This window comes from Corynebacterium sp. c25Ua_47, assembly GCF_039907205.1.
Classification (GTDB): domain Bacteria; phylum Actinomycetota; class Actinomycetes; order Mycobacteriales; family Mycobacteriaceae; genus Corynebacterium; species Corynebacterium hiratae.
The window spans coordinates 1-167,141 of sequence record NZ_JASBOH010000006.1; the positions used below are offsets into that span (position 1 = coordinate 1).

Below are 167,141 nucleotides of genomic sequence, written 5' to 3' on the forward strand. Positions count from 1 at the left end.
TACACCGTTTCGTTGTACCACCTGGGGACGTCGCCAAGCACTGCTGCCTAGTAGAGCTCTTCCTCCTGAGTGCGCTCGATGGTCGCCCCCAGCGCTTGCAGGTTCTCTACAAAGTTGGGATATCCGCGATCGATGTGGAAAACATCGTGGACGGTAGTTGTCTCATCTGCACAGAGCGCAGAGAGCACCAAACCGGCGCCCGCGCGAATGTCGGAGCTCCAGACATGCGTTGAAGACAACCGCTCTTGGCCGCGGATGACAACATGGTGGCCATCCACCTGAGCGTCGGCGCCGAGGCGCAACATCTCATCGACGAATCGGAAACGGGACTCGAACACGTTCTCCGTAATGATGGAAGTACCTTCCGCAACCGCGGACAGTCCAATAGCGATGGGCTGAAGATCCGTTGGAAAGCCTGGGTAAGGCAGCGTTTGGTAGTCCACGGCGGTGGGGCGCCCATCCATACGCACGCGGAAGCCGTTGACATAGTCCTCAATATCGGCACCGGCCGACTTGAGCTTTTCCAAAGGCAGGTGCAGGTGCTTGGGAGCGATGCCGCCCACCGTAATATCTCCGCGCGTCATGACTGCGGCATAGGCCCACGTCCCGGCCACGATGCGGTCACCGATGACCTCGTGTTCCGTCGGCTGAAGCTTGTCCACACCGCGAATCGTGATGGTGGACGTACCTTCACCAGTGATGTCAGCACCCATTTCCTTAAGCATCAGGCACAGATCGACGATTTCCGGTTCGCGGGCGGCGTTGTGGAGCTGAGTTTCGCCGTCGGCAAGCACGGCAGCGGTAAGAATATTCTCTGTGGCGCCCACAGAGGGGAAATCGAGCTTGATGCTTGCGCCGTGCAGGTGGTCAACCTCCGCTACGACGGCACCGTGCTCAATACGCGTGCTCGCACCCATTTTTTCGAGTCCGGACTGGTGCATGTCCAAGGGGCGGGAGCCAATGGCATCTCCACCCGGCAAAGCCACCTTGGCGTGACCGCACCGCGCCGTCAGCGGACCTAGCACGCACACGGACGCGCGGAACTGCCGCACGGCGTCGAAGTCCGCGTTGGAGTGCAGCTCGGCCGGAGTGGTGATGCGCACTGTGTGGCCATCGATCTCCACTGAGCACCCGAGACCTTCGAGGACCTTGCGCATCAGGGGAACATCAAGAATTTCAGGACAGTTGGTCAGCGTGGTCGTGCCCTCCGCCAACAGTGCCGCAGCCATCAGCTTCAGCACACTGTTTTTGGCACCGTCCACCTTGACGGTGCCCTGCAGGCGCGCCCCACCGGAGACAATAAATTGGTCTTTCACGCCCACCCAACTTACCTACAATCAGGGCAGCGCGCCGATACGACGGGCCGCATTGACCGCTTCATAGCGGGTGTGGGCCCCCAGTTTGCGCATGACAGAACGCAGATAAGACTTCACCGTTTCGGCTCCGATGCCCATTTCCTCTGCCGCCTCAACGTTGGTGTGCCCCAACGCCACGCAAGACAATACATCGAGCTCGCGCGCAGACAACTTGGTGGTCTGCTTCACGCGCACCGGGGAGACCATCTGGTCGCAGAGGGCTTCCAATTCCTTGCGGAGGTCCTCATCGTTGACGCGGTTAGCCAGCATCCGCAGCTTGGAGTGCGTCGAGCGTACCTGCTCCCATTCGGCGCCGTTCATCACGTGCCCGCGAGCGGCGCCGCCCTTGCCCCCATCGGCGCGGCGCAGTGCGGAATTAACCGCTAAATCCTGCTCGAGGCAGCGGGCGGTCATGGTGACCTCCTCGATGACCTTGTCACCCAAGCGGACCGGCGAATGAACACCAACATAAAGAACGCCGCGGATCTCACGCTGCACAGTCACCGGCACCGCCACGATGGAGTGCAGTCCCTCATCCTGGATGTAGCGGTCGTTCTCGTGGCTGATCGTCGTGGCGCGGGTGTAATCGGATACGCCTACCGCGCGGCGAGTGCTGACAACGCGTCCGCCGACGCCCACATTCGCGTCAATCACCAAGTTCTGCAAGGCCGGGGTGCGCAGACCTACCCAGTGGGTAATCTGCAGACGATTATCCGGCAGCAAGGTTCCGTACATCGTGACGGGAATTCCCGTTGCGGTCTTCAGCGACGATAGCGCTGCGCGTACGGCTTCGTCATCATCCTTGAGTCGGTGCGGCTCCATGAGACTCTCTCTTACTCGGGGGTAACCAGCAGGTGCACCCACATTCCCCGCCTGAAACGGGGGTAGGTGGACACTATTTGCGAAGTATAACCGTCCGACGGGGGTAATTCTAAATCGCACCGCGCCCTACTCCGTCACCCCAAATCCCACATATCATGCCCGAATGCTCTGTTCAGAATTTATATACCACTTTGTCTAGTGGCGGGGTGTAAGGTGTCTGCTGTACATCGGAAGTTATTTACAAGGAGTCCACATCGTGGCTGTATACGACAACATTCTAGAAACCATCGGCGGAACCCCGCTGGTCCGCCTCAACCGTTTGACCGAGGGCCTCGGCGCCGAGGTGCTCGTGAAGGTTGAGTCCTTCAACCCCGCAAATTCCGTCAAGGACCGCATCGCCAAGGCGATTGTCGACACCGCCGTAGAAGCCGGCGAGCTGAAGCCGGGCGGCACCATCGTTGAAGCCACCTCCGGCAACACCGGTATTGGCTTGGCGCTTGTCGGCGCAGCCCAGGGTTACAAGGTCATCCTGACCATGCCGGAGACCATGTCTAACGAGCGCAAGGTGCTGCTGCGCGCTTATGGCGCTGAGATCGTGTTGACCCCGGGCGCTGCCGGAATGAAGGGTGCCGTAGAGAAGGCCAACGAAATTATTGCCGAAACCCCCAACGCGATCCTGGCTTCCCAGTTCGCTAATGAAGCAAACCCGAAGATCCACGAGGCAACCACCGGCCCCGAGATCTGGGAGGACGCCGAGGGCAAGGTTGATGCTTTCGTAGCCGGCGTCGGCACCGGCGGCACCGTCACCGGCGTTGGTCGCTACCTGCGCTCCCAGAACCCGGATACCTACTTGGTAGCTGTAGAGCCCTCCGACTCCCCCGTCCTGTCCGAGGGCAAGGCAGGCCCGCACAAGATCCAGGGCATCGGCGCTAACTTCGTCCCGGAGGTTCTGGACCGCGAGATCCTCAACGAGGTTCTCACCGCCACCACCGAGGAATCTGTCTCCACTGCCCGCAAGCTGGCCACCGAGGAGGGCCTGCTCGTCGGCATTTCCTCCGGTGCCAACGTCTCCGCTGCTCTCAAGCTGGCTGCACGCGAAGAGTTCAAGGGCAAGACCATCGTGGTTGTCGCCCCGGACTTTGGTGAGCGTTATGTCTCCACCATCCTCTTCGAGGACATCCGCGAGGCTTAGAGTTCCCAGCGTGGCTTTCCGCGGGGCGTCGCAAAGCGCACTGCGGTGAGCACCCCGAATAAAAGCGCCCTCTGTGCTAGGGGGCGCTTTTTCTTTCTAGATAGGATGGTTTGCATGCACATCTTGAAGATGATTCGTGAAGACCTCGCCAACGCGCGCGAGCATGATCCGGCCGCGCGCGGCGACGTCGAGAACGCCGTGGTCTACTCCGGCCTCCACGCTATTTGGGCGCACCGCATTGCCCACCGCATGTGGAAGCGTGGCTGGCGCGGGCCGGCACGCATCTTGGCCCAGGTGAACCGCTTCTTCACCGGAATTGAGATCCACCCCGGCGCCACAATTGGTCGGCGCTTCTTCATTGACCACGGAATGGGAATCGTCATTGGTGAGACTGCCGAGATCGGCGATGGCGTTATGCTTTACCACGGTGTCACGCTCGGCGGCCAAGTTCTCACGCAGACAAAGCGCCACCCAACGATTGGGGATAATGTGACTATCGGCGCCGGCGCCAAGGTGCTGGGCCCCATCACTATCGGTGAGGGCTCCGCGGTAGGCGCTAACGCCGTGGTGACGAAAGATGTGCCCGCGTATCACACCGCTACGGGTATTCCCGCTAAGAACCGTCCTCGCAAGAAGGACGAACGCATCAAGCTGGTGGACCCGGACTACTACATCTAAGGGCGGCCGACTCCGTATTTAGAGGCTGCCCTCGCGGGCGGTCAACCGCTGGTACTCGGGGTTCTTCTCGATGAACCGCGCCACGGCGCTGCACGTTGGGATGACTTGGCGGCCTGCCGTCGAGTCATCATCCAACGCCGCCTTAATCAGAGGTTTGGACAGGCCTTGGCCTTGAAAAGACTCAAAAATTTCCGTGTGCGTAAATTCGCGCGTGGTGGCGGAGTCACTGTATTCAGCGAAGCCTGCTTCCTCGCCATCGACGGTGATGACGAAGCGGGATCGATCGGTTTGGTGCGCAACTGAAGTAGTCATGGTGCCCCATTAAACCAAAAAGCAGCAGACCACTAGAGCAACTCCGGGGGAACAAGGAAACAAAAGAGCCCCCTCCAGTACTGGAGGGGGCTTTCTTGTGGCCAGAGCCAGGATCGAACTGGCGACCCCACACTTTTCAGGCGTGTGCTCTACCGACTGAGCTATCTGGCCAGAAGCCACAAGGACTTCGGCGACCCTGACGGGACTTGAACCCGCGACCTCCGCCGTGACAGGGCGGCGCGCTAACCAACTGCGCCACAGGGCCATTTTCAATTATCTCTTGTGCGCTGGGCACGAATAAGTACTCTACACAAAGCTTGAGAAACACACCAAATCAGCATGTCATATACGGTTTTTAAGAGTAAAGAAGTACCGTCCACGCGACTGCCGCACAGCACCTAGACCTATCGGTCCCGACCCCGCCTTGAGTGGGCTATGACAAGCAAAACAATTCAAGCCTCGAAGCGTGTTTCTACAAACACCGCTCCGAGGCTTGGTATGGCGACCCTGACGGGACTTGAACCCGCGACCTCCGCCGTGACAGGGCGGCGCGCTAACCAACTGCGCCACAGGGCCATACATATTGACTTATGTACCAACACGTTAGTGTTGGTACCCCCAACGGGATTCGAACCCGTGCCGCCGCCGTGAAAGGGCGGTGTCCTAGGCCGCTAGACGATGGGGGCCCGTTGCCTTGAGGCAACTTTGTAAAAATATACTGGAGACATCCCTACTTAACCAAATCGCCCCGGCAGAAAGGCGGAAAACCATGGCTGACCAGCGCGATACTTGCTCCTGCCACGAGCCCGGCGTTCACGGCTACAACTCCGATAGCGAGCAAAAGGCAAAATACTTAGCGCGTCTCAAGCGCATCGAGGGCCAAACCAGAGGCATCCACCGCATGATTGCGGAAGACCAATATTGCATCGACATCATCACGCAGATCTCCGCGGTCACCTCAGCGCTCGAGAACGTCTCCCTAGCGCTGCTAGAAGACCACATAGAGCACTGCGTGGCAGGAGCCGCCGCCGAGGACGGGCAAGTAGCCACAGAGAAGCTAGAGGAGGCCATGCGGGCCATCCGGAAGCTCGTGAAGAGCTAAAGGCGCTAGGGCTCCCCCTACTTAGCCCTCAGTGGGCCACCCTACAACGCAAAAGAGCCGCCCGAAGGCGGCTCTTTCTGTGGGCCCTGCGGGGCTCGAACCCGCGACCTGCGGATTAAAAGTCCGTAGCTCTACCAACTGAGCTAAAGGCCCAACGCCCATCCATCTTAGTAGGTGACACTAAGGAAAAGGAAATGGCCCTCACCTCCAGCGGTAAGGGCCACGACCGAGCGGCATGAGCGATTAACCGCGCATGTCACCCTTCTCCATGAAGTTCACCTGGAAGTCAAAGGCGGTCTTCAGATCGTGCGGGGTGTGCTGGAACTTATTAGCCTTGGCACGCTCGTAGTATTCCTCAAGCAGCGGGCGGTAGTCCGGGTGCGCCACGGCGATAACCTTCTCCACGCGCTCCTTCGGAGCGAGACCACGCAGGTCCGCCACACCGTACTCGGTGATGATGACCATGGTGTCGTGCTCGGTGTGGTCGGTGTGGGACACAAACGGCACGATGGCGGAGATTGCGCCGTCCTTGGCCACCGACGGGGAGACGAAGGTGGAGATGTAAGCGTTACGGGTGAAGTCACCGGAGCCGCCGGTACCGTTCATGATGCGGGAACCGGAAACGTTGGTGGAGTTGATGTTGCCGTAAATGTCGCCCTCAATCATGCCGTTGGAGGAGATCAGGCCAACGCGGCGAATAACCTCCGGGTGGTTGGACACCTGCTGCGGGCGCAGGATGATGTGCTTGGCGTAGCGCTCAGCCTCAGCGTTCATCTTGTCCGCGTACTCCGGGGACAGAGCGAAGGAGGTAGCAGAGGCGACGGTCATCTTGCCGGCGTCGATCAGATCGAGCATGCCGTCCTGGATAACCTCGGTATACGCCTGAATGTTTTCAAACTTGGAGTCCAGCAGGCCGGCCATCACAGCGTTCGGGACGTTACCCACACCGGACTGCATGATGAACTTGTCATACTCAAGGCGGCCGGCAGCGACCTCGCCCTCAAGGAACTCGATGAAGTTCGCAGCAATCTTCTCGGAGACCTCATCCGGAGCCTTGAACGGTGCGTTGCGGTCCGGAGCGTCGGTCTTAACCACTGCCACGACCTTTTCTTCCGGGATCTCAATGTAGGTGGTTCCAACGCGGTCGGCCGGCTTGGTGATCGGAATGGGCTGACGGTTCGGCAGCTTCTCAATCCGGTAGATATCGTGCATGCCCTCAAGGTTGAGGGACTGCCACTCGTTCACCTCGATGATGATCTTGTCGGCGGCCTCAATGTACTCGAGGTTGTTACCTACGGCCGAGGACGGAACGATGTTTCCGTTCTCGTCGATACGCACGGCCTCAATAATGGCTACCTGGAAGTCACCGTAGAAGCCCTCCTCTACCTGCTGACCGGAGTGCGAAAGGTGGATGTCCTGGTACAGCGCGGAGCCGTCGTTGAAGCGGCCACGCAGAACTGGGTCGGAGTTGTACGGGGAGCGGAAGCGGATGGCGTTAGCCTCCGCGAGCACGCCGTCGCAGTCCGGGGCAGTCGAAGCGCCGGAGAAGACGTCAATCTTGAACTCTTCCCCCGCCTCGTGCGCTGCCTTTGCCTTTTCCGCGATGGCGGTAGGCAGGGCCTTGGGGTAGCCAGCACCAGTAAAGCCGGAGATTCCCACACGGTCACCGTGATTGACGAACTTAGCTGCCTCGTCAGCGCTCATAACGAGCTTCTCAAACGGCGCGTATGCAATTCTCTCAGACATGAGTCCTCCTTTTATGTGCAGAAAAGACCTAGGTTACGGTCCTTTCCTATTAGTTACATGCACCACACTAGCGAATCGGTGGCGAATTTACCGCACTCTGCCCCAAACCGTGTGCACCCCTCACTTTTTTCATCAGAATTTGCCACCCTAGGCTTGTTCCGCGCACAATTGGCGGCGTGACTCTTGCTATCGGAAACATCCAGCTCAACTCCCCCGTTGTCCTCGCCCCTATGGCGGGCGTGACCAACGTGGCCTTTCGCGTGCTGTGCCGCGAGCAAGAGATAGCGAAGACCGGAACCGTCTCCGGCCTCTACGTGTGTGAAATGGTCACCGCACGCGCCCTCGTTGAGCGCAACCCAAAGACCTTGCACATGACCACGTTTGCCCCCGAAGAACAGCCGCGCTCACTGCAGCTGTACACCGTCGATCCGGAGTACACGTACAAGGCGGCCAAGATGATCGTGGACGAGAACCTCGCAGACCACATCGACATGAACTTCGGCTGCCCGGTTCCCAAGGTCACGCGCCGCGGCGGTGGTTCTGCCCTGCCCTATAAGCGCCGTTTGTTTGGCAACATTGTCGCTGCGGCCGTCAAAGCGACGGAGGGCACGGACATTCCAGTCACCGTCAAGATGCGCGTCGGCATCGATGACGAGCACAAAACGCACCTCGACGCCGGCCGGATCGCCGTTGCTGAGGGTGCCGCGGCCGTCGCTCTCCACGGTCGCACGGCGGCGCAACGCTACTCCGGCCACGCCGACTGGGGAGAGATTGCCCGCCTCAAGGAACACCTAGCGGATACTGGCATTCCCGTCTTGGGTAACGGCGATATCTTCAAGGCAACCGATGCGCACGACATGATGGAACAAACCGGATGTGACGGCGTCGTCGTAGGCCGCGGCTGTTTGGGCCGCCCCTGGCTCTTCGCGGAGCTCTCCGCCCACCTGCGGGGTGAGCCGGTGCCGCCGGAGCCCACTTTGGGGGAAGTCACGCAGATTATGATTCGCCACGCCGAACTGCTGACACAGCACGAAGGCGAGCGCCAGGCCAGCCGCGATATTCGCAAGCACATTGGGTGGTACCTCCGAGGCTTTCCGGTGGGCGGCCAGGTGCGCGCTGGCCTTTCTCGCGTCAATTCCTTGGAGGATCTGCGCGAACTGCTGGCGCCGTGGGCGGACTCGCCCGCGCTTGCCGACGACGCCGATGGCGCCCGCGGCCGCCAGGGTTCACCCGCCAAGGTGGTCCTGCCCGAAGGGTGGCTCGATGATCCGGAGGATGCCACGGTTCCGGAAGGCGCGGAGATCATGCACTCCGGAGGCTAGGAGCAGAACCTGCCTTGATCGTGTTGCCCGACAGGCACTAGACCAATAGTTGGGCTAAAGTACGTGGCATGCGCGCAGCTTACCGTGAACAGTTGGATAACTTTGCCCATGATCTGATCATCATGAGCACGACCGTCCATAGGTTGATGACTCTTGCCTCCCAGGCATTAATCGAGGCTTCCCTGCAACCAGCTGAGGAGGCCGTGTCGCTGCGCGATGAACTGGATGAGGTCCGCACGCGCTGTGAAGACCGTGCGGTGTCCCTTCTGGCCTTGGAGAACCCCATGGCCAAGGACTTACGCCAAGTGATCTCCTCCATCTATATTGTGGAAGATTTCTACCGCATGGGCCGCCTATCCCAGCACATTGCAACGAGCGCGCGTCGCCGCCACCCAGAGCCGGTTGTACCGGCAGAAATCATGGGCTATTTCGAGGAGTACACCCGCCTCGTCCTCGAGATGTCTGCAGGGCTCAAAGACATCCTCATCACCCGCGATCCGGAGCTCGCGCTGCGCCTGACCGAAGATGACGATGCCGTGGATGACATCAACCATCACCTGCTGCGCATGCTGACCCAGCGGGAGTGGAAGGGAACGGTGCGCCAAGCCGTGGAGACTTCGCAGCTGTCACGCTACTACGAGCGATTCGCAGATCATTGTGCCGCCGCTGCCGGGCGCATCATCTACCTGGCCACGGGCTTGGACCCGGATCGCTATATGCGCAAGCGCGACCAGGAGCAGCGCGACGCCGAGATGGAAGCCCGCATGGCGGAGCTCGAGCGCCAATTCCGCAACTAGGCAGGCGTGTGGGCGTGGGTGATCCACCCGGCTCGATCCAAAGCACAAGAAAGCCGGCGCCTCTCCTAGACCTTAAACAGGTGAGAGAGGGCGCCGGCTTTGGGCACTAGTGGCATTTAGCCGAAGCGGCCAGAGATGTAATCCTCGGTGTCCTTCTTGGACGGGTTTTCGAAGATCTTGGTGGTGTCATCGAACTCGACGAGGTGGCCCGGCTTGCCGGTGGCCTCTAGAGAGAAGAAACCAGTCTTATCGGACACGCGGGCTGCCTGCTGCATGTTGTGGGTCACGATAACGATGGTGAAGTTTTCCTTCAGCTCGTGGATGAGGTCCTCAACAGCCAGGGTAGAAATCGGGTCCAGCGCCGAGCACGGCTCATCCATGAGGAGAACCTCCGGCTCCACGGCAATCGCACGGGCGATGCACAGGCGCTGCTGCTGACCACCAGACAGGCCGCCGCCCGGCTTATCCAGGCGGTCCTTCACCTCGTCCCAGAGGTTAGCGCCGCGCAGGGACTTCTCGGCAACTTCCTTGAGCCTCTTCTTGTTCTTCTCACCGGACAGCTTCAGGCCGGCGACAACGTTGTCCTCGATGGACATGGTCGGGAACGGGTTGGCCTTCTGGAATACCATGCCGATGGTGTTGCGGACAGACACCGGGTCAACCTTGGAGCCGTAGATGTTCTGTCCATCCAAGAGGATCTCACCCTTGACGTAGGCGCCGGGGATGACCTCGTGCATACGGTTGAGGGTGCGCAGAACGGTGGACTTACCGCAGCCGGAGGGGCCGATGAAGGCGGTGACGGCCTTCGCCGGAATTTGCATATTGACATTCTGTACGGCGTGGAAGTCACCGTAGTAGATGTTCACGTCGTTGAGCTCAAGCTTGGACATGAGTAGTGCTCCTATTGGGGGTAGGTGGAAAGTGAATACGGTTACTTCTTGACGGAGAACTTCGCCGAAACGATGCGCGCGCCGATATTGAGAATCGCGATGAGGACAACCAACGTGAGGGCGGCACCCCACAGCTTGTCCAAGACAGCCGGATCAGCACCGGACTTGTACATATCCAGCATCATCAGCGGCAGCGAGGACTGCGCGCCCTTGAGCGCATCCCAGTTGATGGAGGACGTAGAGCCCACCAACACCAGCACCGGCGCGGACTCACCCATGATGCGGGCCACGGCGAGCATGATGCCGGTGACGATGCCGGAAAGAGCGGTCGGCAGAACAATGCGGGCGATGGTCTTCCACTTCGGTACACCTAGGGCATAGGAAGCCTCACGTAGGTCCATGGGGACCACACGGAGCATCTCCTCAGTATTGCGAACCACAATTGGAATCATCAGGAGTACCAAGGACAGCGCCACGGCCATACCGGAGCGCTTGAAGCCGAACAGCGTAATCCACATGGCGAAGATGAACAGTGCGGCCACGATGGAGGGCACACCGGACAGAATGTCCACCATGAAGGTGGTGAGGCGGCTCAGGGGGCCACCGCGGGAGTACTCCACAAGGTAAATCGCGGTAAAGATACCAATCGGAACCGAAATAACGGTCGCGATGATGGTCTGAACGAACGTACCGATGATGGCGTGCAGTGCACCACCGCCGGCTTCAGTATCCAAGATGCCGCGCTGAGATTCGGTCCACCACTCGGGGCTCAGGACAGCCCCGGAACCGCGAACAATGAGCTCGAAGAGGACCCACAGCAGCGGAATCATGGCGATGATCATCGTCGCCCACACGAGAGCGGTGGCGATGTTGTTGGTGGTCTTACGGCTCGAGGAAATATCCAGGAAGGTCGGGCCGGAAGAAGCCGGGACAGCGTTAGAGGTTGTAGTCGTAGTCATCTCTGTTCCCTCCTTACTTGCTCTTCACGATGGAACGGGCAATTGCGTTGACCACGAAGGTCAGAAGGAACAGCATGAGGCCTGCGGCGATGTAGGCGCCCGCACGCATCTCATTACCGAACTCTGCGGCCGCCAAGGCGATGGCGGTGGCGAAGGTGGTACCGCCATCGAACAGCGAGAAGCGGAAGTCGACCAACGGGGAGACAACCATGTACAGCGCCATGGTCTCACCCAGCGCGCGACCCAGGCCCAGCATCGAGCCGGCAATGTAGCCGGACATACCGAAGGGAAGGACCGTCATGCGAATAACTTCCCAGCGGGTGGCGCCGAGTGCCAAGGCAGACTCGATCTGGCCCGGAGGGGTCTGCACGAAGACCTCGCGGGCGGTAGCGGCGATAATCGGCAGGATCATCACTGCCAGCACGATGCCACCGGTGAGGACGTTGCGACCCGTCGCAAAGTGCGGGGAGTTGTCGTAGACCTTGAACAGGAAGAAGCCACCTGCCCAGGAGTGCAGCCACGTGTAGAAGCCGGACAATGCGGGGCCGAGAACCTGCCAGCCCCACAGGCCGTACACGATGGACGGCACGGCAGCGAGCATGTCGACGAGGAAGCCCAGCGGCTTCACCAGCTTGGCCGGTGCGTAGTTGGACAAGAAGATAGCAATACCGAGTGCCACCGGCATCGCGATGATGAGAGCCACGATGGAAATCAGCACGGTGTGGCCGAACATGGTGGGAATACCGAACTTCATTGCGTCGGTATCATTGGTTTCCCAACGCTCGCCGTAGGTGAAGAAACCTACGATGCCGCCCTCATTGACGGCAAGCGAGGGAACCGCTTGCCACACAAGGAAGACTGCGATGGCAGCGATCATCACCGTGATCAGCGTGGCGGACGCAGTGGACAGGAATTCAAAGACACGATCGCCCGGGCGCTTGACGCCCGTCTTAACGGCTGGGGTAGGGGCAGCGCCTGCGTCGGATGCATGCACGCTAGGACGAATCGCCGAAACGGCATCCTCCCTCGCGGATGACGCTGTGGTGAGATTATTGTCTGCCATGAGACTAGGGAATCCTTTTCAACGGGATCAATAAAAAATGCGGGACACGCTACCGCCCCCAAAGCGCTCGTTAACGGCGGATTGGGGGCGGAAGTGTGTATGTAAACGGCAACTACGGCACTAAGGCCCGCAGTTAACTGCGCTTACTGGATAGCGTCGACAGCTGCCTTCAGGCGCTCGAGGTGGTCACCAGCAACCGGGATGAAGCCAGCGTTCTCCAGCTCGTCATTCTGGTTGTCCAGAACGGTGTTGAAGAATGCCTTCACCAGAGCGGAGGTTTCCTCATCGTAGCCAGCAGAGCAGACGATGTTGTAAGTGGTCAGGATGAGCGGGTAGGCGCCCTCGTCGTTGGAAGCAAAGAGCTTGTCGGAGTCAACAACCATGTTGTGCTCGGAGCCGGTGTCCTTGAAAGCAAGGTGGTCCAGAGCAACACCGACGGACTCAGCGTTGAGCTCAACCGGGCCGTTGCCGAAGTCAATCTTGGCAATCTTGACGCCATCGGCTTCCTTCTGGTGAGCGTAGCCAGCCTCAACGTAGGTGATAGCACCCTCGATGGAAGCGACCTGGTCAGCCACACCGGAGGAACCGTTAGCGCCCTCACCAACAGCATCCGGGAACTGCTTGCCCTCGCTGTCCCAGTTGCCGGTAGCGGCGGTCAGGAACTTCTGGAAGTTATCGGAGGTACCGGACTCATCAGAGCGGAAGATAACGGTGATGTTCTTGTCCGGCAGGTCGGTGCCCTCGTTCTCAGCCTTGATGGCGTCATCATTCCACTTGGTGATCTCGCCCTTGAAAATCTTAGCCAGGGTGTCGGTGGAGAGGTTGACCTCGGTGTCACCCAGGTTGTAGGCGATAGCAACCGGGCCGATGGTGGTCGGCAGGTGCCATGCATCGTTGCCCTCGCAACGCTCCTTAGCAGCCTCAACCTCACCCTTGTCCTCCTTCAGGGCGGAGTCGGAACCAGCGAAGTCAACGGTGCCACCGTTGAAGGCCTTCACACCAGCGCCGGAACCGGAGGAGGTGTAGGAGAAGTTAGCATCCGGGTACTCGTTCAGGAAGGCCTTCTCGAAGACGGACATTGCGGACTTCTGGGAGGAAGCGCCCTCACCAGAGAGGTCACCGGAGACCTCTACGGAGTCGGAGCCGCCATCGGCGGAATCAGACTCGTTGGACTCGGAGCAGGCAACGAGAGCGGTGGAGGTGGCGGCGACGATGCCGAAGATAGCGGCAGTGCGCTTGAAGTTGCGAATCACGGGGAACCTTTCCGGTACGGATACAAGAGAATGATTTTTCGAGGAAATCGCCCCAAACCCTCTCCAAAGGCAAGCGCGATTAACTCACGGGAAGTAAAGCTATATGCGGAGGGTTAACCCCACAGGGATCAAGAGGTGAACAATCGGTTAACTTGTACCAAAAGGCGGTGAGACTAGTCACTTTTCGCCCAGACGCAGTGCTCCTCCGCAGTACCAAAGCCGAGCTTCTCATAGGCCTTTACTGCCGGCTCATTGTCCGCCTCGACGTACAAGATGACCTTGTCCGCTCCTTTAGCGACCATGCGCTGCAAGCCAGCGGTGAGCAACGGGCCGCCGAGCCCGCGCCCGCGATAGTCCTCGCTCAGCCCCACAACATAGACCTCACCGAAGGCTGGGATGTCCTCCTCATGCCATTTCAGCCAGTGAAAGCCGGCCATGGTTGGGGCACTGTGCTCACCACCGTGCGAATCCCACAGGAAGAGCACGTCGGCCGGATCGAACCATTCGGCTTCCATCCCGCGGTGTAAACGCTCCAGGTCCCAGCCACCTTGCTCTGGGTGCCAGGAAAAAGCCTCGTTGTTGGCTCGTAACCACTCCGCCTCGACGTACTCGCGCCCGAAACGCTCGACCGACTCCGTGTACGTGCAGATCTCTAGGCCTTCAACCTTTGCGGACGCTTCCTCCGCCGCGCGTAGGTCCCGTCCCTCAATAGCCATGACGAGCAGGCGCCTGACGACGTTCATCCCGTTGCGCTTCGCCAGCGCCTGGGCGGCCGGGAGGTTGCCGTGTGCCCAGATCTGGGGGGAGGTTGGGAGGGCGTCGACAAGTGCCTGCCCCACCCCGCGCCCGCGGTGTTCGACGTCGACGACGAGCTCTACCGTCTGCCCTTCGACGGCAGCCACACCTGTTATCTCACCGTCTTCGAGTGCGAGCAGGTGGCGGTGCCCAAGGCGACCATCTCGCAGGCCGACCACAAACTGCTCGGAGAACGGCGCATAACCATCGTGCGTTTCGGCACGTGTGGCCAGCTCCTCCACGCGCTGTGCCAAATCCGGATTCTGCGGCAGGGTAAGGGTCTCAATATTCATGTTTCCCAGCTTACGTGCGGTAGTAATAGAAGGGTGACCGTCATCTACCTCAGCCGCCCCGTCGTCCGACTCGCCGCCGTCGCGGGAGTGGTTCTGACCGCATGGCTGGCGGATTCCGCGGTGGCGATGCATGCCGAGCACACCGTGGCCCAGAAGGCGAAAGCCAGTTCCCAGCTGGAAAATAGCCCCAGTGTGTACATCGGCGGCGTTCCTTTTACCCTCGGCGCTCTGACCAAAGAGGTTCCTTACCTCGAGGTCAACTCCTCCGATGTGGAGGTTCCCAAGCTCGGGATGGTCAACGCTTCCACGACGCTGCGCGATATCACCATTCGTCCCGAACAGCTCTTCAGCGGGGACCTAGAAGGTGCACCGGTCTCCACTTACACGCGCAGCATTAGCATCGACGGAGTAGCCCTCGGCCGCCTGCTGGGCATTACGGACCTATCCATCGCCAACCCCGATGACATGTCCCCCACCGGCGGCCCGTCTGCCGAAGCTGAGCTCACCGGCACGCTACCGGGAGACACCACCAAGTCCACGGCGACGGTAACGTTGCGCCTCGTTGGGCCGGAATTTCGCATGAGCGTCTACGGGACCGATGATGAGCGCCTCAAGAAAGCATTCGGGCTGGTCTTGGATACCCGTCAACTACCGTTGCCTGCCCAGGCCACCTCCGTGAAGCTGCACGGCGGTTCCATTACGTTCGAGGTGCAGCGCCGCAACATCACTTTGAAGACGGCGCAGCTCTCCCCTCTCGAAATCGATGGGTCGGAGGAAAAGGCCGTCGAGGATGCAGCGCAAAAGGCACAGGACACCGCCAACGAAGTAGGCAGCGCACCGACGACGCCGCCGAGTTGGCGTCAAAACTAGTTGATTCGAACGAGGTCGCGCAGGATCCTGCGGACGTTGCGGTGTATGGGCGGGGCCGGATCGGTAGGAGCGAAGACTTCCAACGCGTCTGCCTCCGATTCCAGATGCACCTCCGTGAAGGTTCCCTCCGACTCTCCGTCTGCCTGGAAGCGGTGCGGCTTCGGGCACACCAAATCCACCTCGACGGCATCCTCAAAGTGCAGCGTTCGGGCATCCGTGACCTTATTCAGCCAGTGGCGGTGATCCACGCCAAAGAGGTGGAGCACGCCCACAAGACCATCAATGCCACCGAGGTCTGACACCCCGAAGAGGCCAAGGCCTTGGTCGAAAGAGTTGCGCGGATTCGTCACCACCGGCAGCGGTCCGAGGAAGGTCCACGGGTTGGTGTTCGAGGTGAACATGACGGGCACGTCATCAGCCGAGAAGGTGTCTCCCGAGCCGGAGCGCGCACGCACGCTAATGCGCGGTGGGCGAATGCGGGCGCGCTGATAGGCCTGAAAGGCCACGGCCAAATAGCGCAACGGGGTAGCTGCAAAGCCCATTTCCCGAGCACGGTCCACGCGAGCGAGCACGTCGGCATCCAATCCGAAACCAGCGTTGACCGCGAACCACCGGTCATTCCACACCCCCAAGGACACGGTGCGGCGCGTATTGCGTTCCAGCATCCGAGCCAGCACGTGGGCTGCCTCAACAGGAGTATTGGGGAAGCCGAGGGCACGGACGAAGACGTTGGCGGAGCCCGTGGGAATCACCGCGAGAGCCGGAATGTCCTGGGGGCTGGGACGTTCCGCGGAATCTGCGGGGCCTAACAGCCCGTTCACAATTTCGTTCACCGTGCCATCTCCCCCGAAAACCAAGATGACATCGAAGTCTTCCTTGGTCATGCCCCGCACCATATCCTCCGCGTGCCCCGGGTAATGCGTAAAGCGAGCAAGCAGCTGCAGCCCCTCCACGTCCCGAATGACGGGCAGAACCTCGCGGAAGAGGGCCGAATTCTGGCTCGTGGAGTTCGGGTTTGAGATCAGCAATGCGCGCATGACCCCCTAGACTACTGGAGCCTAGTGGTTTCCGCGGCGCCCCCACGACTACGCTGGGGCAGCATGAGCGAACAGACGAATAATGAGAATCACCCGGAAAACACCCAGCCGGAGAACGGCAAGATTGATGGCAACGCAGCCGTCAACCAAGCCGCGGAAGCATGGAAGGATGCTGCCTCCCGCAACATCCCCACCGTTGATGTAGCAGAGAATCCTTTGCCCGATGAGACGGCAAACCTGCGTCAGGGTCCGTCGCTGCACGATGGACTCTTGGGGCTTCTCCCCCTCGTCGGCGTGTGGCAGGGCGAAGGCCAGGCCCACAGCGCCGACGGCGAGCAGTACGCCTTTGGCCAGCAGCTCATCATCGCCCACGACGGTGAGAACTACCTGACCTACACCTCCCGCACCTGGAAGATCGATTCCGAGGGCAACCCGGCGGGCCCGGACGTGCGCGAATCCGGATTCTGGCGCATCTCTCTCAAGGACGAGATTGAGATGACCTACACCTCCTCCAATGGTGTCAACGAGATCTTCTACGGCTCCCTGTTCAACGAGCGAGCCTGGCAGCTGGAGTCCGCCTCCACCATGGTGACGGAGACAGGCCCCGCCAACCTCGGCCCCGGCAAGCGCATGTACGGCCTGATGCCGAACAACAACTTGGGCTGGGTCGATGAGCGGCTTGTCGACGGCGAAATGCGCCCCTTCATGTCCGCCGAGCTCACCCGCGTAGCAGGCTAGCTAGCGGCATAAGGGAATCTAGCGGGCCAGGGCGGCGTCGATCAGCGCGCGTATTTCTTCTGCGTTCGCCGGCGCCTTGAGCTTCGTGTCATCGAGGCGCGTCACCCGCACCGCTGTGCGCACCGAGGAGACCAGCCACACCGAGTCAGCCTCCTCGAGGTAGCTCAGGTTGAGCTCCTTCGCCTTGCAGCGATATCCCTGTTCTGAGGCGTATTCAAACAGCGCGGCCTGCGTGGTTCCGGGGAGTATCCCCTTACCCGCGGGGGTGCGCAGCTTGGTTCCCTTAACCGCCACCACGGTTGAGGTAGCCCCCTCCAAGACCTGCCCCGTGTCGGGGTCGGTAAAGATCACATCATCAAATCCGCGCTCGCGGGCCAGCCGCAGCGTGGCCATGGTTGCCGCATAGTTCAACGTCTTGGCCGGCAGCTCCTCCGCCACCTGCCACAATCGCGGCGTACTCATGACCTTGACGCCCTTCGCGCGCTGCGCCACCACATCCTCCGGGATTTCCTGAACCGCAACCCAGGCCGTGGGCACCCCGGTGGAGGCCCGGCCGCGGGTATAGGTCCACGTGCACTTGGCTTCGAGCGGCGAGCCACCCGTGTCCCCCGCGCCGGCGGGACCATAAAAGTCGGCGATAGCCAACGCGGTGGCTTCCTCCCACTTGTGCATCGGCGGCTCCGGCAAATTCAGAGCCTGGGCGGAGTGTCGGAAGCGCTCCGCGTGGCGGGGAAGGTTCGCCGCCTTGCCATCACGCACTAGAAGGGATTCAAAAATCCCGTCTCCGCGCGTGACCGCGGCATCATCCCAGTAGACCAACGGTAGGTTCGGCATGTGGCGCCGCACCGATCCCCCAAACGGCTCCACGACGTAGATGACCGGCTCTTTTCTGCGCTGAAGGCTCATAGCCCCGATTATGCCCTACCATCGGAGGGCGTGAGTTACTCTTCGCCACTTCTTTCTCGGCCCGGAGCCGCTGAGTTCCAGGGCACCACGCTCGTCGATGTCTCTGGGGTCCCCTGGCACTACGGCAACCCCCTCGTCGAGCAGCGCGCGGTGGAAACAGGTTCAGCCGTCATCGACCGCTCCCATCGCCGCGTCATCGCGGTTTCTGGGCCCGATGCCCAGGCCTTCCTGCATAACCTCCTGAGCCAAAAGCTCGATGACGTGGACGCCGGCTTTTCCGCAGGTGCCCTTGACCTCAATATTCAGGGCCACGTCCTGCACCACATGGATCTATCTTTCGACGGGGAAACCTTCTACCTCGATGTGCCGGCGGCGCAGTTGGAGTCTTTGCGAGATTTCCTCACCGCCATGGTGTTCTGGTCCCAGGTCACCGTAGAGGAAGTAGACGTGGCGGTCATCAGCGTCCTCGGTCAAGCGCTGGACAAACCTTCTACGGCCCTGTTGGAGAGGCCCGTGCACTGGCCGGGCTGCCCGCGCCAGGACTTCCTCGTGCCGCGGGACAAACTAGACGCAGCGGTGCAAGAGTTGGAGGCCCAGGGCGGAAGCTTAGCGGGGCTCATGGCTTTTACCGCCGAGCGCGTGCGGGCACGCGAGCCCGAACTAGCCGCAGATCTCGATGCAAAGACTATCGCCCACGAGGTTCCGCATTGGATCCGGCGCAGCGAGGATCAGCCCGCGTTCGTTCACTTGGACAAGGGCTGCTACCGCGGGCAGGAGACCGTCGCGCGCGTAGAAAACCTTGGGCGCTCTCCCCGTTTATTGGTGCTGCTCTACCTCGACGGCTCCGCCCCGGAGCAAGCGGAGAGCGGAGCGGACATCACGTTGGGTGGGCGTCGCGTGGGCAGACTCGGCACCGTGGTGGAGGACTGTGATTATGGCCCCATCGCGCTTGGTCTAGTAAAGCGCAGCGCCCTCGACCATGGAGAGCTGGCCATTGGTCCGGTAGCAGCATCGATCGAGCCGGATTCCATCCCTGCCGATGAGGGCCCGAAGGCCGGCCGTGCCGCTGTGGATCGCCTGCGCGGAAAATAGTGGCGCATTACACAATGGACTATTTGCCGCAGGGTGGAGCACTTTTCAGCACACCGCTAGGGGGTAGTTCGGAATTTTTTCGTCACACAGGCTATGGTGTCTTACAGGAACATACACATATCTGACTAAGACGATGGGGCGGCCAAGAATCCCTGGACCGCCCTACACACCTCAAGGGGGTCATGCACATGGGACGCGGACGCGCCAAGGCAAAGCAGACCAAAGTTGCACGCCAGCTGAAGTACAATTCGCCCGAGATGGATCTGGATTCGCTCCAGCGTGAACTCGCCTCACAGAACTCCAAGCGCTCCAGCGATGAGGACGAGGATCAATACTCGGAGTACGCGGACTACGAGGACTATGCGGATCGCTGGGACTCGGACGAATGGGATGAGGATGATTCCGAGGAGCGCTAAGCGCGCGAATCACTTCCCCATTCTGTACATGCACAGCACGTAAGCGAAGGGCCGGAGATTCCTCCCCTCTCAGTGAGGGGCGCCTCCGGCCCTGTTCCTTTCTTCAGAACCTAGAACCCAGGGTGCTCGCCGGTCATGAGGACGCGCGGCTCGCGTTCTTCGGCGACGCGGACGGTGCCCAGCTCCCATGCCTCAACGTGGCGGGCGGTCATCATGGCCAACGCACGCTCGCGGTCCTCCGGCGCAACGACGGCGATCATGCCAACGCCCATGTTGAAGGTCTTCTCCATTTCCTCGAGGGCAACCTTGCCCACGGAGGAGATGGTCTTGAAGATCTGGCCCGGAGTCCACGTCGAGCGATTAACCTCAGCGGTCAGGCCCTCCGGGATCACGCGCTCGAGGTTGCCCGCGAGGCCACCGCCGGTGACGTGACAGAAGGTCGACACCGCGCACTCCGATACCAGCGCCAAGCAGTCCTTGGCGTAGATGCGGGTAGGCTCCAAAAGCTCCTCACCGAGGGTGCGGCCCAGGTCTTCCATGTAGCCGTCCAGCGGCAGGCCGGCCTGCTCCAGCAGCACGTAGCGCGCCAAGGAGTAGCCATTGGAATGCAGGCCAGAGGACTTCATAGCGATAAGGACGTCGCCGTCACGTACCTTGTCGGGGCCGAGGAGCTCCTCGGCCTCCACCACACCGACCGCGGTAGCGGAAACATCGTACTCATCCTTGCCCATGACGCCTGGGTGCTCAGCGGTCTCGCCACCCAGCAGCGCTGCACCAGCCTGCACGCAGCCCTCAGCAATGCCCTTGACAATGTCCGCGACCTTTTCCGGAACAACCTCGCCCACGGCGATGTAGTCCTGGAGGAAGAGCGGCTCGGCGCCACACACGACGAGGTCATCAACACACATGGCAACCAGGTCAATGCCGATGGTGTCGTGCTTATCCATGGCTTGAGCCACGGCCAGCTTGGTGCCCACGCCGTCTGACCCGGCCGCGAGGACCGGCTCCTTGTACTCGCCCAGCTTAAATAAGCCGGCGAAACCGCCCAGCCCGCCCATGACCTCCGGGCGGGAGGCGCGCTTGGCGTGCGGGGTGATTAGCTCAACTGCGCGGTCGCCTTCCTCAATGTTGACGCCGGCGGCAGCATACGTGTTCTCGCTCATGAGTGACTTAGTCCTTAATCGTTAGTTGTCGTCGAGCCCTGCAGGGTACGCACGGCCTCAGCATTGGGGTTTCCGGCGGGCAGTCCAAGCGGGTACTCGCCATCGAAGCAGGCACAGCACAATTCGCTGCGGGGCTGCTCAGTGGCCGCCACCATCTCATCGGTGGAGACGAAGCCCAGCGAATCTGCACCGATTGCCGTGCAGATGGTCTGCGCCACTTCCTCCGGGTCATCGGAGGGGTTGGCATTAGCAATCAGTTCACCCGGGGAGGCGAAGTCGATGCCGTAGAAGCACGGCCACTTTACCGGCGGGGAGGCGATGCGCACGTGGACCTCGGCAGCGCCGGCTTCCCGCAACATCCGGATCAGGGCGCGCTGCGTGTTGCCGCGGACGATCGAATCATCCACCACCACGATGGACTTGCCGTCAATGACCTCCCGCAACGGGTTGAGCTTGAGGCGGATGCCCATCTGGCGTTGAGACTGCGTGGGCTGAATAAAGGTGCGGCCCACGTAGGAATTCTTGACCAAGCCATGTGCAAAGGTCAGCCCAGATTCGCGGGCATAGCCCACGGCGGCCGGGTTGCCGGACTCGGGAACGGGGATCACCATGTCCGCGTCGGGCGCTGGGTACTGGCGCGCTAGGCGACGCCCAATTTCCACACGCGTCGCATTGACGGAGCGGCCTTTGATATTCGTATCCGGCCGCGCCAGGTAGACGTATTCGAAGACGCAGCCGTGGCGCTTGGTCTCCGCGAAGCGCTCGGAGCGAATACCGGTCTCATCAATAGCGACGAGCTCGCCGGGTTCGATCTCCCGGATGAACTGCGCACCCACGATATCGAGGGCGCAGGTCTCGCTCGCCACCACCCAGCCGGTGCTAAGGCGGCCGAGGGCGAGCGGACGCACGCCGTGCGGATCGCGGGCGGCATACAGCGTGTGACCGTCGGTAAAGGTTAGGCAGTATGCCCCCTTGACCCTGGGCAACAGCTGCAGTGCCGAGTCGAAGACTGAATTATTTTCACTGACGCCATCCGCCAACAAGATGGACAGGCACATGGAGTCCGAGACGGATTCTTCATGCGGCTTGATGAGCCCGCGTTCCACGGCCTCGGCGCGCAGCTCCACGTAGTTCACCAAGTTGCCATTGTGGCCGAGTGCAATGTCGACGCCGCTGGGCGACGTCCCAAACATCGGCTGCACATTCGACCATTCCTTGCCGCCCGCGGTGGAATACCGCGTGTGGCCAACAGCCACGTTTCCGTGCAGAGAGGTCAAGATGGATTCATCGAAGACATTGGACACTAGGCCCATGTCTTTGAAGACCACGATGCGGTCATCATCCCCCACCGCGATGCCCGCGGCCTCCTGGCCGCGGTGCTGGAGGGCAAAGAGGCCAAAGTAGGTTAGCTTGGAAACCTCTTCGCCTGGTGCCCAGACACCGAAAACTCCGCATTCTTCGCGGGGCTCCGGATCCAGGCTGGGATCCGTCGACAGGGGCTTAGTCATGCTCTGGACGTGTTCAGCTACCACGGCGCTAATCCTAGCCGTTCCGGCCAGTGAAAACTAACGGAATCACGGGCAAACAGGCAGCAATCTCGTGGGCACGGGAGCCGGAGGCGTCCACGCGGCCGTCGCCAAGCGCCTGCTCCCACCCCACTACACCGGTAGCCAGCTGCAGCCACGTCAGGGGATCCATCTCCACCACGTTCGGAGGGGTGCCCCGGGTATGGCGAGGCCCGTCGATGCACTGCACTGCCACGAATGGGGGGACCCGCAGCTCCACGGAGTGCCCCGGCGCGTCCGCCTCCAGCAGGCGGGCGGTGGTGCGTGTAGCGGCCGCAAGCGCGGGGCGACCTGGTTTTTCCACGCCTTCAGGGTCACGGATCCACTCCGCCACTGCCTCGACGGCGGCGCGGGTCGTGGCGGCGTCAACGGCCTTCTTCATACGGTAACCACGCTCCCTGATACTTTGTTATCCATGTCACCAACCATGCCATCAAGCTCGTCGGAAGAAAAGAAGTCCGTTCCCCACGAGAAGTCCCCTTCCATCACCCTGCGGTTTATGGCCGCCCCCACCGATCTCACCATCGCCGGCGCCCAAGGCATCGGCGGCGGCCGCGTCCTGGAATGGATTGATAAGGCCGCCTATGCTTGTGCGGTCCAATGGTCGGGTACGTACTGCGTGACGGCCTATGTGGGCCACATTCACTTCACGCGCCCCATCCCCTCAGGCCACCTCGTGGAGGTGCGCTCGCGCATTGCGATGACGGGGCGCTCCTCCATGCACATCGTCAACGAGGTGCTTTCCGCCGACCCGCGCGATGGCATTTTTACCCGCGCGTGCGACTGCCTCGTCATCTTCGTGGCCAAGGACACGGAAACAGGTAAGTCGGTCGCCGTGCCGCCGCTGGTTCCGGACACCGTAGAGCACCAGCGTGTGTGGGAAGCCGCGGAATCCCGCATCGAGCTGCGCCAAGCCATCGAAGCGGAGATGGAAAAGCAGACTTATGATGGCCCTTCCGATGCCCCTCGAATGGTCACCCGCTTCTTGGCAAAGCCGACCGACGTCAACTGGGGCGGCAATGTCCACGGTGGTACGGCCATGGAATGGATTGATGAGGCCGGCGCTGCCTGCACCATGGAGTGGTCAGGCGAGCACACGGTGGCGGTCTATGCCGGTGGAATTCGCTTCTACCGGCCTATCCATATTGGAGACCTCATCGAGGTAGATGCCCGTATGATGCGCACGGATACCCGCTCGATGCAGATGTCGATCCACGTCCGCTCGGGTAACCCGCGCGGTGGCCGCGAGAAACTAGAAACCGCCATCCACGCCACTGTGGCCTACATGGGTATGGACGCTGACTGGCAGCCGCTCGCCGCCCGCCAGTTTGTCCCCCGCACCGAAGAAGACAAGCGCCTGTGGGAACACGCCGGCATCCTTCGTGGCTTGCGCGGCAAGTACTCCCCGAAGCCGCTGGTGGTGGCGCCACAGCATCAGCACGTGGATTAGCCGCTGGATTAGCCTATGGCTAATCCAGCACCACGCAGCTAGTTCAGAGGCTCAACCCGGCACGCCACGTGGAGGGTGCTCGGATCCTTGGCTTTGCGCAACGTGACGTCGCGCGCTCCGACCTCAGTGTTTGTAGCGACGCGCGCTCCGGCCTCAGTGTTTGTGGCGACACTCGGAGCCACAAACACGCCCGTCGTCGCCGGAAGAATAACCGGCTTGTAGAAGTCCGCGCTGATGCGTACAGCACTTGAAAGGGTGCCGTCGAGCACCGACAACATCCGGGCGTGCGTATACATGCCGTGCGCGATGGGCGCGGGAAAACCGAAGAGCTTGGCGCCCACGGTGGAGACGTGGATGGGGTTCTTATCGCCGGATGCCGCGGCATAAACGCGGGTGCTCTCGGGGCTAAAGCGCAGCGTTGCCGTGGGCGTTCCCGCCTCATCATCAGGGAAGTCGAGGAAGCGCTCGGCTTCAGGGCGCGTTCGCACCTGCCGCGGGGTGTCCTTGGTGAATTTCGCGCCCTGGCCTAGGAAAACCGAAGTCTGGCGCCAGATCTCCTCACCACCCACGCTGTACGTGGTCACCATATCGATGACCAGCCCCTTGCGGTGCGGGCGGAGGTTTTCCGCGTGCACGGAGATGTCGCAGCTTTCGTCGACGCGTAGCGGGCGGGTCTGCTCGATGCGGTTCGACAGGTGCACCACGCCGACTGCGGGAAAAGGAAAGTCCTGTGCCGCCATCACCTTGATTGCGAGTGGGAAGGCCAGCGCATACAGGTAGGTGGCGGGCAACTCATTGCCCAGGCGCAGGCCCGTGGCTTGGCAGTAGCGAGCCAGGTGCGCGGTGTCGACGCGCACTCCCTCGACGCGGTAGGCGGTCTGCGGGTCGTCGACCTTGCGCTTGCCGGCCCCCAGCCCGGGGATGGGCACCGCGCCTACCATGAGTGAGCGGTAAAGGGCGGGAAGGTCAGGAATCTCGTTGAGTGTGGTGACGTTCATTTATGCTCCCATGAGGTTCTGGCCGCACACGCGGACCGTGTTGCCGCTCACCGCGGCGGAGGCCGAGGCAGCGAAGAAGGCGACGGTCTCCGCGACGTCGACAGGCAAACCACCTTGCTGCAGTGAGTTCAGGCGCCGGCCGATTTCGCGCGGCCCAGTGGGCATCGCCGCAGTCATGGCGGTTTCGATGAATCCGGGGGCAACAGCGTTGATGGTGGAGCCATTCTCCGCCAAGACGGAGTGCAAGGAATCAACGAGCCCGATGATGCCTGCCTTCGTCGTGGCGTAGTTGGTCTGGCCGCGGTTGCCGGAAATGCCGGCCATGGAGGACACACCAACCACGGCCGCCCCCGGCGCGAGGGCTCCGGATTCGAGGAGGTTTTCGGTAATGCGTACCGGTGCCAGCAGGTTAACAGCAAGGACAGCGTCCCACTGCCCCTCGTTCATGTTGGCCAGCAGCTTGTCGCGGGTGATTCCAGCGTTGTGGACGATGACGTCAATAGCTCGACCATGACGCTCCTGGGCGTGCTGGGCAATCTTGTCCGCGGCCTGAGGGTCAGTGACATCGAGAGGCAGCGCGGTGCCTTTGACCTTGTTCGCGGTCTTCGCCAGGTGTTCGCTAGCTTGCGGGACGTCGATGCAGATGACGCTGGCACCGTCGCGGGCCAGCACCTCGGCGATGGTAGCGCCAATACCGCGAGCAGCACCGGTGACCACCGCGAGGCGCCCGTCGAGCGGCTTCTCCCACTTCGCTGACTCACCTCCGCGTGCGGGGGAGCCCTCACTCACCGCGCCCACGCGGACCACCTGGCCATCCACGAAGGCCGACTTCCCGGAGAGGAAGAAGCGGAGGGTGGACTCCACCTCCGCGGTGGCCGCAGGATCTACCCACACCAGGTTCACGGTGCCGCCCTTGCGCATCTCCTTGGCCAAGGAGCGCGTAAAGCCTTCGAGTGCGCGCGCGGTAATCCGGGCGTCGATAGTATCTGCAGCCTCCGGGGTGGTGCCGACAACCACGAGGCGCGCGCACGGCAGGAGGTTGCGCATCTGTGGGTTGAAGAAGTCATACAGCTCGCGCAACTGCTCGGGGGTCTCTAGGCCGGTGGCATCGAAGACGAGGGCGGCGCGCGGGGCCTCCGCAGAGGCGTTGATGATCTGGTAATCCACGGCTAGCTGGGAGCGAAGAAAGTCGGCGATGCGTCCCTGGCCGCCAATGACGATGGGGCCATCGAGCGCCGGTTCGCCTACTTTATGACGACGCAGGGGGTGGCCCTGGGGTACACCCGCTTTGGCGGCAAGCGGAGAGTTGATGAGCTTCTCGGCAATGGTGACGTGCGGCATAAGGTGACGCATTCCTTTCTGAGATCTTCACAACCTTGCGAGCATTATTTTGCTAGTTGCAAGGCCCGTTAATTGAGTGATAGAACTAACAATATCACCTTAGTTGTGATGCGAAACGCGCGGTGGGATTGCTACCCCCTCCCACTGGGGCGATTCGCACCAGACCACTCGCGAAGGAGTTTTTGATGACCAACCCCCCGCACCGCGTAGCCATCCTCGGTGGCAACCGCATTCCCTTTGCTCGCTCCAATAAGCAGTACGCTCACGCGTCCAACCAAGACATGCTCACCAGTGCGCTCGACGGCCTCGTGGCGCGCTACGGGCTGCACGACGAACGCCTCGGCCTCGTCGCCGCGGGTGCCGTGCTCAAGCACTCCCGCGATTTCAACCTCACTCGCGAGTCGGTCCTCGGTTCCGCGCTCGACTCGACCACCCCAGCTATTGACGTGCAGCAGGCCTGCTGCACCTCCCTGGCGGCGGCTATCCACGTCGGCGATGCCATTGCCCAGGGCCGAATTTCCGCCGGCATCGCGGGAGGCACGGACACCACCTCGGATGCCCCGCTGGCCGTCAATGACACCCTGCGCCGCACGCTGCTCAACCTCACCCGCGCCAAGACCGCCGCTCAGCGCGCCCAGCTCATCGGTTCCATCCGACCCTCGCAGTTAGCCCCGGAGCAGCCGCAGAACGGCGAGCGGCGCACCGGATTGTCCATGGGAGATCACGCCGCCATCACCGCCCGCGAAATGAACGTGAGCCGCGAAGCCCAGGACGAGCTGGCACTCGCCTCCCACCAGAACCTCCATCAGGCCTGGGAAGAGGGCTTCTTCGATGACCTCACCACCGGATTCCTCGGCGTCAACCGCGATACCAACCTGCGCCCGGATTCCTCCCTGGAGGCCCTAGCCAAGCTCAAGCCGGTCTTCGGCAAGCGCGATGCCGAACAGCACGGCACGCAGGCCACCATGACCGCGGGCAATTCCACACCGCTGACCGACGGCGCCTCCGTCGCCCTGCTGAGCTCCGAGGAGTGGGCAGCCGAGCACAATATCGAGCCCCGCGCCTTCCTCGTCGATTCCGAGACCGCGGCGGTCGATTTTGTCCACGGCCCCGATGGGCTTCTCATGGCGCCGACCTACGCGGTCCCGCGCCTGCTGGAGCGCAACAACCTGACCCTCCAGGACTTCGACTTTTACGAAGTCCACGAGGCCTTCGCGTCCCAGGTACTCGCCACCCTGTCTGCATGGGAGGACGAGACCTACTGCCGCGAGCGCCTCGGCCTGCAGTCTGCGCTGGGCCCCATCGACCGCGCCAAGCTCAACGTCAAGGGCTCCTCCCTTGCCGCTGGGCACCCCTTCGCCGCCACCGGCACCCGCATCCTCGCCACTACCGCCAAGATTCTCGAAGAAAACGGTGGTGGGCGCGCCCTCGTCTCCATCTGTGCGGCCGGCGGCCAGGGTGTTGCAGCCATCGTCGAGCGTTAAGAAACTTCCCTCCCCAGAAAGGACCCCCACCATGCCACTCACCAAGTCTTCCTCGGACACGAAATCCGTCTCACCAGAACTCAACAACCAGGCCACGACCGACGCCCCCAAGGCCGAGGCCCGCAGCCCGCACCGCCTGCCCACCACCCCGAAGCCCTCAGTGGCCACAGAACTGGCTGCGCTTCTCGACGGCCCCCACGCCGCCTTCCGCCAGGAGCTGCGCACCTTCCTCAACGACCCTTCGCTCTTCCCGAAGCCGGACCTGCCGATGGCAGAGCAGCGCCAGCACACCTTTGACAACCTCTCCAAGGTCCGCGATTTCGGCGGTTTCAACCACGGCCTGCGCCGCGCCAACGGCGGTTCCGGTAAGCCGAACCTGTCCACCTTCACCCTGGAGGGCCTAGCCTGGGTTGATGGTTCACTGGCTATTAAGTCCGGCGTGCAGTGGGGCCTGTGGGGCGGCGCCCTGGATCAGCTCGGCACTGAACGCCACCTCGAGTGGGTCAAGAAAGCCGCCAGCCTGGAGCTGCCAGGCTGCTTCGCTATGACCGAGCGCGGCCACGGCTCTGACGTGCAGTCCCTGGAAACCACCGCCACCTTCGACCCGGAGACCAACGAGTTCGTCATCAACACCCCCTCCGATTCCGCGGTGAAGAACTACATCGGCAACGCCGCCAAGGACGGCCGTGCGGCCGTCGTCTTCACCCAGCTGATCACCCCTGACAGCGATGGCCGCTCCCACGGCGTGCACGCCATCATCGTCCCGATCCGCGATGAAGAAGGCAACGAGCTGCCAGGCGTTACCCTGGGTGATCATGGCCACAAGGGTGGTTTGGTAGGCGTCGATAATGGCACCCTGCGCTTCGACAACGTCCGCGTGCCGCGCGAAAACCTCCTCAACCGCTTCGCCGATGTGGACGAAAATGGCAGGTACACCTCCCCCATCGAGTCCAAGAATGCCCGCTTCTTTACCATGCTGGGCACCCTCATCCGCGGCCGCATCGGTGTCTCCGGTGCGGCGGGCGCGGCCACCGAGGCCTCCCTGGACATCGCCATTCGCTACGCCAACCGCCGCCGCCAGTTTGAGGGCGCGACCGGCGCTGAGAAGCGCCTCATCGAGCACCGCCAGCACCGCCGCCGTCTGCTCATTCCGTTGGCCCGCACCTATGCGCTGCACCTGCTCTACAACCAGATTCTGGAGCGCTACCAGGAGCAAAACGATCAGCACGAGGACGGCACGTGGTCAGTGACGGAGCCGACCGAGGAGCAGAAGTTCGCCTCCCGCGAGATGGAATCCCTGGCCGCGGCCATCAAAACTGCGCAGACCCAGCACGCCACCCGCACCATCCAGGAATGCCGCGAGGCTTGCGGCGGCGCTGGCTACATGTCGGAGAACCGCCTGACTACCTACCGCGCTGACTCCGATGTCTTCGCCACCTTCGAGGGCGATAACACCGTGCTCATCCAGATGGTGGGCAAGAACCTGCTCACCGCCTACGGCCGCGCGATGAATGACATGAGCCCGTGGGACACCGTGAAATACGCGGCCTCCACCGCCACCGATGTGGTTCGTCGCCGCTACGGGTTCACCACCCGTCTGCAAGGCCTGGTGGACCGCGTGAACCCCTCCGAAGCTTCGCTTTTCGACGCCACCTACCAGGCCAAGCTGATCGACGACCGTGCCCAGTCCATCCTCTTCTCCCTCGTGCGCCGCATCCAGCCGGCCCGCAAGGCTGATAAGGTGCAGGCTGCCGCCATCATGGACCAGTGCCAGGATCACCTCATCGCCGCCGGCTGGGCCCGCGTGGATACCTTGTTGGTCCAGGCCATGATTGAGGCCGAGGAGCGCCTTGAGGAAGGTTCGCTGGCACGCCAGGTCTTTGAGCAGCTGCGCCACCTCTTCGTCTTCGACACCTTGGTCCAGCACGCGGGCTGGTACCAGGAACACAACCTGATCCCGGCAGGCCGCATCAAGGCCGCCCGCGCCGCCATCAACGACCTCGTGGATTCGCTGGCACCGTGGTCCGTCGTGCTCGTCGATGCCTTCGGCGTTCCGCCTGAGGTACACAACATCCCGATGCTCACCGAGGCTGGAGTGGATCCGCTCCACGTCTAGTCACTCCACGCATAGGGAGGGCACTTCCGCCATCCGGCGGGGTGCTCTCCCTAGTTTTCTGCCAGTAGCGATAGGGACTGTTTACTCTCTGAGCTATGACCACACAGCATCCGATGTTCTCCAGTTCCTTCCCACCCTCCGATGATCTCCTTGAGCCAAGCCCGCTTCGCAATGACATCGCATTGCGCCTCTGCCACGGCGAATCTCGCCAGGACATCCACAACGACTACATTGAAGTCCTCGATGACCCCTCCGAATGGGAGGCCAGCTACGAGGAACCTTATCCAGAGGATTTTGACACCATCATCGACGAAGTTGCCGCAGAATACGGCCGGTTGGTCACAGAAAAGTCGGAGGATGTTAAGCGCCTCGAAGCCCTGCGCGAGGAGCTTGCTCAGCGCGATATCTCCTTCACGTTCAACGAGGCCTGGGATCTCTCAGACGGCGTCTGGGTAGGCTCCAAGCTCGCTGAGAAGGAAGGCCGCAGCGGCTATGCCTACTGCCACCGACAGGACATCAGCCGAGTTATTTACGACGGCGAGCTGTACTTCGGTTTCTCCGCGATGGAGGAAAACGAAGAAGCAACCATCAAGGTCGGCGAGCAACTCGTCGAGGCCCTACGCGCCGTGGGCTTCGATCCCGAGTGGAATGGCTCGACGACAGCGCGCGTTCTGTGCCAGGACGTCGCTCTCGAATTCCCCCTCGCCGAAGATCTCACCGATGCCGAGTAAATGGCCCCGCAACGCTAGCCCTGTATAGGGCTAGCCCACCACAACCATCCAGATGGCTACCATGTGCACCACCGCCGCGGCAATCGTCGCGGTGTGGAAGTGTTCGTGGTAGCCATACCAGCGCGCGTTGCGCCCCGGCCACTTGAAGCCGTACATCAACGCACCCAGCGAGTAGACCACCCCACCTGCGAACAGCAGCCACACTACAGCCGGTCCCGCGGACTGCCACAGGTTCGGCAGTAGCGGCAGGATGAGCCAGCCTAGGACGAGGTAGACCACCACATCCAACCACCGCGGATGATTGATCCACACCAAATTCAAGACCACGCCCATGATGGCGCCCACCCACGCCGCGGTTAGCATCCATAGCGCCTGCGTCGGCTCCAGCACGATGGCGCACAGCGGCGTATACGTTGCCGCGATAAACACAGAAATCGTCGCGTGGTCAGCACGCCGCCACCATTGCACCGCGCGCATCGATACCCACGGCCAGCGGTGGTACAGGGCCGAGACCGTAAAGAGCCCCACCACTCCCACGCAGTAGACCGTCACCGCGAGCCCCTGCCACCACGGCAGCGTCATCCACCCAAAGGTGATGAGGACGGTCGATGCGATGAGGGAAGCAATCGCAGCAAAGAAATGGCCCCAGCCGCGCGTCAGCGGACGCGGACCACGGTCCGCCATCCAATAGGTGCGCTGGATGAGCTGCTCCATCGTGCTGTGTTCGCGCATAGAGCTGTCTTCAACTGGAAACTCTTGCGGGGAGGATATGTGAGCACTGGGTGCGTTCATAGTGAGGGCCCTTGCCTTGTCTGAAATGCGGGTCATGCGACTAACGCATTCACCCTCAAAACTTACGTACCCGTAACTATACGGCGGGGCGTTGCATCGGACAAGGGCTAAGAGAAAGATACCGCCAGGTTTTCTGCTGCTATGTGCAGTTCGGAAGCGCCGACAAAGTAGACTCCACTATTTGTGTTTTCCTATGTCTCAGGTCCTCGCCGCACCACGGCGTTGCTCGCAGCCGCCATGGTGGCGCTGGGGGCGGCGTCGGCAGGCGTCGGCTCCGCCTCCGCTCAGTCCAGCACGATCGGCAAGGTTTCCTCGCGCGTGACCAACCCGCAGCCCTGGCTGGGCGACGAGCCTTTCATCACCTCAAAGCGCCACATGGGCGGCAACCACTGGGTGGTGGACGTGTGGTCCCCGGCCAACCGTGCGGTGATTTCCAATAACGTCCTGCTCCCCGAGAGTGATAAGCCGCGCCCCTCCTTCTACCTGCTGCCCGGCGTGGAGGGCGGCCAAGCGGGCATGAACTGGATGACGCACACCGATATTCGCCAATGGGCCGTGGGCAAGAACGTCAACGTGGTGATGCCACTCGGCGGTGCCTATTCTCTCTACACCGATTGGGATAACGAGGATCCCATCTTGGGCGTCAACAAGTGGAACACCTACATGACCACTGAGTTGCCCCCGCTGATCGACGCAGAATTCCACGGCACCGGCCGCGATGCCATTGGTGGTGTTTCCTCCACCGGCGGTGCTGCACTCGACATCGCCGGCCACGCCCCACAGCGCTACAAGGCCGCGGCCTCCTACTCCGGTTGTCCGGTGCGCTCCGGCGCGATTGGCTTCCCCAGTTCCACCGCGATGATCGCCTATGGCGGCGGATCCTCCTTCAATGCGTGGGGCCTGCCGGGCTCCCCACAGTGGTTCGAGCACGACCCCAACGCCAACCCTGGGCGCCTGCGCGACGTCGAGGTCTTCGTGGGCTCGGCCTCCGGCACCCCGGGCCCCATCGATGGCACGAACAAGCCCAGCCAGTGGCTCGGGCCCCGCGCGATAGAGATGGTGGCCAACCACTGCTCGGAGGAATTCACCCGCAACGCCCGCAACGCCGGGGTGCGCGTGAACCGTTACTTCAGCCCCCAAGGCTCGCACACCTTCGGCCTCTTCTCTCACCAGATGAAGCTGAGCTGGGACCAGACCATCGCCCGCACCATCGGTGCTTAAGTAATAACAGGTTGCCGCCTCACTTCGGGCGATGTCCCCGATGCACCCTAATTTCACAGAGCCTCGGATGAACAACTAGACCTTCAACGTGCACGTCTACCTGAAAAGTGGGATTGACGCATTTCAAGGTCCTGCGGTAAAATGCTGGTTAATAGTTCAGCCCGCCCGGTTTCTCTTCGGAAACTCGGAGTGGGCTGGATCTCTATTTACGCCGTTCCGCCGAACCGATCCCCACAACAACTCGTCCCCTCTCTAGATTGGCTTCCCATGTCTTCATCGCTCAAGCCAGCAGCGACCATTGACGAGCATATTATTCGGTTGCAAAGCCGTGGCATGAAGATCGACAAAGCTTTAGCTGAACAATGGTTTTCACACGTTAGCTACTACCGACTTTCTGCCTATTGGTATCCAGCCAGACAATTCAATGAAGACGGAACTAGTCGTTCAAGTCACTTCGTCGATGGTACCGATTTTGTGCACGTCATCTCCTTATATGAAGCCGATAGGAAACTCCGCACCCTGATCCATGACGGAATGGAGCGAATCGAAGTAGCGATGCGAACCAAGCTCGTCGAGCTGCTATGTACTCGACACCCCAATGATCCTACTTTCTACCTCCGCTCAGACGACTTTCGGCCAAACTTCGACCACGTGTCGTGGCTGAGTACAGCGTATGGACGACTCGCGAGGGCAAAGAAGAACGACGCCGTGAAGCACTACATTGATGAATACGGTGGACAGTATCCCATGTGGGTTGTGGCTGAAGTGCTCGATTTTTCGGATATTTCAAAGCTCTATGCAGGCTTAGGATCCAACGATCAGCGATCGATTTCGGAAGCGCTGGATATAAAGATCGACTTCGCTAGTTTGAATAGGAATCAGAAGCAAAAACTTACGAAAAAACATCCGCTGGCAAGTTGGCTCGAGCAGCTAACTATCATTCGGAATACGTGTGCGCACCATGGAAGGCTATGGAATCGTTCTTTTGCTCCGGCTCCAACTGAAGTTATCCGTAGCAATGGGAGCCTTTACCTCCTGCCAGAGATTCAAAGTGAAAAGCTATTCGGCGCTTTAATTGTCATGGCGCATATGCTACGAACCGTGTCCCCTGGGACTACCTGGCCTGACAAAGTAGTGGCATCATTAAACCAGCACTTCCTCACGAATCCTCTTGTTGAAAAAGCCAGTATCGGAATTCAAAGCGACTGGGATGAAAAGACACTTTAAGTTCTTTTCATGCCTTTGAAGCAACAAACAGTTGCGAATTTCGTGGGTCTTACGAAGCGGCTCTTCGGGGAAAGAAAAGCCCAGCCGAAGCTGGGCTTTTCTTCTAGAAACTGCGGGACAAGCAGCGTGAGTGGGGCCTACTCCACCACGGAGTTTGCCCCGACCGCGTGGCCGAAGAGGTCCGGCAGGATTGCAGCCCAGGCCTCACGCAGCTCAGAAACGGCGATGGACTCGCCGCCGAGTTCCAGTTCACCGTTGTCGGTGGTCTGGCCGACGACGACGGCCGGTACACCGCACTCCTCAGCGCGCTGCAGCAGCATGTCGACGCGGTCCGCGGTCGTCGCCACGAGCACGCGGGAGGCGGACTCGGAGAAGGCAGCCACGAAGGCATCCTCATGGACCTTGGACAGGTCCAGACTCAAGCCCACGCCGCTGCGCTTGGCCATCTCGAATGCGGTGACGGCAAGGCCACCCTCGGAGATGTCGTGTGCAGCGGTCAAGCCTTCGTTGCCCACGAAGAAGTCCGCGAGGCGCTGCTCGTTGGCCAGGTCCACCTGCGGCGGCAGACCATTCAAACCATTCTCCGGCTCATTTCCTTGCTCACGAGCGCTGACCTGCTGCCAGATGGAGCCGCCAAATTCATCCTTGGTCTCACCCAGCAGCACGAGTACCTCCGGCTCCTCCACGAGGCCGAGCTCGTTGCCGATGGACTTGTGGACGTCATCGATAACGCCGAGGACACCCACGACGGGCGTCGGCAAGATCGGCTCCTCGCCGGTCTGGTTGTAGAAGGAGACGTTGCCACCGGAGACGGGGATGCCGAGTTCCACGGCGCCGTCGGCAAGCCCATGCACGGACTCGCGGAACTGCCACATCACGTCCGGGTTTTCCGGGGAGCCGTAGTTGAGGCAGTTGGTAATGGCCACCGGGCGGGCACCGGTGACGGCGACGTTGCGGTAGGCCTCCGCCAGCGCCAGGCGGGTGCCCATATTCGGATCCAGCTTGGTGTAGCGACCAGAGGCATCGGCCGATACCGCGATACCGCGGCCGGTCTCCTCGTCGATGCGCAGCACACCAGCGTTCGCGTGGTGGGACTGCACGGTGTTGCCGCGCACGTAGCGGTCATACTGCTCGGTGATGAAATCACGGGAGCACAGCGCCGGGGAGGCCACAAGCTTCTTCAGCGCCACGGTGAGGTCCTGCTTCTCGACGCCCTGGAACTCCTGCAGCGCATCCTGCCACTCCGGGCGGGCATAGGGGCGGTCGTAGACCGGGGCCTCGTCCGCGATGGTGCCGGCCGGGGCGTCCACGACGACCTCGCCCTGGTGGCGGATAATGAGGTGCTTGCCGGTGGTAACCTCACCGATCTCAGCGCAGGTGACATCCCAATGCGCGCAGATCTCCTTGAACTTCTCCACGTTCTCCGGGGTCACCACGGCACACATGCGCTCCTGGGACTCGGAGGCGAGAATCTCTGCGGCGGTCATATCCTTTGCGCGCAGCGGGACGTTGTCCAGGTTGATCTCCATGCCACCATCGCCGGCGGCGGCCAGCTCGGAGGTGGCGCAGGCCAGGCCCGCACCGCCCAAGTCCTGGATGCCCACGACGATGCCGGACTTGTACAACTCCAGGCAGCACTCGATGAGAACCTTCTCCGCGAACGGGTCACCCACCTGCACGGCCGGCAGCTTGCGCTCGGCGCCGTCCTCGAAGGTGTCAGAAGCCAGCACGGACACGCCACCGATGCCATCGAGGCCGGTGCGCGAACCGAAGAGCATGACCTTGTTGCCAGTACCGGAGGCAAAAGCGAGCTTGAGGTCCTCCACCTTCAGCGTGCCCACGCACAGCGCGTTGACCAGCGGGTTACCGGCATAGGACTCATCAAAAACAGTTTCGCCGCCAATGTTGGGCAGGCCCAAGCAGTTGCCGTAGTGCGAAATACCGCCGACAACACCGGGCAAAACGCGCTTGGTGTCGGGAGCATCAGCCGGGCCGAAGCGCAGCTGGTCCATCACGGCAATCGGGCGAGCCCCCATGGCCATGATGTCGCGGACGATGCCGCCCACGCCGGTGGCCGCACCCTGGTGCGGCTCCACGTAGGACGGGTGGTTGTGGGACTCCACGCGGAAGGTCACCGCGTTGCCGTCTCCGATGTCCACCACGCCGGCGTTCTCACCGATGCCGGCGAGGATCTTGGAGCCCATCTCCTCGGTCATGGTCTCGCCGAAGTAGCGAAGGTGCGTCTTGGAGGACTTATAAGAACAGTGCTCCGACCACATCACCGAGTACATGGTCAGCTCGGCGTCGGTGGGGCGGCGGCCCAGGATCTCGCGGATGTGCGCGTACTCGTCATCCTTCAGGCCCAACTCGCGGTAGGGCTGCTCCAGCTCGGGCTGCGCGGCCGCCTGCTCGACGGTGTCGTTGTGTACGGTCATTGTTTCTCCTTATAACCGTCGGCGCGGGTTAAGCGACGACCTTGAGGGCGGACACAAACAAACCCAGACCGTCGGTGGACGGGCCGGTGAGAAGATCGATGGCGTGCTCCGGGTGCGGCATGAGTCCCACCACGTTGCCGGCCTCGTTGGTGATACCGGCGATGTCGTTGATGGAGCCATTGAAGTTATCCGTGTAGCGGAAGACCACGCGGCCTTCGCCTTCGAGGCGCTCCACGGTCTCCGCGTCCGCCTGGAAGCGGCCCTCGCCGTGCTTAGCCGGAATCAGGATCCGCTGGCCCTGCTCAAACTCGCTGGTCCAGGAGGTCTGCGCGTTCGCCACCTCGAGGTAGGTATCCACACAGTGGAAGTGCAGCCCCTGGTTGCGGGTCAAGGCGCCGGGCAGCAGGCCGGCCTCCGTCAAAATCTGGAAGCCGTTGCAAATGCCGAGCACCGGCATGCCCTTATTCGCTGCTTCCACCACCGCGCGCATGACCGGGGCCAGCGCAGAGATGGCGCCGGAGCGCAGGTAGTCACCGTAGGAAAAGCCGCCGGGAACAACGACGGCGTCCACTCCTCGCAGGTCCTCGTCCGCATGCCACAGGGACACGACGTCGGCGCCGGCGGTGCGGGCGGCGCGGGCCGCGTCGACGTCGTCAAGCGTGCCGGGGAAGGTAATAACGCCGATCTTCATTACTGGATAACCTCGTAGTCCTCGATCACGGTGTTCGCCAGAAGGGTGGACGCAACCTTCTCGAGTTCCTCGGCGCTGACCGAATCATCGACTTCAATTTCAAAGCGCTTGCCCTGGCGCACGTCGCTGACACCAGCAACCCCCAGGCGGCCCAGCGCGCGGACGACGGCCTGACCTTGCGGGTCCAAAATCTCGGCCTTGGGCATGACATTGACAACTACACGAGCCATGAAAATTCTGCCTTACTGTGCGTGAGTATAGGTGCCCCGCCAGTCTATCCCGCCAGCGGGAAAGATTCGGAATCTTTGGGGGTGATGAATTCAAACCAAACGGCTGAAGAATTCTTGGGGAATCCCACCTTAACCCCCAGCTCGCCCCTTATCCTCCGGTATCCTGCGGCGGCGAAGGCAGGTAGAACGAGATGCGTTGTCATTTTCTCGCTGATTAAAGGAACCTCTCATGCGCCTCACACGCATCGGCTCTCTCGCCATCGCCGCCCTTGTCTCTACCTGCATTGTTGTCCCCCAGGCCAGCGCCTCTGTGGACGGCTCCAACGCCGTTATCTCTGAGGTCTACGGTGGCGGCGGCAACAAGAACGCCCCCTTCACCAACGACTTCATCGAGCTCTACAACCCAACGGGTTCCGCCATTGACATCTCCGGATGGTCCGTGGAGTATTTCTCGTCCAAGGGCAACTCCGGCGGAAAGACCACGCTTAACGGTTCCATCCCGGCTGGCGGCTACTACCTCATCCAGGAAGGTGGCGGCGGCACTGGTGAGCCGCTGCCCACCCCGGATGCTGAGGGCGGTCTCAGCCTGTCCGGTTCCAAGGGCTCGGTGAAGCTTTACGACGCCTCCGGCGCTGAGGTGGACTTGGTGGGGTACGGGGAGGCGTCGCTAAGCGAGGGCTCCCCTACCTCTTCCTTGAGCAACACCACCTCCGCGCAGCGCGATGACGCCAGCACCGACACCGACGACAACGCCGCCGACTTCAGCACCGCCGCCCCAACACCGAAATCCGGCGGCGGCGCAACCGCGCCGGAGGACCCGCAGCCGGCCGAGCCGGGTTCCACCATCACCATCCCGGAGATCCAGGGCACCGGCGCGGAGTCCCCGCTCAAGGGACAGAACGTCACCACCCAGGGTGTTGTCACCGCCGTGTGGCAGGGTGAGAAGTCCCTCAACGGCTTCACCATCCAGACCCCGGGCACGGGCCAGACCGCACCGAAGAAAGCCTCGGAGGCCATCTTCGTCTACACCGGTGGCACCGGCTTCTACCCAAAGATTGGGGAATCAGTCGAGGTCACTGGCTCCGTCGACGAGTACTACGGGCAGACCCAAATCGCCCTAGCCCAAGGCTCCGTCCTCGACACCGCACTCGATCCCGTCACCCCGCTGACCATCGATGCCCTGCCGGAAGGCGACGAGGCCCGCGAAAAGCTCGAGTCCATGCTGCTCAAGCCCGGCGTGCACACGGTGACCGATAACTACGGCCTCAACCGCTACGGCGAGTTGGGCCTGGCCCCGGGTACGGAGGCGCTGCGCCAGCCGACGGACAAGTTCGCCCCAGGCAGCGCGGAAATGCATGCTCTGGAAGAGTCCAACGCGGCGAAGTACGTCATCCTCGATGACGGCTCTACCCGTGACTTCACCCGCGATGGTGCCTCGACGAAGCTGCCGTACATCATGCAGAACGGCTCGGAGGTCAAGACCATCCGCACCACCAACCAGGTGGAGTTTGCGGACTCCGGCGTAATCCTGGGCTACGGCCACAACCAATGGCGCTTCCAGCCCACCACGATGATTACCGGTGACTCTGCCACCGCAGACCTGCCGATTACGTGGGACCCGGCCCGTCCGGAGGCCCCGCAGGTGGAAGGCGACTACACCGTGGCGGCGTTTAACGTGCTGAACTTCTTCATCAACCTAGGTGAGGACAACGGCGCGAAGGCGTACAAGGACCGTTTCGGTAACGGTGTGGGTTCTGATAGCGGCACCTTCCGCGGCGCGTGGTCGGAGTCTGCGTTCAACGACCAGAAGGGCAAGATCCTCACCGCGCTGGAGGGCCTCGATGCCGACGTCATTGGCTTGTCGGAGATTGAGAACGCCGCGAATACCGTGGGTGGCTCCTACGACGATGCTGTGAAGTACCTCGTAGATGAACTCAACACCCGCGCGGAATCCGAAAAGTGGGATTACGTCAAGGCCCCGGCGAACTCCGCGGCGGACTCGGATGTCATCCGCACTGCGATCATCTACAAGAAGGACCGCGTCCAGCCAGTAGGTGAGGCCACCTTGCTGGAGGACGAGCGTTTCAAGGGCACCGCCCGCACCCCGCTCGCTGCGGAGTTCAAGCCGGTTGCTGACAAGTGCGCTCCTGAGGGCCCAGATTCCTTCGTGGTGGTCACCAACCATTTCAAGTCCAAGGGTTCGGTGGCTAACGGCGACAAGGACACCGGCGACGGCCAGGGCAACAACCCCAACGTGCGCAATGCCCACGCCCAGGCTGTCCTCGATGGTTTGTCCAAGCAGCCGCAGTGGCAGGAGAAGGCCACCTTCGTCATGGGTGACTTGAACGCTTACTCCAAGGAAGACGCCATCTCCATCTTCCGCAACGCTGGCTACACCATCCCGGTTGAGGAACTCAACCCGGAGTCTGAGTGGCAGGCAGTGGCCTCTTACCAGTTCTCCGGCCGCATTGGCTCCCTGGACCACATCCTGGCCAACGAGCACGTCGATGCCCAGGCTGCACAGACCTGGAACATCAACTCCGATGAGCCGATTGCCATGGAGTACTCTCGCCGCAACTACACCGGCGGCGATGTCTTTGAGGCCGATAACCCCTACCGCTCCTCCGACCACGACCCGGTCAAGGTGGGTTTCAACCTTGCCCAGGTTTCCCGCTCTGCTGACGATCTTAAGGACTGTGACAAGACCGAGGACCCAGCGCCGACTGACGAAGCCCGCGGCATCAAGTCCGTCACCATTGACGACAATGGACATCTCATCATCACCTACACCGACGGCACCACCGAGGATGCTGGCAAGGTCGTCGGCTCCGATGGCAAGGACGGTAAAGACGGCGACAAGGGCGACAAGGGCGATGCCGGCCAGGACGGTAAGGACGGCGCCGACGGTAAAGGCGGCCGTGGTATCAAGTCCGTGACTACCAACGACAAGGGCGAGGTGGTCGTCACCTACACCGACGGCACCTCTGAGATTCTCGGTACCCTCGCCGGTTCGAAGGGCGACCAGGGCATGCCGGGCCGCGATGGCTTCGATGGCGCACCAGGCCGCGACGGCACCGATGGCCGCGATGGCGCAAACGGTAAAGACGGCAAGGACGGCCGCGGTATTAAGTCCGTGACCACGGATGCCGACGGTAACCTCGTCATCACCTACACCGACGGCACCTCAGAAACCGTCAAGTCCGGCGACAAGCCGGCGACCCCGGCAGGTGGTTCCTCTGTGAGTGAGCGTTGCTTGCCGACGGTCCTCGGCCTCACCATCCCAGCAGCCCTCGCCATCCCACTGGCCTTCCTCGGGAACATCAGCGCGCAGTTCAATATCCCGGGCCTTGAGCCGGTACAGAAGCAAATTGAGTCGCTGACGTACAACGTCACGCGCAACATCCCACGCGAGGCTCAGTACGCAGCTGGTGGTATCGGCCTGCTGGCAGTCCTCGGCATCATTGCCGCTGCCTGTGTCCCAACCGAGTCTGAATAGAGCGCTCTCCCGAGTTTAATGTGTGCGTTTTGTATGTAAGCCTTGGACTCAAGGTCATTTTTCTCCGAGCGTAACGGACATTTCGTGTGGATTTAGGAACCCCGCCCCAGCCTTTTCTTACGCCTAGGCTGGGGTTCCATTCGTAGTCGATGTGGGCGTCGTATGTGGCTGGTCGCCGTTTGGGTGGCCGCGCCGTTTGAGTTCTTCTTTCGCCCAGGTAGCGCGTGGTGCTTTTCTCCTTGGCGTTCGAAGTCTTGTTACTTGGCTAACTCCAGTGGCGCTACAGGTTCTTCGGTGTGGGTATCGAGCCACCAGTCTGAAGGGTCCCAAGTTTTGTCCGTCATGGATAAGCTTTCAAGTCATGCCCGGAGACAACAGGTCCATATAGCTCCCGCAGAGAAAACCAACCCCGACTAACCCACCCACGAGGTTGGCAACCTATATAGGATCCCCAGCGCAGCCGGCCAGTCGGACCCGATGAAACAAGAGGCCACCCCTCCCCTATTTGGGGGAACACGAGGCAACATCAAACCGCCTGACGGTTGCACGGCCCTTTTCGATGCCTCATAATTCACTGCAAGGTGAATGGGAATTACCCCAGTTCACCCCACACATCATCATCTCTCACCTGCAAAGGATACTCATGAAGTTCTCTCTTCGGAAATCTACTATCGCAGCAATAGTGGCTACAATAACCTGTCTGTCCCCCACCGTAGCAAATGCTCAAACCCAAGCATTTCACGACTCTGTGGTGGGCGTGTCAGAAACAGGCGAGGAGCTATTCCTGCCAATTGCAACTGATAACGATGACCTCAACTCTGGCACGGAGGCAGTTGGACTTTCCGGATTTCCAAACACGGCGACCTCCCAAGACCGCGAAACCACGGTAGGGACTTACTCGATTATCGGTACCGATGATCGGCAAAAGGCATCTCCCAACCCGGCTATCGTCCAGATCCAGCGAGACGGCTTTAACCATTGTACTGGCTGGATGATTTCACCAGATACTCTCATTACGGCTGCCCACTGCCTTTACGAAAAAGATAAGCAGCGATGGACTCCAAAGCTCATTTTCCGTCCATCAGATTGGAGCCAGTGGTCTTATACCTTTGCGTCCCAAAAGTGGGTATCCGCCAAATACCCCACTACCGGGTCCGCCGATCACGACTGGGGAGTTGTAAAGTTTGCAAAGCCGATTTCTTCCAGCTGGTTTGGAATTAAACCGAGCGATACTTCTTCCGCTTTCTCCGGGCAAAAAGCAACTGTCACCGGATTTCCAGGAGAAAAAGGCGAGGGCCTGATTCGCGACTACGGACAACTGTGGACAATGAGCGGAATCCTTCAACCAGGAACCCAAACTCGACTCTGCTATAACTTGGACACCACGGGCGGACAAAGCGGCTCGCCAGTCTATACCACAGACAACGCTGCCATCGGCATTCACACGCATGGCATCAGCGATCTCGGCTGCCCTGAAAACAGTGCCCTACGTATCAGCCCAAGCATGCTAAATACCTTCAATAACATTAAGGAGATCCAAAACAATGCAACCACAGATCCCGGTTCCAGCTCAGGTTCAAGCTCTCATTAATAACCCCAGTAACCTTCTCGGACTCATTGGTACCGTTCTGGGCATTATTTCCCTAGTTGTTGCAATCAGTGTCGGCCAAGGCCTCCCCAACGATGGGCAGTCCAAGCCTAATGCAGGAGAATCAACGATTCGCGTTGTAACCTCCAGTGGTAACTCGGCAGGCGAATGTAAGCTTATTGGCCTTTCGCAGGAAAAGGTACACACGACTAATGCCAAAGGCGTGTACTTCTACGCGTTGGAACCTGGTTCGCATACCATCAACGCATCTTGTTCAGGGCTTTCCAGTCTTTCCTCCGCGCGAGCGCTCGAGGGTAGTCAGGAAGTAACCGTGAATGACGAGCCGGTGATGGTAAAGATTGTTGTTAAGTAGATTGGCCCTAACTTTCTTGGTTCTAAAGAGCTAAGAGAAACACGCGTGTGCCCCCAGGGAAACCTCCTGGGGGCACACGCTTTTCAATGAACCACACCTAATTCGAGAGGGAACCGTACTTTCGTACGCGCCCGTATGAGAAGCTGGCGCATTTAATGACAGCAGCAAAACATCATTTTCAAACAAATGAACGCTTTTAAACCTCTGCCCCAAGAGCGCCAAACGCTTATCTGCATGTGTTTACACGGGCAGTTGGCTGTAAACCTGTAAAGACCCCATCACCTTCAATGCACATCGCGATGATCTGTTTGAAGTTAGCCACAAGAACTAGCTTTTCCAAGTAGAAGTTGACGCAACGCCACCGAGTCGTGGCGCCTCCAACACCCCCATGTAGTACCGAGTACGCGCTAGACGCCGCCAACAGTGCAGCCGGACACCCGCCAGCATTACTGACGGAGCTTCCTGCCACTAACTCACTGACCCGCGACGCCGGAATACTCGCTAAGTTCGTCTCTGCTCAGCCAGGTCAAGCCCCTCATAAGAGAGGCTTTTCTCGCTCCGATTGCGGGTGGGGCAATTGAAACCTACGTCCGCTACCGCAATTCGGGGATTGCGCTCGTGAAACACGCAGCCAGCACACCCGACGGGTTCACAAACCTACACCGCGTCTAATTCGGCCACACCCCAAAGAAAAAGAGGTTGGTGGGCTATTCGGCGTGCGTGAAAACGGAATAGTCGGCGGGGCGGGCACCTGCTGCCATGGCGCGCTCGGCAGCCTTGAGGAAATCGGAAACAACCTTGCGGTCATCAAGGTTGCGTCCCGAAATGGACAGGCGCACGGTATTGCCGCGCTCGGCGGAGCGCTCCGCGGCGCGGATGATGTTGCGGCGCCACCACTTCGCAGAACCAAAACCCTCACCAAAGGACAGGTTGCGGGCTTGGTGGAGCTCGCCAGAGCGCAAATCATGGATACCTCGGGTAGAGGCGGCGAAGTCGAAGTCAAACTCGGGAAGGACAGTGAGCGTGCCTTCCGACATGCGCCAGCGCGGCGGCGCAAAGATAGTGGGTTCGAAACCGATCTTTGCCATCTGCCGCGTCGCCCCCTTCAGGCGCAGACGTGCCTCGTGCGCATCCAAGTTCGCGAACTCCGCGCGGCGGCCCTGAACTGCTTGGTCGAAGCCGTTGAGAATGAGCACGCGGCCGCCCTCCGCTTGATCACGCAACCACGATCGCGTCGACTCATCCTTAGCTAGGTGCCAATTGCCATCGATGTGTGGCGCTACGAGCAAGGACACCGGGATATCCGCTTTATCGAACTGCTCCAGCAGGTCAGCGGCCTGCCTTCGGGTGTCGTCGAAGATACTGGAAATCGAAACCAAAAGGTGGCCATGCATAAGGAAAATTATCGCATAGCCACCGCGCCGCCGCGCGCCGAGCGGGGGTGACGCTTAAGCCTCCGCCCCCGTAGCTTGGTTAATCAGCCACGCATACTCGAATGCCGCTTGCCGCCACTTGGCATAGCGGCCGGACACACCACCATGGCCGGCAGCCATCTCGGTCTTGAGGAGGAATTCGCCGCCGGTGGCAACATCACGCAGCTTGGCCACCCACTTCGCTGGCTCCACGTAAAGCACGCGGGTGTCATTGAGCGAAGTCAGCGCCAAGATATTGGGATACTTCTGCGGCGCAATGTTCTCGTACGGCGAGTAGGAGGCCATGTAGTCGTAGACCTCAGGGTCGTGGTACGGGTCGCCCCATTCTTCCCACTCCACCACCGTGAGCGGTAGCTCCGGCATGAGAATGGAGGTCAGTGGGTCCACGAAGGGCACATTAGCTTCGATGGCCTTGAACCTATCCGGTGCCATGTTCGCCACCGCGCCCATGAGCAGGCCACCGGCGGAACCGCCTTCAGCCACTAAGGTGTCCGGCGTGGTCACCCGGCGCGCGATGAGGTCATCAGCCACCGCAATGAAGTCGGTAAACGTGTTTTTCTTGGCCAGCATCTTGCCGTCGTCGTACCAGTTACGGCCCATCTCACCACCACCGCGCACGTGCGCCATGGCAAAAATCATGCCGCGGTCCATAAGAGACAGACGGAAAACCGAGAAATACGGGTCCATATTCGCCTCATAGGAGCCGTAGCCATACAGCAACGTCGGGTTCGGCTGCGTGCGGTCGAGGTCCGCGCGGTGCACGATGGACACCGGCACTTCCGTCCCGTCCGGAGCCTTAGACCACACGCGGTAGGCCACGTACTTATCCTTGTCATAGCCGCCCGGAACTTCCTGTTCCTTGAGCAGCGTGTACTCACCGGTGGCCACGCGGTAGTCAAAGAGCTGGGCCGGCTGGATGAAAGACGTATAGCTCACGCGCAGCACCGGCGCATCCCACTCCGGGTTGCCGGCCACGCCAACGGTGTAGAGCTCCTCGTTGAAGTGGAGCTCGCTTAACGACGTCCACCCCTCCCGCACGTCCATCACCGCCGCACGACCGATACCGCCGCGGCGATAGCCCACGACGATCTGGTCGCGGTAACAATCCACGCCCTCGATGCGCACGGTGTCATCATGCGGCATGAGCACGGTCAGGTCACGCAAAGAAGGCAGCTCATCAGCAACCGGGCAATACCCCAAGGCAAAGTTGGGGCCGGTGGCGTTGTGCGTGACCACCCAATAGTCAGTGCCGCCCACCACGGCGTGGTCGACGTCGTAGTCCACGCCCGTCTCGCGCTCCCAGAGGCAGCGGAACTCGCCCTCCGGATTATCCTGCTCGAGCACCCACGCCTCATTCGTCGTCTTCGAGCCGGAGACAATCATGATGTACTTCTCGCTGCGGGTCGTGCCCACGCCGATGCCGAAGCGCGAATCCTCCTCGCGCATGACCACGACGTCCTCCGACTGCGGGGTGCCCACGCGGTGGCGCCACACGGTGTCCGGCCGCCATGCGTCATCCACGGTGGTGTAGAAGATGAATTCCTCCCCAACCCATGTCGCACCGTAGAAGATGCCTTCCAGGCGGTCCTCCAACAGCTCGCCCGTGCGCAGGTCCTTGATGAAGAGCTCAAAGCGCTCGTCACCAGCCACGTCGACCGAGTAGGCCAGCAAATCACCGGAATCGCTCACCGAAGAAGCACCCAGGGCGAAGAAGTCGTGGCCTTCGGCGAGCGCGTTGACGTCGAGAAGCACCTGCTCCCCGTCGGGAGCGCCTTCCTCCGGGATGGTCGGCGGGGTCCACGGATCGGAGCCTTCCGACACCGGGATGCGGCAGCTGTAGCCGTACTCCTTGCCCTCCTCGGTACGGCCGTAGTACCAGTACTTACCGCGGCGCTGGGGCACGGACATGTCCGTCTGCTTGATGCGGGACTTGACCTCAGTGAAGATGTTCTCCGTCAAGGTCTCCAGGTGTGCGGTGCGCTCTTGGGTATAAGCGTTTTCGGCCTCCAGGTACTCGCGGGTTTCCGGCGCCTCCTTCGCGCGCAGCCACTCGTAGTTATCAACGAAGCTGCGGCCATGAAACTCACGCGTCACCGGGCGCTTAGCAGCAATCGGTGCGTTCATTCAGCCTCCTTAAAAAGTGGTTCCGGACAGGCGCTCAAAGGCCTCAACATAACGCGCGCGGGTGGCCTGGACAACGTCATCCGGCAGGCGCGGCGGCGTGGACTCCTTGTCCCAGCCGGAGTTGGTGAGCCAATCGCGCACGTACTGCTTATCAAAGGAAGGCTGGACCTTGCCTTCTTCATAGGTGTCGGCCGGCCAGTAGCGCGAGGAGTCCGGGGTGAGGACTTCATCGGCCAAGACCAAGGTGCCGTGCTTATCGACGCCAAACTCGAACTTCGTATCCGCCAAAATTATGCCCTTCTCCTCCGCCAGCGCGGCGGCTTCGGCGTAGATGCGCAGGGTGGCCTCGCGCAGCTCCTCGGCGCGCTCGCGGCCGAGCTTCTCCACGACAACGTCGAAGGAGACGTTCTCATCGTGATCGCCCTGCTCGGCCTTGGTGGCCGGAGTGAAGATGGGCTCGGGCAGGCGGGAAGCTTCCGTCAGTCCCTCGGGCAACTCGACGCCGCACACGCTTCCGGATTCCTTGTATTCTTTCAACCCGGAGCCGGTCAGATAGCCGCGGGCGACGCACTCGAAGGGCAGCATATCGAGCTTCTGCACGACCATGGCGCGGCCGAGTACCTCTTCGGGGATGCGCTCATCATCGAGCGGGCCGGCGAGGTGGTTGGGAAAATCAATGACGTCGAAGAAGAACTTCGACGTCGCCGTGAGCACGCGGCCCTTGTCCGGGATGGCGGGCTCAAGGGCGTGGTCATAGGCGGAAATGCGGTCGGAGACCACCATGAGCAGGGTGTTGTCGTCGATTTCGTAGATATCGCGCACCTTGCCGGAGGCGATGTGGGTATAGGAAGAAAGTTCTGGACGCATGACATACATCCTAGACCCGTCTAGACTGCTTCAAGATACGTCCCAAGCTTGAGGAGTTAAGCCCGTGCGCTCTCGCGTGACCTCTCTTTTGACCACCGCCGCGCTAGTATGCGGCGCCCTCAGCGTGCCGGCGGCGCAGGCCGCCGATGTCTCGGCGCGCGAATCCGCCCACGGCCAGTGGCTGTGTTCCATATCGGCGTCGGAGTCAGACCGCGCGCTGGCCCGCGACGTCCGAGCCGGGTACATTGCCACGATCAAGGCGACCTCGGAGCAGATTCAAGCGCAGTTCCCGAAGCTTGATTTCTCCGCGTACACCTCGCGCGACATCAGCAAGGCACCGGGTTATGCGGCGACGGTGGCCGCGCTGAGCAAGGCCGGCTACACGGGCGCGGATATGCTCATCATCATGGTCGGTGCGTCTGCGCCGGAAGAGCTCGTCGCAGACGAGTCGGTGCTGCTGCCCGAAGACGCCGAGTACTCCATCAATGCAGCGGCGGCCCGGGCCGAGAAGGGCCCAGCTCCCCTGCTGTCGACGGGCAGCGACTTCAGCCCGAAGCTGCGCGCCGCCTTGGCGGAGAACCAGATGCAAGAAAAGGAAGCCGTCAACGCCTTCAACGCCGCCCAGTCGCAGTCCTTCGCGGAGTGTGTAGAGGAGCTGCGCGGGCGCGGCGCTCAGGAGGGCATCCAGCCGGTGCCCGAGCTGCCCATTCCGGGGCAGACGACGCAGCAGCAGACCTCGTCCACGGGCGCGGCGGTCCTCGGCGTCATGACGGTGCTCACCGTGCTGGTGATCGGCGGCTACCTCGCCTCCAACGGCGCCTCTTTCGGCGGCTTTGAGCTGCCGGTTCTGCGCCTCCCCGGGATGGCCTAATGGCTGAGAGCGACGCCGAGCTAACCGTCATTACCGGTGAGGAAGGCGCACTTGTTATCGGCCCCGAATCCGAGTTGAAACGGCTTTCCGACCAGGCGGAGCTCTCTCCCGTCACTCCCCAGCTCCTCCGCCGCGCGAGTCAGGTGCTCGCAGGTATCGAGGACTACCAGAAGGAATCTGGACGGTGGCTCAAGCTCGATGCTGAGTCCGCTGCGTACCTCAAGCGCATGGGCATCAAGCCGGGGGATATCCGCGCCGGTGTTATCCGCACCAAGGATGTCGGCCGCGGCGTTGCTTCGCGCAATGGTGGAAGCCTGCTGAAGCACCTGCAGTTTGAGAAGGCCGGCCTGCTCACGCCGGCGGCTCCGATGGTGCTGGCGTCGATGATGCAGCAGGCGGGCGTCGAGAAGCAGATGGAGCAGATGCAGGCTTACCTGGAGCATATCGACGCCAAGCTCGATGAGGTGCTGCGCTTCCAGAAGGATTCGCTGGCTGGTGAGATTGATGGCGTCGCGGAGATGCTGACGGAGGCCGCCCTTGTCCTCGAGGACACCGCTGAGGTGACCGATACGCAGTGGGCAACCATCGCCCACCTCACTGCGGACCTGGCTAAGCTGCAAGGCCAGGTACTGCGACACCTGCGGGCCGTGGCGGAGACGATGGCGAGGTCAAAGACTTCGCCCGGGAAGGTGCGCGCGACCTTCCAGAAGACTAACGACGACGCAGGCTCGTGGTTCTACGAGCTTGCCCGAACCGTGCAGCTGCAGAACCAGATGTATGTGCTTCAGCTCAGCCGCGCCAATGCCGTGGAGGGCGAGGTGGCCAAAGACTACGCCGCGGCCGTTGCTCGGGCGCGGCAGAGGCGCGCCGCTCGTTTGTTGGAAGACCTCACCAGCATCGCCCACATTGCCCACGAGCTGGGCAGCTTCTCGACGCTGCGCAAAGCCATCGACTGGAATTCTCCCCGCGCCGTAGCGGAGGTCAACCACTTCTTTGCCCAACTGCGTGACTTCGCCGACGCTGCCAACCTTGCCGTAGAAGGAACCGAGGGCTTAGAGCCCGTCCGGCGCATCGATGCCTTCCGCGAGCTGACTGCCACCGGCACCAACATGGCCCGCGAAGCCGCTGGTGTTGCGCAGCAACGCACCTTAGAAGCCCGCGAAACCGTAACCAACCGCGCCCGGCAAGCCTGGGGTACAACCCGCAGCGCCATCGAGTCCGCAACGAAGGGCGCGGACAACGCGCCGGATAAAGCAGAACGTGACTAGATGGTCGTTTCGATCAAATAAGGGCCAGAAAATTCGATCTGGGCAACCTTATTTGATCGAAACGTACATGGACCGGGCCAGCGAGGTACGTTTTCGTAAATAGCGCCCCGAAAACTCGCGTTTGAGAGGGATTGTCTGCGAAAACGTACCACGCCCGGTGGCCCCAGATCACTGGATGCCCCCTGGCAGCGTGGGCTAGAGGATCTCGCCCGGGGTGTAGGCCGCGGCCTTCGGATGCTGGTCAACAATCGCCTTGATGCGGCCCAGAATCTGGCTCACCTGCGATTCGGCAGCGCCGATGAAAGCGTGCTTGTCCGACAGCGCGGCCTCGAGGGCGGCGGCATCGAGCGGCAGGCGCTCGTCGGCAGCCAGGCGCTCAATCAGATCCTGCTCCCCGCCATTCTCACGCATGTTGAGCGCCACGGCGACAGCATTTTCCTTGATGACCTCGTGCGCGGTCTCGCGGCCTACGCCCGCGCGCACCGCCGCCATGAGGATGCGGGTGGTGGCGAGGAACGGCAGGTAGCGCTCCAGCTCGCGGTCAATCATGGCCGGGAAAGCGCCGAACTCGTCGAGCACGGTGAGGAAGGTTTCAAACATGCCGTCGATAGCGAAGAAGGCGTCGGGCAGCGCCACGCGGCGTACCACCGAACAGAACACGTCACCCTCGTTCCACTGCTGGCCGGACAGATCCGCCACCATCGTCAGGTAACCGCGCAGAATGACCTGGAAGCCGCCCACACGCTCGCAGGAGCGGGCATTCATCTTGTGCGGCATGGCTGAGGAGCCGACCTGGCCTTCCTTGAAACCTTCGGTCACGGTCTCGTTGCCGGCCATCAGGCGAATGGTCGTGGCCAGCGAGGAAGGCCCAGCGCCGAGCTCAACGAGCGCCGACACGGCATCGAAATCGAGGGAGCGCGGGTAAACCTGACCCACCGAATTGAACACGCGGGAGAATCCCAGGTGATCCGCAATGCGGGTCTCCAACGCGGCGAGCTTGTCTTCGGATCCGCCCATAAGGTCGAGCATGTCCTGCGAGGTGCCCATCGGGCCCTTGATGCCGCGCAGCGGATAGCGGCTCAGCAGCGATTCCACGCGCTCGATGCCCAGCAGGAGCTCGTCGGCAGCGGAGGCGAAACGCTTGCCCAGGGTCGTGGCCTGGGCAGCGACGTTGTGGGAACGACCCGCCATGACCAGCGTCTGATACTGCGCCGCGCGCTCACCAATGCGCGAGACCACCGCGATGGCCTTATCGCGCACCAGCTCCAAAGAACGCAGAATCTGCAGCTGCTCCACGTTCTCCGTCAGGTCACGCGAGGTCATGCCCTTGTGGATGTGCTCGCAGCCGGCTAGGGCGTTGAACTCCTCGATGCGCGCCTTGACGTCGTGGCGCGTAACGCGCTCACGCTCCGCGATGGAGGCGAGGTTGACGTTCTCAACCTGCGCCTCGTAAGCGGCGATAGCCGAGGCAGGGATGTCGACGCCAAGATCCTTCTGCGCCGTCATCACCGCAATCCACAGCTGGCGCTCCAGGATGATCTTGTGTTCCGGGGACCAGATTTCAGCCATCTCTGGGGAGGCGTATCGAGCGGACAGGACGTTGGAAATGTTCTTCTTTTCAGCCACGTCGCTCATTATTCCACGCCGCACCCCAAAGGAGGCATTATCAGGGGATTAGATGCTAATCTGACCCTTCTCCGCCGGCAGTGCAATGTCCGTGCGGAAGAAGCTGCCCTCCAGCTCGATGCCGCCGAGAACCTCGTAGGCGGCTGCGCGGGCATCAGCGAGGGTGGCACCGCGACCGAGAACGTTGAGGACGCGACCACCGTTGGAGACGTAGCCGCCCTCCCCCGTGGTGGTACCGGCGTGCAGAACCCGGGTGGGATCATCAAGATCCGGCGAGGCAATCGGGTCGCCCTTGCGCGGCGAAGCCGGGTAGCCCTCGGCGGCCAGCACCACGGTGACGGCATAGCCGTCTTCCCACTCCAGCGGCGCCAGCTCCGCTAGCTGTCCGGTAGCGGTGGCATTCAGGACCTCTCCGAGCGGAGACTTCAGCAAAGCGAGCACCGCCTGCGTTTCTGGGTCACCGAAGCGGGCATTGAATTCCACCACGGCTGGGCCTTCCTTGCCCCACGCCAGGCCGGCGTACAGCAAGCCAGAGTACGGGGTGCCGCGCTTGACCATTTCCTTAGCCACGGGGACGCAGACTTCGTCGACGATGCGCTGGACGCCGTCGGCAGGCAGCCACGGCAGCGGGGTGTAAGCACCCATGCCGCCGGTGTTGGGGCCCTCATCGTTGTCGTAGGCGCGCTTGTGGTCCTGCGCTGGGAGCAGCGGGACGACGGTCTCGCCGTCCACCAAGCAGAACAGGGAGACCTCCGGGCCGTCGAGGAAGGACTCGAGCAGCACTGGGTTACCCACGGCGTGGACGGCGTCGACGTGCGCGCGGGCCGCGTCGCGGGACTCGGTCACCACGACGCCCTTGCCGCCGGCCAAGCCGTCGTCCTTAACCACGAAGTGCGGGCCGAAACGATCGAGGGCGGCCTCGATGTCCTCATCGCTGGTGCCGGAGGCGAGCTGCTCCGCGCGGGCGGTGCGCACGCCGGCGGCCGCCATCACGTCCTTAGCAAAGGCCTTGGAACCTTCGATCTGTGCCGCGCTTGCCGACGGCCCGAAGACCGCAATGCCGCGCTCACGCAGTGCATCCGCCACGCCTTTCACCAGCGGCACCTCCGGTCCAATGACGACGAGGTCCGCTGCGATGTCCACTGCCAGCTCCGTCATACGTGCAGGATCGTCCACCTGGGAATACTCCGGGTGGACGGTGGCCTGCATCTTATGCGCCGGGGAACCGGGGGCAACGTGCAGATCGGTAACAGAAGGGTCAGCTTTCAGGCCGGTGAGCAGGGCGTGTTCGCGGCCGCCCGAGCCAATAACGAGAATGCGCATGCCGTCTATCTTAACTGGCGGTAGCCTAGGGGCCATGTCTTCCGTATTTACAAAGATCATCGAGGGCGAGCTGCCTGCTCGCTTTGTGTACCGCGACGAGAAGTGCGTGGCGTTTTTGTCCATCGAGCCGCTGCGTTATGGCCACACCTTGGTGGTGCCGGTCGAGGAGGTCGATAAGTGGACTGACCTCGATTCAGAAACCTGGGCACACCTCAACGAGATCGCCCTGGAGATCGGTGGCGCCATCAAGACGGCCTTCGACACCCCGCGTACGGGCTACATCATCGCTGGTTTCGACGTTCCCCATACCCACATCCACCTCTTCCCCACCGAAAAGATGGAAGACTACGACTTCGCCAAGGCCTTCGCTGCCGACGCCACCGACCCCGCCGCCATGGACGAGGCCGCCGCGCGTATCCGCCAGCACCTCGGCACGGACGAGGATGGCCGCCGCGACAGCTAAGAGCTGACTGCTACCTTTCGGCAGCTAGGCACTAGCTGCCGCCTTGGGCAGGCAGATGGTGAAGACCGCTCCGCTGCCCAGCTCCGAATCCACGGAGATTGAACCGCCGTGCTGCTCGACGAGTGATTTCACGATGGCCAAGCCCAAACCCGAGCCACCCGTATCGCGGGTGCGCGAGGTGTCTGCACGGTAAAAGCGCTCAAAGATGTGGGCCGCGTCTTCGGGGGAGATACCCTTGCCGTCATCGGCAACGTCGATAAGCACGTGCTCCTCGTCGTCGCGCAAGGTCAGCGTCACCGACGCCTCCTCGCCGCCGTGGCGGATACCGTTGGACACCAGGTTAAGCAATACCTGGTGTAGGCGATCCGGGTCTCCGTTGACCATTGGAATCCCGGAGGCCTCGTTGTTGACGTTGATGGTGCGGCCCGCAAAAGCCGCCCGCGCCGAGGAACCCACTGACAGCACAAGTTCCAGCATGTCAACCTCGCGCATGTCCAGGCGCGAGCCCTCCGCGCGCGTCAGGGCCAGCAGATCCTCCACGAGCAATGACATCCGCTTAGACTCGGCATCGATCTTGCTGAAGACAAACTCCGCGTCCTGGGTAGCCCCCGAGCGGTACAGCTCCGTGTAGCCGCGCAGGCTGGTCAGCGGCGTGCGCAGCTCGTGGGAGGCATCGCCGACGAAGCGGCGCATTTGCTGTTCTTTTTCCTGCGCATCGACAACGGAATTCTGCAGCTGCCCCAGCATGACGTTGAGCGCTCCGGCCAGCTGCCCCACTTCAGTGTGCAGCGGCCACTCCGGCACGCGCTTGTCCAAATTGCCCGCTGCGATTTGCGAAGCCGTCTTCTCGACCACCCGCAGCGGCCGCAGCGCCCGGTGGATCAGCCACATGCCCACCACCGCGATGATCAGCATGACCAAGGCCGCGATGATCACCTGGACAATCGCCAACCCTTTCAGGATGGAGTTTTCCGTCGTCATGTCTTTGGCGACGACCACCACGGAACCATCCCGTTGGAGTTTGGCCACGGCCCGCCATTCGGTCTCGCCCTGAATCGAGCGCACGGTGGTGGGTTCCCCGCCGACGATCACGTTGCGTGCATCGGGCAACGCCGCGATGGGCCGCGTGGTCACCACGGAGCCATCGGGATAGTACGCCAGCGCCACATAGTCCGTCGGGGGTCGGCGGCTTCCGTCCTGCGGCATATAAAAGGACTCGTCGAGGTTGCTGGCCCAGGAGCTGTGGGCGTCGTTAAGCTCGGTGTCCACTCGGGTGTAGAGCACGTTGCGCATGATCGACGACACCGCCAGGGAGGACATGGCCAGGCCAAGCCCCGATACCAGCACCATGAGGACAAGTAGCCACGTGCGCAGGGGCAGCGCTTTGGGGCGCTGCATACGCCGGCGCGGGGCTTTATCCCGCACCAGCGTCACCCCGGATTGTGGGGCCTGAATATTCGCGGTGGGTTCGCTCATAGTGGATGAGCCTACGAGCGCGGCATGCGCAGCACGTAACCGACACCGCGGACGGTGTGAATAAGCGGGGTATCGCCGGTATCAATTTTGCGGCGTAGGTAGGAAATGTAGGACTCGACCACGTTGCCGTCACCACCAAAGTCGTAGTGCCAGACATTATCCAGAATCTTGGACTTGGACAGCACCACCTCGCGGTTCTGCATGAGGTAGCGCAGCAGGTTGAACTCGGTAGGCGAAAGCTCCACGATCTCCCCCGCCTTGGTGACCTCGTGGGTGTCATCGTTGAGGGTGAGGTCGGCATAGGTCATGGTGGCGTCGCCGTCCTGGTCATCCACCGCGTTACCGCGGCGCAGAATCACGCGCAGGCGGGTGATGACCTCTTCCAGGCTGAAGGGCTTGGTGACGTAATCATCCGCGCCAATGGTCAAGCCATGGATGCGCTGGTCCACGCTGTCCTTGGCGGTCAGGTAGAGCACGGGGCCGTCGAGGCCCTCTGCGCGTAGCTTGCCCAGCAGCTCAAAGCCGTCCATGCCCGGCATCATGACGTCCATGATGTAAGCGTCCGGATTGATCTCACGCGCGATGCGCAGGGCCTCGTTGCCGGAGTTGGCGCTGTGTACGTCGAAACCTTGAAACTTTAGGGAGACGGTGAGCAACTCAACGATATTGGGCTCGTCATCGACGACAAGTACCTTGACGTCCTTTGAATCATCCATGGTCCCGCTTTGGTCCTTTCTCCACTTCTCCTGACGCCTGGTGGCGCCAGGGATATCTCATTCAAGGTGAGAAGTATTGCACTCTGGCTTCCAAGGGTACTGAGCGGAGTCTGTACGTGCGCTGTGAACCGACTAGTCCCAGGCGAGATTGTCCAGATCCACCCCTTCCGCCTGGGCTTGCGCCTCAATCAGCTGGCGCAAATAGTCGGCGTTACCGCGGTAGGTCTCGTTAAACCGCGGGTCCTCGCAATACATGCGCGCCAGGATCACCTGCTTGGACCTCGACACCGGGTACCACTGGGCGATTAGGGCGCGGTGCTTGTCGACGATCTCCTTCGCCTCCTCGCCGCCCGGTTCAAGTCCTGCGTCCGCGGCCTCCTCTAGCTCGGCCGCAAAGTTCTCATGGTCCACTGAGAATTCCTCCCAGTCCTTCTTTCCCATCGAATCTGCGACGGCCGCACTGGCCGCCCATTCTTTGCTGTCTCCCCACTTCTCGTGGGCTTCTTCCTGCAGTTGGGGCCATGCGTCACCCAGGTTCCGCACTTTTTGGCTGGGGCTTAGGTTCTTATCCATTTCAGTCTCCTCAATTAGTCTTTCCACTGCGTACAACATGGCGTCGACGTCGGCTCGCCGCTTCTGCAAGGCCTCGTGTTGGGCGCGGAGGCGGGCCAGGGTGGCTGCGGAAGGGGCGTCGAGAAGCACTGCGATGTCTTTCAGCTCAATCCCGACGCTGCGATAAATCAGGATGTCCATCCCGCGTTGCACGTCATCTTCGGTGTAGAGGCGGTGATCGCCCCCGGTGCGCCACTGGGGGCTGAGCAGGCCGATGTCGTCCCAGTGCCGCAGGGTGCGGGTGGTGACTTTCAAAATGCCGGCCACATCGCCGATGCTGTAGTCGTTACGCATGTCGTTGAGCCTAAAAGTTCACGTCGCGTTAAGTGCAACTCCATCCACTCGGCAGGTGTTTTTGCCTACGATAATGAAGCATGACGCAAGCCTCGAAGCGCACTGACCGCCTCACCGTGGCTGCTTGGGCCCTGTGGGATTGGGGTTCGGCTGCCTTCAACGCGGTGCTCGTGACGTTTATTTTCTCGGTCTACCTCACGGACTCGGTGGGCCAGCAGATTGACTCGCAGTTCACCCCGGCGCAGTGGCTGTCGTGGTCCATGACGGTGGCGGGCCTGGTGATCTTTGCGGTGACCCCCGTGATGGGGCAGCGCTCTGACCGGTTGGGCACGCGGCGTCGCGCGCTGGGCTTCTGGTCGCTGCTGACCTTCCTGGTCATGGCCAGCCTGTTCTTCATCCGCAATGATGCGCCCGCGTATTTCTGGCTCGGCCTCATCGGCCTAGCGGTAGGTTCGGTGACCATCCAATTCGCGGAGGTCAACTACTTTGCCCAACTCAACCAGGTGGCCACCGAGGACAGAGTGGGCCGCGTATCCGGCCTGGGCTGGTCGGCAGGCTATTTCGGCGGCATCGTACTGCTGCTCATCTGCTACTTCGGCTTCGTCTCCAGCGAGGGCGGCGGACTGGGGCTGTCCACGGAGGGTGGCTGGAATATTCGGCTCGTGGCACTGCTTTCGGCGGCGTGGTTTGGGCTGTCTGCCATCCCCGTGTTGCTGCGCGTGCCGGAGATTGCGCCGTCGGGTGAATCGACGGGCGGTGTGGCGGAGTCTTACCGCGAGCTGTGGCGCACGGTGCGAACGCTGTGGCGGGAGGACCGCAATGCCTTTGCGTTCCTCTTTGCTTCTGCCATCTTCCGCGATGGCCTGTCCGCGGTGTTTAGCTTCGGGGCCGTGCTGGGCGTATCCGTCTATGGGCTTTCGCCTGGCGACGTCCTCATCTTCGGTGTTGCCGCCAACGTTGCGGCCGCGCTGGGCGCGGTGGCGGGCGGGCTTATCGACGACCACGTGGGGCCCAAAGCCATCATCCTCACCTGCCTGGCTATCTTGACGCTCATGGCCGGCATCATGTTCGTGGCGCAGGGGCCGACGGCTTTCTGGATCTGCGGGCTCATCCTGTGTCTCTGCGTAGGCCCTGCCCAGGCTTCCGCCCGCGGTTTCTTGGCGCGCGTCGCCCCGCCGGGGCGCGAAGGCGAGATGTTTGGCCTCTACGCCACGACCGGGCGGGCCGTGGCGTGGTTGACTCCCTTCCTCTTCGGTGTCTTCGTCTCACTGTTGGGCCAGGGCGACCGGGGAGGCGTGCTCGCCATCGGGCTGGTCCTGCTCGTGGGAGCGCTCGTCCTCATCCCAGTCAAAGACCCCGCGAAGGCATAACGCTTTCGCGGGGTGGAACCGCAGGGTGTGGGTCCCTTTTAATGTGCGGCGCTTAACGCCGACACATTAAAAGTCCTGCGGACGCGGAATGTTGCGCAGGTTGGACTTCGCCATGGAGAGCATCTGGCCCACGCCACCGCCGAAGACGGTGCGGGTTGCCGCCTTGGAGAATCCGAGCAGCTGCTCAAAGGTCAGCGTCGGCGGCAAGGAGAGGGCGTTGGGGTCCGTGACGACGTCGATAAGCGCAGGCCCGTCGTAGGCCAAGGCCTCCTTGATGAGACGCGGCGCATCCTTCGGATCCTCGATGCGGAAGTGCTTGATGCCCGCACCCTCCGCAATCTTGGCGTAGTTGACGTGCTCGTGGTCGGTCTCATGCTCCGGCAGACCCTGGACCAGCATCTCCAGCTTAACCATGCCGAGGGAAGAGTTGTTGAACACGAACATCTTCACCGGCAGGTTGTGCAGCTTCACCGTGAGCAGCTCGCCCATGAGCATGGACAGCCCGCCGTCGCCGGAGAAGGTGATGACCTGGCGGTCCGGGTGCGCTGCCTGTGCGCCGATGGCCATCGGCAAAGCATTGGCCATCGTGCCGTGGCGGAAGGAACCGATCTGCTCGCGCTTGCCGTTCGCAGTGATGTAGCGCGCGCCCCAGACATTGCACATGCCGGTATCGACGGTGAAGATGGCGTCTTCATCGGCCTGCTGGTCAATGAGGTCGGCGATGTACTCCGGGTGGATCGGCGTGTGCTTCTCGACGCCGGAGGTGTAAGCCTCAACGACGTGATGCAGCTTGTCGTAGTGCTTCTTGAGCATCTTGTCGAGGAAGGAGCGGTCCTTCTTCTCATCGACGTGCGGCAGGATGTTCTCGATGGTGGCGGCGACATCGCCCGTCACCGGGTACTTAATGCGGGTGCGGCGGCCAATGTGGGAGCCATCGATATCGACCTGGGCCACGTTGGCATCCGGCAGGAAGTCGTTATAGGGGAAGTCCGTGCCCAGCAGGATAAGCAGGTCTGCCTCGTGGGTGGCCTCGTGCGCCGCGCCGTAGCCGAGCAGACCGGACATGCCGACGTCGAAGGGGTTATCGTACTGGATGTACATCTTGCCGCCCAGGGCGTGGCCGATGGGAGCCTTGATCTTCTCGGCCAGCGCAAGGACCTGCTCGCGCGCATCCTTGACACCAGCACCGACGAAGAGGGCGACGGTCTTGGCCTCGTTGATGGCCTGGGTCAGCGCGGCGGCCTCTGCCGGGTCCGGGTAGACAACCGGGCGGCCGGAGGAAATAACGGAGGAGGTGAAAGTGTCCTCTTCCGCCTCTTGAGTGGAGACATCGCCCGGAATGACGAGGACGGACACGCCCTTGCCGGCCATGGTGCTCTGAATGGCGTGGTGCAGGACCACGCCTCCCTGCTCAGCGGAGTTGACCATCTCGCAGTAGCCGGAGCACTCCTGGAAGATGGCCTCCGGGTGGGTTTCCTGGAAGAACTTCGAGCCGATCTGGCGGGAAGGAATGTGGCTGGCTAGGGCAAGGACCTTGGCGCCGTTGCGGTGGGCGTCGTAAAGCCCCTGAATAAGGTGCGTATTTCCCGGGCCGCAGGAGGCGGCGCACACGGCGAGGTTGCCGGTGGTGAGGGAATCGGCCTCAGCGGCGAATGCCGCGGCCTCTTCGTTGCGGACGTGGACCCACTCGATGGAGGACTGCCGCACCGCGTCCACGATGGGGTTGAGGGAATCACCGACAAGCCCATAGATGCGCTTAACCCCCTGGGCTTCCAAGGTTTCTACGAGTTGCGTGGCGTAATTGCGTGCCATGTTGTACCTCTCTAACTTTTATCGCTAACGGCCCCCAGTGTTCTCCTACCCGGTGGCATTTCGCCACCATAAAGCTGCCTTCTCACGTCACGCGCACTTTGTGACTTTAACAACAAGTCGACATTCAAGCCTTTGAAACTGCAACGACCGTTCGCTATAGTTTCGCAGCATGACAGACGTTCACACGAAAGCCTCCGCAGAGGCCTTAAGCACCTCAGCGACCCGACGGTGGATCTTTTTTAGTGTCATCTCCTTGGGTCTGCTCATGATCGGCTTGGACAACTCGATCCTTTACACTGCCCTGCCGGAGCTCTCCGAGCAGCTGCACGCCACCTCGCTGCAGCAGCTGTGGATCATCAACGCCTACGCGCTCATGCTCGCCGGCCTCCTCCTAGGCACCGGCACGTTAGGTGACAAGATCGGTCACCGCCGCATGTTCGTCATCGGCCTGTGGGTCTTCGGCATCGCTTCGCTGGCCGCCGCACTCGCCCCCGGCGCGTGGGAGCTCGTCGCCGCTCGCGCCTTCCTAGGTCTCGGTGCGTCCATCATGATGCCCGCTACCCTGGCGCTGATTCGCCTGACCTTTGAGGATGAGATTGAGCGCAACACCGCCATCGGTATTTGGGGCTCCATCGCCGTCGTGGGCGCGGCGGCGGGCCCCACGGTGGGCGGCTTCTTGCTCGAGCACTTCTGGTGGGGTTCGGTCTTTTTGGTCAACGTGCCCATCGTCATCATCGCGCTCATCCTCACCGCCTTCCTCGCCCCGCCTAATGTGGCGAACCCGGCGAAGCACTGGGATTTCTTGTCTTCCCTTTACGCGCTCATCACGCTGGCTTCGCTGGTGCTCGTCATCAAGTCTGTCGCCAGCTCCCACCTCAACGCCATGCTTATTGGCGGCGCGCTGGCTGCCTGTCTCATCGGTGCCATCCTCTTCACTCGCCGCCAGCACAAGCTGGAGGAACCACTTCTCACCTTCGATATCTTCCGCTCGCCCATCTTCAGCGGCGGTGTGTTGGCCGCAGCCGGCGCCATGTTTGGCATGGCAGGGCTGGAAATGACCACCACGCAGAAGCTGCAGTTGGTGGACCTCTATTCCCCACTGCACGCTGGGCTCATCATTTCCCTCATCGCGATTGCGGCGCTGCCGATGTCCGCGTTGGGCGGGGCTAACCTGCACCGCTGGGGTTTCTTGCCCATCATCGCTGGCGGCTTCCTCGCCATGGCAGCGGGCATTGGCGGCGTGGTGTGGGGCGGCACGCACGAGGTCTTCCCCGCATACCTGGCTGGTCTGTTCATCACTGGCCTCGGCGCGGGGTTCGTGATGTCGGTGTCCTCCACTGCCATCATCGGTGCCGCTCCTGCGTCACGCTCCGGCATGGCCGCGGGTGTGGAGGAAGTGTCCTATGAGTTTGGCACACTGCTGTCGATTGCGGTCACTGGATCAGTGCTGCCAATGCTCTACAAGAGCGGACTGCCCGAGGACATCCAGGACTTAGGCATGGAAGCACTCCACAACCCCACCCTCGCGGAGGCCGCCGGCCCCGCGTACACCGATGCTTACCTGGCTACCGCTGCTGGGCTCGGCGTAGTCATGCTGCTTTTCGCCTCGGTCACCGGCTGGTGCTTCCGCAGCAACCCAACCTCAGGAGGTGCCGATGCCACGCGTTAGTAAAAAGGTCAAGGCGCTCGAAAAGGCGCTCGCCATCATCGAAGAGGATGGCGTTCACGCGCTGACCTACGATTCCCTGGCCACCGCAACGGGTATGAGTAAGTCTGGGCTCATCTACCACTTCCCCACCCGCCACGAGCTGCTCATTGACTGCCACAAGCTCTGCGCGGAGCGCTGGGAGGAAGAGCTCGTCGGTCTCTCCGGCGGCAAGACGGCAGACCAGCTGAGCCCGCGCCAGCGCTACCGTGCCGCGCTGGAGTCCATGGGAAAGAATGACCCGCTCATTGAATTGCTCATGTCCATCCACTCACAGTCCCATCCGGACTTCCAGAAGGTGTGGAGGGACGTGGACGAGCGCTGGCTCCCTGACCCGGCCGCGGAGGATGAATCCGTCGTGCTGGCCTCGATCATCGCCGACGGCCTGTGGGTCCACGAACACCTCACCGACCGCCCCCTGCCGCCGCAAAGGCGCCGCGCGCTTATCGACGTCGCCTTGGGCCACCTCGCCGAATAGGCCCTAAAAGAGAGAAAGGGCCTTGAAAAAGGCCCTTTTGAGCTGGAGACGAGACTTGAACTCGCAACCTACGGTTTACAAGACCGTTGCGCTACCGATTGCGCCACTCCAGCACCGCGGCTCATCCGCTATGGGGAATCGTACCTGAGCCCACCCCATGGACGGAAAGCCAGGGTGGTTGCACTGCGAAAAAGCGGCCGTCAGGGGCCCGAAAAGCACTGGCAGGTGCATAAATCCGCGGCAGTTACTAAAGTGCTGACTTACCGAACCCAGAAGTGTTGTTGAGGTCTTTCTTTTCCGTGTCTGTTCTTTCTTCCTTGCGCCAGCGCCTGCTGTACCGGTCGGCTCCGGTCGCCACCATTGACGCCGCTAAGGCCGCACCGCCGCCCTCCCCTCTTGCCCCGGTCGATCTCACCGACCCGGCCCAAGTCACGGGCGTCATGGAAATCGCCGCGCGCGTCGGCGAAATCCTGATTGCGGCTGGCTCCGCCAATACCGACGTCCAGGCGCAGATTCACCTCGTCGCTTCCTCCTATGGTCTGCACTACTGTCACGTGTCCATCCTGATGAACACGATCACCATTCACACGGCTATCGGCACGGGCCCAGACCGGCGCAACCTCCACGTCTTCCGCGTGGCGCCAAGCATCGCCGTGGACTTCACCAAGCTTTCCGCCGTCGACCGTCTCATCCGCTCCATCCACTCTGGTGCCACGCCGCCGGCGATGGCAGAAAAAATCCTGGACGATATCGACGCCATGAAGAACCCCTACTCCACAACCACCATCGTCAGCGCCTGGGGCGCCATGGGTGGATTCATCGCCGTTATGCTCGGTGGCGACCTGCTCGTTGGTGTTGTCACCTTCCTCATTTCAGCGCTCATCATGGGCACGAATATGTTCCTGGCCGGCTACCGCTTGCCGCCCTTCTACCAAAACCTCGTCGGCGGACTACTCGCCGTTGTCCCCGCGGCCATCCTCTACAACGTGTTCGCGGGCTTTGGCATCCACATCCTGCCTTCCCAAATCATTGGTTCCGGAATCATCGTGCTGGTGGCGGGCCTGACCTTGGTGCAGTGTCTGGTGGACGGCATCACGCGCGCGCCCGTGACCTCATCCGCCAAGTTCTTTGAGGCGCTCATGTCCACCGGCGCCATCATCGCCGGCGTCGGTCTAGGTATCCAGGTGGCTTCGTGGTTGGGCTTCAGCCTGCCGCCACTGGCGACACTCGCCCCGCCCGTCTATCACCAGATCCCCCTTCTGGTGCTGTGCGGTGGAATCGGTTCTGCCGCCTTCGCACTAGCGCTGGGAGCGTCGTGGGCCGAGGTCACCATCTCCGGGCTCACCGCAGCCGCCGGTATGATTTTCTACTATTTCCTCGTCGTCTTATTAGGCGTTGGAGCTGTCGTCGCCTCTGGCATTTCGGCCGTGGCGGTCGGCCTCGCCGGTGGTCTCCTCTCCCGCCGCTACATGATGCCGCCGCTCATCACCATGATCGTGGGCTATACCCCCATGCTGCCGGGTCTGACTTTGTACCGCGGCATGTACGCCATGCTCAACGAGCAGCTCATCACCGGCCTGACCAACCTGGCCAGCGCCCTCGCCATCGCCGGTGCACTTGCCGCCGGCGTCGTCTTCGGCGAGCGAGTCGCCCGCCGCCTGCGCCGCCCGCAATACTTCCGCCCCTACACCGCCTTCAAGCGCCTGGGCACGTTCTCCTTCGCGCGCGCCACCCGCCTGGCGCAGCGCGCCCGTATCCCGCGCGTACCCCTGTCTCCCTTCGCCCCGCGCCACAATCTGCCGGCCCCACCGCCGCAATATGGGCCCAAACCACCGACACCCGCACAGCAGGCGCGCTTCCAGCAGGGCGATGCCATCACGGACATGTGGCCCGTTACCACGCAATTTCCGGCGCAGCGCCCCACCTACACGGTACCCGGCAAAGATGACCCGAGCGCCCCAACGAAGTCGCAATAGCGTAGAATAGCCGGTCTGAAAGCTTTCATACTTCATCCCAGGAGGACTCCGTGCCACCAAAGGTCACAGATACCCAGCCCGCGGCTGACCAGACTCACGCAGTAGAGGAGGAGACCGCCCGCTCCGCGCGCCGCGTTGTCGCCACCTATGCGGAGGATTTCCTCGACGGCGTGACCCTCATGTCGATGCTGGGCGTCGAGCCAGAAGGCTTGGTCCACCGCAAGGTGCTGGCCGAGCAAGCCGATGCTGCCCCCAAGAAGAGCAGCAAGAAGGCCACGAAGAAGGCTTCTAAGAAATCCACGAAGAAGGCCACGAAGAAAGCCACCAAGAAGACAACTAAGAAGGCCACGAAGAAGGCAACTAAAAAGGCCGCAAAGAAGGCCTAGCTATGTCCGGGCGCACCAATAGCTTCGTCGTCGTTGCCAATCGCCTGCCGGTGGACCTCGAGACCGCCGCCGATGGCACCCGCGAGTGGAAGGCCTCCCCCGGCGGCCTCGTCACCGCGCTCTCCCCGGTCTTGGAAGAACACCAGGGCTGCTGGGTGGGATGGCCGGGCGTAGCCGACGAAGCTCCCGAGCCCTTCACCACGGATAACGGTGTCCTCCTTCACCCGGTACGCCTGACACAGGAGGATTTTGAGGCCTTCTATGAGGGCTTTTCCAACGCCACCCTGTGGCCGCTCTACCACGACCTCATCGTCACCCCCGTCTACAACCGCGACTGGTGGGATGCCTACCGCGAGGTCAACCTGCGTTTTGCCAACGAGGTAGCAGCCGTCGCCGCAGAGAATGCCACGGTGTGGGTGCAGGACTATCAGCTCCAGCTCGTCCCCGGCATCCTGCGCCAGCTACGCCCCGACCTCACCATTGGATTCTTCCTGCACATTCCCTTCCCCTCCCCGGATCTCTTCCGCCAGTTGCCGTGGCGTGAGGAGTTGGTGCGGGGGCTTCTCGACGCCAACCTGATCGGCTTCCACCTCGAATCCAACGCCCGCAATTTCTTGGAGCTGGCCCGCACCCAAGGGCTGGACGTAGAAGGGGAGGTCAGCACCCGCGCGGTCACCGCTCGCATCGTGACCGGTAGCGGGCATTCTGTCGGGGTAGGCGCTTTCCCCATTTCTATTGCGGCGGGTGAATTCGCTGACGGTGGCGATGCGGGGGACGTCGCCCAGCTGCGCGCTGAGCTGGGGAACCCCAAGCACGTCATTTTGGGTGTGGACCGTCTGGATTACACAAAGGGGATCCTGCAGCGCCTCACCGCCTTCGAGGAGCTCCTCGAGACCGGTGCGCTGGACCCACACGAGGTAACCTTCGTCCAGCTGGCTACTCCTTCGCGCGAACGCATCGACCATTACCGCGCCACGCGTTCAAAGGTGGAGGAGGCCGTGGGCCGCATCAATGGCCGCTTTGGGCGCCTCGGCGCGCCGGTGGTGCATTACCAGCACAGTTCCGTACCGAAGGACGTCCTGCGGCGTTATTACCGGCTCGCGGACATCATGCTGGTCACGCCGTTTAAGGACGGTATGAACCTAGTGGCCAAGGAATACGTGGCCTCCCACGGCGATGGGACAGGAGCGCTCGTGCTCTCCGAGTTTGCGGGCGCGGCAGCAGAGCTTACCCAAGCCAACCTGTGCAATCCCTTCGACATCGAATCCATCAAACGTGCGCTGCTCTCCGCGGTCAAGGCACTGGAGGAATCCCCCGAGACCATGCGCGAGCGCATGATTGCTATGAACGAGCAGGTGCGCCGGCACGATATCGCGCTGTGGTCGCAGTCCTTCCTCGGCGCACTGAACCAGGAGGAAGCATGATGCGGCGCCGGCTCACCGCTGTGCTCAGTACTGTGCTGCTTGCGCTTGGCCTAGCTGGATGCAGCTCCGCTGAGGAGGAACCTGCCCCGCGCGGCGATGACCGCATCGTGGGCAAGGATTGGCAGGTCATCAACCTCTACACCTCACCGGACGCTCCTTCCTCCCTCCCTGCCGATACCGCGCAGGTGCCGCACATGAGTTTCGGTGAGCACACTGCGGTGGGCTCAACTGGCTGCGTACCGTTTACCGCTGAGGTGTCCTTCCACAAGGATGACAAAACCTCCACGATCTGGGAGGGCGACGTCATGCGGGTGGAGAAAGCCACCTATGAAAGCCCACCGCGAAGCGGCGACTGCGAGGGCTCGATGCAATGGGCTGATTCGCTGATGCGCAACCTCATCGCCGAAGGCCATGAGTTCGACTTCGCGCTCAACCCCAACAACCAACTCGTGTTGACGCTGCGCACCGACAAGGTGGATTCACCGATTATCCGCATGGCCGCGCTATAGCTCCGAAGTTTCAGCGCTAGGGTGGGGAGCATGATTGATGCTCTCGCCGCCGCCGAACATTTAGCGGTTGTTTCCGACTTCGATGGCACCTTGGCCGGCTTCGCGCGCAACGCCTACGCAGTGCGCCCCGAGCAGCGCTCGCTGGATGCTCTCGCTGCCTTGGCGCAACTACCTAACACCACCGCGGCAGTGCTCTCTGGGCGCCACCTCGATGGCCTGATGCGAGTATGCCCGCTGCGCGAGCCGGTGCTTTTTGGTGGCTCGCATGGGGCCGAATCCTCGTGGGAAGAATCCGCGCTCACCCCGGAGATGGAAGCCTACTTGGCCAAGAAGGAAGCGGAAATCAAGGAGATTATCGCCCGCCACCCCGGCGCGGAGCTGGAGGTCAAACCTTTCCAGCGCGTGCTGCACCTGCGGGCGCTGGAGTTGCAAGACCCGGACGCCGCCGCTGCTGCTTATGCGGAAGGCGAGGCCTTAAGCGCCGATGGCTTCCCCAAGACTGCGGGCAAGTGCGTCGTCGAGTTCTCCGCAACGCAGGCCACGAAGGGCACGTGGATTGACAAGCTTCGTCACCGCGTCGGGGCCACAGCGGTGGTCTTTTTAGGGGATGACACCACCGACGAGGACGGCTTCGCCGCGCTCAATCAGCCGCCGGACCTCGGCGTCAAGGTTGGTGAGGGCGCAACGCAGGCGGCGCTGCGCGTGCCCGATATCGCGGCGGTGACGGAGTTCCTCGAAGAACTCGCCGCCGCTCGCGCGAAACATAGCGCTTAAACCCCGACCGGCGCCACGGTGCGCCCCGGGTGGAAGGTGGTCTCCAACAACACGCGCGGCACCTCGCCGCGCCCCTCGATGAGGCTGGCCAGCATACGCCCCGCCGCCGTCCCCTTTTCCTTGTTCGGCTGCACGACGGTGCTCAGGCCCAGCGCCAGGGCCGGCGCGATGCCATCGAAGCCGGTGACGGAGAGCTGCTCGGGAACCGCGATTCCATGATCGCGCGCATAAGCCATAACCCCGAGCGCCATCGAATCCGTCGTGCACAACACCGCGGTGAGATCCGGGTACTTAGTCAGCAGCTCCTCCGCGGCCGCGTAAGCCGTACGCGAATCGTTGATGTGTCGCGTCACCACGGGGATGTCTGCAGGATCGAGTCCCGCGTCTGCAAAAACATCGAGCGCACCCAATACACGTGAGCGCTGCACGTGCATGTCCGCCGCGGCCAGTTGTGCAGCCGTCACTTCGCCGTCGAGGCGTTCGCGGTGTAGTCGGATGGCAAGGATACCGATGCGGGTATGGGAGGCGTCGACAAGCGCCTGCGCCGCCGGGGCAATCGCGGCGCGGTCATCGACACCCACGAAGGGCAAGCCCGAATCCGTGGGCTGGTCACACACCACCACCGGCAGGCCACGGCGCTGCACGGCGTCGAGGTAAGCATCTCCCGCTGCCACGGAATAGACCACGAAACCGTCGACGGCAGCCGAACCTACGAGCTGCGCTGCCTGGGCGTCGTTGGGCGCGCCGGCGGTATCCGGCCCGGCAGGGATGAGAGTCAACGTCGTGCTCGCCCCCGCCGAGGCCTCCGCCATGCCGGCGAGGAAATCCACCGAGGCCATGTCCTCGAAGGCATAGGACAGGTGCTCGGTGAGCAGAACACCCAGTGAACCTTGGCGGCGCGTGCGCAAGCTGCGTGCGGTGGGATCCGGGCCTGTGTATCCACGCTCAGCCGCGGCGGCGAGGATCCGCTCGCGGGTGGCAGGCGCCAGCTGGTCCGGCCGGTTGTACGCGTTGGACACCGTGGTGGGCGAAACCCCAAGTTCGGCCGCTAGGGAGGCCAGCGTCGTGCTGCGTTTGGACATGACGGCAACATTACCCGTTTTCAACTCATTATCATTTGACAACAATTTTCACTAAACGTAGAAATAGGGACATGACCACTTCCCTCTCACGCCGCGCTTTCCGACGTCCCACCGCCCTCCTCTTCGCTGCCACCCTGGGCGCCGCCACGCTGAGCGCCTGTTCCTCCAGCGGCGATAACGCCGATGGCGGCTCGGATGCCGGTGCCGATAAGGAGACAATCCAGGTCGTCGCCTCGACCTCCATCTGGGCTGATGTGGCCCAGGCGGTCGTCAACACCGCGCAGACCGACGTCAACATCGACGTCCACGCCATCGTGAGCGGTAACAGCGTGGACCCACACCATTTCGAGCCCACCGCCGCGGACATCGCCCGCGCCAACGAGGCTGACGTCATCATCGCCGGTGGCGGCGGTTACGACGCCTGGCTTTACCAGGCCGTCAAGAACCAGGACCAGATCATTCATGCGCTCCCGCTTACCGCTCACGATCATGGCGATCATGCGCACGATGAGCATGATCATGGCGAGGAACACGAGCATGATCATGAAGAAGGGCACGACCATGCGCACGACCATGACGAGCGTGCGCATGACCATGCGCACGAACACGGGCATGACCATGACCACGCTCACGAAGGCGACACCGTGACCATGGACGAGGCCAAGAAGATCGCCGCCGAGCACCCCGAGCAGGTCACCAACATCGATGGCAACGAGCACGTGTGGTACGACGCCGCAGCCATCGAGAAGGTGGCGACCGAAGTGGCCGAGCTCGTTAACGAAACCAACCCAGAAGCCAAGGCCACTGCCGATCCACTTGTTGAGCGTGTGGAGGGCCTGAAGGCGCGCATCGAGAAGCTCCCGCAGCGCAACTACGCGCAGACCGAGCCCATCGCGGACTACATCTTCAAATACACCGACAGCACCGACGCCACCCCGGAGGGCTTCCGCAAGGCCACCGTTACTGAAGGCGAGCCCACCGCCGCTGACCTGGCACGCTTCCTCGAGGACATCAAGCAGGACAAGATCGACCTGCTGATCTTCAACCCGCAGACCGAAACCGACATGACCAAGCGCATTCGCACCGCCGCCGAGGACAAGAACATCCCGGTCGTCGAAATCGGTGAAACTCCGCCGGAGAAGACCAACTTCCTTGACTACTATGAAGAAGTCGTCAACGCACTCGAGGCCGCATAAGTGCTCATTTCCTTTAAGAATGCCGCAGTAGAACCACTGTGGTCTGACATGAACCTCGCCGTAGACCGCGGCGAGTTCATCGCCGTTTTAGGCCCCAACGGCGTGGGCAAATCCACGCTGCTGGGAACTATCCTGGGCACCCGCCAGCTCACCGCGGGCAGCGTGGACGTCACGTGCCGCGTGGGCTTTATCCCACAGCAAAGGATGTTCCCGCAGGACCTGCCGCTACGCGCCCGGGATCTGGTGTCGCTGTCCCTCGCCCACGGCACGCTGCGCAACCGGCTCCCTGCCCGGGGACGCGTCGATGAACTCCTCGCCGAGGTCGGCGCCACCGGAATTGCCAACCGCCGCGTGGGCCAGCTCTCCGGCGGGCAGCAACAGCTCATTCGCCAAGCCCAGGCCCTAGCCAACGACCCAGAGCTCATCCTCGCGGACGAGCCGCTGTTGTCTTTGGATCCAGCGCGGCAGCAGGCGACCGTCGAGAAGCTCAATGCGTGGCGCCACGAGCGCGGCACCTCCGTACTCTTCGTTACCCATGGCATAAACCCGGTGCTGGGCGTGGTGGATAAGGTGCTCTACCTTGCGCCCAATGGCCACACGTTCGGCACGGTCGATGAGGTCATGCGCTCCGAGGTGCTCTCGGAGCTCTATGGCTCCTCCGTGACCGTCCTCAACGTCGATGGGAGGCTCATCGTTGTCTAAGTTCATCGAGGACACCCAGTACCTGCTGGGTGTTGATTTCGTGCAATCCTCGCTCATCGCCTGCGCGCTGCTCGGAATCCTCTCCGGGGTGATGACCTCGCTCATCGTCCTGCGCCAGATGTCCTTCTCCGTGCACGCCACCTCTGAGCTCGCTCTTATGGGCGCGGCCGCGGCTTTGCTGTTCGGCCTCAACATCGGCTTCGGCGCGATCGCCGGCGCCATTGTCGCCGCCATCATCCTGGCGGTGCTGGGCTTGAAAGGCCAACAAGACAGCGCCATCGGCGTGGTCATGAGCTTCGGCCTGGGCCTCTCGGTGCTCTTTTTGCACCTCTACCCCGGCAACGCCAAGACCGCGATGACGCTCCTGACGGGACAAATCGTCGGCGTCTCCTCCGCTTCGGTGTGGTTACTCGCCGCCACGACCGCCATCATCGTCGCCGTAGTGGCGCTGTTCTGGCGCCCGCTGCTCTTCGCCTCTGCGGATCCCGTCATGGCCCAAGCCGCCGGCGTGCCGGTGAAGTCCCTAGCGGTCTGCTTCGCCATCCTCGTTGGTCTGACGGCCGCGCAGTCCGTACAGATCGTCGGTTCCCTACTCGTCATGGCGCTGCTCATCACCCCGGGCGCAGCGGCGGTACAGATTACCTCCTCCCCGCTGCGCGCGGTGGTGTGGTCCACCATCTTCGCGGAGGTCTCCGCCGTGGGCGGCCTGGTCCTCTCCCTGGCGCCGGGCCTGCCCGTCTCGGTCTTCGTCACGAGCATCTCTTTTGTTATTTACCTGGTCTGCCGCGGCATCGGCTGGGCTCGCAGCCGCAAGGCCGTCCGCGACGACGTCGCCGCCCGCCGCGCCTCCCAGGAACACTTCCGCGCCGCCACCGATCGCGCCGACGCCGAGACACACCACACCTCGACGCACGATGAGCACTGCGCGCATCAGGATTAGGCTAGATGCGTGACTTTGGAACGCCGTAGCCTCGAATTACAAGACCGCACCCGCACGTACCTCGTGTACCGCCCGAATGATGACGTCGAGCGCCAGAGAGACCTCCTCCTGTTCTTCCACGGCTCCCTGCAATCCGCGAACGTCATCCGCCGCTTCACTAACGGCACGTTCGATGACCTCGCCACCCGCCACGGCATGCTTGCGGTCTACCCCACCGGCGTGGAACAGCACTTTAACGATGCCCGCGCCACCCTGCCCGTCGCCGCGCGCGAGCTGGGCATCGATGACGTCGCCTTCACGCGCGCCATCCTCGACGAGCTGCGCGCGGAGCAGGAGATTAGCCGCGTGTTCCTCTGCGGCTTCTCCAACGGCGGGCAGATGGTTATCCGCTTGCTCTTCGACGCCCCCGGGCTTGCCGATGCCGCCTGCATCTTCGCCTCCACTCTCGGCGCCGGCGCCAACCATGCGCCCACCAATCCGGACTCGGCGTACCAACCCACCCCGGTCATGTTCGTCCACGGCACGGGCGACCGGCTCGCGCCCTATACGGGCGGAACGGCGGGCATTGACCCGAAGCGCACCCGCGGTGCCGTCACCGGCGCGCAGGAGAACGCCGCACGCTTCGCGGAGCTCAACCATGCCGCCGGCCCAGAGCGCACCCACCTTTTCCCCGACACCGTTGTCGACCGCTGGGAGCCGGCAGACGCCACCGGCGCGCCGGTCGAGCTCGTGAGCGTCGAGGGCATGGGCCACGTCATCCCGTCGGGCAACGAGCTGGACCCACGCCTGGGTAAAAACACGGATTCCTTCATCGCTGCCGAGCTCGTGGAGGAATTCTTCGGGCTCTAGACTGCACGTGCGCCCCATCGTGTCTCACTCCACTCAGCCCCAACCTCGGGTCGAGGCCGTTCGTAGGTGAGCGTCGAGAAGCAATAATTGTGGATTACCGACCAGTGCTTTAGCGATTCCTAGACGCTGTTTCATACCGAGCGAAGCATGCTCGCAGGAAACACTGTGGTGCAATGAAAGGCCTACAAGGGATAAAAGATCCTTCAGTTCATCATTCAGTGAACCTTGTTGTAGTGGTCGGCAATGTCGTTGACGATCGCGTAGAGGTCGCGTTCCATCGCGTAGGTTTTCTTTTCTCACGTACTGACTAATCACACTTGCGACCAGTTGTTATCTAGAGAATTATTACGTCCCAGCGTGATGTTGCACACGTCTGTGCATGTATGTACTCTCGATGTCACGGTTTGCTGGCGAAGATTCTTCAAGTTACCCGCAGCTGAATCTGTACAAGGTGAAAACGGCAGGCAAAGGACCGAGTTGTCCTCGTCTCTAAGCCGTGGAACCCCAATCCTCCAGAACCTTGTATTCGGCACACGCACGCAATCTGAATGTTCAAGATGTGAAGTACTGGCCAGCAACCAAGAAGTAAAGATCGCCATCCAGCTTTCTCGGCCCTGAATCTAGCATCCGGAGGCGTAGAGAAACTCACGCAACGACTGAAACGCCAGCGTCTGTGTCACGTCGCGCAGCTCAAGGAAGAACCCATCTTCTGTAATTTCAACAATCCGCGCACCGGGGATGGCTGCCACAATCGGCGAGTGCGTCACCACGATGAACTGCGCACCCGCCTCCGCGGCGCGATGGATTTCCGCCATGAGCGTCATCTGCCGCACGAGCGAAAGCCCAGATTCCGGCTCGTCGAGGATGTAGAGCCCGCGCCCATCAAAGGAACGCTGCACGACGTCCATGACGGACTCGCCATGCGACATCGCGGTCGAACCAACGTTGTAGTGCGCCTCCGCTCGCAGGAAGTAGCCGTCCTTGGGCGCGGTACCTAGCCGCAGGCTCGCCCACCTCCGGAGGGGATTGATGGGACCGGCGGAGCGCTGCACACCCCATATCCCACCGCGCTCAGGAAAGCCGTACTCGAAGGCAATGCCCTCGGCGAGCGTCGACTTTCCTACCCCGTTGTCCCCGGTCAGCACGGTCACCGGCGCACGCAGGTCCAGTCCTTGGCGTCGCAGCGCCACGAAACCAGGAACGGAGGACACCCACTCAGGTCCGTGGCCGCCGTCCAGCGCGGCATAGGCGTCGACATAGAAGTCTCTCATTCGCCCTCCCCAATAAGAAACGCGGCGGTCCCCAATGGATCGGCAAGGAACTCGCGCGCGGCGTGGACAGCTTCCGTCGCTTCGGGAGCGACGGGCGCAATCCCCTTGTCGCCGAACGCGTAGACGGTCGCGCCTTGCATGCTGAGGAAGACTGGCGAGTGCGTCGCGAGGATGACCTGCGCGCCCTGGGCGGCGAGGCGCTCGAGCTGCGTGACAACCTCGACCTGCCGGGGATAGGACAAGCCGTCTTCCGGCTCGTCGAGAATGATCATTCCGTCAGAATGGAAGCGTCTCTCGACGAGGGCGAGCAGACCCTGGCCGTGGCTGAGAAACGGCAGGTCACTGAGCGGATCGGGATTCTCCGGGCTGTGGATCTGGTGGTGATACTCGCTCAAGTTGAGGAAGGTCTCGCCGCGCAAGAAGTACACGTCGCGCGGGTTGTGCGCCCGCGAGCAGATGAGCCACTCGGGATAGTCCTCGTCGCCGGTGGCAAACCGGGCGTGGCGCGAGCCGCCCTCGGGATTGACGCCAAGCCCCACGGCGATGGCCTCGAGCAGCGTGGATTTTCCGGCGCCGTTATCCCCCACGACGACGGTCACGGGCGTAGGCAAACGCAAGGCGCCGCCGGGCAGCGCTGCGATGAGCACGCCCAGGCGGCGCATGTGTTCCGGCACGCCGGGCAGTCCCTCCCCAATAAGCTCCGGGGCGGGACGCACACTCGTGAGGAACATGGCGACGAAAGCGTGAGCCTACTTCTGGGCCGCGCGACGCTGGCGGGCGAACTCGGAAAGCACCGCACCTGCCGCCACGGAGGCGTTGAGGGATTCAACCCAGTCGGTCATGGGGATGGACATGATGGCATCGCAGTTCTCGCGGACGAGGCGCGAAATACCTTTGCCCTCAGAGCCGATGACGATGACAACGGGGTCGGTGCCACCGTTGTAAGTATCGAGGGTGTGCTCGCCTCCCGCATCCAGGCCAACAACCTGGTAGCCGGCCTTCTGGAAGTCCTGGGCCGTGCGGGTCACGTTGGTCACGCGAGCCACCGGCAAGCGCGCGGCGGTGCCGGCCGAGGTACGCCAGGCCACCGCGGTGACGGAGGCGGAGCGACGCTCTGGGATGATGACACCATGGCCGCCGAAGGCCGCGACGGAGCGGATGACTGCGCCGAGATTGCGCGGGTCAGTGATGTTATCGAGGATGACGAACATACCCGGTTCCTGAGCATCGCGGGCCCGATCCATCAGGTCATGAACGTCGGCATACTTGTACGGCGGGATCTGCAGGCCAATGCCCTGGTGCATGCCGTTGCCGGTCATGCGATCCATCTCGTGGCGCTGGACCTCAAGAATCGGGATGTTGCGGGTATTGCACATGGCCACTGCCTCCGACAGGCGGGCATCATTACGCGTGCCCTGCACGATGTAGAGGGAGGTAGCAGGCACCTTGGCGTGCAGGCACTCGATGACCGGGTTGCGGCCAACGACCATCTCCGCGGTCTCCTTCTGGTGGCGGCCCGAATTGCGGCGCTCGCGTTCCAGCTTCGCCTTGTGCTTGGCGTGGTAGACGCGGTCCTCCGCCTTGGGCGTAGGGCCCTTGCCGGCCAGGCCCTTGCGACGCTGACCACCAGAGCCCTTCGTAGCCCCCTTCTTATTGGACTTGCGGGCGCCCGCGCCGCCGCGGCCATGGGTACGTGCCATAATTCTTCTCCTTTGTTGTCCTCGACTTCTGTGCTGTCCTTGGCCTTTGCCAAGGACGGTTAATCCGCCAAGGACCAGGTGGGGCCGTCGGCGGTGTCGGTGATGGTAATACCCGCAGCTGCAAGGCGGTCGCGCACGGCGTCCGCAGTAGCCCAATCCTTTTCTGCGCGGGCGGTAGTGCGACGCTCCAGTTCGGCACGGACGAGGACGTCCAGTGCTGCATCAGCGCCGCTCTCTTCGCCACTATCTTTCCACTGTTCATCCAAGGGATCAAAGCCAAGAACCGCGGCCATGGCGCGCACCGCCCCGGCGAGGCGCTCGGCTTCCTCCCGGTTGCCTTCACTGAGCGCCTTATTACCCGCGCGCACGGTGGTGTGGATTTCCGCCAGCGCCTTCGGCACAGCGATGTCATCGTTCATCGCCTCTTCGAAAGCCGGGGTCCACTCGCCCTTTTCTACGTTTTCAAACTTGCCCACGAAGTCCTCGATGCGGCGGTAGCCGGCCGCAGCTTCGGTCAGCGCTGCCTCGGAGTATTCGAGGACCGAACGGTAATGCGCGGAGCCCAGGTAGTAGCGCAGCTCCACCGGGCGGACGATCTCCAACATGTTGGCAATGGAGAGCACGTTGCCCAAGGACTTCGACATCTTCTCGCCGGCCATGGTGACCCAGTGGTTGTGCATCCAGTAGTTGGCGAACTTATCGCCCGCCGCATGGGACTGCGCGATCTCATTTTCGTGGTGCGGGAACTGCAGGTCCAAGCCACCGCAGTGGATATCGAACTCGCCGCCTAGGTAGTAGGTGGACATGGCGGAGCATTCCAGGTGCCAGCCCGGGCGGCCCTTGCCCCACGGTGTGGGCCAGGACGGTTCGCCCGCCTTAGCCGCCTTCCACAGCGCGAAGTCCTGCGGGCTGCGCTTGCCCACGGCATCCGACTCGCCCTGCTCCATATCCTCGACGCGGTTGCCAGACAACGCGCCATAGTCCGAGCCTTCCGTGGCATTCCACGCCGCGACATCGAAGTAGACGGAACCGGAATTACCTTCGCCAGGCACGGAATACGCGAAGCCGGCGTCGATAAGCCGCTGCATGTACTCCACCATCTGGGTGACGAAGCCCGTCGCGCGCGGCTCCACGGAAGGGGGCAGAACACCCAGGGTGTTATAGGCCTTGGTGAACTCGCGCTCATAGGTGGATACCCGCTCCCACCAGGGGCGGTTATTCTCAGCGGCCTTGGTGAGGATCTTGTCATCGATATCGGTGACGTTGCGCACCAAGGCCACGTCATAGCCCTGCGCGAGCAGCCAGCGGCGCAGGATGTCAAAGGCAACGCCGGAGCGCAGGTGCCCAATGTGCGGCTGCGACTGCGGGGTAGCACCACACAGGTAGATCGACGCGTGGCCGGGACGAACCGGCTCGAACTCACGTTGGCTGCGGGTGGCGGTATCAAAAATGCGCAAAGTACTCACCCGCCCTAGTCTAATTGACCCGCAGGTAGGAATTCACCACGGCCGATGGTCACACGGAGCAGGACTGGGCGCAGTGCCTGTCCATTCAACCCGATTTAGGTCGTGGATGGATGAGCAACGTCGCTTTTAACACTGATACTGGCGGCTTACAGTAGCGTGGTGGGATTGTTCCGCACCCAATTGACCTAAGACAGGAAGGCGTCCCGTAAAAGGCATCTGTCACAAGGCATCTTTGGGTCTAAAAACGCCATCTGCAACGTCTAAATGGCGTTTTCAGCCGTGAAAACGCCATTTGACTGATGCCTTTTGTCAGACGCCCTTTGTCAGATGCCTCAAGCATGTCCATGGAGGCGTGCAGGAGTTCGTCGTGCCGAGCACGAAGTGCCTCGGTATTGGTAATTCGCATTGTCAAAGCCACAGCGCCCCCTTTCTCCTGACACCAGGTTAGGACTCGGTGGCGCGCCAGACTACAGCCGTAGCCACGGCAGCGCGGCCCTCCTTGCGCCCGGTGAAGCCAAGGTGATCCGTCGTCGTGGCCGAAACGGATACTGGGGCGCCGAGGATGTCGCTCAGCACGGCCTCGGCTTCCTTCCTCCGCGGGCCCATCTTGGGGCTCTGACCAACCAATTGGGCGGCGGCGTTGCCGATGATGAAACCTTCTTTTTCCAGCAGCTCGCGGCACTCGCGCAACAGCTGAGCGCCGGAAACCCCGTCGTACTCAGGCCGTCCCACACCGACGAAGGAGCCGAGGTCGCCGAGGTTGGAGGCGGAGAGCAAGGCGTCGACAAGCGCGTGGCTCACCACGTCACCATCGGAGTGGCCCTCGCAGCCATCCACGTCCTCGAAGAGGAGACCTGCGATCCAGCAGGGTTTTCCGGGCTCAATCTGGTGGGCGTCGGTGGCGATTCCCACGCGCGGGATAATCGGGTTAGTCACTAGGCACCTCGAAGATGGTTGGTTCGGCCTCATCCGTCACGGCCTTCGCCAGGACGAGGTCGATGGGGGTGGTGATTTTAAACGCGAAGGTATCTCCCTGCACGGTCTCCACGCGCTCGCCGTGCCATTCCATGAGGCTGGCGTCATCCGTGGCGACGAAGTCAGGGTCCTGCGCCCAATAGTCTAGGTTGGCGCGGCGCAGCGCGGCCAGGTTAAAGCCCTGCGGCGTTTGCACAGCGCGCAGGCGGGAACGATCAGGGGTGGACAGGACCGTCTGGCCCTCCACCTCTTTGATGGTGTCCGCCACGGGAAGGACCGGGATGACTGCGGTGGCGCCGTCGAGCACGCGCTTGGCGACGCGCGCGATCATCCCCGGCGGCGTCAACGCACGGGCGGCGTCGTGGATGAGCACCACGGCATCCTCTTCTGGGATGGCTTGCAGGCCCGCCCAGACGGAATCGGCGCGCTCACCCCCGCCGTGGACGATGCGTACGGGCACATCAGAATCGATGCGGTCGAGGATGCTGGTGGCATAATCCTCCATGGCGGGGCTGACGAGAACGATGACTTCATCGACAAATTCCGAGGTAATCATGGCCTTCACGGAGCGCTCAAGCAGGGTACTTCCGCGCAGCTCCACGTAGGCCTTAGGAATATCAGCGCCAAGGCGCGTTCCCTGACCGGCCGCCGCGACGAGGGCGATCACGCGGCGGGTATTAGTCTTCGTCGTCGAAGGAGAGGTCATCGAGATCGACGTCATTGTCAATGTCGGTGGTGATGGACTTGTCCTCGACCAAGCCGGCGGCGCGGTGGCGCTCGATGGTGGCGTTGATTTCCTCCATCATGGTGTCCGCCTTCTTGTCATCGACCGGCTTAGCCAGGGAAAGCTCACCGACCAGAATCTGGCGGGCCTTCGCCAGCATGCGCTTCTCACCGGCGGACAGGCCGCGGTCCTGATCGCGGCGCCACAAGTCACGCACGACTTCTGCCACCTTGTTGATATCGCCTGATGCAAGGCGCTCCTGGTTGGCCTTATAACGGCGGGACCAGTTGCCGGCCTCCTCCACGTCTTCTTCGCGCAAGACGGAGAAGACCTTGTCGAGGCCTTCCTTGCCCACAACATCACGCACGCCTACCATCTCAACGTTCTTGGAGGGAACACGAACCACGAGGTCGGACTGGTTGATCTGGAGGACGAGATACTCGAGCTCCTCGCCGCCCATCTCGCGCGTTTCAATCGCCGTAATCTTGGCGGCGCCGTGGTGGGGGTAGACGACGACCTCTCCGACCTTAAATTCCATTGCCACTCCTTATGAAGCCTTTGAGACGGTGCCCATCGTGCGCTCTCGGCGTACTCTCAGTGGGCCGCATATACAGGGTATCTACTCTAGCACGCAGTTTTCCGGCACTGCTCCCCCACCCAGGCCCGTAGAGCAGCTCGCTTTACACCACGATGACGGCCAACATAAAGCGCGGCTACCCCCGGTTTACCCAAGAGGTTTGTCGGAAACTGTGTGCTTTTACTGCGGAGGTACTAGGCTAAAGCGTTGATAAGCTTTGTGATCGCAATTCAATGGAGGACACTCACAGTGCAGTCCCTGAAGTCCGCCGCTCGCTGCGGTGCCATCATGTCAGTTACCGCCCTCTCCGCGCTGGCCTTGGCGTCCTGCTCGGCCGGTCATGTTGCACAGACCGCGGAAAAGGTCATTGCTGTCGACGGCGCATCCGCAAGCACCGAAGATGGCAAGGTGGCCGTGCGTGACGTCACCATTCAGGTTGAACCGGACACCGGTGAGACCTCCCTGAAGTTCGTGGCCGTCAACCAGGGCTACAAGGTCGACGACGTCGTCCTCGAGTCCGTGAGCGTCGACGGCCAGGACGTACCACTGGAAGGCGCAGAGCCGCTTCCTCGCGATCACGCCCTCTACGCTGATTCCCAGACGAACCTGGACCGTCTCCCGAAGGACGGCAAGGACAAGAACATCACCTACGTGGCCACCACCCTGGAGAACGACGGCTTCGCCTTCGGCGGCGCCCGCCCGGTGACCTTCACTTTTAACACCGGCACCATCGAGGTTGACGCCACCGTGTCCGCCTCCCCGCTGCAGTCCGGTGACTTTGACCGCGACCCGCAGTCCACCGAGGGCTACGCCGAGAACAAGTAAGCCTTTTCTTCATAGAAAACCGCCCCAGCCGCCAAAGTTTTCCCGCCCGAATCACGGGCTTCAACTTTGGCAGTTGGGGCGGTGTGCGTTTAACGCTCCTCAGCGAACGCAGGAAACTCTTAAGCTCGCGAGGATGCCGTAGTCATCACAAGCAGAGAGTTAAGAATGCCCAGAGAGGACAGGGCAGCCGGGATGAGAAGCAGGTTCGGCGCCTGCGGGCCGCCGTACTTCACCATCTCATCCATAACCTGGTTGAGCGGTTCCGGGTAGGTAGCGGCGGAAGCGGCCGGGGCGCCGGCTACAGCCAGGGAGGTAGCAGCGGCCAGAGCAACGAGGGTACGACGAATCTTCATGGGTTCTCCTTGAATAGTGAGGTGTGGGGGTAAGTGAACTGGACTAGGACAGCAGGTTCGACAGGAAGCCCAAGGAGGACAGCGCCGCCGGGACGAGGATGAGGTTCTGAGCCTCATAGCCAGCGACGTTGGTGATCTCGGTCAGAACAGTGGCCAGCGGCTCGGGAGCTTGTGCGGCAGAAGCAGCCGGGGTGCCAGCGAGGGCGACGGCGGCAGAAGCGCCAGCGGCGACGAGGGTACGACGAATCTTCATGGAAATACCTTCTTGTTGTGAGAAATCGGACGGGGATAAAGAGGGGGCAGGCACACACAAGATGTAACCTGGCTAACACTGTAGCGCCTCTGTGCATATCCCGCGCGATGAAAAGGGTGCGATCCTGCCCGCGACGTGAATGTCCACACCACTTACTAGAGTGATGGGCATGGCAAAAAAGGTTCGTCCCGTCCACACGTGCTCTGAATGCGGCTTCGTCTCCCCCAAGTGGCTTGGCCGCTGCCCCGAGTGCGGTTCATGGGGAACGTTGCAGGAAACCGCGGCGTCAGAAAGCAGCACCGCGGCCCAGGCCGCTGTGTCTGGACGCCGACCAACCGGCCTGACACCGACGAGCCCAGCGGTTCCGATTACGAAGGTGGGCGCTGCCGCCACGAAGGCCCTCAACACTGGCATCGGGGAGCTCGATCGCGTTCTTGGCCGCGGCATCGTTCCCGGTTCGGTGGTGCTCATGGCGGGTGAGCCGGGAGTCGGAAAATCCACTTTGTTATTGGAGGTCGCCTCCCGCTGGGCGCAGCTGGGCCGCACCGCCCTCTATGCCACGGCCGAGGAATCCGCCGGGCAGGTCCGCGCCCGGGCCGAGCGGACCGGGGCCTTGCACGAGACGCTCTACCTCGCGGCCGAATCGAATTTGGATGTCGTCTTTGGTCACGTCGAACAGCTCAAGCCCAGCCTCCTCATCGTGGACTCCGTCCAAACCATGCACGCGGCCGGGGTGGAGGGCGTAGCCGGTGGCGTGGCACAGTCGCGTGCGGTGACCGCAGCCCTGACCACGCTGGCCAAAACCACCGGCATCCCCATCCTCCTCGTCGGACACGTGACCAAGGACGGCAACGTCGCTGGCCCGCGCGTGCTCGAGCACCTCGTGGACGTCGTGTTGAACTTTGAAGGTGACCGTCAATCCTCCCTGCGTCTGCTCCGGGGACTCAAGAACCGCTTCGGCGCCACCGATGAGATGGGCTGCTTTGAGCAAACCGCCGCCGGCATCCGGGAGGTGGCGGACCCTTCCGGCCTCTTCCTCTCCCACCGCGGCAGCACCCCAGACGGTTCAGCGGTGACCGTCGCCATGGATGGCGTGCGCCCCATCCTGGCGGAGGTGCAGGCGCTGACCGTCGACCCCGTGGCGAAGAACCCGCGGCGCGTGGTCACGGGGCTCGATGCCAACCGTGTCCCGATGGTGCTCGCCGTACTGCAGGCCCGCGCCGGTGAACGCACCAACGATAAGGACGCTTACGTGGCCACGGTGGGCGGCATGAAGATTCAAGAGCCGGCGACGGATCTTGCCGTAGCGCTCGCCACGTGGTCTTCCTTGCACGAGCAGCCGCTACCACCGAAGACGGTGGTCATCGGCGAGGTGGGCTTGGCCGGCGAAGTTCGCCGCGTACCGAACCTAGACCGCCGCTTGGCAGAAGCGTCCCGCTTGGGTTACCGCTACGCCATCGTCCCGCCCGGAAAGGTAGATGTCGGCGGCGGCATACAGGTGCGCCAAGCCGCAACCCTGAGCGAGGCGATTGCAGCGCTTAAAGCAAGTTGAACGGCAACGCTGGGGAGTAGTTTTCCCCGATGACAGTATGCAGGAAGTAAGCGCCCGGCTCGGCTTCCTCGCGCTCGGTGCACTGGCCCGGCTCGGAGCGCTTGCGGGACCAATCCGCCTGGAAGTAGCGCGTCTCACCGGACTTGAAAGTCTGCTTGCCGGTTTCTACCGAGGCATAGCAATCGGTATCGGACCACACGCGTTCGTTCGAGCCCATCTTGTAGACCTCGAAACGCAGCTGCTCTTCATCGAGATCGATGGAGCAGTCCTCCGTCGTCGGGTTAAATACCTCCAAGTAGAAGGTGGGCATCTTGCCAGCGGGGACGCTGTCCTCGTTGGTCTTGGCCATCACTTTAAGGTCTTGGAGGGAACACGTTGTCTTGGATGGATCAACGGTGAGCTCAGCTGGCTTTGCCTCGGAGGTCGGTTCTTCTTTGTCCGCCTCCCCCGCCTCGGGCTCGGTGGATTCCTCAGACGCAGTGGATTCCGTCGTCTCCACCGCCGAGGTTGCATCCTCCGACGGAGTCAGAGTTCCCGACGCCGCCGCCTGCTGCGACTCGGCTCCCGGGTCCTCCTTCGAACCGCTAAAGAGCGCGGTAGCAGCCCAAATAAGGATGACCACGAGTACCAGAATCGCCACGAGCGCGGCGATGCGGCGACGCAGGTAAATCTCTCGCGGCAGCTGCTTCGGGGTACGGGATGGCTCAGTCACAGCTCTTAGTTTAAGGGGACTAGAGCCCAACCCGGGCCAGCCCGGGGCCGCGTGTCTTGAGCAGCGACTTCTATGCGCTTAGTCCCGCCCAGTGCCCGGGCCAGCCGGCGAGCCTAGTGAACGCCGTGCAGGACGACGGTCTCCACGCTGGAATCCTCTAGGAGGTAGCGCAGGCCGACGATGCCGAGCGTGCCGGCGTCGAGAAGCTGGCGCGCAGCCGGCACGTCAGAAATGATCTGGGAGACTGTCTGCGCGGTATTCTCGCGCTCGAAATCGGCGAGCTCCTCGCGGCCATCACGCTTGGCCACCATCGAGGCAGCGGCCACGCGCTCAATGATCGGACGCTGCAGGCCCGTCGGCAGATCGCCGCCCGCCAGGAAGTCCGCGGCTGCGCCCACCGCACCGCAGGACTGATGCCCCATCACCACGAGCAGGTTGGCCTTGAGATTCTCCAGGGCATAGTCCAGCGACGCCATCACCGCGCTGTCCAGAATGTGACCGGCGGTGCGGATGACGAAGGCATCGCCGAAACCAATGTTGAACACGTGCTCAATGGGCGCGCGGGAATCGGAGCAGGCCAGCACGATGACGCGTGGGTCCTGGCCTTGGGTCAGGCCAGCGCGCAGCTTCGCATCCTGATTAACGTCGATGAGGTGGCCCGTCACCAGGCGGTGGTTACCTTCCTGGAGGGCTTCCCACACCTTCTGCGGGTTTTGAGGGACATCTACTAAAGGCATGATCCTTACTCTAGTCCCCACCGCCTACACTGAGGTGCCTATGGATACCCAAGCTGTCGTGGAATGGTTCGATGCCCATGAGCGTCCCCTACCGTGGCGCGAGCCAGGGACCTCGGCATGGGGCGTGCTCTTAAGCGAGGTCATGAGCCAGCAAACACCCGTCGCGCGCGTCGCCCCGCAGTGGGAGGAGTGGATGCGCCGCTGGCCCACCCCGCAGGACCTCGCGGCGGCTTCCAAAGCGGATGTCCTGCGCGCGTGGGGCAAGCTGGGCTACCCGCGCCGCGCGCTGCGCTTGTGGGAATGCGCGAAGGAGATTGGTGAGGGACCGGTCCCGGGGGATGTCGACAAGCTCTTGGCGCTACCGGGGATCGGTGAGTACACCGCCCGTGCGGTGGCCTGCTTCCATTTTGGCCACAACGTCCCGGTGGTAGATACCAACGTCCGCCGCGTCCATGCCCGCGCCGAGGAGGGCCGCTTCCTGGCGCCACCTCCCGCAAAACGCGAGTTGGCGCAGGTAGAAGCCCTGCTTCCAAAAGAGAACGGTCCGCGCTTTTCAGCCGCGCTCATGGAGCTCGGCGCGCTGGTGTGCACGGCGAAGAATCCCGATTGTGCCGCCTGCCCCATCAAGTCCACGTGCGCTTGGCAGCTCGCGGGCTGTCCGGAGCCCAGCGAAGAAGAGACCGCGCGGGCCAAGAAGCGAGTGCAAAAGTTCACCGGTACGGACCGGCAGGTGCGAGGGCTGCTTCTCGACGTCCTCCGCGCCACCCCTCATCCCGTCGAGCAATCCGCGCTCGACGCGGTATGGCCGGACGCGGCACAGCGCTCGCGCGCACAAGCCTCACTGCTCGAGGATGGGTTGATGGATGTCAACGACGAGGGTTTGTTCCACCTTCCGCACTAGGCACATGTGAGAAGTCGATGAGGTGGCCGAAGGTCCAGTCACGGTCGGTCAACAGGCGCGCGAGGATAAGCCCACAGCCGATGGCTGCCACGGCCATCGAGGCGGTAGCGAAGTTGCTCAACGCCTGGTCCATGTTACCCACGTTGAGGTGATAGACAGTGCGGAACATGGAGGTGCCCGGGATCATGATGACGGACGCGGGCACCGTCGTGGTGATGCGCGGTAGGTGTGCGCGTGTGGAGGCCACCGCGCCTAGGAGCCCGACGATGAGACCACCTACGAAGGCGCCGACGTAGGCCGTGGCCCCGACGCCGATGAGGAGCAGGCGCACAAGGTTGGCCACCGTTCCCACCGCGGCCGCCACGAGCACCATCCGGCGCGAGGAGTTAAAGAGGAACGCGAATCCGGAAATGCCTAGGAAGCTGGCCGCCGCGGCGGCGAGGTACCACACGGGCGCATAGTCCGGAATTCCCGGTTCCGGGGTGAGTTCCGTGGTCCAGCTGACTAAGGCCACGGTAAAGGTCGCAGCTGTGATCACCGTCAGCGCGTAAGTCAGGCGGGATAGTCCGGCCTCGAAGTCGAAGCGCGCGAGATCAATGAGCGCGGAGAATAGCGGGAAGCCGGGAATGAGGAAAAGTACGGCGGCCACGTAGCCCGAGGAAAACTCCGACGGGTCAGCCACCCCGGCGGCGGCCACAGCCTCGGTGGTGAAGAAGTAAACGAGGCTGGCCACCGTTCCGGCCGCCACGATGCAGCCCAGCTGGTGAACGTGCTTGCCGTGCAAGACCGCGCGGGTGAGCTGGCCGCAGAAAGCGGCGAGAGCCACTAGGAGAATCGCCAGCGGCGTGAAGAAGTTCAGGACCGCGAAAGAGGCGCACGCAATAGCTGCCGCTACAGCCAAGAGCCAGCGGTTCCAACGCTTGACCACCGTTGACTCGATGGAATCAAGCATCTCCGTGAGCTCTTCCGCAGTAATGCCCGCGTACAGCCTGTGGTGGGTGAGATCCTCCAGCGCCTCGATGCGGGAGGCGTCGACGGCGGGTGAATGCTGCTGGGCCACCACGGTGCGAAACTCGCGGCCGCGGTGAAACGTGCATGTTATCTGGGTGACGCCAACGTTGGCGTCGAGCCGATCAAAGCCGAGCGCACGGGCGGCACGTTTCATGCCGCGCAGGACGCGGTAGCCGGACGTTCCCGCCCCCATGAGCATCATGCCTAGGCGCAAGACGACGTCGGCCTCGTACCCCATACGGACATAGTCGCTGTTGGGGTGAGATGTCATTAGCGCCAGCGTCCCCGGAAATTCAGGCCACCGGGCAGGTTGACCCACATGCCGCCGCGGGAGTTAAACGTCACGGGGCCGACCTTCGTCGACATCGAGGCACCGGAGCCGGAGAGGTTGATCCAGCTGTTCTTTCCGGTCTTCTTGCGCTTGCGATAATAAATTCCCATGCGTGCCAGCTTAGCGCGGATGCGCACCACGACGCCGCAGGCTACTCTGAGCTTTGTGCGAATAAAATCCCTGTTAACAGTGCTGACGGCCACCGCTGCTCTTATTCTGGCGTCACCCGCCGCCCACGCGGTGGAGCCGGGCAGCGTCCAATCGGCGTCACCGATAGAACAACCCGGTGTTAAGGCCACTGTTATCTCTTATTCCTCCACCCTCATGGATGGCACACCCACCACGGTGACCGGCATGGTCTACGAGCCCTCAGCACCATGGAACGGGCCGGGCGAGCGCCCAACTATCGTCTACGCGCCGGGAACGCGTGGGGCGGGTGACCAGTGTGCACCGTCCCGAGCCCGTTTCGCCGCCGACGGCAACCGCGTTGACCAGCGCTATGAAGCTGCGGCCACGCGCGTGTATAACTATGCGGCCTCCCAAGGTGTGCGCGTCGTAGTCACGGACTACATCGGGCTCGGAACCCCGGGGCACCATTCTTATGTCAACAACGTCGAGGAGGCCCACGCGGTTCTTGACGCCGCCCGCGCCGCGCTCCGGCTCGCCGGTGCTCCCGCCGATTCCCCCGTGGGATTTGTCGGCTACTCCCAAGGCGGCGGTGCAGCTGCCGCTGCGGGCGAATACGCCGCTAGCTACGCCCCCGAGCTCAACGTCAAGGGAACCTTCGCCGGTGCACCTCCAGCGGACCTCTTCGAGGTGATGCAGGCGGTCGACGGCTCAGCGCTCGTTCACGTGTTGGGCTACGCCATCAATGGTTTTGCGGAGCGTAGCCCGGAGTTCTCCCGGGAAATCATCGATGAGATGAATCCGCGCGGCCACACATTCCTCGCCGACGCCGCCACTTTTTGTTTGCGCGAATCGATGTCTACCTGGGGAAATATTCGCACCAGTGAGCTGACCGCGAGCGGCGAGTCCTTCGCCGAGCTCCTCCGCCGCAAGCCGGTGGCCTCTCGAATGCTGCACGAGCAGCGCCTCGGCCAGCGCGCTCTCAACGCCCCAATGATGGTGGTCAACTCCCCGACCGATGACATCATCCCCTACCAGCAAGCACGCCGCATGGCCCACGACTTCTGTGCTGCCGGCGGGACCGTCTACTTTGAGGACGCCCGGGCGGTCAACGTGAACCCAGGCTCGGGCACCAACCATGCCGCGCCCACGGTCCGCGCGGTTCTGCAGGGCACGAACTACCTCATCGACCGCTTCCGCGACGTCCCCGCACCGTCAAACTGCCAACCTGCCGAATCCTAGAATCGCCCCCTGGCGCCGCCATCCATTTTCATTTAATTGTCAATAAGCGCCGGCGGGGATAGACTGAGTGCATGGCACACGAGCACCACGACCACGATCACTCCAGCACGCCGCTGCGCGCACTACTGATTGCGCTGAGCATTACCGGAACCGTCTTCTTCGCGGAGCTAATCGGCGGCTGGTTGGCGGGTTCAATGGCGCTGATGGCGGATGCGATGCACATGCTTTCCGACGCCGCTGGGTTGATCATCGCGGTGTTAGCGGTGTTGGTTGGGCGTCGACAAGCATCAGCCCAGGCCACGTACGGCTACCGGCGAGTAGAGGTGCTTGCTGCGCTAGCGAACGCGGTGATGGTCCTGGCGATCTCGGTGTGGATTGTCGTCGAGGCGGTGCGCCGCCTGCAGAGCCCAGCTGAGGTACAAGGAACAACGATGCTGATCATCGCGGTGATTGGCCTTGTGGCGAATGCGCTATCGGCGTGGGTGTTGCACCGGCACCGCGAATCCTCAATCAACGTGGAGGGCGCGTTCTTGCACGTGCTGGTGGATATGCTCGGCTCGATCGCAGTGATCGTGGCGGGCGTCGTGGTACTGACCACGGGGTTTGTGGCGGCGGACGTGATCGCCTCCCTGGTGATCGCGGCGATGGTGCTCCCGCGCGCCTGGCAGCTCATGCGGCTCTCGGCGAGCGTGCTGCTCGAGCAGGTCCCGGCGGACTTCGACGCCAGCGTCATCGAGCCCGCGCTGCGACAGATCGAGGGTGTTGCCGACATCCACGACCTACACCTGTGGAGCCTGGACGGCGTGAACGTGCTGACGACCGTGCACATCGTGCGCGACGGTACCGTCGAGACCGGCCCTCTGTTGGATGCCGCCCAGCAAGCCCTGCGCGAGCACGGCATCGAGCACTCCACCATCCAGATCGAGCACCCGGAGCACGAATCCCACGAGACGGTGTGCTGATTCCCTTCTAGCCCGGCTTAGGTCATGAGCGGGCGAGCAACGTCACTCCTAACACTGCTACCTGGTACTTTTCGGCGGTGGGGTGGGATTGTTCCGCACGAAACTGAACCAAGTCAAAAGGGCGTCCCGCAAAAGGCATCTGGCAAACGGCATCTTTGGGTCTAAAAACGCCATCTACAAGGCGTAAAAGGCGTTTTCAGCCGTGAAAACGCCTTATGACAGATGCCTTTTGTCAGACGCCTTTTACCAAACGCCTCCATCATCCAGGTCGAGCACCCGGAGCACGAATCTCACGAGACGGTGTGCTGATTCCCTTCTAGTGGTGGGCGGGCCTTCCCGCCCACTGGGCCTTCCCGCCCACTGGGGCGTGCCTCCCATCGCGGCTGGAGGACACACAAAGAAAGCCCCGAACCGCACGCGGTGTCACACGCATGCGGTTCGGGGCTTATTCCTTATGGGTCCAGCACGGGGCCCAAGTCAGCGCTTAAAGCGGCTGGCTAGCACCGGCACCTGCCGGCGGCGGGTTGCCGTTATCACCATCATCGTTGTGGGATTCCTCAGCGGAATCGCTACCAGACTCGTCGAGGACGTCCGGGGTGACGGTGTCAGGACCATCGGAATCCGGACCGTGGGACTCCTCATCGATCTCGGTGGCGAGTTCCTCATCGGCCTCACGCACGGCGGTCTCCTCGAGCTCATTGTCGAAGGTGTCCTCCGGCAGCGGGCGCGGACGCGGCGTGAAGGTGAAGGTGGCGGAAGAGTTGTCCTTGGACTCGCCGTCCCAGCCTTCAACGTCCACGGTGATGATCTCACCCGCACCGATTTCGCCGAAGAGGATCTTCTCGGAGAGCTGGTCCTCAATCTCGCGTTGGATGGTGCGGCGCAGCGGACGTGCACCCAAGACCGGGTCGAAGCCGCGCTTGGCCAACAGGTCCTTGGCCTTCTGGGTGAGTTCGATACCCATGTCGCGCTCGGAGAGCTGCTTCTCTACGCGGGCGATGAGCAGCTCCACCATCTCGACGATCTGCTCCTGGGTGAGCTGGTGGAAGACCACAATCTCATCGATACGGTTGAGGAACTCTGGGCGGAAGTGCTTCTTCAGCTCGTCGTTGACCTTGTTCTTCATGCGCTCGTACTGCGCATCGGCGTCATTCTCCGAAGAGCCGGTGAAGCCCAGTCCCACAGCCTTGGAGATATCCTGAGTACCCAAGTTCGAGGTGAAGATAAGCACGGTGTTCTTGAAGTCCACCACGCGGCCCTGACCATCGGTCAGACGGCCATCCTCCAACACCTGCAGAAGGGTGTTGTAAATCTCCTTGTGGGCCTTTTCGATCTCATCGAAGAGCACCACGGAGAAAGGCTTGCGGCGAACCTTCTCGGTCAGCTGGCCGCCCTCTTCGTAGCCAACGTATCCCGGAGGAGCACCAAAGAGGCGGGACGCGGTGAAGCGATCGTGGAACTCACCCATATCGATCTGGATGAGGTCATCATCCGAACCGAAGAGGAAGTTGGCCAGGGACTTCGACAGCTCCGTCTTACCCACACCGGAGGGGCCTGCGAAGATGAAGGAACCGGAAGGACGGCGCGGGTCCTTCAGGCCGGCACGGGTGCGGCGAATGGCGCGGGACACGGCCTTGACGGCATCGTCCTGGCCGATGATGCGCTTGTGCAGCTCCTCTTCCATGTTGAGGAGGCGGTTGGATTCCTTCTCCGTGAGCTTGAGCACCGGAATGCCGGTCCAGTGCGCGAGGACCTCAGCGATCTGCTCCTCGCCGACCTCGGCGATTTCCTCCAAGTCACCGGAGCGCCACTGCTTTTCCTTTTCCGCGCGCTCTTCACCCAGCTTGCGCTCCTTATCGCGCAGTCCAGCGGCCTTCTCGAAGTCCTGGGCGTCAATCGCAGCTTCCTTTTCCTTGCGGACCTCTGCGATGCGATCATCCACTTCGCGCAGGCCCTCCGGGGCGGTCATGCGCTTGATGCGCATACGGGCACCGGCCTCATCGAGGAGGTCAACAGCCTTATCCGGCAAGAAGCGGTCATTGATGTAGCGGTCCGACAGGGAGGCCGCAGCCTTCAACGCTTCATCGGTGTAGGAGACGCGGTGGTGTGCCTCGTACTTATCGCGCAGCCCCTTGAGGATCAGGATGGTGTCATCGAGGGAGGGCTCCTCCACCTTGACAGGCTGGAAGCGGCGCTCCAAGGCAGCATCCTTCTCAATGTGCTTGCGGTACTCATCCAGGGTGGTGGCACCGATGGTCTGCAGCTCGCCGCGGGCCAGTTTCGGCTTCAGCAAGGAAGCAGCATCGATAGCGCCCTCGGCGGCACCGGCGCCGACCAGGGTGTGGATCTCATCGATAAAGAGGATGATGTCACCGCGCTGGTTAATCTCCTTGAGCACCTTCTTCAGGCGCTCCTCGAAGTCACCGCGGTAGCGCGAGCCAGCCACCAGGGAGCCGAGGTCCAGCGAATAGAGCTGCTTATCCTTGAGGGTCTCCGGGACCTTGCCGTTAACGATATCGAGGGCCAGGCCCTCGACCACGGCGGTCTTACCCACGCCGGGCTCACCGATGAGCACCGGGTTGTTCTTGGTCCGGCGAGACAGAACCTGCATGATGCGTTCAATCTCGGAATCGCGACCCACGACTGGGTCCAGCTTGCCGTCGCGCGCAGCCTGGGTGAGGTTGCGGCCAAACTGGTCCAGCACCAGGGAGTTGGAGCGCTCGCCGGAGCCACCCGGGCCAACACGGCCTCCCTGGCCAGCGCCGGCACCGGCGCCTACCGGGCCGGGGCCACCCTGGGACTGGCCGCCTTCGCCTTCATTCCCTTCGTAGCCGGAGAGCAGCTGGATAACCTGCTGGCGCACGCGCGGCAAGTCGGCGCCCAGCTTGGTCAGCACCTGAGCCGCCACGCCGTCACCCTCACGGATGAGGCCGAGCAGCAGGAACTCAGTGCCAATGTATTTGTGGCCCATCTGGAGCCCCTCACGCAGGGAGAGCTCGAGAACCTTCTTCGCGCGCGGGGTAAATGGGATGTGGCCGGTGTGCGGCTGAGAACCTTGACCAATAATCTCTTCCACCTCACGGCGGACGTCCTCCAGCGAGATCCCCATGGATTCCAAAGCCTTGGCCGCTACGCCTTCGCCTTCGTGAATAAGCCCCAGGAGGATGTGCTCGGTGCCGATGTAATTGTGGTTGAGCATGCGTGCTTCCTCCTGCGCCAAAACGATGACGCGGCGAGCACGGTCAGTAAACCTCTCGAACATTACCTCTTACCTTTCGCTGTAAATGTGTCATCCACTCTAACGCGCGGGGCGGACACTCCATTCGCGAATTCCGCACCCCCCCTACTCAAAAACCTCATTTCCCCAGGTAGAGCCACTGTACGCCGGTAGCGAACAGGTGGCGGGAGGCGTCGCCAAGCGCCTGCGCGCAAGCCTTAAAGTAAAGTAACTCTTCAGTCAACACTGGTTACATCCCCGCGGGAAGGAGCCTCCCCCGATGCAACAGGCACAGCACGGCACTCTGCTTATCGACGATCTGATTGGGCACTCCCGCCTCCTCGAGGTCTCCGAAAGCGTCACCCTTGGCCGCCAGGGGGACCTCCTACTGGCCTCCGATGATCCCGCCATGCACCGCACGTTCCTGCAGGTGTGGTCCAATGGCTCACAGTGGTTCATCAAGAACATCGGCAGTTTCATCGCCGCTACGATCCAGCCGCCCGCCGCCTGCGGCTTCGGCCGCACCCTCATCAGCCCCGGCAGCATTGAGGTCCTGCACCCGGGAACCTCCACGCTCTATTTCTCCACTGCCACCATGAGCTACGAGTGCGAGCTCACCGTCATGCAGTCGCTGCGCAGCCCACAGCCCAGCCTTCCACCGGATGGGCCGTTTACCACCCACGTCTTCGAGCCGAATGAGGAGCAGTGCCTGCTGCTCAAGACCCTCGCTCAGCCACTCCTCGACAACCCCGCTGCGGAGCCACGGGTGGTCGTGAGTAGTCAGCGCGAGCTAGCAGAGGCCCTAGACTGGACCGAAAAGAAAGTAGAGCGCAAGATTCAGACGCTGGCGGAGACCTTGCAAAAGCTCGGCGTTCCGCAGTTCCAGCCGGGCCAGAAAATCTCGTGGCGCATTGTGCTCGCCCAGTTCGCGGCCGCACACCCGCACTACTATGCGCACCTTTCATAACAATTCAGCATTATTGTTTTAAGCCGCTCACCGGTGCTGTTATTCTTTGTCTGATTCTGGCCCCTTTCTATTTTTATCCCCTTCTATCCCTCATCTGTCCCTCTGCAAGGATCTGACAACCAATGTTCGCCTCCGTCTCTCCGCGCGCGCTAGCTGGACTCGGCGTAGCGCTCCTCGCGCTGTCTGCGTGCGCGACGAACAAGGACACCGCGGAGGATGCGCCCAAATTCACGGTCACGGGCCAGACCACCCTGTCCCAGTACGAAGACGTTCCTGTCGAGGGGGCCGACTCCGAGAGCCCAGAACCCAGCGAACCTTCGCACCTGCGTCAGGAGGACGGCACCTACCTGCTCACGAAGAAGGAAGCGGGCCCCGGTGTGGTCAACGAAATCGTGGCCACCTATTCAGGCGTGGAGCCCTATGGTTTTCAAACCCTACGCGTTGAGCTGGACAACCGGCGCTACGACGGAGCCATCGGCGGCTCTGCCCCAACCGGCGTGCTGCAGTGGGCCACCGGGGGTGCCCTTGTCCTCAGCGTGCAGGCCACGAACTTGAGTGGGGACGAGGCGGATCTGGACAACAATGCCGAATGGCAGGTGGCGCTTCTCGACGACACCCAGTCACACCACCTCAAGGAGGGCGAGGATTTCGTCGTGGACTGTGAGTCCGGCGAGTGCACGCTGGTTGCTCGGCTCACCGACCCCGGCGACTTCGTCGCAGAGATCAGCATCCGGCAGGCCGGTTATGAGCCTTTTGTCATTCACCAGCCCATCATCGTCGCCGCATAGCCATGAACAGCCAGCCCACCGCTTCCGGTCTGCCTTTGGATCTTGAGCCCGAGCTCAGCGCCAAGGGCTACTCGCAGTTCCACCAGATCGGTGCGGGTGGCATGGGCACCATCGTCTTTGCCCGCAAGGAAAGCTTGGACCGCGAAGTAGCCATCAAGGTCATCGCGCAGCATGCGGCCGAGGACGATGAGGAAGTCCGCCGCTTCATGGCGGAGATGCGCACCGTCGCGGCACTCGAGCATCCGGCCATCGTGCCTATCTACGATGGCGACATCACCCCGGGCGGCGTGCCTTATTTCATTATGAAATTCCTGCGCGGCCCCAGCCTGGAGGCGCACATCAACCAGCGCATCTTGGACAATTCCAAGTTCACGGTGGAGGAAACCGTGCAGCTGCTCGCGCCCATCGCACAGGCCCTGGACTACCTGGCGGCCCTTCCATCGCCGGTCATTCACCGCGACGTCAAGCCCGCGAACATCATCGCCGATAGCACGCCTTCTCCCACTGCCCACAGTGATAACGAGGGCTGTACCGTCATGCTGGCGGACTTTGGCATCGCCATCAATGAGGACACGACGCGCTTGACCCGCGAAGGCCTGCGCGTGGGCACGGATGCCTACATGGCGCCGGAGCTCTACCCCACGCAGTTGGTCAAGCACCCACCGCAGCCGACCGCCGCCAGCGACCGCTACTCGCTCGCACTCATCGCGCTGGAGATGCTCACTCTGGTTAATCTGCGCCGCGCCACCAGTCCCCAGCAGTGGGCGCACAGCCGTGTGATACCGCATTTGACCGCTCATAATCTGGCGCCTGGCGACGCTCCCCTCGCCCCCGCCCTCAACACTTTCTTCGCCACCGCGTTGAACCCGGATCCTCAGCAGCGCTTCGCCACTGCATCGAATATGCTCGCGGAGCTGAGTGAGCTGGCGTCCGCGCCGCGCCCCGCAGCCCCGGATGCTGCCGCCGGCCCTGCTACGCCACCGGCCAGCCCCCACCACGAGCGCGCCGAGCAGCCGCGGCGTCGCCATCTGAGCATCCTCGGGGGCGTGCTTGCGGCGGTGTTGCTGTGTCTGGCAGTCGCCGGCGGACTAGCGCTGTACGGCGCGGGGTGGGACGAGCACGACGAGGTTCTGGCCCAACAATTTCCACAGCTATTGCCGGAGCACCCTGGCCGCGCCCCGTGGCGCAACCTCGACTGCCGCCCCGCGCTGCCGGAAGCGGGGCAGCAAGCTCGAATCGTGTGCAGGAGCGACGACCTCACGCTCGTCGCAGCTGATTTCGGCACGGAGGACAACCGTAACTCCATCATGCCGCGCCGCCTCGACGTCTTAGTCCAGGATGCGTGCAGCATCACCTCGGCGGAAATCCCTCACCAGCCGGGAACGTGGGGAGTGTACCCCTCGGGAGTCTCCGCGCGTTTTGCTCTCGTTCTTGCTGGTCCGCATGCCCACGAGGACCGTTTGAGCTTGCCCATCTGTTAGCCCACCCTGGCGGGAGCGCTGTGTCACGCCCATGGACACGGTGTCGCCTTTAGAATGAGGAAGATTCTTATACCTCACCGTCTACCTCCTCCACGAAGGATTTCTCTCACCGTGACTACGCTTCCTGAATTTTTCACTACCCAGCACCGGCTGCGCGAGAAGGCTGTCTTGGACCAAGGGGCGGGCTCCTCGCTGTTTCTCGTGGAAGATCCCTCGCAGGACGAACTCCTCGTAGAGATTTATGGTCCAGAGCACCGCGGCGTGCTCCGCCAGTCCGGAATCGTTGGCCAGCTGCAGCACAGCGCTATTGCACCCGTCGTGGGCACAGGCACGATGAACAATGGTCAGGAGTTTTTTGTACGCCGCAGCCTGCCGGGCGAGCAGCTGTCGAAGTACACGTCGTCTGGCATCGGCGCCCACCACCTTTCCCAAGAGGAAGCTCTCGCCGTCTTTGCTCCCTTGGCCGACGCCACGGACTTCCTTATCCAGCAGGGCCGCGCTGGCTTTGCTCTCCGTGCGCTCAACCCGCGACGCATCATCCTCACCGATAACCGCTCGAACGCCTTCTTCGCCTCAGTCGGCCCAGCCACCGCTACCGACGCCCCCACTGCCTCCGCGAAGGAGGTCATCGACCGCCTGGCCCAGCTCGTCTCCGCGGCCTACCCAGGCTTCCGCGCTGCGGCCGCCTACCCCTCAGCCGCCGCCGTTATCGACGCCGTGCGCAGCACAAACACCGACAGCTCGAGCCCGAGCCCGGGCGCGGCCCCGTGGCAGTCAGCTCCGCAGCATACCGCTGCCCCGCAGGAGGACTGGGCCGGGCCGCAGCAACCCCAGCAACCCCAGCCTGGCTATGCTGCCGATCCCGCGGAGTCATCACCCACCACGCGCACCTCGAAATCGAAGGGCAAGGTCTTTGCGGGCTTGGGCGTGGGCCTTCTTCTCCTGCTCCTGGTTGGTGGGCTGCTGTGGTTCTTCTTGGGGAGGTCGGCGTGGTCCGACTCAGAGCAGGCGCTTGCCGACGGCCACCCCGGGCTCATCAGCTCCCGCCCCGGCGACGAAGGCTTCAACGGCGCCACCTGCGAATCCCGTGATCCGGAGGACGGCCAGGAGGCGAAGATTACGTGCGTTGGTGACGGCGTGAGCTACTCCGTGGCGCGGTACGGGGACGCCGCCCAGCGCGAGGCAGCTGGCCCGACGCAGGGCGGGCAGGAACTGTCCAACGGGCGCTGCACCGTGTACAGCTACGACATTTCCGACTCCGAGCCGCTGTTCTACATGAGCGCCGAGGACTCCACTGACGCCGTCCTCGTCTGGGGCGAGGACGCAGAGGACATCCGCCTGAACCTGCCGCTGTGTTAAACCGCGCACTTAATCCGCGCGCTTAAGCAGCGGTGCTATCACCGCAATGGCGATACCGGCCACACCGGCAAACAGGAAAGCCCAGTGAGTTCCCTGCGCCGTCGCCGCGGCCGGGCTTAGCCCAGCGGCAGCGCCAGCCAGGGTGCCGCGGGTGAGGAAGACAACGAGCAAAGCCGTTCCCGTCGCACCCGCCAACTGCTGGAAAGTGTTCATGATTGCCGAGCCGTGCGAGTAGAGCTTCTTCGGAAGCGAGGACAGCGCAGTGGTCATCAGCGGCGTCATCATCAAGCACATGCCGAGGGAGAAGATCACGTGCATACCCACGACCATCCACACAGCTGAGTTCTCACCCAAGGTGGCCATGAGCCACAGCCCGGCCACCATGAGCAGTGAGCCAGGAATCATGAGCGGGCGCGGGCCATAGGAATCGAAGAGCCGGCCCACAATCGGGGAAAGGAAGGCTTGGAGGATGCCGCCCGGCATCACCGCCAACCCCGTGGCAAAGGCCGTAGCACCCAGGGTGGTTTGCAGATAGATGGGCAAGACCGTGACCATTCCCAGCATGAGCCCAAAGGACAGGAGGAGGATGATCACCGCGAGGGTGAAATTGCGGACGCGGAAGGGACGCAGATCCATCAGGGCGCGATCCTCCAGCGCCAAGCGCCGCTGCCGACGGATGAATACGGCGAGCGCGATGACGCCCACCACGGTAACGGCGATGTCCACCCAGCCGTCTCCCTGCAGGATCTTTTCCATCGAGGACAGGCCGTAAATCAACCCGCCAAACGCGAGGGCGGAAAGGATGACGGAGAGGCCGTCGAGCGGGGTATCACGGTTCTCACCCACATTGTCTAAACGCCAGAGCCCGGCGATGAGAATGAGGGCGATGAGCGGAACCATGGACCAGAAGATGGCGTGCCAGGTGAAGTGGTTGAGAATCGCTCCGCCGACGGTGGGCCCCAATGCCGGGGCCACAGAGATCACCACGGAAATGATGCCCATCACCGTGCCACGACGCTGCGCTGGGACCAGCGTCATGGCCACGGTCATAAGGGTAGGGATCATCAAAGCGGTTCCGCCAGCTTGAAGGACGCGGCCCACCAGCAGGATGAAGAAGCTCGGCGCGAGGGCCGCCACCACGGTTCCGGCCAGGAAGAGCCCCGCGGACGCAACGAAGATCTGGCGCGTCGTAAGTCTTTCCAGAAGGAAGCCGGTGGTGGGGATAACCACAGCCATGGTGAGCATGAATCCCGTCAACAACCACTGGGCGCTCGTGGCAGGAATGGAGTAGTCCGCCATAATGGCTGGTAGCGCAACGGAGAGCGAGGTCTCGTTGAGAATCATGACCATCGCTCCCAGCACCAGGATGCTGAGGGTAGTTATTACCTTCGAAGGGATTTCAGCGGACATGCGGCCGGCTACACCTTTCAACTTTTCTATTTTGGGTCTTCAGCGCTGCTACTCACATCGTCAGCACCCAAGAGACAACACGTGAGCGATTTAGTGTATTCCTCTGGTGGCCGGGGGTGCCACACGAGCCGGATGTGAGCCCTCGTTGGGTGGCACTCCCCGGAATCTCAGCGGGTGCGTTAGGCCACACGGCAGTGTGAAGGTGACAGCGCCCTCCGTGCTACTCAAAGCTCTAAACGCTACTGCCTAAAGCTACAGAAAGGCCTCTGGATGCAGCGCGACCTCCTTGTCACTAACTCCGCTGGGGAACGCGCCGTCGTGCGCCCAGGTCAGCAGCTAGTGGCAGGCCGCGCGGGGGACTTCCCACTGGCTCCTGATGACGCCTCCATGCACCGCCACTTCCTCCACTTCTGGCAGCAGGAGGACAACTGGATGGTGAGTAACGTGGGCAGCTTCCTCGCGGCGGAGTTATCCTCCCCACGCATCCGCACGCACGGCCCCATCAGGCTGCTGCCGAGCGCTACCGCAGCCATCCCCGAGGGCACCTCGCTGCTGTGCTTCACGACGCCCAGCGGTTCCTACGAACTCACGCTGACGCGCGCCCCGCACTGATCTAGCGCTGCCCACCTTTCTCGGACACGAGTGCACGCGCGGCCGAGTCCAGGACGACGACAGCGCCACCGTCTTCAATGCTGCAGCCAAGCCACCGATAGTCGGGCTCATCTGGCCAGCCGGGATCGGCGTTATAGGAGCAGCTGAAATCATCTTCCATGAGGTACCCGCGGTTGCCTCCCTCCATCGGAGCGAAGTCATAGTTTTTGTAATAGTCAAGAACTTCCATTGCCCGCGCGCAATTCGTCCCGTTTTCTTTGGCATAGACATACTCGCCATTGCCGAGGTCCCCACAGATGGTTCCGGTCATAGCTTTCCCTTCCCCATCTGGCTGCGGTGGGAAGGTATCGGAGTAGTACTCACCATCGTCTTTCACTGTGAAGTGGTGGCCATCGATCTTGACCGTGAACTCATCCTCATTCACGGATTCAAACGTCACACCGTTCATCGTGACGGTGTTCCCTGCTTCTAGCGTGGTGGGTGCCGCGGCGTCTCCGCCCATTTTCACATTGGGATAAAAGCCCGCGTTCGCATCGAAGTTGACGGAATTGGAGAGCCAAAGCGGCTGCCCGGTCGCCGGGTACAGGGGCGGATCAGCGAACATTACGCTGCACCCGATCAAACCTTGATCTTCAGTGACCGTGCAGGCCACACGGTCATTCGGGCTGCTCACTCCATACACCGTGGAGGTCGCGTGCCCCAAGTTGGTGGCGATGAAGTCTCCCTTATCTAATTCCTTAAGGCTCGAGTCACCTTCCTTGTCCTTCGCGGACGTCGGAGCCGGGCTGGCTTCCGTAGATTCAGTGTTATCGGCAGAAGTCTCGGCGGTGGAGGTGTTGTGGAATTGCGGTTCACCGCTGGTGGAATCCTCAGCAGCAGAACACGCTGCCGCTGTACAGGCGATCAGTGCGAGGGGCAGGGCATTCAGAAGCTTTGTCACACCTGCATCTTCCCACGGATTGGTCAATCCTGCGGCCTGCCGCAGCAGTTTTCCCTCATTGGGGGCTGAAGGCGCAGCAATGAGAAAACCAGAAAACCCGCGCAGCCACCACAGTGGCGGGCGCGGGCAGGTGGAAGCTAGGAGAAACTAGTGCTCCGGCTTCACGATCGGGAAGAGCACGGTCTCGCGGATGCCCAGGCCGGTCAGGGCCATGAGCAGGCGGTCCATGCCCATGCCAGCACCGGCTGTCGGCGGCATGCCCTGCTCCATGGCGGCGAGGAAGTCCTCATCCAGCACCATGGCTTCCTCATCACCGCCGGCGGCAAGGCGGGCCTGGTCCTCGAAGCGCTCGCGCTGGATTACGGGATCCACCAGCTCCGAGTAGCCCGTGGCCAGCTCGAAGCCGCGCACGTACAGGTCCCACTTCTCCGTCACACCCGGCTGCGAGCGGTGCTGGCGGGTCAGCGGGGAGGTCTCAACCGGGAAGTTCTTCACAAAGATCGGGCCCTCGAGCTGGTCCTCGCAGAGCACCTCCCAGATCTCCTCCACCAGCTTGCCGTGGCCCCAGCCGCCGTTCTTCGGGACGTCGAGCCCGATGACGTCGGCAATCGCCTTGAGCTCCTCGACGGTGGAGTCGATGGTCACTTCCGGCTGGCCGGGGAACTTGCGCTGCAGAGCCTCGTTGAGGGAGGGGTACATTTCAATTTCCGGCCACTCTTCGCCGCCGAGGTCATACTCCGTGCCATCCGCCAGGGTGACGGTGGTGGAGCCAAAGACCGCGCGGGCCACAGACTGGATGGACTCGCGAATGGTGCGAGCACAGTCGTTGTAGTCGCCCCATGCCTCGTAGGTCTCCAGCATGGCGAACTCCGGGGAGTGGGAGCGGTCAACGCCCTCGTTGCGGAAGTTGCGGTTGATTTCAAAGACGCGGTCAATGCCGCCGACGACAGCGCGCTTCAGGAAGAGCTCCGGAGCGATGCGCAGGTAGAGGTCGATGTCCAGGGCATTGGAGTGGGTCACGAACGGGCGGGCCGCCGCACCACCGTGGATGGTCTGCAGCATCGGGGTTTCGATCTCCACGAAGCCCTGATCCTCCAGGTAGTTGCGCAACGCACGCATGACCTTCACGCGGGTCATGGCATTCTTGCGGGCCTCCTCGCGCACGATGAGATCGTTGTAGCGCTGGCGCACGCGAGTTTCCTCGTTCATGTCAGCGAAGGAAACCGGAAGCGGGCGCAAGGACTTCGCCGCCATGGTCCACTCGGAAGCCATGACGGAGAGCTCGCCGCGGCGCGAAGCAATGACGCGGCCGCGTACGGAAATGAAATCACCCAGGTCAACGTCAGACTTCCACGCGGCGAGGCGCTCCTCCCCTACCTCCGCCAGCGACAGCATGGCCTGTACCTGGGTGCCATCACCATCCTGCAAGGTGGCAAAGCAGAGCTTGCCGGTATTACGCATGAAGATAAGGCGGCCGGCGATGGCCACCTCGACGTCAGTCTCCTCACCCGCGTTGAGGTAGGTGACGCCCTCTTCCGCGGCCGGCTCTTCGCCCTCTGCAACGACCTGGAACTGCTGGCGGAGATCCCGCAGGGAGATCGTGCGGTCCACGGTCACCGGATAAGGCTCGGTGCCGGACTCCAACAGTCGGGCGCGCTTCTCGCGGCGGATGCGCAGCTGCTCGGGGACGTCAGTAACTTCAGTATTCTTCTTCTCGCTCACGGTTGTCTAGGGTAGTCGATCCCCATACGCTGGCGCGATCCCGGTTCACAGAGTGTTCATCTAGCCGTTAGACAGTATCAACCGCGCGGCCATCTCAACCGTATTAACTCAGTGCGTCCGTTGCGACATCCCCGCGCAACCAACGAGTTCGATTTTTGGAGCATATTTTCATGGCACTCAACGGCCGCAATCTCTTGGCTAACATGTTTACCTCTTCTCGTTCTTCTCTTACCTGCACCTACAAGTGCGGTAATGCCTGCTTCGGCGAGTGCGAGAACACCTCCGATAACCCTTACTTTGGTGACCAGTTCTCCCGCCGCACTGCTCTGCGCGCCGGTGGTCTGGCCGTCGTCGCCGTCGGTGGCTCCTCTGCGCTGGCTGCGTGTGCCGCGCCGGATGACAACGGGTCTGCGGCTGGCAGCTCCTCCAACAAGACCAGCGAGGTCAAGGGCTCTGACATCGAGCTCACCTCCGCCGAGGGCATGCACTTTGAAGCCGTGGAGGCCAACACCAAGGATGAGGTCGTCATCCCCAAGGGTTATGAGCAGTCCGTCCTGATTGCCTGGGGTGACCCGGTCATCGAGGGCGCGCCGGAATTCGACGTCAACAACCAGACTGCCGCGGATGCGGAGAAGCAGTTCGGCTTCAACAATGACTTCGCCGGCCTCATCGAGCACCCGGATGACAAGAACCGCATGATCTACATGTGCTCGCACGAGTACACCACCGAGCCGATGATGTTCCCGGACTACGACCCGGAGAACCCTACCGAGGAGCAGGTAAAGATCGGTTGGGCTGGCCACGGCCACACCATCCTCGAGGTCTCCAAGGTGAAGGGCTCCGGCGAACTCAAGCGCGAGTTCGGCCCGCTCAACCGCCGCATTACCGCTACCACCCCGTTCACCCTGGTGGGCCCCGCTAAGGGCACCGACCTGGTGAAGACCTCCGCCGACCCGAAGGGTGAGAAGGTCCTGGGCACCCTCAACAACTGCTCCGGTGGCGTGACCCCGTGGAACACCATGCTCTCTGGCGAAGAGAACTTCGACCAGTATTTCGCCGGTGGCGATGTCAAGGATGAGAAGGCCGCTGAATCCCTCAAGCGCTTCGGCATCGAGGAGGGCCCGTCCGAGCGTAAGTGGGAAAAGTACGATGACCGCTTCGACGTGACCAAGGAGCCGAACGAGCCGAACCGCTTTGGCTGGCTCGTGGAGATCAACCCGCTGGACCCGAAGTCCACCCCGATTAAGCACACCGCCGTGGGCCGCTTCAAGCACGAGGCCGGCAACATCCACATCACCAAGGATGGCACCGTGGTCTGTTACTCCGGCGATGACTCCCGCTTCGAGTACGTCTACAAGTTCGTCTCCTCCAAGAAGTACAAGGAAGGCGACCTTGAGCACAACATGACCATCCTGGACCACGGCACCCTATACGTGGCCAAGATGGAGGGCAACTCCCCGGAGAAGGAAATCGACGGCTCCGGCGTCCTGCCGGAGGACGGTGCTTTCGACGGCACCGGTGAGTGGGTCAAGCTGCTGACCTCCGATACGGAGAACAACAAGTTCGAGTCCCACGTGGACGGCATGTCCGCCGAAGAGGTCGCTGTCTTTACCCGTGAGGCCGCCGACAAGGTGGGCGCCACCAAGATGGACCGCCCGGAGGACGTTGAGGTTCACCCGGAGACCGAGAAGGTCTACATCGCGCTGACCAACAACAAGTACCGCGGCGCCACCGGTGAGAACGCCAAGAAGAACAAGGAAGATGCCAAGGAATGGGCTCCGGTCAAGGAGAACAAGAACGGCCTGGTCATGGAGCTCGAGGATGACCACGCCGGCGAGAAGTTCACCTGGAACCTCTTCCTGGTCTGTGGTGACCCGCGTGAGGCCAGCACCTACTTCGGTGGCTTCGATAAGGAGAAGGTCTCCCCGATTTCCTGCCCGGATAACCTGGCCTTCGACAACCACGGCAACCTGTGGATCTCCACCGACGGCAACGCGCTGGACTCCAACGATGGCCTCTACGCTGTGACCACCGAGGGCGAGACCCGCGGTGAGCTCAAGTGCTTCCTCACCGTCCCGGCGGGCGCGGAGACATGTGGCCCGATCGTCGACGATGACCGCGTCATGGTCAACGTCCAGCACCCGGGCGAGGCTGACGACGCCACCTTTGAGAACGCCACCTCCCACTGGCCCGACGGCGGTAAGTCCACCCCGCGCCCGGCCGTGGTTGTGGTGTGGAAGAAGGACGGCAAGATCGGTACCGAATAAGGCACCGACGGTGCGTAGCGCGCACTCTTAGGCAGTGCGCAGCTGCGCCTCCAGGACCTCCTGCGCGAAGTCCCACAACGGGGTTGCAGCCCCAGCCTTGACGCCCATGCGTCGGATCGCTCCGACCTGGGCGTCCAATTCATTCGGCAGTCCTTCCTTGATATCGCGCTGCATCGAAGACGTGCTGTCCGGGTGCTGCTGGCGGGCAAATTCCATGGTCTGCTCCACCACGTTCTCTGGCAGCTCCACGCCGAGTGCGCGGCCGACGGCCTCGACTTCCCGCATGAAGGCCTCAAGCTGGCCGGGGATTTCCTGGCAGAGGTAACCAATCGGTTTATCCACCAAGGCGCCCAGAGTTCCTGTCGGGGTAACGAACATGGCTTTCGACCAAACGTCGACAAGCGCGGCGTCATGGAACTTGCTGGAAGCCCCAGACTCCTTCAGCGCCGCCGCCAGTTCCTCGCCCGTGCGGCGCAGGGACTCCGGCGCATCGGCACTTAGCGGTCCGAAAGCCAAAGCCAAAGGCCCTGGGTTGCGCTTGATCCGTGCCGGCGCCAGGCGCGTGGCATAGACGCGAGCGACACCGGCGAGGATGTTTTCCTCCCCGAATTCCTCGGCCGCCAAGTACGGAATCTCGACCGAGTTGTGCGTGGTCACCACCGGGATTCCCTGCAGCGCCTCGCGGTCCTCCGCGCTTCCAAAGGTCTCGTTGCCCGGCAGCGCCTTCGACGCGATAATCGCCACGTCCAATCCGCCCAAGAGTTCTTTGACCTCAGCAAAGGTGTGGGCAGCCGGGACCTTTATGACCTCGGTGGTGGTGGGTTCCGCGTGGGCGTCGATCAGCGTCACGCCCGTCTCCCCCAGCACCCGCAAGGTCTCACCGCGAGCGACGAAGGCGACGTCGTGGCCCGCTGCTTTCAGTTTTCCGCCAAAGTATCCGCCGATGGCGCCGGCTCCCAGAATTCCAATCTTCATGTCTCCAACCTAGCTGGTGGAGACCTGCGCCACAGACTTTTATCCGCGCTGTTCTAAGTTACGGAAGCCAATGCCCAACGGCACGCCCGCGTTATCGATGAGCCGCACGCCGCCAATGGTGGCGGCGATAAAGAGGCGGGCATCGCCCTCTGCTGGGGCTTCACCCAGGTCGCGTCCGCGCAGCTCCACGTACTCCGGCTCGACGCCCGCGGCGGCCAACACTTCACGTGCCACACGGACAACTTCCTCGGCTCCGGATTCCGCCGCGTACGCACCGGCGGTGAGTGCCGCTGACAAGGCGCTGGCTTGCTCACGGGCCTCCGGTGCGACGTCGGCATTGCGCAGGCTCATCACCACCCCATCGGGCATACGCACCGAGGGCACGCCCTGCACACGCGCCGCAATGTGGAGGTCCGTAAAGGCCTGCTGGGTGGCCACGAGCAGCTCGTAGTCCTTCTCCCCCATGAACACATCGCTGGGACCCAGCGCGCAGGTCAGCGCCACAATGCGGGTCAGCTCCGCGCTCACGTCCTCCATGCCGTGGTCGGGTGCAAGGACCCGCGTGCGCTGACTCTGCTGGTCGTAGCGCCACACCACATCAACCCCATCGAGGGAAGAGATGTCCGTCTCCGGGTCCACTGCCACGACCACGATGCCACCGCGCACGCGTTGTGCTGCCTGCACGAGTGCCAGGTGCCCGGCGTGAATATCGCGGCCGAGTGGCACCAGCACTACGCGCTTGCCGGTCTTGCGGTAGGCGCTGCCGACCATGCGGATGCGCTCGTTGTCCTCCACTAGGAGTTGCTCTGCCACGGCGCTTCCTTTCTTACTGCCCACAGTTCCAGTTCTTCCATGTTCTTCTTCTCACCCACCATGCGGGCGACGTCGCGGTAGTTGCGCGCCATGCCCAGCTCCACGGCGGCGGGGTAAGCATCGATGATGTCGCCAGCGTCAAGGTCGAAGGAACTGCCCATAAAATCTTCGATAATCCCCGCCTTAAGCGCCGCCCACGCGCTGAGTTCACCGAGCATCTCCGCGTAGTACAACCGCGCGGCTCGCTCGGCACGTTGTGCCGCCGGCACCGTTTCTGCAGTTTGGTGAATCTCCGAGAGCAGCAACCCAATGACGGTCTCCGCCACCTCATCGAGGGTGCCCACCGCGTAGGAGTCGCCCAGGGGAGCTGCGGCAATCGTCAGGCACCCGCGCGTTTCCAGCTCATCAAGGGCTTCCACCCCAGCCAGCAATGAGGTGTGGATGACGATTTGCTTGGGGCGCACGTGCTTTTCGACGTCCCCCACTGCCCCCTCCAGCTCCCTCGCCGTCGCGGCGAGAATCAGCGCATCGAAGCGGTCCAGCTGGGCGGGGTCCTCAAGCTTCTCAATGGTGTGGCCAGCCATCTCCAGACGGAGGGCGAAGTTAATGCCGGCTCGGGAATTACCCCAGACCGCCACTCGCATGCGCGGAGCAGACATCTACTTCTTCACGTCCTTGTTCTGCTGTTCTTTCCGGCGCTTGCTACGCGCCATGAGTTCAGCCACGGAGACCGCGCCCTCGCGGTGTTCATCGCTACGACGGCGGCCACGGGTGTCGGGCTGTGCGGTATCTGCTTCCGGCTTGCGGTGGCGGTGGTGCGGCTGCTGCGCGGGGCTAGCATCCTCCTTGACGTGCTGCGCACCCGCAGCACCCTGGTTCCACTGCACGGCCTGGAAGCTATCGGTCTTGAACTCCGGCGCCTTCTGCTGCGACCGAGTCTGGGGCTTCGACTGCTGCGGCTTCTGCTCGGTGCGCGCCTGCGGCTTCTCTGCCTTTGCCTGTGGCTTGTCATCCTTGGGCTGGGGCTTGTCGGCCTTTGGCTGAGGCTGAGGCTGCGGTGCTCCCATAGGGCGAAACGCCGGAGGACGGCCCTGCGACGGCTGCGGTGCGCCGAACGGGGATGGTGCCGGGCGGGTGCCCTGCTGATCCGCGGGCTGCTCCGCGGGTTTCGCGGCAGACTGCTCGGCTGGCTTCGGAGTGGGTTGCTGAGCAGGCTTCGCGGCTGGCTTCGCCGCCGGCTGCTGGGCGTTGGCACGGGCGTTATCCGCCAGCAGATTGTCCAGCGGGTTGCTCACCGGGTGGGTCGGCTGCGAGCCGAGGCGGCCTGCGACGGCGTCGGCAGACGGCGCGCCGCCGGACTTCTGGGTGAAGTTCACGTTGGGGGCATCGCCGCGCTCATCCACGCCAGCGCCGCCAGCCTTGCGCTCCAGCTCCTGGATGCGGCGAGCCTCCGCATACAGGGCGGCCGGCTCGTAGACCCACTCGCGCCCGGAGATCTCCTCGATCTGGGTGCGGATGGCTTCCAGCTCCGATCGGATCTCCGCCAGGACCTTGCTGTTATCCGCGCTCGAAGCACCGGAAGCGGTCAAGGTGGATGCGGCATGGGCGCGCTCCACCGCCAGAAGCTCCTTGGCCTCATGGGCCTGACGGCGATAGCGCACCACCAAGAAGAAGCCCAACACCGCGGCCCACAGGGCAGCCAGCAGGGCAATCTTCAGTGCGTTCGCCGAACCCGAAATCAACATGACCAGGCTGGCGATGACCGCGAGGATGACGAGGATGATAAGCCCAATAGAACCAGCATCCGTCTTCGAACCGTCCTGGGAAGACTCCGCCGTTGTCGGTGGCTGAGAGTCCGGCTGCGCAGAAAACTGGGTGGTCGGGCGATCATCCGGGGCCGACTCGTACTGGGGATCAGGGGCGTGGTGCGGGCTCGTCATGCCCACTAACTTACCGCTTGTGCCCCATCAGTTGGAGGTGGCACCTCGCAGTGTCGCTCCAACACCACTCCGGCAACACACATCGCGGCACCGCCCAGCGCCGAAGACACCACCCCGGCCAGGTCACCAGCCGCAGCGACGAGCTCACCGGCGCGCGGCACCACGTAGACCGCCATGCCAGCATAGGCCCCGCCCACGATGGCCCCGGTCCACGCCGAGGCTTTGCCGACAAGCAGGAATTGCGCGATGGTCATGGGATTGAGCTGCGAGTTATCCAGGCCGATACCGTGCTCGTCCTCCTTGGCACCGCGCACCTTGAGCGTCAACAGCACGCACACCAGCGCCATAGCCCACAGAGAAATCGATACGGTTGCCGGAATGGCCAGCATGGAGCCATAAAAGCGGGTGGTGAGGGTGGCAGCCGCCGCAGCCACGAAGAGGGCGGTGCCGACAAGCGCGCCAATCGACGTCCTCGTCATTACTCCCCCAGTTCCTTCACCGCAGCGACCTCGTCCTCATCGAGGTCGGCGATGAGCTCGCGCACCGGGGTGCCGTTGAGCTCCGCGTGCTCATCCGCGGCCAACCACGGCACGAGCACGAAGGCCCGCTCGTGAGCATAAGGATGCGGCAGAATAAGTTCCGGATCTTCGGAGGTCACGCCGTCTATCTGCACGACGTCCACGTCCAGGGTGCGAGGACCCCAGTGCCGCACCCGCACACGCTCAGCGGCCTCCTCCAGCTTCTGGCCACGGCGTAGCAGCTCCAGCGGGGTGCAGTCCACGTCCACGATGAGCACCGCGTTGAGGAATTCATCTTGGTCGGTCACGCCCCACGGCGGGGTGGCAAAGACTGGAGAGGCAGCGACGGTCTCCTCAGCAAACTCGTCAAAGACGGTCTGCAGCAGCGCGCAGCGGTCTTCCATGTTGGAGCCGATAGACAGCACGGCGCGCATTAGCCTGCCATCCTCTTTCGGGAGCGGCGGGCCACGACTGCCACGTCCGCGAAGGTGCGCGGGATGGGCGCCTTCGGCTTGTGGATGGTCACCTCGATGGCATGGAGAATCCCGAAGCGCTGCATCGCGGTCTCGGCGACCTCCTCAGCCACCGTCTCGATAAGGTCCCGGGAGGGGCCCTCGACGATGTCCGCGGCGACGTCGGCAAGCTCGGCGTAATTCACCGTGCGGGACAGGTCATCCCCGATTCCCGCGGTGTCCAACCAACAGGTGATATCCACGATGAAGGGCTGCCCCGTCTTCTTCTCTTCCTCGAAGACGCCGTGGTAGCCAAAGCACTCCAGGCCGGTGAGTTCAATGCGATCCGCCATGTTTTATGCCTTTCCCAAAGAAGTGGACACCACTGTTCCGCCGTCCGCGCCGTTGGCGTAGCTGCCGGAGGCATGCGCGCCGCCGGTGTAGGCCGCGCCCGCGTTCCAGGCCGCGGCGACATCCACGGCATCGCGCGAGACTTCCACCTCGTGCACGCGCACGCCCCACGCACCCATCTGCGCAGAGATGGCGGTGACGGCCGCGGTGGCCGGGTCCGCGAGCAGCGGGCTGGACTCGGCGCCGCGATCTTCCCGGATGGCGGCGAGGAAGCGCTTGCGGGACGCGCCCACCAACAGCGGGAACTCGCCCTGGAGGAACTCCGGCAGAGCCTTGAGCAAAGCCCAGTTATCCTGCGGGGACTTGGCAAAACCCAGGCCCGGATCCACGACGATATTGTCGTGGCTAACACCGGCCTGCAGGGCGTTATCAGCGAGCTTCGCCAGGGACTCGTGGACATCGCGCACCACATCCCCGCCATGGTCGGCCACACCGGCGGCCGAGCCGAACTGGACGGTGCGCCAGTGCATGAGGCAGACCGGCAGGCCGGTTTCGGCCATGGTGCGGTACATGTCCGGGTCGGCCGCACCACCGGAGACGTCATTGATCATGTCCACGCCGGCCTCCGCAGCGGCTTGAGCAACCGAGGCCCGCATCGTGTCCACCGAGGTCTTAATCCCCTCCTCGCGCAGCGCCTTGATGACGGGCACGACGCGGCGTTCTTCCTCCTCGGCAGCCACGCGCACCGCACCCGGGCGGGTGGACTCACCGCCGACATCGATCATGTCCGCGCCGCAGGCGACAAGGTGGCGGGCGTGGGTAAGTGCATCGTCGATGTTGATCCAGCGCCCGCCGTCGGAGAAGGAGTCCTCGGTGACATTGACGATGCCCATGACCAGCGTGCGGCCGGGAACGGTGAGATCACTGACTGCCATTGCTGCTAGCTCCTAATCAGGCTCATGACCTCCGCGCGGGAGGCCGCATTCTTCTTGAATCCGCCGCGCACCGCGGATGTCGTCGTGGTCGCCCCCGGCTTGCGGATACCGCGCATGGCCATGCACAGGTGCTCGCACTCGATGACGACGATGACGGACTGCGCGTGGAGGACCTCCACCAGCGCATCGGCGATCTGGCTGGTGAGGCGCTCCTGGACCTGCGGGCGCTTTGCGTACATGTCCGCCAGGCGAGCCAGCTTGGACAGGCCGGTGACGTGGCCGTCGGAGCCAGGGATATAGCCGATGTGCGCCGTGCCGTAGAAGGGCACGAGGTGGTGCTCGCAGGTGGAATAGATGGGGATATCGCGCACGAGGACGAGCTCTTGGTGCTCCTCGGCAAAGGTCTTGTGCAGGACCTCAGTCGGGTCCTGGTGGAGACCTGCGAAGACCTCGGCATAGGCGCGGGCCACGCGGGCCGGGGTCTCGCGCAGGCCCTCGCGGTCGGGGTCCTCGCCCACTGCGATGAGCAGCTCGCGGATGGCTGCTTCGGCGCGCTCGTGGTCGAAGTCGCGCTGCGCCGGGATGTTATCGCTCATTGGTGTCGCCATCCTTGTACGGGTTGTTGCGGTGTTCATGTTCTCCCCAGCCGGGAGCGCCCCAGGCGTGCTCCTCCGGCTTGGCGTGGCGGCCGCGGCGTTCCGGTTCGCGTGGCTGCGGCTGGTGTTCTGGTTGGGGCTGGGATTCTGGCTGCGATGCGGCGGCATCCGGCACACGCGGAATCTCTTGGGTGTCCTCGTGGCTGGGGCCAGCCTGTTCTGGGGCAACAGTTTCTTCCTGCGCCCCATCGCTGACCGCTTCGTCTGCGCTGAGCTCGCGACCGGTGGGCTCGGTGATATCGGACTCGCCGAAGAAGGTATTGCCCTTCTCCGGATCCACGTAATCACCCGCGTGCTGGCCGAAGCTGAAGCCAATCTCCTCGACCGATGCCTCCGATGTCGCGGCGGCGGCCTCGTCACCGTTTTCCTTCGCGCGTTCGAGCTCCGCGTGGCGGCGCTCGCGGGCGGCACGGGAGGCGTCGAGAAGCGTCATGCGCTTCGGCAGCTCCTCGCCGCGCTCCTGGGCAAGCTCGGCCGGGGTCTTTACCGGCTCGCGGCCGGCCTGGCGCGGGAAGCGAGCGTCCTCGTTCGGGAAAACGTCGAAAGCCTCGCGCGGCTCGATGCCCTCGAAGATGCCCTCGAGGTCCGGGCGGCGCAGGGTTTCCTTCTCCAGGAGCATCTCGGCGAGCTTATCCAGGTAGTCGCGGTGCTCGGACAGGATGTCATAGGCCTGCTGGTGCGCGCGGTCCAAGAGGTAAGCCATCTGCTCATCAATCTTGGCGGCAATGGCATCGGAGTAGTCGATGGTCCCGCCGCCACCCATCTGGCTGAAGGGATCGCCCTGCTCCTTGCCGTACTTGACGGTGCCCAAATCCGGGCTGAAGCCGTACTCAGTAAGCATGGACCGCGCAATCTTGGTGGCGTGCTCGATATCGGAGGAAGCACCGGTGGTCGGTGCGCCGAAGACCAGCTCCTCAGCGGCACGGCCACCCATGGCGAAGACGAGGCGCGCGAAGAGCTCATCGCGGGTATACATGCCCTTGTCATCTTCCTGCGCGGTCATGGCGTGGCCGCCGGTGCGGCCGCGGGCCAGGATGGTGACCTTGTAGACGCGCTCAATGTCCTTGAGCGCCCAGGCGGCCAAGGTATGACCGCCCTCGTGGTAGGCGGTGACCTTCTTTTCATGCTCGGAAATGATCTTGCCCTGGCGGCGCGGGCCGCCGACGACGCGGTCGGTAGCCTCTTCCAGCGCATCATAGGTAATGACGTTGCCGCCGATGCGGGCGGTGAGCAGGGCGGCCTCGTTGAGCACGTTGGCCAGGTCCGCGCCGGACATGCCGGCGGTGCGCTTGGCCAACTGAGCCACGTCGACTTCCTTGGCCAGCGGCTTGTCCTTGGCATGCACGCGCAGAATCTGCTCGCGGCCGGCCAGGTCCGGGTTGGTGACCGGGATTTGGCGGTCGAACCGGCCCGGGCGCAGCAGCGCCGGGTCCAGGATGTCGGGACGGTTGGTGGCCGCGATGAGGATAACACCCTCGCGGTCACCGAAGCCGTCCATCTCCACGAGCAGCTGGTTGAGGGTCTGCTCGCGCTCATCGTGTCCACCGCCGGTACCGGAGCCGCGCTGGCGGCCCACGGCATCAATCTCATCAACGAAGATGATGCACGGGCTATTTTCCTTCGCCTGCTTGAACAGGTCGCGCACGCGGGAGGCACCGACGCCGACGAACATCTCCACGAAGTCGGAGCCAGAAATGGAGTAGAAGGGCACACCGGCCTCGCCCGCCACGGCACGGGCCAGCAAGGTCTTACCGGTGCCCGGCGGGCCGTAGAGAAGTACGCCGCGCGGGATCTTCGCGCCGAGGGCGTGGTAGCGCTCCGGATCATCGAGGAAGTCCTTGATTTCCTGCAGCTCATCCACGGCCTCGTCCGCACCGGCCACATCCGCGAAGGTGTTGGTCGGCATATCCTTGGTCAGCTCCTTGGCCTTGGAGCCGCCAATGCCAAACATGCCGCCAGCGCCCTGCTGCATGCGCGACATCATCCAGAACAACAGCGCGAAGAGCAGCAGCATCGGCAACAGGAAGCTAATCATCGAGCCGATGAAGGAATCCTGCGTGACCTTCGTTTGGTACTTCTCAGCACCGGAGTCCTTGACCGCGTTAAAGACCTGCTCGGAGGCGCGTGCCGGGTACTTGGCAATGACCTCCTCGATGCCCTCCTGCTCTTCCACCGTCACCGGCTTCTTGAGCTTGAGGCGCAGTTGCTGCTCGCGGTCATCGATCTGCGCTTCCTCAACGTTCTTATCCGCTAACTGCTGCATGGCCACCGAAGTGTCCACCTGCTTGAAGCTGCGGGCATCGTTGGTAAAGAACGTGAATGCGTACAGCAGGATGAGAACCAGGCCCGCGATGGAGCCGTAGCGGATGATGTTCTTGTTTTTCATTAACTACCTTGCACAATTGCGGCTTAAAGCGCCGGACAAGAATAAAGATTAATCGTTGCTGTAGACCGCCGGATGCAGCGTACCTACATAGGGCAGGTCACGGTAGCGCTCGGCAAAATCCAGGCCATACCCCACGACAAACTCGTTGGGGATATCGAAGCCTACATCGAACAGGTCAAGCTCTGCCTTAACCACCTCTGGCTTGCGCAACAGGGTGACCACTTCAAGGGATCGTGGCTGGCGGCCCTGCAGGTTACGGATAAGCCACGACAAAGTCAGGCCGGAATCAATGATGTCCTCCACGATGACCACATCGCGGCCCTCGATATCGCGGTCCAAGTCCTTCAGAATGCGCACAACCCCCGAGGAGGAGGCCGAGTTGCCGTAAGAGGAGACCGCCATGAACTCCAGCTGGGACGGGATAGCCAGCTTGCGGGCGAAATCCGTCAGGAAGAAGACCGCGCCCTTGAGCACGCAGACCAAGATGAGGTCATCGTCGGCATTGCTGTATTTCTTGGACACGCGATCCGCCATCTCTTGGATGCGCGCCTGAAGATCGTCTTCGGTGATGAGAACGTTTTTGATGTCCTCTCCATAAGGATGGGCGGGGACGGCTAAATCATGGTTATCGTGCACGTGAGCGCTCCTTTGCTGACCGAGGCAATAGTGACAGTTTGCCACCAACGCGTGCGACTTCCAACCTTGTACCTTTCTTTTCCCCACGGACGGCGACGGGGCCTTGGCCATGCCACTGCGTGCACAGGGCATCGATGCCGCGCACCGCCTCGCGCGTAACCTCTATTCCCTCCTCGCGCAGCCACGCAGCGATCGCCCGGCGGCGCTTCGGTTCTGGGAGAACGGCCAGCTCGGCGCAGTCGGTGGTGGGGTGGGTGCTGAGGAGGACGTCGTCAAGCGCGGCGTCGTGGGCTGCCTGGGCTAAGGCCGGGACGGGGTCACCGCCCACGATCTCCTGCAGCCGCGGGAGGATCTCGCGGCGCAGGGCCACGCGGCGGAAGGCTCGGTCCTGGTTCTGGGGGTCCTGCCAGACCTCCAGCCCCAGCTCCGCGCAGGCGGCCTCGGTCTGGGCGCGGCGCACGCTCAGCAGGGGGCGCACAACGCGCACGCCCTCCACCTCGGAGCGCTCGCGCATGCCCGCGACCTTCCCCCGCAGGGCACCCAGCAGCAGGGTTTCGGCCTGGTCATCAGCGGTATGCGCCACCGCCACCTCACCCCAGGGCGCGAAGGCACGGTACCGGGCGGCGCGGGCTTCGGCCTCCACGGAGCCTTGCTTGCCGACGTCCACCCGCAACACCTCCGCCCCCGCCCCCAAGGCGCGGGCCTGCTCGGCAGCCCGGCGCGCCTGCGCGGCCGAGCCTTCCTGTAAGCCGTGGTCGACGCAGAGCGCTGTCACCTCGTGTCCTTCGGCCACGAGAGCGGCGGTCAGCGCCAAGGAATCGGCCCCGCCGGACAAGCCCACGGCGATGGCGCGTGGCTGCTCACCGACCACGGCGCGGGCGGCGACGCGGCACGCCAAAAAGTTGGGGCTTCTGCGCGGCCAAAAAGGTTTCTTAGAAGTCATGGAGGGCAGCGGCGAGAGCATCTTGGGCTTGGCGGGCGGAGGTGACTTCGCCGTCGTTGACTAAGAAGGCGAAGGCGTACACGCGACCCGACTGGCCCTGGGCGGTGCCGGTCAGCGCGGAGGTTCCCGTGAGGGTGCCGGTTTTGGCGCGAACGTACCCGCGGGCCGGCGAATCGGGGTAGCGCTGGTAGAGCGTGCCCTCACCGCCGGCGAGGGGCAGGTAGCCCAACAGCGGGCGCAGCTCCTCGGTGGCTACGGCCTGGTCCATGATGTGGGCGAGTCCGTCGGCAGGGATGCGGTTATCGCGGGACAGGCCGGAACCGTCTTTGAGGGTGATGCCGCTGATGTCGATGCCGTGGCCTTTAAGCACGTCGAGCATGGTTTTCGTGGCGCCCTCGAAACTTGCTTCCGCGCCCTGGCTGACGGCCAGCTCGCGGGCGATGGCCTCCGCCATGACGTTATCGGAATCCTTCACCGCTTCCTGGGCGCGCAAAGCCAACGGCTCAGATTCTGTAGCTGCGATGACCTCGGTGTTCTCGGGCGCTGAGCTCGTGTCCGCCTTGTCGGTTCCCAGGCGGGAGGCCAACGCGCGGGCGACGTCGAGGGCCGGCTCGTGGGAGCGCGGAACGTCGCCGGTCTTCTCCCCAATGCGCCCACCGTAGAGCATGGCCGGCTGGATGGGGGCGACGAAACCGCCGTCAATATTGTCATCATCCCAGCCCGGTGCCTGGTCGGGCCCGGCCCAGATGGACGTGTCGATGGAGACCCGCGTGACGGTATCCATCTTCTGCTGAATCTGTTCCGCCAGCTCATCGAGGCGCTCGTCCGTCAGCCAGACATCGCCGGCGGCCTTGATAACGATCTCGCCCTCGTGCTCACCTGCGACCACTTCGGTGGTCAGGCGCTCTTCTTCGTCGAGCTTGAGCGTAGCCGCGGCGAGGGTGAGGACCTTGGTGGCGGAGGCCGGGGTCAGCGGCTTTGCGGGCTCGCGCTCCCACAGCACGTCCTGGGTGGTGGTGTCGATGATCTGCCCGCCGAAAGTGGCTAGAGCCTTGTCCTTGCCTAGCTCATCCAACCTGGCTTTGAGCGCGGCGGCGTCGATATCACCGGGCTCGACGGGCTGGACCAGTGTTGTGGGTTCTTCCTGTTTATAGGGCTGGCCGTGGTCCAGGTGATCGTAGGTGCGCTGGATTTCTACGCCCAAGGCGGCCGTCGCCGCCACGGCTCCCGCCGTGACGAGGGCCGCAGTACTCCACCAGACATGCTTAGCTTTCATCGCCCTTTAGACTAGCGCGGTAGACTAAGCGGAGCACATGCCAACCTATTAGTTATGGAGGATTCAGCCGTGAGCGTTGAAGTAACCATCGAGATCCCAAAGGGCTCCCGCAACAAGTACGAGATCGATCACGAGACCGGCAAGGTCCACCTCGACCGCTACCTGTTCACCCCGATGGCCTACCCGGCTGACTACGGCTTCATCGACCACACCCTGGGTGAGGACGGTGACCCGTTGGACGCGCTGGTCATCCTCCCGGAGCCGGTCTTCCCGGGCGTTGTCGTTGAGGCTCGCGTCCTCGGCGTGTTCAAGATGACCGACGAGGCCGGTGGCGACGACAAGCTGCTCGCCGTCGTCGATGACCCGCGCTGGGAGCGCTACCAGGACATCAACGATGTAGAGCAGCACATCAAGGACGAGATCGAGCACTTCTTCACCCGCTACAAGGACCTGGAGCCGAACAAGGAAGTTACCGGCTCCGGCTGGGGAGACAAGGCTGAGGCAGAGAAGATCCTCGAAGAGGCTAAGGCTCGCTTCAAGTAAGCCGCCACGGTCCGCACGTTGAGGGACGTTTCGATCAAATAGGGGCCCAAAACCAAGGGTTTGAGAGGCCTTAGTTGATCGAAACGTCCTTTTTCTTTGTCACCGCGACAACTCCTCATTCGTGACGTACGATTCGATCAAATAGGGGGCCGAAAACAGCGGTTTCTGGGGGCTTAATTGTTAGAACCGTACTCATCGGGGGCACATGGAGGTTTTCGAGGGACGCGCGGGGACTCGCCGCGCTGCTAACGGCCGAGCAATCAAGATTTGTCGCGGTCTGTACTTATCTGCGGTGCCAACGCCGCGCGAGCTCGCTGAAGTCGTCTCACGGCGTTGGCCGGACTCAGCCTTGGACGGCTATTCCGCAGCTCAGCAATATCTTGGCCAAGAGCTGACCTACCCACTTTATTTTCTGCGCGCAGGAACGATGGCATCGAGCACGTATTTTCGCAGCCGGCGGGCACGGCCTAAGGCGCTGGGCAGCATGAACGGGGTGAACGTCTGCAGCCCGCTGCAATGTATTGAGGCGATGGCGCAGGAGGATGCCGTGGCCTTCATCGAGGCCTTCTTCGCCGGGCCGCACGGGCGCTCGCGCATCGAGACCGAACAGCTGGACTTTCGCCGCCTGCCCAAGCACACGCGTGAGGTGTTGGAAAAGGCCATCGTCGGGGCGGATAGCAAGCCGGAGCGCGACCTCACCCGGGGCCTTGAGCCCCACGCCAAAGTCCGCAACAACGTGCGGATTGGGCCCTACCGCTGGGACTTGGTGCTCGAGGAGCACAAGGTGGCCATCGAGGTGGACGGCTACGCCTATCACAAAGGCGAGAACCGACAACGTTTCGAAATCGACCGCCAAAAGCTGAACGACGCCGTCCAGCGCGGCTATCGGCCCCTCCACTTCACCGCCGCCACGATTGAGCACCACCTTGACGTCGCTGTTCACCAGGTCCTCGCAGTTATCAAAGGGCGGGGCGAGTTCGTCGCCCCGCCCTGGAAGTGGCACCACTACTGGCGGTGGGAGCGCGAGCGTTGGGCAGGCTAGCGTTGCGGCTGAACAGCAGCAACGTGCCGACAACGAACCGGGCTGGCTAACGCTGCGGCTTACTAACACTGCAGCTAACTAACTGCAGCGGGAAGCAAGCCATCCGTCGAGCTCGGATTCGGGTGCATCGGGAGCGATGGGATCCTCGGCGAACTCCTCGCCCGTGCGCGCCTTGTCCTTGGCCGTGGTGAGCATGAGCGAGCGGCCGTCCGGATAGTCCAGGACCACGTTGGCGGAGGCATAGCCGGCGGTCGGCTCGCCGAAGGTGCGTACGTTGTCCAGCCCGCGGAAGGCCAGGAGGGTGGCTTCGGCGGAGGAGGCTGTCTCGTCGTCGGTGAGCACGGCGACGGGAATGTTCAGCTTGCCGCCCGACGTGGTGGTGGGCGTGCCGCCGCCGGTGACGGAGTTGCCGTCGATGACCACGTCAGATGAACCCATGCGGCTGACGAAGGAGAGCGCGGTGCCATCCGGCAGCAGGGGACTTAAGCCCGCGAACATCGGGCCCATGTCACCGCCGTCATTGCCCCGCAGATCTACCACAGCGGCACAGGCCTCCGGGTGAGAGGTCAGGCCGTGTGCCAAAGTGTCGGCGTAGGCTTGGCCATCATCGTGGCGGCCGATGGAGGGCACGGTAGCGCGCAAGACGCCATCGTTGAAGTCAACCGAAGGCTCGGTGCTTTCGGCGGCCTTTTCCTTTTCGGTGCTAAAGACTTTTGAATGCTTACCGCCGGCGGCGTCGATGGCGGCATCGAGGAGCTCAGCGTTCGTGGGGTCCGCTTTGAAGGCCTCGCGGGCGCGCTGGAATTCTTCGCTCTCGCCATAGATTCCGGAGATCGCGGCAGTATCCACCATCGCAGTGTTGATGCGCTTCTCGCTGGCATTGAAGAGGAAGTAGGGCTTGCCCAGCAGCGCCCCGCCATAGGAGGGGCCGAAGAAATACACGGCCGCGGCCACAGCAACAAGAGCAACGAGAAAGAGTCCGCCGAAGATTTTCAGTACCGTTTTCATTCTTTTCGACCTCCAGTCCGCAGCACGTAGCCGCGCAGGGGTTCAACAAGGACAATGGCAAGCAGCGTGACCAGCCAGCCTATGGCCAAGAAACCGAAGGCCATGAGCAGACGGCCAAGAACGTCGACATCGCTTTGCTCGACACTGGAGAAGAACATCAGTGAGGCGATCCCACCGCCGAAAAGGAAGCCGAAGAAGCTCAATCCCACCACAGGCCCCATGATGGTCAGGGCACCGGAGCGGAACTGGAAACCGCGCGGCACACCCATGAGATCCAGAGAGCGGATGAGTTCCTTGTCTTCGAAGATGCCGGAGACCTGCCCCAGAATGATGGACATGGTGGTCAGCGTGAAGCCGAAGATGAGGGTTAATAAGACGCCGGTGGAGATGTCCTTAAACACCACGTTCATCCCCGGGTCCTCTTTGAGAACCATGGCCAAGGCATCAGAGCCTAGGGGCGCCGCAACGAGGAAGCCCGCCAAGTAGCCGAAGAACGCGATGGCCGCACTCCGCTTCCACGCCGGGCGCGCATTGCCCGCCACTCGCTGGCAGGCCACGAAGTGCGCGGTGCCAGGAAAGAGAGACATGATGTGTGCGCCGAGCTGCAAGATAAAAGGGGAAATGAGGTTGATGCTCATCACCATGCCAAACATGACCACGATGACCATGGCGGTCGGCGGTCCCGCCTTCCCGGAGAGCAACACACCACCGATACCCGCGATGATGAGGAAGACGATGACGCGCCACCAGCGATAGGCCGCGGGCATCTGGCGCTTGGCCACACCCAGGGGGCTCACGCGCACGCGCTGCATGCCGACGAGTGCCGCACCGATGGCCAACACAAAGAGCACACCGGCCACGGCCAGATAACCCCACCACGGGAGGAGAATCTCGGATACAGCAATAGAACGCATCTGGAAGTCCACCTGCGTAAAGACCGGCGCGATGAGCAGGCTGATCAGCCCGCCCAGCACGATGCCGATGATGGCTTGCAGGCCGGTCTCCACGATGGCCATGCGCTCCACCTGGCGGGAGCTCAACCCCAGAAGGCGCAGGGTGGCCAGGCGCTGCTCCCGGCCGGAGGCGCCGAGGACGGCGGCTTGGGCTGTGAGGTTAAACAGCGCCGGAAGAATGAAGGCGCAGGCCAGCAGGGCCAGGGCAAACCAAGGATAAAGAAAGGCCGTCATCTCGTTACCGAAGGCCTCTTTGAGCGCGGGCGCGGCTTCCTCGACGTGCTGGGCGCGCTCCCAAAACATCCAGGTGCCACCCGCGACGAGGAAGGCAATGGCGGAACCAATGGTCAGGCTCACAATGGCCAGAAGCGAGACGATTCCTGTTCCGGAGCGCGCGCGAATCGATTCGCGCTGCAGGTCAAAGACTAAAGTCGCGGTGTTCATCGGATCACCTCGAGGCGGCGGTCGTCGTGGATGATGCCATCGCGAATCTCCACGCGGCGCTGCATCCAGTCGGCCACCTTCGGGTCGTGCGTGACCATGACCAGGCTGGCACCGGACTGGCGCACGATGGTGGTCAGCATCTGCATGACCTCGTGGCCCGTGGACTGGTCCAGTGCACCGGTGGGCTCGTCGGCGAAAACCACGCCCGGAGAAGCCACCAGCGCACGCGCGATAGTCACGCGCTGCGCCTGTCCACCGGAGACCTGCGCCGGGCGACGCTCCGCCAAACCGCCCAATCCCAGCTGGTCCAGCAGCTGCATCGCGCGCTTGCGCGCAGCACCGCGCGAGACCCCGTTGAGCATCGCGGGCAGCGCCACGTTATCCACGTTGCTGAGCTCCGGCAGCAACTGGCCGTCCTGGAAGACGAAGCCGAAGTTGCGAAGGCGGAGGCGGGAGCGGGGGCCGTCGCCAAGCGCGGAGAGCTCCTCATCCCCGTAGCGCACGCTGCCGTGCGTGGGGGTCAGCACGCCGGACATGCAATGCAGCAGCGTGGACTTGCCGGAGCCGGATGGCCCCATGACGGCCACGAGCTCGCCCGGTTCAACGTCGAGGGAGATTCCGGCGAGCACCGGGCCGCCGCCGAAATCCTTGGTGATGTCTGTCAGGGAAAGTGTCTGTGCCATGTCTCTCATTTCACCGTCTCGGGCCCTCATAAAGAACAGTCCTAGCGTTGCTCTTTAAGGTAGTGCCAGCACTACCCCTGCCGCAGGGGCGGGCCACTATGCTGGGCCTGTGTTCCGAAGAAAACCCCAGCCCACCAACCATGAGCAACAGCAGGCGCAGAAAATTGCGCAACTCACGGCCTCGCGCCGCGCCATCGCGGATGCCTATGAGGTGGAGCGCGCCCGCATCGAGCGCGACTTGCACGACGGCGCGCAGCAATACCTCGTGGCCGCGAGCATGAAGTTGGGGGAGGCTCTTCTCGACGCCCCCTCTGACCTCGCCGAGCTTCTCACCGCTGCCAAGCAGGACGTGGACCGCGGCCTGCACTCCCTGCGCGCCACGGTGCACGGCATCCACCCGCAAGTCCTGCAGGATCACGGTTTGGTCGCCGCGCTTGCCGACGTCTCCTCCTCCCACGGCCCCCACGTCAGCGTCTTCGCCCCGCATCCTTTGCCCAAGCTTTCCGCCTCCGTGCTGGCCTGCGGCTACTTCTTCGGCACGGAGGCTTTGACCAACGCGGCCAAGCACGCGCCCGGCGCGCCGGTGTCTGTTTTAGTGATCGCGGATGATTCGCTGCGCATCACCGTGGTGGATGAGGGCCCGGGTGGCGCGCAGGTTGTACAAGGTCACGGCTTGGCGGGGATGGCCGAGCGCCTCGCCGCCTTTGGCGGGGAGATGACGCTGAGCTCTCCCCCGGGCGGGCCCACGAGGCTGGCATGCTCGATTCCACTTCTTCTCGATCGCGGACAGTCAGGAGTTTAAGAAATGAGTTTGAGAATCGTGGTGGCGGATGACTCCGCCATTCTGCGCGAGGGCCTCGCCGGCCTTCTGGAGCGCCGCGGGCATTCAATTGTGGGCCAGGCGGATTCTGCTCCAGCTTTGGAGGCCGTGGTGGATAAGCTGCGCGATGAGCTTCCGGACATCGTCATCACGGACGTGCGCATGCCGCCAGGTATGGGCGATGACGGCTTGAAAGCCGCCGTAAACTTGAGAAATGCATACCCGGGTCTGCCCGTCATGGTGCTCTCCCAGTATGTGGCCCCCGCATATGCGGTGGAACTCTTCGACTCCCCCGATGCCGGCACCGGCTACCTGTTGAAGGACCGCGTCTCCGAGGTACGGGACTTCCTCTCGAGCCTGGACGTGGTGGCCCAGGGCGGCACCGTCATCGACCCCACCGTGGCGCAGGCTCTCATGAGCTCTGGGCGCAGCGGCCTGGGCGAGCTCACCCCGCGCGAGCGCGAGGTCCTTGAATTGATGTCGCGCGGCAAGTCCAACAAAGACATCGCCGCCGAGCTCGTTTTATCCGCCGCCGCGGTGGCCAAGCACGTCTCCAACATCTTCACCAAGCTGCGTCTCGACCCCAGCGAGGACAACCGCCGCGTGAAAGCCATTCTGGAGTACCTCTCCGCGCACCGCTAAAGCCCAAGGCGAGCATCGAATGCTGCTATGAGGCGTTGAGATAGAGCGGGATCGTGCTCATTGGGTTCGCGGAATTGTAGCGCACATACTATCTAGCACGCTGCGCCAGTGCTCAAGGCGTGCGGCGTCGGGTGCCGGCTGCGGCTTCCCGTCGAGCTCCACCACCGGGGTAATCCCGTGCAAGGCGTTGAGGGTCCACAACTCTAGGCCGGCAAGATCGGACAGGCCGAGCTTGCGCTTTTCGACGCTCCCCTCTTCTCCCACCGCAGCAACCAGCAGAGACTCAGTGACCGAACGCAGCCGAGGCGCGTCCATCGTGAGCATCGTGTCGCCATCCCAGGCGATGAGCGCTGCGGTGGTGGTTTCGCAGACCACGCCCTCGTCGGAGATGAGCAAGGTATCGTCCTGCTCACGAAGCTCTGAGAACAGCACCAGATTCGGCCCCTTGACATGCGGATATTCCACTGTTGCCGTAGCGCTGTGCAAACGGGTGGTTTTCCGCTGAGTAGGAAGAGGGCGCAACCGAAGTGCGAAACCGCTGGGGCCAGCCTCCAGACGCGGGAACCACCGCCCCCGAGCGGGCAGGTGTTCCTGGACTGCGTGGAGGAAGGATCGAGGGGAGTCCATCCCCAAGGCCTCTGCACCCGCGGTAAAGCGCTCGCAGTGTAGCTCAAAGCCGCGCACCTGGCCCTCTTCAAGACGGAAGGAGTCGATCAGCACGGGCTCGGGAAGCGATGGGACGGGAAGCAGCTCGCCCGCTTCGAAGCGGTAGCAGTGCTCCCCGGGGAAGGCCTGCCCGCAAAGTTTGAGGAGCGGGGCGGACTTATCCACGATCTCCTGCCACTCGGCATCCGGGTCCGAAAGAGCCAGCACCGCTCCACCAACGCCATAATGCAGTCTCCCGGAATGCAGGACGATGCTGCGGATAGTCATAGCGAAATCAGCGCTGCCATCGCAACCGAGATAGCCGATCGCACCGGAGTACACCCCACGCGGCGCGGCCTCGAGCTCACGGATGATCTCCATGGTGCGGACTTTCGGCGCACCGGTCATAGAGCCACCGGGAAAGGTGGAGCGGAGGACGTCGATAAGCGAGGCATCCGGGCACAACCGAGCAGAAACGGTGGAGACCAACTGGTGCACGGTGGCAAAGCTGCGAACCGCGAAGAGTTCTTCGGCATGCACGGTGCCTGGAATCCCCACACGGGTGAGATCGTTGCGCACTAGGTCAACGATCATGAGGTTTTCCGCGTGATCCTTCGGGTTACTGGCCAGGTCCGCCCGCAGCTGTTCATCGGCGGTGGGGTTGTGGCCACGTGGGCGGGTGCCTTTGATCGGCTCCGAGCAGACGACGCCGCCAGACACTTTAAGGAAGCGTTCCGGGGAGGCGCTAGCCACTGCGAGCTCAGGGAGCACCAACAACGAACGCATCGGCGCGGGCACCTGCTGCCGAAGGCGCTGGTAGAGGGCCAGCGGATCGAGATCGGCTGCCGCCTCGAGACTGGTAGTGAGGCAGACTTCGTAGGTCTCACCCGCACTGATGAGCTCTTGGGCGCGGCGGATCTTCTCCTTATAGCTGGCGGCGGTATCGCGGCAGATCAGCGGGCCAATCGCACTGGTGTCGAAACGCCTTTGCTGAACAGGGTTGCCGGCGAGTCCTTCGAGGAGCCGCCAGGTCTGTGCCAGCCAGGAGGCCGCGGATTCCTGGCAAATCAGCTGCACTCTCTGCCCACGGATGGCCACCACGCCTGGCGCGCGGAAGAGACCATGAGGGTGGTGTGTGGGCAAGCCGCCGAGGGCCTCGTAACCCAGATAGCCGAACACACCTGGAACGCCGAGGCACCCCGCGGGGCGGGAAAAGCGAGGGGGCTCCGCTAGTGCTTCCATTCCCACCATTTCTCCCAACGGTGCAATGATCGAAGTGCCCTCGAACTCTAGCAGCGCCCCTTTGCCGCCTAGGACATCGAAGACGTCGAGGGGATCGATGGCGAGTAGGCGCTCCTCCACGTGCAGTGGTGGCAGGGGCGCAACTGAGGGGGTGTCGACTTTGACGTCAGGAGATGCCACCTCGTTTGCTTCGGGACAAGCGATAGCCAGGAAGTTCTCGAAGAGCCGGAGACCGTGTTCGCTACAAATCGACTCCGGGTGGTACTGCACGCCCCACCAGCGGCGTTCTTCGCTGCGGCCAGCCATGATGAGGCCATCTGTCGTATGCGCGAGTTCCTTCATACCGGAAGGCAGCTTATCTACCACCAATGAGTGATAGCGCACCACATCGTGACAGGTGGGAATCCCGGCATAGAGCGGATCCTCGGAGCAATGTATGGTGCTCACCCGCCCGTGCACAGGCTCTGGGGCCGGAGCGATCCGTGCGCCGAGGTGCTGGGCCATCGCCTGGAAGCCCAGGCACACCCCCAGCACCGGCACCGTGGCACGCTCTAGAACCTCGGCGCAAAAGCCGATGTCCGCCGCACACTCTGGAGTTCCCGGCCCCGGTGAGAGAACCACCGCGTTGTAGCCGGTCAGCGGCACGGGCTGGGTATTGGGGGTGACCCCAACCTCAGCGCCTAACCGCACCAGGTAGTCCACGATGTTGAAGGTGAAGGAGTCAAAATTATCCACCACGAGCACTCGAGAACCAAAGAAGCGACCCGTGGGGTCTCCGGGGATAAGCGCGACAGCGCTGGAGTTCATCACCTGAATAAGTGTGGCATAAGGGCGCGCCGGGGCCGAAAGTGCTGCTCACGCTACGGTGCCCCACCAGCCTCACAACCGCGCCCGCGTAAGCTGGTGCGCATGCAGAACGTACAACCCACCGAAGTACCCGAGAACGCCCAGCTCATCGACGTCCGCGAGGACCACGAGTGGAACACCGAGCACGCCCAGGGCGCCACGCACATCCCGATGGGAGACCTAGTCGAGCGTCTCGACGAGATTGACCCGGACCGCGATATCTACGTCATCTGCCATGCAGGCGGGCGCAGCATGCAGGTCTGCCAGTACCTCGAGCAGGCAAAGGGCTGGGACGTCATCAACGTCGAGGGCGGCACGGATGGTTGGAAAGCACAAGGCTGCCCTATGGTTTACCCAAACCACTAGTGGTACCATTTGCGGTACCATACAGGTGTGGTTTCCAAGATAGAAAAGATCCTCACAAAGATGCGGACCTCACGGACAAACGTCCGCTTCTCAGAGCTGCAACTTGTGTGTGACTTCCATTTCTAGGAGCAGATCATGAACCTCGCAGACAAATACACCTACCAAACCGCGTGGTCCGAAGAAGATGGAGAATTCGTTGCCACAGTCCTAGAGTTCCCTTCCCTGTCATGGCTGGACACAACCGCGGCCACCGCAGAAGCCGAGTTGCGCAGCGTCGTCGAAGAAACTCTAGAAGATATGCAACGCAACAATGAACGCATCCCGGAACCATTCGGGCAGCGAAGCTTTTCGGGGAAGTTCAACCTCCGCATACCTCAGTCACTTCACCGAGACCTAACCATCGAAGCAGAACGGGAAGGCGTTTCTCTCAACACACTCATCGTGCAGAAGCTAGCCTCAACCTGAAACTAATGGGCCACAACCCATGATTTAAGTTTGCCACCTTAGGCGCGTAGTATCGTCGGCATGCCTTCATTGAATTCTGTATCCATTCCGACCGCGCTCTTGGAGTCCCCCTCCTTCCAGCTGGAGCGCCTCCGCCGCCGCACCCGCGAAGGCGTCGAGGCCGCGCTGCAAACGCAGCAAACCACCCTGCGCGAGTACTGGGTGCTCACCTGCCTCGTTGCGGAGACCGCATCCTCCCAGTCCGCACTGTCGGAGACCTTGGCCATCGACGCCTCCGACATGGTGCGCCTGCTCGATTCCTTGGAGTCCCGCAGCTGGGTCAAGCGTGAGCGCGATGCCAAAGATCGTCGCCGCCAAATCATTGCCTCCACCAAGAAGGGCGTGAAAGCTCACAAGGAGCTTGCCGTCCTGGTGTCGAAGGCCGAGGACGAAGCCCTCGACGAATCCACCAACAAGCAGCTCAAGCATCTGCGCAAGCTGGCCGCCGCCATCATCGCGGCGGACGCACCCGCCGATACCGAAAGCGGTGATGCTTAAATGACAGAGCCCGAAAACCTTCCTAGTACCGGGGGCCGCCACGCCCTCCGCACCGATGAGCCCGAGACCCCAGCGATGCCCGAGGTCCCCGAGCACTACCTCCTCGGCGACGAGGCCGCCCCCGCGCGCACCTTGTGGGACATCGTTAAGACCACCGCTGAGCACTACCCCGAGGCCGCGGCCCTCGACGACGGTGAAATCCTCACCTACGCCGAGCTGCTTGCCGACGTCTCCGCATGGGCCACCGAGCTCCACGCCAGCGGTGTGCGCCGCGGCGACCGCATCGGCATCCGCATGACCTCCGGCAAGCGCGAGCTCTACCTGGCCATCCTGGCCACACTCGCCGCCGGCGCGGCCTACGTGCCGGTCGACGCCGACGACCCCGATGAGCGCGCCGAGATGGTCTTCGGCGAAGCCGACATCGACGGTGTCTTCACCGATGAGGGCTTCCGCATGCTGCGCGAGGCGCGGCGCACGTCCGATGACAAGGGCGGTGGAGACGGCGCGCTTTTCGACGAGCCACGCCCCGAAGACACCGCGTGGATCATCTTCACCTCCGGATCGACGGGCAAGCCCAAAGGCGTGGCCGTGAGCCACCGTTCCGCGGCCGCCTTCGTGGACGCCGAAGCTGCCCTCTTTTTGGCGGATAGCCCGCACGGCCCCCTCGGCCCGGACGACCGCGTCCTAGCCGGCCTGTCCGTGGCCTTCGACGCCTCCTGCGAGGAAATGTGGCTGGCCTGGGGCCACGGCGCCTGCCTGGTCCCGGCCCCGCGCTCCCTGGTGCGCTCCGGCATGGACTTAGGCCCCTGGCTCATCCGCCGCGACATCACGGTGGTCTCCACCGTGCCCACCTTGGCCGGCCTCTGGCCCGCCGAGGCCCTGGACAACATCCGCCTCCTCATCGTCGGCGGCGAAGCCTGCTCCCAGGAGCTCACGGACCGCCTGGCCACCGAGGACCGCGAGATGTGGAATACCTACGGCCCCACCGAGGCCACCGTCGTGGCCTGCGCGCAGCGCCTGCTGCCAGGCAGGCCCGTATCGATTGGGTTGCCGCTGAAGGGTTGGGATCTGGTGGTCGTCGACAAGCACGGCGTCCCCGTGAACATCGGTGAGGTGGGCGAGCTCGTCATCGGTGGTGTGGGCCTGGCCGCCTACCTGGACCCGGTGAAGGATGCGGAGAAATACGCGCCGCTGGAGTCCCTGGGTTGGGAGCGCGCCTACCGCACCGGCGACCACGTGCGCCTGGAAGAGGACGGCCTGTATTTTGTGGGCCGCGTCGATGACCAGGTCAAGATTGGTGGCCGCCGCATCGAGCTCGGTGAGGTGGAGGCCAACGTCGCCGCCTTGCCGAACGTGTATAACTCCGCCGTGGCCGTGCAGAAGACGCCGGGCGGAGAGTCCGTGCTCGTCGGCTACGTCTCCCTGGATGACCCGGATGCCGGGTTCGACCACGAAGCGGCACACGCCCGCCTAGCGGAGACCATGCCGGCAGCGCTCGTCCCGCGCATCTGCGTCATGGATGAGCTGCCGATTCGCACCTCCGGCAAGGTGGATAAGAAGGCCCTGCCGTGGCCGCTGCCGGGAGTGGGCGTGGAGGCAGACGGCCTCAACCCCACCGAGCAGTGGCTGGCGGAGCTGTGGGTGGACACCCTGGGGGTGTCCGTCGAGGACGTCAACGCAGACTTCTTCTCCCTCGGCGGCACCTCGCTGGCCGCGGCGACCTTGGTCGGCCGCATCCGCGAGCGCTTCCCCACCGTGGCCGTGCGCGATCTGTACGACCACCCGCGCCTAGGATCCCTGGCGGAGCAGCTTGCTGGTGCCGAGTCCGTCGAAGACGCCGGGCCTGCCCGCGAGGTCAAGCCCGTCGGCGCTGGCACGCGCATCGCGCAAACACTCATCCAGCTGCCCATCATGACGCTGGCCGCCACGACGTGGCTGGCCTGGCTGCTGCTGGGCTCAAACCTGGCGAACCTGCTGGGTGTGGAGTGGGCCATGACCACCCCGTGGTGGCTGGTCATCCTTCTCCTCGTCATCTTTGTCACCCCCATCGGCCGCATCCCCATCGGTGGTTTCGGCGCGCGGCTGATCACCACCGGTATTAAGCCCGGCGAGTACCCGCGCGGGGGCTCCACGCACCTGCGTATTTGGGCAGCGGAGCGCTGGGCGGATGCTTCTGGCTCGCGCTCAATCGCGGGTGCCACGTGGGTCAACAACTATGCCCGCGCGCTGGGAGTGAAGATGGGCCGCGGAGTGGACCTGCACTCGCTGCCGCCTGTGACGGGTCTGCTGACCTTGGGCAAGCACGCCGCGATTGAGCCCGAAGTCGATCTCTCCGGCTACTGGCTCGACGGCGATGTTCTGCACGTTGGTGCCATTGAGGTCAAGGAAGGCGCTCGCGTGGGCGCGCGCTCGACGCTGCTTCCAGGCACCGTCGTGGGCAAGGACGCCCACGTCGAGGCTGGCTCCACCGTCACCGGGCGCAAGAAGATCAAGGACGGCCAGCGCTGGTCCGGCTCGCCCGCCAAGAAGGTGGGCCGATCCAAGCATCGCTTCCCGTCGCATGCCCCGAAGCGCCGCCCGTGGTGGGTAGCCATCTACGGCGCCACCTCTATCCTTCTGGCCCTCCAACCCATCGTGGCGCTGGCCGTGGGTGCCGCCGTGGTCGTTGCCCTCATCGCGGTGACCGACGGTTCCCCTTACGTCGGCTCTATCTTCTTCGCTCCGCTCGGTGCCCTGGCGGCGTTTGCCACCTTCATGCTGCAAACCTGGCTGGGCGTGCGCATCCTCTCGCTGGGTATCAAGCCCGGTGTGGCACCGGTGCGCTCCGCCAAGGGCTGGCGCCTGTGGGCCATCGAGCGCCTCATGGACGAGGCCCGCACGCAGCTCTTCCCCATCTACGCCTCGCAGCTCACCCCGGCGTGGCTGCGTTCGCTGGGTGCGACGATTGGCAAGGACGTGGAGATTTCCACGGCCGTCATGGTGCCCAAGCTCACCGAGGTCAAGGACGGCGCATTCTTGGCGGATGACACCATGATCGGCGGCTATGAGCTCGGCGGCGGTTGGATGCTCACGGGTGAGACCAAGGTGGGCAAGCGTTCCTTCGTGGGCAACTCCGGAATCACGGGTCCGGGCCGCAAGCTGTCCAAGAACTCGCTGGTGGCCGTGCTGTCCTCGACGCCGAAGAAGACCAAGTCCGGTGCCAACTGGTGGGGTTCCCCGCCGGAGCGCATGCGCCGCGTGGAGGCCCACGTGGACGGTGTGGAGGGCGAGTCCCTCACCTATAACCCGGGCTTTGGGGTCAAGGCCGCGCGTGGTGCGATTGAGACCATGCGCCTGCTGGCGCCGATGACCTCGGCCATGCTGCTGGCGGGCACGTTGGCAACGCTTTACGCGCTTGCCGACGCCCTCGGCATCGCCGCCGCCTGGGCCCTCGGCGGTGTCATCCTCATGGTGGCCGGTGCTATCGCGATGGCGATCACCGTGGCGGTCAAGTGGATCTGCGTGGGCACGCAGACCGCCGGCGACCACCCGCTGTGGTCCGCCTTCGTGTGGCTCAACGAGCTGCAGGACACCTTCGTAGAGGCGGTCGCCGCCCCGTGGTTCTTCACCCACACCTATGGCATGGGTGAGATCAACCAGAGCCTGCGCGCGCTGGGCGTGACGATTGGCCGCGGCGCGTGGATTGATTCCTACTGGTTCCCGGAAACGGACCTGTGCTTCGTGGGCGAAGGCGCGTCCGTGGGCCCCGGCACCGTGGTGCAAACGCACCTCTTCCAGGACCGCGTCATGAGCCTAGATACCGTCACCATCAAGGCCGGCGCCACCCTGGGCTCGCATTCGGTGGCGCTGCCTGCTTCAGTCATCGGCAGCGTGGCCACCGTCGGCCCCGGCTCGCTGGTCATGCGCGGCGACCAAGTCCCGAGCAGCTCCGAGTGGCAGGGCAACCCGATTGAGCCCTGGAAACACTAGGTAGGCAAAGAAAGGAGGCGGCAGGATTTCCTGCCGCCTCTTCTCTTTATGCCTGGCGCAAATTCGCGAGCCGCTAATGAGCGGTCAATGTGACGTGACTAGTCACCGATCTGGTCGCGACCACGCTTGACGATCTTGTCATCCACCTGGTCAACGAGCTCGTGGTCCTTGTTGGTGTACTCAAACTTGGAGAGCACGTAGCGCATCGCGTTAATGCGGGCACGCTTCTTGTCGTTGGACTTGATGGTGATCCACGGAGACTCTTCAGTATCGGTGTAACGGAACTGCTCCTCCTTGGCGCGGGTGTAATCATCCCACTTATCCAGAGAGGCCAAGTCCATGGGCGAAAGCTTCCACTGACGGACCGGGTCGATCTGGCGGATGGCGAAGCGGGTGCGCTGCTCCTTGCGGGTCACGGAGAACCACAACTTAGTCAGCGAAATGCCGGAGCCGAGAATCATGTTCTCCAGCATCGGAACCTCGCGCAGGAACTCTGCGTGCTGGGATTCCGTACAGAAGCCCATGACGCGCTCCACGCCGGAGCGGTTGTACCAGGAGCGGTCAAAGAAGACGATTTCACCACCGCACGGGAAGTGCTGAATATAGCGCTGGAAGTACCACGACGTGGATTCGCGCGGGGACGGCTTCTCCAGCGCTACGGTGCGGGCACCACGCGGGTTGAGGTGCTCATTGAAACGCTTGATGGTGCCGCCCTTGCCTGCGGCATCGCGGCCTTCAAAGAGGATAATGTGGCGCTGGCCGGTTTCCTTGGTCCAGTTCTGCCACTTCAACAGCTCGATCTGCAGGGAGCGCTTGATGGACTCGTACTCATCGCGCGTCATGCGCTCTTCGTATGGGTAGTTCTCGCGCCAAGTCTCAACCGGCGAGCCATCCGGCATGATGAGCGTGGGATCGTCTTCATCGGAGTCATCGACGACGTAGCCGTCGGTCTGCGCAAGGTCGATCTCGGGGAGTTCGTCGTCTTTAATGTCAGCCATGCCAATAATTCTATCTATGAAACAGGCATCCGGCGCGATAAAACTGGTTGCCGCCGCCCAATTTACCCCCGTCGTGGCAGACGGGCGTCAGCAGCAGCCCAGAATGTACGTTTCTCACAAATAGTGCCCCCAAAACTCGAAGATCTGGGGCCTTAATTGATCGATCCGTACCCGCCCTGCTTACGCGACGGTACGTTTTCGCATTCAAGGCTCGGAAAGCGCATGATCCTAAGAGCATGTTTGCGAAAACGTACCGCGTCGCTGCACTAGCCGGTCAGGGTTATAGAAATGAGAAACCCCGCTGCCCAAAGTGGGTCAGCGGGGTTAACGCTTAGTTCTGCGTGAACAGCGTGCTGCTTAGAGCAGGCCGATCAGCTTCTTGGCGCCGGAAGCAGCGTCGCCCAGAGCGTAGAGAAGCGGCAGGATGAGGCCGAAGATGCCGGTGGAAGACAGGGTTTCCATTTTAAAATCTCCTTGGGATTGAAAGTGTGTGTATTAAGTGCGCCCTTCAGAAGGGCACAAGATTACTTCGTGGAGGACAGGGCGTCCAGCTTGGAGGTGTCCGGGGTTACCTCAACGGAGTCAGCGGTAGCAGCACCAGCGATGATGTCGAAAGCCTTAGCGAAGCCCTGGAAGAGGTTCTTGATGCCGGAAGCGAAGTCAGCGAAGTTGCCCAGCTGATCAGCAACGAAAGAAAGATCCATTATGGTCTCCTTTTGTGAAGTCCGGACTCAGAAGTGCCCGGAGGGGTTTGCGGTTTTGCAGACACCCTCAGCGGGCGTCACAAGAAACTATTTTGGCACACCTCCCCAACTTTGCAAGCGTTTAGGCGAGTTAATTTTTCGAATGAAGAGTATTGCGGTTCAAGCATGCAACGAGCGTTATTTATTCACTCGACCTTAACCTAACCAGCAACAACGTCCCTAACTGCGGAAATAGACAGCATCAGGCGCGAGGCGACAAGAAATTTTCTGCAGAACGTAACGCTAGCCGCTTCACTAGCGATTCATAGGCCTGACAAACAAAGTGAAAGCGAGAAATATTTTCCGCAAGAACATGCTCGCCTACCCCCATCCGGGGTAGTGCAAGGACACAAAAAGGTCTCAGAACAGAGAACGCTCCCCACGGTTGACCGTGGGGAGCGTTCGTTTTGCTACTGGCTGCGGCCGCGAGACGCCTCAGTCCGGGGAGCTAAGCATTAGAAGCCCATGCCGCCCATTGCGTCGGGGTCCGGCATGCCAGCGCCTGCACCGGCCGGCTCCGGCTTATCAGCCACAACTGCCTCGGTGGTCAGGAACAGGGCCGCGATGGACGCAGCGTTCTGCAGTGCAGAACGGGTGACCTTGACCGGGTCATTGATGCCAGCGGCCATGAGGTCCACGTACTCGCCAGTAGCAGCGTTAAGGCCCTGACCAGCCGGCAGGGACGCAACCTTGTCCGCAACAACGCCCGGCTCCAGGCCAGCGTTCTGAGCAATCTGCTTCAGCGGAGCAGACAGTGCCTCACGGACGATCTTGACGCCGGTTGCCTCGTCACCGGTGAGGTCAGAGAGGGAATCCAGGACATCAGCTGCCTGCAGCAGGGCCACGCCACCGCCGGCGACGATGCCCTCTTCGACGGCTGCCTTAGCGTTGCGCACGGCGTCCTCGATGCGGTGCTTGCGCTCCTTGAGCTCAACCTCCGTAGCGGCACCGACCTTGAGGACTGCCACGCCGCCGGCCAGCTTGGCCAAGCGCTCCTGCAGCTTCTCGCGGTCGTAGTCGGAATCGGAATTCTCGATCTCGGCGCGGATCTGCTTGATGCGGCCGTCGATCTGCTCCTGGGAGCCAGCGCCCTGAACGATGGTGGTCTCGTCCTTGGTCACGACAACCTTGCGTGCCTGGCCGAGGTACTCGATCTCAGCGGTCTCCAGGGACAGGCCGACCTCCTCGGAGATGACCTGGCCGCCGGTGAGGATAGCCATGTCCTGCAGGGTGGCCTTGCGGCGGTCGCCGAAGCCCGGAGCCTTCACGGCAACGGACTTGAAGGTGCCGCGGATCTTGTTGACCACGAGGGTGGACAGGGCCTCGCCCTCAACATCCTCAGCGATAATCAGCAGCGGCTTGCCGGTCTGCATGACCTTCTCCAGCAGCGGAACGAGGTCCTTGATGTTGGAGACCTTGGAGGAAACCAGCAGGATGTACGGATCCTCGAGGACAGCCTCCTGGCGCTCCATGTCGGTAGCGAAGTAGCCAGAGATGTAGCCCTTGTCGAAGCGCATGCCTTCGGTGACCTCAAGGTCAACGCCGAAGGTGTTGGACTCCTCAACGGTAATAACGGAGTCCTTGTTTACGGAGCCGTTGCCCACGGTGTACATAGCCTCGGCGATCTTCTCGCCGATTGCCGGGTCAGCGGCAGAAATACCAGCGGTGGTGGCGATCTCTTCCTGGGTCTCTACTTCCTTCGCGGAGGAGAGCAGGGAGTCAACAACCTTCTTGGTAGCGGCCTCGATGCCGCGCTTAATGCCCATCGGGTTAGAACCAGCGGCTACGTTGCGCAGACCCTCACGCACGAGAGCCTGTGCCAGAACGGTAGCGGTGGTGGTGCCGTCACCGGCAACGTCATCAGTCTTCTTAGCTACTTCCTTGACCAGCTCTGCACCGATCTTCTCGTACGGGTCCTCGAGCTCGATCTCGCGCGCGATGGAGACACCGTCGTTGGTAATGGTCGGGGCGCCCCAGGACTTCTCCAGGACGACGTTGCGGCCCTTGGGGCCGAGGGTGACCTTGACGGCGTCGGCAAGCGTGTTGAGACCACGCTCGAGGCCGCGACGTGCCTCTTCATCGAAGGCAATGATCTTTGCCATGTGTTTGTGCTCCTTAAGCTTTGTTGAGGACGACACTCACGTCTGGATCTATGACGGACGCCCGCGACGGCACGGCTGGCGAGTGTTCTCCAGCCCCAACCACATAGATGATTTTGATTCATTTCTGGCACTTGCCATGTGGAAGTGCTAGCGACCATTCTGGCACTCAGACCTACCGACTGCAAGATTCAACACGAACGCTATAAGCGAACGGGCGGTGCATAAGCACCGCCCACGAAAACGAACTGCCCGCTAAACCGAACCGCCCGTCACAACGAAGTCTCTGTCGCGCTTAAGACGCAGCCTTCTTCGCTGTCCACTTATACGCCGCGGCAATGCCGGCAACGAAGAGGATGACGCCCACGAACTTGGCTGCCGTGCCGCCCTCGAAGATCTCCAGCGGGGAATCGCCTCCCGACGCCGCGATGATGCCCGCATTGACCACGCCGAAGAGCGACTCACCCACGATGAGGCCGGTGGCCAGCAGCGTGCCCATGCGCTTAGCAAAGTCCGGCTTGGACTGGCGGGCCGCCCACCGGTTGTAGAAGTAGCCCAAGAAAGCGCCGATCGGCACCACAATGGTGATGGCTGCCGGCAGGTACATGCCCATGCCCACGGCCAGCGGGGACAGGGAGTACTTGTCGGTGAAGTGGCGCAGGCACTCGTCCACGATGATGATGACGGCACCAATAGCCGCGCCCAGACCGATGAGATCCCACGGCAGGGAGTTATCGAAAATACCGGAGGCTACCGAAGACATCAGCGCGGCCTGCGGTGCAGCCAGTGCGTCCTCACCAGCGCCTTCCATGCCCTGGAAGCCGAAGCCGGTGAGCATGACCTGCAGAATCGGCGGAATCACCAGGGAGCCGAAGAGGACACCGATAATGAGCGCTACCTGCTGCTTCCACGGCGTCGCACCGACCAGCTGACCGGTCTTGAGGTCCTGCAGGTTGTCATTGGAAATAGTCGCGATACCGAAAACAATGGCCGCAGTAAACAGCGTGTAGGCCACCAGCGACAGCGGCTCCGCGTCCGTCCCGCGGGTCACGGCGGCAATGATCAGCGCGGCAGCGATGACCGCGATGATGCCGATGGAGGAAATCGGCGAGTTGGAGGCACCGATGAGGCCAGCCATGTAGCCACACACCGACGCGATGATCAGGCCCACGAGCAAGGTGAAGAGTACGGAGACCGTGATGAGGACGGCCATGTGGTCGTGGATATCGGTGCCGCGCACGAAGTTCCACAGCAGCAGACCAATCGGAATCATCAGGACCAGGATGGTGCCAATGACATAGGGCGCCGGAATATCGCGCTCCTCCACCGCTACCTGCTGGCCGCCCTTGCGGTCACGGGAGGAGGCGAAGGACTCAGCCATGCCCTTGGCAATCGGACCGGTGATCTTGATCAGCGTCCAGATCGCGGCGATAGCCATGGTGCCCACGCCGATGAAGCGAATCCGGCCGGAGAAGACGGAATCAACAGTGTCCATGAGCGTGGCCGGATCACCCAGCCCCTCACCACCGGTGAGGATGGGCAGCAGGATGAGGTAGGAGATGACCACGCCGACGAGCATGGCAATACCCACGGCCAAGCCCACGAGGTGGCCCACGCCGACCAGCGCCAGCGAGAGGGAGCTACCCAGCGTCGTCGCGCCAGGGCCCAGCTTGAAGTAGGTGGCCACCTCGGAGGCGGCTGCCTTCATAGCCGCCAGCAGTGCCATGACGGCAGAAAGGATGCCGCCAAAGAGGATGACGTGCAGGCCCTTCGTGTTCTCTTCGTGGGCGGCCTCGCCCTCCTCACCGGTGCTATCGCCCACCTTGAGGACCTCCGCCGCGGCCACGCCTTCCGGATAGGGCAGGTCCGAGCCCGTCACCAGCGCACGGCGCAGCGGAATGGAGTACATCACGCCGAGCACACCGCCGATGGCGCACACCGCGGCGGTATCGATGAAGGAAAAGCCCTGCCAGTAGCCCACCATGACCAAGCCCGGGAGCACGAAGATGATCGCGGACAACGTGCCGGCCGCAGAGGCGATGGTCTGCACGATGTTGTTTTCTTTGATGTTGTGCCCGGCAAAACGGCGCAGCACCGCCATGGAAATCACGGCGGCAGGAATGGACGTGGCAAACGTCAGGCCCACCTTGAGGCCCAGATACACGTTGGCGGCGGTAAAGATAAGAGTGATGAGCCCACCAATGATGATGCCGCGCAGCGTGAGCTCGCGGAGCGTGGACTGGGAACCTTCGGCGGTGGTAGACGCCATGTCAGGTCCTTTCTAAAAAGAACTTATAAACAATATGGACTAGAACCGTGCATATGTTACTACCTAGCGGCCGGTAGGCCGAGTTGAGGATCCGAGTAGGTTGGAGTGCATGACCAAGATTTCTGAGTTTGTGAACAATGACCGCGACACTATTTTCAACCAGCTCAAGGAGCTCGTCTCCTTCAATTCCGTCCACAACGAGCCGGGTCTAGAGGACCAGACCGCGAAGGCGGCGGAGTGGGTCCACGCCGCGCTTGTCGACGCTAACTTCACCCCCGAGGCCATCACTACCGCTGATGGTTCCACGGCGATCGTCGCCAAGCGCCCCGGCAAGGAGGGCGCGAAGACGGTGCTGCTGTACTCGCACTACGACGTGGTTCCTGCCGGAAACCCCGACGCGTGGGAGTCGGATCCCTTCACGCTGACCGAGCGCGATGGCCGCTGGTACGGCCGCGGCGCCGCTGACTGCAAGGGCAACGTCGCCATGCACCTGGCGGCGCTGCGTGCACTCGACGCTCACGGTGGAACCGACCTCAACCTCACCGTGCTTATTGAGGGCTCCGAGGAACGCGGCGGCGAGGGCCTGTCCGCACTCATCGAGGAGCGCCCTGAGCTCTTCGCGGCCGACGCGATTCTCATCGCCGATGCCGGCAACGCCAAGGTAGGTGTCCCGACGCTGACGACCTCCCTGCGCGGCGGCTCGCAGATCAACGTCAAGGTCTCCACCCTCCACTCGGCCGTGCACTCCGGCCAGTTCGGCGGCGCGGCTCCCGACGCCGTCAAGGCGCTCATGCGCGCGCTGGATTCCCTGACGGATGAGTACGGCCGCACGACTATCGACGGCGTCGATTGCGAGGGCACCTGGCCGCTGGCCGAGGGCCAAGACACCGCCTACAGCGAGGAGAACTTCCGCGCCGACGCACAGATGCTTGAGGGCACCGAGGTCATGGGCGCGCAGGACCCGGCCGGTGCCACCGCCATCGCGGATATGATTTGGGCCCGCCCGGCAGTGACCATCACCGGCTTTACCTCCACCCCGGTGGCCGAGGCCGTCAATGCCGTGCCCGCCACCGCAGAAGCCAACATCAACCTGCGCACCCCCGCCACCATGGATCCCCGCGCTACCGCGGAGGCAGTGGCCGAGCACCTGAAGAAGCACGTCCCGTGGGGCGCACACATCGAGGTCACCATCTTGGAGGCCAACCTGGGATTCGAGACCGACCCGGCAAAGCCCGCGGTGGCTTTGCTCGGCGAGTGCCTCGGCGAGGCATTCGGTGGGGAGACCATCACCCAGGGCATGGGCGGATCCATCCCGCTGACCGTGGAGTTGCAGGAGAAGCACCCGAACGCGGAGATCGCACTCTTCGGCGTCGAGGAGCCGCAGTGCACCATCCACTCCGCTAACGAGTCGGTCGACCCGACCGAGATTGAAAAGATCGCCATCGCCGAGGCGCTCTTCCTGCAGCGCTTCGCCTAAGCGCACCGCAGCGCTGCCCACCGTGGCCCGGGCATCCCGGGCGGGCGGCGCAGTACCCCTCCAACCTGGGCCGCTGACGACGTGGAAGAACGCCAACAGGAGACGCATATATAACTGTATGAAATGAAAATGTGAAAATTGGGATTTCAGACTGTATCGTGAGCACTAGTAGACGCCCGCCAGTGCGGTGGGTTTAGCCCAGTCCCCCGACAAGGAAAGGACGCCACCGCAACCTCGTGCTCACTCTCTTTTGTGCCTTGGTTCTAACCACCATCGCCGCTCCCTTCCTGATTTTCTATCTCGGCCGCCGTGCCTTCGGCCTCTTGGCAATAGTGCCCGCGGTTGGGTTCTTCTGGGTGCTCCAACGGCTGACCGATGGCACGCTGCGCGACGGCAACCAGCTGGCCTATGACCTCAACTGGATGCCAGCAGCGCACCTCGATGTCAGCTTCCGCATGGATGCGCTTTCCGCGTTATTCAGCCTCATCATCTTGGGCGTAGGCGCGCTGGTCCTGCTCTATTGCTGGGGCTATTTCGACCACTCCCGGCGGCGCCTCGCCCTCTTCAGCAGCCAAATGGTGGGCTTTGCCACGGCCATGTATGGCCTGGTGATTTCCGATAATTTCCTGCTGCTCTACGTCTTCTGGGAAATCACCTCCCTGCTGTCTTTCCTCTTGGTGAGCTATTACGGCGAGCGAGCCTCGTCGCGTCGATCAGCGCAGCAGGCGCTCATGGTCACCGTCCTGGGCGGTCTCGCCATGCTGGTGGGTATTACCCTCCTCGGCCGCCAGACCGGCGCGTGGTCTTTCAGCAGTATCGCCGCCACCGAGGACCTCGCCAACACGCCCTACCTCACCGTGGCTATCGTGCTCATTCTCTGTGGTGCGCTTTCCAAGTCCGCCATCGCCCCAGCCCACTTCTGGCTGCCCGGTGCCATGGCCGCACCGACCCCGGTCTCGGCCTACCTGCACTCCGCGGCCATGGTGAAGGCCGGCATCTATCTCGTCGCACGCCTTGCCCCCTCGGTGCATGACATCCCCACTTGGCACCTCGTGGTCCTCCCCTTGGGTGCTTTCACCATGCTGCTCGGCGGCTGGATGGCGCTCAAGCAGCGTGACCTGAAGCTCATCCTGGCCTACGGCACCGTCTCGCAGCTGGGCTTTATTACCGCCATCATCGCCATTGGCTCCCGCGAGGCGATGCAGGCAGGACTGGCGCTGACCGTCGCGCACTCCCTCTTCAAGGCCGCGCTCTTCATGATCGTCGGCGCTATCGACCATTCGACGGGAACCAGGGACATCGACAAGCTTGCGGGCCTGGGCAAGAAGAATCCCGCGCTGTACGTCCTGGCCATCCTCCCCGCGATGTCCATGGCCGGTATCCCGCCCCTGCTGGGCTTCGTGTCCAAGGAAGCCACGCTCGAGGCCATCATGGGCGAGGAGCTTCTGGTCGGCATGCCGCGCAACATGCTGCTTGTCACCGTCGTCGTCGGTTCCGCGCTGACGATGGCCTACGCGCTGCGCTTCTTGTGGGGAGCCTTCTCCTCCAAGGGCCAGGACGAGCCCTCTGAGGCGGTAGCAAACATGCACCACATTGGCCCCTTCCTGTGGATCCCGCCGACGGTACTGACCTTGCTCACCATCTTCTTCGGTCTGCTGCCGCTGCCGCTCTCCCACGGCATCACGCAGCACTTGGACAACACCTTTGGGGCGCAGGACGCCTCCGAGCTCGCCCTGTGGCATGGCTGGACCATCCCGCTGCTGCTCTCCGTGATCATTATCGCTGCGGGTTCCCTCCTCCACTGGCAGCGCCAGGCGCTCACCAAGGCCCAATTCACCTACCCCGCATTGGGCTCTGCCGACGATGCTTACGACGCCATCATCAACTCCCTGCGCCAGCTCTCCCTGCGCATTACCGCCTCCACGCAACGCGGTTCGCTGCAATACAACCTCACGGTCATCTTCGCCACGCTCATGGTGCTGCCCATCGTCATGCTCATCCGCGGCGATCTCACCAACGTGCGCATGATCGTGGCCGAGAACCCCTGGCAGGCCATCGCCGCGGTGATCATCATCATCGCCGCCGTGGCCGCCACGGTGCTGGATAACCGCCTCTCCGGGGTCATCCTGGTGGGTGTGACCGGCTACGCCTTGTCCTTCATCTTTGCGCTGCAGGGCGCTCCGGACCTGGCGTTGACGCAGCTCCTCGTGGAAACCATCATCATGGTGCTCTTCATGCTGGTGCTGCGCCGTATGCCGGCCAATACCGAGTGGAAGCAGGATCCCAAAACCGGTCGCTTGCGCGCCTGGCTGGCGGTAGGCGTGGGCCTTGCCGTCACCGTGGTGGGTATGTTTGCCATCAACGCTCGGCGCGAGGAGCCCATCTCGCAGTACATGCCGGATCTGGCCAAGGAGATTGGCCACGGCGCCAACACGGTCAACGTCCTGCTCGTGGACCTGCGCGCGTGGGATACCTTCGGCGAGATCACGGTGCTCGTCATTGCCGCAACGGGTATTGCCTCGTTGATTTTCCGCACGCAGAGCTTTACCCGTGCCTCCCGCCGCCCGACCTTGCAGGTCACCGGGCGCCGCTGGCTGGCTGCAGGCGTGGAATCGGAGAAGGCACTCAACCGCTCGCTCATGGTGGACGTGAGCACCCGTATTCTCTTCCCCTCGATGATGGTGCTGTCCCTGTACTTCTTCTTCGGCGGCCACAACGCCCCCGGCGGCGGTTTTGCTGGCGGCCTCGTGGCAGCCTTGGCGCTGATTCTGCGCTACCTGGCTGGCGGCCGCGAGGAGCTCGAAGAGGCGCTGCCTCTCGACGGCGGCCGCACCATGGCGGTAGGCCTGCTGCTCTCCCTCAGCGCCGTTATTACCCCGATGCTCTTGGGCTACCCGCCGCTGACCTCTGGGTACACGAAGGTAGGTATACCGCTCATCGGTGATGTGTCGCTGCCGTCCGCGCTGATTTTCGACGCCGGCGTCTACCTCATCGTCATTGGCCTGACGCTCTACGTGCTGTCCTCCTTGGGCGCGAAGCTCGATGAGGAAGAAGAGATGCGTAAGCAACGCGCCCGCGATCGCGCACGCTCCCTGGCGCGCCGCACACAAGCAAAAGAAACCGCTGCCACGGCAGAGAAAGGACACGCCTAATGGATGCCAATCTCATGCTCCTGCTCGCTGCGGGCGTGCTCTGCGGCACCGGAGTCTACCTGTTGCTCGACCGCGCGATGACCAAAATGCTGCTCGGCATCTTGCTGCTGGGCAACGGCGCGAACCTCTTCATGCTCATGGCTGGCGGCCAAGCCGGCTCGCCGCCTATCGACGGCCGGAACTCCCTCCCCTACGGCGATCAGATCGCCGATCCGCTGGCCCAGGCGATGATCCTCACGGCCATCGTCATTTCGATGGCGCTGACCGGCTTCATCCTCACCTTGGCTTACCGCCAATACCGCTACCGCTCCGCGGACGTGATTGAGGACGACACCGAGGACGCTGCCATCGCGGCGATTGCCTCGCGCCCGGGCAATGCCTCAGCCGCCCCTGACCACGACGCGTCTAATGACCCGACCACCGGACGCACCACCAAGGAAGGCGATAAGTTTGGCCCCGAGTTCTTCGAGGCTCCCGTGAAGGAGGCGACCGATGAGTGAGACCATCTCGCCCCTAGTGGATCTGTTGCTGCCGTATATCAGCTACCTGATCCCCCTGCCGATCATCATCCCGGCCTTGGCTGCTGCGCTGGCGATGCTCTTTGCTCGCAATACCAATGCGCAGCGCCGCATCGCTTTCTTCTCGCTGCTCACGCTCGCCGTGGTGAATGCCGCTCTGATTGCCATCGCGGATACCACCGGCATTCAAACCCTTCAGGTGGGCGGCTGGGACGCGCCGGTGGGCATCACGTTGGTGGCGGACCGTTTGTCCACGGTCATGCTCTTTACCTCCTCCATCGTCCTCTTCTCCGTCATGTGGTACGCGATCGCACAGGGCGTGCGCGACGGCACGAAGGACGAGCCGGTGGCGGCTTTCCTGCCCACCTACATGCTGCTGACCATGGGCGTGAACGTGTCCTTCCTGGCCGGTGACTTGTTCAACCTCTACGTGGGCTTCGAGATCTTCCTCGTGGCCTCCTACGTTTTGCTCACCCTCGGCGCCTCACCGGCGCGCGTGCGGGCCGGCGTGGGCTACGTCATGGTCTCCATGGCGTCCTCGCTCATCTTCGTGCTGGCTTTGGCCTATGTCTACGCCACGGTGGGCACGATGAACATGGCCCAGATTGGCATCCGGATGGAAGATATCCCCGCGGGTACCCGCACCGCGGTGTTCTCCGTGCTGCTCATCGCCTTCGGAATTAAGGCGGCCGTCTTCCCGCTGGATGCCTGGCTGCCGGACTCCTACCCCACCGCCCCCTCGCTGGTCACCGCCGTCTTCGCGGGCCTGCTCACCAAGGTTGGTGTCTACGCCATCATCCGCGCGCGCACCTCGATCTTTACTGATGGCGGGCTGGACGTCCTTCTCATGTGGGTCGCACTGGCCACGATGCTCGTGGGTATTTTGGGCGCTATCGCCCAATCGGATATCAAGCGATTGCTGTCCTTCACACTGGTCAGCCACATCGGCTATATGATCTTCGGCGTCGCCCTCGGAACCGCGCAGGGCTTGTCGGGCGCCATCTTCTACGCGGTGCACCACATTCTGGTGCAGACCGCGCTGTTCCTGGTGGTGGGCCTCATCGAGCGCCAAGCCGGCACCTCCTCGCTGCGGCGCTTGGGCTCGTTGATCTACACCGCGCCGATCATCGCCATCCTGTACTTCATCCCGGCCATGAACCTGGGCGGTATCCCGCCCTTCTCCGGCTTCCTGGGCAAGATCATGCTGCTCCAAGCCGGCGCGAATGAAGGTTCCTGGCTGTCCTGGGTTCTCATCGGCGGCGCGGTGGTCACCTCCCTGCTGACCCTCTACGTCATGATCCTCGTGTGGGCCAAGGGATTCCTGCGCGACCGCGGCGATGCGCCCGAGGGCAACCTCGCCATGGTGCGGCCTTCCCCACTGGGAGAAGTCACCGAGTACGTCGAATTGGAAGAGCGCGATGACGTCGGCCGCGTGCCCTTCGGCATGCTGGCCTCTACTTCCCTACTCGTCATCGCCTCGGTATCGATGTCCTTCCTGGCGGGCCCCATCTCCGGTGTCACCACCCGCGCGGCCACCTCGGCGCAGGATGATTCCATCTACCGTTATGCCGTCCTGGGTGATTCCGCCGAGGACCCGACGCGCCACTTAGACCCCGCTGAGCGCTACGAGGAGGGCGCGGATTCGCGAAAGAACCGCAGCGAGCCCCTCCCGGATCCGGAACCGGTGGCGCCGACCACGAGGACGTCGCCAAGCACGACGGCTACACTCCCCACGACCGTGGACGATGATGAAAAGGAGGTGTCGCGATGAGATTCTCCGGTATTAAGCACCGCTTCCGGCCATGGTTCATGGTGTGGATCGTCGTCATGTGGTGCATGCTCATGGGCGAAGTTACCGTAGCGAACCTGGTGGGTGGCCTGCTCGTCAGCCTCGTCATCGTCTTTGCGCTGCCGCTGCCGGCCATGCCCGTGGCGGGGATTTCGGTGAGCTGGGGCAAACTGCTCGTCTTCATGGCGCAGTGGTTTATAGAGCTCATGGAGGCCTCCATCATGGTCGGCTGGCTGGCGGTGCGCCCGCAGCCGGTGCCGAAGACGGCGATTGTGAAGCTGCCGATGCGAGTGGAGAACGAGTTCATTCTCTCGCTGGCGGTCAGCCTGTACAACCTGCAGCCCGGCGGCACGGTCTCCGATATCGACATTGCCAACCGCATGTTGACCATCCACCTGCTGAACGCCGATTCCGAAGAGGACCTGGAACGCGAAATCGCGGCCGTACGCAAGCTCGAGGCCGATATGATTGCCATCTTTGAAAGGAGCCACCCCTGATGGATACGGACCTGTATAACATCCTGCTCACCGTGGCCGCCGGCTTCCTCGTGGTGGCATTCCTCATCACCACGTGGCGCATCGTCATCGGCCCGAACTCGCTCGACCGGCTCATCGCTATGGACGGACTCGTGGCCATGTTCCAATGCGCCCTGGCCACCTATATCTGCTGGACGCTGGACACGACGGTCTCCAACGCGATGATCGTCGTGGCGCTCCTCGGCTTCATCTCCACGGTCTCTGTCACCCGATTTAGGAAGAGGGATTCATGAGTTACGCACTGATTGCCGATATCCTCTCCATCATCCTCATCCTCGTCGGCTCCATCCTCATCTTGGCGGCATCGATTGGCGTGGCGCGCTTTAAGGACACGATGGCGCGCGTGCATGCCATCGCCAAACCACAGACCACAGGGCTGATCTTCACCATCGTGGGCGCGATCATCAAGGTGACGGGCTCCGAGGACTTCAGCGTGGCCGAGAGGGGCGACCTGGGAATCCTCGTCTTGCTCGTTCTCTTCGCCATGATCACCAGCCCGGTGACCGCGCAGAGAACCACGCGTATCGCCCGCCGCGAGGGCCTGTACGGTCCCCCGGAATCGATGACACGCAACGAGAGCCCGGCCGCGCGTTCGATGCGCCGAAAGTAAGGACACGGTACCTTTCTGCCGGGAAATGCGGGGACAATAATATAGGCTGCAAAGGGCACTAATAGGTGGTCAGGCGAGGAGAGTCGACGTGAAGAAGCTGCAAGGCGTACCAACGATGTGTGCTGTCCTCGCACTGGGCATCGCGGTGATGGTGTACAAGATCATCCAGTTCGATGGCCACAAGGCCTTCACCTTCATCCTCCCCTTTGACCTCGCCATCTACCGCATGGCTGGCGAGGATCTCAACGCCGGTGGCCTGCTGTACGACGCCCCCTATATCTTTGAATTCCCTTTCACTTACCCACCCTTTGCGGGCCTGCTGTTCAAGGTCTTGCCGTTCTTCAGCAAGGACGCGCTGACCATTATCTGGCCTTCGCTCATGTTCTTGGCTGTGCTGGCCATCATCGTCATGATCTTCCGCGAGCGGGGCGTGAAGATGACCCCGGCGGCCGTCCTCATCGCGGTGCTGCTGACCGCGCTGACCCCGGCGAATGAGACGATGCACGGGTCGCTGTACTACGGGCAGGTCAACGTCTTCCTCATGTTGCTCGTGGCCTTTGACTTCCTGCCTATCAAGCGCCGCCTGCCGGGCGTGGGCATTGGCCTGGCTGCCGGAATCAAGCTGACCCCGGCCTACATGGGCCTAGCTCTGCTCTTTGAGAAGCGCTGGTGGGCTGCCGCGGGTGCGGTGATTACCTTCCTCGTCACGGTGGTGCTCGGATTCCTCTTCGTTCCTGATGCGATGGTGTTCTGGACCGATGCCATGTTCAACTCCTCGCGTGTGGGCGAGCATGCCAACCCCGGGGCGAAGTCGCTGCGCTCGCTCATGTTCCGCGAGCTCGGCATCGACGGTGGCATCTGGTGGATCCTGGCGGTCATCGTGGTCTTCGCGCTGACCTGCCTGGCGCTGCGCACCGCCTACCTGCGCGGCAACCGCTCGGCGGCCTTCGCTCTGACGGGCCTGAGCACCTGCCTGGTCTCCCCCTTCTCGTGGTACCACCACTTCGTGTGGACCATCCCCTTCATCGTCATGGTCTTCGTCTCGGTTAACCAGGCGGTGAGCTCGCGTGTGTCCGGCAAGGGCGGTGAGCAGCTCGCGGGGCTTGCCTCCGTGGCGGCCTTGTTCGTGCTCTCGCTGCCCTTCATGTCAGTGCCCGTGTGGTTCACCATGTCTTCGGCCAACCTCGACGCAATCCAGTCCTTCCAACCGTGGGCAACCTCGCTGTGGACGCTGTCCTGCCTAGCCTTCATCGCGGTCTACGCCGTGTGGGGCTTCATTGCGCCGCGCAAGCGCGCGGTGGCGGAGAGCTAGGGGGACGTTTCGATCAATTAAGCCCCTGAAACCCCCAATTTTCGGGCCTTAATTGATCGTTCGGTACTTACGCCAGCCGCTCCATCTCATCCGCAGTGGCCTCAACCACCTTCTGCCAGCTGCCGGTCTCCTGGTACAAACGGCGCTGGCGCTCATAGCCCGCCCCACCGTCGATGATCTCCTGCACTAGCTGCAGCTCCCGGGCGCAGCCCAGCTCTTCCGAGAGCGGAGCCAGCTCCACCAAGAGATCCGCCAGCTCATCCTTGATCCAGCGTTCATCGGTCTCGCGCGAGGTGATGACCAGCGCGTCCATGCCATAGCGCGCGCCGCGCCACTTGTTCTCCGCCACGTGCCACGGCTGCAGCGTGGGCAGCGTTTCGCCGGCGTCGATCATGCGGTCATAGTGCACCACGAGGCAGTGTGTCAGCGCCACGATGGCGGAGAGCTCGCGGAGGTTGGAGGCGGCGTCGGAAATCCGCACCTCCACCGTGCCCCACTTGGAGGCCGGGCGGACGTCGAAGTGCATCGAGCCAGTGTGGTTGATGACTCCCGAAATAGCCTGGTCCCGCATATAGGACTTCCACTGCTCCCAGTTCTCAAACTGGTAGGGCATGCCCGCGGTGGGCAGCTGCTGGTAGAGCATCGTGCGGTTGGAGGCATAGCCGGTATCGAGCCCCTCCCACCCCGGCGAGCAGGCGGAAATTGCCAGCAGATGAGGGTACTTCGTCATCAGCGCATTAATGATGGGCCACACGCGGTCCTCGTGGCTGATGCCGACGTGCACGTGGGTGCCCCACAGCAGCATCTGCTGCCCCCAATACTGGGTGCGGTTGATAATTTCGGAGTAGCTCTCCTTGTTGGAGACGGGGTTCTTCCGGAAGTCCGTGAAGGGGTGCCCGCCCGAGGCCCACAGGCGCACACCCAAGGAGTCGGCCGCCTCACGCACGGCGCTGAGCGACGCCCGCAGGTCCCCCATCGCCTCCGGCACCGTCCGGCACACCCCGGTCACCAGCTCCACCGTGTTTTGGAGGAATTCCTTTTCCAGGTGGATGTCGGGATGAGCGGCGTGCACGCGGTCGATAAGTTCAGCGCCGCGCGGCACGAGATCCCAGGTCGCTGGATCAACGAGGGCAACTTCCCACTCAACACCCAGCGTGGGCTCGGGCGAGCGGGCGAAGTTCTCTTCCGGAATATTCACCCATTCATCCTATCCGTCGGGCGGATGAATTTAATAAGATTTTATTCCCTAGGCTTGGGGAACCGCGAGGACAACCACGACGGCATCGCCCTTGGTGTAGTCCCCGGTCAGCTCGGCCGGGTACGGGGCAATCGCTTCCGCCGGTACGTTGGCACCGTAGTACTGGGCGGCAACTTCCTTGGCGAGGCTCTCGGCGGCCGCATCCCCCTCCGGGAAGTAGACGGTGGTCTTCGGAGCCACGAGGACGTCGCCGCTGATATTGCCCACCTCGGCGATGTGGAAGTGCTGGGACTTCAGGCGCTCGGCCTCATCGGCAGCGAAGTTGGCGCGACCGGAGTTGTTGAAGACGTTGACGGGGATCTCCGCCTGGGCACGGTCGGAATTGCCCGCGTTTGCGCCGGCCTCGGTGTTCTCACCATGCTCAGCGCCGGCCTCAGCGGCGTTCTCCGAGTCGGCGTCGGCATCAGCCGGGCGCTCGTTCTCGGCAGCGTCCTTGTTCTTATCGGCTTCGCCCGAAGCGCCGCCGGCAGCACCGTCGCCCTCGGCGCCGCCAGTCGCGGGGCCGGATACGACAGCATCGTTGCCGGCCGGTGCGTTCTGCGCGGTGTCCTCCGACTTATCAGAGGTCATGGCGTAGAGAGCCCACATGCCGAGCATAACGGCAACGGCGATAAGCACCATGGCGAGGCCGCGCAAGGGGAGCTTGCTCGCAGGAGCGGCAGCGGCGGCCGGGGCGGCAGCCGAATCGGAATCGGCGGCGTGGCGCGCGTGGTCAGCGGACGAGACAGAGTTTTCCGGATTCACATTAGTCACACTGGAAACTCTAGTATCTATGAGTCTCAGTCCGGGGCATTGCTGCGCGCGGCGCGCCGGACGTCGTCGCGGACGTCGCGAAGCCGGCGCAGGCGGGTGACCAACAGCGGGTAGGAGGCGTGCGCCGCGGGGTCATCCAGGAGCACGTTGAGGCGCTGGTGATAGCGCACCGGAGTGATGTCCAGCTGCGTGCGGATGGCCTCCTCCTTGGCGCCGATATCGCGCGGGGCGTGGGACTCGAACTCCAAAATCGCGGCGTCTAGGTCTGACAGGGAGTGCATGCTTAGACTGTATGCCATGACTATTCGTCCCATCGTTATCCACGGCGACCCGGTCCTCCATAATCCCACCGAGCCGGTCACCGAAGCCATCGACTCCCCCGAGCTACAGGAGCTCATCGCGGACATGCACGAAACCATGGACGCCGCGCACGGAGTTGGCCTGGCCGCTAACCAGATCGGCGTGAACAAGCGCCTCTTTGTCTACCACTGCCCCGACACCGACGGTCCCAATGGCACCGAGCTTCCCGACGGCGGCATGCGCCGCGGCTGCGTCATCAACCCGGTGCTGGAAACCTCCGAGATCCCGGAGACCATGCCGGCTGACGACGGCTCCGAGGACGAAGGCTGCCTCTCCGTCCCCGGCGAGGGTTTCCCCACCGGCCGCGCCGACTGGGCCCGCGTGACCGGCAAGAACGAGAAGGGCGAGGACATCTCCATCGAGGGCTACGGCTTCTTCGCGCGCATGCTGCAGCACGAAACCGGCCACCTCGACGGCTTCGTCTACACCGACGTGCTCACCGGCCGCTACAAGCGCCAGGCCAAAAAAGCCATTAAGCGCAACGGCTGGACCGAGGCCGGGCTTACCTGGCTGCCGGGCGAGGACGAGGACCCCTTCGGGCACGACGACTAATGTCCCGCATCTTCCGCTCCGATGACGTCTCCGTGGGCGAGCGCGTGGTAGCCCGGCGCGATTTCGGCGGCGTGCACAGCGATGTCATCGGCCACGTGCTCAGCCTGGATCCGCTGCTCATCCGCCCGCAGGAGGTCGGCGGCTACCCGTCTTCGCTCGACGCGGTGGAGATTCCGCCGGAGCAACTCAAGATTATTAAGCGCCTCTCCCCGCGCACGGTGCGCAACTCCGATATCCGCGCCGTCGAGGTGGCCACCGCGGCTGCCTTCCCCGGCAAGGAGCACACGTGGACCTCCGATGGGCAGTGGCTCATGCGCGCTGGCGATGGCGTGACGGGCCGCTCCAATTCGGCGGTGCCGCTCGGCCCTTCCGCGGGTTTCCTCCCGGTGCCGATGGAAGAGATCGAAGCGTTTTATGCCCGCCACGATCTGCCCGTGTGCCTGGCCATTCCGGAGCGCATCGGTGCCTCCGCGGAGAAGCTGCTGGCGGCCGAACCCGAAGCCTGGGAGCTCGAACCGGAGATCCTCGTGATGGTGCGCGATTTGGCAGATCTCCCTGCCCCGGGGGACGTCAGCTTCCGTATCGACAAGCAGCCCGATTCCGAGTGGCTCGACCTCTACCACTTCCGCGGCCAGGCGCTCCCGCCGCTGGCGCTGGAGTACCTGCGCAGCCGCATCGATGGAACGATGGGCTTTGGGCGCCTGCTCGCCCCGACGGGTGAGACCATCGCGATTACGCGGGGCACGCTGACGGAATCCGGTGACGGCACCGTGTGGCTGGGCTATTCCGCCGTGGAGGTCGCCGAAGGCTGGCGCCGCAAGGGACTGGGCACCGCGCTGGGCGCGCACATGCTGGCCTGGGGCAAAGCCCAGGGTGCTGAGAAGGCCTACCTGCAGGTCGTGGCAGGTAACACGGCCGGGATTCGGCTCTATGAGAAGCTCGGCTTCCTAGAGCAGCACCGCCACCGTTACGCCCGCCGCCTGCCTCAAGTACCCTAAACCACATGCGCATCGCTACCTGGAACATCAACTCCGTCCGCACCCGCGCCCAGCGCGCGGTGGACTTGCTGGCCAAACACGACATCGACGTGCTCTGCCTGCAAGAAACCAAGGTGGCGGATGCGAAGTTCCCCCGCGAGCCCTTTGAGGAAGCCGGATACCACGTCACCTGCCACGGCCTGAACCAGTGGAATGGCGTGGCCATCCTATCCAAGGAAGAACCGGAGGAGGTCCAGACCTTCTTCCCTGCTCAGCCGGGTTTCCACAAGGACCCCGCCAAGGAGCAAAAGCGCGAGGCCCGGGCGGTCTCAGCCCGCATCCGCGGGATTGAGATTTGGTCCCTCTATGTTCCCAATGGCCGTGAGATTACGGACCGGCACTTTGATTACAAGCTGGACTTTCTCTACTCCTTGGCACGCTATGTGGAAACCCGCGTGCAGTCGAAACTACTGCTCACGGGCGATTTCAACATTGCTCCGCGGGATGAGGACGTCTGGGACATCTCTCTTTTCCGCGGCAAGACGCACGTTACCGAGCCCGAGCGCGCGGCTTTTCAAATGCTGGAGGAGGCCGGGCTGCAGGAGGTCACGCGCCGTTTCACCGAAGAAGAGCGCTGGACCTACTTTGATTACAAGTCCCTGCGCTTCCAGAAGAACGAGGGCATGCGCATCGACTTCCAGCTAGCCAGCGAGCCACTAGCGCGTCTCGTCCAGGGCGCCCAGGTGGACATGGTGGAGCGCGCCGGTGACAAGACTTCCGACCACGTGCCGCTGATCGCAGATTTCGATGTCCCCGATTTCGCGTCGGTGCGCTAGCCTGCCATGAACGTGAACGTCGATCTCTCCGTCTGGCAGCTCGTGCTGCTGGTTATTGACTATGGCATCAAGATCATCGCCATCGGCGTGGTCCCCGAGGGCCGCCGCCCCTCCAGCTCTACCGCCTGGCTGCTGGCCATTCTTGTGCTTCCCATCGTGGGGCTGCCGCTGTTCTTGCTCATGGGTTCGCCCTACATCAACCGCCGCCGCCACCGCATTCAGCAAGAAGCCAATGCGCTGCTAAACGACGTCACCGCCTCCACCCCCAACCATCCCTCCGGGCGGCTTTCCCCGGAGGTGGAATCCCTCATCCAGCTCAACCGCAACCTCACCGGGCACCCGGCCCTCATCGGGCACAACAAGGGCCTCCACGCCTCCTATGAGGAGGCCATCTTGGCGATGGCGCGGGCCGTGGACCGGGCTGAGAAATACGTGCTCATTGAGATCTACATCCAGTCTTGGGATGAGGTGACCGATGTTTTCTTCCAGTCCTTGGCGCGCGCCCGCGAGCGCGGCGTGGAGGTCAAACTGCTGCTGGACCAGATCGGTAGCCTGAAGTACAAGGGCTACTTCACGCTGGGCAAGCGCCTCACCGAGATTGACGTCGACTGGCGGCTCATGCTTCCGCTGCAGCTGCATAAGGGACGTTTCCGCCGCCCGGATCTGCGTAATCACCGCAAGATCGTGGTTATTGATGGTCATACTGGCTTCTTGGGCTCGATGAACATGATCAAGCGTGAATACAAGACCAAGGACCGCGCATGGATCGACTACATGGTCGAAATGACCGGACCGGTGGTCACTTCGCTCGCCGCGGTGTTCGCGGTGGATTGGTATCTGGAATCAGAGGAGCAGCTGTCCTTGGACATGCAGCCCTATGACGACGCCATGACGGCGGACTCCAACCACCTTCAGCTGGTGCCCTCCGGCCCCGGCTACACCACGGAACCCAACCTGCGCATGTTCAATTCGGTGGTGCACCACGCCAAGGAAAAGCTCATTCTCTGCTCGCCCTACTTCATTCCGGATGAGTCCCTCTTGGAGGCGGTGACCACCGCCTGCTACCGCGACGTCGAGGTGGAGCTCCTAGTGTCCGCGAAGGCGGACCAGTTCATGGTCCACCACGCGCAGTCCTCCTACTACCAGGCACTCTTGGAGGCGGGAGTGCGGATCTTCCAATTCCCCGAGCCCTTCGTGCTGCACTCCAAGTTCATCCTGGCGGACCCGGGCCTGCCGGAGCGCGAACCGCTGTGCGTGTTCGGGTCTTCCAACATGGATATGCGCTCCTTCGGCCTCAACTATGAATCGACCATGCTGGTGGCCAAGGGCGACCTCATCGAGGATTTCACCCAGCTGGCCACCAACTACAAAAAGGTCTGCCACGAACTCACACTCGAGGAGTGGAACGAGCGCGGCCTGCTGCGCCGCTACGTGGACAACGTCATGCGCCTGACCTCGGCCTTGCAGTAGGAGCACGCCCGCCTGCTCGTTTAATCGGCAGGATGAACTTCGCGTTCTCGCTTTGGCGTTCCGCAAAATCGATCTTGGATTGTTCCTTAGCTTGGCATTTGTGAGGAATCGCAAGCAGCTTATCCAACACAGAGGTATCGATGAAGTAAACGCGCATCAGCCGATCCCAAAAAGTCGATTCATGTTCTCGAAACTAGTCTGCGTTTCGGTGTCATCGACTAATTCACCAGCGGTGACCGCAGCACCCAAGCTGTGCTTGGAAATGGATTCCACGAAATCCGGTAACTCCACCAAAGGCGAGAGCTCGCTTTGCCCGGTTCTGCTATCCCGGTAGCACACTGCTACCTGACCGTTTTTCTCCCCAGAAATCTGGTCCAAGATGGCAGGACTGTGGGTCGTGACAAGAACCTGCGAGTCATGTTTGCGTGCGGATTCGCTAAGCATCTGCATAACTCTTTGCGCCTGCGAAGGGTGGAGCCCGTTTTCCATTTCTTCGACGACAATTTGAGCTACTGGGTTCTCTACGTCATCACCAAGTTCAAGTGGCTGTTCGATATCCAAGTCCTTGGGCGCAGTTTTAAGCGCCGTTGCAATTGCGAGGAATCGGAGGAGGCCATCGCTCATTTCACGAGCAGGCGTTCTTTCTTGCTTTCCATCTTCGAAGTGTTCCACGAGGGTCAGCATGACTTCGTCCAACGGCGAGTCAATAAAGTCCAGTGTGGAATCCACTCCAGTCACATAAGCGGCCAGCTGCCCTAGCTCTTGGAAAGTCTTGGGGGAATCCTTGTGCAACTGCCACAGTACCGCCGAGAGGTTCTCACCGCTACGCTTCAGCTGCGTGCTCTTCCTTGGGACGTAATCCCGCATGAGGCTGGGGACTGGATCGAGGTGAAACACTGATCGAAGCGCCATGGACACAATCGACGCCCCTTTCAACACTGAATTCTCTGCACGGTTCTTTCCCGCAAGCACCGCTTTAATCTGTCCCAAGATAAGGCGAGAGTCACGCAAGAGTGTGGTGGGGTTTGCCCCACGCTTTCCGCTAAAAATTAACGTGTAGATCCCAGCTCGGTTGTCTGCTGCCGGCTGGGTCTTAAACAACTCTGCATCGCTAGTGCGGGTGCCGCTCTTTACGGAATATCCGGTACCCACGAGGCTTTCTTTGACAACACGCAACTCCGGATATACCTGAACCTCGACGTCATAGCGGTACGTATCTGTCCCAGATTCAACGGTACAGCCCAGTTCAAAGCTCTCGGTGCCATGCGGGGCGCAACCACGAGAGCCACCTCGGATCGGGCCGGTTTGGGTCATGCGCCCATCAAGTGCGTCTCCTAGTTCTGCCCCCGATGCCAAGCGGGACAAAACCTCCAGCCCATCCAAAGCATTCGACTTTCCAGAACTGTTTAGGCCAGTCAGAAAAGTGACTGGATGCAGAGTCAATACAGCATCTTGGAAGGACTTGAAATTGCTCAGGCGAAGCTCGGCGAGACGTGGGGTAGCCATGCGGCCAATAATACGCATTGACGCTCTATGCGTTGTGCACATCTGGTGAACTTCACGCGGCGCCGCGGGCCAGCCGCGTGGACGCCACAAGGCCGCACAGCGAGATGAAGCTGCAGCACACCATGCCGATGGCCATGGTCAGCGCGGCGTTCGAGCCCCAGCCCATGAGCGGGCTGATAACGCTGGCCAGCATGGACTGGCCAAAGCCCATGATGGCGGACACGCTTCCTGCGCGCGGGCGCATCAAACCCGTGGCCAATGCCGTGGCATTGCCCATGATGAAGCCGGTCGGTGCCACACAAGCGAAAAGCACAATGAGGCAGACCCACACCGGAGCGCCGAGCAGCACCGCCAGCAACAAGAGCACCCCGCAGACAAAGACGCCGGTCACGCCGGTGCGCAGCATGACCGCCGGGGAGACCGAATCCATCGCGCGCGAGTTAATCAACGTGGCCGCGAAGAGGCCCACGGAGTTGATGCCGAAGACCATCGAATAGCCCAACGGTGAGAATCCCCACTGGTCCTGCACCACAAACGCCGAGGCGGAGATGTAGCAAAACATCGAACAGAAGCCGAAGGCCATGGTCACCAGGTAGCCCCAGACCCGGGCGTTAGTCAGCACCGCCCAGTAATTGCCCGCCACCGTGCGCAGCAGACCATCGCGCGAGCGACCGCCCGCGGTTTCCGGGACGATAGCGATGGCCAGCACCAACTGCACCGCATGCAGCCCCGCCAGCACCCAGAAGATGCCGCGCCAGCCCAGCGGCTCCGCCAGGATGCCGCCCAGTACTGGGGCTACCGCCGGAGCGATACCTTGGAGCGCCATGAGCAGCGAATAGGCTTTCGCCGCCGCGGCACCATGCACGAGGTCCGGGACCACCGCGCGGGAGAGCACCACGCACGCACCGCCGCCGAGGCCCTGCAGCACGCGGGCCACGACGAGCACCGAGGCCGTCGGGGCCATCGCCGCTAACACGGAAGCCAGCAGAGCGAGAAAGGCGCCGGCGACAAGGAGGCGCTTGCGCCCGATGGCATCAGACAGCGGGCCCATGACGAGTTGGCCCATGCCCATGCCGACGAAGAAGCCCGAGATGGTCAGCTGCACCATGGCCCGGGTGGTGCCCAGATCGGAAACGATCTCCGGCATCACCGGCAAGTACATATCAGTAGCGAAAGGCGCTGTTGCGGACAACAGCGCCAACGTCGCCAGAAGCGGAAAAGGGATCACGCGTCGCGCTGCTCCAGCACGATAACGCCCAGGATCCACAGCACACCGGCCCAACCAAAGAAGACGAGGGCCTCAAAGCCAATCGAGCTCCACGGGGCGTTCTCATCCACGTAGTCCAAGGCCCAGTTCTGGAAGGCGGTAAAGGGCATGAAGTGGATGATCTTATCTCCCACTACCGGGAGCAAACGCACCAAGTTTTCCAGGCCCATGTACAAGATGAGGGAAATCGCCACCGTGCCGGCGGTCTGCCTCAGCAGCAGGCCCAGACCCTGCACGAAGAGCACCGCGCCAAAGGCCGCGATGGGGAAGGCCCACAGCATGTGCTTGCCGTCGTCGCTGGAGAAAGGCTGGAAGGCCTCCGCCGCGGATTCGTTGGCCGTGAGATCCGCCAACACGAAGATGTACACCAAGCCCAAGAAGGCAATGACAGCCGCAATCACGCCATACACCACAAGCTTGGCGCAGGCTACGCTCCAGCGATTCGGGTTGGCCAAGAACGTGAGGGATTGCGTCTTGTAGCGGTACTCCGTGGTCACCATCATCGCGCCCTGGATCATCATGATCGGCACGCCCATGAGCAGGAGAATGGAGGCCAAGCTCCGCGGCTGCAGCGGGCTAATGCCCAGCACCGCCTCCCCCGCGTTGAGCGAGTTCAGCAGCGTCCAGCCGGTCACGATGAGGAAGATGAGCGCCGTGGTCCACCAGAAGGACTTCGTCGTGCGCAGCTTCGTCCACTCCGCGTGAACAGTGTTGAAAAACATTAGAACTGGGCCCCTTTCTGCGGTGCCTCCGCTTGGTACTGCACCGCGCGATCCGTCATGGCCACATAAGCCTCCTCCAGTGAGGCGCGGTGGAGGGTCAATTCCGTCAACGGCACGCCCGTGGAATAGGCCAGCTTGCCCACGTAGTCCGTGGTCTGGTGAGGGATCACCAGCGTCGGGCGCTGCTCTTCATCGACCGACTCGCGGAAGGTCACTCCAGCCTCCTTGAGCGCCGAGCCGAACTCGCGCAGGTGCTCCGAACGCACCACAACCGAAGCACTGGAGTTTTCCTTCACAAAGTCATAGGTGCGCTGATTGGCCAAGAGCCTGCCGCGGCCAATGACCACCAAGTGGTCCGCCGTCTGCGCCATCTCCGCCAGCAGGTGGGAGGAGATGAGCACCGTGCGGCCTTCTGCCGCCAGCGCCCGCACGAGCGAGCGCACCCAGCGAATACCTTCCGGATCGAGGCCATTGACCGGCTCGTCCAGGATCAGCACGCCCGGATCCCCCAGCAGTGCGGCAGCCAGGCCGAGGCGCTGGCCCATACCGAGGGAGAAGCCGCCGGCCTTCTTGCCAGCAACATCAGCCAGCCCCACTAGGCCCAGAACCTCATCGACGCGGGAGGTAGGAATACCGTTAGCCTGCGCCATCCACAGCAGGTGGTTGGCGGCGGTGCGGTTGGCGTGGACCGCTTTGGCGTCGAGAAGCGCGCCCACCTCGCGCAGCGGGTTCTTCAGCTCGCGGTAGGGCTTGCCGTGCACCAGGGCGGTGCCAGCGGTGGGCTTGTCCAAGCCCAGGATCATGCGCATCGTCGTTGATTTTCCAGCGCCGTTGGGCCCCAGAAAGCCGGTCACTTGGCCCGGCTCTACTTGAAAGGTGAGGTCATCGACGGCGCGGACAGACTTGTACTGTTTGGTCAGTCCGGCTACTTCAATCATGCTCTACAGAGTGCCACAGGTTCCTGCCCGCCGCCTGTATCAGCTCCTATATCAGCTGGTGAGTTCCTCCCAGCGTCCCAGCAGCCCCGGTAGCGCCTCCCGGAAGGGCTTCAAGAGCTCCAACTCTTCTACCTGGCCAAACGGCACCCAGCGCAGCTCGGCGGATTCCTCGTTGGCAGTCGTGGCCAAGCGCTGCCCCGAAACCGTCCGGGCCAACACCGTGGTATAGGTCCAGCCTTCCGAAAAAGGCCCGGCAGTGACGACGGCATCCAGCACCTCGACGTCTGCCGGCGAGATTCCAGTTTCCTCCTCTGTCTCCCGCAGCGCGGCCTGCTCCGGCGACTCCGGTTTATCCCGTGCCCCGCCCGGGATTCCCCAGGTCCCGCCGTTATTCGTCCACGTCGCGCGATGCTGGAGCAGTACCTCATCCCCCGCCACGAGGAAGAGGCCAGCTGCTCCAAATTTGCCCCACACCGGCACCCCGCCCGGGCCCTTCGACCAGCCATCACCGGAAAGTTCTGGGTTAACGCGTGCACACATGCCTTACACGATACGCGACAAACTCCCCGCGCCAACGCCCTCGAAATCATCGCGCGAGGCGCACGAGAGCGCTATCCTAAGGGAATGACCGGCCCGGCCACCGAACTGCGCGAGCACTCCCCCGAATCATGGGGCGATCATTGGCTCGATGACGTCACCGAGCCCTCCGCGCCGGTTTTTAGCCGCCCCACGCAGCTGGCGATGAGCTCCTTCGCCGGCCCCGCGCGCGTCATCCGGCGCCTCTATAGCTTCGCCATCACCACTCCCGGCAAGCTGTTTACGGTTACCTTAATTCTCACCGTAGCGCTCGCGGCAGCCGGCTTTTCCATGTCCTCCTCCTCGGCCGCGCGCCACGATGATCTGGACACACTGCTGGCCTCCACCGAGCCGATGTCCAACGCGGCGCACCACCTCTACACCAACCTCTCTTTGGCCGATACCGTCGCCACCACCGGCTTCGTCCAGGCAGGCGTGGAGCCGGAGGATAACCGCGACCGCTATAACGAGGCCATCGACGCCGCCTCCGTCGCCGCCACGCAGGCCATCGTCGGCACCTCCGCCGAAGATGAACGCGTGCGCGAGCTCGTCACGTTTATCCAGCGCAAGCTGCCGGTCTACACCGCCCTGGTGGAAAAGGCCCGCGTCAATCACCGTGCGGGCAACGCCGTGGCGAATTCCTATATGTCCAACGCCTCGGCGCTCATGCGCACCCAGATTCTTCCCGCCGCCGCGGAGCTGTTCACCCTGACCTCGGAGAAGGTGACCCAGCAACAGCAGCGCCTAACCCGCCCGCAGTGGGTGCCGCTTTCGGGCCTCGTCGCGGCGATCATTTTCCTCGGCTTGGCGCAGTGGTGGCTGTGGCGGCTGACCCGCCGCCGCTTCAACCGCGGTTTCGTGGTGGCCACGGGCCTGTTGTTCCTGGCGCTGGTGTGGGCCGCTGGCTCCAACTTCGCCACGTGGGCCTCTGGCCACCAAGGCTTCGAGACGGTCTCGCGCCCCTGGGATTCGCTGACCGCCTCGCGCATTGAGGCCCAGCAGATGCGCACCTCCGAGACCCTGGCGCTGGTCCTGCGCTCCTCCCAACAGGACATGTCCGTGCACTTTAACTCCACGGTGTACTCCGTGGACCGGGCCCTGCGGGACTATGAGCAGGCGCTTGACGACGACGACTTCCCCTCCTCCGATCCTTCCTTGATTCCTCGCGCCAAGGAGGCCTTGGAGGATTGGAAAACCACGCACGATGCTTTCATGGAGGATCTCTCCATGGGCCACTACGATGCCGCGCTCTACCAAGCCACCGCCATCGATCCGGACGGCGACCCGACCGCCGCCAGCGCCTTCAATGCCGTGGATAACTCCCTGGCCGCGCTCATCGACCAAGCCCGCGACGCCATGCGCACCTACCTGGTTCAGGGTCTCAATGCCATGACCATGGTGTCTACCGGCGTCCTCCTAGCCACGTTCGGCGCGATTATCGCCGTGTGGCTGGGTATCCGCCCCCGCCTGCAGGAGTACCTGTGATGCGCCGCCGAACCGACCACCGCCAGCACGCCACTGCGGCCGTGCTGCTGCTCAGCGCCGCCGTGGCACTCAGCGCCTGCGAGCCGGAGCCGCCCAGCACGCCGGATCCGATCCTGCCCTCCAGCGCGGATCTCAACTCCACCCCGGGGCCGCCGCTGCCGGAGGACGCCATCATCGAACCCGCCGGCACGGGAGAGGTGTCCAAGCAAAGCACCGCGGACGTTTACGGCTCCTACCGCCCGGACGATAAGAAGCCGGAGGAGCGCGTGCCCAACATCCTGGCGCGCGGCCGGCTCATCGTGGGCGTGGACCGCTCCAATAACCTGCTCAGCTACCGCGATACCGCCAGCGGCGAGGTCCGCGGATTCGAGGTCGATATCGCCCGCGAAATCGCCCGCGATATCTTCGGGGATCCCGACAAGGTGGACTTCCGCTTCGTGGAGGCCTCCGACCGCGCTCGTGCACTGAATGATCGCACGGTGGACATGGTCATCCGCACCATGACGATTAGCCCCGAGCGCCAGCGCGAAGTGGCCTTCTCCATTCCGTATATGCAGACGGATGCGCGGTTGCTGGTGCTGAAGAACTCGGGCATCCATTCCATCGCGGAGGCCGCCGGGCTAACGTTGTGCGCGGCGAAAGGATCCACCATGGTGGACGCGATACGCAAACACTCGCCGTCTTCCGATATTTTGGAGACCCGCGCCTGGGGCGATTGCCTCATGGCGCTGCAGCTGGGCCAGACAGATGGCATCGTCGTGGATGACGCCCTGCTATCCGGCATGCTGGCGCAGGATAAATACACCGAGATCGTCGGCGAACCCTTGGAAAGCCAGAGCTACGGCGTGGCCGTGCGCAAGCCCGATGCCTCCTATGACTCGCGCCCGCTCATCCGCCAGATCAACTCCACGCTGGAGCGCATCCGCCGCGACGGCACCTGGCAGGAGCTCTTTAATACCTGGCTGGGGAATTACATGGAGCAGCCCGTGCTCCCGGAACCGAAGTACCTCAACGAGACTCCGCCTGCCGAGGAATCACAGCCGAGCTCCGCAGCCAAGGACCAGCCCGGCGAGAAGAAGGAGGGACAATAATGTCGCACCGCTTCACCGAGGATGAGCTCGATCACCTCACGCCCGAAGAGCACGAGGACGCTCAGCCCGACGCCGCCACCGACGCCACTAACGACGCCACCCAAGCCGTGCGCTTCGATCCCTTCGCGGATGACGATGACGACTATTCGGAGGACCACCACCTCAGCGTCTCCCCAACAGATTCGCACAGCGCGGGAACAACAGCTGCCGGCGCCGCCGACGCCGAAGCCTCCGACCGCACCGCCGCCGTGCCCTTTGATCCCTTCGCGGACGACGATGACGATGACTACGAGGCCGCCACCGGTGCCCGCCTCTCCCCCGCGAATCGCATGGGCACGAGCGGCACGGCGACGGGCCAACCCGACGATGGCGAGTACGTCGACTCGGACAATATCGCCGCGCTCATCGAGGAGCTGGGGCAGCTGCGTGATCGCCGCAAAGCAGAGGACCCCTCGCAAGCCTCGCGGCGCCGCGCGCTCGATACGTTCCGCCAGCGCCGCAGCACCAAGCGCACCGACCGCGAAGTGGCCGATGGCATGGCCACCTTGCCCTTCGTTGTCCCGGGCAACCCGCGCGACGCGCTCATCGATCCCAAGGACGCGCCCCGTGCCGCCCCACCGCAGCTCAAGCCGGGTGACATGGTGGCCGGCCAGTACGAGATCTTGGGCGTGCTCGCGCATGGCGGGCTGGGCTGGATTTACCTGGCCAACGACCACTTCGTCTCCGGGCGCATCGTGGTGCTCAAGGGCATGCAATCCACCAACTCCGCCGAGGAGACCGCCACCGCGGAGGCGGAGCGTGAGTTCCTCGCGGACATCACGCACCCGAATATCGTGAAGATTTTCAACTTCATCGATGACCCCCGCGTGCCCGGTGGCTTCATCGTCATGGAGTACGTCGGCGGCCCCTCACTGAAGCAGCGCCGCAACGACCAGGCCACTGACCGCTTCCCGGTCGACACGGCGATTGCCTATATCCTCGAAATCCTGCCCGCCTTGGATTACCTCCATGCCCGCGGCGTGGTCTACAACGACTTGAAGCCCTCCAACATCATCGTCACCGAGGACCAGGTCAAGCTCATCGATCTGGGCGCGGTCTCCGGCATCGGCGCCTTCGGTCACATCTACGGCACACAGGGTTTTCAGGCCCCGGAAATCGCCACGCAGGGCCCCTCGGTGGCCAGTGATATTTACACCATCGGCCGCACACTGGCCTGCCTGACGCTGAAGCTGCCGGTGGAGGATGGCGTCTACAAGCCCGGCCTGCCTTCCCCCACGGAGGAGCCGCTGCTGCGCCGCTACCTCTCCTTCTATCGCCTGCTCTTGCGCGCCACAGATCCGGACCCACAGCAGCGCTTTGCGTCGGTCTCCGAGCTGCGCGACCAGCTCTTCGGCGTCCTGCGCGAGGTCATCGCGCTCCGCGATGGCATCCAGCACCCGGCCCAGCACTCGGTGTTCTCCCCGCAGCGTACGACCTTCGGCACGAAGCACCTGGTTTTCCGCACGGACCAGCTCATCGACGGCATCGACCGCACCGTCCGCATCACCGCCCCCGAGGTGGTCTCCGCACTGCCCATCCCGCTCATCGTCCGCTCCGACATCGGCGCCCCGCTGCTGCAAGGTTCCTCCTACACGGAGCCGCAGGAAGCGCTGGAAACACTTCGCCAGGCCATGGAGGCGCCGGAATATGAGGAGTCCGCGGAGATTCCGCTCGGCGTGGTGCGCTCCATGATTGACTTGGGCTACATCGGCCAGGCCCGCGAGTGGCTGAACTCCATCGAGGACCGCCTGGGGAGGGACTGGCGTTTCCACTGGTACTCCGGCGTGACCGAGCTGCTTTTGGATAAGTACCGCGAGGCCCAAGCCCACTTCGCCCACGTCCTCGACGTGCTGCCTGGTGAGGCCGCCCCCAAGCTGGCCATCGGCGCGGTCAATGAGCTCATTCTGCAGCAGCTAGGTTTTTCGGAGGCCGCGCTGATCGACGCCTCCGTTGCCCGCGCCTGCGCCAACCTCACCACCTCGCTCGCGGATCTGCCCAATGACGCTTTTGAGGATCAGCCCGGCATCTGGGACCATGTCACCGATGACCCCGCCCACTTGCGTTTCAATTCGCTGCGCCTCTACGGCATCGTGTGGGCGACGAATCCGACGACTGTCTCCTCCGCCTTCGGCTTGGCCCGCCAGCTGCGCGCCGAGCACCAAGTTGAGCTCGCCGTAGCCACCTTGGATAAGGTCCCCAACGCCTCGCGCCACCACCGCATGGCCCGCTTGACCACGGTTCTGCAGCTCATCGTCCACGATCTCTCCGAGTCCCGCATCCGGCGTGCTGCCCGCCGCCTGGAGGAGATTCCGCAGAACGAGCCGCGCTTCTTGCAGATCAAGATCGCGGTCATCTCCGCCGGGCTGACCTTCCTGCGCGAATCAGACCTCGACGCGGCGGCCTCCCCCAACGATCTCTTCGAGTTCCCCTTCACCCAGCGCGGCCTGCGCTACGGCCTGGCGGACACCCTTCGGGCACTGGCCCGCCAGGCCCCCTTCGCCCGCCACCGCTACGCGCTGGTGGACTTGGCCAACAAGGTCCGCCCAGTCACGATGTTCTAGCCGCCAGCGCTACCGGCCGGCGGCATAGCCGACGCCCGGCTTAGTACAGCCCCGCCTCCCGAGCCATGGCGGCCACCTCCGCGGACTTCTGCGCGATGGCCAGCTCCTCGTTGGTCGGCACCACGAAGACCTTGACCTGGGAATCCGCGGTCGAAATCATGCGCGGCTCCTTCGAGCGCACGAGGTTGGCTTCCTTATCGAAGTCAATGCCGTACATGTCCAGGTTGTACAGCGAATCCTGGCGGACCTCGGTATCGTTCTCACCCACGCCGGCGGTAAACGTGATCGCATCCACGCGGCCCAGCGCAATCATGTAGGCACCAATGAAGCGGCGCAGCTGGTGAATGTAGATGTTGTAGGCCAGCCAGGCGTCCTGGTCCTCGTTGTTAATGCGCTCGCGCAGCACGCGGAAGTCATTAACCCCTGCAATGCCCTTCACACCGGAGCGCTTGTTCAGCAAGTCATCAATCTCATCGATGGACATCCCTGCCTCACGCGAGAGGTGGAAGATGATACCCGGATCGATATCGCCCGAACGGGTACCCATGGCCAGACCAGCCAGCGGTGTTAAGCCCATCGAGGTATCAATCGGGCGGCCGTTGCGAATCGCCGCCGCCGAGGCACCGTTGCCCAAATGCAGCGTGATCTGGTGGACGTGCCCCGGGTCCATGTCCAGCAGCTTCGGAACCTGCTGCGAGACGAACTCGTGGGAGGTTCCGTGGAAGCCGTAACGGCGGATGTCATACTGCGAAGCCACATCGTTGTTGATGGCGTACAGTGCGGCCGCCGGCGGCATGTGGTTGAAGAAGGCCGTATCGAAGACCGCCACGTGTGGGATCTCCGGCAGCAGCTTGCGCGCCACGCGGATGCCGTCCAGGTTCGCCGGGTTGTGCAGCGGCGCGAGCGGGATGAGGTCCTCGATCATGGACTCGATCTGGTCCACGATGAGCTGCGGCTCGCTGAACAGGCGTCCACCGTGCACCACGCGGTGGCCCACGGCGATGACCTCCACATCCGTCGGGCCCACGCCGTGCTCATGCATGATGCTAAACGCGCGGTCCAACCCGAAGGAGTGGGTGGGAATCTCCAGCTCTTCCTTGAATTCCTCACCGCCCGTTTTCACGGTCACAGCACCCTGCGGCTCACCGACCTGCTCCACCAAACCGGAAACCAGCGGGGTATCGGTGGCCGAGCTTTCCGGGTCCACCAGCTGGAACTTAACCGAGGAGGAACCCGAGTTGAGAACGAGTACATACGCCATCTATTTCACCCCTGCCTGGATCGCGGTGATAGCCACCGTGTTGATGATGTCCGGAACGGTCGCGCCACGCGAGAGGTCATTGACCGGCTTGTTCAGGCCCTGCAGAATCGGGCCCACCGCCAGTGCACCACCGGTGCGCTGCGCCGTCTTGTAGCCAATGTTGCCGGCCTCCAAGTCCGGGAAGACGAAGACCGTAGCCTTACCCGCAACATCAGAGTCAGGCGCCTTCTTGGCGGCCACGCCTGGGTCGCAGGCAGCGTCGAACTGCAGCGGACCATCCACCGCCACGGAAGAATCGATACCGCGGGCCACCTCAACGGCCTGCGCCACCTTCTCCACATCCGGCCCAGCGCCCGACGTACCCGTGGAGTAGGACAGCAGCGCCACGCGCGGGTCCAGCCCAAACTGCGCGGCGGTCTGCGCGGAGACAATAGCGATCTCGCCGAGCTGCTCCGGGGTGGGGTTCGGGTTCACCGCGCAGTCGCCGAAGGCCCACAAGCGGCCCGGCATCACCATGAGGAAGATGGAGGAAACCACGGAGGCTTCCGGCTTGGTCTTAATGATCTGGAAGGAAGGCTTAATGGTGTGCGCCGTGGTGTGCGCCGCGCCGGAGACCATGCCATCAGCCAAGCCCTTGTGCACCATCATCGTGGCGAAGTAGGACACGTCCTGCATGGTCTCGCGCGCCTGCTCCAGCGTCACGCCCTTCTTCTTGCGCAGCTCCGCGAAGTCCGCGGCGAACTCCTCCACCAGTGGGGATTCCAGGTGGTTGATGATTTCCACACCGGACAGGTCGATCCCGAGCTCCTGGGCGCGCTTCTCGACGTTCCCATCACCCAGAATCGTCAGCTTCGCCACCTTGCCCTTGATGAGCTCACCCGCAGCCTGAAGGATGCGGTCATCCTCGCCCTCCGGCAAAACGATGTGCGCTCCGACCTCGCGGGCCTGGTCCAGCAGCTGCTTCTGGAAGAGCTCGGCGGACATATAGGGCTCGATCTCCTCCAGGGAAGAAATCGCACCGGGAACCGAGGAAACGTCGGTCAACGCACCGACCACCGTAGCGCCCACAGAGCGCGCGTGGCCCAGCGCCAACTCCGCCGCGCGGGCGGGCGCGTTAGAAATCAGGACAAAGGGCAGGCCCAGGGCGGCCGCGGCCTTGGCATCAAAATCCATAACGCCTGTGCCCTGAAGGACCAGGTTGCCCGCGGGGGCATTTTCCAGGACCTCGCTGAGCGTGGTACCCAGGTCATCGACCTGGGCGAAGGTGGCCCCCAGTTCCTGAGCCACAGCAGCAACGTCCAATCCGTCGAAGCCGCGCCCAATGACGCTAATAAAGGCGGAATTCCGTGAGGACTTGGCGGTCATGAGAAACCTTTCTCTGCTTAGAAAGCGTGTACCCGGGCTCACAAACTGGGCACACAGTGACACTACGACACTTTCACAGTACGGGAACGCACCCCTTCGCGCCGCCAAAGTGAGGCTTCATATCCCCAACGTTGCAGGCCAACAACTCCCCACACCGCCATAGAGTGCGGTATCCCACAGAAACTTGCCCCTCGTGACCACTTCGGAGTAGGGTCCTAACCAGGATTGTTACTTCGGGCAAGACCTAGGCTCCCCACTCTTAGCCGCGTGGGGATGGTTCGCTATGAACCATTGTGGCCTAGGTCTTTTGTGGTTTTTAGCCACAGTGCCTGTCTACTCTCGAAAGGATTCTCATGTCGACAGAGACTCGCTCGGCAGCCGAAGCCATCTTGGATGGCATCGGCGGAGCAGAGAACATCACCTCTTTCACGCACTGTGCCACGCGCCTGCGCTTCGAGCTGGCTGATGCCTCCAAAGCCGATAAGGAAGCACTCGAATCTATCCCCAAGGTCATGGGCGCTGTGCCCCAGGGTGGCCGCAACTACCAGGTCGTCATCGGCGGCGACGTGGCCACGGTCTATGACGAGATCAACGCTCTCCCACAGATGAAGAACGCCGGCGCGTCTGCCGGCCGCTCCAACGATGACGTCAAGGCTGCTGCCCGTTCCAAGGCCAAGGGCAAGCTGCCGTGGATGGATACCTTCTTCGAGTACCTCTCGGATTCTTTCCGCCCCATCCTGGGCGTGCTGCTGGGCGCCTCCCTGGTTATTGCCTTCGCCGCAGTGCTGGATGCGCTAGGCGTCGTCGACTTCCGCGCTGAGGATAAGCCAGCCTCCTGGCTTTTCGTCGACGCCATGTGGCGTTCCGTCTTCTTCTTCCTGCCGGTGATGGTGGCCTATAACGCCGGCAAGAAGCTGCGCATCGACCCCTGGGTCCCCGCTGCGGTCATGCTCGCGATGTTCACCCCGGAGTTCACCGGCCTCGCCGACAACCCAGCCGTCCAATGCGTGACCAACGAGACGCTGTCTGCTGAGCAGTGCTCCATCGATATCTTCGGCCTGCCAATGCAGCTGCAGGACTACGGCGGAAATGTCTTCGTCCCGCTCATCATGGCCGCCGTCGCAGCGCTCTTCTACAAGGGTTTCCAGAAGCTCATCCCATCCGCGGTCCACATGGTCTTCGTCCCCTTCCTGACCCTGATTTTCCTCATCCCGCTAACGGCCTTCATCATTGGCCCCTTCGGCGTATGGGCCGGTAACGGCATTGGCGCTGGCCTGTCCTGGCTCAATGACAACGCTCCGTTCGTCTTCGCTCTGGCCATCCCGATGCTCTACCCGTTCCTGGTCCCGCTGGGTCTGCACTGGCCGCTCAACGCCCTCATGCTGGTCAACATCCAGACCTTGGGCTACGACTTCATCCAGGGCCCGATGGGCGCATGGAACTTTGCCTGCTTCGGCGCTACCGCCGGTGTGCTGGCCCTGTCCATCCGTGACCGCGACACCGTAATGCGCCAGACCTCCGGCTCTGCACTTCTGGCTGGCCTGCTGGGCGGTATTTCCGAGCCTTCCCTTTACGGTATCCACCTGCGCTACAAGCGCATCTACCCGCGCATGCTGGTGGGCTGCTTCGCCGGTGGCCTGACCGTCGCCCTGCTGACCCTGGGCTCCAACGGTATTACGACGAATGCCTTCGTCTTCACCTCACTGCTGACCATCCCGGTCTTCACCCCGATGGCCAAGTACGCCATTTCCATCGCAGTGGCTTTCTTCGTGGCATTCCTGCTCATCCTTTTCACCGACTACCGCACCCCGGAGGAGCGCGCTGAGGCCAAGGCCGCCCGCGAGGCCGCCGAGAAGGCCGAGCTCGACAACGCCAACAACGCCACGCTTGCCGACGCCCCCGCATCCGCAGGCACCGCTGCTGCCGGCGCCGGCGCTGGCGCTGCCACCGCAACCGCCACCAAGGCAGACGCACCGGCCCAGGCCGCTGAGCCTGCTGCTGGCACCACCACCGACATCGCCTCGCCGGCCGCCGGCAAGGTCGTCCCGATGGCAGAAATCGATGACCCGGTCTTCTCCGCTGGAACGCTCGGCGATGGCGTCGGCATCGTCCCTGAGGGCAACGACGTCTACTCCCCGGTAAGCGGCACGATCGTCAGCGCCATGAAGTCCGGCCACGCCTACGGCATCAAGACCGAAGACGGCGTGGAGGTCCTCGTCCACATCGGCATCAACACCGTGAAGATGAAGGGCGAAGGTTTCGCTCCGGCCGTCAAGAAGGGCGACACCGTCAAGCAGGGTGAGCTGCTGGCCACCGTTGACTTCGACAAGGTCAAGGAAGCTGGCTACGACACCACCATCGTCCTGGCCGTAACCAACACCAAGGCGCTGTCCGCCGTCACCCCGGCTGGCCTCAACCACGCCTCCGCCGGCGATACGGTCATCACCACGACCCGCTAAAGCACCCGCTAGGGAACCTTTAGCCCCCGTTTAACACACCCTGACTAAGCTGGCTCGATGTATCCACCATCGTGGCCGGCTTTAGTCGTTTTAACCTCAACCAGAAAGGTGCCTTGTGCAACTGTTGCGAGTGTTCAATAACAACGTCGTGCTCGCACGGCGCGGCGCGGAGGACGTCATTGTCACCGGCCGTGGCATCGGCTTCCAGGCAAAGCCTGGCACTGAGGTTGACCCGACCAAGGTAGTGAAGGTCTTCGTTCCTGACTCTGGCCGCGACCCGGATCACCTCGCCGCCATGATCGCCGGCATCCCCGGCGAGTACGTGCAACTGATCATCGACGCCATGCACTCCGTGGACATGTCTGAGGCTCTACGCAGCAAGCTCACGCTGGTCGTGGCGATTGCGGACCACATCCACGGCGCTGTCAGCCGTGGCAACACGGTGTCTTATCCCCTCGAGGCTGAGGTCCGCCACCTCTACGCCGAGGACTTTAGCCTCGCGCAGAAGTTACTCACCGCCATCAACAGTGGCCTACACACACCACTGGCTGCCGACGAAGCCGTGGCCATTACCCTGCACCTGGTCAACGCCGGCTTCGCGGTAGGAGACCTTTCCGGCACCTACCGCATGACGGGGTTGATTCAGCAGATCCTGGCCGTCATCGGCTCCCACAACGGCACGGAACTCAACAGCGAGGACATCTCCGTCGCCCGCTTCATCACGCACCTGCGCTACCTGTTTGTGCGCATGGCGGAGCACCAGCAGCTCGACTCTGACGACCGCCAAGTGGCCACCGCTATCTCCGCGCGCTACCCCGATGCCGTCGAGACCGCCCAGATGGTGGCCAACCTTATTGAGCTGCGCCTCGACAGCGCCCTAACCCCCGATGAGGTCTCCTACCTGACGCTACATATTGCCCGCCTGCAGGAGGCCTCCGCCTAAACAGTCTGCGGCGTAAGCAGTACACCTGCTTAGGCCGCTGCGACAGCTTAAGCCGCCGGTGCCTCAGCAGGCGCCTCGACGCCACCATCTACCGGTGCCTCAGCACCCTCCACCGGTGCCACCGGCTCCGCCACGGTGATGATGTTGTCTTCGTAGCCAAGCTGACCACCCACAAACTTGCCGCCACAGGTAATCAGGACCAAGCGGTTGTCTCCCTGCGTGTCATTGACCACGTCCGGGAAACCCGCCCCCTTCTGCAGGCGGTACGGCGCCTCGGTCACGCGGAATCGGCGCTCCTCACCATCGATGAAGACGGTGAATTCCTGGCCCAACTCCATGGTGGTGAACTTCTCTGCGAAGCCCGTGCCCTGGCCTTGGTAGTTGATGTGGCCGGTAATAACACTGGAGCCCACCGGACCAGCCTCGCCCGGCACTGCCGACGCGGAGTACCAGCCCAAGCGCTGTACATCGTGCGGGGGAATCAGCATGCCGGTATCAGTGACCTGAATCGGGTCCACGGCCGCGAACTCATCATTAATTCCCAAGGACATCGCGCCAAAGCCCCGGAACTCACCCGGCGCCGGCTCTACCTCGTGTTCCTGCTCGCCAGAGTCATCCACGAAGGGATCATTGTTCGTTGTCGGCGCTTCAGCTTCAACGCTCTGCGAGGTTGACGTCTGTTCCTCAGCCGCATTCGTCTCTGCGGAATCTTCCTCACTGCGGCCCGCATAGAGCACTAGCTGTACGACAACCAAGATAATCGCGATGAGCGCTGCAATACCGATGAGCAGCTTCTTTTTGCTCTTCTTCCCATCACCTACCGGCTGCGCTTCGCTGGCGCGGTGTTCAGATGCAGAGGACTCACCAGGGTACTCCGGGATACCATTCTCTTCGCCATCAACAGTCATTCTCTACTCCTCGCTCTTGGCTTCTATGTTCTAACTTCTGAGATTTAGCTTTTAAATGTTTTGGCTCTAGTTATTCGTTTTAAACAATAGACTAAAAATCAGACGACGAATCCCCTCCAGCGTTTACGCCCTGGAGGGGATTGTCATCATTGCTCTCTGCGCCTTACCAACCCAACCGGTGAGGGCTGGGATGGTGTTGCAGTCTGGACTACTTGATGAAGTCCTTCATGCCTGGGTCAAGCTTCGTCGCACCGGAAGGTACGTGCTTGATCTCCACGCGCTCTGCATTGGACGGCAGCGGCTGACCGGAGTCCTCCGGCGGAGTTGCGTCTAGGACGGTGACCTCGCGGTTATCGCGGCCGGTATTGTCACCGGTCTCATCGGTCGGCTCACCATGGTTGTTGCCACGGCCGCCATTCTCGGTGACCTCATTGTTGTGGTCGCCATCGTGGTCACCATCATGTCCACCGTCACCGCCATTGCCACCATCGATGATGAGCTTGATGAGGCCCAGACCCGGGATGAGCAGCAGCCACCACGGCAGATCGGACTTCTTCGAGCTGCCATCGTTGTCGTCCTTATCCTTACCGTCGCCGTCATCCGGAGTCTCCGTCGGCTCGGTTGGCTCGGTCGGCTCGGTCGGCTTGGTCGGCTTGGTCGGCTTGGTCGGCTCGGTCGGCTCAGTCGGCTTGGTCGGCTTGGTCGGCTTGGTCGGCTTGGTCGGCTTGGTCGGCTTGGTCGGCTCGGTCGGCTTGGTCGGCTTGGTCGGCTCCGTCGGCTTGGTCGGCTCCGTCGGCTTGGTCGGCTCCGTCGGCTCGGTCGGCTCGGTTGGCTCGGTCGGCTTGGTCGGCTCCGTCGGCTCCGTCGGCTCCGTCGGCTCCGTCGGCTCGGTCGGTTCCGTCGGCTTGGTCGGCTCAGTCGGCTCAGTT

149 protein-coding genes, 6 tRNA genes and 2 pseudogenes are annotated in these 167,141 nt (G+C 62.7%); 69 read left to right on the top strand and 88 right to left on the bottom strand.

What is annotated here, in order from left to right:
* Positions 1 to 47 precede the first annotated feature (47 nt).
* Positions 48 to 1,316, bottom strand: coding sequence for a UDP-N-acetylglucosamine 1-carboxyvinyltransferase (gene murA / locus QKE52_RS06820; protein WP_070700971.1), 1,269 nt, complete (start codon positions 1,314 to 1,316; stop codon positions 48 to 50).
* Positions 1,317 to 1,337: 21 nt separating this feature from the next.
* A complete protein-coding gene (gene ramA / locus QKE52_RS06825; RefSeq protein ID WP_046649294.1) occupies positions 1,338 to 2,177 on the bottom strand; it encodes an acetate metabolism transcriptional regulator RamA in 840 nt (279 codons plus the stop codon).
* 253 nt (positions 2,178 to 2,430) lie between these two features.
* Between ramA and cysK the strand changes: the two genes are divergently transcribed.
* On the top strand, positions 2,431 to 3,369 hold the full coding sequence (gene cysK / locus QKE52_RS06830) for a cysteine synthase A (RefSeq protein ID WP_175973585.1): 939 nt from the start codon (positions 2,431 to 2,433) through the stop codon (positions 3,367 to 3,369).
* 114 nt (positions 3,370 to 3,483) lie between these two features.
* Positions 3,484 to 4,047 carry a serine O-acetyltransferase EpsC gene (gene epsC / locus QKE52_RS06835; RefSeq protein ID WP_141745899.1) on the top strand — a complete coding sequence of 188 codons (564 nt, stop codon included), beginning with the start codon at positions 3,484 to 3,486 and terminating at the stop codon, positions 4,045 to 4,047.
* An 18-nt stretch (positions 4,048 to 4,065) separates the two neighbouring features.
* Here the strand turns inward: epsC and QKE52_RS06840 are convergent, their stop codons facing one another.
* The 5 genes from QKE52_RS06840 to QKE52_RS06860 form a co-directional block, all read right to left on the bottom strand.
* The gene (locus QKE52_RS06840; RefSeq protein ID WP_046649296.1) at positions 4,066 to 4,359 is read right to left on the bottom strand and encodes a GNAT family N-acetyltransferase; all 294 of its coding nucleotides are present in this window, start codon (positions 4,357 to 4,359) and stop codon (positions 4,066 to 4,068) included.
* A gap of 98 nt (positions 4,360 to 4,457) precedes the next feature.
* Positions 4,458 to 4,530 (bottom strand) — tRNA-Phe (locus QKE52_RS06845).
* Between the two features lie 20 nt (positions 4,531 to 4,550).
* Positions 4,551 to 4,624: transfer RNA gene (locus QKE52_RS06850), tRNA-Asp, on the bottom strand.
* A 234-nt stretch (positions 4,625 to 4,858) separates the two neighbouring features.
* A tRNA-Asp gene (locus QKE52_RS06855) sits at positions 4,859 to 4,935 on the bottom strand.
* Between the two features lie 34 nt (positions 4,936 to 4,969).
* Positions 4,970 to 5,045 (bottom strand) — tRNA-Glu (locus tag QKE52_RS06860).
* Positions 5,046 to 5,128: 83 nt separating this feature from the next.
* Here QKE52_RS06860 and QKE52_RS06865 point away from each other — a divergent pair.
* Positions 5,129 to 5,461, top strand: a complete 333-nt coding sequence (locus QKE52_RS06865) for a metal-sensitive transcriptional regulator (protein ID WP_046649297.1) — start codon at positions 5,129 to 5,131, stop codon at positions 5,459 to 5,461.
* 80 nt (positions 5,462 to 5,541) lie between these two features.
* Here the strand turns inward: QKE52_RS06865 and QKE52_RS06870 are convergent.
* Together QKE52_RS06870 and QKE52_RS06875 are read right to left on the bottom strand one after the other, a co-directional pair.
* A tRNA-Lys gene (locus QKE52_RS06870) sits at positions 5,542 to 5,614 on the bottom strand.
* A gap of 90 nt (positions 5,615 to 5,704) precedes the next feature.
* Positions 5,705 to 7,207 (bottom strand): acetyl-CoA hydrolase/transferase family protein, encoded by a 1,503-nt coding sequence (locus QKE52_RS06875; protein ID WP_046649298.1) that lies wholly within the window; start codon positions 7,205 to 7,207, stop codon positions 5,705 to 5,707.
* Positions 7,208 to 7,383: 176 nt separating this feature from the next.
* Between QKE52_RS06875 and dusB the strand changes: the two genes are divergently transcribed.
* Positions 7,384 to 8,529: a tRNA dihydrouridine synthase DusB gene (gene dusB, locus QKE52_RS06880; RefSeq protein WP_046649299.1), complete on the top strand. Its 1,146-nt coding sequence runs from the start codon at positions 7,384 to 7,386 to the stop codon at positions 8,527 to 8,529.
* 68 nt (positions 8,530 to 8,597) lie between these two features.
* A complete protein-coding gene (gene phoU, locus QKE52_RS06885) occupies positions 8,598 to 9,326 on the top strand; it encodes a phosphate signaling complex protein PhoU (RefSeq protein WP_347948435.1) in 729 nt (242 codons plus the stop codon).
* 116 nt (positions 9,327 to 9,442) lie between these two features.
* Here phoU and pstB read toward each other — a convergent pair whose 3' ends face one another.
* The 5 genes from pstB to mshD form a co-directional block, all read right to left on the bottom strand.
* Positions 9,443 to 10,216, bottom strand: coding sequence for a phosphate ABC transporter ATP-binding protein PstB (gene pstB / locus QKE52_RS06890; protein WP_347948436.1), 774 nt, complete (start codon positions 10,214 to 10,216; stop codon positions 9,443 to 9,445).
* A 41-nt stretch (positions 10,217 to 10,257) separates the two neighbouring features.
* Positions 10,258 to 11,175, bottom strand: a complete 918-nt coding sequence (gene pstA / locus QKE52_RS06895) for a phosphate ABC transporter permease PstA (RefSeq protein ID WP_347948437.1) — start codon at positions 11,173 to 11,175, stop codon at positions 10,258 to 10,260.
* Positions 11,176 to 11,188: 13 nt separating this feature from the next.
* A complete protein-coding gene (gene pstC, locus QKE52_RS06900) occupies positions 11,189 to 12,238 on the bottom strand; it encodes a phosphate ABC transporter permease subunit PstC (protein WP_046649302.1) in 1,050 nt (349 codons plus the stop codon).
* A 143-nt stretch (positions 12,239 to 12,381) separates the two neighbouring features.
* Positions 12,382 to 13,491, bottom strand: coding sequence for a phosphate ABC transporter substrate-binding protein PstS (gene pstS / locus QKE52_RS06905; protein ID WP_070516633.1), 1,110 nt, complete (start codon positions 13,489 to 13,491; stop codon positions 12,382 to 12,384).
* A gap of 173 nt (positions 13,492 to 13,664) precedes the next feature.
* Positions 13,665 to 14,579 (bottom strand): mycothiol synthase, encoded by a 915-nt coding sequence (gene mshD / locus QKE52_RS06910; protein WP_347948440.1) that lies wholly within the window; start codon positions 14,577 to 14,579, stop codon positions 13,665 to 13,667.
* 33 nt (positions 14,580 to 14,612) lie between these two features.
* On the opposite strand from mshD, the gene QKE52_RS06915 reads away from it, so the two are divergent.
* On the top strand, positions 14,613 to 15,449 hold the full coding sequence (locus tag QKE52_RS06915) for a DUF2993 domain-containing protein (protein ID WP_070516637.1): 837 nt from the start codon (positions 14,613 to 14,615) through the stop codon (positions 15,447 to 15,449).
* Here QKE52_RS06915 and QKE52_RS06920 read toward each other — a convergent pair.
* Positions 15,446 to 16,486 (bottom strand): diacylglycerol kinase family protein, encoded by a 1,041-nt coding sequence (locus QKE52_RS06920; RefSeq protein WP_049157159.1) that lies wholly within the window; start codon positions 16,484 to 16,486, stop codon positions 15,446 to 15,448. The two genes, QKE52_RS06915 and QKE52_RS06920, sit on opposite strands and share 4 nt — an antisense overlap.
* Before the next feature lie 63 nt (positions 16,487 to 16,549).
* Here QKE52_RS06920 and QKE52_RS06925 point away from each other — a divergent pair, with 63 nt between their 5' ends.
* On the top strand, positions 16,550 to 17,224 hold the full coding sequence (locus tag QKE52_RS06925) for an FABP family protein (protein WP_046649306.1): 675 nt from the start codon (positions 16,550 to 16,552) through the stop codon (positions 17,222 to 17,224).
* Between the two features lie 18 nt (positions 17,225 to 17,242).
* Here QKE52_RS06925 and QKE52_RS06930 read toward each other — a convergent pair whose 3' ends face one another.
* Positions 17,243 to 18,130: an aminodeoxychorismate lyase gene (locus QKE52_RS06930; RefSeq protein ID WP_158381978.1), complete on the bottom strand. Its 888-nt coding sequence runs from the start codon at positions 18,128 to 18,130 to the stop codon at positions 17,243 to 17,245.
* Between the two features lie 30 nt (positions 18,131 to 18,160).
* On the opposite strand from QKE52_RS06930, the gene QKE52_RS06935 reads away from it, so the two are divergent.
* Together QKE52_RS06935 and QKE52_RS06940 are read left to right on the top strand one after the other, a co-directional pair.
* Entirely contained in the window at positions 18,161 to 19,222 is a 1,062-nt protein-coding gene (locus tag QKE52_RS06935) for a folate-binding protein YgfZ (protein WP_158381977.1), read from the top strand.
* 188 nt (positions 19,223 to 19,410) lie between these two features.
* The gene (locus QKE52_RS06940; RefSeq protein ID WP_070511197.1) at positions 19,411 to 19,638 is read left to right on the top strand and encodes a DUF3073 domain-containing protein; all 228 of its coding nucleotides are present in this window, start codon (positions 19,411 to 19,413) and stop codon (positions 19,636 to 19,638) included.
* Between the two features lie 110 nt (positions 19,639 to 19,748).
* Here the strand turns inward: QKE52_RS06940 and purM are convergent, their stop codons facing one another.
* From purM to QKE52_RS06955, 3 genes are read right to left on the bottom strand one after another with little or no spacing between them, the layout of a single operon-like run.
* Positions 19,749 to 20,801: a phosphoribosylformylglycinamidine cyclo-ligase gene (gene purM / locus QKE52_RS06945; protein WP_347948442.1), complete on the bottom strand. Its 1,053-nt coding sequence runs from the start codon at positions 20,799 to 20,801 to the stop codon at positions 19,749 to 19,751.
* A 14-nt stretch (positions 20,802 to 20,815) separates the two neighbouring features.
* On the bottom strand, positions 20,816 to 22,309 hold the full coding sequence (gene purF, locus QKE52_RS06950; RefSeq protein WP_187357579.1) for an amidophosphoribosyltransferase: 1,494 nt from the start codon (positions 22,307 to 22,309) through the stop codon (positions 20,816 to 20,818).
* A gap of 34 nt (positions 22,310 to 22,343) precedes the next feature.
* Positions 22,344 to 22,748, bottom strand: a complete 405-nt coding sequence (locus tag QKE52_RS06955) for a sterol carrier family protein (RefSeq protein WP_070516644.1) — start codon at positions 22,746 to 22,748, stop codon at positions 22,344 to 22,346.
* Positions 22,749 to 22,781: 33 nt separating this feature from the next.
* Here QKE52_RS06955 and QKE52_RS06960 point away from each other — a divergent pair, with 33 nt between their 5' ends.
* Positions 22,782 to 23,816, top strand: a complete 1,035-nt coding sequence (locus QKE52_RS06960) for a hotdog domain-containing protein (RefSeq protein ID WP_347948444.1) — start codon at positions 22,782 to 22,784, stop codon at positions 23,814 to 23,816.
* Between the two features lie 38 nt (positions 23,817 to 23,854).
* Here the strand turns inward: QKE52_RS06960 and QKE52_RS06965 are convergent, their stop codons facing one another.
* Both QKE52_RS06965 and QKE52_RS06970 read right to left on the bottom strand, forming a co-directional pair.
* Positions 23,855 to 24,814 carry a MaoC/PaaZ C-terminal domain-containing protein gene (locus tag QKE52_RS06965; protein WP_158381976.1) on the bottom strand — a complete coding sequence of 320 codons (960 nt, stop codon included), beginning with the start codon at positions 24,812 to 24,814 and terminating at the stop codon, positions 23,855 to 23,857.
* Positions 24,815 to 26,155 (bottom strand): 3-oxoacyl-ACP reductase, encoded by a 1,341-nt coding sequence (locus tag QKE52_RS06970; protein WP_158381975.1) that lies wholly within the window; start codon positions 26,153 to 26,155, stop codon positions 24,815 to 24,817.
* A gap of 185 nt (positions 26,156 to 26,340) precedes the next feature.
* On the opposite strand from QKE52_RS06970, the gene QKE52_RS06975 reads away from it, so the two are divergent.
* The 3 genes from QKE52_RS06975 (at position 26,341) to QKE52_RS06985 (ending at position 30,486) form a co-directional block, all read left to right on the top strand.
* Entirely contained in the window at positions 26,341 to 27,639 is a 1,299-nt protein-coding gene (locus tag QKE52_RS06975; protein ID WP_347948445.1) for an acetyl-CoA C-acetyltransferase, read from the top strand.
* 31 nt (positions 27,640 to 27,670) lie between these two features.
* Positions 27,671 to 29,755, top strand: a complete 2,085-nt coding sequence (locus tag QKE52_RS06980; protein WP_293775486.1) for an acyl-CoA dehydrogenase family protein — start codon at positions 27,671 to 27,673, stop codon at positions 29,753 to 29,755.
* Positions 29,756 to 29,850: 95 nt separating this feature from the next.
* Positions 29,851 to 30,486 (top strand): hypothetical protein, encoded by a 636-nt coding sequence (locus QKE52_RS06985; protein WP_046649316.1) that lies wholly within the window; start codon positions 29,851 to 29,853, stop codon positions 30,484 to 30,486.
* Positions 30,487 to 30,516: 30 nt separating this feature from the next.
* On the opposite strand, the gene QKE52_RS06990 is transcribed toward QKE52_RS06985, so the two are convergent.
* Positions 30,517 to 31,218, bottom strand: coding sequence for a hemolysin III family protein (locus QKE52_RS06990; RefSeq protein ID WP_070821322.1), 702 nt, complete (start codon positions 31,216 to 31,218; stop codon positions 30,517 to 30,519).
* A 243-nt stretch (positions 31,219 to 31,461) separates the two neighbouring features.
* Here QKE52_RS06990 and QKE52_RS06995 point away from each other — a divergent pair, with 243 nt between their 5' ends.
* Entirely contained in the window at positions 31,462 to 32,499 is a 1,038-nt protein-coding gene (locus QKE52_RS06995; RefSeq protein ID WP_347948446.1) for an alpha/beta hydrolase family protein, read from the top strand.
* A 267-nt stretch (positions 32,500 to 32,766) separates the two neighbouring features.
* Entirely contained in the window at positions 32,767 to 33,726 is a 960-nt protein-coding gene (locus QKE52_RS07000) for an Abi family protein (RefSeq protein ID WP_070511040.1), read from the top strand.
* Positions 33,727 to 33,863: 137 nt separating this feature from the next.
* Here QKE52_RS07000 and purL read toward each other — a convergent pair whose 3' ends face one another.
* The 3 genes from purL to purS are packed head-to-tail and all read right to left on the bottom strand — an operon-like array spanning position 33,864 to position 37,082.
* Positions 33,864 to 36,161, bottom strand: a complete 2,298-nt coding sequence (gene purL / locus QKE52_RS07005; RefSeq protein ID WP_347948447.1) for a phosphoribosylformylglycinamidine synthase subunit PurL — start codon at positions 36,159 to 36,161, stop codon at positions 33,864 to 33,866.
* Between the two features lie 28 nt (positions 36,162 to 36,189).
* Positions 36,190 to 36,852, bottom strand: a complete 663-nt coding sequence (gene purQ, locus QKE52_RS07010) for a phosphoribosylformylglycinamidine synthase subunit PurQ (RefSeq protein WP_049154757.1) — start codon at positions 36,850 to 36,852, stop codon at positions 36,190 to 36,192.
* Positions 36,852 to 37,082 (bottom strand): phosphoribosylformylglycinamidine synthase subunit PurS, encoded by a 231-nt coding sequence (purS, locus tag QKE52_RS07015; RefSeq protein ID WP_039676532.1) that lies wholly within the window; start codon positions 37,080 to 37,082, stop codon positions 36,852 to 36,854. Before purS ends, purQ begins: the two co-directional genes overlap by 1 nt.
* Positions 37,083 to 37,311: 229 nt before the next feature.
* Here purS and QKE52_RS07020 point away from each other — a divergent pair, with 229 nt between their 5' ends.
* Positions 37,312 to 40,578, top strand: a complete 3,267-nt coding sequence (locus QKE52_RS07020) for an ExeM/NucH family extracellular endonuclease (RefSeq protein WP_347948448.1) — start codon at positions 37,312 to 37,314, stop codon at positions 40,576 to 40,578.
* Positions 40,579 to 40,678: 100 nt separating this feature from the next.
* On the opposite strand, the pseudogene QKE52_RS07025 reads toward QKE52_RS07020, so the two are convergent.
* Positions 40,679 to 40,895: pseudogene (locus QKE52_RS07025) on the bottom strand (IS256 family transposase); the annotation flags it as partial.
* Positions 40,896 to 41,221: 326 nt separating this feature from the next.
* On the opposite strand from QKE52_RS07025, the gene QKE52_RS07030 reads away from it, so the two are divergent.
* Together QKE52_RS07030 and QKE52_RS07035 are read left to right on the top strand one after the other, a co-directional pair.
* Positions 41,222 to 42,169, top strand: a complete 948-nt coding sequence (locus QKE52_RS07030; protein ID WP_347948449.1) for a trypsin-like serine protease — start codon at positions 41,222 to 41,224, stop codon at positions 42,167 to 42,169.
* Complete coding sequence (locus QKE52_RS07035) at positions 42,123 to 42,539, top strand: hypothetical protein (protein ID WP_049154756.1); 417 nt, start codon at positions 42,123 to 42,125, stop codon at positions 42,537 to 42,539. Before QKE52_RS07030 ends, QKE52_RS07035 begins: the two co-directional genes overlap by 47 nt.
* A gap of 707 nt (positions 42,540 to 43,246) precedes the next feature.
* Here QKE52_RS07035 and QKE52_RS07040 read toward each other — a convergent pair.
* The 3 genes from QKE52_RS07040 to QKE52_RS07050 are packed head-to-tail and all read right to left on the bottom strand — an operon-like array spanning position 43,247 to position 46,963.
* Positions 43,247 to 43,933: a DUF2334 domain-containing protein gene (locus QKE52_RS07040; protein ID WP_049154755.1), complete on the bottom strand. Its 687-nt coding sequence runs from the start codon at positions 43,931 to 43,933 to the stop codon at positions 43,247 to 43,249.
* A gap of 54 nt (positions 43,934 to 43,987) precedes the next feature.
* Positions 43,988 to 46,096: a S9 family peptidase gene (locus QKE52_RS07045; RefSeq protein WP_347948451.1), complete on the bottom strand. Its 2,109-nt coding sequence runs from the start codon at positions 46,094 to 46,096 to the stop codon at positions 43,988 to 43,990.
* A 9-nt stretch (positions 46,097 to 46,105) separates the two neighbouring features.
* Positions 46,106 to 46,963 carry a phosphoribosylaminoimidazolesuccinocarboxamide synthase gene (locus tag QKE52_RS07050; RefSeq protein WP_347948453.1) on the bottom strand — a complete coding sequence of 286 codons (858 nt, stop codon included), beginning with the start codon at positions 46,961 to 46,963 and terminating at the stop codon, positions 46,106 to 46,108.
* A 64-nt stretch (positions 46,964 to 47,027) separates the two neighbouring features.
* Between QKE52_RS07050 and QKE52_RS07055 the strand changes: the two genes are divergently transcribed.
* Positions 47,028 to 47,834, top strand: a complete 807-nt coding sequence (locus QKE52_RS07055) for a serine/threonine protein kinase (RefSeq protein WP_070515826.1) — start codon at positions 47,028 to 47,030, stop codon at positions 47,832 to 47,834.
* Positions 47,834 to 49,102, top strand: a complete 1,269-nt coding sequence (locus QKE52_RS07060; RefSeq protein WP_347948454.1) for a hypothetical protein — start codon at positions 47,834 to 47,836, stop codon at positions 49,100 to 49,102. The genes QKE52_RS07055 and QKE52_RS07060 overlap by 1 nt, the downstream gene beginning before the upstream one ends.
* Before the next feature lie 195 nt (positions 49,103 to 49,297).
* Here QKE52_RS07060 and purB read toward each other — a convergent pair whose 3' ends face one another.
* Positions 49,298 to 50,737: an adenylosuccinate lyase gene (gene purB, locus QKE52_RS07065; RefSeq protein WP_347948455.1), complete on the bottom strand. Its 1,440-nt coding sequence runs from the start codon at positions 50,735 to 50,737 to the stop codon at positions 49,298 to 49,300.
* 39 nt (positions 50,738 to 50,776) lie between these two features.
* The gene (gene purD, locus QKE52_RS07070; RefSeq protein ID WP_102233548.1) at positions 50,777 to 52,051 is read right to left on the bottom strand and encodes a phosphoribosylamine--glycine ligase; all 1,275 of its coding nucleotides are present in this window, start codon (positions 52,049 to 52,051) and stop codon (positions 50,777 to 50,779) included.
* Between the two features lie 34 nt (positions 52,052 to 52,085).
* Here purD and QKE52_RS07075 point away from each other — a divergent pair, with 34 nt between their 5' ends.
* Positions 52,086 to 52,514, top strand: a complete 429-nt coding sequence (locus QKE52_RS07075) for an HIT family protein (protein ID WP_046649286.1) — start codon at positions 52,086 to 52,088, stop codon at positions 52,512 to 52,514.
* A gap of 24 nt (positions 52,515 to 52,538) precedes the next feature.
* Here QKE52_RS07075 and QKE52_RS07080 read toward each other — a convergent pair whose 3' ends face one another.
* The 3 genes from QKE52_RS07080 to QKE52_RS07090 form a co-directional block, all read right to left on the bottom strand.
* A complete protein-coding gene (locus QKE52_RS07080) occupies positions 52,539 to 53,990 on the bottom strand; it encodes a HAMP domain-containing sensor histidine kinase (RefSeq protein WP_102233547.1) in 1,452 nt (483 codons plus the stop codon).
* A gap of 11 nt (positions 53,991 to 54,001) precedes the next feature.
* Positions 54,002 to 54,706 (bottom strand): response regulator transcription factor, encoded by a 705-nt coding sequence (locus tag QKE52_RS07085; RefSeq protein ID WP_046649284.1) that lies wholly within the window; start codon positions 54,704 to 54,706, stop codon positions 54,002 to 54,004.
* A gap of 132 nt (positions 54,707 to 54,838) precedes the next feature.
* Positions 54,839 to 55,612 carry a MerR family transcriptional regulator gene (locus QKE52_RS07090; RefSeq protein ID WP_293776793.1) on the bottom strand — a complete coding sequence of 258 codons (774 nt, stop codon included), beginning with the start codon at positions 55,610 to 55,612 and terminating at the stop codon, positions 54,839 to 54,841.
* 80 nt (positions 55,613 to 55,692) lie between these two features.
* On the opposite strand from QKE52_RS07090, the gene QKE52_RS07095 reads away from it, so the two are divergent.
* Positions 55,693 to 56,982: an MFS transporter gene (locus tag QKE52_RS07095; RefSeq protein WP_347948456.1), complete on the top strand. Its 1,290-nt coding sequence runs from the start codon at positions 55,693 to 55,695 to the stop codon at positions 56,980 to 56,982.
* Between the two features lie 66 nt (positions 56,983 to 57,048).
* On the opposite strand, the gene QKE52_RS07100 is transcribed toward QKE52_RS07095, so the two are convergent.
* Complete coding sequence (locus QKE52_RS07100; RefSeq protein WP_070546757.1) at positions 57,049 to 58,794, bottom strand: pyruvate dehydrogenase; 1,746 nt, start codon at positions 58,792 to 58,794, stop codon at positions 57,049 to 57,051.
* A gap of 169 nt (positions 58,795 to 58,963) precedes the next feature.
* Between QKE52_RS07100 and QKE52_RS07105 the strand changes: the two genes are divergently transcribed.
* Positions 58,964 to 60,463: an MFS transporter gene (locus QKE52_RS07105; RefSeq protein WP_347948457.1), complete on the top strand. Its 1,500-nt coding sequence runs from the start codon at positions 58,964 to 58,966 to the stop codon at positions 60,461 to 60,463.
* Positions 60,450 to 60,977: a TetR/AcrR family transcriptional regulator gene (locus QKE52_RS07110; protein WP_347948458.1), complete on the top strand. Its 528-nt coding sequence runs from the start codon at positions 60,450 to 60,452 to the stop codon at positions 60,975 to 60,977. The genes QKE52_RS07105 and QKE52_RS07110 overlap by 14 nt, the downstream gene beginning before the upstream one ends.
* A gap of 40 nt (positions 60,978 to 61,017) precedes the next feature.
* On the opposite strand, the gene QKE52_RS07115 is transcribed toward QKE52_RS07110, so the two are convergent.
* Positions 61,018 to 61,090 (bottom strand) — tRNA-Thr (locus QKE52_RS07115).
* A gap of 186 nt (positions 61,091 to 61,276) precedes the next feature.
* Here QKE52_RS07115 and QKE52_RS07120 point away from each other — a divergent pair.
* From QKE52_RS07120 to otsB, 5 genes are read left to right on the top strand one after another with little or no spacing between them, the layout of a single operon-like run.
* A complete protein-coding gene (locus QKE52_RS07120; protein WP_347948459.1) occupies positions 61,277 to 62,953 on the top strand; it encodes a threonine/serine exporter family protein in 1,677 nt (558 codons plus the stop codon).
* 50 nt (positions 62,954 to 63,003) lie between these two features.
* Entirely contained in the window at positions 63,004 to 63,339 is a 336-nt protein-coding gene (locus QKE52_RS07125) for a hypothetical protein (RefSeq protein WP_347948460.1), read from the top strand.
* Positions 63,340 to 63,341: 2 nt separating this feature from the next.
* Entirely contained in the window at positions 63,342 to 64,763 is a 1,422-nt protein-coding gene (locus tag QKE52_RS07130; RefSeq protein ID WP_158381548.1) for a trehalose-6-phosphate synthase, read from the top strand.
* On the top strand, positions 64,760 to 65,272 hold the full coding sequence (locus tag QKE52_RS07135; protein ID WP_070511065.1) for a hypothetical protein: 513 nt from the start codon (positions 64,760 to 64,762) through the stop codon (positions 65,270 to 65,272). The genes QKE52_RS07130 and QKE52_RS07135 overlap by 4 nt, the downstream gene beginning before the upstream one ends.
* Positions 65,273 to 65,302: 30 nt before the next feature.
* Positions 65,303 to 66,046, top strand: a complete 744-nt coding sequence (gene otsB, locus QKE52_RS07140) for a trehalose-phosphatase (RefSeq protein ID WP_347948461.1) — start codon at positions 65,303 to 65,305, stop codon at positions 66,044 to 66,046.
* On the opposite strand, the gene QKE52_RS07145 is transcribed toward otsB, so the two are convergent.
* Positions 66,043 to 67,128 (bottom strand): LacI family DNA-binding transcriptional regulator, encoded by a 1,086-nt coding sequence (locus QKE52_RS07145; RefSeq protein WP_347948462.1) that lies wholly within the window; start codon positions 67,126 to 67,128, stop codon positions 66,043 to 66,045. The genes otsB and QKE52_RS07145 overlap by 4 nt on opposite strands.
* Before the next feature lie 71 nt (positions 67,129 to 67,199).
* Here QKE52_RS07145 and QKE52_RS07150 point away from each other — a divergent pair, with 71 nt between their 5' ends.
* From QKE52_RS07150 to QKE52_RS07165, 4 genes are read left to right on the top strand one after another with little or no spacing between them, the layout of a single operon-like run.
* A complete protein-coding gene (locus tag QKE52_RS07150) occupies positions 67,200 to 68,324 on the top strand; it encodes a zinc ABC transporter substrate-binding protein (protein WP_347948463.1) in 1,125 nt (374 codons plus the stop codon).
* Positions 68,325 to 69,026, top strand: coding sequence for a metal ABC transporter ATP-binding protein (locus QKE52_RS07155; RefSeq protein ID WP_144014588.1), 702 nt, complete (start codon positions 68,325 to 68,327; stop codon positions 69,024 to 69,026). It begins immediately after the preceding gene.
* On the top strand, positions 69,004 to 69,966 hold the full coding sequence (locus tag QKE52_RS07160; RefSeq protein ID WP_175973284.1) for a metal ABC transporter permease: 963 nt from the start codon (positions 69,004 to 69,006) through the stop codon (positions 69,964 to 69,966). The genes QKE52_RS07155 and QKE52_RS07160 overlap by 23 nt, the downstream gene beginning before the upstream one ends.
* A gap of 9 nt (positions 69,967 to 69,975) precedes the next feature.
* On the top strand, positions 69,976 to 70,815 hold the full coding sequence (locus QKE52_RS07165) for a hypothetical protein (protein WP_070522820.1): 840 nt from the start codon (positions 69,976 to 69,978) through the stop codon (positions 70,813 to 70,815).
* A gap of 33 nt (positions 70,816 to 70,848) precedes the next feature.
* On the opposite strand, the gene QKE52_RS07170 is transcribed toward QKE52_RS07165, so the two are convergent.
* The 8 genes from QKE52_RS07170 to QKE52_RS07205 all read right to left on the bottom strand — a co-directional run bounded on the left by QKE52_RS07170 (position 70,849) and on the right by QKE52_RS07205 (position 77,489).
* Positions 70,849 to 71,130, bottom strand: coding sequence for an ATP-binding cassette domain-containing protein (locus QKE52_RS07170; RefSeq protein WP_347948464.1), 282 nt, complete (start codon positions 71,128 to 71,130; stop codon positions 70,849 to 70,851).
* Between the two features lie 305 nt (positions 71,131 to 71,435).
* Positions 71,436 to 72,086, bottom strand: a complete 651-nt coding sequence (locus QKE52_RS07175; protein WP_010188886.1) for an AAA family ATPase — start codon at positions 72,084 to 72,086, stop codon at positions 71,436 to 71,438.
* Entirely contained in the window at positions 72,083 to 72,817 is a 735-nt protein-coding gene (locus QKE52_RS07180) for an AAA family ATPase (protein ID WP_010188884.1), read from the bottom strand. Before QKE52_RS07180 ends, QKE52_RS07175 begins: the two co-directional genes overlap by 4 nt.
* Positions 72,818 to 72,835: 18 nt before the next feature.
* The gene (gene rlmB / locus QKE52_RS07185; RefSeq protein ID WP_347948466.1) at positions 72,836 to 73,786 is read right to left on the bottom strand and encodes a 23S rRNA (guanosine(2251)-2'-O)-methyltransferase RlmB; all 951 of its coding nucleotides are present in this window, start codon (positions 73,784 to 73,786) and stop codon (positions 72,836 to 72,838) included.
* A gap of 59 nt (positions 73,787 to 73,845) precedes the next feature.
* Entirely contained in the window at positions 73,846 to 75,252 is a 1,407-nt protein-coding gene (gene cysS, locus QKE52_RS07190) for a cysteine--tRNA ligase (protein WP_347948467.1), read from the bottom strand.
* 444 nt (positions 75,253 to 75,696) lie between these two features.
* On the bottom strand, positions 75,697 to 76,188 hold the full coding sequence (gene ispF, locus QKE52_RS07195; RefSeq protein WP_144013931.1) for a 2-C-methyl-D-erythritol 2,4-cyclodiphosphate synthase: 492 nt from the start codon (positions 76,186 to 76,188) through the stop codon (positions 75,697 to 75,699).
* Complete coding sequence (ispD, locus tag QKE52_RS07200) at positions 76,181 to 76,933, bottom strand: 2-C-methyl-D-erythritol 4-phosphate cytidylyltransferase (RefSeq protein ID WP_347948469.1); 753 nt, start codon at positions 76,931 to 76,933, stop codon at positions 76,181 to 76,183. The genes ispF and ispD overlap by 8 nt, the downstream gene beginning before the upstream one ends.
* A complete protein-coding gene (locus QKE52_RS07205) occupies positions 76,905 to 77,489 on the bottom strand; it encodes a CarD family transcriptional regulator (protein WP_347948470.1) in 585 nt (194 codons plus the stop codon). Before QKE52_RS07205 ends, ispD begins: the two co-directional genes overlap by 29 nt.
* Positions 77,490 to 77,777: 288 nt before the next feature.
* On the opposite strand from QKE52_RS07205, the gene QKE52_RS07210 reads away from it, so the two are divergent.
* Complete coding sequence (locus QKE52_RS07210) at positions 77,778 to 78,353, top strand: hypothetical protein (RefSeq protein WP_070511090.1); 576 nt, start codon at positions 77,778 to 77,780, stop codon at positions 78,351 to 78,353.
* Between the two features lie 119 nt (positions 78,354 to 78,472).
* Here QKE52_RS07210 and QKE52_RS07215 read toward each other — a convergent pair whose 3' ends face one another.
* Together QKE52_RS07215 and QKE52_RS07220 are read right to left on the bottom strand one after the other, a co-directional pair.
* Positions 78,473 to 78,706 (bottom strand): hypothetical protein, encoded by a 234-nt coding sequence (locus tag QKE52_RS07215; RefSeq protein WP_070821337.1) that lies wholly within the window; start codon positions 78,704 to 78,706, stop codon positions 78,473 to 78,475.
* Positions 78,707 to 78,749: 43 nt separating this feature from the next.
* Positions 78,750 to 78,959: a hypothetical protein gene (locus QKE52_RS07220; protein ID WP_070546290.1), complete on the bottom strand. Its 210-nt coding sequence runs from the start codon at positions 78,957 to 78,959 to the stop codon at positions 78,750 to 78,752.
* Positions 78,960 to 79,128: 169 nt separating this feature from the next.
* Here QKE52_RS07220 and radA point away from each other — a divergent pair, with 169 nt between their 5' ends.
* Positions 79,129 to 80,511: a DNA repair protein RadA gene (gene radA, locus QKE52_RS07225; protein ID WP_049154761.1), complete on the top strand. Its 1,383-nt coding sequence runs from the start codon at positions 79,129 to 79,131 to the stop codon at positions 80,509 to 80,511.
* Here the strand turns inward: radA and QKE52_RS07230 are convergent.
* Both QKE52_RS07230 and QKE52_RS07235 read right to left on the bottom strand, forming a co-directional pair.
* Entirely contained in the window at positions 80,498 to 81,223 is a 726-nt protein-coding gene (locus QKE52_RS07230; protein ID WP_049154729.1) for a hypothetical protein, read from the bottom strand. The two genes, radA and QKE52_RS07230, sit on opposite strands and share 14 nt — an antisense overlap.
* Before the next feature lie 113 nt (positions 81,224 to 81,336).
* Positions 81,337 to 81,960: a carbonic anhydrase gene (locus QKE52_RS07235; RefSeq protein WP_070515866.1), complete on the bottom strand. Its 624-nt coding sequence runs from the start codon at positions 81,958 to 81,960 to the stop codon at positions 81,337 to 81,339.
* A gap of 40 nt (positions 81,961 to 82,000) precedes the next feature.
* On the opposite strand from QKE52_RS07235, the gene QKE52_RS07240 reads away from it, so the two are divergent.
* Positions 82,001 to 82,861 carry an A/G-specific adenine glycosylase gene (locus QKE52_RS07240; RefSeq protein ID WP_071409488.1) on the top strand — a complete coding sequence of 287 codons (861 nt, stop codon included), beginning with the start codon at positions 82,001 to 82,003 and terminating at the stop codon, positions 82,859 to 82,861.
* Here QKE52_RS07240 and QKE52_RS07245 read toward each other — a convergent pair.
* On the bottom strand, positions 82,827 to 84,143 hold the full coding sequence (locus QKE52_RS07245) for a threonine/serine exporter family protein (RefSeq protein ID WP_347948473.1): 1,317 nt from the start codon (positions 84,141 to 84,143) through the stop codon (positions 82,827 to 82,829). The two genes, QKE52_RS07240 and QKE52_RS07245, sit on opposite strands and share 35 nt — an antisense overlap.
* On the bottom strand, positions 84,143 to 84,313 hold the full coding sequence (locus QKE52_RS07250) for a DUF4236 domain-containing protein (RefSeq protein ID WP_080975064.1): 171 nt from the start codon (positions 84,311 to 84,313) through the stop codon (positions 84,143 to 84,145). The genes QKE52_RS07245 and QKE52_RS07250 overlap by 1 nt, the downstream gene beginning before the upstream one ends.
* Positions 84,314 to 84,368: 55 nt before the next feature.
* Here QKE52_RS07250 and QKE52_RS07255 point away from each other — a divergent pair, with 55 nt between their 5' ends.
* Positions 84,369 to 85,571, top strand: a complete 1,203-nt coding sequence (locus QKE52_RS07255) for a lipase family protein (protein ID WP_347948474.1) — start codon at positions 84,369 to 84,371, stop codon at positions 85,569 to 85,571.
* 71 nt (positions 85,572 to 85,642) lie between these two features.
* Positions 85,643 to 86,533, top strand: a complete 891-nt coding sequence (locus tag QKE52_RS07260) for a cation diffusion facilitator family transporter (RefSeq protein ID WP_046647215.1) — start codon at positions 85,643 to 85,645, stop codon at positions 86,531 to 86,533.
* A gap of 484 nt (positions 86,534 to 87,017) precedes the next feature.
* Here QKE52_RS07260 and QKE52_RS07265 read toward each other — a convergent pair whose 3' ends face one another.
* Positions 87,018 to 89,795 (bottom strand): ATP-dependent Clp protease ATP-binding subunit, encoded by a 2,778-nt coding sequence (locus tag QKE52_RS07265; RefSeq protein WP_347948475.1) that lies wholly within the window; start codon positions 89,793 to 89,795, stop codon positions 87,018 to 87,020.
* A 235-nt stretch (positions 89,796 to 90,030) separates the two neighbouring features.
* On the opposite strand from QKE52_RS07265, the gene QKE52_RS07270 reads away from it, so the two are divergent.
* From QKE52_RS07270 to QKE52_RS07285, 4 genes are all read left to right on the top strand, one after another.
* The gene (locus QKE52_RS07270) at positions 90,031 to 90,717 is read left to right on the top strand and encodes a hypothetical protein (RefSeq protein WP_347948476.1); all 687 of its coding nucleotides are present in this window, start codon (positions 90,031 to 90,033) and stop codon (positions 90,715 to 90,717) included.
* 122 nt (positions 90,718 to 90,839) lie between these two features.
* Positions 90,840 to 91,505: a hypothetical protein gene (locus QKE52_RS07275; protein WP_071409489.1), complete on the top strand. Its 666-nt coding sequence runs from the start codon at positions 90,840 to 90,842 to the stop codon at positions 91,503 to 91,505.
* 2 nt (positions 91,506 to 91,507) lie between these two features.
* On the top strand, positions 91,508 to 92,986 hold the full coding sequence (locus tag QKE52_RS07280) for a serine/threonine-protein kinase (RefSeq protein ID WP_347948477.1): 1,479 nt from the start codon (positions 91,508 to 91,510) through the stop codon (positions 92,984 to 92,986).
* Positions 92,987 to 93,097: 111 nt separating this feature from the next.
* The gene (locus QKE52_RS07285) at positions 93,098 to 94,345 is read left to right on the top strand and encodes a serine/threonine protein kinase (protein WP_347948478.1); all 1,248 of its coding nucleotides are present in this window, start codon (positions 93,098 to 93,100) and stop codon (positions 94,343 to 94,345) included.
* A 9-nt stretch (positions 94,346 to 94,354) separates the two neighbouring features.
* On the opposite strand, the gene QKE52_RS07290 is transcribed toward QKE52_RS07285, so the two are convergent.
* Positions 94,355 to 95,755: an MDR family MFS transporter gene (locus QKE52_RS07290; RefSeq protein WP_158381533.1), complete on the bottom strand. Its 1,401-nt coding sequence runs from the start codon at positions 95,753 to 95,755 to the stop codon at positions 94,355 to 94,357.
* Between the two features lie 270 nt (positions 95,756 to 96,025).
* On the opposite strand from QKE52_RS07290, the gene QKE52_RS07295 reads away from it, so the two are divergent.
* Positions 96,026 to 96,367: a hypothetical protein gene (locus tag QKE52_RS07295; protein ID WP_071409493.1), complete on the top strand. Its 342-nt coding sequence runs from the start codon at positions 96,026 to 96,028 to the stop codon at positions 96,365 to 96,367.
* 1 nt (position 96,368) lies between these two features.
* Here QKE52_RS07295 and QKE52_RS07300 read toward each other — a convergent pair whose 3' ends face one another.
* Both QKE52_RS07300 and lysS read right to left on the bottom strand, forming a co-directional pair.
* Complete coding sequence (locus tag QKE52_RS07300) at positions 96,369 to 97,307, bottom strand: hypothetical protein (protein WP_071409494.1); 939 nt, start codon at positions 97,305 to 97,307, stop codon at positions 96,369 to 96,371.
* A gap of 147 nt (positions 97,308 to 97,454) precedes the next feature.
* Positions 97,455 to 99,029, bottom strand: coding sequence for a lysine--tRNA ligase (gene lysS, locus QKE52_RS07305; protein ID WP_070680080.1), 1,575 nt, complete (start codon positions 99,027 to 99,029; stop codon positions 97,455 to 97,457).
* Between the two features lie 170 nt (positions 99,030 to 99,199).
* On the opposite strand from lysS, the gene QKE52_RS07310 reads away from it, so the two are divergent.
* The gene (locus QKE52_RS07310; RefSeq protein ID WP_293777007.1) at positions 99,200 to 101,296 is read left to right on the top strand and encodes a PhoX family phosphatase; all 2,097 of its coding nucleotides are present in this window, start codon (positions 99,200 to 99,202) and stop codon (positions 101,294 to 101,296) included.
* 27 nt (positions 101,297 to 101,323) lie between these two features.
* Here the strand turns inward: QKE52_RS07310 and QKE52_RS07315 are convergent, their stop codons facing one another.
* The 13 genes from QKE52_RS07315 to dacB are packed head-to-tail and all read right to left on the bottom strand — an operon-like array spanning position 101,324 to position 113,177.
* Positions 101,324 to 102,271 (bottom strand): 2-dehydropantoate 2-reductase, encoded by a 948-nt coding sequence (locus tag QKE52_RS07315; RefSeq protein WP_293777004.1) that lies wholly within the window; start codon positions 102,269 to 102,271, stop codon positions 101,324 to 101,326.
* Between the two features lie 39 nt (positions 102,272 to 102,310).
* A complete protein-coding gene (locus QKE52_RS07320) occupies positions 102,311 to 103,042 on the bottom strand; it encodes a pantoate--beta-alanine ligase (RefSeq protein WP_046647273.1) in 732 nt (243 codons plus the stop codon).
* A 23-nt stretch (positions 103,043 to 103,065) separates the two neighbouring features.
* Positions 103,066 to 103,743, bottom strand: a complete 678-nt coding sequence (locus QKE52_RS07325; RefSeq protein WP_052750503.1) for a hypothetical protein — start codon at positions 103,741 to 103,743, stop codon at positions 103,066 to 103,068.
* Complete coding sequence (locus QKE52_RS07330; RefSeq protein WP_070546311.1) at positions 103,744 to 105,024, bottom strand: DUF6779 domain-containing protein; 1,281 nt, start codon at positions 105,022 to 105,024, stop codon at positions 103,744 to 103,746.
* Between the two features lie 5 nt (positions 105,025 to 105,029).
* A complete protein-coding gene (locus QKE52_RS07335) occupies positions 105,030 to 105,503 on the bottom strand; it encodes a DUF3180 domain-containing protein (protein ID WP_070511118.1) in 474 nt (157 codons plus the stop codon).
* On the bottom strand, positions 105,503 to 105,976 hold the full coding sequence (folK, locus tag QKE52_RS07340) for a 2-amino-4-hydroxy-6-hydroxymethyldihydropteridine diphosphokinase (RefSeq protein WP_046647202.1): 474 nt from the start codon (positions 105,974 to 105,976) through the stop codon (positions 105,503 to 105,505). The genes QKE52_RS07335 and folK overlap by 1 nt, the downstream gene beginning before the upstream one ends.
* A complete protein-coding gene (folB, locus tag QKE52_RS07345; protein ID WP_046647201.1) occupies positions 105,976 to 106,347 on the bottom strand; it encodes a dihydroneopterin aldolase in 372 nt (123 codons plus the stop codon). Before folB ends, folK begins: the two co-directional genes overlap by 1 nt.
* A gap of 3 nt (positions 106,348 to 106,350) precedes the next feature.
* On the bottom strand, positions 106,351 to 107,280 hold the full coding sequence (folP, locus tag QKE52_RS07350; protein WP_046647200.1) for a dihydropteroate synthase: 930 nt from the start codon (positions 107,278 to 107,280) through the stop codon (positions 106,351 to 106,353).
* A 5-nt stretch (positions 107,281 to 107,285) separates the two neighbouring features.
* On the bottom strand, positions 107,286 to 107,876 hold the full coding sequence (gene folE, locus QKE52_RS07355; RefSeq protein WP_046647199.1) for a GTP cyclohydrolase I FolE: 591 nt from the start codon (positions 107,874 to 107,876) through the stop codon (positions 107,286 to 107,288).
* Complete coding sequence (gene ftsH, locus QKE52_RS07360; protein ID WP_347948480.1) at positions 107,866 to 110,322, bottom strand: ATP-dependent zinc metalloprotease FtsH; 2,457 nt, start codon at positions 110,320 to 110,322, stop codon at positions 107,866 to 107,868. The genes folE and ftsH overlap by 11 nt, the downstream gene beginning before the upstream one ends.
* Positions 110,323 to 110,370: 48 nt before the next feature.
* Positions 110,371 to 110,958, bottom strand: a complete 588-nt coding sequence (hpt, locus tag QKE52_RS07365) for a hypoxanthine phosphoribosyltransferase (protein WP_049154711.1) — start codon at positions 110,956 to 110,958, stop codon at positions 110,371 to 110,373.
* On the bottom strand, positions 110,948 to 111,901 hold the full coding sequence (gene tilS, locus QKE52_RS07370; protein WP_102233527.1) for a tRNA lysidine(34) synthetase TilS: 954 nt from the start codon (positions 111,899 to 111,901) through the stop codon (positions 110,948 to 110,950). Before tilS ends, hpt begins: the two co-directional genes overlap by 11 nt.
* Positions 111,891 to 113,177 (bottom strand): D-alanyl-D-alanine carboxypeptidase/D-alanyl-D-alanine-endopeptidase, encoded by a 1,287-nt coding sequence (gene dacB / locus QKE52_RS07375; RefSeq protein WP_347948481.1) that lies wholly within the window; start codon positions 113,175 to 113,177, stop codon positions 111,891 to 111,893. Before dacB ends, tilS begins: the two co-directional genes overlap by 11 nt.
* 69 nt (positions 113,178 to 113,246) lie before the next feature.
* On the opposite strand from dacB, the gene QKE52_RS07380 reads away from it, so the two are divergent.
* Both QKE52_RS07380 and QKE52_RS07385 read left to right on the top strand, forming a co-directional pair.
* A complete protein-coding gene (locus QKE52_RS07380; RefSeq protein ID WP_010188812.1) occupies positions 113,247 to 113,720 on the top strand; it encodes an inorganic diphosphatase in 474 nt (157 codons plus the stop codon).
* A gap of 484 nt (positions 113,721 to 114,204) precedes the next feature.
* On the top strand, positions 114,205 to 114,762 hold the full coding sequence (locus QKE52_RS07385; RefSeq protein WP_232745242.1) for a DUF559 domain-containing protein: 558 nt from the start codon (positions 114,205 to 114,207) through the stop codon (positions 114,760 to 114,762).
* Positions 114,763 to 114,840: 78 nt separating this feature from the next.
* On the opposite strand, the gene QKE52_RS07390 is transcribed toward QKE52_RS07385, so the two are convergent.
* The 3 genes from QKE52_RS07390 to QKE52_RS07400 are packed head-to-tail and all read right to left on the bottom strand — an operon-like array spanning position 114,841 to position 117,850.
* Positions 114,841 to 115,770 carry a S41 family peptidase gene (locus tag QKE52_RS07390; RefSeq protein ID WP_347948482.1) on the bottom strand — a complete coding sequence of 310 codons (930 nt, stop codon included), beginning with the start codon at positions 115,768 to 115,770 and terminating at the stop codon, positions 114,841 to 114,843.
* Entirely contained in the window at positions 115,767 to 117,167 is a 1,401-nt protein-coding gene (locus tag QKE52_RS07395; RefSeq protein WP_175973640.1) for an FtsX-like permease family protein, read from the bottom strand. The genes QKE52_RS07390 and QKE52_RS07395 overlap by 4 nt, the downstream gene beginning before the upstream one ends.
* Positions 117,164 to 117,850 (bottom strand): ABC transporter ATP-binding protein, encoded by a 687-nt coding sequence (locus QKE52_RS07400; RefSeq protein ID WP_347948483.1) that lies wholly within the window; start codon positions 117,848 to 117,850, stop codon positions 117,164 to 117,166. Before QKE52_RS07400 ends, QKE52_RS07395 begins: the two co-directional genes overlap by 4 nt.
* Positions 117,851 to 117,959: 109 nt before the next feature.
* Here QKE52_RS07400 and QKE52_RS07405 point away from each other — a divergent pair, with 109 nt between their 5' ends.
* Positions 117,960 to 118,652 carry a histidine kinase gene (locus tag QKE52_RS07405; RefSeq protein ID WP_049154704.1) on the top strand — a complete coding sequence of 231 codons (693 nt, stop codon included), beginning with the start codon at positions 117,960 to 117,962 and terminating at the stop codon, positions 118,650 to 118,652.
* Between the two features lie 3 nt (positions 118,653 to 118,655).
* Positions 118,656 to 119,312, top strand: a complete 657-nt coding sequence (locus QKE52_RS07410; RefSeq protein ID WP_046647189.1) for a response regulator transcription factor — start codon at positions 118,656 to 118,658, stop codon at positions 119,310 to 119,312.
* Positions 119,313 to 119,369: 57 nt separating this feature from the next.
* Here the strand turns inward: QKE52_RS07410 and pabB are convergent, their stop codons facing one another.
* Entirely contained in the window at positions 119,370 to 122,006 is a 2,637-nt protein-coding gene (pabB, locus tag QKE52_RS07415; protein ID WP_347948497.1) for an aminodeoxychorismate synthase component I, read from the bottom strand.
* A 102-nt stretch (positions 122,007 to 122,108) separates the two neighbouring features.
* On the opposite strand from pabB, the gene QKE52_RS07420 reads away from it, so the two are divergent.
* The 4 genes from QKE52_RS07420 to QKE52_RS07435 all read left to right on the top strand — a co-directional run bounded on the left by QKE52_RS07420 (position 122,109) and on the right by QKE52_RS07435 (position 127,382).
* On the top strand, positions 122,109 to 122,411 hold the full coding sequence (locus QKE52_RS07420) for a rhodanese-like domain-containing protein (protein WP_010188796.1): 303 nt from the start codon (positions 122,109 to 122,111) through the stop codon (positions 122,409 to 122,411).
* 135 nt (positions 122,412 to 122,546) lie between these two features.
* Entirely contained in the window at positions 122,547 to 122,876 is a 330-nt protein-coding gene (locus QKE52_RS07425) for a type II toxin-antitoxin system HicB family antitoxin (protein WP_144013600.1), read from the top strand.
* 60 nt (positions 122,877 to 122,936) lie between these two features.
* Complete coding sequence (locus QKE52_RS07430; RefSeq protein WP_049154701.1) at positions 122,937 to 123,413, top strand: MarR family transcriptional regulator; 477 nt, start codon at positions 122,937 to 122,939, stop codon at positions 123,411 to 123,413.
* 75 nt (positions 123,414 to 123,488) lie between these two features.
* The gene (locus tag QKE52_RS07435) at positions 123,489 to 127,382 is read left to right on the top strand and encodes a Pls/PosA family non-ribosomal peptide synthetase (RefSeq protein ID WP_347948498.1); all 3,894 of its coding nucleotides are present in this window, start codon (positions 123,489 to 123,491) and stop codon (positions 127,380 to 127,382) included.
* A gap of 98 nt (positions 127,383 to 127,480) precedes the next feature.
* Here the strand turns inward: QKE52_RS07435 and ppk2 are convergent, their stop codons facing one another.
* The 4 genes from ppk2 to QKE52_RS07455 form a co-directional block, all read right to left on the bottom strand.
* Positions 127,481 to 128,380, bottom strand: coding sequence for a polyphosphate kinase 2 (gene ppk2, locus QKE52_RS07440; protein WP_046647187.1), 900 nt, complete (start codon positions 128,378 to 128,380; stop codon positions 127,481 to 127,483).
* Between the two features lie 524 nt (positions 128,381 to 128,904).
* Positions 128,905 to 129,084, bottom strand: a complete 180-nt coding sequence (locus QKE52_RS07445; protein WP_046647186.1) for a PorH family porin — start codon at positions 129,082 to 129,084, stop codon at positions 128,905 to 128,907.
* A 494-nt stretch (positions 129,085 to 129,578) separates the two neighbouring features.
* Positions 129,579 to 131,225, bottom strand: a complete 1,647-nt coding sequence (gene groL, locus QKE52_RS07450; RefSeq protein ID WP_046647185.1) for a chaperonin GroEL — start codon at positions 131,223 to 131,225, stop codon at positions 129,579 to 129,581.
* A gap of 292 nt (positions 131,226 to 131,517) precedes the next feature.
* Positions 131,518 to 133,491, bottom strand: a complete 1,974-nt coding sequence (locus QKE52_RS07455) for an oligopeptide transporter, OPT family (RefSeq protein ID WP_049154698.1) — start codon at positions 133,489 to 133,491, stop codon at positions 131,518 to 131,520.
* Between the two features lie 109 nt (positions 133,492 to 133,600).
* Here QKE52_RS07455 and QKE52_RS07460 point away from each other — a divergent pair, with 109 nt between their 5' ends.
* The 8 genes from QKE52_RS07460 to QKE52_RS07495 all read left to right on the top strand — a co-directional run bounded on the left by QKE52_RS07460 (position 133,601) and on the right by QKE52_RS07495 (position 142,885).
* On the top strand, positions 133,601 to 134,968 hold the full coding sequence (locus tag QKE52_RS07460) for a dipeptidase (RefSeq protein WP_347948484.1): 1,368 nt from the start codon (positions 133,601 to 133,603) through the stop codon (positions 134,966 to 134,968).
* Positions 134,969 to 135,204: 236 nt separating this feature from the next.
* Positions 135,205 to 138,120 carry a Na+/H+ antiporter subunit A gene (locus tag QKE52_RS07465; RefSeq protein WP_347948485.1) on the top strand — a complete coding sequence of 972 codons (2,916 nt, stop codon included), beginning with the start codon at positions 135,205 to 135,207 and terminating at the stop codon, positions 138,118 to 138,120.
* Entirely contained in the window at positions 138,120 to 138,620 is a 501-nt protein-coding gene (locus QKE52_RS07470) for a Na(+)/H(+) antiporter subunit C (RefSeq protein ID WP_046647182.1), read from the top strand. Before QKE52_RS07465 ends, QKE52_RS07470 begins: the two co-directional genes overlap by 1 nt.
* A complete protein-coding gene (locus tag QKE52_RS07475) occupies positions 138,613 to 140,409 on the top strand; it encodes a Na+/H+ antiporter subunit D (protein ID WP_070700953.1) in 1,797 nt (598 codons plus the stop codon). Before QKE52_RS07470 ends, QKE52_RS07475 begins: the two co-directional genes overlap by 8 nt.
* The gene (locus tag QKE52_RS07480; RefSeq protein WP_070546240.1) at positions 140,406 to 140,924 is read left to right on the top strand and encodes a Na+/H+ antiporter subunit E; all 519 of its coding nucleotides are present in this window, start codon (positions 140,406 to 140,408) and stop codon (positions 140,922 to 140,924) included. The genes QKE52_RS07475 and QKE52_RS07480 overlap by 4 nt, the downstream gene beginning before the upstream one ends.
* On the top strand, positions 140,924 to 141,196 hold the full coding sequence (locus tag QKE52_RS07485) for a monovalent cation/H+ antiporter complex subunit F (RefSeq protein ID WP_046647179.1): 273 nt from the start codon (positions 140,924 to 140,926) through the stop codon (positions 141,194 to 141,196). Before QKE52_RS07480 ends, QKE52_RS07485 begins: the two co-directional genes overlap by 1 nt.
* Complete coding sequence (locus QKE52_RS07490; RefSeq protein WP_347948486.1) at positions 141,193 to 141,573, top strand: monovalent cation/H(+) antiporter subunit G; 381 nt, start codon at positions 141,193 to 141,195, stop codon at positions 141,571 to 141,573. The genes QKE52_RS07485 and QKE52_RS07490 overlap by 4 nt, the downstream gene beginning before the upstream one ends.
* Positions 141,574 to 141,661: 88 nt before the next feature.
* Positions 141,662 to 142,885 (top strand): glycosyltransferase 87 family protein, encoded by a 1,224-nt coding sequence (locus QKE52_RS07495; protein WP_347948487.1) that lies wholly within the window; start codon positions 141,662 to 141,664, stop codon positions 142,883 to 142,885.
* 67 nt (positions 142,886 to 142,952) lie between these two features.
* Here the strand turns inward: QKE52_RS07495 and QKE52_RS07500 are convergent, their stop codons facing one another.
* Genes QKE52_RS07500 through QKE52_RS07510 form a run of 3 tightly spaced genes read right to left on the bottom strand, consistent with a single transcriptional unit; the run spans position 142,953 to position 145,177 of the window.
* Positions 142,953 to 144,083: a glutamate--cysteine ligase gene (locus tag QKE52_RS07500; protein ID WP_347948488.1), complete on the bottom strand. Its 1,131-nt coding sequence runs from the start codon at positions 144,081 to 144,083 to the stop codon at positions 142,953 to 142,955.
* Positions 144,084 to 144,131: 48 nt separating this feature from the next.
* The gene (locus QKE52_RS07505; RefSeq protein WP_102233518.1) at positions 144,132 to 144,896 is read right to left on the bottom strand and encodes a LytR C-terminal domain-containing protein; all 765 of its coding nucleotides are present in this window, start codon (positions 144,894 to 144,896) and stop codon (positions 144,132 to 144,134) included.
* 26 nt (positions 144,897 to 144,922) lie between these two features.
* A complete protein-coding gene (locus QKE52_RS07510) occupies positions 144,923 to 145,177 on the bottom strand; it encodes a DUF3263 domain-containing protein (protein ID WP_102233517.1) in 255 nt (84 codons plus the stop codon).
* 16 nt (positions 145,178 to 145,193) lie between these two features.
* Between QKE52_RS07510 and QKE52_RS07515 the strand changes: the two genes are divergently transcribed.
* Genes QKE52_RS07515 through cls form a run of 4 tightly spaced genes read left to right on the top strand, consistent with a single transcriptional unit; the run spans position 145,194 to position 149,091 of the window.
* On the top strand, positions 145,194 to 145,808 hold the full coding sequence (locus tag QKE52_RS07515) for a peptide deformylase (RefSeq protein WP_070754366.1): 615 nt from the start codon (positions 145,194 to 145,196) through the stop codon (positions 145,806 to 145,808).
* Positions 145,808 to 146,806, top strand: a complete 999-nt coding sequence (locus QKE52_RS07520; protein WP_070754367.1) for a GNAT family N-acetyltransferase — start codon at positions 145,808 to 145,810, stop codon at positions 146,804 to 146,806. The genes QKE52_RS07515 and QKE52_RS07520 overlap by 1 nt, the downstream gene beginning before the upstream one ends.
* Before the next feature lie 5 nt (positions 146,807 to 146,811).
* Positions 146,812 to 147,621: an exodeoxyribonuclease III gene (locus QKE52_RS07525; protein WP_158397136.1), complete on the top strand. Its 810-nt coding sequence runs from the start codon at positions 146,812 to 146,814 to the stop codon at positions 147,619 to 147,621.
* Between the two features lie 6 nt (positions 147,622 to 147,627).
* A complete protein-coding gene (gene cls, locus QKE52_RS07530; protein ID WP_347948490.1) occupies positions 147,628 to 149,091 on the top strand; it encodes a cardiolipin synthase in 1,464 nt (487 codons plus the stop codon).
* 156 nt (positions 149,092 to 149,247) lie between these two features.
* Here cls and QKE52_RS07535 read toward each other — a convergent pair whose 3' ends face one another.
* Genes QKE52_RS07535 through QKE52_RS07555 form a run of 5 tightly spaced genes read right to left on the bottom strand, consistent with a single transcriptional unit; the run spans position 149,248 to position 154,064 of the window.
* Positions 149,248 to 150,597: an AAA family ATPase gene (locus tag QKE52_RS07535; RefSeq protein WP_347948491.1), complete on the bottom strand. Its 1,350-nt coding sequence runs from the start codon at positions 150,595 to 150,597 to the stop codon at positions 149,248 to 149,250.
* Between the two features lie 52 nt (positions 150,598 to 150,649).
* The gene (locus QKE52_RS07540; RefSeq protein WP_347948492.1) at positions 150,650 to 151,825 is read right to left on the bottom strand and encodes a multidrug effflux MFS transporter; all 1,176 of its coding nucleotides are present in this window, start codon (positions 151,823 to 151,825) and stop codon (positions 150,650 to 150,652) included.
* Positions 151,822 to 152,586, bottom strand: coding sequence for an ABC transporter permease (locus tag QKE52_RS07545; protein ID WP_347948493.1), 765 nt, complete (start codon positions 152,584 to 152,586; stop codon positions 151,822 to 151,824). The genes QKE52_RS07540 and QKE52_RS07545 overlap by 4 nt, the downstream gene beginning before the upstream one ends.
* On the bottom strand, positions 152,586 to 153,524 hold the full coding sequence (locus tag QKE52_RS07550) for an ABC transporter ATP-binding protein (RefSeq protein WP_308606388.1): 939 nt from the start codon (positions 153,522 to 153,524) through the stop codon (positions 152,586 to 152,588). Before QKE52_RS07550 ends, QKE52_RS07545 begins: the two co-directional genes overlap by 1 nt.
* 51 nt (positions 153,525 to 153,575) lie before the next feature.
* Entirely contained in the window at positions 153,576 to 154,064 is a 489-nt protein-coding gene (locus QKE52_RS07555) for an NUDIX hydrolase (RefSeq protein WP_070516156.1), read from the bottom strand.
* 84 nt (positions 154,065 to 154,148) lie between these two features.
* Between QKE52_RS07555 and QKE52_RS07560 the strand changes: the two genes are divergently transcribed.
* From QKE52_RS07560 to QKE52_RS07570, 3 genes are read left to right on the top strand one after another with little or no spacing between them, the layout of a single operon-like run.
* Positions 154,149 to 155,585 carry a hypothetical protein gene (locus QKE52_RS07560; RefSeq protein WP_347948494.1) on the top strand — a complete coding sequence of 479 codons (1,437 nt, stop codon included), beginning with the start codon at positions 154,149 to 154,151 and terminating at the stop codon, positions 155,583 to 155,585.
* Positions 155,585 to 156,676: a glutamate ABC transporter substrate-binding protein gene (locus tag QKE52_RS07565; RefSeq protein WP_070546231.1), complete on the top strand. Its 1,092-nt coding sequence runs from the start codon at positions 155,585 to 155,587 to the stop codon at positions 156,674 to 156,676. Before QKE52_RS07560 ends, QKE52_RS07565 begins: the two co-directional genes overlap by 1 nt.
* Entirely contained in the window at positions 156,676 to 159,276 is a 2,601-nt protein-coding gene (locus QKE52_RS07570) for a serine/threonine protein kinase (protein ID WP_293775305.1), read from the top strand. Before QKE52_RS07565 ends, QKE52_RS07570 begins: the two co-directional genes overlap by 1 nt.
* A 40-nt stretch (positions 159,277 to 159,316) precedes the next feature.
* Here the strand turns inward: QKE52_RS07570 and QKE52_RS07575 are convergent, their stop codons facing one another.
* Together QKE52_RS07575 and pta are read right to left on the bottom strand one after the other, a co-directional pair.
* Positions 159,317 to 160,537, bottom strand: a complete 1,221-nt coding sequence (locus QKE52_RS07575; protein ID WP_070821373.1) for an acetate kinase — start codon at positions 160,535 to 160,537, stop codon at positions 159,317 to 159,319.
* Positions 160,538 to 161,902: a phosphate acetyltransferase gene (gene pta / locus QKE52_RS07580; RefSeq protein ID WP_070754373.1), complete on the bottom strand. Its 1,365-nt coding sequence runs from the start codon at positions 161,900 to 161,902 to the stop codon at positions 160,538 to 160,540.
* A gap of 353 nt (positions 161,903 to 162,255) precedes the next feature.
* On the opposite strand from pta, the gene QKE52_RS07585 reads away from it, so the two are divergent.
* Both QKE52_RS07585 and QKE52_RS07590 read left to right on the top strand, forming a co-directional pair.
* A complete protein-coding gene (locus QKE52_RS07585; protein ID WP_070754374.1) occupies positions 162,256 to 164,361 on the top strand; it encodes a glucose PTS transporter subunit IIA in 2,106 nt (701 codons plus the stop codon).
* Between the two features lie 115 nt (positions 164,362 to 164,476).
* A complete protein-coding gene (locus tag QKE52_RS07590) occupies positions 164,477 to 165,304 on the top strand; it encodes a PRD domain-containing protein (protein ID WP_049154674.1) in 828 nt (275 codons plus the stop codon).
* Positions 165,305 to 165,351: 47 nt separating this feature from the next.
* Here the strand turns inward: QKE52_RS07590 and QKE52_RS07595 are convergent, their stop codons facing one another.
* Both QKE52_RS07595 and QKE52_RS07600 read right to left on the bottom strand, forming a co-directional pair.
* Positions 165,352 to 166,212: a class F sortase gene (locus tag QKE52_RS07595; protein ID WP_347948495.1), complete on the bottom strand. Its 861-nt coding sequence runs from the start codon at positions 166,210 to 166,212 to the stop codon at positions 165,352 to 165,354.
* Between the two features lie 208 nt (positions 166,213 to 166,420).
* Positions 166,421 to 167,141, bottom strand: a pseudogene (locus QKE52_RS07600) (hypothetical protein); the annotation flags it as partial.

Bases quoted from the DNA above. Each gene is read 5' to 3' on its own strand.
- ramA (WP_046649294.1), bottom strand. From the start codon at position 2,177: ATGGAGCCGCACCGACTCAAGGATGATGACGAAGCCGTACGCGCAGCG.
- epsC (WP_141745899.1), top strand. From the start codon at position 3,484: ATGCACATCTTGAAGATGATTCGTGAAGACCTCGCCAACGCGCGCGAG.
- QKE52_RS06840 (WP_046649296.1), bottom strand. From the start codon at position 4,359: ATGACTACTTCAGTTGCGCACCAAACCGATCGATCCCGCTTCGTCATC.
- QKE52_RS06865 (WP_046649297.1), top strand. From the start codon at position 5,129: ATGGCTGACCAGCGCGATACTTGCTCCTGCCACGAGCCCGGCGTTCAC.
- QKE52_RS06875 (WP_046649298.1), bottom strand. From the start codon at position 7,207: ATGTCTGAGAGAATTGCATACGCGCCGTTTGAGAAGCTCGTTATGAGC.
- phoU (WP_347948435.1), top strand. From the start codon at position 8,598: ATGCGCGCAGCTTACCGTGAACAGTTGGATAACTTTGCCCATGATCTG.
- pstB (WP_347948436.1), bottom strand. From the start codon at position 10,216: ATGTCCAAGCTTGAGCTCAACGACGTGAACATCTACTACGGTGACTTC.
- pstA (WP_347948437.1), bottom strand. From the start codon at position 11,175: ATGACTACGACTACAACCTCTAACGCTGTCCCGGCTTCTTCCGGCCCG.
- pstC (WP_046649302.1), bottom strand. From the start codon at position 12,238: ATGGCAGACAATAATCTCACCACAGCGTCATCCGCGAGGGAGGATGCC.
- mshD (WP_347948440.1), bottom strand. From the start codon at position 14,579: ATGAATATTGAGACCCTTACCCTGCCGCAGAATCCGGATTTGGCACAG.
- QKE52_RS06920 (WP_049157159.1), bottom strand. From the start codon at position 16,486: ATGCGCGCATTGCTGATCTCAAACCCGAACTCCACGAGCCAGAATTCG.
- QKE52_RS06925 (WP_046649306.1), top strand. From the start codon at position 16,550: ATGAGCGAACAGACGAATAATGAGAATCACCCGGAAAACACCCAGCCG.
- QKE52_RS06930 (WP_158381978.1), bottom strand. From the start codon at position 18,130: ATGAGCCTTCAGCGCAGAAAAGAGCCGGTCATCTACGTCGTGGAGCCG.
- QKE52_RS06940 (WP_070511197.1), top strand. From the start codon at position 19,411: ATGGGACGCGGACGCGCCAAGGCAAAGCAGACCAAAGTTGCACGCCAG.
- purM (WP_347948442.1), bottom strand. From the start codon at position 20,801: ATGAGCGAGAACACGTATGCTGCCGCCGGCGTCAACATTGAGGAAGGC.
- purF (WP_187357579.1), bottom strand. From the start codon at position 22,309: ATGACTAAGCCCCTGTCGACGGATCCCAGCCTGGATCCGGAGCCCCGC.
- QKE52_RS06955 (WP_070516644.1), bottom strand. From the start codon at position 22,748: ATGAAGAAGGCCGTTGACGCCGCCACGACCCGCGCCGCCGTCGAGGCA.
- QKE52_RS06960 (WP_347948444.1), top strand. From the start codon at position 22,782: ATGTCACCAACCATGCCATCAAGCTCGTCGGAAGAAAAGAAGTCCGTT.
- QKE52_RS06965 (WP_158381976.1), bottom strand. From the start codon at position 24,814: ATGAACGTCACCACACTCAACGAGATTCCTGACCTTCCCGCCCTTTAC.
- QKE52_RS06970 (WP_158381975.1), bottom strand. From the start codon at position 26,155: ATGCCGCACGTCACCATTGCCGAGAAGCTCATCAACTCTCCGCTTGCC.
- QKE52_RS06975 (WP_347948445.1), top strand. From the start codon at position 26,341: ATGACCAACCCCCCGCACCGCGTAGCCATCCTCGGTGGCAACCGCATT.
- QKE52_RS06980 (WP_293775486.1), top strand. From the start codon at position 27,671: ATGCCACTCACCAAGTCTTCCTCGGACACGAAATCCGTCTCACCAGAA.
- QKE52_RS06985 (WP_046649316.1), top strand. From the start codon at position 29,851: ATGACCACACAGCATCCGATGTTCTCCAGTTCCTTCCCACCCTCCGAT.
- QKE52_RS06990 (WP_070821322.1), bottom strand. From the start codon at position 31,218: ATGCGCGAACACAGCACGATGGAGCAGCTCATCCAGCGCACCTATTGG.
- QKE52_RS07000 (WP_070511040.1), top strand. From the start codon at position 32,767: ATGTCTTCATCGCTCAAGCCAGCAGCGACCATTGACGAGCATATTATT.
- purL (WP_347948447.1), bottom strand. From the start codon at position 36,161: ATGACCGTACACAACGACACCGTCGAGCAGGCGGCCGCGCAGCCCGAG.
- purQ (WP_049154757.1), bottom strand. From the start codon at position 36,852: ATGAAGATCGGCGTTATTACCTTCCCCGGCACGCTTGACGACGTCGAC.
- purS (WP_039676532.1), bottom strand. From the start codon at position 37,082: ATGGCTCGTGTAGTTGTCAATGTCATGCCCAAGGCCGAGATTTTGGAC.
- QKE52_RS07020 (WP_347948448.1), top strand. From the start codon at position 37,312: ATGCGCCTCACACGCATCGGCTCTCTCGCCATCGCCGCCCTTGTCTCT.
- QKE52_RS07030 (WP_347948449.1), top strand. From the start codon at position 41,222: ATGAAGTTCTCTCTTCGGAAATCTACTATCGCAGCAATAGTGGCTACA.
- QKE52_RS07035 (WP_049154756.1), top strand. From the start codon at position 42,123: ATGCAACCACAGATCCCGGTTCCAGCTCAGGTTCAAGCTCTCATTAAT.
- QKE52_RS07040 (WP_049154755.1), bottom strand. From the start codon at position 43,933: ATGCATGGCCACCTTTTGGTTTCGATTTCCAGTATCTTCGACGACACC.
- QKE52_RS07045 (WP_347948451.1), bottom strand. From the start codon at position 46,096: ATGAACGCACCGATTGCTGCTAAGCGCCCGGTGACGCGTGAGTTTCAT.
- QKE52_RS07050 (WP_347948453.1), bottom strand. From the start codon at position 46,963: ATGCGTCCAGAACTTTCTTCCTATACCCACATCGCCTCCGGCAAGGTG.
- QKE52_RS07060 (WP_347948454.1), top strand. From the start codon at position 47,834: ATGGCTGAGAGCGACGCCGAGCTAACCGTCATTACCGGTGAGGAAGGC.
- purB (WP_347948455.1), bottom strand. From the start codon at position 50,737: ATGAGCGACGTGGCTGAAAAGAAGAACATTTCCAACGTCCTGTCCGCT.
- purD (WP_102233548.1), bottom strand. From the start codon at position 52,051: ATGCGCATTCTCGTTATTGGCTCGGGCGGCCGCGAACACGCCCTGCTC.
- QKE52_RS07075 (WP_046649286.1), top strand. From the start codon at position 52,086: ATGTCTTCCGTATTTACAAAGATCATCGAGGGCGAGCTGCCTGCTCGC.
- QKE52_RS07080 (WP_102233547.1), bottom strand. From the start codon at position 53,990: ATGAGCGAACCCACCGCGAATATTCAGGCCCCACAATCCGGGGTGACG.
- QKE52_RS07085 (WP_046649284.1), bottom strand. From the start codon at position 54,706: ATGGATGATTCAAAGGACGTCAAGGTACTTGTCGTCGATGACGAGCCC.
- QKE52_RS07090 (WP_293776793.1), bottom strand. From the start codon at position 55,612: ATGCGTAACGACTACAGCATCGGCGATGTGGCCGGCATTTTGAAAGTC.
- QKE52_RS07095 (WP_347948456.1), top strand. From the start codon at position 55,693: ATGACGCAAGCCTCGAAGCGCACTGACCGCCTCACCGTGGCTGCTTGG.
- QKE52_RS07100 (WP_070546757.1), bottom strand. From the start codon at position 58,794: ATGGCACGCAATTACGCCACGCAACTCGTAGAAACCTTGGAAGCCCAG.
- QKE52_RS07105 (WP_347948457.1), top strand. From the start codon at position 58,964: ATGACAGACGTTCACACGAAAGCCTCCGCAGAGGCCTTAAGCACCTCA.
- QKE52_RS07110 (WP_347948458.1), top strand. From the start codon at position 60,450: ATGCCACGCGTTAGTAAAAAGGTCAAGGCGCTCGAAAAGGCGCTCGCC.
- QKE52_RS07130 (WP_158381548.1), top strand. From the start codon at position 63,342: ATGTCCGGGCGCACCAATAGCTTCGTCGTCGTTGCCAATCGCCTGCCG.
- QKE52_RS07135 (WP_070511065.1), top strand. From the start codon at position 64,760: ATGATGCGGCGCCGGCTCACCGCTGTGCTCAGTACTGTGCTGCTTGCG.
- otsB (WP_347948461.1), top strand. From the start codon at position 65,303: ATGATTGATGCTCTCGCCGCCGCCGAACATTTAGCGGTTGTTTCCGAC.
- QKE52_RS07145 (WP_347948462.1), bottom strand. From the start codon at position 67,128: ATGTCCAAACGCAGCACGACGCTGGCCTCCCTAGCGGCCGAACTTGGG.
- QKE52_RS07150 (WP_347948463.1), top strand. From the start codon at position 67,200: ATGACCACTTCCCTCTCACGCCGCGCTTTCCGACGTCCCACCGCCCTC.
- QKE52_RS07160 (WP_175973284.1), top strand. From the start codon at position 69,004: ATGGGAGGCTCATCGTTGTCTAAGTTCATCGAGGACACCCAGTACCTG.
- QKE52_RS07175 (WP_010188886.1), bottom strand. From the start codon at position 72,086: ATGAGAGACTTCTATGTCGACGCCTATGCCGCGCTGGACGGCGGCCAC.
- QKE52_RS07180 (WP_010188884.1), bottom strand. From the start codon at position 72,817: ATGTTCCTCACGAGTGTGCGTCCCGCCCCGGAGCTTATTGGGGAGGGA.
- rlmB (WP_347948466.1), bottom strand. From the start codon at position 73,786: ATGGCACGTACCCATGGCCGCGGCGGCGCGGGCGCCCGCAAGTCCAAT.
- ispD (WP_347948469.1), bottom strand. From the start codon at position 76,933: ATGACCTCTCCTTCGACGACGAAGACTAATACCCGCCGCGTGATCGCC.
- QKE52_RS07205 (WP_347948470.1), bottom strand. From the start codon at position 77,489: ATGGAATTTAAGGTCGGAGAGGTCGTCGTCTACCCCCACCACGGCGCC.
- QKE52_RS07215 (WP_070821337.1), bottom strand. From the start codon at position 78,706: ATGAAGATTCGTCGTACCCTCGTTGCTCTGGCCGCTGCTACCTCCCTG.
- QKE52_RS07220 (WP_070546290.1), bottom strand. From the start codon at position 78,959: ATGAAGATTCGTCGTACCCTCGTCGCCGCTGGCGCTTCTGCCGCCGTC.
- radA (WP_049154761.1), top strand. From the start codon at position 79,129: ATGGCAAAAAAGGTTCGTCCCGTCCACACGTGCTCTGAATGCGGCTTC.
- QKE52_RS07235 (WP_070515866.1), bottom strand. From the start codon at position 81,960: ATGCCTTTAGTAGATGTCCCTCAAAACCCGCAGAAGGTGTGGGAAGCC.
- QKE52_RS07240 (WP_071409488.1), top strand. From the start codon at position 82,001: ATGGATACCCAAGCTGTCGTGGAATGGTTCGATGCCCATGAGCGTCCC.
- QKE52_RS07245 (WP_347948473.1), bottom strand. From the start codon at position 84,143: ATGACATCTCACCCCAACAGCGACTATGTCCGTATGGGGTACGAGGCC.
- QKE52_RS07250 (WP_080975064.1), bottom strand. From the start codon at position 84,313: ATGGGAATTTATTATCGCAAGCGCAAGAAGACCGGAAAGAACAGCTGG.
- QKE52_RS07260 (WP_046647215.1), top strand. From the start codon at position 85,643: ATGGCACACGAGCACCACGACCACGATCACTCCAGCACGCCGCTGCGC.
- QKE52_RS07265 (WP_347948475.1), bottom strand. From the start codon at position 89,795: ATGTTCGAGAGGTTTACTGACCGTGCTCGCCGCGTCATCGTTTTGGCG.
- QKE52_RS07270 (WP_347948476.1), top strand. From the start codon at position 90,031: ATGCAACAGGCACAGCACGGCACTCTGCTTATCGACGATCTGATTGGG.
- QKE52_RS07275 (WP_071409489.1), top strand. From the start codon at position 90,840: ATGTTCGCCTCCGTCTCTCCGCGCGCGCTAGCTGGACTCGGCGTAGCG.
- QKE52_RS07280 (WP_347948477.1), top strand. From the start codon at position 91,508: ATGAACAGCCAGCCCACCGCTTCCGGTCTGCCTTTGGATCTTGAGCCC.
- QKE52_RS07290 (WP_158381533.1), bottom strand. From the start codon at position 95,755: ATGTCCGCTGAAATCCCTTCGAAGGTAATAACTACCCTCAGCATCCTG.
- QKE52_RS07295 (WP_071409493.1), top strand. From the start codon at position 96,026: ATGCAGCGCGACCTCCTTGTCACTAACTCCGCTGGGGAACGCGCCGTC.
- QKE52_RS07310 (WP_293777007.1), top strand. From the start codon at position 99,200: ATGGCACTCAACGGCCGCAATCTCTTGGCTAACATGTTTACCTCTTCT.
- QKE52_RS07315 (WP_293777004.1), bottom strand. From the start codon at position 102,271: ATGAAGATTGGAATTCTGGGAGCCGGCGCCATCGGCGGATACTTTGGC.
- QKE52_RS07320 (WP_046647273.1), bottom strand. From the start codon at position 103,042: ATGGTCGGCAGCGCCTACCGCAAGACCGGCAAGCGCGTAGTGCTGGTG.
- QKE52_RS07325 (WP_052750503.1), bottom strand. From the start codon at position 103,743: ATGTCTGCTCCGCGCATGCGAGTGGCGGTCTGGGGTAATTCCCGAGCC.
- QKE52_RS07330 (WP_070546311.1), bottom strand. From the start codon at position 105,024: ATGACGAGCCCGCACCACGCCCCTGATCCCCAGTACGAGTCGGCCCCG.
- QKE52_RS07335 (WP_070511118.1), bottom strand. From the start codon at position 105,503: ATGACGAGGACGTCGATTGGCGCGCTTGTCGGCACCGCCCTCTTCGTG.
- folK (WP_046647202.1), bottom strand. From the start codon at position 105,976: ATGCGCGCCGTGCTGTCTATCGGCTCCAACATGGAAGACCGCTGCGCG.
- folB (WP_046647201.1), bottom strand. From the start codon at position 106,347: ATGGCGGATCGCATTGAACTCACCGGCCTGGAGTGCTTTGGCTACCAC.
- folP (WP_046647200.1), bottom strand. From the start codon at position 107,280: ATGGCAGTCAGTGATCTCACCGTTCCCGGCCGCACGCTGGTCATGGGC.
- folE (WP_046647199.1), bottom strand. From the start codon at position 107,876: ATGAGCGATAACATCCCGGCGCAGCGCGACTTCGACCACGAGCGCGCC.
- ftsH (WP_347948480.1), bottom strand. From the start codon at position 110,322: ATGAAAAACAAGAACATCATCCGCTACGGCTCCATCGCGGGCCTGGTT.
- tilS (WP_102233527.1), bottom strand. From the start codon at position 111,901: ATGACTTCTAAGAAACCTTTTTGGCCGCGCAGAAGCCCCAACTTTTTG.
- dacB (WP_347948481.1), bottom strand. From the start codon at position 113,177: ATGAAAGCTAAGCATGTCTGGTGGAGTACTGCGGCCCTCGTCACGGCG.
- QKE52_RS07385 (WP_232745242.1), top strand. From the start codon at position 114,205: ATGAACGGGGTGAACGTCTGCAGCCCGCTGCAATGTATTGAGGCGATG.
- QKE52_RS07390 (WP_347948482.1), bottom strand. From the start codon at position 115,770: ATGAAAACGGTACTGAAAATCTTCGGCGGACTCTTTCTCGTTGCTCTT.
- QKE52_RS07395 (WP_175973640.1), bottom strand. From the start codon at position 117,167: ATGAACACCGCGACTTTAGTCTTTGACCTGCAGCGCGAATCGATTCGC.
- QKE52_RS07400 (WP_347948483.1), bottom strand. From the start codon at position 117,850: ATGGCACAGACACTTTCCCTGACAGACATCACCAAGGATTTCGGCGGC.
- QKE52_RS07410 (WP_046647189.1), top strand. From the start codon at position 118,656: ATGAGTTTGAGAATCGTGGTGGCGGATGACTCCGCCATTCTGCGCGAG.
- pabB (WP_347948497.1), bottom strand. From the start codon at position 122,006: ATGAACTCCAGCGCTGTCGCGCTTATCCCCGGAGACCCCACGGGTCGC.
- QKE52_RS07420 (WP_010188796.1), top strand. From the start codon at position 122,109: ATGCAGAACGTACAACCCACCGAAGTACCCGAGAACGCCCAGCTCATC.
- QKE52_RS07425 (WP_144013600.1), top strand. From the start codon at position 122,547: ATGAACCTCGCAGACAAATACACCTACCAAACCGCGTGGTCCGAAGAA.
- QKE52_RS07430 (WP_049154701.1), top strand. From the start codon at position 122,937: ATGCCTTCATTGAATTCTGTATCCATTCCGACCGCGCTCTTGGAGTCC.
- QKE52_RS07435 (WP_347948498.1), top strand. From the start codon at position 123,489: ATGCCCGAGGTCCCCGAGCACTACCTCCTCGGCGACGAGGCCGCCCCC.
- ppk2 (WP_046647187.1), bottom strand. From the start codon at position 128,380: ATGGCTGACATTAAAGACGACGAACTCCCCGAGATCGACCTTGCGCAG.
- QKE52_RS07445 (WP_046647186.1), bottom strand. From the start codon at position 129,084: ATGGATCTTTCTTTCGTTGCTGATCAGCTGGGCAACTTCGCTGACTTC.
- groL (WP_046647185.1), bottom strand. From the start codon at position 131,225: ATGGCAAAGATCATTGCCTTCGATGAAGAGGCACGTCGCGGCCTCGAG.
- QKE52_RS07455 (WP_049154698.1), bottom strand. From the start codon at position 133,491: ATGGCGTCTACCACCGCCGAAGGTTCCCAGTCCACGCTCCGCGAGCTC.
- QKE52_RS07460 (WP_347948484.1), top strand. From the start codon at position 133,601: ATGACCAAGATTTCTGAGTTTGTGAACAATGACCGCGACACTATTTTC.
- QKE52_RS07470 (WP_046647182.1), top strand. From the start codon at position 138,120: ATGGATGCCAATCTCATGCTCCTGCTCGCTGCGGGCGTGCTCTGCGGC.
- QKE52_RS07475 (WP_070700953.1), top strand. From the start codon at position 138,613: ATGAGTGAGACCATCTCGCCCCTAGTGGATCTGTTGCTGCCGTATATC.
- QKE52_RS07480 (WP_070546240.1), top strand. From the start codon at position 140,406: ATGAGATTCTCCGGTATTAAGCACCGCTTCCGGCCATGGTTCATGGTG.
- QKE52_RS07485 (WP_046647179.1), top strand. From the start codon at position 140,924: ATGGATACGGACCTGTATAACATCCTGCTCACCGTGGCCGCCGGCTTC.
- QKE52_RS07490 (WP_347948486.1), top strand. From the start codon at position 141,193: ATGAGTTACGCACTGATTGCCGATATCCTCTCCATCATCCTCATCCTC.
- QKE52_RS07510 (WP_102233517.1), bottom strand. From the start codon at position 145,177: ATGCACTCCCTGTCAGACCTAGACGCCGCGATTTTGGAGTTCGAGTCC.
- QKE52_RS07515 (WP_070754366.1), top strand. From the start codon at position 145,194: ATGACTATTCGTCCCATCGTTATCCACGGCGACCCGGTCCTCCATAAT.
- QKE52_RS07520 (WP_070754367.1), top strand. From the start codon at position 145,808: ATGTCCCGCATCTTCCGCTCCGATGACGTCTCCGTGGGCGAGCGCGTG.
- QKE52_RS07525 (WP_158397136.1), top strand. From the start codon at position 146,812: ATGCGCATCGCTACCTGGAACATCAACTCCGTCCGCACCCGCGCCCAG.
- cls (WP_347948490.1), top strand. From the start codon at position 147,628: ATGAACGTGAACGTCGATCTCTCCGTCTGGCAGCTCGTGCTGCTGGTT.
- QKE52_RS07535 (WP_347948491.1), bottom strand. From the start codon at position 150,597: ATGGCTACCCCACGTCTCGCCGAGCTTCGCCTGAGCAATTTCAAGTCC.
- QKE52_RS07545 (WP_347948493.1), bottom strand. From the start codon at position 152,586: ATGTTTTTCAACACTGTTCACGCGGAGTGGACGAAGCTGCGCACGACG.
- QKE52_RS07550 (WP_308606388.1), bottom strand. From the start codon at position 153,524: ATGATTGAAGTAGCCGGACTGACCAAACAGTACAAGTCTGTCCGCGCC.
- QKE52_RS07555 (WP_070516156.1), bottom strand. From the start codon at position 154,064: ATGTGTGCACGCGTTAACCCAGAACTTTCCGGTGATGGCTGGTCGAAG.
- QKE52_RS07560 (WP_347948494.1), top strand. From the start codon at position 154,149: ATGACCGGCCCGGCCACCGAACTGCGCGAGCACTCCCCCGAATCATGG.
- QKE52_RS07565 (WP_070546231.1), top strand. From the start codon at position 155,585: ATGCGCCGCCGAACCGACCACCGCCAGCACGCCACTGCGGCCGTGCTG.
- QKE52_RS07570 (WP_293775305.1), top strand. From the start codon at position 156,676: ATGTCGCACCGCTTCACCGAGGATGAGCTCGATCACCTCACGCCCGAA.
- QKE52_RS07575 (WP_070821373.1), bottom strand. From the start codon at position 160,537: ATGGCGTATGTACTCGTTCTCAACTCGGGTTCCTCCTCGGTTAAGTTC.
- pta (WP_070754373.1), bottom strand. From the start codon at position 161,902: ATGACCGCCAAGTCCTCACGGAATTCCGCCTTTATTAGCGTCATTGGG.
- QKE52_RS07585 (WP_070754374.1), top strand. From the start codon at position 162,256: ATGTCGACAGAGACTCGCTCGGCAGCCGAAGCCATCTTGGATGGCATC.
- QKE52_RS07595 (WP_347948495.1), bottom strand. From the start codon at position 166,212: ATGACTGTTGATGGCGAAGAGAATGGTATCCCGGAGTACCCTGGTGAG.